The organism is Dactylosporangium sp. McL0621 (assembly GCF_049995355.1).
Lineage (GTDB): Bacteria > Actinomycetota > Actinomycetes > Mycobacteriales > Micromonosporaceae > Dactylosporangium.
Genome location: NZ_CP188259.1, coordinates 9,994,617 through 10,224,710, shown reverse-complemented (window position 1 = coordinate 10,224,710; position 230,094 = coordinate 9,994,617). Strand labels below are relative to the sequence as shown.

Sequence of the window (230,094 nt, the reverse complement as noted above, 5' to 3'; positions counted from 1 at the left end):
CCCACCGCACGCTGCAGGAGACGCTGGGCACGATCGAGGAACGCTGAGCTTTCAGGGAGCTGCTGGCAGATGGCGCGCCGGAACCGACTCGACGCCGAGCTGGTGCGCCGGGGGCTGGCCCGCTCCCGGGAGCAGGCGGCCGCGCTGATCGCCGCGGGCCGCGTCGAGGTGCGGGGCACCGCGGCGGGCAAGGCGGCGGCGCAGATCGACCCGGCGGACCCGGTGCGGGTGCTGGAGGCGGCGGGGGACGAGTACGTCTCGCGGGGCGGGCACAAGCTCGCCGGCGCGCTGGACGCGTTCGCCGCGCTGCCGGTGCAGGGGCGCCGGTGCCTCGACGCGGGCGCGTCCACCGGCGGGTTCACGGATGTGCTGCTGCGCCGGGGCGCGGCCACGGTCGCCGCGGTCGACGTCGGGTACGGCCAGATCGCCTGGTCGCTGCGTACCGACGAGCGGGTCGCGGTGATCGAGCGGACCAACGTGCGGACGCTGACGCCCGAGCAGATCGGCGGCGTGTGCGAGCTGACCGTCGCGGACCTGTCGTTCATCTCGCTGCGGCTGGTGCTGCCCGCGCTGGCGGCGTGCACGGCCCCGGGCGGTGACCTCGTGCCGATGGTGAAGCCGCAGTTCGAGGTGGGCCGGGAGGCGCTGGGCGACCGGGGCGTGGTGCGCTCGCCCGAGCTGCGGACCGCGGCGGTGCTCGATGTCGCCGCCGCGGCCGCCGGGCTCGGGCTCGGCGTGGCCGGGGTCGCGCGCAGCCCGCTGCCGGGGCCGCAGGGCAACGTGGAATTCTTCCTGTGGCTGCGCCGCGACGCGCCGCCGGTCGACCCGGCCGCGGTACAGCAGATTGTCGAGGGAGTGGTGCCGGCATGAGCGCACGCGAGGCGTTGCTGGTCACCCACACGGGCAAGGCCAGCAACAACGACCACGCCCGGACGGTGGCCTCGGACCTGCTCGACAACGGGTTCACGGTCCGCGTCCTCGCCGAGGAGGCCCGTGAGCTGGCCATCCCCCGGGCCGTGCCGGTCAGCGGGGAGGCGGCCGCGCAGGGCGCCGAGATCGTCTTCGCGCTCGGCGGCGACGGCACCCTGCTGCGCGCCGCGGAGCTGGCCCGGCCGGCGAAGGCGCCGCTGCTGGGGATCAACCTCGGCAAGGTCGGCTTCCTCGCCGAGGCCGAGATCGGCGACGTCGACAAGGCCGTCCGGGAGGTCGTCGAGGGCACGTACACCGTCGACGAGCGCCTCACCATCGACGTGACCGCCGAGCACTCGGGGCGGCTGGTCGGCAACTCGTGGGCGCTCAACGAGGTCACCGTCGAGAAGGGCGCCCGGGAGAAGATGCTGGAGCTGCTCGTCGAGGTCGACGGGCGGCCCTTGTCGCGGTACGGCTGCGACGGCGTCGTCTGCGCGACCCCGACGGGCTCGACGGCGTATGCGTTCTCGGCCGGCGGGCCGGTGGTGTGGCCGGAGCTGGAGGCGCTGCTGCTGGTGCCGATCTCGGCCCATGCGCTGTTCAGCCGGCCGCTGGTCATCTCGCCCGACTCGACGATCACGGTGAACGTCGAGCCGTTCACCAGCTTCGCGCTGCTCTCGTGCGACGGGCGGCGGGTGATGGACCTCGCGCCCGGCTCGACGGTGACGGTACGGCGGGGAGCCCTCCCCGTCCGGGTGGTACGCCTGCGTGAGCGACCGTTCACGGACCGTCTCGTTGCGAAGTTCGGGCTGCCGGTGGAGGGCTGGCGTCACAACAAACGGCACGGCTGACGGCCCGGCTGAGTGGAGAACTGTCGTACCCCGCAGCTAGTGTTCCTCACGTGCTGGAGGAACTCCGCATTACCGGACTGGGCGTGATCGAAGACGCCACCCTGCCCCTCGGCCCGGGCCTCACGGTCATCACGGGCGAGACCGGCGCGGGCAAGACCATGGTCGTGACGAGCCTCAACCTGCTCTTCGGCGGCCGCGCCGACGCGGGGCGGGTGCGCGCCGACCCGGGCCGGGCCACCGTCGACGGCCGGTTGACGCTGCCCGCGCACGTGCGGGCCGCGGTGGAGAGCCGCATCGCCGACGCCGGGGCGGAGGTCGACGACGACGGCACGCTGCTCATGAGCCGGACGCTGACGGCCGAGGGCCGCTCCCGGGCGCATGTGGGCGGCCGCACGGTGCCGGTGTCGCTGCTGGGGGAGGTCGGCGAGCGCGTGTTCGCGCTGCACGGGCAGTCCGACCAGCTGCGCCTGCTGCGCCCGGCCGAGCAGCGGGCTTCGCTGGACCGTTACGCGGGCGCGGAGCACGAGAAGCTGCTGGGGCAGTTCGCGGAGCTGTACAACCGCTGGCGGGCCGTCGAGGACGACCTGGCCGACCGGCGGGCCAACGCGCGGCAGCGCAACCAGGAGGCGGAGCTGCTCAAGCTCGGCCTCGACGAGATCACCCGCGTCGATCCGCAGCCGGGCGAGGACGAGCTGCTGCGCGAGGAGGCGCAGCGGCTCGAGCACGTCGAGGGCCTGCGCTCGGCCGCGCAGCTGGCGCACGTGGCGATGTCGGGGACCGGCGACGGCGGCGGTGACGACGTGGCCGACGTGCTGAGCCTCATCGCGACGGCCCGGCGGACCCTGGAGGCCCAGTCGGGCGTCGACCGGGTGCTGGGCGAGCTCGCGGCGCGCCTCGACGAGGTCGCCACGCTCGCCGGCGACGTCTCCACCGAGCTCGGCACCTACCTGGCCGCCCTCGACGCCGACCCGGGCCGGCTCGAGGAGGTCTACGAGCGGCGGGCGGCGCTGCGGGCGCTGACGCGCAAATACGCCGAGGACGTCGACGGCGTCGTGGCCTGGGCCGACCGTGCCCGCACGCGCCTGGCCGAGCTGGACACGTCCGACGAGCTGCTCGAGGAGCTCGACCGGGAGCGGCAGCGGCTGCACGGGGAGGTCGCGGAGCTGGCGGCGGTGCTGTCGGCGGCGCGGCACGAGGCCGCGGGCCGGTTCGCCGCCGACGTGACGGTGGAGCTGGCCGGGCTGGCGATGCCGCACGCCCGGATCGAGGTCGTGGTCGGGCCGAAGGCGGCCGGCAACGGGCCGAGCATCCCGACGGCGGCGGGCACGGACATCGGGGTCGGGCCCGACGGGTCCGACGACATCGAGCTGCGGCTGCTGCCGCACCCGGGGGCGCCGTCGCAGCCGCTGCAGAAGGGCGCGTCGGGCGGCGAGCTGTCGCGGGTCATGCTGGCCATCGAGGTCGTGTTCGCCGGGGTCGGCGGGCCGCCGACGCTGGTGTTCGACGAGGTCGACTCCGGGGTGGGCGGCACGGCGGCGGTGGAGATCGGCAAGCGGCTGGCGCGGCTGGCCCGCGATCACCAGGTGCTGGTCGTGACGCACCTGCCGCAGGTGGCCGCGTTCGCGGACCGCCATCTGGTGGTGGCGAAGGACATCGGGGGCGCGGTGACCACCAGCGGTGTGACGGTGGTCGAGCACACGGACCGGGCCCGGGAGCTCGCCCGGATGCTGGCCGGCCTGCCGAACTCCGACCTGGGCATCGCCCACGCCGAGGAGCTGCTGTCGGTCGCGGATCGGGAGAAAGCGCAGGCGTAAGGCGCGCGAGGCCTCGCGCCGACGCCGAGGAGCTGCTGTCGGTCGCGGATCGGGAGAAAGCGCAGGCGTAAGGCGCGCGACGCCTCGCGTTTGATCCGTCGCTTTACGTTTAGATCGTGATTGATGCGGTCGCTGCGTCGCCCTGGGTGCTGCTCGCGGTCTTCGTGATCGCGGGCCTCGACTCGCTGGTGCCGCTGTCGCCGAGCGAGACGACGCTGATCACGGTGTCGGTCCTCGCCGGGGCGACCGGCCGGCCGTTCATCGCGCTGGTGATCCTGGCCGCCGCGGCCGGGGCGTTCGCCGGGGACACGGTGGCGTACCGGATCGGGACGCGGCTGGGGCGGCGCAGCCGCGAGCGCGAGCTCTACGCGTGGGTGCGCCGGACGCTCGACGCGCACGGTGGGCAGGTCTTCGTCTTCGTGCGCTGGCTGCCGGGCGGGCGCTCCGCCTCCGCGCTGGCCGCCGGGGTGGTCGGATACCCGGCGGCGCGCTTTCAGGCTTGGACGGCGCTCGGGGCGAGCCTCTGGGCCATGCTGGCCGGGCTCATCGGGTACGGCTGCGGGATCTATTTCGACGGGACCCTCTGGAAGGCACTGCTGTCCGCCTATGCCGGGGCGGCCCTGCTGCTGGTCGCCGCGGAGGTGTTCCGCCGGGTCTCAGCGGCGGCCGACGAGCAGGTTGACGCGGGTGCCGACGGGAGCGACGGTCAGGGCCAGGGTCGACTGCTCGAGTACGACCATGGCGCCGGTGGGCCCGATCTCGCGGATCACTCCGAGCTCGAGTCCGGCGGCGCGTAGGGCGGCGGCGGCCTCCGCCGGGGTCTTGCCGGTGAGGTCGGGGACGCGGGTAAGGCGCATGGACGGTAACGTCTCCATGCAGACGTGAGTGGGTTCCGGCCGTCGCAAATACGCGCTTCGAGTGTCAGGTGGGCGACACCCGGGATGGGTGACCGGCGTCACGCCGGAACGTGAAATGGGGCGTTCCACCTGCACGTGGACATGTCGTACGCGGCTTTCGGGCGGCGTCCATGCCAGGATGGGTGTGATGCGACTTCCAACCTTGCGCCGCACCCGGCCCGCCGAGCCAGGTGCCATCGCCGGCGTCGTGCGGCTTGATCGGCGGACGAAGCGCCTGGTGGGGCGGCTGCGGCCGGGAGACATCGCGGTCATCGACCACGTGGACCTCGACCGGGTGGCGGCCGACTCGCTGGCCGCCTCCGGAGTGGCGGCCGTGCTCAACGCGAAGCCGTCGGTGTCGGGGCGGTATCCGAACCTGGGCCCGGAAGGGCTGATCAAGGCCGGCATCCCGCTCGTGGACGACCTGGGCGAGGAGCTGTTCGACCGGCTCCGCGAGGGCGAGTCGGTGCGCATCGAGGGCGACACCGTCTACGTCGGCGAGGAGGCCGTGGCCAAGGGCGTGCGGCAGGACGCCGACACGGTCGCCGAGGCGATGGCCGACGCCCGCGAGGGGTTGTCGGTGCAGCTGGAGGCGTTCGCGGCCAACACGATGGAGTACCTCAAGCAGGAGCGCGCCCTCCTGCTCGACGGCGTCGGCGTGCCCGAGATCCAGACGCAGATCGCCGGGCGGCACTGCCTCATCGTGGTGCGCGGCTACGACTACAAGGCCGACATCGACGTGCTGCGGCCCTACATCCGCGAGTACAAACCGGTCCTGATCGGCGTCGACGGCGGCGCGGACGCGCTGGTCGAGGCCGGGTACACCCCGGACATGATCATCGGCGACATGGACTCGGTCAGCGACGACGTGCTGCGCTGCGGGGCCGAGATCGTCGTGCACGCCTACCCCGACGGGCGCGCCCCGGGCCTGGCCCGGGTGCAGCGGCTCGGGGTGGAGGCGATCACCTTCCCGGCCGCGGCGACCTCCGAGGACATCGCGATGCTGCTCGCCGACGACAAGGGGGCTTCGCTGCTGGTCGCGGTCGGCACCCACAACACCCTGATCGAGTTCCTCGACAAGGGTCGCGGCGGGATGGCCTCGACGTTCCTGACCCGGCTGAAGCTCGGCGGCAAGCTCGTCGACGCGAAGGGGGTCAGCCGGCTGTACCGCCAGAGCCTCTCCGGCTCCTCGCTGATTCTGCTCCTGGCCTCGGCGATCGCCGCGATGGCCGCCGCGCTCGCGGTCACCACGATCGGCCGGGCCTACCTGAGCGTCATCGCCGAGTGGTGGGACAACCTGATCTTCACACTGTTCTCGTAGACGGGGCTCGTTTTGATCAACTTCCGGTACCACGTGGTGTCGCTGGCGGCGGTGTTCCTGGCCCTGGCCATCGGCCTCGTCGTCGGCACCGCGGCGGCCAACGGCCCGTTGACCGAGAACCTCAACGAGCAGGTCAACACGCTCACCGACGACAAGCAGCAGCTGCGCGACGACCTGGAGCAGTCGCGGGCGGAGCTGAAGAAGAACGCCGACTTCGCCAGCGAGGCCGCCCCGGCGCTGCTGGCCAACAAGCTCGCCAACAAGAACGTGCTGCTGGTCAAGCTCGACGGCAGCGACAGCGGCGACGTGAACACCGCCACCGACGGCGTGGCCACGATGCTCGGCACGGCCGGGGCCAAGGTCGTCGGCACGGTCACGATCAAGGAGAAGTTCACGGCCCCGGCCAACGGCGCCGTGCTGCTCGACACCGCCGAGTCGGCGGCCCCGGCCGGCGTCAGCGGCGCCCTGCCCAGCCAGGCCAACGGCGTGGACACGTCGGCCGCCCTGCTGGCCGCGGTGCTGTTCGGCAAGGCCGGCACCCCGCAGATCGAGGGCACCCGCACGGTGCTGTCGGCCTACGAGAGCGGCGGCTTCATCGGCCTCGACGGCGACTTCAAGACCCCGGCCGAGGCGGCGATCATCGTCGCCGGCGCGCCCGCCAGCGGCAAGGACGCCAAGGAGCGCAACGCCGCCGTGCTGACCATCGCGACCCGCTTCGACATCAGCGCCCGGGTCGTCGTGGCCGGCCTGTCCGCCAACGGCCTGGTCTCCGCCGTGATGGGCGACGCGACCGTGGCCAAGTCCATCTCCACCGTCGACAACGCCGTCACCGCCTACGGGCAGGTCGCCGCGGTCATGGCCCTGACCGAGCGGTTCGCCGGCAAGGCCGGGCACTACGGCAGCGGCGACGGCGCCACCAGCCTCCTACCGAAGACGGCGAGCGTGACAAATGGCTCGTAGGTTCATCCTGGGCGCCCTGGCCGGCCCGGTCGGCGGCGGCGTCGCCCGCGCGGTGCTGCGCGCGCTGCAGGATCACCCGAAGCTGGCCGGCACCAACTTCCGCGGCCGCAACGTGTCGCTGGCCGGCGGGCCGGCGCTGGCCGCCGGGGCCACCGCGGGCGCGATCGTGCACCGGCCCGAGCACGCCGCCGCCAGCGCGATCGCCGGGCTCGGGTCCGGGGCCGTCGGGCTGTACGACGACCTCGTCGGCGGCCGTCCCGAGCACGCGGCCAAGGGCTTCAAGGGGCACCTGGGCGCGCTGCGGGAGGGCCGTGTGACGAGCGGCCTCGTCAAGATCGCCGGGGTCGGCGCGGCCGGGCTGGCCGCCGCCGCGCTGCTGCCCCGCAAGCGGGCCGTCGACGTCGTGCTCGGCGCCGGCGTGATCGCGGGCGCCGCGAACCTGTTCAACCTGCTCGACCTGCGCCCCGGCCGGGCCTTGAAGGCCGGGATCGCCGTCGGCGGTCCGTTGGGCGCGTCCGGTCCCCTCGGAGCCGCCGGGGCGCTGCTGCCCGCCGACCTCGACGAGGAGATCATGCTGGGCGACGCCGGGGCGAACGCGCTCGGCGCGCTGCTCGGCGTCGCGTACACGGCCCGCACCGGCACGCTCGGCCGGCTCGCGGCCCTGGCCGGCATCGCGGCGCTGACCGCGGCCAGCGAGAAGGTCTCCTTCACCAAGGTCATCGAGGCCAACCCGGTGCTCAACCGGCTCGATCAGTGGGGGCGCCGCAAGCCATCCCCGTATCCACGCGGGCGCGGGTGACGAGAAGCAGGATCTTCGGTGCGGCGGCACTCGTCGCGGGTCTCACCCTTCTGGCCAGGATTGCCGGATTTGCGCGCATCCTGGTGTTCAACTCGTCGGTCGGGCCGACGCGGCTCGGCGACGCGTACCAGGCCGCCAACACGATCCCGAACATCATCTTCGAGCTCGTCGCCGGCGGCGCCCTGGCCAGCCTCGTCGTGCCGCTGCTGGCCGGCAAGGACAAGGCGACCGTCGGGCGCACCGTCGGCGCCCTGCTCACCTGGGTCGTGGCCCTGCTGACCCCGATCGCGCTGCTGGTCGCGCTGCTGGCGCACCCGCTCGTCGGGCTGCTCACCGCCGGGCAGCCGGCCGAGGTCGTCGACGCCGGCGCGCGGATGCTGCGGGTCTTCGCGCCGCAGCTGCCGCTGTACGGCGTCGGGATCGTGCTCACCGGGGCGCTGCAGACGTACCGCCGCTTCGCCTGGCCCGTCATCGCGCCGCTGCTGTCGAGCCTCACCGTGATGGTGGTGTACGTCGCCTTCGGCGTCGTCGCCGGGCGTGGCGCCGCGCTGGCCACCGTGAGCGGCGGGGAGCTGCTGCTGCTCTCCGGCGGTACCACCGTGGCCGTGGCGGTGCTGTCGCTGTGCCTGGTCGCCCCGGTGAGCCGGCTCGGGCTGCGGATCCGGCCCGCGGTCCGGCTCGACGTCGGCGCGCTGGCCACCCTGCGGCCGCTGGTCGTCGCCGGGATCGTCACCGTCGGCACCCAGCAGCTGGTGCTGGGCCTGGCCATCAACCTCGTCAGCTACAGCCCGGACGACGGCGCCATCGTCGTCTACAGCCTCGCCCAGACGATCTTCCTGCTGCCGTGGGCGGTGCTCGCGGTGCCGGTGGCCACGACGGCGTACCCGGCGCTCGCCGAGCACGGCGCGGCCCGGGACCGGGCCGCGTTCGCCGCCGCCCTCGCGCCGGCCGTGCGCGCCGTGGTGCTGCTGTCCTGCCTCGGCGCCGCCGCGCTGATCGTGCTCGCCCGGCCGATCGCGGTCCTGCTCGCCGCCGCCTCCTCGCACCCGCCCGCCGTCGGGCCGCTCGCCGCCGGGATCGCCTGGTTCGCGCCCGGGCTGCTCGGGTACGGCCTGTTCGCCCTGCTGTCGCGGGCCCTCTACGCCGGCGGCAACGCCTACCCGGCCGCGGTCGCGACGGCGGTCGGCTGGGCCGCGGCGGCGGTCGCGGCCCTGAGCCTGGCCTCGGCGCTGCCGGTGGGCGACCGGGTCGCGGCCGTGGCCGCGGCGAACTCGATCGGCATGCTCGTGCTCGGCGCGGCGCTGCTCGTGGCCGTGCACCGGCGGGCGGGGGGCGCGGCGCTGGCCGGTACCGCCAGAACGGCATCGATCTGTGTCGCCGCCGCGGCCGTCGCCACCGGCGCCGGCCTGTTCCTGCGCGCCCACCTGGCAACCCCGGGTGCCGGCGGGGCGGTCGTGCAGGGCATGCTGTGCGGAGTCGTGGTGGCGGCGGTGTATCTCGCCGGGGCGGCCTTCGCGGACCGCCGTACGCTGCGCCGACTGGTGGTGATCCGCCGCCGGCGGCCGAAGGCGTCTCCGCCGACGAGGCGTGTGTAGTTGAGGAGGGACGGATAGTGGGCGCCCGCATCGCGTTGGTCCTCGCCTCCAGCACTGGCGGCATCGGCCGGCACGTCGGCATGCTCGCCGAGGGCCTGGCGGCGCGCGGCCACGAGGTCAGCGTGCACGGGCCCGCCGCGACCGAGGAGCAGTTCGGGTTCGAGGCCCGCGGCGCCCGGTTCGTGCCCGTGGAGATCCCGGCCAGCCCGCAGCCCGGCGACGTGCTCGCCGTGCGCGCCCTGCGCCGCAGCCTCCGCGACGCCGACGTGATCCACGCCCACAGCCTGCGCGCCGGGCTCGTCGCCGCGCTCGCCCGCGCCGACGGCACCCCGCTGCTGGTCACCTGGCACAACCTGGTGCTCGCCACCGGCCTGCGGGCCCGGCTCTACCACCCGCTCGAGCGCCGGGTCGCCCGCGCCGCCGACGTCACCCTCGCCGTGTCCAGCGACCTCGCCGCCCGCGCCGCCGAGCTCGGCGCGCGCGATGTCCGGCTGGCGAAGGTACCGGCGCCCGTACCCCGGCCCGTCCGGCGCACCGCCGAGGAGCTCCGCGCCGAGCTCGGGGCCGAGCCGGGCCAGCCGCTGGTGCTCGCCGTCGGCCGGCTGCACCCGCAGAAGGGCTTCGAGACGCTCGTCTCGGCCGCGGCGCGCTGGCGCGACCGGGACCCCGAGCCGTTCACCGCGATCGCCGGCAGCGGCCCGTCGTACATGTCGCTGGCCCAGCGCATCTCCGTCGAGCACGCCCCGGTCCACCTGCTCGGCCACCGCGACGACGTGCCCGACCTGCTCGGCGCGGCCGACCTGGTCGTGGCGACGAGCGTGTGGGAGGGCCAGCCGCTGTTCATCCAGGAGACCCTGGCCGCCGGGGTACCGCTGGTGTCGACCGCCGTCGGCGGCGTGCCCGAGGTCGTCGGCGACGCCGCGCGCCTGGTCGAGCCGGCCGACGTCGACGCCGTCCACGACGCGGTCGTCGAGCTGCTCGACGACCCGGCCGCCCGCGCCGAGCTGGCCCGCATCGGGCTCGCCCGCGCCGCCGGCTGGCCCACCGAGCGGGACACGATCGACCAGGTCGAGGCGGTGTACGCCGAGCTGCGCGCCGCCCGCGGGGCGGGCTGATGCGCCACTGGCTGCACCGGTTCTCCCCGGCACTGCTGGCGCTGCTGGCCGGCCTGGCGGGCGTCGCCGCGCTCATCCCGCGCCCGGCCGCCGTGCCCGCCCAGCCGACCGCCGACTACGTGATCATCGTCGGCGTCGCCGGGCTGCGCTGGGACGACGTCAACGCCGCCGACACCCCGGCGATGTGGCAGATGGCCCAGGACGGCGCGATCGGCGCGCTGTCGGTGCGCTCGGCCCGCCGGATCACCTGCGCCGGCGACGGCTGGCTCACCCTCGGCTCCGGCAACTTCGCCGTCTTCACCCCGGGCCCGGTCACGCCGGTCTGCCCGCCGCTCGACGTGCCCATCACCCGGAACACGACCAGCGCCACCCTGCCCGACCAGGGCGACCTCGTCACCCGCAACAGCAACCTGCACTGGGGCGCCCAGCCCGGGGCCCTGGCCGAGGGCGTGCGCTGCACCACCGCGGTCGGTCCGGGCGCGGCGGTCGCGGCCGCGCGGCCGTACGGCCGGGTCGACCGGTACTCCGAGACCCTCGACGACAGCCTGCTCGACGCCTGCGCCCTCACGCTCGTGGACCTCGGCGAGATCGCGGGCGACGACCCCGTGGCCCGGGCCGCGGACGCCCGCCGCGCCGACGCCGCGCTGGCCGACATCCTCGCCGCCCGCCCGGAGCACTCCGTCGTCATGCTCGCCGGGCTGTCCGACCTCGACGCCACCAGCCGGCTGCACGTGGCGATCGCGCAGGGGCCCGGTTTCACCGGCGGCTGGCTGACCTCGCCGTCGACGTCGCGGCCCGGGTACATCCAGGTCGTCGACCTCGCCCCGACCGCCCTCGCGGCCCTCGACCGGCCCATGCCCGGCAGGCTCTTCGCCGGCACCGCCGCGTCGACCGCCGACAGCGGCCGGCCGGCCGACGTCACCGCGGCCGTGAGCCGGCTCGCCGACGCCGACCGCGAGGCGAGCGTTCAGCGCCGCGTCGGCACCAACTTCTTCACCACCCTCGTCGTGGCCGAGCTTCTGCTGTTCCTGGCCGTGGTACCGCTGCTGCAGCGCGCCCGCCGCCCCGCCGGCCCGCTCACCCACCGGCCGATCCCGCGCCCGCTCGTGCGGGCCGCCGAGGTGCTGCTCATCGCCGCGTCCCTCGCCGTGCCGGCCGCGCTCGTCGCCGACCTGCTGCCCTGGTGGCGCTGGCCCCGCCCCGGCCTCGGCTTCGGCGGGGTCACCCTGGCCGTGACCGCCACCGCGACGTTCGCGATCGCGTTCCTGACCCGCCGCAGCCGGGCCATCGCCCCGCTCGGCGGGGTCGCGGCCGTCGCCGCGCTCGCCGTCGCCTTCGACGTGCTGACCGGCTCGCGGCTGCAGCTCAACGGCGTCGCCGGCTACTCCGCGGTGGTCGGCGGCCGGTACGCGGGCGTCGGCGTCATCGGCCTGGGCCTGCTCGCCACCGGGGCCCTGCTCGGCGGGGCCGCGCTCGCCCAGCGCTTCGAGCGCCGCTGGCGGCCGTTCGTCATGGCCGTGATCGGGGCCGTCGGGATGGTGATGATCGGCAGCCCGTACCTCGGCGCCGACGCCTCCGGAGCGGTGGCCCTCACCGCCGGCGGGTGCCTGGCCGCGGCGATGGCCGTCGGCGGCTGGCTGACCATCACGCGCCTGCTCTGGGCCGCGGGCGCGGCGCTGTTCGTGAGCTCGGGCTTCGCGATCCTGGACCTGTTCCGGCCGGAGGCGCAGCGCAGCAGCGTCGGGCGGCTGCTCGTGCGCACCCAGGACGGCACGGCGGGGTTCATCGCCCGCCGCATCGCCGAGGCCGACGTGGTGACGACGGTCACCAGCCCGCTGACGGTCCTGGTGCTGGGCTGCGTGGTGTACGCGACGTTCGTGCTGCTCCGCGACTGGGGCGGCCTGCGGCGGCTGCTGGGCGTCTTCCCGCCGGTGCGTGCCGCCCTCTCCGGCCTGGTCGTGGCGTGCCTGCTGGCCGGCGTCGTGGAGGGCGTGTCGTTCAACGTGCTGGGCGCCGCCCTGGCGACGGCGCTGCCCCTCGTCGTCCTGTCCTGCCTGCGCGTCCTGGAGCACGCCGACGACCGCACCCCGGCGGCGCCGCGGGTGCCCGAGGCGGCGCTGGAGAGCTGAGCCCGGGGCTACCCGACCAGCTCGGCCGTCGCCTCCCACAGGCGCCGCTCGCGGCCGCGGTCCTGGGCCACCGGTTGTACCGGCGTCACCTTCGTCTTCACCACGAACGCGCCGTCGCGCAGGCCGGCCCACCGGTCGTCCAGGGCCATCGCGGCCAGCAGCGGGCCCGAGCGCTGGGGCGTCGACACGCCGGGGATGCGGGCCAGGGCGCGGCTCATCGCCTGGAACGCCGCCGGCGCGCCCCGGCCCAGCGCGGTGCCCGGCATCCAGCCCGGTTCGAACACCGACACGTTCACCCCGTCAGCGGCGCGGCGTTGCAGCTCGTGGGCGTAGTACAGCAGGGCCAGCTTGGCGTTGGAGTAGGCGACGCCCGAGGTGGTCAGGCTCGGCGCCTGGGTCGCGGGGGCCGGGCGGGCCAGCTCGACCGGGTCGGACCACTCGGCCGCGGCCACGTGCAGCAGCCGGCGCCAGAAGTTCGCGTGGTACGTGTTCGAGCCGAGCAGGACGATCCGGGCCGGGGCCGTCAGCGAGCCGAGCAGGTCGCCGATCAGCTGGGCGTGAGCGAGGTAGTTCACCGCGAACGTCAGCTCGTAGCCGTCCCGCGACGACTGCCGGGTGTCGGTCGACATGATGCCGGCGTTGGCGACCAGGGCGCGCAGCGGCCGTACGGTGCCGGCGGCCAGCAGCTCGCGCACGGTCGCCGCGGCGGCGCGCACGTCGGACAGGCTCGACAGGTCGGCGCCGATCTCGTGCACGCGGGCGCCGCGGGTGCGGGCCTCGTCGGCCACCGCGGTCAGGTCCCGGCCGGGGCGGCCCACCAGCAGCAGGTCGGGGCGCCGGGCCGGTGGGCGGTCGGCCATGGCGAGCACGGTGTGGCGGCCCAGGTTGCGGGTCGGGCCGGTGATCAGCGCGGTTCCGGGTTCGGTCATGGCTCCAGGCTGCGGGAACGGCCGCGGCGCAGGCAGTCGTCGGTTTTTCGTAGGACTGCCAGGACCAGGACAACCCCGTGCGGCGCGCGCAGACTGGAACGCGTGGAAGCGTTGGACTTCGGCCGGACGGTGCGCCGCTGGCGGGACCGGGTGACGCCCGAGGCCGTCGGCGTTCCCGCCGGCCGCCGGCGCCGGGCCAGCGGGCTGCGCCGCGAGGAGCTGGCCGGGCTCGCCGGCATCTCGGCCGACTACCTGACCCGCCTCGAGCAGGGGCGCGCGACCACGCCGTCGGCGCAGGTGGTCGAGGCGCTGGCCCGGGCGCTGCGCCTGGCCGACACCGAGCGCGACCTGCTCTACCGGCTGGCCGGGCACGCCGCGCCGGGGCCGGATGTCGTACCGTCGCGAGTCACCGCGAGCGTGCAGCGGCTGCTCGACCGCCTGGCGCACACCCCGGTCGTCGTGTACGACGCGACCTGGACGCTCGTGCTGGCCAACGCGCCCTACGACGCGCTGATGGGGGAGACGACCGCCTGGCGCGGCCGGGAACGCAACGCCGTGTGGCGCAACGTCGCCCGGCTGCCCTCGCGGGTCGTGCACACCCCGCGGGAGCAGGCCGAGCACGAGGCCCGGCTCGTGGCCGACCTGCGCCTGACGGCCTCGCGCTACCCGGCCGACCGCGCCCTGCGGCGCCTGATCGCCGACCTCGCCGCCGGCAGCCCGCGGTTCGCGGAGCTCTGGGACGCCGAGGCCCCGCCGCCGCCGGCCGAACCGTCCCGGCGCAAGACCATCGACCACCCCGCGGTCGGGCGGATCACCCTCGACTGTGACACGCTGATCGTCGCCCAGGACGACCTGCGCATCACCGTCTACACCGCCGAGCCCGGCACCGCGGACGCCGACCGCCTGGCCCTCGCCGTCGTCCTGGGCACGCAGTCGCTAGTGCCCTGACGGGCCGAGGATGGGCGTACCGGAGCTGCGCGAACGCCCGCGGAACTCGGCCAGCACGGTGCCGTCGGCGCGGTGCACGGTCACGTCGTAGAGCCCCGACCGGCCGCGGCGCGACCGCTCCACCGCCGTCGCGGTCAGCTCGTCGCCCGCCCGCGCCGGCTCCAGGAACGACACGTCCGCGCCCGCCGCGACCGTCACCCGGTCGTACGTGTTGCACGCGAACGCGAACGCCGTGTCGGCCAGCAGGAAGACGTAGCCGCCGTGGCCGATGGCGTGGCCGTTGAGCATCCCCGCCGTCACCGTCATGGTGGCCGTGGCGCGGCCCGGGCCCACGCCGCCGATCCGGACGCCCAGAGACTGTGACGCGGTGTCTGCGGCGAACAGGGCGGCGGCGCAGGCCTCGGCGAGTTCCTGCGCGGTCACTCGGCCTCGGCGGCCGGGCGCAGCGTCTTCCAGTCGCGGGCCCGCGCCTGGGCCGCGCCGAGGATGCCGATCACGCAGGCGGCGTTGGTGATCTCGCCGGACAGGGCCATGGTCACGGCCTCGTCGAGGTCGACCCAGTGCAGCTCCAGGTCGGCCTCCTCGTGGGTGCGCTCGTAGGCGTCCCCGTCCGGCTTCGGGCCGACGTCGCGGGCGAGGAAGAGGCGGATCTTCTCGTTGGAGCAGCCGGGGGTGGTGTGCACCTCGGCCAGCAGGTCCCAGCGGCCCGCGACGAGGTCGGCCTCCTCGGCCAGCTCGCGCGCGGCCGCGTCGACCAGGGCCTCGCCGGGCACGTCGATGAGGCCGGCCGGCAGCTCCCACAGCACCTGGCGGACGGCGGGGCGGTACTGCCGCACGAGCGCGACCCGCCCCTCGCCGTCGAGGGCCACGACGCCGACCGCGCCGACGTGCACCATGTAGTCGCGGTCGACGACCTCGCCGCCGGGCATCTCGACGGCGTCGGTGACGACCGAGAAGACCCGGTTGCGCAGCCGCTCGGTGTGCGAGCGAACCTCGTACGTCGTCATGCGTCCACCGTCTCCAGCTCGACCGGCAGGCGGTCGGCCGCGTTGTAGGCGACCGCGGCGCCGACGAACGCGGCGAACAGCGGGTGCGCCCGGGTCGGGCGGCTCTTGAGCTCCGGGTGGGCCTGGGTGGCCACGAAGAACGGGTGCTGCTCGCGGTCGAGCTCGACGAACTCGACAAGCCGCCCGTCGGGGGAGGTGCCGGAGATGAGCAGGCCGGCGCCGGTCATCGCCTCGCGGTACGCGTTGTTGACCTCGTAGCGGTGCCGGTGGCGCTCGGAGACCTCGGTGGCGGCGTACGCCTCCGCGGTCAGCGTCTTCGGGGTGAGCACGGCCGGGTAGGCGCCCAGCCGCATGGTGCCGCCGAGGTCGCCCTTGCCGGCGACGATGTCGTGCTGGTCGGCCATGGTGGAGATGACCGGCTCGCTCGCCTCCGGGTCGAACTCCAGCGAGTTGGCGCCCGGGATGCCGGCCACGTGGCGCAGCACCTCGATGGTCATGCACTGCAGGCCCAGGCACAGGCCGAGGGTGGGGATGCCGCGCTCGCGGGTGTACTGCGCCGCGCCGATCTTCCCCTCGATGCCGCGCACGCCGAAGCCGCCCGGGATGACGACGCCGTCGACGCCCGCGAGGGCCTGGGCCGCGCCGGCCGGGGTGGTGCAGGCGTCGCTGGGCACCCAGCGGATCTCGACCCGGGCGCGGTGGGCGAACCCGGCGGCGCGCACGGCCTCGGTGACCGAGAGGTACGCGTCGGGCAGGTCGACGTACTTGCCGACGATCGCCACCGTGACCGTCTGGCGCGGGTGGTGGACCCGGTCGAGCAGGTCGTCCCACTTCTTCCAGGCGACGTCCCGGAACGACAGGCCCAGGCGCCGCACGACGTAGGCGTCCAGCCCCTCCTCGTGCAGCACGCGCGGGATGTCGTAGATCGAGGGCGCGTCGGGCGCGGAGACCACGGCCTCGGCGTCGACGTCGCAGTACAGCCCCAGCTTGTTCTTGGTCTTCTCCGGGATCTCCCGGTCGGAGCGGCAGACCAGCGCGTCGGGCTGGATGCCGATGCTGCGCAGGGCCGCGACCGAGTGCTGCGTCGGCTTCGTCTTCAGCTCGCCGCTCGGGGCCAGGTAAGGCACCAGCGACACGTGCAGGAAGAAGCAGTTGTCGCGGCCGATGTCGTGGCGGACCTGCCGGATCGCCTCGAGGAACGGCAGCGACTCGATGTCGCCGACGGTGCCGCCGACCTCGGTGATCACCACGTCGGGGGCCACGCCCTCGGCGTTGGGCTCCGACATCGCGCGGATGCGGGCCTTGATCTCGTTGGTGACGTGCGGGATGACCTGGACGGTGTCGCCGAGGTACTCCCCGCGCCGCTCCTTGGCGATGACCGCCGAGTAGATCTGGCCCGTGGTCACGTTCGCGTTGCGCGACAGGTCCTGGTCGAGAAAGCGCTCGTAGTGGCCGATGTCGAGATCGGTCTCGGCTCCGTCTTCGGTGACGAACACCTCGCCGTGCTGGAAGGGGTTCATCGTGCCGGGGTCGACGTTGAGGTAGGGGTCGAGCTTCTGCATGACGACCCGTAGCCCGCGCGCGCTGAGCAGGCTGCCGAGGCTCGAGCCGGTGAGGCCCTTGCCGAGTGAGGAGGCGACGCCCCCGGTGACGAAGATGTGCTTGGCCTGACGGCTGGCACCGGTCCGAGCTACAGAGGACAAAGCCTGCTCCCGTGGGGTTTGTCACGCTGCCGAGTCAGCGATCCACGGGAGTTCAGCCTAACACCAGGTAAACGGCAGTGCGGAAGGGCGCACCGGAGGTCACACGCGTCACACGTCCGTGCGTGATTTTCCGGGCACGGTGAGCTATCTGGCGGCGGCGATGTCGCGACTTTCCCAGGTCCGCCGCCCGGGCCGGGTGCGGGCCACGATGAGCATCGCCCGGCCCAGCTGGCCGGTGCTCGTCGCGATGCCGGGCGCGAAGCGGACCAGCAGCGCCGCGAGCGGGCTGAGGACGGTGTAGGCGATGTGGTACCAGCGGACCCGGGAGCGCACCCCGTGCTCGGGGCGGATGAAGCCGGGCCGGAACGCGTAGCCGGTCAGGTCGAGCGCGGCGACGTCGTCCTCGGTGCGGCCCTTGACGCGGGCCCACATCTGCCGCCCGTCCCGGTTGGTCCCGGCCCCGGAGACGTAGACGAACACCATCCCGGGGGCCTGCGCGGCCGCCTGCCGGGCCGCGGCGAGCGTGTAGTCGTACGTGATGCGCGTGTAGTCCGCCTCGCTCATGCCCACGGAGCTCACCCCGAGGCAGAAGAAGCAGGCGTCGTACCCGCCGAAGTCGACGCCCGCGAAGTCGGTGAAGTCGGCGTGGACGACCTCGCGCAGCTTGGGGTCGCTGACGCCGGTCGGGGTCCGGGTCACCACCAGGACCTCGGACACGTCGGCGGCGAGCAGGCATTCCCGCAGCACGCCCTGGCCCACCATGCCGGTGGCCCCGAAGACGATGACCTTCATGCGCTCATTGTGCCCTGATGGCGGAGAGCGTCGCGTTCTCCAGCGTCGTGTAGAGGTCCGAGCCGGTGAAGTCCGGCCCGGTCTCCTCGCCGGTGTACACGTCGACGTGCTTGTTCCCGCCGAGGCCGGGCGTGAACTCGTCGACGATCGTCCACGTCGGCGCCTTGAGCTTCCCGCACACCTCGGCGGTGACCTCGGCCGTGCCGCAGCGCTGGACGGTGAACCGGCTGCCGGCCTTGAGCGCGCCGGCGTCGGCGGCGGCCGAGACCCAGGGGCGCAGCGGGCGGCCGGCGGTGTCGCGCGGGGCGGTGTCCATCCAGTAGCCGGTGTCGTAGGACCAGTTGAGGTACCGTCCGTCGCTCGTGCGGCCCGTGCCCTCGTCCTTGACCGCCTTGACGAACGAGGCCGGGAAGCGGCCGAGTGCCTGCTGGTCGCGGCCCTTGCCGCAGTCGATGGTGGGGCAGCCGGTGACCTCGGTGGCCTTGTCGGTGTGCAGGCCCTGGACCGCCGTGTAGTAGACGGTCACCTCCCACCCGGTGAGCTCGACGGCCCGGCCGGTGACCGCCGGGATCGCCGCCGCGCTGGACTCGCCCGGGTAGGCGCCCGTTTCCGGAGGGTGGCCGGGCGGCTCGCTCGCCAGCGCCGCGGGCGGTTCAGTGCCGCCGCAGCCCGCGAGCAGTAGCGCCGTCGCCGCCGAAATGACCATTTTGCGAGTCATATCCGTATTTTGTCACTCGTCCGGCGGGCGGCGTTGCTGCTTGCGCCGAGACGTGTGCCGCTTCGACTCCAGGCGACGCTCCACGGCGCCCTTGGACGGTTTTGTGCGTTTCCGCGCCCGGGGCGGCGGGGCGATCGCGGCCGCGACGACCGCGGCCAGGCGCTCCTCGGCCGCGCGGCGGTTCTGCAGCTGCGAGCGGTGCTCCGACGCCGTGATCGACAGCACCCCGTCGACGAGCCGGCCCGCCAGCCGCGCCAGCGCCCGCTCCTTGAGCGCCTCGGGCAGCGCACCCGTCGCGAGCAGGTCGAAGCGGAGCTCGACGCGCGAGTCGGAGGTGTTCACCGACTGCCCGCCGGGGCCGCCGGAACGGCTGAACCGCCAGCTCAGCTCGGCCCGCGGCAGCGCGATGTCATCGGTCACCCGCAGGTCGTCATCCATGGCCCCCAGCATGAGGGGCGCGTTCTGCACCTTGCACCCGAGGGTGACTTGGCGCCGGCCCGGCAGAAGGGCGATGTACGCTCAGCGAGGCGAGACGCAGCGGAAAGGTGACACCGTGGCTGAAGCCGTTCAGACGACGGCGCTGCTGGTCGAGGACTTCGACGTCGCACTCATCACCCCGGTCCGTCACGCCGTGAGCCGCGGTGCCGCCGGGGCGGGGCTGACCGGGCAGCGGCTCGAGGACTTCGTGCTCGCGGTCAACGAGATCGTCACCAACGCCGTGCGCCACGCCGGCGGCGGCGGGACCCTGCGCCTGTGGCTGACCGGCGCGGCCCTGGTCTGCGAGGTCGTGGACAAGGGCGCGGGCATCCCCGAGGAGCGGCTCAGCGGCGACGGCGCCCTGCCGCCCAGCAGCGCGATCAGCGGCCGCGGGCTGTGGCTGGCCCGGCACCTGGTCGACGACGTCGCCGTGACCACCGGCGAGGCCGGAACAATTGTGAAGCTGAGCAGCGCCCTGCCGGACTAGTCTGCCCGCGTGCTGCGACCCGAGTACCCCATCCGCACCGAGCGGCTCACGCTGCGCCCCTTCGCCGACGGCGACTACGACGACCTGCACCTCATGACCGGCGACCCCGACGTGGTGCGGTACCTCTACTGGGAGGTCCACACGCCGGAGGAGACCCGCTCGGCGCTGGCCCGGCGCAAGGGCCAGACCGCGCTCACCGAGCAGGGCCAGTGGCTGGTCCTCGCCATGGAGGCGGCGCCCGCGGGCGAGCCGCGCGTCGTCGGGCAGGTGGTGCTGCGCTGGGCCAGCGTCGTACACCGGCAGGGCGAGCTCGGCTTCACCCTGAGCCCCGCCTTCCAGGGCCACGGCTACGCCCGCGAGGCGGCCGAGGCGATGCTGGGCCTGGGCTTCGAGAGCCTCGGCCTGCACCGGATCTACGCCGCCTGCGACACCCGCAACGCGCCCTCCTGGGGCCTGCTCACCCGCCTCGGCATGCGCCGCGAGGCGCACTTCGTCGAGGACGAGATCTTCAAGGGGGAGTACGGCGACCAGTACATCTACGCCATGCTCGACCGCGAGTGGAAGGAGCGTCAGAGCTCGTCGAGGTAGCGCCAGGCGCCGCCGACCTTGAGGAACCGGCTCCGGTCGTGCATCCTGCCCGACCGGCCGTCGGTGACGAACCGGGCCTGGAACTCCACGACGCCCTCGGTGTCGAACAGCCCGCCGCCCTCGCGGTCGAGGATCGTCAGCCCCTGCCAGTTCTGGTCCGACTCCAGCGTCAGCGCGCGCGGCTTGGTCCGCTCGTGCCAGGTGCGCAGCAGGAACTTGCGGTCGCCCACGACATACGCCGAGTACCGCGCCCGCATCAGCAGCTCGGCGCTCGGCGGCTCCGCGCCGTGGTGGTACTTCCCGCAGCACTCGTCGTAGGGCTCGCCGAGGCCGCAGGGGCAGGTGTCGGGCAGGGTCATGCCGAGCATTGTTCCCGATGGGCCTGCGGTGACACCCCGCGGACACGCTTGAACGCGGCGCTCAGCGCGAAGGCGCTGCCGTAGCCGACCCGGCGGGCGACCGCGCCGAGCGTCGCGTCCGGCTCGAGCAGCAGATCGGCGGCGAGCGCGAGCCGCCAGCCGGCCAGGTAGGCCATCGGCGGCTCACCCACCAGCTCGCCGAAGCGCCGGGCCAGCAGCGCCCGGGACACGCCGACCTTCGCGGCCAGCCCGGCGACCGTCCAGGGCAGCGCGGGGTTGTGGTGCAGCAGCTGCAGGGCCGGGCCGACGACCGGGTCGGACTGGGCGCGGTACCAGCCCGGGGCGCCCGAGCCGGGCCGGGCCAGCCAGATCCGCAGCGCGGTGATGAGCATCAGGTCGAGCAGCCGGTCGAGCACCGCCTCCTGGCCGGGCCGGTCCTTGGCGATCTCGTCGGCCAGCAGCGGCACCAGCGGCGTGTCCCACTCGGCGCGGTGCACCACGAGCACCCGCGGCAGGGCCGTGAGCAGCCGCCGGCTCACCTCGCCGGTGAGCTGGTAGGCGCCGGTGAGGATGAGCGTCGGGCCGTCGGGATCGGTACCCCACGTGCGCACCCCGAGGTGCATCTGCTCGGCCAGGTCCACGCCGTCCGGGGTGGTGCAGCGCTGGCCCGGATGGATCACGATCTGCGGGGCGGCGCCGGGTGGCTCGGCGACCGTGTACGGCTCCGGCCCGCGGATCACCATCACGTCACCCGCTCCCGCGGCCATCACCTCGCCCACCCCCGAACCGGGATCGGGGTCGCCGACGTAGTACGCCTCCCCGCGCACCACCGCCGCGACGGCCAGGGCGGCCTCGTCGCGGATGCGCAGCGACCACGGTGGCGTCAGGACGGAGCGGAGCAGGAAGGCGCCGCGGGCCCGGGGGCCGTCGAGCAGTGCGGTGAGCGCGTCCACGCCCCCACCGTAGACGGTGGCTTATGGATCGGCGCGCCTCGGCCATGGTGCGTCTCAGCCGCGGCCGATTCACTGAGATGCATGAGAAACGTCGTCCTCGCCGCCACCACGCTGCTCGTCGGCCTCTCGGCCGGCGTCTTCTTCGCCTACTCCACCTCGGTCATGCTCGCCCTGCACAAGGTCGAGGACCGCACCTTCATCGACGTGATGCAGAAGATCAACACGTCGATCCTCAACGGCTGGTTCCTGACCGTGTACGTCGGCGCCCTGCTGCTGACGGTCGTCGCGGTGCTGCTGCACCTCCCGGCGGCCCGGCGCGCGCCGCTGCCGTGGCTGCTGGCGACGCTGGTGCTGTACGGCATCGTCTTCGTCGTCACCGCCGCGCTGAACGTGCCGATGAACAACACCCTCGACGCCGCCGGGCCGGTCGCGGCGATCGCCGACCCCGCCGCGGTCCGCCAGGCGTTCGAGGGGCCGTGGGTGGGCTGGAACCTGGTGCGCAGCGTCGCCTCGGCCGGCTCGCTGCTGACCGTGGCGGTCGCCCTGCTCAGAGCGTGATCCCGTTCTTGGCCCGGTCGATGGATTCGGGGGCGGCCGGGCCGCCGGGGTTCTCGGTCGCGAGTGCACGGCCCGGCCCTGGAGGGCATCGCCGCCACCGGCCGTTACCCCGGCTTCGCCGCGCTCCTGCGGGACTTCACCGCGGCCGGCGGCTACGACCTCGACCTGGACCGCATCTTCGAACTCGGCCTGCGCACCCTGCTCGACGGCCTGGCCGCGACCGTGTTCCGCGACGGCTAGCCCAGGGGCTGGAAGCGGTAGCGCTCGTCGGGCTGGCCGTTGCAGTCGAAGATGCGCGCGACGGCGCCGGGCGCGGGGTTGCCGCTCTCGATGGTCAGGCAGCGGTTGCTGTTGGGGTTGAGCAGGCGGTACGCGCCGTTGTCGGGCACCAGCTTCCACAGCTGGCCGATGTCGGCGTGGCAGTCCCACAGCCACACCTGCGCGAAGTTGTCCTTGGCGTTGTTGGCCACGCTCAGGCACCGGTTGTCGGCGGCGTTGACGAACTGGAAGGTGTCCTGGGAGTCGCCGATCGCCTGCGGTACCCACAGCTCCGTGGGGTTGTTGCCGTCGCACCCCTGCTGGGTGGTGTTGCCGCCGTTGCCCCCGTTGGCCTGCAGGCACAGGCCCGAGTGGTCGGGGCGCATCAGCGACGGCTTCGCGGCCAGCAGCGCGGCCTTCTTCGGGGGCGGCGACGGGCTCGGGGTCGGGCTCGGCGGGGGAGCGGGCGACGACGGCGGGGCGGCGGCCGGGGCCGAGGACTCGGCGCCGGCGCTCGGCGGGGCCTGCTGCGCGCTCGTCGACTGCGGGTCGTCGGACATGAACGCCTGGACCGCGAAGACGATGCCCGCGATGACCGCGAGCACGGCGACGCCGGCCGCGCCGAGCAGCACCTTGTCGGGCCGGGGCCCGGGCAGCGAGGGGCGGGGCCCGCCGTAGACGGTCATGGCCGCACAGCATAGATCACGGTGGCGCCCGTACAACCTGTCAATCCCGCTGCTCAGGAGTTCACACTGTGCGGCCGATGGGTAGAGGTGAAGGGCCATAAACTCCGCCTTGTACACACAGCGCAATGAGGCGCTGAGTGGAGAGGGGTCATCAACGTGAAGGTCGCAATTCCGCGCGAGGTCAAGAACCACGAGTACCGCGTGGCCATCACGCCCGCCGGCGTCCACGAGCTCGCCGCGAACGGGCACGACGTCTTCGTCCAGTCCGGGGCCGGCGAGGGCTCGTCGATCACCGACCAGGAGTACCGCGAGGCCGGCGCCGCCATCCTGCCGACCGCCGACGACGTGTGGGGCGAGGGCGACCTCGTCCTGAAGGTCAAGGAGCCCATCGCCGAGGAGTACCACCGGATGCGCGCCGGGCAGGTCCTCTTCACCTACCTGCACCTGGCCGCGTCCCGCGACTGCACGCAGGCGCTCATCGACCGCAAGGTCACCGGCATCGCCTACGAGACCGTCGAGCTGCCGGACCGCTCGCTGCCGCTGCTCGCCCCGATGTCCGAGGTCGCCGGGCGGCTGGCCCCGATGGTCGGCGCCTACCACCTCATGCGCGCGGGCGGCGGGCGCGGCGTGCTGCTCGGCGGCGTGTCCGGCGTCTACGCGGCCAAGGTCGTCGTCATCGGCGCCGGCGTCTCCGGGCTCAACGCGGCCGCGATCGCGGTGGGCATGCAGGGCGAAGTGCTCCTGCTGGACAAGAACATCGCCCGCCTGCGCGGCGCCGACGCCATCTACAAGGGGCACCTGCAGACGATCGCCTCGAACGGGTACGAGATCGAAAAGGCGGTCCTGGACGCCGACCTCGTGATCGGCGCGGTGCTCGTGCCCGGGGCGAAGGCCCCGAAGCTCATCAGCAACGACCTGGTCAAGCGCATGAAGCCCGGCAGCGTGCTCGTCGACATCTCCATCGACCAGGGCGGCTGCTTCGAGGACTCCAGGCCGACCACGCACGACGAGCCGACCTACCGGGTGCACGACTCGCTCTTCTACTGCGTGGCGAACATGCCCGGCGCGGTGCCGCACACCAGCACCTACGCGCTGACCAACGTGACCCTGCCGTACGCGCTGGAGCTGGCCAACCGCGGCTGGCGCGACGCCCTGCGCAGCGACCGGGCCCTGGCCCTCGGCCTCAACACGCACGACGGCGCGGTCACCTACGGCCCCGTCGCCGAGGCGCACGGCATGAGCCACGTTGCCCTGGACGCCGTGCTGGCATAGAACACCATGGTGGACCTGCGCCGCACCGTCGACTCCTACCTGGACCACCTCACGGTGGAGCGGGCGCTGGCCGCCAACACCCTGGCGTCGTACCGCCGCGACCTCGACCGCTACGTCGACTGGCTGGTCGCGGCGGGCCTCGCCGACCTCGCCGACGTGACCGCGCGCGACATCGCCGCCCACGTCGCCGACCTGCGCGCGCCCGCCGGCGACGCCCCGCCGCTGTCGGCGTCCTCGGCCGCCCGGGCCGCCAGCGCCGTGCGCGGCCTGCACCGCTTCGCCCTGCTCGAGGGGCTCACCCCGGACGACCCGGCGCGCGAGGTGAAGCCGCCGCAGCTGCCCAAGCGCCTGCCCAAGGCGCTCGACGTCGACCAGGTCGGCCGGCTGCTGGCCGTGCCGGAGGCCACCCAGGGCGGCCCGCTCGACCTGCGCGACACGGCACTGCTCGAGTTCCTGTACGGCACCGGCGCCCGCATCTCCGAGGCGGTCGGGACCGCCGTGGACGACCTCGACCTCGACGCCCGGCCGGGAATGGCGACCCTGCACGGCAAGGGCGGCAAGACCCGGCTCGTGCCCATGGGCAGCTACGCGCGCGCGGCCCTCGACGCGTACCTGGTCCGTGCCCGCCCGGCGCTGGCCGCCCACGGGACCGGGGTGCCGCACGTGTTCCTCAACGCCCGCGGGGGCCCGCTGTCGCGGCAGAGCGCGTGGACGATCCTGCGCAAGGCCGCCGACCGCGCCGGGCTGCCGGTCGACGGGCCGTCCGGGGTGTCGCCGCACACGCTGCGCCACTCGTTCGCCACCCACCTGCTCGACGGCGGGGCCGACATCCGGGTCGTGCAGGAGCTGCTCGGGCACGCGTCGGTGACCACGACCCAGGTGTACACGCTCGTGACCGTCGAGCACCTGCGCGAGGTGTACGCCACCGCCCACCCGCGGGCTCGCTAGCGTTTGCCAACGCTTGTTGGCCTACAGTGGTCGGCATGACTCGCCGCTCCGACGCCACGCGCGCCGCCATCCTGAAGGCCGCCCGGGTCCGCTTCGCCGAGGACGGCTACCAGCGGGCCACCATCCGGGCGATCGCCGCCGACGCCGCGATCGACCCGTCGATGGTGATGCGGTACTACGGCAGCAAGGAGCGCCTCTTCGCCGCGGCCGTCGACATCGACCTGCGTATGCCGGACGTGTCGGAGCTGCCGCCGGAGCGCATCGGGCCGGAGCTCGTCCGGCACTGGGTGCGCCGCTGGGAGGAGGACCCGACCGGCGACGTGCTGCTGACGCTGCTGCGCTCCGCGGCCACCGACGAGACCGTCGCCGAGCGGGTCCGGGACGTCTTCCGGGAGCAGATCGTGCCGATCGTGCTGCGCCTGTCCGGCGGCGACCGGGCCGAGGCCTCGCAGCGGGCCGGGTTGCTCGCGACCCAGATGCTCGGGCTGGCCATGTGCCGGCACATCCTGCGCATCCCGCCGGTCGCGGCGATGACGACGGAGACCGTGGTCGAGCGGGTGGGGGCGACGGTCCAGCGGTACCTCACGGGCGTGTTGTGAAAAATGGTCCGTTTGCCGACTGGAATCCGGTTCGGGGTGCACTACATGTGGAGGGCATGACCGCATCTGCCTCACCGGAGCCGCAGCGCCGCATCCTCGTCGCGGTCGACGTCGAGAAGTACTCGCGGCGGGAGAATCTGCTGCAGTACCGCATCCAGGAGGATTTCCACCTGACCCTCGCGGAGGCGGCGGAGCGGCTCGGGCTCGACCGCGGCGCCTGGCTCACCCAGGCGGCCGGCGACGGCGAGCTGGCGGTGCTGCCGGCCGCGGCCTCGGAGCCGCGGGTCGTCGCGCACCTCGCCACCACGCTCGACGAGCTGCTGCGCGCGCGCAACGCCGGGCTCCCCGGCGAGCGGCACATCCGGGTGCGGGTCGCGGTGCACGTCGGGCTGGTCCACCTCGACGGGGCGCTCGGGTTCCCGGGCGCGGCGGCGGTCGTGGTGAGCCGGCTCGTCGACGCGCGCCCGCTGAAGCTCGCGCTGGCCGCGTTCCCGGCGGCGGGGGCGGCGCTGATCGTCTCCGAGCAGGTCTACGACGACGTGGTCGCGCAGCGGTACGAGGACCTGGCGCCGGAGGCCTTCACCCCGGTCCGCATCGAGCTGGCCGACAAGGGGTTCGACCAGGCCGCCTGGGTTCGCGTGCCCGGCGCGGCGCCGCTCGACCTGGCGCGGGTCCTGGCCGACTTCGCGCCCTCGGCCCCGCCGCCGGCCGGCCCGGCGGCCTCGGGCAACACCTACCGCATCGACACCCTGACGACGAACGGCCCGGCGGTCTTCGGAGACCATGGCCGGGCCGTGTCGATCAATCAGGAGCCGTCGAACTGACTCACTTGTGGCGGTTGTACATCCTCGGCGCCTTCGGGCTGCCGCCCTTGCCGACGCCACCGCCGCCCCGGCCGCCGCCTCCGGTCGGGAAGGTGCGGTTGGCCTGGGCCCGGCGGATCGCCTCGAGCGGGTTGGCGGGCCGGTCCTCGTCGGTCTCTTCCGGCTCCGGTTCCTGTACGTCGTCTACAGCAGGCATGCTGGCGTCTCCTTCGCGGATGCGGGCTGGCGGGTTGACAGGCGGCGGCCGCGCGGTAACACGAAGCGGGAAAGAGGAAACCCACAACGGGGGCCGACCGGCTGCCCGGGGCAGCGGCGGCTCGCGCGGCGTCGATGGGCTCAGAAACGCATGCGTCGACCGTAGCAGCACCCCGGCCGTTCGCGCACGCGAGTTTTCGGCCGGGGTGCCTTTTTTCTGGCTCTGCTGTCTGGCTCTACTGGCTGCTGTCTGGCTCTACTGGCTCCCGAACACCTTCACGGCCGGCAGCCAGGCGCCGGGGTCGTCCGGGTCCACGGGCTTGATGGCCAGCGTGATCTGCGTGAGGGAGGCCGACGGCTTCGAGTTGGTGACCTCGCCGGAGACGAACACGTCGCCGTCGCCGAGGATCCGCGTGCACCGCACCTGGCCGTTGCAGTCGAGCCGCCCCGCCATCTTCGCCCCGGCGTAGGACCGGCCGGTCGCGAGGGTCAGCGTCGTCAGGTCGTCGAAGTTGTACGGCTCGTACAGCGGCAGCGGCGGAGGCTTCAGCGTCAGGCGGACCGCCGAGGCGGCCGGCTCGTCGCTAGGCACGTCTTCGCCGTAGCTCGCGGTCAGCAGCTGATAGCCCCGCGGCACCGTCGCCGCCTGGAACGCCACCGGGAACTGCCGCGGCGCGCTCGGGGTCAGGCCGTCGGCGATCGTGAGCAGCTCGTCGCGGCCCGGGACGTTCTCCCAGGCCGTCCAGTAGATCGCGGCCCAGGCGCCGTCGGTGTACTGCCAGGCGAGCGTCGGCACGAGGGCGTTGCGGCCGTACATCGCCTTGGCGGTCGCGGGCGGTATCGACGGGCCGGTCGGGCCGCCGGAGTAGGCGAGGAACCCCACATCGCCGTCGCCGACCTGGATCTTCTCGCCGCCCTTCTCGAACAGGGCGGGTTCGAAGGCGCCGGGGCGGTACACCACCAGGGTTCCCCCCCTCGAGACGTCGGATGCCCGGCTCGCCGACGGGTTGGCCGTCGCCGGCGGCTGCGCGGGCTCCGCCGGCTCCGTCGGCTCGGGCCCCGGGCCGGGGTCGATCGAGGACTGCTGGTAGGCGTTGGTGACCAGGTCGGGGGCGCTGACGATGTACGGCCCGGCCTTGTAGCCCTGGTACGTCGTGACGAACGCGGGCGCCTCGGCGAACTCGGTAAGCGCCGGCGAGGCGCTGGGCAGCGCGCTCGGGTCGACGGCCGGGGTCAGCGCGCGGGGCGTGCCGGTGAGCATGAGCGCCGCGGTGACCGCCGCGATCGCCGTGACCGTGCCGCCGCCGACCGAGGAGAGCAGGGCCATACGCCGGCGGCGCCGCACCAGGTGCCGCCCCGCGGCGGTGATGTCGTCAACGCTGAGCCGCGGTGGCGGCGCGTCGTCCCGGACCGACGTCAGCAGCGTGTGCAGATCCTGTTCCATGCCCTTCCCTCCCATCCTGGTCGTGGCCGATCCCGATACCACCCGCTGCAGGGCCCCCCGCAACGTCGTCCCGGACACGGAGCTCTTCCGTGCCGAGCAGCGCGCGGAGGGCGGCGAGCCCGCGGGCGGTCTGACTCTTGACGGTCCCCGGCTGGCGGCCGAGCACCTCGGCGGTCTCCTCAACGCTCAGTCCCTCGTAGTACCGCAGCACCAGCACGGCGCGCTGGCCGGGTGCCATACGGGCGAGCGCGGCGCGGATCCGGAGCCGCTCGTCGACCTGATCGGCGTGGTCGGGCCCGGGCAGCTCGGGCAGCGCGTACCCGGCCGACCGCTCGCGCCGCCGCCAGGGCCGCCGCGACTCGTCGACCAGGGCGTGCACGATCGCCCGCCGCACGTACGCCAGCGGGGTGTCGACCTTCGTCCAGCGCACATACAGCTTCGCCAGCGAGGCGGCGACCGCGTCCTCCGCGGCGTGCCAGTCCCCGCACGTCAGGTAGGCGAGCGAGCGCAGCCCGTCGAATCGCGCGGTGACGAATTCGCGGAAGTGCGCCTCGTCGTCTTGGTTCACCCGTTCGGGCTCCCTTCGTCCGGGGGTAGACGCAAGCGCCCTGGAGAGGGTTGCACACGAACGGGGGATTTTTCGTCGCCCGCCGGGCCCGCCAATTGGTACATTGCCTCCCGTTTTCCGCCCAGCTCGACATGTCGGGCGCTCCGTGCCGCGACATGTCGGTTTTATCGTGATATTTCATGGCAGACTCGTGGATTCGGGGAGCCGCCGCCCTTGTCGTTGCGGATATCGGCGAATGCGCATCTCACCGGTCGGCACGGAAACTGGTCGATTGCTGCGCGCATTGATACACCGGCGGCGCGGCGCAATCGTGGCGGTGTGCGATGACGCGCAATCCACTTCGGCGTCCGTGATGGTCGGCTCCGCCGATTCCCCATCCGACGGCGCTGGGCATTCTGTTTGCTCGACGGAGCATTCAGGCGGCGTCGGTGCGAGGCCCGCTCTGTTTCGGCCCCCGCTGCCCAAACGGGACCACCGAATGATGACCCGCACGAACCCGGCAGCAAACAAACGATGAACCGGGACCACGCTTACACATTGCGGGGCCGAAGGCACCGCGCACCATCGGCCGAGCGTCGTTTTTCAGCCCCTCGTCCAAGTAAAAGACCCGTCGGGGTATAAATCCGAAATGTCCGATCACGAAGTGTCGGACATTTCGCCCAAGAACGGCCTCAGCCGCCGACGACGGCAGTAGCCTCCACCGACGCCGGAGGCGGGGTAGGAACATCCGTGGTCGGCGCCGGCGGCGTAGTGGTACGCGTAACCGGCGGCGCAGAGGAAGCCGGCTGCGTGCCAGGAGCCGGCGAGCTCGGCGGCGCGGTGTTCGTAGCGCTGTTGCCACCCGCCGAGGCGCCCGGCGTCGGGGCGTGTGACGCGTTCGGGACGCCCGGGGCCTTGCCCGTCGTCGAGATCGTCGCCGTCGTCGACGGGGAGGTATGGGCGTCCGGGTAGCTCGGGTCCAGCACGTTGCGCGTCAAGGCGATCACGGCCAGGACCACGCCCGCCACCAGGGCGATCACGGCCGCCGTGGCGAGGATCGGGACCCAGAGCGGGCGCCCTCCCGGGCCGTCGTCGGCGGGGGTGCCGCCCGGGGTGGTGATGATCGTCGTGGGGGCCGAGGAGCGCATCGCGGGTACCAGGGCCGGGTCTTCCGACGTCGCGTCGCGGGCGGCTCGGGCCGCGGACGCCATGGCGGCGGCGGTCGGGTAGCGGTCCTGCGGGTCCTTCGACATCGCGCGCTCGATGAGTGCCCGCGTCGCCGCCGGCAGGGTTTCGGGCAGCGGAGGCGGCTCGTCCTGCAGGTGCTTGATGGCGATCTCGAGCGGGGAGTTGCCGGTGAACGGCGGGGCGCCGGTCAGGCAGTGGTACGCGACCACGCCCAGCGCATAGATGTCCGCCGACGGCGAGATCGGTTTGCCCGACGCCTGCTCGGGGGACATGTACAGCGCGGTGCCGATGACGGCGCTCACCTTCGTCACCGAGGTGACGGCGGCGGAGCGGGCCACGCCGAAGTCGACGAGCGTCACCGCGCCGTTCGCGCCGACCAGGAGGTTGTTGGGCTTGACGTCGCGGTGGATGATCCCCTTCTCGTGGGCCGCGTGCAGCGCGTCGGCCGCCTGGGCCACGATGCCGAGCGTCTCGCCGACCGACAGGGTGCCCTCGGCGTTGATGCGCTCGCCCAGCGGGCGGCCGTCCACGAACGCCATCACCAGGAACAGCGTGCCCTCGGGGGTCTCGCCGTAGTCGTACACGCCGACGACGCCGGGGTGGCCGAACGAGGCCATGATCCGGGCCTCGGAGCGGAAGCGGCGGCCGAACTCCTCGTTGCTGACGTGGCCCGGTAGCAGCACTTTCACGGCCACGGTGCGGCCCAGCGTCTTGTCGGTGGCGCGGAACACCTGCCCCATGCCGCCGCTGGCGACGAACTCGTCGAGGCGGTACCGGTCGCCGAGCACGTCCCCTGGTCCCAACACGGCAATGAAGGTACCCAACGATGAGCTTCGCGACACGCCGGGCGTGCGGCGCGATATGTACCCTGCAGGGACGGTAGAGTCGGGCAACGGCTGACTCGCTCCCCCTGAAGGCCGACGCCGATTCGGTCCCCGGGTGGAGACAGCGCCGCCGGGAGGGGCGAAGACCAGCGATGACAGGCATGGGCGACCAGGCGGAGTCGTGGACCACCACGATGCGCGCCGAGCAGGCCTCGCTTGACCTCGGTGCGGAGCTCGGGCCGGCCGACCCGACCGCGTACACGATGCGCAAGCCGATCCCCGAACCGATGCCGATGGACCGGCACGGCCCGGCGCGGATCATCGCCATGGCGAACCAGAAGGGCGGCGTCGGCAAGACCACGTCGACCATCAACCTCGGCGCGGCGCTCGCGGAGTACGGGCGGCGGGTGCTGCTCGTCGACTTCGACCCGCAGGGCGCGCTCTCGGTCGGCCTCGGTGTCAACCCCCACAACCTCGATCTCACGATCTACAACATCCTGATGGACTCCGACGTGACGGTCGAGGACATCCGGATCAAAACGGACATCGCCGGGCTGCACCTGCTGCCCGCGAACATCGACCTCTCGGCGGCCGAGATCCAGCTCGTCACCGAGGTCGCGCGCGAGATGGCCCTGGCGCGCGTGCTGCGGCCGGTGCTCAAGGAGTACGACTACATCCTGATCGACTGCCAGCCGTCCCTCGGCCTGCTGGCGATCAACGCGCTCACCGTGGCGCACGGCGTCATGATCCCGCTGGAGTGCGAGTTCTTCTCGCTGCGCGGCGTGGCGCTGCTGCTGGACACGATCGACAAGGTGCGCGAGCGGCTCAACTTCGACCTGGAGCTCGAGGGCATCCTCGCGACCATGTACGACAGCCGCACCACCCACTGCCGCCAGGTGCTCCAGCGCGTCGTGGAGGCGTTCGGCGACAAGGTGTACCAGACGGTCATCACCAAGACCGTGAAGTTCCCGGAGTCGACGGTCGCCGGTGCCCCCATCACCACGCTCGACCCGTCGTCGTCGGGGGCGCGCAACTACCGTCAGCTGGCGCGCGAGGTCATCGCGCAGCAGGCCGAGCGGCGGCTGTAGTAGGGGCTTTCCGCAGTTCGTGCGCTAGGTTCTTCGCGTGACTGAGCCGGTTGTCGAGTCGTCCGCGGCGGTGGACGCCGCGGACGCTCCCGCCGTGATCGCAGAGCCCGCCGCGCCGGCCGCGGCGACCTCGGGGTTCCAGGTCAAGCTGTCCAACTTCGAGGGCCCGTTCGACCTGCTGCTGCAGCTCATCGGCAAGCACAAGCTCGACGTCACCGAGGTCGCGCTGCACACGGTGACGGACGACTTCATCGTGTACATCCGCGCGATGGGCGACAACTGGGACCTCGACGAGGCCTCCGAGTTCCTCGTGATCGCGGCCACGCTGCTCGACCTGAAGGCGGCCCGCCTGCTGCCCTCGGCCACGGTCGAGAACGAGGAGGACCTCGCGCTGCTCGAGGCGCGGGACCTGCTGTTCGCGCGGCTGCTGCAGTACAAGGCCTTCAAGGAGGCGGCCGCCCACATCGCCGGGCTCGAGGCCGTGGGATCGCGCCGGTACCCGCGCGCCGTCTCCCTCGAGCCCCGGTACGCCGACGCCCTCCCCGACCTGGTCCTCGGCATCGGCCCGAAGCGGCTGCTCAAGATCGCGGTGCGGGCGTTCACGCCCAAGGTGCCGCCGGTGGTCTCGGTCGCGCACATCCACCAGGTGCGCGTGAGCGTCCGCGAGCACGCCAACATCATGCGGGACTGGCTCCTGCAGCGCCGCGTGGCGAACTTCTCCGACCTCTGCGCCGACTGCGAGTCGACCCTCGAGGTGGTGGCCCGGTTCCTGGCCCTTTTGGAGTTGTACCGCGAGAACCTGATCGACTTCGAACAGGCCGAGGCCCTCGGCGAGCTGGTCGTGCGCTGGACCGCCGCCGAGGACGTGCCCGTGGAGCTGGAGGTCGAGGAGTACGAGGGCTCGCCCGCACCCGCGCCCAAGGACCCCGAACTGGCGGAAACCGCTGGTTCGTTGGATGCTTCGGAGTCGCCGGTGCCGGAAGACGCGCAGGCCGCGGCGGACGTGGACAACGAGGTGGACGAGTGAACGAGGACGACAAGCCGACGGGGTCGCTGGCCGATCAGGCCGCGAGCTGGGTGCCACCGTGGGCGCGTCCGAAGCAGGAGCCGCCGGCCGCCCAGTCGTTCCCCGACCTCCAGTGGCAGTCCGACACGGAAGAGGAGCAGCCCGAGGCTGAACCGCGGCCGGAGCCGGAGGCTGAGCCCGAGGCGGTAGTAGAGGCCGAGGCGGAGGCGGAGGTCGAACCGCAGCCCGAGCCCGAAGCTGAGCCCGAGCCGGAACCGCAGCCCGAGGCCGAGGCGGAGCCGGAAGCTGAGCCCGAGCCGGAACCGCAGCCCGAGGCCGAGGCGGAGCCGGAAGCTGAGCCGGAGCCGGAGCCGCAGTCCGAGCCGGAAGCGGAAGCGGAGCCTGAGGCGGAAGCCGAGCCGGAACCCGAGCCCGAGGCGGAGCCCGAGCCCGAACCGCAGTCCGAGCCGGAAGCGGAAGCCGAGGCGGAGCCGGAAGCTGAGCCCGAGGCGGAAGCTGAGCCCGAGGCGGAGATCGAACCGGAGCCGCAGCCCGAGGTCGAAGTCGAACCGGAAGCGGAAGCCGAGGCCGAAGTCGAACCGGTCGCGCAGACCGAGGCCGAAGTGCAACCCGAGCCGGTCGCCGAGACGCTGCCCGGGCTCGAGGCGCCCAAGCCGGTCGCCGCCGTCGAAGAGCCGGTCAAGGCCGAGATGGGCGACGCCGAACTGCGGGCCGCGGTCGAGGCCATTCTGCTCGTCGTCGACGAGCCGACCAGCGCGGTCACCCTCGCCCAGGTGCTCGATCAGCCCGTCGACCGGGTGCTGGTGGCGCTCGAGGCGGCCTCAGCGGAGTACACCCGGCTGGGTTTCGGCTTTGATCTGCGCCAGGTGGCCGGGGGCTGGCGGCTCTACACCCGGCCGGAGTATGCGGCGTACGTGGAGAAGTTCGTGCTCGACGGGCAGCAGACCCGGCTGACCCAGGCCGCGCTGGAGACACTCGCCGTGATCGCGTACAAGCAGCCGGTGACCAGATCTCGCATTTCCGCCATCCGGGGTGTGAACTGTGACGGGGTGGTCCGTACGCTGGTGACGCGGGGCCTGATCGAAGAGATCGGCAGTGAGCCCGAGAGCGGCGCGTTCCTCTACCGGACGACCACGCTGTTCCTGGAGAAGCTCGGCCTGCAGAGCGTCGACCAGTTGCCGCCGCTCGCCCCGTTCCTTCCCGACGACATAGATGAGATCGCCGATGCCCAGCGTTGACCCGTCCGTTGACTCCGACTCCGTGCCCGCTCCCGGGTTCGCCGGACCCGAGTTCGAGGGCTCGGCGTTCGACGCCCCGCCCGACGCGGAGCCGCCGCGGCACGAGGAGCGGCTCCAGAAGATCCTGGCCGCGGCCGGGCTCGGCTCGCGGCGTGCCTGCGAGCGCATGATCGACGGGGGCCGTGTCACGGTCAACGGCCGCGAGGCGACCCTCGGCGACAAGGCCGACCCGAACCGCGACGCCATCCACGTCGACGGGCAGCGCCTGGTGACCGACACCCGGCTGGTGTACATCGCGCTGAACAAGCCGCGCGGCGTGGTCTCCACGATGGACGACGACAAGGGCCGCAACGCGATCTCGGACCTCGTGCCGAACATCGAGTCGCGGGTCTTCCACGTCGGCCGGCTCGACCAGGACAGCGAGGGCCTGATCCTGCTCACCAACGACGGCGGGCTCGCGCACAAGCTGATGCACCCGTCGTACGAGGTCGCCAAGACCTACCAGGTCGAGATCCCCGGCCCCGTCCCGCGTGCGATGGGGCGCGAGCTCAAGTCCGGGGTCACCCTCGAGGACGGCCCGGTGAAGGTCGACTCGTTCCGGGTCGTCGACGCCTACGGCAAGGTGGCCCTCGTCGAGGTGGTCCTCCACGAGGGCCGCAACCACATCGTGCGCCGCGTGTTCGACGCCGTCGGCTTCCCGGTGCAGCGGCTCATCCGCACCGAGATCGGCCCGATCCGCCTCGGTGACCTGCGACCGGGCCGCACGCGGCACCTGTCGCAGGCCGAGATCGGGGCGCTGTTCAAGGCCGTGGGGGAGTAGGCCTCAGGTCGAGCGGCGCATCGCCCGGATGCCGACGACCAGCCCGACGGCGGCCGTGGCCGCGGCGGCGATGAAGCCCCAGGCCACGGTCGGCTCGGCGATGCGCCCGGCGAAGAGCAGGCGCTCGGCGCTGACCATGTGCGCGAGCGGGTTGAAGCTCGCCGCCGTGCGCATCCAGCCGGGCCCGGACTCCAGGGGCAGCAGCATGCCCGACAGGATCATGAGCGGGAACAGCAGCGTCTGGTGCACCGCCCAGAACATCCAGTCGGTACGGCGGACCGCGACCGCCAGCGCATAGCTCAGCGAGCCGAGCCCGACGCCGAAGAGCGCGAGCAGGGCCAGCCCGAGCAGCGCGCCGGCCGGGTACAGGCGGAAGCCGAACGGCAGCATGACCGCGACGATCACGACCGCCTGCCCGGCCAGCGGCACCATCTCCTTGAGCGCCCGCCCGATCAGCAGCGAGTTGCGGGACAGCGGCGTGACGAGCATCCGCTCGTGCGAGCCGGTCAGGAACTCGGACAGCAGGTTGGCGCCGACGGTCGAGGTGCCGAAGAGCGTGGTCATCACGAGGATCGCGGGCACGAACCACTGCCACACGTCGCCGCCGAGGGAGCCCTGCAGCAGCGGGCCGAACAGGGCCAGGAACACCAGCGGCTGGACCATGCCGAAGATCAGTGAGAACGGGGAGCGCAGCAGCGGGCGCAGCTCGCGGCCCGCGACGATGGCGATGTCGGTCATGGTGCTCTCCTAGGCTTCGCGCAGGTTGCGGCCGGTCAGGGCCAGGAAGACGTCGTCGAGCGTGGGGCGGCGCACCTCGGCGGTGCGCACGGCGCCGGCCGCGGCCGTCACCAGCTCGGGCAGGGCGGCCGGGCCGTCGCTCACCCGCACGTCGATGCCGTCGGCATCCACGGTCAGGTCGCGGGCGCCGGGCAGCTCCGCGGCCACCCGCGCGAGGGCCGGGCCGTCGCCGGTGGCGATGATCCGGTCGCCGGCGAGCTTGGCCTTCAGCGCGACCGGGGTGTCGTCGGCGATCACCTCGCCGTGGTCGACGATCACCACCCGCTCGGCCATCGAGTCGGCCTCGTCGAGGTAGTGGGTCGTGAGCACGATGGTCATGCCCAGCTCGGCGCGCATCCGGGCGATGTGCGACCACAGGTTGGCCCGGTTCTGCGGGTCGAGGCCGGTCGACGGCTCGTCGAGGAACAGCAGCTCGGGCGCGTGGACCAGGCCGATGGCCACGTCGAGGCGGCGCCGCTGCCCGCCGGAGAGGTCGGTGACCTTGCGCTCGCCCAGCTCGGCGAGGTCGAGCGTGGCCAGCAGCTCGTCCGCCCGCCGCCGGGCCTCGCGCCGGTCCAGCCCGTAGATGCGGCCCTGTACCCGCAGCTCGTCCCCGACCCGCTGGGTGTGCGCGGCGCCGTTGCCCTGCCCGACGTACCCGATGCGCCGCCGCACCCGGTCCGGCTCGCGGGTCACGTCGTGCCCGGCGACCACCGCCGTGCCCGCCGTCGGCTCGATGAGCGTGGTGAGCATGCGCATCGTGGTCGTCTTGCCGGCCCCGTTCGGGCCGAGCACCGCGACGAGCTCGCCCGGCTCGACGTCCAGGCTGATCCCGCGCACCGCGTGGACCCTCGTCTTGCGTCCGGTCACGAAGTCCTTGGTCAATCCTCGCGTTCGAATCATGCGAGCAGCCTCGCAGCGGAAGCGGACAGTTCCTGTCCTCTACTCCGGCGATACTGAACCCATGCTCGAGACCTCGGCCCGGCTGCTCGCTCTGCTCTCCCTGCTCCAGGCCCGCCGCGACTGGCCCGGCCGCACGCTCGCCGACCGGCTCGAGGTCAGCGCGCGCACGGTGCGCCGCGACGTCGACCGGCTACGCGACCTGGGGTACCCGGTGCAGGCGACCCGCGGGCCCGACGGCGGCTACCGGCTCGACGCCGGCTCCGAGCTGCCGCCGCTGCTGTTCGACGACGACCAGGCCGTCGCCGTCGCGGTGGCGCTGCAGACGGCGACGATGTCGGTGCAGGGGGTGCAGGAGGCGGCGCTGCGGGCCCTGGCCACGGTCCGCCAGGTCATGCCCGCGCGGCTGCGGCACCGGGTCGACGCGCTACGCGTGACGCGCGTGGTGAAGAGCTCGTGGCGCGAGGGGGACATCGACGCCGAGCACCTGCTCGCGATCGGCACCGCGGTCCGCGCGCGCGAGGTGCTGCGCTTCGACTACGCCGGGCGGCGTGAGCTCGTGGAGGGCGCCGACGTGCAGCGCCCGCCGCGCCGCGCGGAGCCGCACCACCTGGTGACGTGGGGCGGGCGGTGGTACCTCATCGGCTGGGATCTGGACCGGGCGGACTGGCGGACGTACCGCGTCGACCGCATGACGCCGCGCACGCCGAACGGGCCCCGGTTCGCGCCGCGGGAGCTGCCGGCGGCCGACGTGGCCGAGTTCGTCGCGGCGCGCTTCGAGCGCCAGGACCTGATGCCGTGCAAGGGCACCGCGATCCTGCACGTGAACGCCGCGGCCGTGAACGAGTGGATCCGCGGGCAGGGCCTGGTCGAGGACGCCGGGCCGGACCGCTGCCGGGTCACCGCCGGTTCCTGGTCGTGGACCGGACTGGCCGCGTGGTTCGGCATGTTCGACGCCGAGCTCGAGCTCGTGGGGCCGCCCGAGCTGCGCACGGCCGGCGCCGCGCTGGCGGCCCGGTTCCAAAAAGCGACGGGCCCGATCCTGGGATCGGGCCCGTCGCGCTGATCTCACCGGGGAACTAGGCGGCCTTGCGTACGGTCGCGAGCGCCTTGCCCCAGGTGACCGTCTGGTCCAGGACCGTGGTGAGCGAGTTCTCGTGCTGCGGGCCCGGCTTGAAGACGCTGAAGTTCTCGAAGTCGGTGAACAGCGACAGCGCCACCTGGGCCCGCACGTCGGCGATCTGCAGCTCGGCCGCGATGAGGCGCAGGTGCTCGACGGCGCGCGTGCCGCCCGCGGAGCCGTAGCTGACGAAGCCGGCCGCCTTGTTGTTCCACTCGGCGTAGAGGAAGTCGATCGCGTTCTTCAGCGCGCCGCTGGTCGAGTGGTTGTACTCGGGCGTGACGAAGATGAACGCGTCGAACTCGGCGATCTTGGCCGCCCACTGCTTGGTGTGCTCGTTGGCGTACTGCCCCATGGACGGCGGCATGGCCTCGTCCAGGTGCGGCAGGTTGTAGTCGAGCAGGTCGACCAGCTCGAACTCCGCGTCCGAGCGCCGGCTCGCGATGTCGTACACCCACTTGGCCACGGCCTCGCCGTTCCGGCCCGGGCGGGTGCTGCCGAGGATGATTCCGACCTTGGTCATTGCGTGGAGTCCTCTTCCTGAGTGCCGCCACCCGGGGAAGGGTGACGTGTCACCGAGACCATAGCTCAGAACAACGGTGACGTGTCACCCACTCCCGTAGACTCCCGGTGTGACGGTTGACTGGCTCGACGAGCGGGAGCAGCGGGCGTGGCGCGCTTACCTCGCGCTCAACGCCGAGGTTCAGCGCCGCACCGCCCGGCAGCTGCTGCGTGAGACCGGACTCACCATCGCGGAGTACGCGGTGCTGGTGAGCCTCTCCGAGGCCCCGGGCGGGCGGCTGCGCGTGTTCCAGCTGCGCGTCGCGGCCGACTGGGAGAAGACCCGCCTCACGCACCAGATCACCCGGATGACGGCCCGCGGGCTGGTCGCCCGGGAGCCGTGCGCCGACGATCCCCGCGGTGCGTTCGTGGTGCTGACGGAGGCCGGCTGGGAGGCGGTCACGGCTGCCGCCCCCCGCCACGTGGCCCACGTGCGGCACTGGTTCTTCGACGCGCTGCGCCCCGAACAGGTGGACGCGCTGATGGGCATCGCCGACGCGGTGCTCGACCGCCTGCCCGAGGCCGACCGCACGATGGGCGCGCCGTGCCTGCCATCGCCCTTCTGCCCCACCGATTCCGATATTGCAGAAATGCCGGAAACGGCGGAATCGGCCGACTGCTAGCGAAACGTGCGCTGTGCCATCCCCGGGAACCTGGTGTGACGGCGGCCTCCCGTGGGCGGACGTCACCGGCGGGTCAAGTACTGTTTTGAAGGGCTTCACCGAGTCAGAGGAGACGGGCGTGCACGACGAGGGCCGGCAACTGGTGGTTGCCGTCGACGGGCCGTCCGGCTCAGGCAAGTCCACCATCTCCCGCCGGGTCGCGCAGGCGCTCGGCGCGCGCTACCTGGACACCGGGGCGATGTACCGCGCCGTCACCTACGCGGTGCTGCGCGACAACGTCGACCTGGGTGACTCCGACAAGATCGCCGCGGTCGCCGACGGCGTCGAGCTGACCATCGGCACCGACCCGGCGGCCCCGCACATCAGCGTCGACGGCGTCGGCGTCGACCGGGAGATCCGCGGGCCGGAGGTCACCCGCGCGGTGTCGGCCGTCTCGGCGGTCCCGGCCGTGCGCGCCCTGCTCGTGGCGAGCCAGCGCTCGATCATCGCCGAGGCCGACCGGATCGTCGTCGAAGGGCGCGACATCGGCACCGTCGTGGCGCCCGACGCGGACCTGAAGGTCTACCTCACCGCCGACGCCGATGAGCGCGCCCGCCGCCGCAGCAGCGAGAACGCGTCCGACCGCGCCGCCACCGCGGCCGACCTCGCCCGGCGCGACCGCCTCGACTCGACCCGCGCCGCCGACCCGCTGCGCCAGGCCGACGACGCCGTCGTGCTCGACACCACCGCGCTCGGCATCGACGAGGTGGTCGAGCGGCTGCAACGCATGCTCGACAAGGTAACGGCGTGAATGCGATGTCCGCGGACGTCTCCGGGCGCGACACGTTCGACCCCGAGGGCGACGAGCCGGACCTCGAGCTGAGCCTCCCCATCGTCGCCGTCGTCGGCCGCCCCAACGTCGGCAAGTCCACGCTGGTCAACCGCATTCTCGGGCGCCGCCAGGCGGTCGTGGAGGACGTGGCCGGGGTGACCCGCGACCGGGTCGCCTACGACGCCGAGTGGACCGGCCGGCACTTCACCGTCGTCGACACCGGCGGCTGGCTGCCCGACGCCCGCGAGCGGGCCCGGGCCATCGCCACCCAGGCCGAGATCGCCGCGCAGACCGCCGACGTCGTGCTCTTCGTCGTCGACGCCACGATCCCGCCGACCTCGGACGACGAGGCCGCCGTGCGCATGCTGCGCCGCAGCGGCCGCAAGGTCATCCTGGTCGCGAACAAGGTCGACAACGACCGGATCGAGGGCGAGACCGCCAGCCTGTGGGGCCTGGGCCTGGGCGAGCCGTTCCCGGTCTCGGCCCTGCACGGCCGCGGCGCCGGCGACCTGCTCGACAAGATCCTGGAGAACCTGCCCGAGGCCCGCCCGGTCGAGCCGCGCGAGGCCGGCCCGCGCCGCATCGCGCTCGTCGGGCGCCCCAACGTGGGCAAGTCCAGCCTGCTCAACAAGCTGGCCAAGGAGGAGCGCGCGGTCGTCGACTCCGTCGCCGGCACGACCGTCGACCCCGTGGACAGCCTCGTCGACTTCGGCGGCGAGACCTGGCACCTGGTCGACACCGCCGGGCTGCGCAAGCGGGTCGCGCACGCCTCCGGCACCGAGTACTACGCCTCCCTGCGCACCAACGCCGCCATCGAGGCGGCCGAGGTCGCGATCGTCCTGCTCGACGCGAGCGAGGTCATCTCGGAGCAGGACCAGCGCATCATCACGATGGTGATCGAGTCCGGCCGGGCGCTCGTCATCGCGTTCAACAAGTGGGACCTCGTCGACGAGGACCGCCGGTACCAGCTCGGCAAGGAGATCGACCGCGAGCTGCGCCGGGTGCCGTGGGCGGTGCGGGTCAACGTTTCCGCCCTGACCGGCCGGGCCGTGGACAAGCTCGCCCCGGCCCTGAACACCGCCCTGGACAACTGGGAGCGCCGCGTGCCGACCGGCCAGCTCAACCAGTGGCTGACCGCGCTCGTCCAGGCGACGCCGCACCCGATCCGCGGCGGGCGCGCCCCGCGCGTGCTCTTCGCGACCCAGGCCGGCGTCTCGCCGCCCAAGTTCGTGCTGTTCACCACCGGCGTGCTGGACCCCGGCTACGTCCGCTTCGTCGAGCGAAAGCTCCGCGAGGAGTTCGACTTCACCGGCACCCCGATCCACATCACCGTGAAGCCGCGCAAGAAGAACAAGAAGTAGCTAGGGGCTGTATCGAAGTGGATGGCCGGGCTGCGGCGGACTCAGGCGCCGGCTGGAACCACCCCGGTCGCACCCCGATACAACCCCGGTATCGGGGCGCGCCCGGCGCGGCCCCAGCCGACGCCTGAGCCTCGCCTCGCTCCGACCCCCACTTCGATACAGCCCCTAGTCAGCGAGGGCGAAGACCTCGGCGTGCTGCTGGATGCGCGGCACGCCCAGCTTGCGCAGCGACGCGAGCACCGCGTTCGTCATGGCGGTCGGCCCGCAGACGTACACGTCGCGCTGGCGGATGTCGGGCACCAGCTTCGTGAGGTGCTGGGCGCTCAGCGGCGCCGGGCTCGTGTCCTTGGTGCGGCCCACGACCAGCATGAGCTGGGCCCGCTTGGCGTACGACAGGTCGCGCAGCTCGTTCAGGAGCGTGGCCTCGGACTCGGAGCGGACTCGGTACATGACGATGATCGAGCCCTCGAGGACCTCCAGGAGCGACCGGATCGGCGTGATGCCGACGCCGCCGGCGATCAGCAGCGTCGCCGACTTCGTGCGGTGCTGGGCCGTGAAGGCGCCGTAGGGGCCCTCCACGAGGACCCGGGTGCCGGCGCGCAGGGTGCGCAGGCCCGCCGTGCCGCGCCCGACCGCCTTGGCCGTCAGCCGCAGGCCCTTGCCGTCCGGCGCCTGCGACAGCGAGAACGGGTTGACCTGCCACCAGCGCCCCGGCGTGAGGAAGCGCCACAGCATGAACTGGCCCGCCTCGGCCGGCATCCGGTCCAGGCCGCGGCCGGTCACGTACACCGAGGTCACGTCGTCGGACTCGGGCACGACGGCCGACACGCGCAGCCCGTGGCGGAGGTTGCGGTACAGCGGCAGGCCCATCCGGCCGAGCACGAACAGCCCGATCGAGACCGTCCACAGCGCCCACCAGTACACCTTGGCCCAGGTGGCCGGCTGGGAGATCGGGTTCTCGATCGTCTGGTGCACGATGGCGAACCCGACCACCGCGTAGGTGCCGATGTGCACGAGGTGCCACAGCTCGTACGGCAACCGCCGGCGCGCCGCCCGGGTCGAGGCGAGCACGACGACGAACAGCAGCGTGCCCGAGACGATCCCGGCGAGCGTGCCGAGCGAGCCGAGCCACTTGTCCGTGAGCGTGCCGAAGGACCAGTGATTGATCCGGGCGTACGCCCACGACGCGAGCGTCGAGTGCACGACGATCGTCCACGCGAGGCCGATGCCGACCCAGCGGTGCCAGGCGGTGAGCTGGCCCAGGCCCAGGCGCCGGTCCAGCCACGGCACGCGGGCCACGAGCACCAGCTGCAGCGCGAGCAGCACCGCGGCGTGCAGGCCCAGGAACCGCCCGACGGCCAGCATGGTGCTGGGCGCGTCGGAGGCGCTGAAGAACAGGGCCTCGACCGCGGCCGCGTTGACGAGCGCGACGGCGACGAGGGCGAACGTGGCGCGCTGGGGCCCGTTCCCGCCCCGCGGGCGGCGGTGCCGCTGCACCCGCTCCGACACGGCGGCCCGGGGGTCGGACATCCGGATGGGAGCGGCGGTACCGGTGCCGGTCGGCGGGGTCATGAGGCCTCGAATCGGTCGGAAAGGGCGTAGCGCAGGAGTACCACGTCGTCCATCTGCCGTACATCCACCATCGTGGCGCGATGGCCGGGGTGCCACGGGAAGTGCCCGTCGCCGACGAAGCGCGGGGCCCGCCCGTCGCCGACGAAGAACGGCGCGATCACGAGCTGGAGCTCGTCGACGAGCCCGGCGGTGAGGAACATGGTGTGGACCGTGCCGCCGCCCTCGACGAGCAGCCGCCGCACCCCGCGGCCGGCCAGGTCGGCCAGCACGAACCCGGCGTCGACGGGGTCGCCGCCGTCGACGACCTCGGCCCGGCCGCCGAGCCGGACGTGGTTGCGGCGGGCGGTCTTCGTCGCGCAGTACACGATCTTCTGGGCGTCACCGTGGGTGAAGAACCGCGACTGCGGGTCGATGTCGCCGTGGCCGAGGATGGCGACCTTGGCCGGCGGCGGCAGCCCGCGCTCGGCCCGCCGCTCCCGGTGCTCCGGGGCGCGCACCATGAGCCGCGGGTTGTCGCGGCGGATGGTGTTGGCCCCGACCAGGATCGCGTCGCAACCGGCCCGCATCCCGTCCACGCGGTCGAGGTCCTCGCGGTTGGAGAGCACGAGGCGCTCGTCGCTGGCGTCGTCGAGGTACCCGTCGAGCGACATCGCGCAGCTCAACACGACGTAGGGCCGGGCCTCGGAGGTCTGCACGGCCGCATCTTCCCAGGCGAGCGTGGCCTCACCTAGCGGCGGCACGGCTCGCCTTGGCCGCGAGGTACCCCGCGTTCGCGGGGCTGAGGAAGACGCCGGTCGGCACCACGCTCGCCACCTTCACCCCGAGCCCGTCGAGCTGGTCGGCCTTGTCGGGGTTGTTGGTCAGCAGCCGGATGCGCTGCACGCCGAGCGCGTCGAGCATCTGGGCCGCCGCGGAGTAGTCCCGCTCGTCCTCGGCGTGCCCGAGCGCGATGTTGGCCTCGAAGGTGTCCAGGCCGGTGTCCTGCAGCGCGTACGCGTCGAGCTTCGAGTACAGCCCGATGCCCCGGCCCTCCTGCCGCAGGTACAGCAGGAAGCCCCCGGCCTCGGTGATCCGCTCGATCGCCTCGCGCAGCTGCGGCCCGCAGTCGCAGCGCTCACTGCCGAAGATGTCCCCGGTCAGGCACTCGCTGTGCAGGCGGACCAGCGGCGCGGCGCCCCCGTCGGCGCTGCGGCGGGCCGCGTCGGCCCAGTCGCCGAGGCCGAAGGCGACGTGCTCGCGCCCGTCGACCAGGCCGTTGAACGTGAACAGGCGGGCGGTGGTGGAGTACCCGTCGAGGAGCCGCAGCGGCACGGTCACCTGCGTGCGCATGGTTGCTCCCGGAAGTGTTTCGAACATCCCTCTCCTTAGCTCGCCACGGTGCGTCGGCGGAACAGCAGGACCGCGACGCCGGGAAGGCTCGACACCAACACCAGTACCCCGTACGCCGTCGCTGTCGCCACGCCTTGCGCGGCGGTGAGGCCGGCGGCGGCAAAAGCCCAGGCGGCGACGCCCTCCCGCGGCCCGAATCCGCCGATGTTCGCGGGCACCCCCATCGCGAGCAGGGCCAGCAGCGTCAGCGGCAGCAGCTGCGCGGCCGGCGCGTGCAGGCCGGCGGTGCGCGCGGCGACGAGGAACGTGACCAGGTGACCGGCGACGGCGACGGCGGAGCAGAGGACGACGCCGGGCCAGATCCGCCGGGCCAGCAGTACCTCGCGGACGTCGGCGCGCGCGGTGTGCACCGCCCGGCGCCACCACTGCGGCCCGCGCCGCCCGGCGACGAGCGCGAGCACGGCCGCGAGCAGTGCGACTCCGGCCACGACGGCGGCGATGCGGGGCACGAACGGGCGCACCGGCGACGGCAGCGCCCAGAGCAGCGCCACGGCGAGGGTCAGCTGGACGGCCTGGCCGGCCGTGCGCTCCCACACGACGGCGCGGATGCCGCGGCCGACGTCGCCGTCCGCGCGCCCGTGGCCGACGGCCCGGTCGACGTCGCCGAGCACCCCGCCCGGCAGTGTGGAGTTGATGAGCACCGCGCGGTACAGCTCGGCGACCGCGGTGCGCAGGGGCAGGCGCATGCCCAGGCCGAGGGCGACGAGCCGCCACCGCCAGGCGCACGCCACGATGGTGGCCGCCCCGACGCCGACCGCGGCCGCGACCGACCACACGTCGATCATCCGCAGCCCGGCGACGAACGGCCCGCTGCCGACGCGCCACACGAGCAGCGCGAGCACGGCCAGCCCGCCGACGGTGCGTACGAGACCCCAGTTGATCGCCCGGCGGCCCGTGGGTACGGCGACGGCGGTGGCGCTGCTCGGCATGGGACTCCTTTCCGGACGATCTCTATAGACATACGCCGCCGGACGCGATCGGGTTCAGTCCGCGACCGTGTGTCGGAAAACGGCCTCCACCGCGCGTGCGGTGTCGTCCCAGCCCGTGAGCGTCGCCCGGCGCGCGAGCGCGGCGGCCCGGAGCCGGTCGCGCAGCGCCGCGTCGCCGAACCAGCGCCGCAGCGCGCCGGCCAGGGCGTCCGCGTCGCCGGGCGGGACCAGCCAGCCGGGCGGCGCGGCGGCCCCGATCGCGTCCGGCAGCCCCTTGGCCGTCGTGGCCAGGACCGGGACGCCGCGGGCGAGCGCCTCGGCGGCGACCATGCCGTAGGTCTCGCCCCGCGACGGGTGGACCAGCAGGTCCGCGGCGGCGTACAGGGGCTCGACCGGGCGCGGCCCCACGAGGCTGATGCGGTCGCCCAGGCCGAGGGCGTCGATGCGGGCCACGAGCCCGCGGGCGAAGGCGGGGTCGCGGTCCATCGAGCCGGCGCACACGCAGGTCCAGTCCCGGTCGGCGACCCGGGCGAGGGCCTCGACCAGCACGTCGTGGCCCTTGTGGCGGCCGATCACGGCGACACAGAGCAGCGCCCCGGCCCCGCCCGACCCGGCGGCGACCGGCGCCTGATGCACGCCCGGCGTCGCGACGTGGAGGCGGCTCAGCGCGTACAACTCGATGAGCCGCCGCCTCGTCCAGCCGCTGGTGGCGATCACCGCACTCGCGGCCCGCAGCGCCCGCGCCTCGTCCGGCCGGGCCGCCGGGTCGTCGTCGCCGAACGGCATGTGCACGAGCACGACCAGCCGCAGCCGGGCCGCGTGCGCCTCCAGCACGGCGGGCGCGCACGAGGCGACCAGGCCGTCGACCAGCACCGCGGCGCCGTGGGGGAGCCCCGCGAGGAGGGCGTCGAGCCGCGCGAGGTCCCCGGCGTCCGGGTGCGGCCAGGCGCCGGGCGCGGGGCGTTCGACGGCGGCCAGCCGGTCGCAGACCTCGCGGTCGTACCGGTTGCCGCCGCTCGGGGAGCCCGGGTCGTCGATGTCGCCCGGCAGCACCGCGAAAACGGTCACAGATCGCGCTCGTACGTGGCCCACGCCACGTGTGACTCGCGCAGGGTGACCGCCAGCCGCTCCAGCCCGGTCCCGCCGTCGCCCAGCGCCCCGGCCGCGACCCGCGCGGCCAGCCGGTCGGCCACCACCGCGGCGAGCATCTCCGTCGACGTGTTCACGCCGCTGAACTCGGGCTCTTCGTCGAGGTTGCGGTAGTTCAGCGCGCCCAGGACCTCCTTGAGCTCCTGCGCGGCCAGGCCGATGTCGACCACCAGGTTGTCGGCGTCGAGCTCCCGGCGGGAGAACGTCACGTCGACCACGTAGGTCGCGCCGTGCAGACGCTGGGCGGGGCCGAAGACCTCGCCGTGGAAGCTGTGGGCGATCATCATGTGGTCACGGACGGTGAGGCTGTACACGCGGCATGCTCCTGTTCAGTAGGTGATCACGTGGCAGAGGGCCGGCCGGGTGCCGTCGGCGAGTCCGGCCAGCACGGCCGGCAGGTCCGCGAACGGGGACTCGCCGGTGATGAGGGCGTCGAAGGCCGGGTCGCGCAGCAGGCGCAGCGTCAGGGCCATCCGGTCGGCGTAGGTGCGGGTCGCGGCCCGGGCCGGCGAGACGGTGCCGACCTGGCTGCTGCGGATCGTGAGCCGGCCGGAGTGGAAGGCGCCGCCGAGCGCGAGAGTGACCGGGCGGTCGCCGTACCAGCTCAGCTCCAGCACCGTCCCCTCCGGCGCGAGCAGTTCGAGCGCGCGCTGCAGGCCCGGCTGCGTCGCGCTGGCGTGCACGACCAGGTCGCGGCCCCCGGACGCGTCCGCGGGGTGCGCGAACGCGACGCCGAGCGCGTCGGCGACGGCCCGGCGCGACGGGTCGGTGTCGACCAGCTCGACCTCGGCCCCCGGCAGGCGGGCCAGCAGCGCGGCGACGCTGCAGCCGACCATGCCCGCGCCGACCACGCTCACCCGGTCGCCGATCAGCGGGGCCGCGTCCCAGAGCGCGTTGACGGCGGTCTCGACGGTGCCGGCGAGCACGGCCCGGCGCGGCGGCACCCCGTCGGGCAGCGGCACCACCGACGCGCGCGGCACCACGTACGCGCTCTGGTGCGGGTACAGGCAGAACACCGTACGACCGCGCAGGTCCGAAGGGCCGGCCTCGACCACGCCGACGTTGAGGTAGCCGTACTTCACCGGGTACGGGAAGTCGCCCTCCTGGAAGGGCGCGCGCATGACGGCGAACTGGTCCGGCGGCACCTTCCCGGCGAACACGAGCGTCTCGGTGCCGCGGCTCACACCTGAGTACAGCGTCCGGACCAGCACCTCGTCGTCACCCGGGGCGGGGACCTCCACCGGACGTATCTCCCCGCCCGTCCCGGTGGTCCAGAACGCGTTCGCCTGTGGCACGCCGACACTCCCTGAGATCGTTCCGATCGAACCGTTACGCCCGAACGCGCGTATGCACTGACGGGTCCATGGTCAGTAAGCACAGCCTCGTACACGGAGTGACGATGCCGCAGGTTCGAACCGGTCCGGTCATTGGACTGATCTTCCACGTTGCCGTGCTCGGCGTCCTCTCGGGGACGGTCGGGCTGGGCACGGCCGGCTGGGCGATCGGTCTCGCCAGCGGGTTCGTCACCTCGGTGGCGCTCGAGTACGGCCTGCAGCGCTCCGGCGCCGAGGCCTTCGGCGCCGCCAACTGGGTGACGCTGACCCGGGCCGGGCTCGTCGGCGGGGTCGCGGCGCTCACCGCCGACTCCTTCAGCCGGCCGGTGCCGATCGGGGTGCTGTGCGCGCTCAGCGCGGTCGCGCTCGCCCTGGACGCCGTGGACGGCAACATCGCCCGGCGCACCGGCGGGTGCACGCCGCTCGGGGCGCGCTTCGACATGGAGACCGACGCCTGGCTGATCCTCGTGCTCAGCGCGTTCGTGGCCGAGTCGGTCGGGCCGTGGGTGCTCGCGATCGGGGCGATGCGGTACCTGATCGGGTTCGCGACCTGGCTCGTGCCGTGGCTGCGCGGGCCGGTGCCGCCGCGGTACTGGCGCAAGGTCGTCGCCGCGATGCAGGGCGTGACCCTCGCCGTCGCCGCGTCCGGGCTGCTGCCGCTGTCGGTCACCACCACGATCGTGGCGATCTCGCTGCTGTTCCTCGTCGAGTCGTTCGGCTCCGAAGTGCTGTGGCGCTGGCGCCGGCAGTCGCTCACGGTGGCGGTGTCCTCCTGATGGCCGTACTCTCGCCGCCCGTGGAGGTCCCCGCGCCGGACGAGCCCGCCGCGCCCGTGCGGCGGTCCTGGCCGCGCGCCGCGCTCGTGTGGGCGGGCACGCTGCTCGGGGCCGGGGTGGTGCTGTTCACGCTGGTCACGCCCGATCGGCTCACGCAGTACAGCTACGGCGCCTTCCTGCGCGTGCCGATCGAGGGGCTGCTGCTCGTCGCGCTGTTCCTCGCCGTCCGCGGCCGGGCCCGCACCGTCGTGCTCAGCGTGGCCGGGGTCCTGCTCGGCGTGCTGTTCATCATCCGGCTGTTCAACCTCGGCTTCTACACGTCGCTGTCGCGCCCGTTCGACCCGATCCTCGACTGGGTGCTGCTCGACCCGGCGTACGGGCTGGTCGAGTCGTCGCTCGGCGAGGCCGCCGCGGTCGTGATCACGGTGATCCTCGCCCTGATCGTGCTCAGCGTGCCGGTGGTGATGACGCTCACGCTGCGGCGCCTGTCCCGGCTCGCGCTGCGGCACCAGGCGGCCACGACCCGCGGTACCGCCGTCCTCGCCGGGGTCTGGGCGCTGTGTGCGGTGCTGAACGTGCAGGTCGCGAACGGGGTGCCGGTCGCCTCCGACGGGGCCGTCGGCGCGCTGGGGACCCAGGTCTCGCTGGTGCGCCGCGACATCGGCGACGGCCAGGAGTTCGGCCAGCAGGCACAGATCGACGCGTTCCGCGACGCGCCCGGCTCGCAGCTGCTCACCGCCCTGCGCGGCAAGGACGTGCTGCTCACGTTCGTGGAGAGCTACGGGCGCGACGCGGTGCAGAACCCGCAGTACGCGCCCCAGGTCAACGCGGTGCTCGACGACGGCACGCGGCGGCTGGCGGCGGCCGGCTTCCAGGCCCGCTCGGCGTTCCTGACCTCCCCGATCACCGGCGGCGGCAGCTGGATGGCGCACGAGACGCTGCTGTCCGGCCTGTGGGTCGACAACAACCAGCGCAGCTCGTCGCTGCTGTCCGGCGACCGGTTCACGCTCAACGCGGCGTTCCGCCGGGGCGGGTGGCACGTGGCCGGGATCATGCCGGCCAACGACCGCGATTGGCCCGAGGGGAAGTTCTTCCAGTACCACGACCTGTACGACTCGCGGAACATCGGCTACAAGGGCCCGAAGTTCAGCTACGTGCCGGTGCCGGACCAGTTCACGCTCGCGGCGTACCAGCGGCTGGAGCGCCAGCCCGGGCACCCGCCGACCTTCACCGAGATCCCGCTGGTCTCCAGCCACGCGCCCTGGACGCCGATCCCGCAGCTCGTGGGCTGGGACGAGGTCGGCGACGGCACGGTGTACAAGACGATGAGCACCGAGGGCGACCCGCCGGACTCCGTCATCCGCACGTCGGACAAGATCCGCACGGCGTACCGCAACTCGATCGTGTACTCGCTGAGCTCGCTGATCTCCTACGTGGAGCGGTACGGCGACGACAACCTCGTGGTCGTGTTCCTCGGCGACCACCAGCCCTCGCCGGTCATCGTCGGGGACACCGCGAGCCACGACGTGCCCATCACCATCGTCGCCCGCGACCCGAACGTGCTCGCCAAGATCTCGGGCTGGGGCTGGCAGGACGGCCTGCGGCCCGTCGACGGCGCCCCGGTGTGGCGGATGGACCAGTTCCGTGACCGCTTCCTGACCGCGTACCGCTGAGCGGCCTGCGTATCCTCGACGGATGCCGAGAGGAGCGCGCCGGGTCGCCGAGCGCGGGAGGATCGGGCCGTTTCCGCTGTGGGCGGTCGTCGCGGCGATCGTGGTGCTGCTCGCCGGGGCCGGGGTCGCCTACTCGGTGTCGGCCGGCGAGGACTCCTCCCCCTCCGCCGCGCCGCCCTCCGGCTCGACCTCGGCCGTGCCGGCGGCCCCGGGCGGCGCCGGCTCCTCCGCCGCCGTGGGCTGCGCCGAGGCGGTGGTCGCCAAGCTGCCCCTCGAACTGCAGGCTTCCCAACTGCTCATGATCGGTACGCCGCTGAGCTCACCCCTGGGGGCGACGACGACGATCCAGAAGTACAAGCTGGGCGGGGTCTTTCTCGCCGGGCGCTCCTCGGCCTCGGCCGCGCAGCTGCGCCAGCAGATCGCGCAGCTGCAGGACGCGGCCCAGGCGAACGGCGGCCTGCGGCTGCAGATCGGCATCGACCAGGAGGGCGGCCAGGTCCAGACCCTCAAGGGCGACGACTTCCCGGCCATCCCGACCGCGGTGAACCAGGGCCGGCTCGACTCGTCGACCCTGAACAGCCGCACCGCCGAGTGGGCCGCGCGGCTCAAGGGCATCGGGGTCACCATCGACCTCGCGCCGGTCGCCGACGTCGTCCCCGCCGACGTCGGCAAGAGCAACCCGCCGATCGGGGGCTTCGAGCGGCAGTACGGCTCGACGCCCGACCCGGTCGCCGAGGACGTGGCCACGGTCGTGACGGCGGTGCAGGGCGCGGGCGTGCTCACCACGCTCAAGCACTTCCCCGGCCTCGGCCGCGTGCGCGTGAACACCGACACCACGACCGGCGCGCGCGACGACCTCACGACCGCGGACGACGCGTCGCTCAAGCCCTTCGCGAGCGGCATCAAGGCCGGCTCGGCGGCGGTGATGATCTCGTCCGCGACGTATCCGAAGCTCGACTCCCGCAACGTCGCCGCGTTCTCGTCCGCGATCATCACCGACCTGCTGCGCGGCAAGCTCGGCTTCGACGGCCTCGTGATGTCGGACGACCTCGGCGCGGCGGTGGCGGTCTCGTCGGTGCCGGTGGGGCAGCGGGCCGTCAAGTTCGTGCAGGCGGGCGGCGACATGCCGCTGAGCGTGCGGCTGTCCGACGCGCAGCCGATGACGGACGCGCTGGTCGCCGCGGCCAAGGCGGACCCGGCCTTCGCCAAGCGCGTGACCGAGTCGGCGACCCGCGTGGTGCGCAGCAAGATCCGCGCCGGCCTGGTGACCTGCGGCTGATCCGGCCGTTCAGTCGATCTCGACGACCTCGCGGCCGAGGGGCCAGAACGCGATCGGTACCAGCTTGAAGTGCGCGATGCCGAACGGGATGCCGATGATGCTCACGCACAGGGTGATGCCCGCCGCGATGTGGGTGAGCGCGAGCCACCAGCCCGCGAGCACGACCCAGAGCACGTTCGCGAGCCCGGTGGCGACGCCGGCGCCGCCGTTCTTGGCGCGCACGGTGCGGCCGAACGGCCACAGCGAGTACACCGCCAGGCGCCACGACGCGATCGCGAACGGGATCGTCACGACGAGGACGAAGCAGATGAGCGCGGCCAGGGCGTACCCGAGGAACAGGATGAACCCGCCGCCGAAGATGACCCACAGGACGTTGAGGACGAAGCGAATCACGCCTCCGATCATGACGTACCGCCGCAAACGACACCCGGGTACCGTGGGCGCGTGCCGGAGGATCGCCTGGGTGAGGTGCGGGACCTGCTGGAGGCGGCGCTCGCGCCGGCGGCGGACTACGACGCGGCCCAGCGGCTCGTGCGGCTCGCCGACGAGTACCAGCCCGACGTCGTGCGGGAGGCGGCCGAGGCCGCGCTGCGGATCGTCGCGCACGAGGTGCCCCCGCCGCCGCACGGCCACGGCGGGGTCGCGGTCCCGCCGCTGTGGGGGATCGGCGACGCCGCCGCGTTCGACCCGGCCAAGCGCTGGGCCGAGGGCGCGGCCGGGCCGGTGGTGCCCGTCGGCGTCGCCGCCGACGGCTCGCCGGTGGCGCTGGACCTGCGCGAGGGGGCCGAGGGCGGGGCCGGGCCGCACGCGCTGGTCGTCGGGGCCACCGGCTCCGGGAAGTCGGAGCTGCTGCGCACCCTCGTGCTGGGCCTCGCCGTGCACAACCCGCCGGACGAGCTCGCGCTGCTGCTCGTCGACCACCGCGGCGGCGCCTCGTTCGCCGAGTTCGAGAACCTGCCGCACGTGGCCGGGCTGGCGCTGAACCTGTGGGAGCTCCGCGACCTGCGGCGCCTGGCCGCCGTCATCCAGGGGGAGCTGCGCCGCCGCCAGGAGCTGTTCCGCGACGCCGGGGTCGCGAACATCGGGCAGTACCGGGCGGACGGCCACGCCCTGCCCCGGCTCGTCGCCGTCTTCGAGGACTTCTCCGACCTCATGACGTCGATGCCGGAGTTCCTCGACACGTTCACCACGGTGGCCCGCATCGGCCGCTCCCTCGGCGTGCACCTGGTGCTCGCGAGCCAGCGGCTGGAGGAGGGGCGGCTGCGCGGGCTCGACGCGCACCTGTCGTGCCGGGTCGCGCTGCGTACCTTCTCGGCGATGGAGTCGCGGCAGGCGATAGGCCTCCCCGACGCCTACGAGCTGCCGCCGGCGCCCGGCCACGGGCTGCTGCGCGAGGGGCCCGGGTCGCCGGTGCGGTTCCGGGCCGCCTACTGCGGGTTCGCGTACCACGCCGGGCCGCCCTCGTGGGAGGCGTTCATCCGTGCGCGGCGCCATCCGAGGCCCGGCACGGTGCTGTCGGTCCTGCTGGAGCGGCTCGCCGCGGCGGGCGGCGCGACCCGGCAACTGTGGCTGCCCCCGCTGGAGGAGCGCATCCCGCTCGGCGCCGTGCTGCGGGTCCTGCTCGGCGACCGGCGGCTCGTACCGATCGGCGTGCTGGACCTGCCGCGCGAGCACGCCCGCCGCCCCTTCGCGGTCGACCTACGCGGCGACGCCGGGCACCTGGCCGTCGTCGGGGCGCCCGGCAGCGGCCGGCGCACCGCGCTGCTGACCCTGGTGCACGCCCTCGCACGGCTCCTGCCGCCGCAGGAGGCCCGCGTCTACGCGATCCTGCACGGCGACGCGCCCGCGCGGCCGCACGTCGCCGCGTCCGCGCGCCACGCGGACCCGGACGCGGTCCGGCGGGTCGCGGCCGAGGTCGCGGGCATCGTCGCCGACCGCCACGGCGCGCCCGGGGTGCAGGGCGCTCACGTGCTGCTCGTCGTCGAGGACCTTGCGGCGCTCGAGCCGGAGACCGCGCGGCTCCTCGACCACGTGCTGCACGAGGGCCCGCGGCTCGGCGTGCACGTCGCCGCGTCGGCCGGGCGCTGGGCCGACCTCGGCCCGGCGGCCCGGCTGGACGCGTTCCGTCAGCGGGTCGAGCTGCGGCTGGAGAACCCGTCGGAGTCGGCGATCGACCGGCGGGCCGCGCACGACCTGCCGTACCGCTCGCCCGGCCACGGCCTGACCGCCGGCGGCCACCGCGTGCTCATCGCGGAGCCGGAGCCGGATCTCTGACCGGCGCGGCGAACGCCGCCGCGAACTCCCGCGCGAAGGCCGCTACGGTGCGGGGCGCCCGGCCGGTCAGGCGCCGGACCGTGTCAGTCGTGCCGGCCATCCGCCCCTCCCGCTGGGCGGCGAAGATCGCCACGATCGCGTCGGCCAGCGCGGGCGGCAGGCCGTCGTCGAGCATCGCGCGGCGGGCGGCCTCGCCGGGCACCGGGACGTACCGAACCGGCCGCGCGGTCGCGTCGGACAGCTCGGCCGCGATCCGCTCGAACGTGACCGCCTCCGGGCCGGTGAGCGTGTACACCTGGCCCGCGTGCCCGTCGCCGAGCAGGCACTCGGCGGCCACGGCGGCCACGTCCCGGGGGTCGATGAACGAGATCCGGGCGGTGCCGGCGGGGGCGAACAGGTTCCCGGTCGCGGCGACGGTGTCCGCGTACGCCAGCAGGTTCGTGATGTACGTCCGCGGCCGCAGCAGCACCGCGGGCAGCCCGGACGCGGCCAGGTGCCGTTGCCGGGAGCGGCGCTCAGGTCCAATGTGGACTGAATCGCGCGGCACGGCGCCGGACGCACGAGATCGGCGATCGGGCGCCCGCACGCCCGCAGCGGCGCGAGGGCGCGCTCGCCCGCGGCGAGGTCCCCGCACCAGACGGGGATCAGGCCGAACACGGGGACGGCGGGCAGCGACGGCAGCGGGGGCGCCGCGGCGGCGACGATCGCCACGCCCAGCTCGTCGGGGGCGCCGGGCACGAAGTCGCGCAGGAACGCGTCCTCGCCGGTGCCCGGCCGCGCGGTGAGCAGCTGCCGGCGCCACAGCTCGTCCAGGTCGCGCGCGGCCGCCTCCTCGCCGCCCGGGTGGGCGCGGGCGAGGACGTCCACCGGGACCGCCGCGCCCGCGGTCGCGGTCAGCTCGAGCAGGTCCCGGGCGCCCGGCGTGAGCGGCAGCAGTCGCGCCTCCAGCACCGCCTGCACCCGCCGGGTGAGCACCGGCGGGGAGGCCGTCGCCGGTCCAACCGGCCCGCAGCGTCTCCACCACGAACAGGGCGTTGCCGTCGGTCTCGCCGTGCAGGCGGTGGAGCTGCGCGTCGCCGAGGCGGGCCCCGAGGGCGCGGGCCAGCGCGGCGGTCCCGGCCCGGTCCAGCCGGGGGAGCGGCCGCTCGGTGCCCAGCCCGAGCGCCCGAGCCCCGCGAGCAGGCCCGGCAGCGGGTGCCCGGTGCCGGCCTCGGCCGGGCGCGGTCGCGGCGACCAGCACGGCCGGCCCGGGCCGGGCGCGCAGCAGGTAGTGCAGGAACTGCAGGGTGGGCGCGTCCGCGGCGTGCAGATCGTCGGCGACGAGCAGCAGCGGCGCGGCCCGGCCGGACGCCGTGGCCCCCAGCGCCCGCACGAGCGCCTCGAACAGCCGCAGCCGGGCGCCGGGCTCCACCGGGGCCGGCGGCCCGCCCAGCTCGGGCAGCAGGCGGGCCAGCAGCGCGCGGTCGTGCCGGTCGATCCGCTCGGGCCAGCCCGGCAGCGCCCGCAGCCAGGTCACCACCGGGGCGTACGCCAGCGTGCCCTCGGCGACCGCGCTCGAACCGGGCCGGTACCAGGCGGGCCAGGGCCTCGAGCAGGCGTCCGCGGCAGCGCTCCCGGGCCGCCAGCGCCCAGTCGTCGAACCGGCCGTCGAGGAGGTCGCCGGCGTACGCGGCGGCCGCGGCCTCGTCGTCGCCCCGGTCGAGGGCCGCGTCGAACTCGGCGGCGTCGCTCGTCGCCGCGTGCAGGGCGAGCGCCTGACCGTCGGCGCGCAGGTGCCCGCCGGCCTCGGGCAGCGCCGCGCGCAGGGTGTGCAGCACGTGGCGCAGGTTCGTGCGGGCCAGCCGGTCGGGGGAGCCGGGCCAGAGCGCGGCGGCGACCCGGCCGCGGGGCGAGGCGTCGTGCAGCGCGAGGTACGCCAGCACCGCCCGGGTCCGCTGGGAGGGGAGCACGACCCGCCGCCCGTCGAGGCTCACCTCGAAGGGTCCGAGCAGCCGCAACCGCAGCACCCCGCCATCGTCGATCCGGTAGTGCCCCGTTCGTTACGGTTTTCCGATCGGATTTCCGACTCGAGTAAGGATCCTTTGTTGCCGAACGACAAGGCCAACGCAAGGTGATCATGGCGATGCGGATTGTGAAATACCCCGCAGCGTGGTGTGGTAGGCGCACGCTGATCCGCGTAGATACACTTCCCAGCGACATTTATCACATTGACTGTCGTGGTCGGATCGCCTTCGGCCCCGAGCCAGAAACTGGAGTACGCGCCGCGATGCGTTCTTGCGCTGCAACCGTGCCCGAAAGCCGCCCCTTCTCCACTGTGGACGGTGGTGCGCGATGACGACGCAAGGCCTGACCCGCCGGAAGATGAGCGGCGGCGGCGTGTGGCTTTTCCAGGTCGGCGCGAGCTCGCCGATGGCCGTGCTGGCCGGCGGTATCGTCGCCACTTATGCATCGACCGGCCTCGTTGCCACTCCCCTAACTTTCCCACTGCTGGGCGTCATGCTCGGGCTGCTCGCGGTCGGGTATGTGGCCATGTCCCGCACGGTGCCGCACGCCGCCCCGGCGTACGCGCTGCTCGCCCACGCCTTCGGGCCGATGTCGGGCCTGGTGGGCGGGGCGCTCGCGCTGGTCTTCTACTCGGCGATCCAGATGAGTCTGTACGGCCTGATCGGGGTCACGATCGCGGGCCTGATCGGCGGCTCGTGGCTGCTGTGGGCCGCGGTGATCTGGCTGGTCGTGGCGGTCTGCGGGCTGCTGCACGTCTCGCTGTCGGCGTTCGTCGTCGGCACCGTGCTCTGCATCGAGCTCGCGGTCATCACCCTGTTCGACATCGCGAGCTTCACGCACCCGTTCGGCGGCGCGGTCGCCACCGCCCCGATCAGCCTCAGCGGCCTGTGGGCCCCCGGCATCGGCGGTGCCTTCGCGCTCGGCATCGCGGCGTTCATCGGCTTCGACACGGCGCCGGCGTACTCCGAGGAGGTCCGCACCAGCCGCAGCATCGGCCGCTCCACGCTGGCCGCGGTGCTGTTCATGGCGCTGTTCTACGGGCTGTCGGCCTGGGCGCTCGCGGTGGCCGTCGGCGACAAGCAGATCGCCGCGACCGCCGCGAACCCGGAGGCGGGGCTGCCGTTCGCGCTCTTCGACGAGTGGTACGGCAGCGGCCTGAGCCTGCTCGCGACGCTGCTGCTCGTCACGAGCGTGACGGTGGCGATGCTGTCGTTCCACAACACGATCGCGCGATACATCTTCGCCATGGCCCGCGAGGGTGTGCTGCCGGCGTGGCTGGCCCGCACCGGCACCAGCGGCCGGGCCCAGGGCGCGCCGACCGGCGGCTCGCTCGTGCAGAGCGTCTCCGCGCTGCTCGTCGTCGGCGTCTTCGCCGTGGCCGGGGCCGACCCGATCGGCGTCATCTTCACCTGGCTCTCCGCCGCCGGCGCGGTCGGCATCCTGGTCATGCTCGTGCTCATCTCGGCCGGCGCGATCCGCTTCTACCGCCGCGGCGGCGGCAGCACCGAGGGCCTGTTCGTCACCACCGTGCTGCCCTCGCTCGGCGTCATCGGCGGCCTCGTGGTGCTCGGGGTCATGGTGTCGCACCTGTCGTCGCTGCTGCAGATCGCCGACGACTCCCCGCTGCAGGCGATCCTGCCGGCCGCGGTCGTGGTGACCGTCGCCGCCGGCGTCGCGTGGGGCCTCGTGCTGCGGGCCGGGAAGGCGCCGGTGCTGGCCGAGGTCGGCAAGGGCCGGCCCGACCCGCTGCGGGTGCTCGACCAGCGGCTGCAGGACCTCGATGTCTGACCCGCGCATGACCTCGCCGCCCCCGTCCTCGTCGTCGGTGCCCTGGTGGGCGCTCGAGCGCACGAGCGAGGTGCAGCAGGCGCCGGGGTACGCGCCCGAGCCTTCCGTCTACGCGCCCGAGCCTTCCGGGTACGCGTCCGAGCCTTCCGGGTACGTGTCCGAGCCGCCCGGATACGCGCCCGAGCCCGAGGTCCGCATTTCCGGCCCGCGGCACATGGCGGGCGCGCCGGCCGGGCCCGAGCCGGTACCGCCGCCGGCGCCGGCGCCGCCGGGCGTGGACATCTCGCCCACCTACCGGGGCGCGGTCGTGGCGCGGCTGCGGCGCTTCTCGTTCCTGCACGCCCGGCACGCCTGGGAGCGCCGCCGCCGCGACCCGCTCGCCCCGCACGGGGTGGCGCTGTTCTACTGCGAGCCGGCCGGCCGGTTGTACGACCAGCTGCGCACCGCGACCCGGATCTTCCTCGGCGACGACGAGGCCGCATCGCTGCCGCACCTGCTCTACGGTCTGGCCCAGCACGCGCGCGAGGGGTACGCGAACAATCCCGGCTTCGACCCGCGCACCGAGATGTGCAACAAGACCGACTCGATGTCGGCCCAGGCCGTCTTCGCCGGCATCGGGGTCGTCACGCTCGACACGCCCTACGGCGACTGGGCCACCGCGCAGCGCACCGCGCGCAGCGAGGCGGACCTGCCCGGCCGCTGCTACGCCCGGCTCATCGACGGCACGATGCTGGTGCTCGACCGCGGCGGAGAGCTGCAGTTCAACGCGCTCACCGTGGACTGCTCGGTGCGCGACGGCAACACGCAGTACGGCACGCCGAGCATGCACTGGCGCTGGAACCCGGCGCTGGCCGAGACGCCCGAGTCCGATCCGATCTACCACGTGTGGCGGTGGATGGGCGAGATCGGGCGGATCGTCGACCACGGGTCACGGCCGCGATGACCCCCGGCCCGCCGGGCGACCCGACGATGGCGGGCCGGCTCGACCGCCTGCACGCCGATCTGCTCCGGCACCGCGACTACGACCTCGGCTTCCCCGGCGCCACCGACCTGCCGGACATGAGCCCCCTGGCGCCGTTCGAGCGCCTGCTGCTCAACAACGTCGGGCACCCGTTCGCGCCCGGCGGGGCCTACCGGATGCACACCAAGCACCTCGAGCACGAGGTGGTCGGGTTCCTGGCGGACCTGTTCGACGCGCCGCTGGACAACCGGCACGGGTACGTCACCACCGGCAGCACCGAGAGCACGCACTGGGCGCTGTGGCAGGCGCGGCTCATGCTGCCGGGGGCGGCCGTCTACTGCTCGTCGGCGGCGCACTACAGCGTGGCCAAGGCCGCGGAGCTGCTGCGGCTGCGCCTGCGGGTCGTCCCGGCCGACGAGCGCGGCGAGATGCGCTACGACCTGCTCCACGCGGCGGTGGTCCGGGACGGGCGGCGGCAGCGCGGTACCGGCGCGATCGTGGTCGCCTCGATCGGCACGACGATGACCGAGGCCGTCGACGACGTCGCCCGCATCGGGGCGGTGCTCGACGCCGCCGGGGTCGCGGAAGCCATGCGGTGGATCCACGCCGACGCCGCCCTGGCCGGCGTGCCGCTGGCCCTGGACGAGCCGGTCGGCCGGCCCGCGTTCACGTTCGCCGACGGCGCGCACAGCGTCGCCGTCAGCGGGCACAAGTTCCTGGCCACCCCGTTCCCGTGCGGGGTGGTGGTGGCGCTCGCGGACCGGCACACCGGCCGGGGCGACATCACGTACACCGCCGCCCCGGACAGCACCATCACCGGCTCGCGCTCGGGGCACGCGCCGCTGTGGCTGTGGTACCTGCTGCGGCACTGGGGCCCGGCCGGCCTGCGCGCCCGGGCCGACGCCGCGCGGACCCTGGCCCGGCACACCGAGCAGCAGCTGCGCGGCATCGGCTGGCCCGCCTGGCGCGCCCAGCCGCGGGCGTTCACCGTGGTGTTCCCGCGCCCGCCGCAGCCACTGCTGGACCGCTGGCCCCTCGCCACGGACGAGCGCGGCAACGCGCACGCCGTGCTCATGCCTGGCGTGCCGCGCGAGCGCGTCGACCGCTTCGTGGCCGACCTGCGCGAGGCGCTGGCCACCGCGTCGGGCGTCGGCCTGGTGTCGGACGCGCTGGCCAGTTGAGCGCTCGCGCCGTTCGTCGCGACTGCTGAGCGCGAGCGCGGCGCTACTCGTCCAGCCAGTTGATCGTGCGCCGCTCGGGCTTCGGGGCCAGCGGTCTGAACAGCGGCTTCGGGTCGTCGAGACTGCTGAGCGCGAGCGCGGCGCTACTCGTCCAGCCAGTTGATCGTGCGCCGCTCGGGCTTCGGGGCCAGCGGTCTGAACAGCGGCTTCGGGGCCGGCCGCGGTGTGGGCGGCCGCGGCGCGGGCCGGGTCTCCTGGGGGTCGCTGCACCAGGGGGCGGCGGTCTCGTACTCGATCCCGTCGACCGGCAGCGGCTCCACCCGGATCGTGGTGACCGCGGGGGCCGGGGTGCGCAGCGGGCGCACCGACAGCGACGGCGCCTCCTCGGGCTCCGCCGGCGGCGGGGGCGGCTTCGGCCGGACCGGAACCGGAGCCGGTGGGCGGCTGAACACCCCGGCGGCGGTCTCGCGGTTGGGGTAGTGGCGGCCCTCGGTCGACCGGGGGCCCTGGTCGCGGGCGGCGTTGCCCGGGTCGTCGGGGCGTCTCCTGAATCGGACCACGTGCGGCACCTCCTCGTCCGGTTGTACGGAAGAGGGCGCCCGATGGTTGCAACGTGTTAGCTGGGTGATCAAATGATTGTTCACGACGTGAACCGCAGCCGGGACGGCTCGCCGCGCGCGAGCCGCCCGGTGTGCTCGGCGAGGTTGAGGCAGTCGCCGAGGGCCGCGCCCGCGTCCAGGCGCTCGACCACCCGCGCCTCCGCCGCCATGACCGCGGCGGCCGCGGTGAGCTGGGCGAGCGCCGTCGCGGGGTCGAGCACGACGATGCCGTCGTGGTCGGCGACGACGATGTCGCCCGCGTGGACCGGCACCCCGCCGCACGCGACCGTCCGGTTGACGTCGGCGAGCGCGGTCGTCGTGCCGGCCATGGGGCTGACGTGACGGCTGTACACGGGCAGCGGGCAGCCGGACACGAACCGCATATCCCGGTAGCCGCCGTCCACGATGATCCCGGCCAGCCCCTTGTGCAGCGCGGCCCGGGCGAACAGCTCACCGGCGAGCGCGGTCTCCCGCCCGCCGCCGTCGACCACGAGCACGTCGCCGGCCCCGGCCCGCTCGATCGCCTGAACGACCCCGAGGAAGTCGCCCCGGCACCGCACCGTCACCGCCGGGCCGCACAGGACCGGGCTGGCCGACCGGCACCGCAGCCGCGGCGACATGACCCGCACGTCGCGCGCGGCGTCACAGATGGCGGTGGTCTCCACCTCGGCGGCGAGCCGGCGGACGGCGTCCAGATCCAGGGGTGCGGGCGCGGTCATACCGGCACGGTACGACCCGGTCCGGCCCCGCCGCCCGTTCGGGGTTCCTCGCTACCCGCGGTAATGCTCTAGTCTCCTGGCCATGTCTGTCGTGGATGCCGACCAAACGGCCAGCGAGCGAGCGACCGCCGAGGAACCGGAGACTCCGGACCTGACCTCCGGCGAGCCATCCCGTTTCCGCAGCATGCGCGCCGATTTGCTGATCCTGGCCGGTTTCGTCGCCGCCGGCATCTACCTGTTCTCGCACGTCTGGCTCGGCCCGGGTAGCCGGATCCTGGCGCACAGTTACAACGACCACTACCAGTTCGAGTGGTTCCTGGCCGTCGACACGTACAACATCACGCACCTCCACAACCCGTTCTTCACCGATCTGCAGAACGCCTCGATCGGCGTGAACCTCATGGGCAACGCGAGCGTGCTGGGGCTGGCGCTGCCGCTGCTGCCGATCACGCTGCTGTTCGGGCCGAGCGCGAGCTTCCTGACCGCGGTCACGCTCGGCTTCGCGCTGACCGCCTTCGGGTGGTACTGGGTGCTGCACCGCGACCTGCGCCTGCACCGGGCCGCAGCGGTGCTGGGCGGCGCGTTCGCGGCCTTCGCGCCGACGATCATCTCGCACGGCAACGCGCACCTGAACCTCGTGTCGATGTTCCTGGTGCCGTGGATCGTGCGCTACGCGCTGCGCCTCTTCCGCACCGCACGGCCGGTGCGCGACGGGCTGATCCTCGGCCTGATGATCGCCTACCAGGCGCTCATCGGCGAGGAGATCCTGCTGATGACCGCGATCGCGCTCGGCGTGTTCGTGATCGTGTACGCGTTCCCCCTGCTGCCCGATCTGCGCGCGATGGTCCGGCCGTTCCTGACCGGGCTCGGCGTCGCGGTCGCGGTGTCGCTGCCGCTGCTGGCCTACCCGCTGTGGATGCAGTTCGCGGGCCCGCGGCACTACGACAGCCTCGGCGGCCTGGCGTACGTCACGAACGACCTGAACACGTTCTTCGAGTTCTCCACGACCTCGGTGGGCAACCTCAGCGGCACCCTCACCTCGACGAACTACGCCGAGGAGAACGGGTACTTCGGCTGGGCCCTGCTCATCCTCGCCGCCGGCCTCACGCTGTGGCTCTGGCGGGACCGGCTCGTGCGCACGGTGGCCATCCTCGGCGCCGTCGGCCTGGCCTTCAGCCTCGGTCCGAACGTGAACTGGCACTTCAAGAGCACCGGGCTGCCGGGGCCGTGGAAGCTGTTCGTCAAGTTCCCGGTGCTGGACTCGATGAACGTGGGCCGCTTCACCTTCCTGACCGTGGTCGCGCTCGCCGTGATCCTCGCCGTGGCCACCGACCGGATCCTCAAGGCCGCCGCCGACGCCGGGGTCAAGAGCTCCGGCGTGCCGCTGCGCCTGGTGTGGGCAGCCGCCCTGGCCGCCGCGCTGGTACCGCTGCTGCCGCTCCCGCTGCCCGCGACCGGGCGCCCGCCGGTGCCGAAGTTCTTCACGTCGGGGGCCTACAAGCAGTACGTCGCCGAGAACCACACGGTCGTCCCCGTTCCGGCGCTGCGGGCCACCGGCGACATGACCGCGCTCACCTGGCAGATGGCCGCGGACATGAGCTTCCGGATGCCGGAGGGGTACTTCATGGGCCCGATCGGCCCCGACAACGTCGCCACCAACGAGCCGCCGCCCGGCCCGGTCACGTCGGTGCTGCTCGACGTCACGCACTCCGGCAAGGCCGTCACGCTGACCCCGGCCCAGCAGACCGAGATGCTGGCCCAGCTGCGCACCTGGAAGGCCGACGCGATCGTGGTCTACCGCACCGAGGCCCTGCCGCAGCTGCGTGAGACCCTGGACCCGCTGCTCGGCGCCGGCCGGCAGGTCGAGGACGTCTGGCTGTGGGACGTCCGCTCGCTGACGCGTGGATAACCGTAGACTTCCGCACCGAGGACACCGGGGAGCTTTGGGCATGAGCACGACCGCAGAGCAGGCGACGACGCTGTCAGTCGTCGTGCCGATGTACAACGAGGAGGCCGTTCTCCCGATCATGGCCGAGCGGTTGCGCAAGGTGCTCGACGGGCTGGACGTCTCCTACGAGGTCGTCGCGGTCGACGACGGCAGCACCGACGCCACCGCGGCCGTGCTGATCGGGCTGCGCCGCTACTGGCCGCAGCTGCGGATCATCCGGCTGCGGCGCAACGGCGGGCACCAGGCGGCCCTGACCGCCGGCATGCACCGGGCGGTCGGCCAGTACGTCGCCAGCATCGACGCGGATCTGCAGGACCCGCCCGAGCTGATCAAGGACATGCTCGACCTGGCCCGGTCGCAGAACCTCGACATCGTCTACGGCGTGCGCAACGACCGCAGCACCGACACGGTGTTCAAGCGCTGGACGGCCGTCGGCTACTACCGCATGATGCGGGGCTTCGCGGGCAACCGGGTGCCGCACAACGCGGGCGACTTCCGGCTGCTGAGCCGGGTCACGGTCGACGCCCTGCGCGCCCTGCCGGAGCAGCAGCCGGTGTACCGCCTGCTGGTGCCCTGGCTCGGATTCCCCAGCGGCACCGTGGAGTACAGCCGCGAGCGCCGCGCCGCCGGTGTCACGAAATACCCGCTCACCAAGATGGTCCGGCTGGCCGCCGACAGCGTGACGAGCTTCTCGGCCGCGCCGCTGCGGCTGGCCACCTGGCTCGGCCTGGCCGGCTTCGGCGTCTGCATCGCGCTCGTCGTGTGGGTGCTGGTGGCGTACTTCATCGGCGTCACCGTGCCCGGCTGGGCCTCGCTCTCGGTGGTCCTGCTCTTCCTCGGCGCCGTGCAGCTGCTCTGCCTCGGGCTGCTGGGGGAGTACGTCGGGCGCATCTTCGCCGCCATGCAGGGCCGCCCCGCGTTCTTCATCGCCTACGACTCGGCCGAGGACGCCGCCACGGCCGTCGCCGACGCCGTCGAGGAGCCCGTCCCGGCCGGCCGGACCCGCTAGATCTCCTGCGAAAAAAATCCGGCGGCGCCTGTCGGATCGCCACCCCTTCGTTCGTAGCAGCGGTGTCAGCCGTCTACGACAGGAGATGATGTTCCGATGGCGCAGTATCTGATGTCCGTGCTCTTCGACTCGTCCGACCTCGCCACCGCCGAGGAGATGACGGCGATCACCGCCTTCAACAAGGGCCTGCAGGCCGAAGGCCACTGGGTCTTCGCGGGCGGCCTCGGCGCGCCCGAGACGGCCACCGTCGTCGACGGCCGGGCCGGGGAGGCGCTCTTCACCGACGGGCCCTACGTGGAGACCAAGGAGTTCGTCGCCGGCCTCTGGGTCGTCGAGGCGCCCGACCTCGACGCGGCGCGGCGGATCGCCGCCGGAGCGTCGAAGGCGTGCAACCGGAGAGTCGAGCTCCGGCCGTTCCTGTGAGCGGGATCCAGGAGGCGATCGCCCGGGTCCACCGCGAGGAGTGGAGCCGGGTGGTCGCGACCCTCGCCCGGCGCATCGGGGACCTCGACATCGCCGAGGAGATGGCGGCCGAGGCGTTCGCGGCCGCCGTCGAGCGCTGGCCGGTCGACGGCCTGCCGCCGAACCCCGGCGCATGGCTCACCACCACCGCCCTCCGCAAGGCCATCGACCGGCTCCGGCGCGAGGTCAGGCGCGAGGAGAAGCACCGGGAGGCGCTCATGCTGTCCGACGCCCCCGAGCCGCTCGGCGCCATCGATGACGACCGGCTCCGGCTCGTGTTCACCTGCTGCCACCCGGCGCTCGCCGTGGAGGCGCGGGTCGCGCTGACCCTGCGGATGGTCGGCGGGCTCACCGTGGCCGAGATCGCCCGCGCGTTCCTGGTCCAGGAGACCGCCATGGGCCAGCGGCTCACCCGGGCCAAGGCGAAGATCAAGGCGGCCCGGATCCCGTACCGGGTGCCGGATCGCGAGGACCTCCCGGCCCGCGTCGGCGGGGTGCTCACCGTCCTGTACCTGATCTTCAACGAGGGGTACCTGGCCTCGGACCCGGAGCAGGCGGCCGTGCGCGGCGACCTGACCGCGGAGGCGATCCGCCTGACCCGGCTGGTCCACGGCCTGCTGCCGGACGACGGCGAGGTCGCCGGGCTGCTGGCCCTGATGCTGCTCACGGAGGCCCGCCGGGCCGCCCGGGTGTCGGCGAGCGGCGAGCTCGTCACCCTCGACGAGCAGGACCGCGGCGCTTGGGACCGCGCGCTGATCGCCGAGGGCCACGCCCTGGTCCGCGCGCGCCTCGCCTCGGGCCGGGCGCCGGGGCGCTACCAGATCCTCGCCGCCGTCAACGCCGTACACACCGACGCGCCGGACGTCCGCGACACCGACTGGTCGCAGATCCTCGCGCTCTACAACCAGCTCGTGCGCCTCGACCCCTCGCCGATCGTGCGGCTCAACCGGGCGATCGCGCTCGCCGAGCTCGACGGCCCGCAGGTCGCCCTGGCGGAGGTCGACGGGCTGCCGCTGGAGGGCTACCACGCCTTCCACGCCGCCCGCGCCGACCTGCTGCGCCGGCTGGGCCGCGGCGAGGAGGCCCGGGCCGCGTACGACCGGGCCATCGCGCTGGCCGGCAACACCGCGCAGACGGCGAGCCTCACCCGCCGCCGCGACCGGCTGGCCTCCGGAAGGGAACCGCGGCCCTGAGGCCCGTCTGACCTGCCGCCGGCGTTCTGCCGTTTCTGCCGGTGCCGACGCGGTTCCGGCCGTTCACCCGGCCGGTCGAGCGGTTCAGTCCGGCTTCAGCGAACCTTCCGACGCTCCCGCATAGCTTGTGCGCAGCGGGCGGCTCCGAGCCGTCGGAAGGAGCGTTGGGCGATGGCGTACCTCACCGCCGCGGTGGTTCTCATCGGGGCCGTATCGGTCCTGAACCTCGTGCTCATGCTCGGCGTCGTCAAGCGCCTGCGCGGGGCGGAGGCCGAGGCGCCCGGGCTCGTCGGCGAACCGGGCCCCCGCCCGGTGCTGCCGCCGGGCGAGCGCCCCGAGCCGTTCTCGGTCACCTCGCGCGAGGGCGTGCTGTTCGAGCCCGCCGGGGGCACCGGCCGGCTGGTCGGCTTCTTCACCCCGCACTGCAACCTGTGCCACGACCGGATGCCGAAGTTCCTGAAGTACGCCCGCGGCGCGGGGCTCGACCGCGACCAGGTCTTCGCCGTCCTGGTCGGCTCGCCCGAGGAGACGGCGGCGCTCGCGGCCGAGCTGGCCCCGGTGGCCGGCGTCGTGGACGAGCCGGACGGCGGCGGCTCGGTGTACGAGGCGTTCGGCGTCCGGGGCCTGCCGGCCATGTACCTGCTCGACGCCGACGGGGTCATCCTGTCCTCGGGCACCGACCTGGCCGGGTTCCCGGACCCGGAGCGGTACGCCGCCAAGATCCGGTCGGGGGCGGCGCGCACGACCGCGGGGGCCCGCCGGTGACGTCGGAGCCGGCCCGGCCGCGGACGGTGCTGCGGCACGCCTCGGCCGCCCTCGGGCTCGCCTGGTCGGCGGCCCCCGGCCTGCTGGCCGCGCAGGTGGCGCTCACGGTGGTCGGCGGCGTGCTCCCGGTCGTGACGGCGGTGCTCGGCAAGCAGGCGTTCGACCGGCTGGCCGGGCCCGGTGCCGCGCTCGCCCCGCTGCTCTGGCTCGCGGCCGGCATGGGCGCGGCCGGGCTGGTGGCGAGCGTCGTTCCCCAGGCGATGCGGTACATCACCAGCGAGACCGAGCGGCGGGTCGGCGTACGGGCCCAGGAACGGCTCTACATCGCGGTGAACCGCCAGCCCGGCCTGACCCGGCTCGAGGACCCGCGGTTCCAGGACCGGCTGCAGATGGCCGAGCAGGCCAGCCGCAGCGGCCCCGGCCAGCTCGTCTCCAGCGCGCTCGGCCTGGTGCAGGCGCTCATCGGCGTCGCCGGGTTCACGGCCGCCCTGGTCGCGGTCAGCCCGCTCACGGCGGCCACGGTGCTCGTCGCGGCGCTGCCGATGCTGCGGGTACACCTGTCGCTCAACCGGGAGCAGGCGGCCATGCTGTGGCGCACCGGCCACGCGCAGCGCCGCCACATGTTCTTCGCGCGCCTGCTGACCACGCCCGGGGTGGCCCAGGAGGTCCGGCTGTTCGGGCTCGGCGACTTCTTCCGCGACCGGATGCGCACCGAGCTGACCGCCGTGAACGACGAGTACCGCCGGCTCGGCCGCCGGCAGCTGCGCGGCCACACGCTGCTCGGGACGGTCTCCGCGGTGGTGGCCGGCGGCGGGCTGATGTGGATGATCGCCGAGACGGTCGCGGGCCGGGCCACCCTCGGCGACGTGTCGATGTTCATCGCGGCCATGGCCGGCGTGCAGTCGAGCCTCGCCGGCGGGGTGCAGCACGCGGCGGCGGCGCACCAGGCCCTGCTGCTGTTCGAGCACTTCCGGGCAGTCGTCGCCGACGAGCCCGACCTGCCGGTACCGGCGCACCCGCGCCCGGCGCCGGCGCTGCGCCACGGGATCGAGCTGCGCGACGTGTGGTTCCGCTACAACGCCGAGCACCCGTGGATCCTGCGCGGGGTCGACCTGTTCATCCCGCACGGGCAGACGGTCGCGCTCGTCGGGTTGAACGGGGCCGGCAAGAGCACGCTGGTCAAGCTGCTGTGCCGGTTCTACGACCCGACGCGCGGCTCGATCCACTGGGACGGCGTCGACCTCCGCGAGATGGACCCCGCCGGGCTGCGCGAGCGGATCGGCGCCATCTTCCAGGACTTCACGGCCTACGACCTCTCGGCGGCGGAGAACGTCGCGGTCGGCGACCTGAGCGCGCTGCACGACCGGCCCCGGGTGGAGGAGGCGGCGGGCCGCGCGGGCGTGCACGAGACGCTCGGCGCGCTGCCGCGCGGGTACGACACCCTGCTCTCCCGCTTTTTCCTGCAGGGCTCGCCGACCGACGACCCGCAGGTCGGGGTCGTGCTCTCGGGCGGGCAGTGGCAACGCCTGGCGCTGGCCCGCGCGCTGCTGCGCTCGCGGCGCGACCTGGTGATCCTCGACGAGCCGAGCGCCGGCCTGGACGCGCAGGCGGAGTACGAGGTCCACGCCGCCCTGCGCCGGCACCGGACCGGACTGACGACGCTGCTCATCTCCCACCGGCTCAGCGCGGTGCGGGAGGCCGACCGCATCGTGGTGCTCGGCGACGGCCGCCCGGTCGAGGACGGCAGCCACGCCGAGCTCATGGCCCTGGGGCGCCGCTACGCCGAGCTGTTCGACGTGCAGGCCCGCGGGTACGCCGACGCCGGGGTGCCGCGATGACCGCGGTCGCGCTGGCGCTGGCGGTCGCGGTGGGGGCCGCGGCGGGCGGGTGGGCGCTGCTGCGCCGCCGGTTCGTGGCGGTCACCGTGGAGGGGCTGAGCATGCGGCCGACCCTGGAGCCGGGGGACCGCGTGCTGGTGCGGCGGGCCGGCCTCGGCGCGGTGCGGCCGGGCCACGTGGTGGTGCTGGGCGCCTCCGGCGCCGACCTGATGATCAAGCGAGTGGCCGCGGTGCCCGGCGATCCGGTGCCGGACCTCGGCGTCACGGGGGTGGCCGGGTCCGACGACCGGACGGTGCCGCCCGGCCGGCTGGTGGTCCTGGGCGACAACCCCGCCTTCAGCCTCGACTCGCGCCGCCTGGGCTACCTGCCCGGCGAGCGCCTGCTCGGGGTCGTCGTGCGCCGGTTGTCGCCGGGATCGCCCCAGGACTTCGGCGCGCGGGCACCCGGTGCCCGGGCGGCCGGGGGAACGACACGCGCCGGCACGGGGCCGCGCGTGGACGGAGAAGGGACAACCCAATGGTGAAGCTCGGAGAGTGGATGCTCGCCCGCGTGCTGCCGAAGGCGACGGCGGCGGCCCGGTGCCCGTACGAGAGCTGGTGCCAGGTCTGCTCCGGCAACATCTACAAGAAGGTGTGGGTCAACCCGAACTGCACCACCGGCTCGACCGCCTGCAACGACCCGTGGGATGGCTGCTAGTACGGCTGCTGGTTCAGGTGCCGGCGCGGGGTAGGCCGGCCGTCGACGCCCGTGCGGCCGGTTCGCCTGTCGCACGGGCCCGGCGCAGCAGCGCGGCCGTGCGGGCCAGGCCGATCCGGTACCCGGTCTTCTCGTGCACCGCGCTCGCCCGCTCGCCGACCTGGACGGCCCACTGCGGCTCGCCGCGGGCCAGGTGGACCGCGGCGAGGCCGGTCAGCGCCGCCCCCTCGAGCTGGTGGAAGCCGGCCCGCTGGGTGAGCGCCAGGGCCTGCGTGCTGCAGGCGAGGGCCCGGTCGCACTCGCCGAGGTGGAGGCGGGCCGCGGCGATACCGATGAGCGCCTCCGCCTCCGGCAGGCGTTCGCCGGTCTCGCGGGCCATCGCCAGGGCCCGGTCGTGGCCGTCGACGGCCGCGGCGGGCCGGCCCAGCGCGTCGAGCACGGTCCCGAGCGCGTTGAGCGCGTCGATCTCCAGGCGCAGCATGTCGGTGCCGCGGGCCCGCTCCAGCGCGGCCCCGGCCAGCTCGAGCGCCCGGTCGAGGCGTCCGGCGTCGCGGTGCGTGGCCGCCAGGGTCCGCAGGTTCGCGGACTCGTTGCCGCGCCCGCCGAGCTCGCGGTGCAGCGCCAGGGCCAGGTTCAGGTGCTCGATCGCCTCGTCGAGGCGGCCCAGGAGCTGGCACGCCTCGCCGAGGTTGCCCAGGACGTTGGCCTCGCTGCTGCGCGAGCCCATCGCGCGGCTGAGCTCCAGCGCCTCCCGGAAGTGCCCGGCCGCCACCGCCAGCTGCCCGGCCTGCATGCGGACCAGCCCGAGGTTGCCGAGGTTGACCGCCTGCCCGGCCAGCCAGCCGGTCCGCCGGTTGAGGGCCAGGGCCTCGGCGATCCGGTCGCCGGCCGCCCGGAGGTGCCCCGACTGCCAGTGCACCGCGCCCAGGTTGCCCAGGATGGTGGCCTGGCACTGGGCCCAGTCGGTGCGCCGCGAGGCCGCGAGGGCCTGCTGGAAGTGCTCGACCGCCAGGTCGTGCCGGCTGCGCCGCCAGTGCGCGTCGGCGATGCTGAGGTGGCTGACCGCCTCGGCCGCCGGTTCCTGGGCGCTCCGCGCGCCGGCGAGGCTCGCGTGGGCGACGGTCAGCCAGTCGATCGTGTGCACGCGGAGGTGGAAGTACCCGCGGAGGGCGTCGGCGAGCAGCCAGGTGGCGGCCCGGGGCCCGTGTTCGGCGGCGTCCCGCACGGCCGCGACGAGGTTCGGCCGCTCGGCGTCGATCCAGGCCAGCGCCTGCGCATGGCCGGCGAGGGCGACCGGCGGTTCCCGGGGCGGCAGCGGCATGCGGAGCTTCTCCGGGTACAGCAGGTGCGCGGCCGCGTCGAGCCCGGACAGGTAGTGCTCGAGCAGCCGCTGCCGGGCGGCGCGCCGGCCGGGCTCGTCGTCCTCCGCGGCGCCGCGGGCGTGGGCGTAGAGGCGCAGCAGGTCGTGGAAGGCGTACCGGCCAGGGACGTGCTCCTCGACCAGATGCGCCCGGCTCAGCCGCTCCAGCGCCCCGGCGGCCCCGCGGCCGGCCAGGGCGGCGACCGCCTCGGTGGTGAAGTCGGGGCCGGGGACCAGGCCGAGGAGGCGGAACAGGCGCCGGGCGTCCGGCGGCAGCGCGGCGTAGGACAGGTCGAGCGCGGCGCGTACGGCCGTCCGGCGGTCGCCCTCGATCCGCAGCGCGGTCAGCCGGTCGCCGTCGCGCAGGTTCCGCACGTATCCGGCGATGCTCTGGTGCGGGTGGCACAGCAGGTTGGCCGCGGCGATGCGCAGCGCCAGGGGCAGCGCACCGCAGAGGCCGACCAGCTCGTCGGCGGGCGCCGGCTCCGCGTTCGTCCGCGCGGGCCCGAGCACCCGGCCGAGCAGCGCGCGGGCCTCCCCGGCGGCCAGGACGTCGAGGACGAGCGGCCGGGCGCCCTCGCCCGCGACCAGCCCGGCGAGCTGGTCGCGGCTGGTCACCAGGGCGAGGCAGCCCACGCCGCCGGGCAGCAGCGGGCGCACCTGGTCGGCGTCGCGGGCGTTGTCGAGCACGACCAGGATGCGGCGGTCGGCGAGCAGGGTCCGGTACACGGCGGCGGCCTCGTCGACGTCGAGCGGTACCTCGTCCGGGGCCGTGCCGAGCGCGTGCAGGAAGCGGGCGAGCGCCTCGATCGGGCGCAGCGGGGCGCCCTGGGCGTAGCCGCGCAGGTCGACGTAGAGCTGCCCGTCCGGGAACCGGTCCTGTACGCGGTGGGCCCAGTGCATCGCCAGGGCCGTCTTGCCGACCCCGGCGGTGCCGGCGATGGCCACGACGGGCGCGCTGGGCTCGTGTGTTTCCAGGAGGTCGTCGAGCCGGCGCAGCGCGGCGGCGCGACCGGTGAAGGCGGCCACGTCGGCGAGGAGCTGGGCGGGCACGACGGCGGGGGCGACGCCCGGCCGGGGCGCCCGGCGCAGCACCTCCAGGTGGGCCGCCCGCAGCTCGTCGCCGGGCTCCACCCCGAGCTCGTCGGCCAGGCGCCTCCGCACGTCGGTCAGCACCTGCAGCGCCCCGGGCCGCTCGGTATGGGCCAGCAGCAGCGCGAGCCGGGCGTGCAGTCCCTCGTGCAGGGGCTCGTCGGGCACGATGGCCGTCAGCCGCTGCACCGCCCGGGCCGTCTCGCCGGTGTCGCCGGCCAGCACGAGGTCGGCGTACGCCAGGGCCGCGTCCACCCGGCGCCGGCTCAGCGCGACGGCCGTCGCGTGCTCGCGCAGCCGCAGGTCGAGACCGGCCAGCACCGTTCCGCGCCAGCAGTCCAACGCCTGCCCGAGGTCGTCCCGCGCGGCCGCGGCGTCGCCCGCGTCCCGGCGCGCCCGCGCGAGCAGCTCGTCGAAGCGCGCCACGTCGAGCCCGTCGGCGCCGAGGTCCAGCAGGTAGCCGCCGGGCGCCAGCCGCACCGACACCGCCGGCCCGCGCCGCCGCCGGTCGGGCTCGAGGAGCCGGCGCAGCTGCCGGACGTACACCTGGACAAGGTTCTGGCACGTCCGGGGCGGACTGTCCCACAACGCGTCGACGATCTCGTCGCGGGAGACCGCCTGCCGCGGGTGCAGCGCCAGCAGGCCGAGCAGCCCGCGCAGCATCGGCGGGCCGACCTCCACGGCCGCGTCGCCCCGGCGCACCGACAACGGCCCCAGCACACCCACGTGCACCGCGGCCCCGGTCGAGCCGCCGGGCGCGGACAGGGCCTGCCGCTCGGCCTCGGACAGTCCCAGCGCGTCGGCGAGCCGCTCGACCGACTCCGCGCGGGGCCGCTGCACCCGCCCCTGCTCGATGTCGCGCAGCCCGCGCACGCTCACCCCGGCCCGGCGCGCGAGCTCCCGCTGGTCGACCCCGGCGCGCAGCCGGTGCCGGCGGAGCAGCTCACCCGGCCCCGACGCGCCGCGCTGGTCCATGGCAGACAGACGTCCCCCGTCGTGCTCAGGCCCCCCGAAATACCTGGCCCACGATTCTGCCGGAGATGGCGGTCGATGTCGACCGGGCCCGGCTCCTTGACGCTCGCGGCCCGGGTGGCCACCATGATCCGGTGGCACCGCGTTGGTTGGTCCGCGCCGGCTGGACCGGCTGGCGGCAGGAGTTGGGCTGGACCCTGGTCGGGCTGTCACTCCTGATGTTGTTCGGGGCCTGCTTCTTCGGCGCCGGGCCTCTGCCCTACCCGGACGAGCCGACGCCGGAGATGCTCGCCACGCAGGCCCGGGAGGTGCACGACGGCCGGATCCTGCTCATGATCCTCGGCCCGGCCGGGGTGGCCGGTCTGGTCGGCGGCATCCTGCTGATCGTCCGGGGCCGCGAGCTACGGCGCGGCGCCGAACAGCACCCGTAGCACCGTGCCCGGGGTGAGCAGCGAGGCCGGCGGCTCCACGAGGTTCACCACGCGCAGGAACGCGGCACCGAGGCCGGCGTCGCGGGTCGCGGCCCGGTGCAGCCGGTGCACGAACGCGTTGACGAACCGGACTCTGGCCGTGCGCCGGCCCGGCACGCCGGCGAAGCGCAGGTCCGCGCCGACCGCGATCGACCACGGCCCGTCGATGATCCGGGCGGCCTGCCGGAAGAACCGGGGCGCGAGATCCCCGGTGCGGCCCGCGCGCTCGGCGAGCAGCCGGCGCAGCCGGACGGCCTGCAGCGCCGCGACCGTCATGCCCTGGCCGTAGATCGGGTTGAAGCTGCACAGCGCGTCGGCGACGACGAGGTAGCCGGACGGGAACCGGCGCAGGCGCTCGTAGCGGCGGCGGACGCTGGCCGGGTACCGCATCGTCACCGGGTCGCCGGCCGGCGGCGCGGACCGGATGATCGTGGCGAGGTGCGGCGCGGCCAGGCTGTCGGCGAACGCGGCCATGCCGGCGTCGTCGGTCGGCGGGCGCTCGCCGAGCATGCCGCTCAGCGCGATCGCCACGAGGCCGTTCTCCTGGGCCGCGGCGATGCCGGCCCGGGGCGCCCCGGGCACGGCGTTGGTCAGCGCCCCGAGCATGCCGTCGAGGTGCTCCGGGCGGTGCCGGTAGAGCCGCGTCACGTACGTGACGTCGACGCGCACCAGGTCCTCCGCGGGGGCCGGAAAGCCGGCATCCGCCAGCCACTGCGCGCTGCGCGAGGCCCGCCCGCCGGCGTCGACGACCAGGTCCGCGGGCAGCACTTCGTGCGGGCCCAGGCGGACCCCGGTCACGGCGGTGCCGTCGGCCGAGAAGAGCAGGCCGGTCACGTCGGTCCGGGGCCGCAGCCGGACGCCCGGCAGCGCCGCGACCCGGCTCCGGATGGTGTGCTCCAGCAGCGGCCGGCCGATCCCGACCCCGATCAGGCCGGAGGGCGCCCGCCGCATCAGGTGGCCGTCGTTGTACCAGTGGACCTGCCCGTGCAGGTCGACCAGGGGCGCCCCGGCCGCCCGCAGCTGCGCGGACAGGCCGGGGAGCAGCTCCTCCAGCGCGGTGCGGCCCGCCGCGAGCAGCACGTGCAGCTGATGGCCCTGCGGCACGCACCGCCGGTGCGCCGGCGTCTCGCCGAGCACGTCGCGGTCGAGCACGACCACCCGTTCGAAGTGCTCGCTGAGCACCCGGGCCGCGAGCAGCCCGCCGATGCTCGCCCCGACCACGACCGCTGTTCCGCCAGGCGCCACGACGGGCAGCCTAACTATCGCCGTTTCTCGATGTCTTCTTCTCCAGTGCGGGTTCAGCAGTGGTGTCGACGGGCCGCGTCGTCTTTACAACGATGAATACAACGTTGTAAAAGAGAGCATGAGACCGCGCATGCTCGGCCTGATCGCGCTCTTGGCCGCCGCCGCCCTGGTTGCGCCGGCCCCGGGCGCGGCCGCCGCCTCCGGGCCCCGTCCGGCCACCTATACCAACCCGGTGTCCGCCCCCGCCACCGACACCTTCGCCGACCCGTCCGTCGTGCGGGGCGCCGACAGCGCCTGGTACGCCTTCGGCACCAGCGACCCCCTGCGCGCCGGCGAGACCGCGCCGCACCTCGTGCCGATCCTGCGCTCCACCGACCTGGTCCACTGGTCCTACGCCGGCGACGCGTTCACCGGCCGCCCGGCCTGGGCCGCCCCGGCCGCGGGCCTCTGGGCGCCCGACGTCCGCCGTATCGGCGACCGGTACGTGCTGTATTACACGGTCACCGACACCACCCTGAACCCCGGCGACGACTCCGCCATCGGGGTGGCAACCGCGCCGACGCCGCTCGGGCCCTGGACCGACAGCGGCCGGCCCGTCGTCGCGCCCCGGGCCGCCCCCGGCGGCGGCTTCCTCTGGACGTTCGACCCGGCGCTGCTGCGCGACGAGCAGGGTCGGCTGTGGCTGTACTACGGCTCGTACTTCGGCGGGATCTTCACCGCCCCGCTCAGCGCCGACGGCCTGACCGTCACCGGCGCCGCCACCCAGGTCGCGATCGACAACCGCTACGAGGGCGCGTACGTCGTGCCCCACGACGGCTGGTACTACCTGTTCGGCTCGGCCGCGAACTGCTGCGCCGGGCCGACGACCGGCTACAGCGTGTTCGCCGGCCGCGCCCGCACCCCCACCGGCCCGTTCGCCGACCGCGAGGGCGTGTCCCTGCTGGCCTCGCGGGCCGGCGGCACCCCGGTCATCCAGCCCAACGGCAACCGGTGGATCGGCACCGGGCACAACGCGGTCGTCACCGACCTCGCCGGCCAGGACTGGCTGGTGTACCACGCGATCGACCGCGATATGCCCTACCTCAACGAGGCCTACGGCATCAACCGCCGCCCCATGCTCATCGACCGCCTCGAGTGGCGCGACGGCTGGCCCACCGCGACCGCCTCGGACGATCGCCAGGCCGGCCCGGTCACCGATCGCCGTCAGCGCTCCGGTCACGGGGCGGCGGTGCCGGTACCGCACCCGGGCCGCCTGGACCGCGCCGCCTCCGACGAGTTCGACGGCGGCGGCCTCGGCGACGGCTGGAGCTGGGTCCGCCCGGACGCCGCGGCGACCGTCACCGACGGCGCGCTGCGGTGGCCGACGGAGGCCGCCGACCTCACCGGCGACGCGAACACCGCGGGGGTACTGCTGCGCACCGCGCCGCGCGGCGACTACATCGCCGAGACGAAGCTGACCATCGACCTCGGCGTCGACACCGTCCGCAACTACGAGCAGGCCGGTCTCGTCGCCTACGCCGGCGACGACGACTTCGCCCGCCTGAGCCACGTCGCCATCTGGAACACCCGCCAGCTCGAGTTCGGCCGGGAGCTGCCCTTCGCGGGCCGGCTCTCCTACGGCGGCATGGTCGAGGGGCCGCCCGCGGAGACGACCTGGCTGCGGCTGGCGCACACCACCGTGCGCGGCGAGCATCGCTTCCGGGCCGGCTGGAGCCGCGACGGCGTGCACTGGAACTGGGGCGGCACCTGGACCTTCCCGCCCGGCCCGGCGCCCCGCATCGGCCTGGTCTCGCACGGCGGCAATGCTCCGCAGGCGACCGCGCGGTTCGAATATTTCCGGGTGTACCGCACCGGCTGACGCTGTCGGGTCCCGGACGCTGAGCCCGTTCGGCCCGTACCGCAACCGACGGCTCCTACCTTCGATCTTGGAACCGGACGACGGCGTCCGGGCCCGAGCGAGGGAGAACCGCGGCCGCGGCCCGCACGTTCAGCACCGGTCTGGCGGGCCGGGGTGTACTGCGACGTCATCCACGGGCGACTACACCACGCCGCCGCGCGAATGCCGTCCCGATGACGTCGCCGGGGCGGACTGGACGACGACGGTTACCCTGACGACCGATGACGCAGGCCGGCACCGAGTTCATGAACGCGCTGGTGTCGGCCGGCGCGGCGGTCCACGCCCGCGGCGGCCCGGTCATCACCACGCTGGACGTCTTCCGGGCCTGCCTGCGGGCCCGCCGGGACGTGCACGTCGACCTCGGCCCGGACCCTTCGGAGTCGCCGCCGGGCTCGCATCTGGCGCAGTCCTCGCCGATCGGCGAGGACTGGTGGGGCCGGATCGAGGCGCTCGCCGCGCTGCGGGAGGCGGCCTGGCTGGCGGCCGGCGACCGTCCGTGGACCGACCGCCTCCCCTGGGACGCGCAGTCGCGGCCGGCCGTCGAGGACGCGATCGACATGGGCGCCGAACGCGGGGTGTTCGGCGCCTCGGGCGCCCACCTGCTCACCGCGCTGATCGCCCCGTTCGACGGCGCCGTCCCGGCCGCGCTGCGCGCCGCCGGCGTGTCAGTCGACTCGCTGGCCGAGACGCTCGAGGCGAGCGGGGCGCTGGACCTCAACTCGGTACCGTGGACGCCGACCTTCGACATGCTGGCCCTGCGCGCCGGCCTCGCGGTGACGCCGTGGCCGCTGCGCCCCCTCGCCGCGCTCTACCGGACGGCCGTGCGGCCCGCCGTCGGCTGGGTCGGCTACGGGCTCCTGCACGAGGCCCGCCGGCAGGCGGTCCGGCTCGGCCACCCGACGACGAACCCGGTACACCTGCTGGTCGCGGCGGCCGACCTCGCCGAACAGTTCGACACCGCCTACGCCGTCGGCCCCCTCGCGCGCAGCACCCACCCGCGCCCGGAACTGCTGGAAGCGGTCCGGCCGGGACACCGGCTGATCGCCGGCCTCGAACAACCCTTCGCGCACCTCGCCGTCAACCTCGGCGACGGCGGCGGGCCGCCCGCCGCCGAACAGCCGCCGATCCGCCGGGACGGCCCGCCGTTCACCGCGGCGGCGGTGGCCGCGATCGACCGGGCATTGCGCGGGCCGCTCGCCCCGGAGCCGGGCCGCCTGGACGCCGCCCCGCTCGTGGCCGCGGTGCTGGCCGAGCCGGACGACGCGGTGACGGCCCTGCTGGCCGCGCGCGGCCTCGACCCGTCCGAGCTGAGCACGTAGGAAGAAGCCCCGCCGGCGGCGGTGTGTCACCGTACGGCATGGCCTACATCGAGCTTGGCGTGGACGAGCACGAGTTCCCCGGGATCACCGGTCCGATGCGCTACCGGCCCGAGACCGCGCAGCCGCTCAACGCGCTCGCCGAAGTGCTCCTGCGCGCGCCCCACACGTTGCCGGCGGGGGAGCGCGAGCTCATTGCGGCCTACGTTTCCGGGCTCAACGACTGTACGTTCTGCTGCTCGTCGCACTCGGCCTTTGCCGCCGTTCAGCTCGATGCCGGCATGGGGCTCGTCGAGAAGGTGCGCGCCGACCTCGAGTCGGCGCCGGTCTCGCCGAAGCTGCGGGCGCTGCTGCACATCGCCGGGGCCGTGCAGCGCAGCGGCCGGGCGGTGACCGTGGAGCTGGTCGAGGCCGCCCGCTCGGAGGGGGCGACCGACGTGGAGATCCACGACACCGTGCTCATCGCGGCCGCGTTCTGCATGTTCAACCGGTACGTCGACGGGCTCGGGACGTTCGCACCCCAGCGCCAGGAGGACTACCTGCCCATGGCCGAGCGCATCGTGACGCAGGGGTACGGCGTCTGAGACCGGTTCTACCCGGCCACCGACTGGAGCGCGACGAGCTCCGCGTACCGGCCGCCGAGGGCCAGCAGCTCGTCGTGGCGGCCCCGCTCCACGATGCGGCCGCCGTCCAGGACGTGGATGACGTCGGCGTCGCGGACCGTGCTCAGGCGGTGCGCGATGACGATGCGGGTCTGGGGCAGCTCGGCCAGCTCGCGCTCGATGTACGCCTCGGTGGTCGGGTCGAGGTTGCTCGTCGCCTCGTCCAGCAGCAGCACCCGCGGCTGCGGCAGCAGGGCCCGCGCCAGGGCGACCCGCTGCCGCTGGCCGCCGGACAGGCCGCCGCCGTCGACGAGCGGGGTGTCGTACCCCATCGGCATCGCCATGATGTCGTCGTGGATGCCGGCCGCGGCCGCCGCGGCGGCAACGCGGGACAGCGGCGCATCCGGGTCGGTCAGGCTGATGTTCTCCCGCACGCTGCCGGTGAACAACGTCGGGTCCTGGGTCACCACGCCGAACTGCCGGCGCAGGGTGCGCACGTCGAGCGTCGCCGCGTCGAGCCCGCCGTGGTACACGTGGCCCTCGGTCGGCCGGTAGAGGCCCAGCAGTACCCGGGCGAGGGTGCTCTTGCCCGAGCCGGAGCGGCCGACGAACGCGACCTTCTGGCCCGGCTCGATCGTGAACGTCAGCCCGCGCAGCACCCACGGCGCGCGCGGGTCGAACCGGAAGCTCAGGTCGCGTACCGAAACCCGCCCGTCGTGGGCGGGCGCCGGGCGGCCGCCCTCCTCCGGCGCCTCGTCCAGGATGTCGTCGAGACGGGCCAGGTGGGCGCCGGTCTGCTGCAGCTGGTGCAGATTGTCCACAATGGACGACAGCGGGGCCAGTGCCGCGGTGGCCAGCGCGCCGAGGGCGAGCATGGTGCCGAGGCTCAGCTCGCCGTCGAGGACGCGCCGGGCGCCGATGAGCAGCAGCAGGGCCGGCGCGAGGTACTGCAGCGCCCCGAGCGCGGTCTCCAGGCCGCCGCGCAGCAGGCCGTGCCGGGTGCCGGCGTTGAGCTGCCCCGCGAGCAGGTACGACCAGCGCTGCACGGCCCGCTCCTCGGCGCTTGCCGCCTTGAGCGTCTCGATGCCGCTCAGCGCCTCGATGAGCTGCGCCTGCGCCTTGCCGGAGGCGTGCAGCTCGCGCTCGGCGAGCTCGGCGACGCGGCGGCGCGTGGCCAGCAGCAGCGCCAGCTGGACGCCGGCGAGCGCGGCGAGGACGCCACCGAAGGCCGGGTCGCGCCACAGCACCAGGCCGAGGTACCCCACCGCCAGCGGGGCGTCGAGCAGCGTCGACAACACGTGGCCGGAGAGGATGTCCCGCAGCGCGGCGACGCTCTGCGTGCGCATCACGAGGTCGCCGCTGCCGCGCTCGGCGAAGAAGCGGTACGGCAGGGCGAACAGGTGCCGGACCACCCCGCCGGTGAGGTCGTCGTCGGCGCGGGAGCGCAGGCTCAGCAGCAGCGCGGTGCGCAGGAAGCCGAGCACGACGTGGGCCGCGACGGCGACCGCGACGGCCAGGCCGATCGGGGCGAGCAGGCCGGCGGCGCCGCTGGGCAGCAGCCGGTCGACGAGGACCGCGGACAGGGCCGGCACCGCCAGGCCGAGGACCTGCAGCAGTACCGAGGCCAGCAGGATCTGTCCCAGCAGCCCGCGGTACCGTCGCAGCGCTGTTCTGAGCCATTGCCCCCGCCAGGCCGGGCGGTCCGGATCGGCGTCGGCGGGGCGGAAGTCCGGGCCCGGCTCGAAGCCGATGACGACGCCGGTGAAGCCGAGGTCGAACTCCTCGCGGGTGAGCCGGCGCCGCCCCGACACCGGGTCGAGCAGGTGCACCCGCCGGCGGCCCCAGCGCTCCAGCAGCACGAAGTGGTTGAAGTTCCAATACAGAACGGCTGGTGTCGGTACCGCCGCCAGCTCCTCCGGTTGCAGCGAGAACGCCCGCGCGTGCAGGCCGTGCCGGCCGGCCTCCTCGACGAGGGCCAGTGCGCTCAGCCCGTCGCGGGACACCCCGAGGTCGGCGGTCATGCGGCGCACCGTCGTGGGCCGTCCGTGGTACGTCAGCACCATCGCGAGGCACGCGGCCCCGCAGTCGGCCGCCTTGACCTGCCGCAGCTCGGGCGGGCGCCGGCGGCTCACCGCGGCACCGCCCCGTCGCCCGTCGCGAGCAGCGCCGCGCCCAGTCCCGCCAGCAGCAGCACGGCCGCCAGCCACAGTGCCGCGAAGAGCCGCCCGGGCAGGAGCCGCAGCCGCTCCGGCGGGACGCGGCCGGCCTCCGCGCGGCGGCGCAGCGCGGCCTCCAGGAACATTCCGTCGCTCATGCCGGACCCCAGTTCCACTCGATCCGCGCCGCGGCCCGCCGCTCGGCCAGCCACTCGCTGAACAGCCGGCGTGACACCGCCTCGCGGGTGGCGGGCCGGACCCCCAGCACGGCGGTGACGACGCAGCGGCCGGCGGCCACCGACTCCAGGTCCGCGCGGGTGACCGTCATGAGCACCGGCGCCGGCCCGACCCCGGCGGCGAAGTCGGCCACCGCCGCGGCGAGCAGGTCCGGGGCCGCGGCCAGCCGGGCCGCGGCGGCCTCGTCGGCGGCCTCCACCCGCACCAGCCGCAGCTGCTCGTACCGCCCCGGGTCGGCGGCGAGCTCGGCGTCGACCCGTCCCGCGGTGATCCGCTCGCGGAGCCGCGCCACCAGCGCCTGGTGTGCGACGAGGTCCTCGAACTGCACGTCGCTGAGCCGCTCGCGGGCCATCCAGGCGCGGGTGTCCTCGAGGGTCAGCAGGCCGCGCGCCCGCCGGAACGCATCCGCGGCCTCCTGCAGCGCCGCGTCGTCGAGCTCCGTGCCGTCGGCGTCCAGGGCCAGGCGCACCAGGCAGGTGTCGACGAGCCGGTCGCGCAGCGGCGCCTCCCGCCACAGCAGGTCGAGGAAGCCGATCGCGTCGGCCACGCCCAGCTCGAACCCGTCGACCCGCACCAGCAGCATCTCGGCGCCGCGCTGCACACCGCGCAGCGGCCACGGCAGGGCGTCGTCCGGGCACCACGACAGCGACACCACGCCCGCGTCCGCGGCCGGCGAACGGACGAGCAGGTCGTAGTGCAGCGACCCGTCGTACTCCTCGCGCTGCCACAGCAGGCGCAGCCCCGCCCCAGGGTGCCGGGCGCGCAGCCCGTCGACCCGGGTCCGGACCTCGGCCCGCCCGGCCTTCTCGGCGGAAGCCGCGCGCAGCAGCTCGACCGCCTCCGTCAGCAGCGTCATGCCGGCCCCTTGGTCCGCCCGGCGGGGGCCGCGCCGGTCAGGAGCAGATCGGCGACCGCCGCGGTGATCGGCAGCCCGGTGGCCAGCTCGAGCCAGTCGTACTGCCCGTTGGGGTTGATCTCCAGAAACACGTAGTCCCCCTCCGGGGTGAGAATCAGGTCGATGGCGCCGAAGCTCAGCCCGAGCCGGTCCACCAGGGCCCGGCAGCGCCCGGCCACGTCGCCGGGCAGCGCATGGATCTCCATCGGGGTGTTCTGATGGTCGTAGCGGCGCCAGTCGTACCGTGTGTGCCTGGTCGCCTGCGAATGGATCTCGACGGCGAAGACGGCCGCGCCGACGACTGTCACGCGCAGCTCGACGTCCTTCGGCACGTACGCCTGGACGATCATCGGCGACTGCCGCAGCGCCGCGACGTACCCGAGGTCGCGGTTGCTCACGGGCTCCGTGTAGCGGCCCATGGGCGCCTCGGCCGTCCCGCGCGGCGAGCGCTGCAGCGGCTTGGTGATGATCTGCCCGTCGTGCTCGTCGTAGAACTCGAGCAGCCGGTCGGGGTCGGCGGTGATCAGCGTCGGCGGCACCGCGAACCCGAGCTCGACGGCGGCCGCGAGGTGGTACGGCTTGCGGTCGGCGCGGTCGATCACGTCGCGGGGCGCGGGCACCTGCCGGCAGTTCAGCGCCCGCCAGACGCCGTCGAGGTAGGTCTTCACCTCGCCGGCCAGGTGGGCCCGCACCTCGGGGTCCGCGACGGTGGAGGGTGGCACCGGCGCCGTCGGGCGCCGGTGCCACACACACGTCAGACCGTCCAGATCGACGTCCCGGCCGCCGACCCGCAGCCACCGGCGAACGCGGCCGGTGCCGCCGGCGGTCATCTCGACCTGGGCATCGTGCGGTACGACCCCCGGATCGAGCAGCAGCACCTCGGCGCCGCGGGAGGCGAGCAGCGCCGCCACCCGCCCGGCGGTCACGTCTTCGGCGTCCGTGAGGACGAGGATCTGGTCAGTCATGGCCGGGTCAGTCGCCCATGCCGTCGCCGGAGCAGGACCAGCCGCCGCTGCCCTTCGTGCAGACCTCGCTCTTCACCCCGCCGCTGATCTGCCGCAGGTCATCCTCGCGGAGCTCCACGCCGGAGGCGGCGATCCGGTCGAGCTTGATGCGCGTCGTGGCCTTCTTCAACATCGGTACAACTCCTTTTTGTCGGGTGAGGCCGGACCGTGCGGCCCGGCGAGCACCATTAGGCCCGCACCGACTTGGAATCGAACAAAGGCTGACTTGCCCCGGGCTGTCGCCAACCGGATAGGTCGCGTTAACCGCGGATGCCACGCCGGGCCCCGATTTCAGCGATCTCTCAGCACCGGGCCGCCAGCCTGGCCCGCATGACTCGAGCGTGGCCGCCCGGCGCCGTCGTTACCGGTGAACCCGTACACCCCGTCGTCCGCGCCCGGCTCGCCAAGGTGCCGCAGGTCACGGCCCTCTTCTGGATTATCAAGGTGCTGACCACCGGGATGGGGGAGACGGCCTCGGACTTCCTTGCGCACACCGTTGCGCCGCCGGTGGCGGTCGGGCTGGGCGGCCTCGGCCTGGCCGGGGCGCTGATCCTGCAGCTCCGGGTGCGCCGCTACCGGGCCGGCGTCTACTGGTTCGCGGTCGTCATGGTGAGCGTCTTCGGCACGATGGCGGCCGACGTCCTGCACGTGGGCCTGGGCGTGCCGTACCTGCTCTCCACCATCGGCTTCGCGGTCGTGCTCGCCGCCGTCCTCGCCCTCTGGTACGCCGCCGAGCGCACCCTGTCCATCCACAGCATCACCACGCCGCGCCGGGAGTGCTTCTACTGGGCCACCGTCCTGGTCACGTTCGCCCTGGGCACCGCCGCCGGCGACCTGACCGCCGTGACGTTCGGCTGGGGGTACCTGCTGTCCGGCGGCATCTTCGCGGTCCTGATCGCCCTGCCGGCGCTGGCCTTCCGGACCGGCACGCTCAACGCCGTGGTCGCGTTCTGGACCGCCTACGTGATCACCCGTCCGCTCGGGGCCTCCTTCGCGGACTGGATGGGCGTCTCCCACGAACGCGGCGGGCTGGGCCTCGGCACCGGCCCGGTGACCGCGGTCTGGGCCGCGCTCATCGTCGGCCTGGTCGCCTATCTGGCCATCACCGGCGCCGACCGGGAACCCGCCGGGCCGTGAATCTTTTTACGTTTTTCGGCGACGCCCGATCGTGTTTCTTCAGCCGAATTTCAGGACCCTTCGCCTACCTTGGCGTCGCATTCTGAGGAGCCCATTTTCGAGAACGTCGTGAGGGAGTGCCGTGTCCGTTACCGCCGACAGGCTGGCGAGTTCGCGGGGGTGGGCGACGAAGGTACCCGCGATCACCGCCACGTTCTGGGTCATCAAGGTGCTGTCCACGACGATCGGGGAGACGTTCGCGGACTACCTGGCCGTGAATGCCGGACTCGGGCCCGCGGTGACCGACGCGATAATGCTCGCGCTGCTCGTGGGCGCGCTCGTCGTGCAATTCCGGACCAGCCGCTACACGCCCTGGATTTATTGGCTCTGCGTGGTTCTGGTGAGCATTTTCGGTACCCAGCTCACCGACTTCTTCACCGACACGCTGGGCGTGTCGCTCTACCTCAGCACCGCCGTTTTCTCGGTCACTCTCGCGGTGGTGTTCGCGGTCTGGTACCGGCAGGAGGGCACGCTCGCGATCGCCTCCATCAACACGCCCCGCCGCGAAGGCTTCTACTGGGCGGCGATCCTGACCACATTCGCGCTCGGTACCGCCGCCGGCGACCTGGCCACCGAGGCGCTCGACCTGGGCTTCCGCAACGGGACGTTCATCTTCGGCGGTCTGATCCTGGCCACCTGGATCGCGTTGCGCGCCGGTGCCGGCCAGGTGCTGACGTTCTGGATCGCCTACGTGCTGACCCGGCCGCTCGGCGCCTCGCTCGGGGACCTGCTCACCCAGGACAAGGACCTCGGCGGCCTGGCGCTGGGCGCGAGCGTCACCAGCGCGCTGTTCCTGGCGGCCATCGTCGTGCTCGTCGCCCGCGAGCAGGTGCTCGTCAGCCGCCACGGTGTCGCCGAGAAGGGAGCCGGGCCGCGCGGCCACGACTTCGCCTGGGCCGGCGCGGCCGTCCTGGTCGTCGCCGTCGCCGGTCTCGGCCTCAGTCTGGCGCACGGATCGCCGGCCGTCCCGGAGCCGCAGGCGAACGTCGCGCCGGCCGGCTCCGCCACGTCAGGGCCGGTGCACCCGACCACGAAGCTGGGCGATCTCGGCCGGTTCGCGGCGATCGTCGGCGACGTCCAGGCCAAGGTCGCCGGGAACGACCTGGCGGGGGCGAAGACCCGCGTCAAGGACCTCGAGGTGGCCTGGGACGACGCCGAGGCCGGTCTCAAGCCGCGCGACTCGGCGAAGTGGCATCAGCTCGACGATCAGATCGACGCCGTGCTCACCGCCCTGCGCGCGTCGCACCCGTCCCGGACCGGCTGCGCGTCCGCCGTCGCCGGCCTCATGAAGACGCTGAACACGTTCGACGGGGTCTGATCCGGGCGGCGCGGAATCATCAGCGCGAGGTACGGGAAGTCATCGTTGCGGCGGGCGCGCGGGGCCGCGGGCGCCGCCTAGCGTTCGGGAATGGCGTTGAGTCAGGTCGTACGAGCCGGGGCCCGGCGGCGGCGCGGGCCGGCCGTGGTGATGAGCCTGACGACCATGCTGGCCGTGACCGCGTCCGTGCTCGGCGCCGGGCTGCTCGTCGCGGCGCGGGCGCCGTTCGACCGCGCCTTCCGGGCCGGCCGCGGCGCGCACCTCGTCGCGCGGTTCGACGCGGGCCGCGTCGGCGAGGAGCGGGTGCGGGCGACGGCTAAGGTGGCGGGCGTCGTCGAGGCGGCCGGGCCGTACCCGCTGCTGTCGCTGCGGCCGCGCGCCGGTTCCAACGGCGAGGGCATCCCGGAAGGCGAGGATCTTCCGCCGATGACGATCGTCGGGCGGGCCGACCCCGGCGGGTCGGTCGACCGTCTGCAGGTCACCGCGGGGCGCTGGGCGAGCGGCGCCGGCGAGGTGGTGCTCGCCGCCGACAACGCGCCGTTCGGGGTCGGCGGGCGGCTGCGGTTCCCGGGCCTGCCGGGCGCGCCGACGCTGACCGTGGTCGGGATGGCCCGTTCGGTGGGGCGGAGCTCGGACGCGTGGGTTTCGCCGGACGGGCTGCGTGCGCTCACGGCGCCGGGGACGCGGCCGGACTACCAGATGCTGTACCGCTTCGCCGAGGCCGGGACCGAGCGCCAGGTGGCCGCCGACCGGTCGGCGATCGCGGCCGCGGTGCCGGCGGGGGCGATGACCGGCGTGGCGTCGTACCTGAAGGTGAAGCTGCAGGCGGACAGGACGTCGGCGACGTTCGCGCCGTTCGTCGCGGCGTTCGGGCTGCTCTCGCTCGGCCTGTCCGTGCTCGTCATCGCCGTCGTGGTGAGCGGTTCGGTGGGCGCGGCGACCCGGCGCATCGGCGTGCTCAAGGCGATCGGGTTCACGCCGGGGCAGATCGTGCGGGCGTACGTCGGGCAGGCCCTCGTCCCCGCGTCGGCCGGCACCGCGGCCGGCGTCGTGCTCGGCAACCTCCTGGCGTTGCCGGTGCTGCACGACGCGCGGACCGCGCTCGGGGCCGGGCCCGCGCTCGTCGCGCCGTGGATCGACGTGGCGGTCCCCGGCCTCGCCCTGGCCCTTGTCGCCGGTACCGCACTGGTGCCCGCTCGGCGCGCGGGCCGGCTGCGCACCGTCGAGGCGATCGTCGCCGGGCGCACCCCGCCGAACGGCCGCGGCCGGCGGTTCCGCCGGGTGCTCGGCCGCCTGCCGCTGCCGCGCGCGGTGACGCTCGGCCTCGGCATCCCGTTCGGCCGGCCCGGGCGGGCGGCGACGATCGCGGCCGCCGTCTTGCTCGGTACCGTCGGGGCCACCCTCGGGGCGGGCTTGGCCGTCTCGCTCGGCGCCATCCAGCGCGACGTCGACCGCCGCTCACCGGGCGCGGTCGTGGTGCAGGCCTTCGGCCCGCCGGCGCCGCCGGTGCCCGGCGCGGAAGGGCCGGCGCCGCGTCCCGCCTCCGTCGAGCAGGTCGCGGCGGCGATCGCGGCGCAGCCGGGCACCGGCCGGTTCTTCAGTACCGGGCAGACGCAGCTCAGCGTGGCCGGACTGGCGGGGCCGACGAGCGTGACCGAGTACCGCGGCGAATCGTCCTGGGGCTCTTACCGGATGCTGTCCGGCCGTTGGTTCCAGCGCCCCGGCGAGGCGGTCGTCCCGTCGAGCTTCCTGCGCGCCACCGGGGCCCGCGTCGGGGACGTCGTCACCCTGACCAACGGCGACCGCTCGGCGGACGTCCGGCTGGTCGGCGAGGTCTTCTCGATGCAGCCGGCGATCCTGACCGACGCCTCGTCGCTGGACGGGCTGGACGCGTACGTGCTGCCGCAGTCGGTCGAGTTCGACATCGACCTGACGCCCGGGGCCGACCGGGGGTCGTACATGGCGGCGCTCGACGACACCCTGCGCCCGTACGGCATCGTCAGCCAGCCCAACCACGCCCGGGTCAGCGGCCTGCTCGTGGCTATGGACGCGCTGGCCGCCACGCTGACCCTCCTGCTGGTCGCGGTGGCCGGCCTCGGGGTGCTGAACGTGGTCGTCCTCGACACCCGCGAGCGCGTCCGGGACATCGGCATCCTCAAGTCGCTCGGCATGTCGCCGCGGCAGACCGTCGCCATGGTCCTCACCGCGGTCGCCGTCAACGGCCTGGCCGCCGGCGGGCTCGGCGTGCCGATCGGCATCGCGCTGCACCATGTCGTGGTACCGGCGATGGGCGAGGCGGCCGCCACGGCGATCCCGGCCGCCGACATCGGGGTGTACCACCTGCCCGTGGTCGTGCCGCTCCTGCTCGGCGGGGTGCTGATCGCCGTGGCCGGCGCGCTGGTCCCGGCCGGCTGGACGGCCCGGAGCAGCACGGCCACGGCGCTGCGGTCCGAGTAGGAACCGGGCCTCCGCCTCACTCGAGGGGTTGGCGGGCGATCGCCCGGGCCTCCCGTCCGGTCAGCACCCATCCGCCGGCGTAGGCGACGATCGGCAGGCCGATCAGGATGGCCGCCAGGTTGACCAGCGGCGGGTGGGCCAGCCAGTGCAGCTCCCGGTGGAACCAGACCAGCACCGCCAGGTACGTGCAGCCGGTGCCGATGATCGCGCCGGTCAGCGCGAGCGAGCCCGCGGTCGCGGCGGTCAGGGCCCGGCGGGTGCGCCGGCGCGCACCGGCCGCCGTGAGGGTGCGCAGGTCGCGGGCCGTCTCGCTGCGGATGAGCCCGACCGTCAGGGCGAGCACGCCGAGCGCGACGGCGATGCCGCCGGCGGTGAACCAGGCGGCCAGGCGGGTCTCGTCCGCGCCGGTCGGGCGGGTCTCGACGTAGAGGCCGGCGGCCGCCGCCCGCTGCTGGGCCCGGTCGACCTGGGCCGCGGTGAGCTTGCCGGGCGAGTCGATGAGCCAGCCCAGCGGGGCCTCGGTCAGGGCGAGCTGGGCCATGCCGTGCGGGGTGAGCAGCACGTTGGGCAGCGACTGGTAGTCGGGCAGGGCCACGTGCTGGAAGACCGGGTGCCAGCGCGGGACGCCGCCGGGGACGATGTCGTACCCGTCGAGGTTCGCCCGCGGCGTGAGCACGTCGGTGTCGGCGCCGACGCTCGCCGGGTCGATGCCGTAGTGGGTCAGCAGCTCCGGGGTCGCGGCGTAGATCGGGACCATGTCGACGTCGCGGTACGTCACCCCGCCGGGCTCGCCCAGGCCGGCGGCGCGGCGGATGCCCAGCACGGCCGGCGGCCGGCCACCGCTGTCGCGGTCGAGCGGCCCGTTCGGGTTGACGCCGCCGATCAGCGGCAGCGCCGTGGCGTGCAGCTCGGCGGCGATCGCGTCGGCCTGCTTGCGCAGGCCCTCCAGCTCCGCGGCGGTGAGGACGGGCACCGGCCCGGTCATCCGGTACTCGGAGAGCCAGACGATCATCTGGTCGGCCGGGATGGTGCCACCGGTCGGTACCGCGGTCTTGGCCACGGTCACCGCGGAGCCCAGGGCGACCACGGCGGCGATGCCGATGGCGAGGGCGATGGCGGCGAGTGCGGCGCCGGAGCGGGCGCGGTAGCGGGCCAGGTCGCGCATGGCCAGCCGCGGCGCGAGGGGCGCGTGCCGGGCCAGGACGCCGATGGTGGCCACCCCGAGCGGGGCGAGCAGCAGCAGCCCGAGCGCGGTGAGCAGCACGCCGCCGAGGATGTACGGCCCCTTCGACTGCTGCGACAGGTACAGCCCGGTCAGCCCGGCGGCGAGGAGCACGACCCCGGCCAGCGCGAACCGGTGCGCGGGCCGGGGCGGGGCCGGCCGCGCGGAGAGGGCGGCGACCACGGGGATGCGGGCGGCGGCCCGCGCCGGCCACCAGGCGGCGAGGACCGCGGTCACGGCGGCCAGCACCACGGCGAGCAGCAGCGGCGTCCAGGGCAGGTCGAACCGGTCGATGCGGCGGCCCAGGAGCGGCTCGAAGACGGGGCTCAGCACGGCCCAGCCGGCCACGCCGGCGACCGCCCCGGCCAGCGCGCCGGCTGCGCCGATGACCAGGCCGTTGGCCAGCAGCACCAGGCGGATGTGCCGGTGGCCGGCGCCGATCGCGCCGAGCATGCCGAGCGCGCGCAGCCGGCGCTGGGCCATGACGTGGAACCCGGCGACGCAGAGCAGGCCGACGAAGACCAGCCCGATCGTGGCGAGGATGAGCACGAGGGTGGTGGCGGGGTCGCTCTCCTGGTTGCGGCGCCGGGTGGAGATGCCGTCGGGGCGGGGTTTGGAGGTGTACTGCGACTGCGACACCTTCAGCAGCGCGTCGACGTGGTCGACCGCGGCCCCGAGCCGGCCGGGTGCGACGAGCGCGAACGGCTCGGCGAGGTTGAGCGGGTTCTCCACGACGCCGACGACGGTCCACGACCGGCCGGCGGCGGTCCAGGCGCCGCCCAGGTGCAGCCCGGCGCGCCGCCGCACCCCGTCGGTGACCGCGATCTCGTCCGCGCCCTGCGGCCAGCGGCCCTCGTCGAGGCGGAGCATCGAGCGGCCGTACGGCCCGCCGGGGTCCTGGGCGCGCAGGTCGACGCCGTTGGCGCTGCCCGGCACCGGGACCTTCTTGGCGTACTCGATGACCTCGACGGTGCCGTAGTTGCCGCGCAGCTGGGCGAGGTCGGCGTCGAGCCGGGGGCCGGTGCCGTTGATGGTGACGATGTGGTCGGCCGTGCCGAACACCGACGCCTCGGACGGGGTGTTGGCGGCCATGGCCAGCCCGATGGTGGTGCCGGCGACGGCGAGCAGCAGCAGGGCGAGCACGATCACCTGCTGGCGCCACTCGCGGCGGAACAGGCGCCAGGCCCAGCGGACCACGGCGCGGCGGGCCGGCAGGCCGCCGTTGCCGCCGCCGAGGTCGAGGGGCCGGTCCGGCCAGGCGAAGCTCATCGGGCCGCCCCCTCGGCCGGCAGCGAGCCGGGGTTCGGCCGGGATGCGGTGCTCACAGCGCCATCTCGCCCGGTATCATGTCGGGTAGCATACCGAGTATGCTGACGGCCGTCGAGGCCCGGCCGGGGCCACGGGGGAGCCCCGGCCGGGCCGCGGGACGTCAGTCGATGCCGGGCAGCACCGCGGTGTGCTCGGCCCGCGCCGCCTGCAGCTCGCCGGGCTCCAGGCCCAGCAGCCGCAGGATGGTCGGCGCGATCTGCGCCGTGCGGACCGCGGTGTCCACAGTGGACGCTCGACGGACGCCGGCGCCGGACACGACGAGCGGCACGTCGCGGTCGGCCGGGGTGGCGCCGCCGTGCTCGGCGATCTTCGACTTCTTGCCGGTGTACACCACGCCGGGCTGGACGAGGCCGATGACGTCCGGCACCCGCGGGTCGCCGCGGTCGGCGCCGAGGTAGGCGGCCGCGTCCGCGCCGGCGTGGACGGCCTGCAGGCCCGACGCCGTGTACGGGCGCGGGTTGCCGGCGATGTCGTTGCCCGTGCCGGCGCTGCCGAGCAGGAAGGTCCGGGCGAACGCGGCGGCGGCTGGGGACCGGTCGGTCAGCCACAGCAGCATGGCGTCGTCGTCGATGGAGTGCGCGACCAGCGGGCCCGGATGCCCGGCCGCCTGCCACGCCGCGTCGAGCGCGGCCAGGATCGGAGCGTCGGCGATTCGCAGGAGCTGCGACGGTACCGTGGGGGACTGCCCGTGCTTGGCCGAGACCACGATCGTCGTGCTGTCCGCGAGCCGCCGGGCCGACAGCTCGGCCACGAACCGGCCCAGCTGCGCGTCGACGAAGTCCAGCGCCCCCGACAGCACCGGCCCGGGCGTGACCCCGTCGGCGAGGTAGCCGCCGGCCGGCAGCTTCTGCGCGGTCGACACGCTCTGGAAGTTCAGGCCGAACACCGCGGGGGTGCCGAGCTTTACCGAACGGGCGTGGTCGTACCCGTCGATCTCGTTGAGGACCGCCTGGACCTTGTAGCCGTCGTACTGCTGGGTCAGGGCGTTGACCTGCGTCCAGTCGTGCCCGTCGGCGTCGGCGACCGAGTTGATCTCCGGGGTGAACAGATCCTGGATGCCGGTGCCCGACGGGCCCTGCAGCAGGTCGTACGCCGGGTGCTTGTCCGACCAGGCGGTGACCAGCCCGTGCGTCCGGGCGACCTCGAACACGGTGTTGACCCGCACGTACTCGTGCGGGTACACCGGCCGGCAGGTCTTCGGGTCGACGGGCAGCTGCGCCGGGTCGAGCAGCGTCTCCGGCGAGCCGGTCAGGGCCAGGATCGAGCCGGGCAGCCCGGCCAGCCCCTGCCCGGCGTCGAGGCGGGACGGGTCGCGGTCGGCGTTCTCGGCGTAGGCGACCTCGGCGCCGGGTGCGGCGCCGGTGCACGTCGTCGTGCCGGCCGGGAACAGCTGCGGGTTGTAGGAGTCGTCGTAGTACACCCCGGTGGTCTTCGGGTCGCCCCCGGTGACCTGGGCGAGCATCCCGGGGAACGAGTCCGACGGGAACGGGGTGACCGCGTTGCGGTAGGTCAGGCCGGCGCCGGCCAGCCGGGCCAGGGCCGAGCCGGGACGGTGCGCGACGTACCAGGCGAGGTCCTGCTGGTGCAGGCCGTCCACGGAGACGAGCAGCACGTGCGCGCCGCGGCCGCGACCACGCTGGTCGTGGGCGGGGTCGGCGGCGGCCGGGGCGGAGGCGGAGAGCGCCAGCGCGCCGGCCGCGGCGACGCTCGCGGCGAGCGCCAGGCGGCGCCGCGTCGATGTTGTATCCATGGCGTCGGGTCTATGGGCGTCGGGTAACGCGGCGCCGCGGTTCCGGCGAACGGCGGGTGACGAACGGTGCCAGGGCATTCAGCGGGTTCTCAGAAAGCCCCGCGGGCGTGCAACCTCGCAGCGGCGGCGGAGCGGATCCGCTGAGCGCTACAGCAGGCCGGCGAGCTGGTCGCGGCCGGTGATGCCCAGTTTGCGGTACGCGCGCTGCAGGTGGTTGTCGACGGTACGCACGGCATGACCATCCGCTCGCTGATGTCCCGGCTGCTCATCCCCGCGGCCGCGAGCGCCGCGATCTCACGTTCCCGGGCGGTCAGGATCTGCCGCTGCGGGTCGGCGGTGGCCAGCAGCGGGGTCCGCGCCTCCTCGCAGCGTTCCCGGCACGCGCGCGCCTCGTGGGCGGCCCGGGCCGCCGGCCGCTGACGGCCCTGCTGGGCCAGGCAACGCGCGGCCGTCGGGCCGCCGCCGACCGCCGTCGCGGCCGAGGCGAACCGGATCGCCGAGCGCAGGTCGTGCAGCGCGAGGCTGCGCCGGGCCGCCCCGAGCAGCAGGGCGGGGGTCGCCGAGGTCCGCGGCTTCGAGGCGCCAGGCCGCGACCCGCACGATGTCGTCGTGCCGGCGCAGGCCCGTGTCGCCGAGGCGCCGGCGAGCCGCGACAACAGCGCCCGGCGGTCCCCGGTGGCCATGCCCCGGGTTGCCGCCTCGCCGAACAGGGGGTGCGCCAGCAGCACTTCGTGGCGCAGCCCGCGGGTGTCGACGGTGACGAGGCCGGCGCGCTCCAGCGCGTCCAGCGCCGCCGCGTCGGCCAGGCGCTCCGCCAGGGCCCGGCCGATCGGTTCGCCGAGGGCCACGAGCCGCAGCGCGGCCCGCTGCGGCGGCGGGGGGGCCTCGACCCGCTCGGCGACCACGTCCACGAGATGGGGCGGCGCGCTGATCACGCCGTGGGCCACCCAGCCGCGGCCCGCCTCGTGGCGCAGCGTGCCCTGCCGCCGCGCGCCGGTGATGACCTCCCGCAGCGCCAACGGGTTGCCGGCCGCGAGACGGGTGAGCTCCCGGCCGGTGAACAGGTCGACGGCGCCCTCGAGCAGCTCCCGCGCGAGCTCCTCGATGTCGGCGTCGGCGAGCGGCGGCAGGTCGATGCGCAGCGCGCGCTGGTCCTTCCACAGCGCGTCCAGCGCATCCGGCACCGGCTCGTCGGACCGCACGGTGAGCACCGCGAAGAGCCGGCGCGCGGCGACCACCTGCTGGATCAGCGCGGCCGACACCGGGTCGAGGTGGTGTGCGTCGTCGACGAACAGCATGGGCCGGGGACCGTCCCCGACGAGCGCCTGCCGCGCGGCCGGCAGCAGCATCGCGTCGGGCACCGAGAGCCGCGGCAGCAGGGGCGCGAGCGCGCCGAGCAGCAGCGCCGCCGCGGCCCGCGTCGCGAGCACCCGCAACGGTTTCGCGCCGCGCGGGGTCAGCCGCGCCAGGCACTCCTCGGCCAGCCGGGTCTTGCCCACACCGGCCGCCCCGACCAGGAGCACGGCCGGCGCCGCGCCGCCGGCCAGCGCCTCGGCGACGAGGGCGACCTCGCCGTCGCGGCCGACCAGGCGGGTCGACGTGGTCTGGGCCTGCAGCTCTTCGAGGGCACCGAGGGCTCGGGCTGCCCGACCGCGGACCTCGACGGCCAGGCGAACATCACGGACATGACCTCGTTCGCCGGCACGACCGACAGCCGCTCGCTCGCCGTCGGCAACCAGGACGAGGGCGGCGCCGACCGCGTCTCGGTCAGCTTCCTCGTCGCCCACAGCTGATCCCCGCCGGACCGCCGGGGCGCCGGAGCCACCCGCTCCGGCGCCCCGGCCGGTCCGCCACCTTCCGTGACGGTTCCATAGCCGAAAGAAGTTCTCTTTTCCCGGCAGCAGGCGGGCGGGTTCACCGCGTTCATGAGGCGGAGCCAACCCCTGCCGAGGAGTCGTCGCATGCCGTTTCCGGGAAAGCGCAACCGCATCAAGCTCGGCCTGGCCGTCGTGGCCGCGGTGGTCATCGCCGTCGGGGCCGGCATCGGCAGCGCCGATGCGAGCACGCGCAAGCACTGGTGGGGCGGCGGTCGCCACCCGCAGCCCTCGGCGAGCGCGTCCCCGGCCGCCTCCCGCACGACGGGCGCGCCGTCGCCGGCCGCGAGCGCCGCGCCCACCACGCCGGCCCCGGCGAGCCCGAGGCCGACGGCGACGGGGACGCCGACGAAGAGCGGCACCTGGGCGCCGCCGCCGGCCAACGCGGGCTTCGACTACCAGATCGGCGGCGCGTACTCCCCGCCGGCGGGCGTCGGCGTGGTGAGCCGCGACCACGACGCGAGCCCGGCGGCCGGCCTGTACAACATCTGCTACGTCAACGCCTTCCAGGCCCAGACCGAGGCGAACGCCTGGTGGAAGTCCAACCACCCCGACCTGCTGCTGCACGACGCGAAGGGCAACCTCGTCGTGGACAAGGACTGGAACGAGATCCTGCTGGACTTCTCGACCGCCGACAAGCGCGCGGCCCTCACGGCGATCGTCGGCGGCTGGATGGACGGCTGCGCCGGCAAGGGCTTCAAGGGCGTCGAGCCGGACAACCTCGACTCGTGGACCCGCTCGGGCGGCCGGCTGACCAAGGCCCAGGCGATCGCGTACGCCCAGTCACTTGTCGCCTACGGCCACGGCAAGGGCCTCGCCGTGGCGCAAAAGAACACCGCCGACCTGGACACCGCGAGCGTCCGGCAGATCGGCTTCGACTTCGCGGTGGCCGAGGAGTGCGCCGACTACGACGAGTGCCAGAACTACACAGCGTCGTACGGCGGCAACGTCATCGTTATCGAGTACAGCCAGAGCCAGTTCACCAAGGCCTGCGGCGCCTACGGAAGCACGCTGTCGATCGTCCTGCGTGACGTCGACGTCACCACCCCGGGCTCGGGTTCGTACGTGTTCAAGAGCTGTTGAGCCGCCACTACACTCGCGAGGCGATGAGCCCCGATCTCGCTCCGGCCGGCGCGCACCCGCGCCGGCCGGAGGGCTTCGACGACTTCGTGCGCAGCCGGGGCGGGGCGCTGCTGCGCTTCGCCTACGTGCTCTGCGGCGACGCGCACCTGGCCGAGGACCTCGTGCAGGAGGTGCTCGCCCGGATGCATCCGCGCTGGGAGCGGGTCACGGTGATGGACAGCCCCGAGGCGTACGTGCGGACCGCGATCGTGCGGCAGTTCCTGTCGTGGCGCCGGCGGCGGGCCGCGGGCGAGGCGGTCGTCGCCGAGGTGCCCGAGCCGGCCGGCCTGGCCGAGCCGCAGCAGCGGGTGCTGGCCCGCGACCAGATGTGGCAGCTGCTCGCCGGGCTGCCCCGCGCGCAGCGGGCCGTGCTCGTGCTGCGGTTCTACTGCGATCTGGCGGACGGGGAGATCGCGAACCTGCTGGACTGCCGGGAGACGACCGTACGGTCGCAGGCGGCGCGGGCGCTCGCGCGGATGCGGACGATGCTCGGCGAACAGGAGGGGGCCGGCGATGGATGAGCTGGACCGGTTGCTCGCGGACACGATGCACGGCGCGGCCGGCCGCGCGCCCTCCGACGCGGGGCTGCTGACCGGGGTGCACGGGCGGGCGCGGCGGTACCGTCGCCGCCGGGTCGCCACCGCGCTCTCGGCGGCGGCGGTCGTCCTCGCCCTCGCCGTGCCCGCGGCCGTGGTGCTGGCCGTACGCCCGGACCGCGGCGTGCCGGTGGGGGCGGTACCCACGACGTCGGTCTCCACCGCATCCCCGCAGGCACCCTCGCCCAGCGGCGCACCGGCCGCGGGGCCGCCGACGTCCGCGGCCCACAGCGCGCCCGCGACCGCGGACACGGTGAAGCTGGTGCCGGGCTACACCGCGCCGGCGTTCCCGTACTCGCTCCCGGCGACCGACGGCGTCAAGGCCCCCGTCGCCTCGATGGCCGGCGGGAACCTCGTCGCCTTCTTCGAGGCGACCGACATCCGGCACCACTCCGACACGACCGTCACCGTGTCGAGCCGCCGGCCCGTGTACGGCACGCCGGCCACCGAGGTCCCCAAGCCGGTGCGCGGGCACGCGGGCACGCTGCGGACCGTCGACGTGCAGCCGGCCAGGCAACTGACGCTGTACTGGCCGGAGTCGCCGACGCGGTGGATCGCCCTGGCCACCGACGACACGTACACCCCGGAGCAGGTCGTGGCCCTGGCCAACGCGCTGACGCCGGCGTCGGTCCCGGTGTCGCCCCCGTTCACCCTCGACCTCAGCCCCGCCGGCCTCGTCGCCGACACGGTGAGCCAGTCGACGATGAGCTTCCGCGCGCCGGACAGCGCCGCGTTCGGCGTGGTGCTGTACAAGCGCCGGGCGCTCACCGCCCCGAACCAGACCGTCAACGCGTACAAGGCCCGGTTGACCCGCGACGCGACCGGCGCGACGCTCGACGTGGACGTCGTGGACTGGAACGCCACCCTCCGCGTGAGCGTGGCGCCCGGCCTCACCATCACCGACGCCGACCTGCTCCGCTTCGCCGCGGGCGTGCACATCCTCAACCGCTCGAACCCCACCGATTGGTAGGCACGCTGGTGTGGACCATGTCCGACGTGTGGATCCTGCGCTCGATCGGCGGCCGCGACCGGGCGACCGGCGCGCCGCTGCGGGGCGTGCTCGCCGCCGCGGACTACCACAATCATGCGGTACCGCTGGAGGAAGAGTTCTGTGGCGCCATCGGCCGGCTGGTCGCGGCCGGGCTGGTCGCGGCCGACCCGGCCGGGGACCGCTACTGGCTCACCGCCGCCGGGGTGCCGCTGGCCGAGCGGCGGGGCTCGTTCGCGGCCGTTCTGGCCGACCTGGAGCGGGTCGCGCTCCCGGCCGCGCCGCCGTGGCGCCTGCCCGCCGGGACGTTCCGCGCCGCGGTCGACGCCTATCTCGGCTAGGGGCTGTATCGAGGTGGGGGTCGGAGCGAGGCGACGCCTGAGTCCGCCGCAGCCCGGCCATCCACTTCGATGCAGCCCCCTAGTGCCCGGCCAGGATCTCGGCCTTCAACCGCTCGAACTCGGCCGGGGACAGGGTGCCGGCGTCGCGTAGCGCCTGCAGCCGCTCGAGCCGGGCGATCGGGTCCTGCGGCGTCCGGACGGTACGGTTCGCGGCCAGTCGCGCCCTGGCCTCGGTCTCCAGCTCGGCCATCGTCGGGTTGGGGGCGATGCCCTTGATGAACGCCACGCCGATGCCCAGCAGGCCCAGCAGGATGCCGCCGAAGAGGAACAGGAACCACTTGCCGGTGTCCGGGGCGCACTCGCGGGTCGAGACGTAGTTGCCGCCGGAGGCGCAGCTGCCGTTCCGGACGAGGTGGAAGAGCCCGTAGAGCGACGCCCCGAAACTGAGCGCCGCGATCAGGAGGCCGATCACCCGGCGGATCTGGCTCATCGTCGAATCACGCCGGGGAACGTACCCCGGATCCGGCCCGCCTTGGATCATGCGGTCGGCTATCCGCTACCGCGCGCTGTGCTTTTCGAAAAGCTTAAACGCGGCGACGGTACCCCCGAAATCTGTAACTTTCACGCCGCGCGGGCGCAACTCACCTTTCTGCATCTTGACAAGGGAAGCCCGTTCCTTGACGTCGATGGCCGTAGATGGTTCGGTCGTTCCGAAAACGGTTTCAAAGTTTTCGGAGTTTTCGGCCGGCGAGGGAAAGGTGAGCCATGAAGCGACCATGGGTGATCGCGTCGGCGGCGGCCGTGGTGGCCGCCGGTGGTGCGCTCGCCGCCGTTCTGGCCACCGGCCCCGCCACCACCACCGGTCCGGCGCCGCCCCCCGGTTCGCCGGCGCCGCCCCCCGGTTCGCCGGCGCCGCCCGCCGGCGAACCGGGGCCGACCGCTGCCGTCGGCGGCCGGGAGTCGATGGTGGCCACCATCGCCTCGCCGGTGCCCGGCACCAGCGCCTCGGCCGCCGCGCCGGTGCCCGGCACCAGCGGCGACGGGTACGCCCGCAACGTGACCGCCGGGGCGGCGTGCTCGCCGGTCGGCGCGGTGGGCTTCAGCGCACAGGCGACGCTGCTGCGATGCGCACCGGACGCCGCCGATCCGCAACCGCGGTGGCGCCGGCCGTGACCCCCGAACCAGCCCGGCCGGCGCAACCGCGGTGGCACCGGCCGTGACCCCCGAACCAGCCCGGCCGGCCACGCGGCCCACCGTCGATCCGCCGCCGCGGTGGCGCCGGCCCTGACCCCGAACCAGCCCGATCGGCCACTCAGCCCCCGAGGAGAGCCATGCCCAGCCGACAACGCCGGCTCCTGACCGCGGCCGCCGTCGCGACCACCGTCATCACCACCACCGGCATCACCATGCTGGCCGCGCACGCGGCCGCGGCGGGTTGCCAGGTGTCCTACTCCGTGACCTCGCAATGGAACGGCGGGTTCACCGCCAACGTCGGCATCACCAACCTGGGCGACCCGATAAACGGGTGGACCCTGCGCTGGTCGTTCACCGCCGGCCAGACGGTGACCCAGGCCTGGAACGCGTCGGTGACGCAGAGCGGCGCCGCGGTGAGCGCCGCCGACGCCGGCTACAACGCCCCGATCGCGACCGGCGCGAGCACCAGCTTCGGGTTCAACGGAAGCTGGAACGGGTCCGCCAACCCGTCGCCCGCGGCCTTCACCCTCAACGGGACGGCCTGCACCGGCGGCGTGAGCACCCCGAGCACGCCGGCGACCTCGCCGTCGCGCAGCACCAGCCCGAGCCCCAGCGTCTCGCCGTCGAGCAGCACCAGCCCGAGCGCGAGCACCAGCCCCGGCGGGGGCACGACCAGCCCGCCGCCGGCCGTCCCCGGGACCCCGGGGGCCTGGGCCGCGGTGCCGGTCAACCCGTACAACGGCGGCGCCGGCACGTTCATGTGGCTGCTGACCGACGGCAGCATCCTGTCCAACGGCGCCGACCTGCACCAGTGGGTGAAGCTGGTGCCCGACCAGTTCGGCGACTACACCAAGGGCACCTGGGTCCAGCTGGCCACGTCGCCGTACGGCGTCGGCGCGGCCCAGGAGCAGATCCTGCCGGACGGGCGGTTCTACCAGGCCGGCGGCGAGTACGTGTACCAGTGGCCGTCGGGCAGCTCGTCCAACGACCACAACGGCGTCCAGCTCTACAACCCCGTCACCAACACCTGGACGCTGGGCCAGTCCGGGCTCTACGGCAACCTCTGGGACACCGGTACCGCCCACCTCAAGGACGGCCGGATCGTCTCCAGCGACCAGCGCAGCGCCCGCACGCAGATCTTCAACCCGGCCACGAACAGCTGGACCGCGGCCGCGAACCGCCCGGCCCCGGCGGCCGAGGACGGCTGGATCCCGCTGCCCGACGGGTCGATCGTGTCGATAAGCAACGGCGGCACCTACCGCTACGACCCGGCCGCCAACGTCTGGTACACCGGAGCCCGGCCGCCGGCGTCCTACGCCAACGGCAACGTCGACACCTCGACCGTCACCCTGATGTACGACGGCCGGATCCTGGCCATGGGGCACAACACGTCGGTCATCTACACCCCCGGCGCCCGGCCGTCCGACCCCGGCAGCTGGGCGCAGGGCCCGGCGATTCCGCAGGGCTCGTTCACGGACGACGTGTACGCGACGCCGGAGGGCAACGGCAAGGTCATCTTCGACTCTGTCCGCTGCTCGTGGCTCACCAACGAGTGCGGCTCCGCGTCCGGCGCCCTGATCAACGAGTTCGACCCGGCCACCAACACGATCAAGACGATCACCCAGCCGAACGATCCGGCCGGCGCGCCGGTGAACTTCATCAACCTGCCCAACGGTCAGGTGCTGGCCGCCGCGGGGAGCCGCAACTGGGTCTACACCCCGATCGGGGCCCCGAAGGACGCCTGGCGCCCGGCGGTCGGCTCCGTGTCCGGCAGCGGCACGACGTTCCACCTCAGCGGCACGCAGCTGTCGGGGCTGGTGAGCCTGGGTGAGGACGACTACCAGAACCCCCAGAACTACCCCATCGTGTACCTCAAGGACGCCAGCGGCCACGTGTACTACGCGCGAACGTCGAACTTCAGCTCGATGATCACCAGCCGGCCCGGCGAGGCGCAGACCACTGACTTCTCGGTGCCGATCAGCCTGGCCCACGGCAAGTACACCCTGTACGTGTCCGCGTGCGGGGTTTCCTCTGCGGGCTACGCCTTCACCTACTGACGGCCGGCCGAACCCGTGCGCAAACGCCTGATCCTGATCGCCGCCGCGACGACCGCCCTCGTGGCCGTCGCGGCGGCGCTCGCCCTGCGCCTGCTCCCCGGCCACCCCGACGGCCGGCCGGGCCCGTCCGTGAACCCGGCCCGGGCGCAGGAGCTGACCGAGCAGTACCGGCGCGACACGGTCGCCCGCATCCCGGCCGGGCTCAGCTACGCCGAGGCGGTGCGCGGCTACGTCGCCTGCCCCGGGCAACCCGGCCGTTTCGAGCTCTCGTCGCGCTTCGACCTGCGGCCCGACTCGGGCCCCGCCATCGCCTTCACCGAGCTACGGGAACACTGGCAGCGGCAGGGGTACCGGGTGCTCAACGACACCTCCACGGCGAACGGGCAACTGCTCGTGGAGAACCCGGCCGACGGCTTCCGCCTCGGCGTGAGCCAGCGCGCCACGCGGTACATCCGGGTCGCCATCTCCTCCCCGTGCCTGGACCCGGGGGCGCCGCCGTTGCCGCCCGTGCTGGCCCAGGATCTGGCCTCCGCGCTCGGCGCCTACGAGGAGTACGCGGCCGCGCGCCTCGCCGAGCTGGCCGGCGACGTGACCGCGCTGCGCGCCGCCGTCGCCGGCGGGGACGTCGCCCGGGCCCGCGCCGCCTGGCTGGTCGCGCGCATGCGATGGGCCCGCGTCGGCGCCGCCTACGGCACCTTCGACGACCTCGCCGACGCCATCGGCGGCCTGCCGGTGGGGCCGCCCGACCCCGGCGACCCGGACTTCACCGGCCTGCACCGCATCGAGTACGGCCTGTGGCACGGCGAGGACCCGGCGCGCCTGCTCACCGTCGTCGACGGCCTGGCCGCCGACGTGGGCCGGCTGCGCGACACGCTCCACGAGGTGCTGCCCGCCCCGGCCGACCTGCCGCTGCGCGCGCACGAGATCCTCGAGGACGCCCTGCGCGACGAGCTGACCGGCCGGACCGAGTTCGGCGGCGGCGCCGCCCTGGCGGCGACGTGGGCCGGGGTGGACGCCACCGCGGCGCTGCTCGACCTGCTCGCCCCGCTGCTCGACGCCCGGCGGCCGGCCCTGCGCCCGGCCATCCGCAGCGGCCTGGACGCGCTGCGGCAGGCGTTGCGGCCGGCCCGCAGCGGCGAGGCCTGGTCGGCCCCGGACGCGGTCGCCCCGCCCGTGCGCCGCCGCATCGACGCCGCGCTCGGCGGCGTGCTGGAAACCCTGGCCCAGGTACCCGGACTACTGGAGGGCACCGCCTCATGACCCCCCGCGGGAACGTCAACCGGCGCGAGGCAATGCGGCGGCTGGCCGCCGGCACGCTCGGCGCCGCCATGGTCGGCGGCCTGAGCGGCGCCGAGCGGCAGGCGCCCGCGCAGACCGGCGTCGCCGACCCGCCCGCGTTCTACGGGCCGCACCAGGCCGGCATCTTCACCCCGGCGCAGCGCTGCGCGGTGTTCGCCGCGTTCGACGTCACGGCCGGATCCGCGGGTGTACTGCGGGACGGCCTGCGGGCGCTCACCGCGCACGCCGCGCGGCTCACCACCGGCGGACCCGGGGGCGACGAGGGGCCCGCCGCCCCGCCGGCCGACAGCGACGTCCTCGGCCCCGGGGCGCCCGCGGACGGCCTCACCATCACCGTGTCGGTCGGCGCCTCGCTGTTCGACGACCGCTTCGGCCTGGCCGCCCGCAAACCGGCCCGGCTGAGCACCATGCCGGTGTTCCCGAACGACGCCCTGGAGCCGGACCGCTGCCACGGCGACCTCATGCTGCAGATCTGCGCCGACAGCCGGGATACGGTCCACCACGCGCTGCGCGAGATCACCCGCCACACCCGCGGCGTGCTGCAGCCGCGGTACAGCCAGTCCGGCTTCGTCAGCACCCCGCGGCCGTCCGGCGCGCCGCGCAACCTGATGGGCTTCAAGGACGGCACCGCCAACCCGACCGAGGCCGACGGCGCCGACCTGGTCTGGGTCCGGCCGGGCCAGGGCGAGCCCGACTGGGTCGCCGGCGGCGCCTACCAGGTGGTACGCCTGATCCGGATGCTCACCGAGTTCTGGGACCGCATCACGCTCAGCGAGCAGGAGGACATCTTCGGCCGGCGGCGCGACAGCGGCGCCCCGCTCGACGGCGTGGCCGAGACCGACGTCCCGGACTACGAACACGACCCGGCGGGTGTACTCATCCCGCTCGACGCGCACATCCGGCTGGCCAACCCGCGCACCGGCGAGAGCGCCCCGAGCCGCGTGCTGCGCCGCGGCTACAACTACGAGGGCGGCCTGCTGTCCAACGGCAACCTCGACGCCGGGCTCATCTTCTGCTGCTACCAGCAGGACATCGCGCGCCAGTTCGAGGCGGTCCAGCACCGGCTGGCCGACGAGCCGCTCGCCGACTACATCCGGCCCTTCGGCGGCGGGTACTACTTCGCCCTGCCGGGCGTGCGCCCGGGCGACGACTTCTTCGCCCGGGCGCTGCTGCAGTGACTAGCGGTGCCACTTCTGGTTGCTGGCGCCGTTGCAGGTCCACAGGTGCAGCTTCGAGCCGTTGGCGGTGGCCACGTTCTCCACGTCGACGCACTTGTTCGCCTGGGTGTTCACGAGGTCGCCGGCGGCGGTCAGCGTGAACTTCTGGGCGCCGGTGCCGTTGCACGTCCACAACTGCACGACCGCGCCGTCCGCGGTCGAGCCGCCGGACACGTCCATGCACTTGCCGAGCGCGCCCACGGAGCCGTCGGCGTTGAACGTCCACTGCTGCGCGCCCGTGCGGTTGCAGTCCCAGATCTGCAGCTGGTTGCCGTCGACGGCATTGGCCGAGGGGATGTCGACGCAGCGGTTGCTGCCGTTGCCGATGATCGCTCCGGTACCGGTGGAGCCGCACGGCGGCGCGGAGTCGAACGTGTCCGTGTAGCTGTTGCCGGCGGCGCGGTACGCGGCCACCTGAGCGGTCGCGGCGGCCGGCGACAGCACCTGGTTGCGGGCGAACAGGAACCAGTCGACCTGCTGGACGTAGGTGGAGGTCCCGCCGGTGTGGGTGGCGGTGTCGATGAACCACAGGTTCCAGTTCACGGTCATCGTCTGCCGCGGGTAGAACTTCCCGGAGTGGTCGCCCACCAGGGCGCCGTCGATGTAGTACTTGACGTGCCCGCCGGACGTCTGCACGACCAGGTCGTGCCAGCCGTCGTAGCTGCGCCGCTGCTCGGAGTGGGTGTTGTCGGCGTACCACGGGTCGTTGCGGTACGTGTACCAGCTCGTCTGGTAGTTGATCGGCCCGGTCTCGCCCCAGCCGCCGTTGGGCAGGTACTCCGAGAAGTCCAGCTCGCTGTAGGTCGGGTCGAGGTCGCCGTTGAGCGGGCTGATCGCGAAGAACGTCTCGTTGACATGGTCGCCGTCGTTGCCGGAGGCGGGCGTGTCGGTGAAGCGGATCCGGCTCGCGTATGTGCCCTCGAGGTAGCGCTTCTGCGCCGAGTAGACCTCGGCCTGCCGGGTCCCGCCGCCGGTGCCGTCGGTCGACGCGGTCAGCTGCATCACCTTCTGGCCGCCGGACGACGGGAACGTGATGCTCGCCGGGGACCAGGTCGCGCCGGGGACGCCGGGACCGCCGGCGTTGCTGCGGGGCACCCAGCCGTGGCCGGTGAACCCGGCGTCGCCGGACGAGCCGTAGTTGAAGTCGTCGAACACGTTGCCGCAGCTGTTCGCGGCCGCGCCGGCCTGGCCGGTGGTCGCGGCGGTGACCGCGACGGCCCCGAGCGTGGTCGCGAGGACCAGCGCGGCGGCGGCCAGCAGCGGCCGTGGCGGGGTGTGGCTGATGGGCATGGCGGTGCCTCCTGAAGCATTCCGTTGGCGGTCGGAATTTTCATCGAGGATCGATGTGAGTGAAAACTAGGCCCATCACTGCCGCCGGGTCAACGGTCAAAGTTCGACCAAAGATCGCTTTAAGGCCGGTACAAGGCACAACCGGACCGATGACGAACTCCTCCAGATCTGCGCACGGCGAGGCGTCGCGTTCGTGCCGTTCTTCGCGGCCGGCGCGCTGAAGCTGGCCGCCGATGAGCTGACTTAGCTACGGGATCGAGTAGAGGCGATCCGTGGGGTCCACGACCGCGGCCAGGAGCGCGCCCGGCACGAGGGCCGGGTCGTCGCCGCGGGTCGTGTCCGCCTCGAACGTGGCGAACCCGGGCCCGCTGATGCGCATGCGCAGCTCCAGCCCGGGATCCTCGCCGCCCAGATGGTTCGCCACAGTGAGGATCTCGGCCGTCGCGGCGACGCCGGCGGCGGCCAGCCGGCGGGCGTCGCGGCGCGAGCGGGTGACCAGGCGCAGGCCGAAGACGCCGGCGCCGGCACCGAGGATCGTCACGAACACGCCGCCGGCGAGCAGGCCCCAGAAGTCGGTGGGCGACCGCTCCCGGTCCCGTGTCGCGGCGGCGGCGAGCAGGACGGGGCCGGGCAGGCAGATGGCCAGGAACGTCAGCCGGCTCAGCAGCGCGCCGATCGGACCGATGCGCGCTTCCGCTTCCCGGGGGGTGCTCGTCACCCTTCGCACACTAGCGTTTCGGGGCGACCGTCCCGTCCGCGACGAGGGCCAGGAGCTGGATCGCGGCGAGGCCGTACTGCGCGGCGTCGTTCGTCGAGATGTAGGCGGCCTCGTCGACCGGTGTCAGCACCTGTGGCGAGGCCACGCTCGTGGTGCGCCAGACCGGCTCGCTCTGCAGCGGGTTGGTGTTCAGCTGGTCGCCCACGCCCTCGTGGAAGGCGTGCCAGGCGAGGGCCGCGAGGTCCGGGTCGCCGGTGCGCGCCGCGGCGTACGCGGCCAGCCGGCTGTGCGCCTGGATGAGGGAGATTCCGGTCAGGGCCTGCCCCAGCTCGGCCCGCTGCACCTCGGGCGGGGCGAGGTACAGCCGGCAGTACCGCAGCCACGCCGCCTCGAACGTCGCGCCGATGTGCGTGCCGGCGGTGAGCGCGACCAGTTCGGAGCAGATCTCGGCCAGCCCGAAGACGGCCGACAGGTGGGAGGCGCCGGGCCGCTCGCCGGCCGGGGTCACGTGCCCGGTGTCCGGGTCCAGCCGGGCCTCGGCGGTGAAGAAGCCGTGCGGCAGCGCCCCGATGTCCGCCATCGAGGTCAGCAGCTTGTCCCGGGCGGCCGTGCGGGCGTGCTCGTCGCCGGTCCGTTCCCACTCCGTCAGCCACGCGGCCGCGAGCGCGCCCCAGTCGGTGCCCAGGCCCATCGGGGCCGCGCCGGGGCGGGGCACGGCGTCGCGGATCTTGCGGCTCGGGTCGACGGCCAGCAGCGCCCGCTCCGCCGTGGCCACCTCGCGGAGCAGGTCGCCGGTGCGCTCGTCGGCGGTGAGGTAGTAGTGGAAGCGCCGGTAGATCGCGCTGGAGATGCGCAGCTGCTTGCAGCTGCAGCCCCAGTGCTGGACGTTGTGCCGGCTGCCGAGCCCCCGCCAGGGTCCGGAGTGGTACACGTCGACCTCGCCGGTGTGGCGGGTCATCGCCTCGGCGAAGCGGAACACGTCGGCGCGTCCGGTGCGCAGGAACTGGTACCACAGCCACAGGTCCGGTGACAGCTCCGAGTTGTCCCAGGCGTAGCCGCCGACGTCGTAGCGCCACTGGTGCCGGTCGGGGTCGTAGGCGTGCATCACGTCGCCGTAGTCCCAGAAGCCGTACCACCGGCGCTGCTCGCGCTGCCCGGCGTAGAAGCCGAACAGGAAGTCCAGCCGGTCCTCGATGCCGGCCCGCGGCGGCGTCGACCGGTCGGCCGGGGACCAGTCGCCGAAGACGCCGGCGGCGTGCAGCCGGCTCGGCTCAGCGACCAGCAGCGGCGGGTCGTTCAGCGCGGCGGCGTCGGCGGCCAGGGTGTCGGCGCCGGGCGTGGCCGCGTACGGGCGGAGCACCAGCTCGTGGGTGCGGGCGATGCCGCGCGGGTCGCCGAAGCCCGGCTCGCAGTCCTCGTAGGTGATCTCGAGGGCCTCGAGCTGTTCGGCGAAGGTGTCCTGCCCGCGCCCGTCGTGGTAGAAGCGCAGGTCCATGGCGGGCGCGGACGGTGACCAGAGCCAGACCGTGGCGGTGGCGGTGTCCGTGGCGGCCGCGCGGACGTCGAGCCGGGTCGGGTACAGCCGCCAGAAGTCGCGCAGCCCGAACCCGAGCCCGCCGCCGACCCCGCCGGCGTAGCCGTATCCGGCCGCGCGGTTCCCGGCGGGAATGGTGACCCAGGCGTGGCCGGGCGCGGTGCGCTTGGCGAGGGTGAAGCCGTCGGGGCCGGTCTGGTCGAGGGTCCAGTCGCCGAAGGCGGGCACGAGATGCAGCCGCCGCGACACCGTCTCGGGCCAGTCCGTGACCGGGCCGCACGGCCGGCCGGCGACCTGGGCCGCCCGGGCGGCGGCGCCGGGGTCGCGGCGCAGGCCGGTGATGCCCCGGACCGCCTCGGTGAGGAAGCCGGGGCGGCCGTCCGGGCCCGCCGGGCCGGCGAGCCGGACGTGCCGGTCGTGCGGCTCGTCCCGCATCGGGATGTCGGTCCGCAGGCCGAGTCCGGCCAGGAAGCAATCGCCGTCCCCTTCCCATACGAGCGTGTGCATCAGCCGGACCTCGGCGGCGCCGGCGTAGAAGTACAGGCGCACGGTGAACGGCAGCAACGACGGGCCGGGGCGATCGTCCTCGGGGATGTGGCGGCCGGTCAGCCGTACCACGGCCCGGACCGGCCCCGCCTGCTCGACGGTCGCGGACTCGACCTGCCCGCGCAGCTGCCGGCGGTGTACGGTCCCGGCGGCGTCGGACTCGGGGGTGTCATCCCACAGGCTGATGAGCCGTGCGTCCCGGGCGATTTCCCGGTCCGCACAGTGCACCGTGCGCACCAGCGCGGGCCCGTGCCGGGGCACGACCCAGGTCGCGGCGCCGGTGGCCACGACTATCGCGTCGCCGGACCCGGTCACCTCGACCGCGGCGGGCGTTGCGGCGGGCGGATCGCCGGCCACGAGGGTGTACGCCGAGGCGGGCCGGGCCTGCGGCCCGAACGCGTGGGCCGACCACTGCACCGAGCCGTCCGGCCAGGTCGCGGTGACCCAGCTCTGCACGGGCACCGCCGTGCGGTGTGCGTCATCGGCCCGTGCCGCGAACGGCGCGCCCGCCGGGACCGTGCCGCGCGGCCACGGCACACCGCAGGTCACCCCGGCCGTGCGGGGCACGGTCAGCCAGCGCAGGGTCGTCATCCCTTGACCGATCCGATCAGCATGCCCTTGGCGAAGTACTTCTGCAGGAACGGGTACATCAGCAGGATCGGCAGCGTCGCCACGACGATGACGGCGAACTTGAGGCCCTGCTCCGGAGGCAGGATGTTGGGGTCGTTGACGCCGAGGGTCGAGTTGACGTCGGGGGAGACGGTCACCTGCCGGACGAACATCTGCAGCGTCCACATGCTCGGCTTGGAGATGTACAGCAGGGGCGACATGAAGTCGTTCCAGATCCCGACCGCGAAGAACAGGGCCATGGTCGCCAGGATGGGTTTGGACAGCGGCAGCACGATGCGCCAGAACACACCGAGCTCCGTGCACCCGTCGATGCTGGCCGCCTCCTGGAGCTCCACCGGCAGCTCCTGGAAGAAGTTCTTCACGATGATCAGGTAGAACGGGCTGATCGCGCCGGGCAGGATCAGCGCCCAGTAGGAGTCCAGCAGGCCCAGGTTGCGCACGACGAGGTACAGCGGGATCAGGCCGCCGCCGAAGATCATGGTGAACACGACCAGCCTCAGGAGCAGGTTGCGGCCGGGCAGGAACCGCTTGGACAGCGGGTACGCCATGGTGAAGGTCAGCGCCAGGTGCACGAGCGTGCCCACGGCGGTGACGCCGATCGTGACGGCCAGACTGCGGACGAACGCCCCGTTGGTCTCGAAGATGTACCGGTAGGTGCTCGTCACGACGTTGCGCGGCCACAGGAAGAACGGCCGCGCGCTGATCTCGGCCTCGCCGGCCAGCGAACCGGCGAAGACGTCCACGAACGGCAGCACGGTGGTCGCCGCGATGCCGCTGAGCACCAGCACGTTCACGACGTCGAAAATGCTCGTCCTTCGTCTCGTCATCAGAACAGCCCGGACTCGCTCTTGCGCTTGGCCAGCCAGTTGGAGCCGAGCACGAGGACGATGCCGACGACGCCCTTGAACAGCCCGATCGCCGTGGAGTAGCTGAACGCCCCCTGCGTGATGCCGATGTAGTAGACGAATGTGTCGAACACGTCCGCCACCGAGCGGTTCAGGGAGTTCGTCATCAGGAAGATCTGGTCGAAGCCGGTGTCCAGCACGTGACCCAACGTCAGGATCATCATGATGACGACCGTCGAGCGGATGGCCGGGAGGGTCACGTGCCGCATCTGCTGCCACCGGTTCGCGCCGTCCACCCGCGCCGCCTCGTACAGCGTCGGGTCGACCCCGGCCAGCGCGGCCAGGTAGATGATGGTGCCCCAGCCGGTGTCCTTCCACAGCGACTGCAGCACGATCAGCGGCCGGAACCAGTGCGGATCGGCCAGGAAGTCGAACCGGGTGTGGAACACGCCGTTCGCCAGGTGGGTGACGGCGCCGCTGTCGACCGCGAACAGCAGGTAGGTCAGCGACGCCACGATCGTCCAGGACAGGAAGTGCGGTATGTAGATGGCGGTCTGGATCGAGCGCTTGACGACCGTCACCCGGACCTCGTTGAGCAGCAGCGCCACGACGATCGGGGCGGGGAACGCGAAGGCGATCTTCAGCGCCGCGAGGATCAGCGTGTTGGTCAGGATCCGCAGGAAGTCGGGGCTGCCGAACAGCTGCTCGAAGTACTTCAGCCCCACCCACTGGCTGTTGTCGATGCCCAGGAACGGCACGTAGTCCTTGAACGCGATGACGATGCCGTACATCGGCCCGTACTTGAAGGTCGCGAAGTACACGACGCCGGGCACGAGCATCAGGTACAGCCACCGGTATCTGACCAGGCGGGCCCGGCGGTCCCCGCGTCGCCGTGATCCCCGCGGGGGCCGGCGCTCCAACGCGATGAGCGGCTCGGCAACGCCCGCGGTTTCTTGTGAGGCCACCGGTCGCTACTTCCCGCCGGCCTTCGCGTACAGGTCGTTCATCTCGGTGACCACTTTGTCCCCGCCTTCGCTGTGCCAGCGCCCGGTCTCCTTCTTCAGCCCGTTCTCGTCGAGCTGGCCGGCGAAGTACTTGACCTGGGCGTCGCCGACGATCAGGTCCAGTTGCGCGCCCTGCTGCGTGTAGGTCGGGGCCACGAACGCCGCGGCCGGGTTGTAGACGGCGGTCTCCAGGTCCCGGGCGTGGAACACGGCGCGCTTGTCGAGGATCTCCTTCTCCGGCTGGCCGGCCGGCACCGGCTGGTAGAAGTCGTTGCCGAGCGTGCCGATCTGGCCGAACGCGCCCAGGTCGTTCTTCAGCGTCACGATGGCGGGATCGGTGCTCGTCACCGGCTTGGCGGCGCCGTTGTCGAGGGTGAAGTTGCGCCCCTCGATGCCGTTGTTGAGCAGGACCTGGCCCTCCTTGGAGGCGAGCTTGTCCAGCACCGCGAGGAGGTCGTCGAGCTCGGCCCCGGTCGGCACGCTCTGCTTGGAGACGGCCAGGAAGCCCGAGTACCCGAAGGTCGGCAGCGAGTGGCGCACGCCGTCGGGCCCGAGCAGGTTGCCCACCGCTGTCACGTACTTGCCGTAGTTGGCCGGGTCCTTCTGCTTCAGGCTGCTCAGGATGCTCAGCGTGCGTGAGCTGGTGTCGATGATGATGCCGCCCTTGCCGTTGGTGAACGCGTCCTCCCAGGGCTTGCCGGAGTCGAGCGTGGCGAAGTCCGGGTTCACCAGCTTCTCGTCGAAGAGCCGGCGGATGTACCGCGCACCGTCCGCGAACTGCGTCGTGTCGAAGCCGGGAACCAGCTTCCCGTCGCGTGCACCCCAGGCGTTCGGCGCGCCGAACCAGGTCTCGATGACGTCATAGGGGCTGCCCGAGGCGTACCCGCTCGGCCACTTCGGGAACAGGATGCCGTAGGTGTCCTTCTTGCCGTTGCCGTCCGGGTCGTTCTCGGTGAACGCCTTCGCGACGGCGTAGAGGTCCTGCACCGTCGCGGGCTCCGGCAGGCCGAGCTTGGCCAGCCAGTCCTTGCGGATCGTCACGGCGACGCGCATCAGCTGCCGTTCCCGGGGCAGCCCGTACAGGTGCCCGTCGATGGAGGCGCCCAGCCGGACCTGCTTGTTGGCCTTGGCGAGGTTCGGGTACTTGTCGATCCGGTCGGTGAGGTCCCAGAACGCGCCCGCCTTCGCGTTCTGGACGAACGCGGGGATCTTGCCCTGGATCACCATCACCTCGGGCATCGATCCCGAGGCCAGCGTGATGTTCGTCTTGTCGTTGTAGCTCGAGTTCGGCACCCAGGTCATGTTCAGCTTCTTGCCGGTGAGCTGTTCGACGGCCTTCTGCATGTCGCCGGTGGCGGACGGCGCCTGGGCGGTGATGACCGGGGCCATCATGTCGATGGTGGCGAGATCCGCGGGGTCGGCCTTGCCTCCTTCGGGCGAGGACGTGCACGCGGTGAGCGCAACGGCAGCGGCGGCGGCGATCGCACCCGCCATGATCGGGCGGTAGGCGTTCCATCTCACGGTCGTCAGTCCTTCGGGGTCCGCGGTCACAGGATTCGTAGGGGTTCGGCCGGCAGGACCGGCCGCGGGTCGGGACGCTGCGGGCCGCCGGCCTGGACCCGCCGGCGTTCGTTCTCCGCGAAGAAGCGCACGCAGAGCCAGGTGCTGGTGTGCAGCCAGGCCCCGACGCCGACCGTGATCAGCAGGATCGGCTGGGCCGCGCTCGCGAAGGCCAGCGCGGTGAGGACGAGCAGCAGCAGCACGGTCGCGTGCGGGCGGCGCAGCGCGAAGCGCAACGCGGTCGGCCCGTACCGCCACAGCGGCAGGTCGTAGTGCGCGTACATGGGGCCGACGTAGACCAGCGCCGCGAGCGTGAGCACGAACGCGGCCAGCGAGCCGAGCCGCGCCGGGCCGAAGCCGGGCGCCGGCGCCGAGAAGGCCGCGTAGTTCGACCACAGCACGCCGGCCACGGCCAGGATCGGCAGCACCACGGCGGTGCCGCGGGCGAACTCGCGCCGCCAGGTGCGCGCGAAGTCGCCGAGGCGGACCGTTTCACCGCGGGCGTGCCGGCGGGCCACGATGCAGGCGGTGACGGTCGCCGGGCCGACGCCCAGCACGCCGCCGCCGAGCAGCGTGAAGGCCAGCCACATGGCGTTGAGCGCGCAGCACCAGGACACCACGGCGGCCGCTGCGTGCGCCCGGGATGCCCAGTGTCTCGACGTCATCGTCACCACCGCCGATCGGGGAAGAAACGTTTCAATCGCAGCTGTGAGCGCTCACGGGAATATTGCGCGCCGGACCGGCCTTCCGGCGTCGCGAACCCCCCGTGAGCGCTCCCAGCGCCGACGACTGGCAGATAGTGCACGATCAATGTCATAGCTGTCAATCAATGAACGGCGTGTGCCGTGCGGCCCGCCCGTGCGGCTGAAAGTTTCGAGGCCGCCCCGTGCCGTTGCGGTCGTCCGGCCGCGGCCGTTGCGCGCGCCGGAGACCGTGTGCTGGAATACGTTTTCCCAAGCGTCCCGGAGGAGCCCCCATGTCGTACCTCAGGCGCCCTTTGGTCCTCTCCGCCGTCGTCACGCTCGTGGCGCTCTTCGGCACCCCCGCGCCCGCCCGGGCCGCCGGCACGACCTACTACGTGGACGCCGCCGCGGGCGCCGACGCCAACAGCGGCCTCGACCAGTCCCACCCGTGGAAGACCCTGGGCAAGGTCAACTCGGCGACGTTCGGCGCGGGCGACCGCATCCTGCTCAAGGCGGGCAGCGCCTGGACCGGGCAGCTCTGGCCGAAGGGCTCGGGCGCCGCCGGCGCCCCGGTCGTGATCGACTCCTACGGCAGCGGCAACAAGCCGCGCGTCAACGGGGCCGGCACGGTGGCGGACGCCGTGCGGCTGTTCAACCAGGAGTACTGGACGATCCGCAACATCGAGGTCACCAACGCGGCCCCGGCGACCGGCACGGCCGGGGCGAACCTCGGGGACTTCCGGGGCATCCACATCGGCGGCGACAACAGCCAGACCCTCGACGGGTTCGTCGTCGACGCCGTCTCCGTGCACGACGTGACCGGCAAGGTGAACTGGATCGGCGGCAGCACGGCCGACAACGCCCCCGGCGTCACGTTCCTGACCGGCTGGGACGCGTCGAAGCGGACCGGCGGCATCGTCCTGGACACCACGGTGCCGAACCCCGCCGCGCCGCCGGGCACCCCGACGACCATCAACGACGCGGTGATCCAGAACTCCGCGATCAGCAACACCTCGTTCGCCGGGATCGTCGTCAAGCAGTACACCGGCTCCGATGCCGGCGCCGTGGCGACCGGCTGGGGCTCCCGCGCGAGCGCCGGCGACACGAAGTTCCGGCCGCACACCAACATCGTGATCCGCAACAACTTCATCTCCCAGGCCGGCACCGCGTACGGCTGCAACGGCATCTACCTCACCGACGTGCGCGGGGCCACGGTCGAGCGCAACGTCGTGGAGAAGGCGGGCACGTCCGGCATCGAGACGTACTTCGCCGACAACGTGACGATCCAGTTCAACGAGGTCTTCGGTACCACCCAGAAGGCCGGCGGCGCCGACTCCAACGGCATCGACACCGACAAGGCGACCACCGGGCAGGTCGTGCAGTACAACTACGTGCACGGCAACGGCGACGGCATCCTGCTGTGCCAGTTCTCCTTCGGCAACGCCGTGCTGCGCTACAACGTGATCACGAGCAATACGCGGTACCAGATCTACCTGCACTCCGACCCGGCGGCGGCCGCGCAGATCTACAACAACACCATCTACAACGACGCCGGCCAGTCGCTGCTGTACGGCTACGGCACCTACCTCAACGCGGCCTATGCGGTGTCCAACAACATCCTCTACTCGACGAGGGCCAACGCCGCGATCTCCACCAGCGCCACGATCACGTACAACCACAACCTGTACGGCGGCGCGACGCTCACCGTGCCCGCCGGCGAGGCCCACGCGGTCGTGGCGGACCCGCGCTTCGTCTCCGCCCCGATCAACGCGCCGTCGGGCACCCCGAGCACCGGACCGGCCCTCGCGGCCGCCAACGAGCTGCAGGTCGCGGCCGCCTCGCCGGCCGTCAACGCCGGTGTCACCGTCGCCGCCAACGGCGGTCGCGACTACGCCGGCAACGCGCTGTACAACGGCGCCGCCGACATCGGCGCGTTCGAGCAGCCCGGCGGCACCGGCACGCCGGTGACCACGCGGCACACGTTCGACGCCCTGCCGACCGGCCCGCTCGCCAACGGCAGCGACGGCCTGACCGTCAGCGGCGCGGGCGGCACGGTCGCGGTGGTCGAGGTGCCGAGCGCGAGCGACAAGAGCGTGCGCCTCACGCGTACCACCAACAGCGGCAGCACCAGCGTCTCCCAGACCTTCGGCTCGCCGCTGACCGGAACCGTGACCGTCGAGACAAACGTCATGCGCGAGTCGGCCTACGTCTCCGGCAACGACTACTTCGCCGTCCCGTACGTGCGCGACGCGAGCGGCCTCAACGCGGTGAGCGTGGCGATGACGAAGAACACCATCGCCGCGTACTCCGGCACAACCCTGGTCACCGTCGGCACCTACACGCCGGGCCGCTGGTACAACCTGCGCCTGGTGATCAGCACCGGCACGCAGACCTTCGACCTGTACCTGGACGGGGCCCTGGTGCTCGACAACAGCGCCTTCCGCAACCCGCTGCCCGGCGTGGCGCAGATCGACTACTACGCCAACAGCTCCAACTACGGCAGCGTCGTCATCGACGACGTCTCGGTGAGCACGACCGCCTGAGTATCGCCGATGCCAGCTGTGCCGCCGGTCGTCCGGTTTCCTGACCTGCGGCGCCGCGCGGTGCGGGGACGATAGAACCCGTAATGGGGGGAATTCCCGGAGGTGTGTTCCACGGCGGCCTGAAAGTATTGATCCCTGTCATCGTCCAGGGGGAGGCCGTGATGAGGAACGTGGGTCAGGCCAGGCGAGCACTGGTCGTCCTGGCCATCGGGCTGGCGACGGCGATGTCCGTCGTCGCCGCGTGTGGATCGCCGTCGAACAACACCGAGCCGGCCGGGGCCGCGCCCGCCGTGTCGGACCCGCACGCCGGGCATGTCTCGGCGCCGCCGGCCGCTCCGCTGCGCGCGGGCGAGCGTTTCCAGAGTCTGAGCATGCCGGCCGCCTACACGCCACAGGCGCCGAACGGCGGCACCGACGAGTACCGCTGCTTCCTGATCGATCCGAAGCTCACCAAGACGGCGTACCTGACCGGGAGCCAGTTCCTGCCGCAGAACGCCGCCATCGTGCACCACGCGATCTTCTTCCGGATCGCCCCCGGGGCCGCCGACCAGGCGCGCAAGCTCGACGCCGACTCGCCGGGGGAGGGCTGGACGTGCTTCGGCGACTCGGGCGTGAACGGCGATGCCTGGGTCGCGTCGTGGGCCCCCGGCGCCAACGAGACGCTGCTCGCGCCGAACCTCGGCTACCCGATGCCGCCCGGCAGCATGGTGGTCATGCAGGTCCACTACAACCTGCTCGCCACCGGCGGCCGTCCCGGCGGGGCGGACCAGTCGGGCATCCGGCTGCGGATCAACGACGACACGGCCGCGATGACCGCGCTGCAGACCGGCCTGCTGCCCGCGCCGATCGAGCTGCCGTGTACCGCGGGCGAGTCGGGCCCGCTGTGCGACCGCTCGGCCGCCGTGGCCGACGTCGGCAAGCGCTTCGGCGACGACATCGGCGGCACCGAGGACCAGCTCATCAAGCAGTGCAACAAGGGCAATCCGCCCGTCGCCGGCGTCACCCAGCACTGCGACCACAAGGTGCCGCAGGCGGCCACGGTGTACGCGGTCGCCGGGCACATGCACCTGCTCGGACGTTCCATCAAGATCGAGCTGAACCCGGGTACCGCCGGCGCCAAGACGCTGCTCGACGTGCCCAACTACAACTTCGACGACCAGGCGATCCGCCCGCTCGACACGCCGGTCGCGCTGAAGCCGGGCGACACGCTGCGGGTGACGTGCACGCACGACGCCGCGCTGCGGGGGCTCCTGCCGCAGCTGAAGGGCAGCGCGCCGCGGTACGTGGTCTGGGGCGACGGCACCAGCGACGAGATGTGCCTCGGCCTGGTGGTGATGACCGCGGGCAGCCGCGGCTGACGGCGGCGTTCGCCAAACGCCGTGGCTGACGGCGGCGTTCGCCAAACGCCGTGGCTGACCGGCACGCGTTCGCTACACGCCGCAGGTCTCGGGCACCGTCAGGTTGACCGTCCTCGGGCCGTGGACCAGGGTGTCGCGGCTCGTCGCGGTGCCGGGGCAGGAGTGCAGGGTGTACTGCACGGTCACCCGAATCCGCTCCGGCGGCGCGACGTGCGCGGTGTAGGTGCCGTCGGCCGCGGCGTCGACCTGCGACACCACGTCGAGGGTGCGGGCGTCGACGATCGATACCGTCGCCGACTGCGGGGTACCGCCGAAACTGCCTTTGATCCGTCCGGTGACCGTCGTGCCACGGCTCAGGGCGACGGTGTACTGCGCCGACGCCTGGCCCGCGTAGGACGGCTGCGTGAACGACAGCGTCCACCGGTACGGTCCGAGGCGGTCGATCGTGTAGCGGCCGGCCGCGTCGGTGCTCGCCTCCGGCACGAACGTGCTCACGGCCGCGCCCGCGACCGGTGCGCCGCTCGCGCGGTCGGTGACCGTGCCGGTGATGGTGCGGATGCCGTCGTAGCGGACGGTGACCGCGGTCGTGCCACCCGCGGCGGGCGCGATCGCCAGCGCGGCGGCCCGGGCCCCCACCCCGCCGTGCGGGCCGACCCACTGGGCGCCGTGCGTGCCGTCGGAGGCGCTCGCGAAGGCCGCATACGGCTCCGGGGGTACCCGGTCCAGCGTGATCGTGCCGCTGCCGCACGCGCCGGCGTACCCGGCGTACGGGTCGGGCGCCCGGGTCGTCGGCACGAGGTTGACGCAGCCGTCGACCGGCGCGCCGGTGACCGTGTCCACGAGCGTGAACGCGATTGTCGCGCCCGCGTCCAGGCGCGCGGTGACGGCGGTGCGCCGTCCGGCGACGACCCGGGTGGACACGGTGGCGTCCAGGTGGGCGCCGTCGGTCACCTTCACGTCGAGCGGGCCGGCGCCGACCTCGGGGAAGGTGACGGTGCCGGTCTGCGTGCAGGCCGGCGGGAGGTAGACCGACGGCCCGCCGGTCTCGGCGCAGAACGTGGACAACGCGGCGCCGGTCCGCGCGTCGACCGCGGTGACCGTCACCGACCCGGGCGCGGTGAGCGCGTCGTCGACGACGGTCGTCCCGCCGTCGTTGACGGTCACGACGGAGGCGCCGGCGGGCGTGGCGGCGCCGGGCGCCCACTGCGTCTGGGTCGTGGTGCTGAAGCTCACCCGGTAGGCGCCGGTCCACGCGGTCAGGAACCAGGTGCCGTCCGCGGCGGTGGTGGCCTGGAACTGCCGGTCCCGGACCGGGTCGGCGACCGCCACGCCGGCGCCGGCCACCGGCCGGCCGGCGGCGTCGGTCAGCCGGCCGCGGACGGTGCCGGTCGGCAGCTGCCGTTCGTCGAGCACCGCGGCCCCGCCGGCGGTCACGCTGACGACGTCCGCGGTGCCCTCGGACTCCTTGCCGTGCGACCACTGGTCCAGCCCGTGGCCGGCGGGCGCGGTGAACTTCACCTTGTACGTCCCGGGGTACACGAACATCCGGAACGTCCCGTCGGCCTGACCGGACGCGACCACGTTCTCCGCGGCGCTGCTCTGCGAGTACGCGGTGATCATCGGGCTCGCGACCGGCCCGGCGGCGTCGGTGTACCGGCCCGAGATGGTGCCGAGGGGCAGCAGCGCCTCGTCGACGATCGTGCGCCGGCCGAGCGCGACGGCGACCGGGTCGGCGTCGGCCGCACGCTTGTGCCCGTGCACCCACTGCCGCGGCGCGCCCCGCTCGGCCGCGCTCACGAACTCCTGGTACGTGCCCGCCGCCACATACGGCAGGAGGTACCCGCCGGTGTCGTCGGTCAGCACGTGCGCGAGGTCGGCCGACGCCGGCCGGGCGATGCCGACCAGCGCGTGCGCCGCGGGCGCGCCCGTGGCCGTTGTGACGTGCCCGGCGAGCGAACCGTGCGCGATGACCGTGTCGGCGACGCCCCCGGTCGTCTGCCCGTCGGCGACCGTGATGCTCGAGCCGGAGGCGAAGTCGGTCTTGCCCGGGTAGAACTGCTCGAGCCCGCCGGGGAGACCGAACTTCAGCTTGTACGTCCCCGGCGCCACCCCGTCGAGCCGGAAGCTGCCGTCGGCCCCGGTGACGGCGGTGGCGATGCTGACCGGGTACACGTTGAGCAACAGCGACACGGTCGCCCCGGGCACGGGCGCGCCCGCCTCGCTCAGGCTGCCGGCGACCGCCCCCGACCCGGCGGCGAGGGCCGGCGGCGCCGGTAGCACGGCCACCAGCCCGACGACGGTGGCGGCGATCATGAGGCGACGCAGTGAACCGGCCATACCAGCCTCCCGGCGACGGCGGAACGTCAGGCGGGCAGTCTGGCGCACGACGGACGACGCCCACATCCCGCGCCGCCGGGCTTCGGGACTGAACAGCCCGGACGCCACCGAGGGCAATGAAAAATACACAGAGAGCGATCTTCGGTACCGCTACAAGGCCCGCCATTCGCTGGAGACGCAGGCCTCTTCGTAGTCCCAGGCCCCTTCGGACCGACCCGCGCGCAGCCGGCCGAGGATCGCGCCGAGGTCCGCGTCCGGCGGGATGTCCAGCGCCGCCAGCTGGTACGCGGGGGCGGCGCTCTCGCCCCGAACCCCGAGATCGGCGAACGCGCCGAGCACGGCGGCGGGATCGCCGGCCGCCACCCGCACGGTCAGGCGGCCCGACCAGTGCGCTTTGCGCATGACCCAGCGGTCGCCCTCGTGCTCGACGGCCTCGACGACGTCGCCGGTGGCCAGGTTCGGCGCGAACCACGGCGTGTTCTCGATCCGGTAGAGCCCCTCCCCGGCGGGGCTCGCCCACAGTCCTTCGCTGTCCACGGGGCGCGGCCAGCCGTCCGACGGCGCACGGCCGTCCTCGTCCGGCACCAGCCCGTACCGCACCATGACCAGCCCGCGACCCGGCTGCTGCGGATGATCCGCCGTGGATGCCACGTTACGAAGACTAGGTCACCCGGCCCCGTTCCAGGTCGCGGAAACGGCGCAAATGATAGGGCGAGGGTGATCGGCCCGGGGGCCCGAAATCGTCCAGCGTGAATGATCGCTTAGCCGTCCAAAGTGGACATGTCGCCGGCTGGGCGTCAAGTATTACCAGCTCAGACCCCGGGCGGCCGCCGTGTATGACTTGAACCACACGCCAAGGGGATGCCGCGCAACGGGGCGGCAGGTCTACGGTTCGCTCAGGCATTGATGCGCGCCTCGATGTTCCAATCCACTGTGGACTGACGGCGGCCGCGCGGGGGCGACGGGGGTTGTTGTGGACGGCTCTGTACGCAAGTTGATCTTGTTTCGTCCGTCCGCCCGGCGCCGCGGCATCGTGCTGGTGACGGCCGCCGTGCTGGGCGTGCAGATGGCCCTCGTGGCCAATGCGGTGGCGGCGCCGCCGGCGGCCAAGGGCGGGGTGTGGACGCCGCCGAACACGCCGCGACCGGCCACGACCGCCGTGCCGCGCGACCCGCACGCTCCCGGCGCCGGTGGTGCCGCCGCGCCGCGGCCGATGGCGCAGTACCGGGCACCGCGGTTCGCCGACCCCGTCGCGGGGGCGCAGACCCTGTCGCTGACCGCGGCGACGGGGGTTCCGACGCGCGGCCTGGACCAGCTGGAGCGGCAGCACCGTGGGAGCGCGGCCGCCGTCGACGGGGCGCCGGTGTGGGTCGGAGGCAACACCGACGCACCGGGCCTGGTCCGGGTCGAGGTCGCGAAGCAGGACCGCGCCGCCCAGGCTCGGGTGGACTCGGGCCTGCTGTTCTCGGTGTCCCGGGCCGACGGTTCGGCGGGCGCCGCGCCGGTGCGGGTGCAGGTGTCACCGGGGGCGTTCGCGGGCCGGTTCGGCGGGAACTACGCGCAGCGGCTGCGGCTGGTGCAGCTGCCGGCGTGCGCGCTGAGCACCCCGGAGCGGGCCGAGTGCCAGACCCGCACCCCGGTGGCGACGAGCGTGGAGGCGGGTTCGGGCCGGCTGACGGCGACGGTGGCCGTGACCGGTCAGAGCGCGGGCATGTCGGTCCTCGCGGTCGACAGCGCGCCGGACGGCTCGGCCGGCACCTACGCGGCGACCAGCCTGAAGGCCTCCGACGCCTGGTCGGCGGCGGGGACGGGCAGCTTCGACTACTCGTACCCGGTGACGGTGCCGCCCGCGCTGGGCGGCGCGGCCCCGGACGTCTCGCTGGCCTACTCGTCGGCGGCCGTGGACGGGATGACCGCCTCGACGAACGCGCAGTCGGACTGGGTGGGCTCCGGCTGGTCGTACAGCCCGGGCTTCATCGAGCGGGCCTACCTCCCGTGCGCCGACGACGGCATCACCGGCTCCGGCGACACCTGCTGGGGCTGGGGCGGCCAGGAGGTGTCGCTCGACGTCGCCGGCATGTCCGGCGGTCTGGTCTACGACGACGCATCCCACAAGTGGCACTTGTCCGCCGACAACGGCGCGACGATCGAGCTGAAGACGGGCGGGAACAACGGCGCCTACAACGGCGAGTACTGGGTCGTCACGCAGCCCGACGGCACCCGCCTGTACTTCGGCGCCGGTCACCTGCCCACCGCGGAGGGTGGCACTGGCGCGGACCCGGCATCCAGCGGGGCGTGGACCCAGCCGGTGTACTGCCCGAAGTCCGGCGACCCGTGCTACAGCCCGGGCACCGGGACGAACAGCTTCACACCGAACATGGCCTACCGGTGGAACCTCGACTACGTCGTCGACCCGCACGGCAACGCCACGACGTACTCCTACGGCACCGAGACGAACTACTACGCCCGCAGCAGCGCGCACACCCTGACCTCCTACACCCGCGCCGGATACCTCAAGCAGATCAACTACGGCTGGCGGGCCTCCGACGTCGCCGGGCAGGCCACGCCGAACCCGGCCGCCGAGGTCGTGTTCAGCACGGTGCAGCGGTGCAAGGGTACGGCCACCGAGTGCTCCACTGTGGACAACCTGACGAAGACGACGGCGCCGGACTGGCCGGACACCCCGTTCGACCAGATCTGCAAGTCCAGCGGCACCTGCCTCATCGGCGGCATCTCGTACTTCTCCACGGTCGAGCTGAGCCAGATCCAGACGCTGGTGAACAAGGGCGGCACCTACAAGCCGGTCGACACCTACGCCCTGGCGCACTCGTTCCCCGACCCGAACGACGGCTCGAGCCCGTCGCTGTGGCTGGACTCGATCACGCACACCGGCAACAACGCCACCACCGCGGCCAACGTCCCGCCGGTCATCTTCACGGGCACGCAGACGATGGCGAACCGGGTGCCGGGGTCGGGGACCTGGCCGGCGTACAACCACCAGCGGATCGACAAGATCACCACGGAGACCGGCGAGCAGGTCACGGTCACCTACGCGAACAGTACCGCGACGATCCAGGCCTGTGACCAGACGCCGGGCGCCTCGCACCTGCCGTCGGCGACGAACAACACGATGCTGTGCTACCAGCAGTACTGGCAGGGGCAGGGCCAGACGTCGCCGGTGTCGGACTGGTTCCAGAAGTGGGTCGTCACCAAGGTCGTCCAGCACGACCCGGTCATCGTCGGGTCCAAGGACCTGGAGACGAACTACAGCTACGTCGGCGACGCCGCCTGGCACCGTGACGACTCGGTGTCCACCAAGAACGCGCGGCGCAGCTGGAGCCAGTTCCGCGGCTTCGGGCAGGTCGTCAAGACGACCGGGGCCGCACCGGACCCGGTCACGCAGACGTCCACGACGTACCTGCGCGGCATGAACGGCGACTACAACAGCCAGACCGGCGGCACCCAGAAGTCCGTGACCGTCACGGCGAGCACCGGCGACGCGGTCGTCGACGCGAACCAGTACGGCGGCATGGTGCTGGAGACCGACACGTACACGCAGGCCGGCGGCACGGTCACGGCCAAGGAGATCGGCCTGCCGTGGTCGGCGCAGACCGCGTCGCACGCCGAGAACGCCCAGCCGGGGCTGCCGGCGCAGCTCGCGCAGTTCGTCAACGTCGGCACCAGCAAGCGGCTGACGCTGCTGAGCACCGGCGCGTGGCGCACCGCGAAGCGGACCGACACGTTCTCCGCCACGACGGGCCTGCCGCAGCAGAGCGACGACCAGGGCGACGTGTCCCTGCTCGGCACCGCCGACTCCCAGGAGACGTGCTCCACCGCCACGTACGCGACGCCGCCCGCCGGTGTCAACGCCGGCATGGTGAGCTACTTCAACCGCAAGCTCACGGTCGCCGGGCCCTGCGGCACCGCGCCGAGCGCGACGACCACCATCGCCGACACGCTGACCTACTACGACGGCAACGCCGCACCGGGCGTCATCACCGCCGCCGGCGACGCGTCCCGCACCGAGGACGTCGACTCGTACACCGGCTCGACGCCGGTCTACGCCACGACCACCTCGGACGCGACGTTCGACGCGTACGGCCGCCCGACGTCGAGCACCGATGCGCGCGGTCTCATCACGACCAGGACCTACGCGCCGCCGGCCGGGCAGCTGCCGACCACCGTCACCAGCACCGACACCACGTTCAGCCAGGCCACCGTCATCACGATGGACCAGGCGCGGCAGCTGCCGACGAAGACCGTCGACCCCAACAACAACGCCACCTCCCAGGCCTACGACGGCCTCGGCCGCCTCACCAGCGTCTGGCTGCCGGGCCGGGCCACGACCCAGTCGGCCAGTATCGTGCACGCCTACAGCGTCAACGGCACCACGGCGCCGTCGTACGCCTCGACGAAGACGCTGCGCGACGACTCCACCTACGCCTGGGCGTACACGATCTACGACGGCCTCGGCCGGGAACGGCAGGCCCAGACCGTCTCCCTGGACGGCAGCAACGGCTCGCTCGTCACCGACAGCTTCTACGACACCCACGGCTGGGCGACCAAGAAGACCCGGCCGTTCTACGTCACCGCATTCCCCAGCGCCACGATCTACCCGGCCGCCGACGCCTCCGTCCCGGCTGAGAAGGTCGCCACCTACGACGGGCAGGGCCGCCCCACCGGCGTCGCCGCCTACTCCCTCGGCCAGCTCCAGTGGACCACCACCACCGCCTACCCGGGCGGCGAGCGCACCGACGTCACCCCGCCGGCCGGCGGCACCGCGACGAGCACGTTCACCGACGCCCGCGGCCACACCAGCGCGCTGTGGAACTACACCACCGCGACCCCGGACGGCAACGCCGCCCACGCCTCGATCATCTCCTACGGCTACTCCCCGGCCGGCAAACCCGCCAAGGTGACGGGGCCCGGCGGGCAGGTCTGGACCTACACCTACGACCTGCACGGCCGGCCGGCCACCGCCGCCGATCCGGACGCCGGCACCGTGACGACCCACTTCAACGCGGCCGGTGACCTGCTCAGCCAGGCCGACGCCCGGCCGAGGACGATCACGTGGACGTACGACGAGCTCGGCCGGAAGAAGACCGAGAGCGACGGCGCGACGCTGCTGGCGAAGTGGGACTACGACACCGCGCCGGGCGGCAAGGGCCAGCTGGCCGCGTCGACCGCGTACGTGGGCGGCGCCGCCTACGTGAAGGCGGTCACCGGCTACACCAACCGCGGCGCCATCACGGGCAGCACGGTGACGATCCCGTCGACCGGGCCCGCCGACGAGGCGAAGCTGGCCGGCACGTACAGCAGCGGCACGTCGTACAAGGCGATCACCGGACTGCCGACGGCGACGACCTACAACGCCGACGGCGGGTTGCCCGCGGAGACGGTGACGACGCAGTACAACCAGAACGGCGTCCCGACCGTGGTGGCCGGCAACGCCGACTTCCTCACCTCGGCCATCATCGACCCGTTCGGCAACCACACCACGCTCACGCTCGGCGACATGCCGAACCAGGTGGTGCAGACCACGCACTACGACGCGGCGACCGGCCGGGTCACCGAGCAGTTCGTCGACAAGGAGTCGGCGGGCGCGCACGTCGACGACGCCGTCAGCCTGTTCGACCCGGCCGGCAACGTCACCGCGGTCAAGGACGCCCAGGGCGGCGGCGCCGCCACCGACCTGCAGTGCTACTCCTACGACCAGCTCGGCCGGCTGACCGAGGCCTGGAGCGACTCCGGGGGCACCCACACCGCGGCGGCGCCGTCGGTGCCGAACATCGGCGGCTGCGACCACACATCGGGCAGCGCGGCGAATCTCGGCGGCCCGGCGAAGTACTGGCAGTCCTTCACCTACAACGCCGCGAGCAACCGCGCCACCACGACCGACCACGCGGTGGACGGCAACACCGCGCACGACGTGCTGCGCACCAGCAGCTACACCGGTGACAAGGTGCAGTCGGTCCTCAACGACGGCCCCACCGACACCACCGACAGCTACGTGTACGACCTGGCCGGCAACACCACCACCCGCACGATCGGCGGCGGCGCCAACCAGACGATCACCTACACGCCGCAGAACCGGACCGAGTCGGTCACCGACGCCGTCTCCGGCAACCAGGCCACCTACCGCTACGACGCCGACGGCAACCTGCTGCTGCAGCGGACCAAGACCGGCTCGTCGACCAAGGTGACCCTGTACCTCGGCGGCGAGCAGCTCACCCTCGACGTCGGCAGCAACACGCTCAGCGGGCTGCGGTACTACCCCTTGGCCGACGGTCCGTGCCTGGTGCGCTCCTCGTCCGGCGCGCTGACGTACGAGTTCGGCAACGCCCAGGGCACCCACGGCCTGTCGATCGACGCCGGCGCCGCCCAGACCGAGAGCCGGCGGTACTTCACCCCGTTCGGCGCCACCCGCGGCACGGCGCCCGGCGCCTGGGCCGACAACCGGGCCTTCGTCAACCAGCCCGCCGACCCGGCCTCGAGCCTGGACCTGCTCGGCGCCCGCAACTACGACCCGCTCACCGGCCGCTTCCTGCAGCGCGACCCGGTCTTCGAGGGCAACGACCTCAACCAGATCGGCGGCTACGGCTACGCCGGGAACGATCCGGTCAACGGCAGCGACCCGGCCGGCCTCTACAACGACCACGCTCCCACCGACTCTCCCGCGTTCGAGTACCCGTGCTCCCTCACGCACCTGGAGAACTGCGGCGCACCGCACTACGGCAACGGCGGTACCGATCCCCGCAAGAAGGTCCCCAACAACAAGCCTGGCTGCGCAATCAGCGTGGAGGGCTGCGCCAGCTGGACCACCTCCCAGGTCCCCGACCCGGGAAGCCGTCCCACGGCCAGCGGGCCGCTGGTCATGCCGGTCAACCCGAATCCCGGCCCGCCGGACACGGGCAGCCGGCCGACGGCGAGCGGGCTGCTGATCATGCCCAAGGGCGTCGTCGTCGCCCCGGGTGACGGCTCTGAAGGGGTCGTCGTCGAGGTGGAGGGCGGATGCCTCGTCATCCACGGCACGGGGATGTACCAATGCCGTGCCACCTCGGGCCCGGGGACGATGGGAATCTGCCTGGCCGGAGGCGCCGCGGCCTGGTTCGGCGTCAGCGGGTCCGTCTGCATCGGCATCGACTCGCACGGCTGGGGCATCTGGGCGACCGGCGGGACCAGCCAGGGGGTACAGGCCGGCGGGGGCTTGTCCGTTCAAGCGGTCCTGTCGGACGGCGACATCGCCGATCAGAAGGGACACTTCGACACGGTCGAGGGCGGTGGCGGGCCGGTCGCGGGCGGCTACGCCTGGGGAAGCAACGACGCCGGCCGTCCGGTCCATACGGTGATGGGCGGCGTGGGGTTGTCCGACAAGGTCGGTGTGAAGGTGCCCAGCAAGGGGACCGGCCTGGCCAGCGGGGACAGCGGCACGGTGATCTTGTTCTACCACGACGGCAGGTAGCGTACGGACATGCAGACTCGGCGAGATCGGGGGAACCGGCGGGCGGGCCGCGTCGTGCTGCTGCTGGCGGCGGCCGTGTTCCTGGCCGCCGGGGCGGCGGCCGCCGGGCAGGCGATCGACGACGCCCGCGGCGCGACCGTCGACGCCGCCGTGGTCAGGATCATGACGGACGTGCCGGGCCGCCGGGTGTACGAGGTCACGTTCGTGGACGCGACCGGGCGGACCTGCGAGTCGCGGGTCGACACGGGCTCGAACCCGCCGGCGCGCGAGATCAGCGTCGGCGGCCGCTCCCTGGTGCACTATTCGGCGTCGGACCCGTGCGGCAAGGTGCGGGAGTCGATCGTCGCGCCGCCGTGGTTCTTCGTGGTCATCGCGGGGGTCATCGTGGTCGTCTGCTCGTTCGGAGTGTGGCGGCTACGGCCGCCGAGGGCGCGCCCTGGCGGGGTCGAATAGCAATCAGTCAACAAAGTTAAACAATTCTCCCGGGTGGACTCGGGGTGCTGGGGTTCGGGGCCGGCCGCGCATGAGCTGACGCATGCGATGGGTGCGGTGATGTCCAGTTTGCCGAACCACACCGCGTACGGGCACTGCACGGATGACTACGACATCATGTGTTACAACGACGGGCCGGGGACGGTCCTGCGGGTCGTCTGCGGTGACCAGGCCCAGGACAACCGCCTGGACTGCAACAAGGACGACTACTTCAACACCAGCCCGCCCGCCGGGTCGTACCTCGCCACCCACTGGAACACGGCCAACAACCGGTTCCTGCTCACCAGCGGCGGAACCGGCGGCGGAGCGTCGGCCGCCGGGACGATCACCGGCCCGGGTGGCAAGTGCGTGGACGTGGGCGGCGACGATACGGGCGGCAACGGGACCGCGGTGCAGCTGTGGGACTGCCAGTCCTACGCGGTGGACCAGCACTGGACGCACAACGCCGACGGTTCGCTGTCGACGCTGGGCCGCTGCCTGGACATCGTCGGGAACGGGACCGCGCTCGGCGCACAGGTCGAGCTCTGGGACTGCAACGGCGTCGGCGGGCAGAAGTGGGTGCAGCAGGCCGACGGCTCGCTGCGCAACCCGCAGTCGGGCCGGTGCCTGGACTCGCCCAACGGGGCGACGGGCAACGGCACCCGCCTGCAGATCTGGGACTGCAACGGCAGCGGCGCGCAGAAGTTCGCCCTCGTCTGAGGTTTGATCGTCTGACGTCGATCCGATACCCGCACCGCGCGTTTGTGCGTACAACGACGCGGTGCGGGTCGCTCCCCGTGCGACGCCGCTACGGCAGGCGGGCGAAGGCCCGCACCGTGAACGTGCCGAAGTCCTCCACCGCCGGCGGCGCGGCCGTGAACCGCGCGCCGCGGGCGGGCAGGGCGGCCAGGTTCGTGAGGTGCTCGACGACGTGGACGCCGGCCCGCAGCAGGACGCTGTGCGCCGGGCGCTCCCCGCCGCTCTCGGCATCGTCGATGTTCACCGAGTCGATGCCGACCAGCACCGCGCCGGCCTCGACGAGGTACTCGGCCGCCTCACCGGTGAGGAACGGCGCCCCGCGCCCGTACTCCGGCGTGCCGAAGTGCCGGCTCCACCCGGTGTCGAGCAGCACCGCGGCGCCGCGCACGCCCCGATCGGCGAGGGTCGCGGCCCGGATGCCGCGCGCATCGGCGCTCCAAGCGTCGTGCAGGTGAAACACCTCGGCGGGCAGGTCCACGAGCGTGGCCAGGTCGAGCCGCGCGAGATCGGCCCCGTCGGCGTACCGGTGGAACGGCGCGTCGAGGTACGTGCCGGTGTTGCCGATCATGGTGATGATGTCCATCGCGAACTCGGTGCCGGCCGCGTACCGGGCACGCGAGTCCTCGCGCGTGAGGTGCGGCGCGATCGTCGGCGCGGGCAGCCCCGGATAGGTGACGAGCCCGGCCCGGATGCGGTGACTCAGATCGACAACGCGCGCAGCGACCGGCGCCGTCTCGACTCCCCGGCTACCCCGGTGCGTCTCCTCGACGATTTCGAGATCCCGCAGGTGTACCGATCCAACGAGCGCGAGCCCGAGATGCCGCACGAGCAGCGCGCCGATGGCCGCCTCGGACAGGTCCGGCGCGGGCAGGTCGAGCCGGAACCCCTCACCGGCCAGCGAACCGCCGTTGGCAAACTCAATGTCGAAGCCGAAGTGGGCCCGGTACTCGATCATGATCGCATTCTCGCACGCATAGGATCCAGACCGGGATCCTCGACCCGCAGCGGGCCGCGCACACCGTCCTGCGCCGGTCCCACCCTCTCCGGCGGCAACACCACCCCGACGTCGACCAAGCCCACGTCCACGTCGCCGTCGGTTTCGTCGTCTGCGGGTGGCAAGGGTTGTTCGGCGAGCTACAGCACCACGAACACGTGGGACGGCGGGTTCCAGGGTGAGGTGACGGTGAAGGCGGGGAGCTCGGCGATCTCCGGGTGGACGGTGAAGTGGTCGCTCGGTAGCGGGCAGAGCATTTCGCAGGTGTGGAAGGGCAAGCTGACCACGAGCGGTTCCAACGCCACTGTCGTGAATGAGAGCTACAACGGCACGGTGGCCGCCAACGCCTCCACGACGTTCGGGCTGCTCGGCACCGGTACCGCCACGACCCCGGCGCTGACCTGCACCAGCGCGTAAAAGCCGGTCCCGCCGCCGCGCCGCAGCCAACCGCGGCGGCGGGACCGGCCTCTCTGGAGGTATCGGGCCGGCGGGCGGAGCGGCCGGCCTACGCGGCCTCGGCCTGGCTGCCGAACCGCCCGGCGACCACCTTCCGCAGCACCTCGAGCGCCTGCTGCGCGTCATCGGGCCCGACCGGCGCGGTCCGGTCCTTGATGTAGGACGCCAGGGCGTTCCGGATGATGTCGGACCGTCGCGTGTGCGCCAGGTCCGCGAGGCTGTCCAACTCGTCGACCATCGCAACCGGCAGCCGGATGCTGATCAGGGCCATCGGCCCGTCCGTGACGGGCGAGGCCACTTCATCGGACACGGGCGTCGCCGCGGCCAGCAGCGGCGAGACATCCTCCGCGGCGTTGAACCACGCGACGATCTCGTCCTTGGACATCCGATCGAAGTCTGGATCACTCACAGAACCCGCCTCCTCCACTCATCCAGCTCTGCACCGGCGAGCGCCTTCACGCTCAAGATCCGATATTTGGTCGTCCGATGCAACTGTTCACAGATCACCGCGACGACTCGCGCGCTACCAACCATGCCCATAACGACGAGCAGGAGATCCCCGATCTGTCGCTCGAACCGTAGACCGGGCGGGGCGTGCAGCGCCTGTTCTACCTCCTCAAGGGCAACCTTGCGACGACGGGCAACGGCAAGGCCCTCATCCGTCCACAGGTACTCCCGCTCCACCACGGTTCGACCGTATCACGTCGTCATACGACGTTACGTTCAGGCGCAAGGTTCCTACCGCCTCTCGCTGGACCGACTGACTAGTCAGTCCGTAGCTTGGCTGCTACGTGAGTGACCGCGGTCACGGCGCGACGCAACCGAGGGAGACGTATGCGCATCGACGTGCACGTCCACTATTGGGCCGCCGGGTACATAGACCGGCTGGTGCAGCACGGCCGCCAGGACCTGGCCTTCGCCGGCCGCCAGCGCGACGACCGGCGGCAGCGGCCGACGATGGACAGCGTCGGCGTCGACGTGCAGATCCTCGCGGCGATCGGCCTCACACTGAGGTCGCCGACCCGGCCAGCGCCGCCGACGCGGCGCGCTTCATCAACGACCTGTACGCCGAGACCGGCCGCCGCGACGGCGGCCGCTTCCGGGCGTTCGGCAGCTTCCCGCTCCGCACGTCGATGCGGCAAGCGCCGAGACCGACCGCTGCCTCGACCAGCGAGGCCGGAGTACTTCGTCGCGATGGCCCTGATCGGTCTGGGCCAGGGCACGTACTTCGCCGTCGACTTGGCCCTGGTCACAGACGTGCTGCCCAACCGCCACCAGGACGCGGGGAAGAACCTCGGCGTCATGAACATCGCCAACACGCTGCCGCAGTCGCTCGCGCCGGCGATCGCCCCCGCTGTTCATCGGGCTCGGCGCAGGAGGCAACTACACGGCGCTGTTCATTGCCGGCCGCGCCTACGCCGTCGTCAGCGGCCTGATGATCCTAGGCGTCCGCGGCGCCCGCTGACGGCGCGAGCAACCGCAGCAGCAGCTCGAACGCCCGCTCGGTGTCCGTAGCGGGTTCCAGCAGCCAAGCCGCCTGCAAGCCGTTGATCGCGGCGGTGACCAGCGTCGCCGCCGCGTCCGGATCGACATCGGCCGCGACCTCGCCGCGCTCGAGCCCGATCGCCAACCGGCGCCGCACCTCCTGCTCCACGAATGCGGCCCGGCCCCGCACATGCTCCGCGGCCGCCGCGTTCCCCGCGATCGCCTCGCCCTCGAGCACGTGCGCCAGCTGCAGCGGCACCTGGGCGTTGCCGGCCTTGCCGAGGAACGCCGCCAGCCCACCCAGCGCCGGGTCCCCGCCCGCCGGCTCGGCCTGCTGCTGGGCCCACGACATCTGCAGCTCCAGCACCGCCTGGAACAATGCGTCCTTCGACGAGAAGTGGTGCAGAATCCCGGATCGGGTCAGTCCGACGGTCTTGGCGACCGCCTCCAACGTCGTCTGCGTGTAACCGCGCTGCGCGAAGACCACGAGCGCGGCCCGGACGATCGCGGCCTTGATCTCGACGCTCTCCTCGATCTGCCGCTGCGAGCGGCGCTTGGCCCGCGGCCGTCCCGGCAACGGGCCGAAGTCCTGGGCCGAGACGCCTACTGACGAGTCGGTCGGTTCATGCACCCGTTCATCGTAGGACCGCACGTCCGGCCCCGGCGGGCAGCTTTACAGGTCCGCGCGGGGCTACCTACCATGGCGGGACCGCGAGCGGAGGTACCACACATGCCGTCACCGGTGCCGTCTCGACCGCCGACCCTCGATGAGGTCGCCGAGCGCGCCCGTGTTTCCCGCACCGTCGCCTCCCGGGTCATCAACAACGGCCCCAACGTGAGCCGCGCCAAGCGGGACGCGGTCGAGAAGGCGATCCGGGAGCTCGGGTTCACCCCCAACCGCAGCGCGCGGGCGCTCGCCACCCGCCAGACCGGCGTCGTCGTGCTGGCGGTCTCCGGCGACGGGCCCGAGGTGTTCGGTGACCCGTTCTTCGCGCAGGTCATCGTCGGTGCGTCCGCCGCGCTGGAGAAGACCGACCTGCACCTCATGCTCAGCCTGGCCACGAACGACCACGGCCAGCGGCGGTTGCGGAACTTCCTGCAGACCCGCGGGGCCGACGGCGTGATGCTTGTCGCGACGCGCGGCGCCGACCCCCTGGTCGACATCGCCGCCAGGTCCGGCCTGCCGACGGTGTTCGTCGGCCTGCCGGTGCACGGGACGCCTCCCTACTACGTCGACGTCGACAACGCCGGCGGTTCGCGGACGGCGACCGAGCACCTGATCCGCGGCGGCCGCCGCCGCATCGCGATGATCGCCGGGCCCGAGGACACCGCCGTGGGCCGGGAACGTCTTCGCGGCTATGCGGAGGCGCTGCTCCTGGCCGGCCTCGAGCCGTACGCCACCGCCGCCGGCGACTTCATGGAGGCCGGCGGCGTCGAGGCCATGCGCGCGCTGCTCGGCGCGCGACCGGACCTCGACGCCGTGGTCGCCGCCAACGACAACATGGCGGCCGGGGCCATGCGGGTGCTGCGCAACGCCGGCCGCACGGTCCCCGGCGACGTGGCCGTGGTGGGCTTCGACGACATGCCCATCGCGCTGCACACCGACCCGAAGCTCACCACCATGCACCAGCCGGTGCAGTCGCTGGGCCGCGAGGCCGCCCGCATGCTGGTCGAGCTGCTGGACGGCGCCCAACCGGCGTCGCTCATCCTGCCCACGCGGATCGTCGTGCGGGATTCGGCCTGACCGGGTTCTCCACATCTGGTACCTCCAGAGTTGGAAGCGCTTCCAGTCGACAATCCAGTGATGTCGACGCGTACCTGTCAAGACCTCTTTACGTCGAGGGTATCGATCGTTTAGCTTGAGACTGGAAGCGCTACCAATCGCCGCCGTCTATCAATCGGCTTCGGGAGAGCGCTCTCATCATCGACAGGGAGGCAACATGCGGATGCGAACGCTGCTGTGTGCGGCGGCCGCCGCCGTCGCGCTGGTGGTGTCCGGCACCGGCACCGCCGCCGTGGCCGGGGCCGGCCGGGACACGCCGCCGACGCGCTACCTGGGCATGTTCCGGGAGGAGGATCCCACCACGATCGCCGCCAACGTCAGAAGCCTCTACGGTGTCACCCCCGCCAGCGTGATGTGGTTCGACAGCTGGGGGAGCGGCCGCCCCTTCCCGGTGACGGAGGCCAAGACCCTCTGGCGCCACGGCATCATGCCGCACTACACCTGGGAACCCTGGGACACCGCCCTCGGCCCGAACGACCCCGCGCAGATCCACCTGCAGGACGTCATCGACGGCTCGTGGGACGGCTACATCACGGCCCGCGCCAGGGAGTTCGCCGCCGTGCGCCTGCCGATCCTGGTCCGCTGGGGCCACGAGTTCAACGGCAACTGGTACCCGTGGGGCATCGCGAACAACAACGCCGACCCGACCCTGTACGTGCGGGCGTACCGCCACGTGCACGACCTCGTCGCCGCCGCCGGCGCCCGCAACGTGCAATGGGTGTGGGCCTTCAACAACGGCTCGTCACCGGACGCGCCCTACAACGACCCGGCGGCCGCCTACCCCGGCGACGCCTACGTCGACTGGGTCGGCATCGACGGGTACAACTGGGGGTTCGGCCCTTCGTGGGACCCGGCGGGCGACCACTGGACAACCTTCGACCAGACCTTCGCCACCGCCTACGCCAAGGCTCGCGCCGTCGCGCCGAACCGCCCGGTGATGATCGGCGAGTTCGCGTCGACCGAGGACGGCGGCGACAAGGCCGAGTGGCTCCGGGACATGAACACGACGCTGCGCTCGGGCGCGTACCCCGAGCTCAAGCTGCTCACCTACTTCGACCTGACCAAGGAGGAGGCGTGGTCGCCGGGCTCGTCGCCGGCCGCGCTCGCCGCCTTCACGTGCTGGGCCCGGCAGCGGTACATGAGCGGGCGGGGAGCCGAGCTCGCCCGCATCGGCGCGCATCCGAGCTCCGCCGGCGGATAAGAGCGGGACACGAGACGCCAATGCGTGTGCGCCCGGGTCGAGGCGCACACCGCACCGCCTCTTCCAGGGGCCGGGCCACTAGGGGCTGTATCGAAGTGGATGGCCGGGCTGCGGCGGACTCAGACGTCGGCGGGAACCACCCCGGTCACACCCCGATACAACCCCGGTATCGGGGCGCGCCCGGCGCGGCCCCAGCCGACGCCTGAGCCTCGCCTCGCTCCGACCCCCACTTCGACACAGCCCCTAGCGCATGAGCAGCTCCTGCAGTTCCGGGAGCCGGCCGAACAGGACGGGGAGGCCGCGCACGCCGTTGCGCGCGGACTCGTGCGACAGCGCGAGGTCGGGGCCGGTGCCCGCCTCGACCCCGGCGAGGCAGCGCAGGATGTTCCACCTCGTGTGCCCCAGCCAGCCGCCGATCATGAACACGAACCAGCTCGGACCCCACGGCGGCAGCGCTCCGCCCCCTGCGACGTAGCCGTCGAGGACCGAGCGGAAGATGGCGGGCCGAACGTCGTCGAAGCCCGGCCCCTTCGCGAGGCTCAGCGCGGTCGAGCCGAGCTCACCGGACAAGTCGAGCATCCCCGAGAGCTCCCAGTCGAGCACCACCGGACGGCCCTCATGGGCGAGCAGGTTCCACGGTTGGATGTCCTTGTGGGTCAGCACGACCGGGCCCGGTCGCTCGCAGGTCTCGACGAAGTCGGCGATCGCGAGGAACGTCTCGACCTGGGCGGTGAGTTCGGCGGCCCAGGGCTGTCCGGTCGCCGTCGCCCGCTCGGCGAGCTCGGGCCAGTCCCGTGACGTCGGGTCCTCGGTCGAGTCGTCGGGCCACTGCACGTCGAGCGCGTGGATGCGCGCGAGAATCTCACCGATCTCGAACGCGTACGCCGCCGGTACCGGTGCCTCGGGAATCTTTTCGCCCTCGACCCATCGATGAACGAGCGTGTGCTCACTCACCGAGATCGGCTCTGGCATCGCGATGCCGGCGGCGAAGGCCGCCCGCTCGAATCTGAACACGTCCTCGGCCCGGTAGGTCGACCGGCGGTCGAGGTGGTTCATCTCCTTCACCGCGAACGACCCCTGATCGGTGTCGAGCCGGTACAGCCGGTTGGCGAACCCGCCGTGGACACGGGTCATCGGGCCGATCGGCGCGCCGAGGTGTGCAAGGTCCACTACACGCAACCTAGGGCCGGCAGTTCGTCGAGGCAACCGCTTTACCCGCGGTCACGAACGGCGTGGCGCGCTCCGCGTCCGCGGCTTCTCGCCGCGGTGGGTGCGGAAAGGCCGTTCATGAAGATGTCGAGCAGCCGGGCGGCCTGTTCGCTGCTGCTGGTGATCGGGGCCACCGTGAAGATGCCGATGAGGCCGGCCGCGACGTCCTCGGAGGTGGCGTGCGCGCCGATGTCGCCGGCGGCGCGGCCGGCGGCGAGGATCTTGTCGATGGCGGCCAGCAGTTCGGTGCGGGTGTGCGCAGAGCCGAGCTGCTTGTTGTTGATCATGGCTCGCAGGGTGTCGATCATGCCGTTCTTGGTGGCCAGCCACTCGCTGAACAGGTCCATCCAGCGGCGCATGGCCTGCGCGGGCGGGTGGGCGGCGAGAAGGTGCTCGGCGCCATCGGTCAGGCGACGCACCTGGTCCTGGTACACGGCCTCGACCAGCGCCTCGCGGGTGGGGAAGTGCCGGAACAGCGTGCCGATGCCGACCCCGGCCTCGCGGGCTATCAGCCGCAGCGAGGGCTCGCCGCCGGCCCCGGCCGCGACGAAGAGCCTGGTCGCCACCTCGATGAGCGCCTGACGGTTGCGCGCCGCGTCGCTGCGAACGGGTTGGGACACCACGTCACTCTAGCGGAGCACGCTCCGGTTGTGTAACGTCGCCGACGAAACGGAACACGCTCCAATTAGCCTGCGGAGAACCACCATGCATGTGTTCATCACCGGAGGCTCCGGCCTGACCGGTCCCGCTGTCGTGTCGGAACTGCTGTCCGCGGGTCACCGGGTTACCGGGCTGGCCCGCTCGACCGCCTCGGCGGATCGCCTGGCCCGACTGGGAGCGGAGCCTTTCGCCGGCTCGCTCGACGATCTCGACCGGCTGCGCATCGGCGCGGCCGCCGCCGACGGCGTGGTGCACATGGCCGCCGGCGGCGAGCCGGGCGACTGGGCCGGAATCACCAGACGTGACGTCAACGCGATCGAGACGCTGGGAGCCGCGTTGGCCGGTACCGGCAAACCGTTCGTGTCAACGTCCGGAACGATGGTCATGACTCCGGGCCGCGTGAGCGAGGAGACCGACGCACCCGACGGCGATGCGTTCGCCGCGTACCGGATCCCCGGCGAGCGGAGCTGCCTGGGCTACGCCGATCGGGGAGTGCGCGCCAGCGTGATCCGTCTCGCCCCGACCGTGCACGGTCCGGGCGACTACGGGTTCGTCGCGATGCTCGTCGCGACCGCCCGCAGGACGGGTGTGTCGGCCTACATCGGGGACGGGGCCAACCGATGGCCCGCGGTCCACCGCCTCGACGCGGCCACCCTGTTCCGGCTCGCGCTGGAGAAGGCGCCGGCCGGAACCGCGCTGCACGGAGCGGCGGAGAGCGGCGTCCCGCTGCGGGACATCGCCGAGAGGATCGGCCACACGCTCGACCTGCCCGTGGTGTCGGTCGGGGTGGACGAGGCCCCGTCGCATTTCGGGAGCGCCCCCCTGGCCGCCGTGTTCGCCGCCGACGTCCCGGTCTCCAGCGCGCGCACCCGCGAGCTGCTCGGCTGGACCCCGGGCCACCACACGCTGCTCGAGGACCTCGAACACGGCGACTACTTCGCCGCCGCGGAAGCTCGCTGAGCCGTTGGTGCGCGCGGTGCAGGGCGCCGATCCGAGTTCGGGAGAACGGCGCCCCGCCGTGTGTACTGCTAGGAGCGGACCAGCTCGCGGGCCGGTTCCGGCGCCGGCTGCGGCCGGGCGTTGGCGGCGCGGACGTAGCGGGGCAGCAGGAACGGGTCGGTCAGCCAGCCGAGCGCGAGGAGCCCGACCGTGCCCAGGTACGTCCAGCCCCAGCGCTTGCGGCCGAGGTAGAAATGGTGCGCCCCGAAGAGCCCGAGCAGAAGCCACCAGGTGTACGCCACCAGCAGCGACTTGCCCCGCCGCCCCTTCGCCACCGGCGCCGGCCCAACCGGCTCGACATGGACCGCCGCCGGCCCGACCGGTGCAACCCGGACCGCCGCGGGGCCGACCGGCTCAACCCGGACCGGTGCAACCCGGACCCCCGCGGGGCCGACCGGCTCAACCCGGACCGGCGCAACCCGGACCGCCGCGGGGCCGACCGGCGCAACCCGGACCGGCGCCGGCTCGGCGGCCGTGAGCTCGGGCTCGTCCAGCACCGTCTCCCTGAGGCCGATGAAGCCGTGCAGGCGCCGCAGCCAGGCCGGGGCCCACCAGTTCGCCCGGCCCAGCAGCGTCATCGTCGCCGGGACCAGCACGCACCGGACCAGCGTCGCGTCCACCGCGACCGCCACCGCCAGCCCGAGGCCGATCTGCTGCACCCCGCCCATCTCGCCGGTCACGAAGCAGCCGAACACGATCACCATGAGCAGCGCCGCCGACGTGATGATCCGGCCCGAGTGCTGCAGCCCGCGGCGGACGGCCACATCGGTGGGGAAGCCCTTGTCGGTGTACTCCTTGATCCGGCCCAGCAGGAAGACCTCGTAGTCCATCGAGAGCCCGAACGCGAACGCGAAGACGCTCACCACCGTGAACGGGCTCAGCCCGCCGACGGTCAGCACCCCGAGCGGCCCGGCCAGGAACCCGTGCTGGAAGACGGCGGTCAGCACCCCGAACGTGGCCCCCAGGGACAGCAGGTTCATGAGGACGGCCTTCAGCGGTACCACCACCGAGCCCGTCATGGCGAACAGCAGCACGACCATCGCCAGCAGCGTCACGCCGAGGGCCAGCGGCAGCCGGTCGGTGATCTGGCCGACCACGTCGGCGACGAAGGCACCGCTGCCGGTCACCCAGGACTCGCCGCCGCCGGGGCGGTCGGCCCGGATCCGCTCGACGAGGTCCTGGGCGGCCGGTCCCTCGGGGTCGCCGGTGGCCTCGAAGCCGATGGTGGCCAGGCCGTTGCCGGCGTCCTCGGCCGGGTGGACCAGGGCGACGCCGGGCGTGCCGGCGAACCGGGCCGCCCAGGCGTCGAGATCGGCCGGGCCGGTGTGGGCGACGACGATGACGGCCGGCGCCGCGCTCTGCCCGTAGTTGCCGGTCAGCTCGTGCTCGACCTGCACCGACTCCATCTTCGGCGGCAGCGCGCCGAGGTCGTCGAGGTGGATGCTGGTGCCGAGGGCGGGCAGCGCTACGGCGACGAGGGCCGCGCCGCCCAGGACGGTGGTGAGTACCGGCCGGCGCTGCACGATGCGGGCCAGCCCGGCGAAGAACCCGGACTCGGCGGCCCGGCGAGCGGCCCGCTTGGACGGCTTGATGCGCTTGCGGGCCAGGCCGATCAGCGCGGCGGTGAAGGTCAGCGACACCAGCATGGCGGCGATGGCCACCGAGATCCCGGCCGCGCCCAGGGCGGACAGGCCGGTGATGCCGAACAGCAGGAGGCCGCTCAGGGCGGCGGCGACGGTGAGGGCGCTGAACGCGATCGTCCGCCCCGCCGTGGCCCAGGCCCGGCTCACGGCGACCGTGGGGTCGTGGCCGGCGGCGAGCTCCTCCCGGTACCGCGCGACGAGCAGCAGGCCGTAGTCGATGGACAGCCCCAGCCCGAGCAGCGTGACGATCGTGACCGCGTTCGAGTCGAGCTCGGTGAACTTCGTGAACACCAGCAGCATCGTCATCGAGAAGGCGATCGACACGATCGCGGCCAGCACCGGCATGCCGGCCGCGATGATGCCCCCGAAGATGAACACCAGCACGACCAGGGTGATCGGCAGCGACATCGACTCGGCTTTGGACAGGTCCGCACCGGCCTGCGCGTTGGCCTGCTGGTTGAGCACCGGCCCACCACCGACCCGGATGCGGGCGCCGGGCTGCCCGTCGCCGCGCAGCGTCGCGGCCCCGGAATGCAGGGCGTCGGTGAGCGCGGTCGCCGCGGTGTCCTGGGCCTCGTCGCTGAGGTTGGCCAGGGTGACCTGGATCAGCAGGCCGCGGTGGTTCTTGGCGATCAGCCCCGCCGCCTGCTCGGCCGGCAGGCCGTCATCGAACGGTGTCACCACCTGGTGCACCCCGCCGACCTCGCGCAACTTCCCGGCGAGGGCCAGCACGTCGGCGCGCACCGGCGCCGCCGCCGGATCGATCCCGTCGACGACGCCGATCACGGTGTCGCCCTGCGTCGACTGCGTGGCCAGCACGTTCTGCCCCGGAAGGACTCCATCGTCTTGGGAGTGTTGTTCGCGGCGAGCGCGTCGAAGACCGGCCCGGCCGCGACGACGCCGAGTACCACGGCGGCGAGCCACAGTCCGAGGACCCCCCACCGGTGCCGGAAGCACCAGTGCCCGATGCGCGCGATGAACCCGTGAGCCATAGCCATCCCCTTAGCCGAAGCGACCCGTATCAACGGGTTTCAGCCTCGTCACCGCGGAGCCCCGGCACACTGCCGCCGACCACCGAGTCGGCCATGACGGCAGCCCCCGCCCGGCTACGGGGGACAGCCCTACCCCGACGCCGGCTTCGTCCTGAGCGCAGAATCGGCGGGGCCGAGTGCAACGCTTCGTACTCCTCAGGCGTGTAGTGGCGGGCGCCTCGGCCGTGAGCGCGGCGCGCGGGGGAGGAATGCGTACTGTGATCACACTGCCGGGCCGCGCCGGGGGTCCAGTACCGCAGCGGCCGGGGGCACCGGGCACCCTGGCCGACTTCAGCGAATTTTACGCGGCGAACTTCCACTCGCTTGTCGTGCAGCTCCTCGCGCAGACCGGCGATCTGGCCGAGGCGCAGGACGTGGTGCAGGAGGCGTTCTGCCGGGCGTTGGACCGCTGGTCGCGACTGGCGACGTACGACGACCCGGCGGCGTGGATTCGCCGGGTGGCCTGGAACCTGGCGACGAGCCGCTGGCGCCGCGTGCGCTCGGCGATGATCTTCGCGCGGCGGCAGCGCGAGGAGCCGGTGCCGGGTCCGAGCCCCGATCGGGTCGCGCTGGTCGCGGCGATCGCGAAACTGTCACCGCAGCAGCAGCGGGTCATTGTGTTGTACTACGTGGCCGACCTGACGGTGCCCGCGATCGCCGCGGAGCTGACTGTTGCCGAAGGTACCGTCAAATCCTGGCTTTCTCGGGCACGGGCGGCGCTCGCCGTCGAGCTCGGCGACTCCGACATGGAGGCGGGCGCCGATGTCTAGCCGCGATCCGCTCGTTTCCCGATTCGCGGCACTGCGCGCGGAAGTACCGTCGACAGCGCCCGGTGTGGAGGCCGCACGCCGCACCGTCGCGACCCGGCGCCGACGCCGGCTGGTGGGCGCGGTCGCCGCGCTGGTGCTCGCGACGTCGGGCGTCGCGGTGGTCATGGCCCGCGCGAGCGGCACTCCCGAGGTGGCCACCACGCCGAGCCCGTCGGTATCGGCCTCCATCGAGCCGTCTCCGGCGACGTCGAGCCGGCCGCCCGGGCCCGGGGCCGGGGCTGGCGGATCATCGGTCACCGGCTCGACGACCAGCGCACCGGGACGGTCGCCGGTATCGTCGTCGCCGTCGTGCGTGCCGACCATGAACGCCAACGTGACCGGGGTCGTGGGCTTCGATATCGACGTGGGTCTGGCGTCGGCCAAACCGAGGTGCCCGAATGAACGGCTGCGGGTGTTTTGGGCGTCTTACACCATCGACGAGGCGGACGTCCAGCACCTGTTCCGGTCGGGCACTTCCTACCTCGACCCGGCCAACCCCACCGTGCACTTCGCGGCCGTCATGCCGACCCAGTGCCTGGGGAGGATTCTGTACGTCGCGGAGGGGTCGGCGGTGATTCCCGGCACCATCACCACCGGGACGGACATGATGAAGGCCGACCCGTTCCGCGTACCGCGGCCGGGCATCGGGAACTTCCTGTGGGCGAGCGACCGGGTCGCCTGCCCGAGTCCGGCGCCGAGCGGGTAGCGCCGTTGCGGTACGGACGCAACGATCCGGCCGGGCCGGGCGTGTTGTGGGTGCCTGCCGACGCGGCAGGGTCCCTCATGTACGAGGAGTCCGATGAATAGCACCTGGCACAGGCGTCGATTCATCAGCCTGGCAATGGCCGCGGGGGTCGTCGCCGGCGGGTTCGTAGCGCTCGACGCCGCCCCTGCGGTCGCGTACACGCAGGTCGGTGTCGGCGCCATCACGTGGGCGTACACCGATGCACGGCAGCCGTTCCAAACCCACGTGAACGAGGCGGCCGACGCTCCGGTCGGCGTCTGGCGCGACAGTGCGGGCAAGACGCATCTTTCCCGGTCCTACTTCACGTTCGACATCTCGTCGTTCGCCGGTGCGACCATACCGGCGGCCGAGATCGTCACCTCGGAGAAGTCGGCCAACGACTGCACCGCGGAGCCCGCCGTCGAGCTGCGCCGGACCGCCGACTTCACGGCGCCGACGTGGCGGCGCCCGCCGGCCGACTCGGGCCTGGTGGACGGTACGCCCACCACGGAAGGCTGCCCGTCGTGGCGGGACGCCTGGGATGTCCGGGACACCCTCATCGCCGCGCTGGCCGCAGGCCGCTCCACCGTCACCCTGGAACTGCGGGTTCCGCAACACTTGGAGGCCAACCCACGCTACGGCCGCACGTTCGACCACGCGGTGAAGCTGATCGTGCAGTACAACCGGGCGCCTCGGGTGCCCACCGGCCTGAGCGTCGACAGCCAAGTCTGCGGGTCCGCGCCCTACTACCTCGGCTCGGCGCAGCCCAGGCTCAGCGCCGCCGACTCCGACCCCGACGGGGACTCGGGCTCGAGCGACGAGCTCGTCAGCGTGACCTTCGCCATCGCGCCGGTGAGCGACCCGACCCAGCGCACCGAGTTGACTACCATTCCCTTTCCGCCCCGGACCAACGCATCCGTGACCGTCCCGGACGGGGTGTTCTCCGACGGCCAGACCTACCAGATCACCGCCCGGGCCGTCGATGACGACGCCGCGGTCTCGGGGTGGAGCGAGCTGTGCACGGTGGTCGTCGACTTCGTGCCGCCGGCCAACCCGCCGCTGGTGTCCTCCGTCCAGTATCCACCCGGGTTTGTGCTCCCGGGCTCCGGTGGACCGGGCATCCCGGGCCAGTTCACCTTCTCCGCGAACGGTGAGACCGACATCGCCGGGTACCTCTGGGGCGAGCTCAGTCCCACCGAGTTCGTCGGGGCCGACGCGCTCGGCGGCTCCGCGACGATCACCTGGACACCGCAGTCGTCCGGTCCGAAACGGATGTTCGTGGTGAGCGTCGACCGGGCCGGCCACCGCTCACCACAGGTTATCTACCAGTTCCTCGTCAAGAGCGCGTCGGCCTGAGCCAGGCTTCCTTGAGTCCCAGGCCGGCGCCTGGCCGGCCTGGGACTTCCGGATCGTCGGCGACCGCACCTACCAGCGGCTCGGCTCCCTGTAGGCCAGGCCGAGCTTCTCGGCCGCGTCCTTGCTCCCACCGATCATCTCTGCGACGGATTTCGGATCGGTGTCCCGCATCGACGCAATGAGTTCGGCGGCCAGGAGTTCCGGATCCCGACCCGAAATCTCGATCACGCGGCCGAATTGTATGAATGGTTCGTCGAACGACCTGGGGCCGGCTGGGTAGTCGAACGTCAGGCGCGCGATGTCGAACTCCTTCAACCAGGCTGTGCACCAGCCCGGGGCGCAGTCCCATCGGCCCAGGACCGCCGGATCGGCGCGAAGGCCATCGGCGACCAGCCGGGCCAGGGTCCGGGCCGGCCATTCCCAGCTGTGGTCCTGCTCGGCTCGAGCGAGCTCCCGGTCGTACTGCGTCGCATCGAACCGAACCGCCGGTGGCGGGTCGCCCGGCATGGAGGAGCGCCAGTCCTTCCAGACCACGTCGGAGCCTTCGCGCACGATCGTGACGTACAGGCCGCCGCAGCACCCCTCGGTGCAATACGCCTCGGCGAGCCGGACCTCCTTGGGCTCGGCCGTGGCCCTGAGCCGCCCGCTGTAGATGAGCCGTTCCGGCTCCTCGGCGGGGCCCTTGTCGAACGCGGCCGCGACGATCGGCATCCCGTCGATGACAATCCGAGCCTCGACCTGAGGGGATCCGGCCGGTTTCGGATCGGGAACCACGACCCGAACCGCGAAACGCTCTGCGGGTACGCCACTGCGGGCGGTTCGGGAGGAGATCCAGGCGGCGCGCCGGGCCCCGACCGGATCGCCGTCGCACGCACTACGGTTCAGCGCATCCGTCCACGGCGTTGAGGTCAGCACGTTGTCGATCTGGTCGATGAGGCCTCCGCGAAGGTCGCCCACCGCCGGTGCCGCCGGGCCGGTGCACAGGTCCTCGGCGATCATGGTCAGCACGGCGGCCCGCTCGTGCAGATCCTGAGGCGACAGGTCCGGATTGCCGATGAATTCCCGAAGCACGGTCGGCAAGGTTCGTTCGCGGTCGGCGTCTGCAAGGTTCGCACTGTCGCCGCTGTCGGGGAGGGGCTGACCGCCGTCGGGGAGTGGCCCGTGCGGTGTGAGCCGATGCAGTCGTCGTGCGTGTTCGAACAACGACATGGGGTGGTCGAGCGCACTACGCTCGTCGGCCACGCTCACTGGGCGGGGGAGGACTCGTTTCTCGTCGTCATGTCCGGAACACTACCGGTCCGATGACGTTCCCGGAGACGGACTTTCGCTCTCCAGCGATCTCAACTCCACGCTGGCGTCTTTCGGGCGCCCCGCCGGTGCCATCGGTATGCCGCACGACCATCGACGAGGGCGCTCTGCCGTCGGAGGCGTCGCCGCATGCGGCCGGCGCGGCCGTCACCGACGGGATGTGGCGCGGACCGGCATTACGCCGGCAGATCGGCGATGAACGTCGCGCCGTGGCCCGGGTCGCTGGTCACCGTGAGGTCGCCGCCGTGGGCGCGGGCGATCTGACGGGCGATCGGCAGGCCCAGGCCGCTCCCGCCGCTGCTGCGGCTGCGGCTGCGGTCGGCCCGCCAGAACCGGTCGAACACCCGGGGCGCGTCCGCCGCGGCTATCCCGGGGCCCGTGTCGGCCACTTCGATCACCAGCCGCCCGTCCGCCACGGCGGAGCGCGCGGTCACCGAGCCGCCCGGAGGCGTGTGCCGGATGGCGTTGGCGACGAGGTTGCCGACGAGCTGGCGCAGCCGCACCGGGTCCACGAACGCCTCCGGGTCCTCGTCACCGGTCTGCGTCAGGCGTACCCCTCCCGCCGCGGCCGCGCTGCGGTGCGCGTCGAGCACCTGCCCGACGGCGTCGCGCACGAAGGTCGGTTCGGGGTGCACACGCAGCTGCCCGGCGTCGGCCGCGGCCAGGTCGCGCAGGTCGTCGATGACGTGCTGGAGCAGCACCGACTCGTCCACCAGCAGCTCCAGGAACGCCGGGTCGGCGGCCGTCACCCCGTCGCGGGCCGCCTCGAGCCAGGTCCGGATGTTGGTCAGCGGGGTGCGCAGCTCGTGCGCGATGTCCGCGACCATCGCCCTGCGCTGCCGTTCCAGCTCGCGGCGGCGCTCGGACAGGTCGTTGAAGGCGGTCGCCAGGTAGCCGATCTCGTCGCGGGTGGTGACCGGCACCTGCGCTTGGCGGTCCAGGGGCAGCCGGGCCGCGTCGGTCAGCCGCCGCAGCGGGCGCACCAGCCGGACCCCGACCACGACCGTCGCCGCCAGCGCCAGCACGAGCACCCCGGCGGCGGTGCTGGCGATCTGCAGCGCGTTGGATCGGGAGATCGTGACCGCGGACCGCGCCACGGTCGCCGGCCCGGTGACGAAGAGCAGCGCCGGCGGGGCCACGAACGGCTGCAGCTGGGTCCGCCGGCTCTCCTCGAGGCAGCTCCGGACGAACGCGTCGAGCTGGGCGTCGACCGGTGCGGCGGCGTACTGGACGGCGAACGTGGGCGTCAGCGACACCGCGCCCGCCCGGTCCTCGGCGCAGGTCCGCACCGCGGCGGTCAGCTCAGCCAGCGGCCGCTCCTCGGAACCGGTCGGCCGCGCTGCCGCCGGGTCGGCCGCGCACGTCGTGCTCAGCGCGCCGGTCAGGTCGGCGTCGATCAACCGGACGATCGGCCGCCCGCTCGGAGTGTCGACGATCTCGGCTTGGACGTGCTCCGTGCTCAGGCACTGCAGCTGGGTCTCGGCGCTGCGCCGCAGCCGCAGCCGTTCGGCGTCGGTGAGCCGGTACGGGCCGACCGCACGCGGATCGATCCGGCCGCTGACGGTCCGGTTGATCCCCGCGTCGAGGAACAGTGGGTCGACGGTCGCGGTCGGCACCGCGGAGCCGGTCGGCGCCTCGGGGGCCGAGCCGCTGATGGGCGTGCGGTCGGGCGTGGTCAGCGTGATCCGGCGCCCGGTGAGATCGGCCAGCCGCCGCACCGTCGGGCCGACGCCGTCCCAGCTCGGATGGGTCGCCGCGTAGCCGATAAGGGCGTCGTAGACGTCGGTGTCGGCGCCCAGCGGCCGGCTCTGCTCCTGGGCGACGGCCCGGGTGGTGAGCCGGACCGTCAGCCAGGCCGTGGCCGCGACCGCGCAGACCGCGATCAGCACCGACGTGGCCAGCAGCCGGGTGAGCAGGCTGCGGTGCGGCGGGACCCGGGTGCTGCCGCTCATCGGCCCTCGACCAGCTTGTACCCCATCCCGTACACGGTCAGCAGCTGCACCGGGCGGCGCGGGTTCGGCTCGATCTTGCGGCGCAGGTTCATCACGTGCGTGTCGACGGCCCGCTCCGTCGAGTCGCGGTCGCCGGCCTGCTGCAGCAGTTGCCCGCGGGTGAAGACCCGGCCGGGGTGGCGGGCCAGGATGGCCAGGATCGCGAACTCGGCCGGGGTGCAGTCGACCGGTTCGCCGGCGACGGCGACGGTGTGGCGCTCGACGTCGACCGCGACGGCCCCGACCCGCACACTCGCGGCCGCCGTCTGCGCCACCCGGTCCATCCGCCGCAGCAGCGTGCGCACCCGGGCCAGCAGCTCCCGCGGGCTGTACGGCTTGGTCAGGTAGTCGTCGGCGCCGCGCTCGAGGCCCAGCAGCAGGTCGTCCTCGCCGGTCCGGGCGGTCAGCATGAGCACCGGCACGGGGCAGGCGTCCTCGCGCAGGATGCGGCACACGTCGAGCCCGTCGAGCTCCGGCAGCATGACGTCGAGCAGCACGAGGTCGGGCCGCAGCCGGCGGGCCTGCTCCAGCGCGGCGCGACCGTCGTGGGTGACGGTGGTCCGGTACCCCTCCGCCTCCAGGTACCGGCGCAGGATCTCGGCGTGCTTGCGGTCGTCCTCGGCGACCAGGACGTGTGCGGGCATCCCGTCACTCTAGGTGCTGCCGGGGGCGGTTACGCCTGTCGGCAACGCCATGAAATCCGGTCCGGCATCCCGACAACTTCCTGACAGTCGTCCGCCACGATCATCGGCATGACCGAGGACGACCAGGCCGAGCGGCCCCGCCGGCGGCGCTGGCCGGTGGTGTGGGCCGCCGCCGTCTGCACCGCGGTCGCGGTCAGCGCGGCGATCATCTGGGCCCGGGCCACCACCGAGGGTGATGATCCGGCCGCGAATCCGGCCGCGGTGGCGACGGTTGCGATCACCCGGACCGACCTGTCGACCAGCCGTTCGCTGCGCGGCTCGCTCGGATTCGGCGCGCCCCGGCCGGTCAAGAGCGGCCGCGAGGGGGTCGTCACCTGGCTGCCCCAGCCCGGTACGACGATCGGCCGCGGCGACGTGCTGTTCCGCATCGACGACCAGGCCGTGCCGCTGTTCGTGGGCAGCCCGCCGCTGTACCGCACCCTCGCCGCCCGCAACACCGTGGGCCGGGACGTGGCCATGGTCGCGGCCAACCTCAAGGCCCTCGGGTACGCCATCGGCGCCCAGCCCAAGCCGGGGGAAACGGTCGTGCAGGAGGCGACGACCTCGTCGGCGAGCGCGCCGCCGACCGGTCCGGCCCGGGTGACGGTGCAGGCCGGTGACGGCGTGCTCACCAACAGCCTGATCGGCGCGATCAAGCAGTGGCAGAAGGCCCGCGGACTGCCCGCCGACGGCACCCTCGAGGTCGGCGACGTGACGGTCCTGCCGGCCCCGGTCCGCGTCGACAGCGTCGCGAGCCTCGTCGGCGACCCGGCCACCGGCACCGTCATGTCCGTCACGCCCACCACGAAGGTCGTCACCGTGCAGGCCCTGGCCGGTGACGTCGGCTCGCTGCACGAGGGCGACCAGGCCACGGTCCGGCTGCCCAGCGGTACCGAGCTGCCCGCCACGGTCGGCGGCGTCGCCACGGTCGCCACCCAGGAGGGCCAGCAGGAGCAGACCGTCGCGGTGACGATCACCCTGCTCGACCCGGCGGCCGCCGGGCCCCTCGACGGGGCCGACGTCGCCGTGGAGATCGCCGGTGAGACCCACCGCGGTGTGCTGGCCGTGCCGGTCGGCGCGCTGCTGGCGCTGCGGGAGGGCGGCTATGCGGTACAGCTGGAGGACGGGCGGCTGCTCGCCGTGCAGACCGGTCTGTTCTCCCGCGGCATGGTCGAGGTCTCCGGTGCGGGCATCGCCGCCGGCGTGAAGGTGGTGACCACCTCGTGACAGTGCTGTCGGTGCGGCAGGCCGGCGTCGTCTACCCGGGCGGTGTCACGGCGCTGCACGAGGTCTCGCTCGACATCGCCGCCGGTGAGCTGGTCGCGATCGTCGGCCCGTCCGGCTCCGGCAAGTCCACGCTGCTCAACATCATGGGCACCCTCGACCGGCCGACCACGGGCTCGGTCCGGGTCGCCGGCTACGACGTCGCCGGCCTCGACGACCGGCGGCTCTCCGCGCTGCGCGGGCGGTGGCTCGGCTTCGTCTTCCAGCAGTTCCACCTCACCGACGGGCTCACCGCCGTTGAGAACGTGGCCACCGGCCTGCTCTACGCCGGTGTTCCGCGCCGCCGCCGGGGCCTCCTCGCGCGGGCAGCGCTGGAGCGGGTCGGCCTCGGCCACCGCCTCGAGCACCGGCCCAGCCAGCTCTCCGGCGGCGAGCGGCAGCGGGTCGCGATCGCCCGGGCGCTGGTCAACGAGTCCGCCCTGGTCCTCGCCGACGAGCCGACCGGCGCCTTGGACACCGTCAACGGCCGGACCGTCCTGGGCCTGCTGCGCCGCCTGCACGAGGAGGGCACGACGATCGCCGTCATCACCCACGACCGCGACATCGCGGCCGAACTGCCCCGCCGGGTGGAGCTGCGCGACGGCCGGATCGTGGCCGATGGCTGACGACCTGCGCCCGGTCCGGCTCACGCCGCTCGATCTGCTGGCCCTCGGTGCTCTCGGCATCCGCATCCGCAAGGTGCGCGCCGCGCTGTCGGCGCTGGGCATCTCCATCGGCATCGCCACGATGATCGTGGTCACCGGCATCCCGGCGTCCAGCGAGCGCGCCCTCATGGACCAGCTGACCCGGCTCGGCACGAACCTGCTGCAGGCGGTACCGGCGCCGCAGCAGAACGGCGAGGACACCGCGTTCCCGGCCGAGTCGGTCGCCATGGTCGGCCGGATCTGGCCGGTGACGAGCGTGACCGCGGTCGCCAACACCCACGCCGTGGTGCGCCGCTCGGATCTCATCGACCCCCGCGACGGCTCCGGCCTCACGGTCCTGGCCAGCCGGCCGGACCTGCTGGAGACCCTTGACGCGACGGTACGGTCGGGGCGGTTCCTGGACGCTGTGAGCACCACGTTCCCCACGGTCGTGCTCGGCTCCGTGGCCGCCAAGCGGCTCGGGTTCCCGGCCGTGCCGCCCGGCCCGCCGCCCCAGGTCGTTATCGGAAACGTCTGGTACAGCGTCATAGGCATCCTCAACCCCACTCCGCTCTCGCCCGACATCGACCGCTCCGTCCTCGTCGGCTGGGATTCGGCCCGCGCCTGGCTCGGCTTCGAGGGCCGCCCTACGGTCATCTACGTGCGCGCCCGGGAGCCGTCGATCGAGGCGGTGCGCGGCGTGCTGCCCCCGACCATCTCGCCCGGACGGCCCAGTGCCGTCCTGGTGACCCGCCCCTCCGACGCGCTCGCCGCCAAGCGAGCCACCGAACACACCTTCTCCGCGCTGTTCCTCGGCCTGGCCCTGGTGGCGCTGGTGGTCGGCGGGATCGGTGTCGCGAACACGATGGTGATCTCCGTGCTGGAGCGCCGTTGCGAAATCGGCCTGCGGCGAGCCCTCGGCGCCAGCCGCGGGCAGATCCGCGGTCAGTTCCTGACCGAGTCCGTCCTGCTGGCCGGGCTGGGCGGGGTGTCCGGCTGTGTTCTCGGCCTTGCCGGGACCACCGCTTATGCCCTGGCCCACCACTGGCCGGTCGTGATTCCGGCCTTGGCCGTCCCCGCGGCTCTCGGTGGGGCCGTCGTGGTGGGCGCCGTCGCCGGGGCGTACCCGTCGATGCGGGCGGCCCGGATGACCCCGACCGCCGCTCTCAACTCCGTCTGAAAGGAATACTCGTCACCGTGTACCAACCGTTTCGCCTTGCCGTACTGACGCTGGGGCTCGCGCTGCTGACGGCCTGCGGCACCGACCAGCCCTCGGCTCCCGACGTGGCCTCCATGGCGACCGGCGCAGCTTCGGCCTCGCCCGCGCCGAGCGCCGAGGAGCGTCCGCTCATCCGCACCGACGCCTCGAACGAGGAGAAGGACCGGCTGTGGAACGAGTACAACCGCTGCCTCGCCGACCACGGCCTCACCAAGGAGCAGCAGGACCGGGCCCAGAAGGGCGACCCATCCGCGCAGGCCGGTCTGCAGGCCTGCGCGAACAAGGAGCCGGAGCAGGTTTGGGAGCGGGCGAAGCGCACCGACCCGAACTACAACGACAAACTGCGGGACTGGGTGACGTGCGTCCGGGCGGCCGGCATCGACGCCTGGGAGGAGAACGGCTTCATCGCGTTCAAAAGCTTGCCGCCCGACGACCAGATGCGCAAGGTCGACGACTGCCAGGACAAGGCCTTCGGCAAAGGCTGATGGCGCTCGGGGCGGGGTTCAGGCCGGGACGCGGTCGAGGAAGCCGTGCACCGCGGCGACCCGGCCGTCGTGGATGACGGCGACGTCGAAACCGATGGCGATCGGCTCGGCGTCCGGGTGGCGCCGGTACTTAGGTAGTCCGTGCTGGGATGCCGGGCGGCGTTACTCCAGTGCGTTTTCCCGGACGACGGTACGCGGCGCCGTGGTGTGGGCGCGCCCGTCCAAGGTGTACCGGCGTTGCAGCGCTATCGCGATCGTCATGAGTACCGCCGGCACGAGGGTGAAGCCGTAGCGAATGGCCGTCAGCGCGCCCGAAGACTGTGCGGCGTGCTCGCCCGCGGTGCTGGCCACGAACCCGCCCGCAGCCAGGCAGGCCGAGTACACGTACGGCCCCAACGCGCTGCCGGTGGCCTCGGCGGCGGTCCACACGCCGGTGTAGCTGCCCGCGCCGGCGGTACCGGCCGGCCCGGCGGCGGCGACGACGTCGGGCACCATCGACAGAGGCATCAGCTGCATCGCGGCGAACGCGACGCCGAGCACGGTTACGGCGGCGATCAGCAGTGGCAGGCCGGCCGCGGCGCCCAGAGCCAGCACCAGCGAGCCGGCCACGAACGCGGCCTGGGCCGTGAGGAGGCTTCGCTGCTTGCCGAACCGCCGGGCCACCAGTACCCACAGCGGCGTGGCCAGAACCGCCGGTGCCATGAACGCCGCGATGAGCACGGTCGTGAGCGCGGCGCGGCCCAGCTCATACTCGGCGAAGTACGGCATGGCGGCCAGTACCAGGTTCATCGTGATCGCGACGGTCAGATATGACGCGGTCAGCACACGGAACTGCCGGTTGCAGGCATGCGACCGCGGCGTCGGCGTCCGGCCACAGCTGCGCCGATGCCCGGCGGATCGCCTCGACCGGCAGGGCCTCGGGTGCGGGGATGCCCCCGAGCAGGCGAACCGTTCCGGGGACGGGTGCGGCCAGGCTGGCGTCGACGAAGCCCTTCGGCGCCGAGAGCCCACGGGCCAGGGTCGTCAGCCCGGGCCGTTCCTCAGGTCCAGCGGTCATGTATCGCCTCCAAGTCCTGAGAGGAATCGTTCGGCGCGGCGCGCGAACAGGTGCGCCTCACACGCGGTGGACTGCGTGTGGGCGAGCTCGGCGGCGGTCCGGACAGCGGTGAGGGGTGCACCGCGGGCCTGCAGCAGGCGCGCCTTCAGCAGCAGGAGCAGCCCTTCGGCGTACCGCTGGCCGTGGCTCCACACCGCCTGGTCGGCCCGGTCGAGAGCGGCCTCGGCCCGGTCGGGCGATCCGGCGGCCAGTCACATCTCGGCGATCAGGGCGTAGTGGTAGGCGATGCCCCACTGCGGTGGCTGGAGCAGGTTGGCGACCAGGAGGGCCTCGGCCTCGGCCGCCCCGCCGGCCGGATCCTCGCCGGTGAGGGCACGTGCCCAGCACCAGCTCTGCCGGATGTAGTGGTCGATCTGGGCGCGAAGACGGGCGAGGCCGGTGGCGACCCAGCGCTCGCCGGCTCGCCGTGCCGCTGCGGGGTCCCCGGCCATGGAAGCGATCATGGTCGTGTAGTAGACCCAGACCGAGGCCGCGTACGGATCGCCCGGGGTGTCCCAGGTGTCGACGAAAGCCAGCGCGGCATCGACGTCGCCGTGCAGCGCGGTCATGACGGCCCGCCAGCCGGGCCCTTCCCCGGGAATGCTGCCATCCCGCCGGAGTGGTGTCTCCTCGTCCGGGGCGACGGTGCCGCCGGCGGCGGTGACGTCCTCCTCGGTGAAGGACCGGTACGCCTCGCCGATGTTGCCGACGTCCCACTGATGCAGGCCCCAGGCCTGCCGGCCGTAGCGTCGGACGGCGGGATCGGGGGACACCTGACCGAGCTCGTGCATTCGGCGGGCCAACTGCCCGCGGCCCTTCTCGATGGAGGTGTAGGCACCCATCAGACGGATGAAGAGGAAGTCGGCCGCCTCCGCCTCCCGGCCGAGGGTGCGGGCCAGGTACTCGGCCCGCTCCAGCAGATCGAATGTCGAGGCGTCGTACCCCGACTGCCGTCTGACCGGGCCCATGAGCGCCTCGTCTTCGACCACGCGGTCGCCGCCCTGCGCACCGCCAGCGGCCTGCACCGGCAACCCGAGGCGCACCAGCTCCTCTTCGTCCACCGCCACGGGCCGTTCGGCGCCGTGATCGCGGCGCTCCGGACGCAGGGTTCGGCGGCAGTTGTACCGGCCCGCCCCGACGAGCACGACCAGGTGTGCGCCACCATCGAACGTTGCGAGGGACCGGCCAGCGCCGACCTCGCCCGCGCCTGGCTGTCCGAGCAGCCCGAGCGACTGTCCGTGGTGCGCACCGGCGATCGCGTCGCCGGCTTCGCCCACCACGTGCTGTGCCCGAGCGGCTCCCCGCTGGAGGACCGCGACCCGGTCGTCCGCGCCGTGCTCGACCACGTCGCGCGGGAGGGCCCGATCCGCCCCGGCGAACACGTGCTGATCAACCGCTTCGCGGCCGGAGTCCGCGAACACCAGCACGACCCGTACATGGTGGTGGCCGGCCCGGTGTCCAGCATCATCGAATGGCTCACCCGCCCACTGGCCTGGTCATTCGTGGTCGTGGTCGACGACGCGTTCTGGGCGCCGAAGTTCGACTACATCGCCTTCGCCCCCCTGGTCCGCATCGAGGTCGGCGGCCTGCCCCACGTCGCGTTCGGCATCGACTGGCGCCGCCTGCCGGTCGGCAGCTGGCTGGACCTGATGTACGAACGCGGCCATACGGGCGGCACCGGCCCGGCCCCGGCCGCGCTGCTGCGCCCACCGCCACTGAGCCGCGCCCGCTTCGACGCTTCCGTCCGGGTCGCCCTGCAGTCCCTGCACCGTCCCGAGCAGCTCGCGGCCAACCCGCTGCTCGGCTCCACCCTGGCCGCGGACGCCACCCAGCTGCGCGCAACGATCGAGGAGGCCGTCGGCCAGGTCGGCAACCTCCCGAAGGGCCAGCAGCTCCAGGCAGTCCTGCACCGCACCTATGTGCGGCCGGCCCCTACGCAGGAGGCGGCGGCGGAGGTGCTCGACCTGCCGTTGAGCACATATCGTCGATATCTGGCCAAGGCCGTCGAACACCTGGCGGACATCCTGTGGACGATCGAGGTCGGCGGCGGGCGCGCCGGATAGTCAGCTACCCATGGCGGCCAGGAGCGCGACAGCGGTTTTGCGGTCTCCTTCGGTCTGGATGCCGTTGTCCCGCAGGCTGTTTGAGGTGGCTGCGAGGCCGTGCAGGAACGGCCGCAGGCGGTCTGGGCTGGCGATGATCCGCGCGTCGGGCCGGCCGCTCGACGCTGCGGTGACCAGCAGCCGGCCATCCTGCGGGAAGGCATGGAAGACCTCACCGTCGAGCTCCAGTTCGACCAGGCCGGTCAGGTTCTTGACCCTGGCCGGATTGGCGAATCCCTTGAGTGCGAGCGCCATGCTCGCGGGGGTGACCGGTGCCTCGATGTTGAACTGCGGGGACTGGATCCCCCACTGGCCCAGCGCCACGATGATCGGCTCCAGCTCGTGGCCCCGCTCGGTCAGCTCGTACACCCACGAGGCGGCCGGCGGAGGCAGCTTGCGGCGAGCGAGGACTCCCGCTCCGGCGAGCTCCTGCAGTCGCTGGGACAGCACGCTCGTGCTGACGCCGGCGAGCCGGCCGTCCAGATCCGTGAATCGCTTGGGCCCGAACAACAGCTCGCGGACCACCAGCAAGGCCCAACGCTCACCAACCAGGTCCAGCGCGTGTGCCACGGCGCAGCCCTCGTCGTAAGCCCGTCGCGTAACCATGCCCAAGTGTAACCTGCGAACGTCGAATTGGTCGCTTGTAAATCCGAAGTACTGACTGCTAGCTTCGCAGCATGACGGCTCAACCTCGGAAGCTCGTCGTCTCGTTCCTCACCACCGTGGACGGCGCGCACCACAACCCCATGTCCTTTGCCGGGCCGTACTTCGACGACGCGGCCGCGGCCCGGTCCTTGGCCGACCTCGAAGCGTGCGATGCGATGCTGATGGGCCGCAACACCTACGAGTACTTCGCGCATGGGTGGTCGAACGCCACGGACCCCTACTCGCAGCGCATCAACGACATCGCCAAGTACGTGTTCTCCTCGACGCTGACCGCTGCGGCGTGGAACAACACCAAGGTGCTGGCGGGCGACGTCGCCACCACGGTCGCCGAACTGAAGCAGCAGGGCGGCGGCGACCTCATGATCTACGGAAACGGCCGGCTCTCCAGGACCCTGCTCGATCACGGCCTCGTGGACGAGCTGAAAATCGCGGTCTTCCCGGTCGTCGCCGGCGCAGAAACGCCGTTACCGCGGCCCGGACGGACCGCACCCCTGCGGTTGGCGTCCACGCGAACCTGGACCAACGGGACCGTGCAGCTGACCTACGTCCCAGAAAGCTTCCCAGAAGGCGGAGTACCAGGATGACACTACTGATCGCCGGCGCGGCAGGGCGCCACGGCGCGACCGGCAACTACGCCGCGCGGCAGCTGCTCGCGCGAGGACTGCCCGTTCGCGCGTTCGTCCGTCACGACGATGACCGGGCCGCCGAACTCAAGGCGCTGGGTGCCGACATCGTCGTCGGCGACCTGCGTGACTTCGACAGCGTGCGCTCCGCCCTCGACGGAGTGACCGGCGCGTACTTCACGTATCCCCTCGAGGAAGGCCTCCTGGAGGCGACGACGACGTTCGCAGCCGCCGGAAAACAAGCCGGCCTGCAGTCGATCGTGAACATGTCGCAAATCACCGCCCGTCCGGATCATTCGAGCCCGGCCGCCCGCCAGCACTGGCTCGCCGAGCGCGTGCTCGACTGGTCAGGGATCGGTATCACACATCTGCGCCCGCCCTACTTCCTGGAGAACCTGATCACAATCGCCAGCGCGGCGACGATCCGAGCCGAGGCCAGGATCTATCTGCCGTACGGCAACGGGCGGCACGCCCCCATCGCCGGCCACGATGTCGCACGCGTAGTCGCCGGTGTGCTGGCCGATCCGGCCGCGCACCAGGGCAAGACGTACGTGCCGACAGGGCCCGCATCATTGTCCATGGCCGAACAGGCTGAGGTGTTCAGCCATGAGCTCGGCCGTCCCGTGGAGTACGTGGACCTCCCCGTCGAGCGGTGGCGGCAGATGCTGTCCCAGGTGGACGGCGTGTCCACCTACTTGATCGAACACCTCACACGGGTGGCTGAGACACACCAGCGGGGTGAGCAAGACATGGTCACCGACGTCGTCGAGACGATCGGCGGCGCGCCACCGAAGTCGCTGGCGACGTTCATCCACGAGAACCAAGGTGTGTTCGAGCGGTAAGCCCCGGGGACGGCGATGCGCCGTCCCCATCCAATGCTGCATTCGTTCCTCCTCCGCGCCTTAGGCGGCTCGATCTTCGCTCCCCGGCCGGTCCCGCCCGAGATCAATGAGCGTTTCATGTGCTGCGGCACCGGGCCCGTCGTCTCGATCCCCTGTGGACGGCCGCTGCATCGGTAGTGGCTATGGACGCGGCGATCGACCGACCGCACCCGCCGAGCGTTGGCCGGGGCGCACTGCAGGGGTCGGCCCTGGCTACCGCTGACTTGCGGTGATGTGATGTGGGCGCCCGAAGGCCGCCGTCATCCGTTCCGGATCGGGGAGTACTCATGAACCTTCGCAGGCCCGCGCTCTTCACCCTGATCCTTCCGCTCGTCGCCGCCGTCACCGTGGCCGGCCAGCCGGCCGACGCCTCGGTGGTCACCACGAACCACACCGGCAGCGGCGCGCCCGCGTTGGCGCAGGCCGGCGACCGGTTGTACATCGCGGGAGGACGCCGCACACACGATCGCCGTGGCAAGCTGGGTCGGGTCGACCTCGCTGGTAAACATGTCCACGGCGACGACCACGACGTATCCCACCTCCGGGCCCAGCCTTTCCTCGGCGACCTCGGATCTCTACATCGCCTTCCGCGGCAGCGACAACCACGAGTACCTCGGCTACTCCCAGGGCTGCTTCCCGACCTGCTTCCGCCCGGCTGACATCGGCACCGTGGTGACCTCCCCGATCGGCTCGCTCGCCTCGGGGTACGTCCTCACCTACTTCAATGCCGCCGGCAATCTCACCATCAGCAGCTTGTTCTGACGGTAGACCCCCACCCCGCAGGCATAGGCCACCGCGCGGCGCAGCGTGGAGGAGAACCTGGCCAGCCGGCAGAGTAAAGGAGTCTGTGATGTGGGCCCGTCGCGACGGAGTGGTCCGGACGTGGCTAGATGCACTCGGTCATGAGGGTCTGATCCTGTCCATCTACCCGCGCCACGGCGGCTTCCCGGAGTCCAGGCCGGTCGGCGCCGCCCACGGCGCCACGGGCGTCGAGGGCTGAGCCCGCGGCCCCGTCGAGGTCGACGGGGCCGCGGGGGCCGGCCGGCGGTCAGCGCCGGCGGGCCGGCAGGACCAGCAGCGTGACGGAGTTGGCCGGGAACGTCGCATCGATCCGGCCCCGCCGCACCGGCAGGTCCTGACCGTGCACGATCGCGTTCAGATCGGCCGGGCTGTAGGTGAACCGCTGCGCCGTGCCGGTGCCGTTGAACCCGGCGACCGACAGCGGCGACGCCTGATCGCTGCCCGTCTTGTTGACGACCATGACGGTCACCGCGTTGTCGCACAGGCGCTGCGCACCGTACACCGCCAGCTGCCCCTGGTCGCTGCTGACCGCGGACACGCTCACGTCACCGAACCGGCTGCCCGCGCCGTCGTAGTTGCGGTACATCCGGAACGCGTAGGCGCCGGGCTGGGTGGGCTGGGGCTCGCCCCACATGGTCGCGAGGTCGAGCCCCTCCCGGCCGAAGATTCCCAGCACGTCGCTCTGCGCCAGCGCGCCGTTGATGTTGTCCAGGGCGCCCCAGTTGTACTCCGTGATGGCGATCTTCGTCCCGGGGTAGTACTGCGCGACCCACGACTTCATCGTGCGGATGAACTGCAGCGGCGGCGCGTTCACGCCGCTCGGGCCGATCCAGGACTCCTCGACGTAGGTCGGGTCCCACAGCGAGCGCGTGGAGCGCAGCCGCAGCGCAGCGGCGTCAGGGTCGGTGCCGCCGCCGATCTGCGGGTAGTAGTGCTGGTCGAAATAGTTGAGGAAGCGCTTGCCGCCGTGGGCCGCGCTGAAGTCCCTCATGTTCTTCAGGTACCACTGCGAGAAGTTGAGCCCGCCGTGAGCGGCCGCGTCGGCGCCCGGTGCGCACCCGTCCAACCCGGACGCGACCCATTCGCAGTAGCCCCAGCCCGACGGGCCGAGCACCGCCGCACTCGGATCGGCGGCCCTGACGGCGGCCGCGGTCGCGGTGCTCTTGCCGCCCAGCTCGTCGTACGACACCGCGTCGGGATGCACGTCGCGGTGCGTGGCGTTCCACAGCACCGGCTCGTTGTCGAGCTCGTAGATCGACACCCCGCCGCGCGCCGCCGGGCCGAACTGGCTCACCAGATGCGACACCATCTCACCGTCGAACGAGGCATCCACGGCAATCGACGTGTCCGTGGGCACGGCGCCGGTGAGGTTGGCGCCGTTGAGCTTGCCGTTGCCGCAGTTGGGGTCCCACTGGTCGAACCCGTCCTGGGTGGGGAACCGGGTGGCGGGGAACCCGCACGCGAACGGGTGCGCGTCGGGGGAGTCCTTGGCCACCCATCCGCTCATCGGCACGGTGACGATCTGCTTGGTACCGCGGTCCCGGTTGGTCCGGACGAACGACTCGACCGTGTTGTCGGGTCCGGCCACGATGTTCTCGAAGTACCAGTCGCTGCCGGTGTTGTAGGTGTGGTTCTTGAAGTTGTACCGGGTGCTCGCGTTGCCGCCCCAGCGGGCCACCGGCATGCCGATCTCGGCGGCGAACGCCGGGTCCGCGCCGTTCAGGCCGTAGATGTCGGGGCTGATCACGTGCCGCGCGGCGGACACGTCGACGGACAGCGTGACGCCCGTCGTGGCCGCGGCGGCCGGGGCGGTCAACGCCCCCGTTGCCAGCGTGAGCGCCACTCCCAGAGTCGTGGCCGAACGCAGCTGCTGTCGCCTTCGAGCGCCCATCACGGATGTCCCCAATCGACCGTCCATCGATAACAATCGACGAGCGTGACTGGACGGCCGGGCTGCGTCAAGCCGTCCACCGCCGGTGGACGCCGGCGGCCGCGGGCCACGAGCGTGCCGGTCGCCCTTCCGTGTAGCCGTGCCCGGCGGGATCGGGCCGGGCCGGCCCGGGCGGGGCCGCCGACGCAGCGGTACGACGGCCGTGAACGTTACATCCGCTTCCTGGTGTGGCCGAGCAACCTTTCCGTCCCCCCGGACCACTCAAGGTGGTCGAGTCGACCGGGAACGGCTGAAGGAGAACCTGCAAGGTGTACATCGCCGGCCGCGTCGAGGTCAGTCGGCCGCACCACCGGCACGGACCTCAGCTACGGCGCCCCGGCCGCCGCGGCAGGTGCCCTGACCCCCACTCAAGAGAAGGCACGCAGATGAACGATGCTCCCGCCCGACCGAAGGGGCGCCGTGGCGGCCGTGCCACGGCGCTCGTCGGCGGTGCCTTCGCCGTCGCGGTGGCCGCGGCGATCCTGCCCGGCACGGCTCATGCCGATACCACCATCACCACGAATCAAACAGGTTCCAGCAACGGCTACCACTATTCGTTCTGGACCGAAGGGGATGGGGCGGCGTCAATGACCCTCGGCTCCGGTGGTGGCTACCGTACTTCCTGGAGCAACGCCGGAAACTTTGTCGCCGGCAAGGGCTGGGCCACCGGCGGGCGCATGAGCGTGAGCTATTCGGGCAGCTTCAATCCGTCGGGCAATGCGTACCTTTCTCTGTACGGGTGGACGACCGGCCCGCTCGTGGAGTACTACATCGTCGACAACTGGGGGACGTACCGGCCCACGGGGACGTTCAAGGGCACGGTCACCAGCGACGGCGGCACATATGACATCTACGAGACGACGCGATACAACGCCCCGTCCATCGCCGGCAACACGACGTTCAACCAGTACTGGAGCGTCCGGCAGTCCAGACGATCGGGTGGCACGATCACGACTGGTAACCACTTCGACGCGTGGGCCCGCTACGGAATGAATCTGGGCGGATTCAACTACATGATCGTCGCGACCGAGGCATACCACAGCAGCGGGAGCTCCGACATCGTGGTGGGCGGCACCGCCGCGCCCCCGGGCGCCCCGCGACCGACGACGGCCTCGCGCACGACGGCGGCCGGGTCGCCGACTCTCAAAAGGTCTGCCTCCGGGTCCCCGACCGCGGTCGCGTCCACGGCGGCGAGCCCCGCGGCGGCGCCGTCCGGGCCGGCGCCCTGGGCGTCGACGTCAGCGCTTCCGCCGGCGGACAACGTCCAGGTAGCGGCCGTGCCGGTCGGATCCGTGGGTGGTGGTACCCGGTTCATCTGGCTGGTCGGCGCCGTCGCGCTCCTGGCCGCCGGCGCGGCCGCCGGGATGTTGCTGAGGTACCGCCGCACCCGCAAGCCATAACCGCACCCGTTCACCTCACGCTCGACGAAAAGGGGCCACCGGCGTGGTGCGGAGAACCGTACGCACCGGTGGCCCCTGACGGCCTGGTGGGACTTCAGAAGCCGCCGCCCGCCTCGACCCGGTTGCCGTCGGCGGTGGCCACCACGTGGTACGTGTCCCGGCTCGGATCGCGGCCGCCCACCGCATGGTTGTACTGCGCCGCGAAGACGTACGTCGCCGGCGCGAGGGTGACACCCGGCTTCAGCGTGAAGCGGTAGACCAGCGCGTCCGGCTGCCGTTCGACGCCGGTCACCAGGAAATCGGCGAGCACGGTGCTCCACGCGCCGGTGTTCACCAGGTTGGGGGTGGCGGCGATTCGGACCGTCACCTCCAGCGCCGTCACGGTATGGCCGGTCACCACCGTCACGTTGCTCTGCGTCCAGTTGTCGATGCTGTGCGAGTCGATGGCGCCGCTCGCGCGGAGAATGTCCGGCTGCGTGCCCTTGGCGCTCGGCGAGGCCGACGGCGACCGGGGCGTGTGGCTCGCCGACGGTGCACGGCTGGCGGCGCCGGGCCGCTGCGGCGCCGCGGGACTGTCGCTGCCCGGTGCGGTGGCCATCATCGGCCCGTGCGTGGGCCTGCGCAGCACGTCCGTGCCCACGGCGGCCCACGTGACGGCCACGCTGAGCCCGAGCACGGCGGCCACCGTCATCCCGACCCCGGTCATCCGGACGGCCGCGCGCCGGCGGCCGGTGCGGGGCGCCTGCACGGGATCGAGGGCGGCCTGCCCGCGTTCGACCCGGGCCAGCATGGCCGCGCGGTCCGGCTGGTGAGCGGCTGCCTCGGCGCGAAGCGCGGCACGGATCCGATCCGACGACATCACTCCTCCGTTCCTGGCCGGGCCGGCCGGCCCGCGACCCGCGCCGCGGGCATCCACGAATCCGTGCGGTCGACCGCCGGTGCCGGCGCGCCGGGCCGCTGAGCCGGTCGTGTCATGCCGAGCAACTCCGTCAACTGCGTCACTCCGCGTGACGTCTGACTCTTCACCGTTCCGACCGTGACGCCGAGGGCGCGGGCGGTCTCCTGCTCCGAGAGATCGAAGGCGTACCGCAGCACCACGCACGCCCGACGCCGGTAGGGCAAGCGGCGCAGCGCCCCGCGGACGTCGACGACCGCCGGCACATCGACTTCCCGGACGTACGTGCGCTCCGACCACAGCGGGACCAGGCCGAGCAGCCCCCGCCGCTCCCGCTGCAGCCGCCGGATCCGGTTACGGACCAGGTTGAGCAGGACGCCGCGCGCGTACCCGACCGGGTTGTCCGCCGCGGTGACCCGGTCCCAGTACCGCCATACCTCCAGCAGCGCGTCCGCGGCCAGGTCGTCGGCCACCTCCGCCTCGCCGGTCACCAGGAACGCCAGGCGCGCCAGTTCCGCGGAGTGCGCCTCGAAGAAGGCGTGGAAAGCCTGCTCGCGCCCGGCCGCCATGGCCGCCTCGGTCATCCGTTGGCCTCCATGTACGAGCCAGCTGCGGAACCATCTGTCTTCGCGGCGATCGTCAAGTCGTCACCGTGCTTCGCCACCCCGGCGACCAGATCGCTGGTCACCGGGCTCGGACAAGTGGTCTCGGGCCACCCCGACGCCGGAAAATAACAGTGCGTGCCAGAGGCGTCAAGCTGCCGCCTGGCCGGCCGACCGGCCGCCGCGCGGCGCGCGCGCAGGGCCGAGCAGGGACGCCGTCCGATACCGACCGCGCCCCTGCTTGTGCGGCTGCGCACCTGCGCCTACCTGAGTGCCGTACCGCCCGAGTTGTGGTAGGCGATCGTCTTGTTGATCAGGTTTCCGCCGTCGGTCTCGGGTGTCGTCTGCTCCGTCCACCCGGCCCCGAACAGCAGGCCGGCGACATGCGCCTGCGCCACCTGGTCCATGTGCCCGAAGAACCAATCCACCTTGTCGTCCTTGTAATGGCCGGGGGTGTTGTTCTGCGCCATGTTGCCCACGGGGATTTGCCACAGGACCACCGGCTTGCCCACCGACTCGGCCATCGTCTTGTAGAACCGCAGTGACTCGCCGGCCGTCTGGTCGGTCCAGAAGTGGTTGCTACCGCCGTGGGCGGGCTGTGCGTACCAGCCGGCGTCGCGGTCCGACACGTCGGAGACCAGGAAGTCGGCGTTCTTCGCTCCGAGGTCCGCGTAGTCATTGACGCATTTCTGGACGTTGCTCAGCCCGTCGAAGCAGGAGAGGTGCAGCCCGACGACGGTGTTCGGCGCGTATTTGCGGGCCATCGCGATCAGGCAGCGGGCGAGTCCGGCGGCGCTGTTCTCCTGCGATCCGCAGTCCGTCGGGTTCGCCGCCGTGACCTGCGCCGCCACCTGGTGCAGGTTGCCCAGCGAGCGGGCAAAGCCCCAGAAGTCCGGCTCGAGGTCGATCATGTCCCGCGAGGTGCCGATCTTCTGCAGGAAGAAACGGTAGTCGTTGAGGTACCGGGTGAGCAGGTCGGCCCGGTTGATGGCCACGACCTCGGCCGGGCCGTCGCCCTGGCCGGCCGCGTCCCCGAGGTCACGCAACGAGTACCAGGTCCAGAGGAACTTCTGCGGGCGCGGGCTGCCCTTGTACGTCGCCTGGGCCGCCTGGGCGTCGCGGTAGGTGATGTAGGTGCCGGGCGCGGTGGTGCTGCCGGTCCAGCAGCCCCACCAGCCCGACCATGCATCCTGGCACCGCGACGCCGTGTAGTAGGCCGACGACGGCGCGGGCTGGCTGTGCACATAGGCGTATCGCACGTCGAACGGCGCGGCCTTCGCCGAGGAGTCCTCCATCGACCCGCCGACGAGCACCGTGCTGCTCCCCGCGAAACGCACGCCCGGGCTGCCGCCACCCGCCGCCGGAGACGCCGCCGCCGACGACGGGCGCGCGCTGCTGGAGGGCCGGCCCGTGGTGCCGTCGACGCTGCCGGCGCTGCCGGCGCTGCCCGTGGCCGGCGTGCTGACGCGTCCGGCGGGGACGAGCTGCCACTGCTGGTTGGCGCCGCCCCGGTCCCGGTACTGCACGACCTTGGCCCCGTCGTCCTTGGAGGCGCCGTTGACCTCGACGACCATGCCGCTGAAGCGATTGATCAGACGCACGTAGCCGTCCGACGACTCCGCCACCTGGAACTGCTGGTTGGCGCCGTTCAGGTCGCTCCACTGCACGATGTCTGTGCTGGCGTTCTTCGACCAGTTGAAGTCGTCGAGGATCTTGCCGGAGTTGCGATTCTGCAGCCGGTAGTACCCGGCGCCGCCGTCGATGAACCGCCACTGCTGGTTGGCCTGGCCGTGACGCGCCCACTGGATCACGGCCGCGCCGTCATTGGTGGCGAAGCTGCGATCGTCCAGCGCCTTGCCGCTGTTGCGGTTCACGAGCACATACCACGACGTGACATCGAGGGTGTTCGCCGATGCCCGCATCGCGTTGACCAGGACAACGGAGCCGGCCATGGCGGCCACGACGGCGACCGCCACCCAGGCGCCCCGGCGCGAGAGGAGCCGATGGCCACGGAACGTCACTGTTCGTCTCCTCGTGATGGCTGGCCGAACCGGCCGGCGGCGGCGGGCGCCGGCGCGCCGTGCCGCTGTTGACATGGGGGTACGAGGGGCATGTCCGTGCTCTCCTTCAGCCGCTGCGTCTGACCGGATCACCTGACCGGGACGACACTGAGTGGTCCGGCCGGCCGGAAAGGTTGCTCGCGCCGCGGAGATTTCCTCCGGCAAACTGCTCACCTGACGACTCGGTCACCAGCGGACGTGGGCCCGTGCCATCCCGGCACGGGCCCGCTTCGCTTCGCGGCACGACGGCCGCGAGCGAACGATGGCGGTCTGGACGCCTTGCTCGCCGGTGTCGGGAACCGAGAAGTTCCTGGCGTGGCCGAGCAACCTTTCCGTTTCCCCGAACCACTGAAGGTCGTCGAGTCGACCGGGAAGCGGCAAAGGAGAACCTGGACATGCTCCCCTCGCACCCGCGCCGCCGGTGGCGGCCCGCGTTCACGGCCGCCGTGTCGGCGGCCGTGCTCGCCGCCGTAGCCGGCTGCGCAGGCGGTTCGTCCCGGCCGGGCGCCGAAGCCGGCCCGGGTGCGGTGGGCGCCGGCGCGGCCGCGACCGGCACCGGGTCATCCGGGCCGGCGGCGTCGGCCGCCGTGCGCGCCGGCCCGTCGGCCGCGGTCAAGGCCGGCGCGTCGCCGTCGATCGGTCCGGCGGACGAGGCGGCCGGCGACCTGCCGTCCCAGGTGCACGTCGGCGGCCGGGTCGAGGTCAGTGGCGGCAGCATGCGGTACAGCTGGCCAGGCGTCTATTTCGAGGGGCGGTTCCGGGGCACCGGGGTGGGGATCGTGCTGATCGACTCGGCGGCCGACTACGAGGTGCAGGTCGACGGCGTGAGCGTCGCCACCCTCGTGACGCCGGGCAAGACCACCCGATGGGTCAACGGGCTGAGCAACGCCGGGCACACCGTGCGCCTGGTGAAGCGCAACGACAGCCCATGGAGCACCAGCGAGTTCGGCGGGTTCGTCGCCGCGCCGGGCGGTGCCATCCTGACCAGGCCGGCGGCCCGCAGCCGGCAGATGGAGTTCATCGGTGACTCGCTGACGGTCGGCTACGGCAACCTGTCCACGAGCCGGGACTGCACCGGCAGTCAGGTCAGCCGCACCACCAACACGGACGTCAGCTACGGCGCGCTGACCGCGCGCCGGTTCTCCGCGGACTACCAGATCAACGCGATCTCCGGCCGGGGGATGGTGCGCAACTACAACGGCGGCGACCCGGACACCGACTACCGCACCTCCTACGACCGGGCGCTGCTGAACGTCGCCGGCGACGTGTGGAACCCCGGCACCTGGCGGCCTCAGCTCGTGGTGGTCTATCTGGGCACCAACGACTTCTCGACCGCCGTCAACCCCGGCGAGAAGTGGACGGCGGACAGCCTCGTCACCGCCTACCGCAACGCCTACACCGGCTTCCTGCAGAAGCTGCGCACCCGCTACGGCGCCGGCACGACCATCGTGACAGTCGGCGCCGGCTCGTTCGCCAACTATGTCCAGCAGGTGGTGCAGCAGCGCAACGCCGCGGGCGACAACCGGGTCCGCTACTGGCCCCTCGACGGCAGCGGGCTGGACTCCAGCGGCTGCGACTACCACTTCTCCGCCCACGACGACCGGCTCATCGCCGACCGGCTCAGCACGTTCATCGGTGGTCTGGGGCTGGCCTGGTAGCTGCATCTCCCACCCCGCCCGGCCACATTCGGCCTTGATGTCGACGACCCCGGCCGGCAATGGCAGTTCGACCGCATCCGATAGATACCCCTGAAGGAGTACACCCCGGAATGAAAACGCAGCGAAGCAGGCGACGCCTCGGCATCGCCGTCGTGGCGGTGACCGCACTCGTCGGCGCCGGCGTGGCGGTGCTCAACATGACGACCGCCTCGGCCGCCACGGTCGATACCAGCGCCTGGTACGTGCTGGTGAACCGCAACAGCGGCAAGGCCCTCGACGTCAATGGCGCGTCGACCGCCGACGGCGCCGGCCTCATCCAGTGGACCCGCACCAACACCACCAACCAGCAGTTTCAGTTCGTGGACGCCGGAGGCGGCTACTACCGGCTGCGCGCGCGGCACTCCGGCAAGGTCGTCGACGTCTACGGCGCGTCCACGGCCGACGGCGCCCAGATCGTGCAGTGGGCCGACAACGGCGGCACCAACCAGCAGTTCCGCCTCGCCGACTCCGACAGCGGCTACGTCCGGCTGGTCAACCGCAACAGCGGCAAGGTCGCCGACGTGCAGGGCGCCTCGACCGCCGACGGCACCGGCGTGGTGCAGTGGAGCGACCGGAACGGCAGCAACCAGCAGTGGCAGCTCGCCCGGGTCGACGGAAGCAGCGCGTGCACGCTGCCGTCGAGCTACCGCTGGACGTCGACCGGTCCGCTGGCCAACCCGAAGTCGGGGTTGTCCGCGGTCAAGGACTTCACCAACGTCGTCTACAACGGCCAGCACATCGTGTATGCCTCGACGACCGACTTCAGCGGGCACTACGGATCGATCGGTTTCAGCGCCTTCACGAACTGGCCGGACATGGCCTCGGCCAGTCAGAACACCATGTCCATCGGTACCGTCGCGCCGACCCTGATCTACTTCGCACCGAAGAACATCTGGGTTCTGTCCTACCAGTGGGGTCCGACCACCTTCTCCTACCGCACCTCGAGCGACCCCACCAACGCCAACGGCTGGTCCTCGCCGCAGACGCTGTTCACGGGCAGCATCCCCGGCGGCGCACCTCTCGACCAGACCCTCATCGGCGACGACACGAACATGTACCTGTTCTTCGCCGGCGACAACGGCAATATTTACCGGGCCAGCATGCCCATCGGCAACTTCCCGGGCAGCTTCGGCTCGTCGTACACCACGATCATGAGCGACACGCAGGCCAACCTCTTCGAGGCGGTCGAGGTCTACAAGGTCCAGGGCCAGAACCAGTACCTCATGCTCGTCGAGGCCATGGGCGCGAACGGCCGCTACTTCCGGTCGTTCACGGCCACCAGCCTGAGCGGCTCATGGACCCCGCAGGCCGCCAGCGAGAACAACCCCTTCGCCGGCAAGGCCAACAGCGGCGCAAGCTGGACCAACGACATCAGCCACGGCGACCTGGTCCGCAACAACCCCGACCAGACCAAGACCGTCGACCCGTGCAACCTGCAACTGCTCTACCAGGGCCGGGACCCGAGCTCCAACGGCACGGACTACAACCTCCTGCCCTGGCGGCCGGGCGTGCTGACCCTGCAGCGCTGATCCGCTGACGACTCAAAGGGGGGTCACGAGGCGCACCCCGTGACCCCCCGATGCCGTACGAGGCCTCAGCAGCCGCCGCGTGGTACGTGTCCCGGCCGCCGGCGTGGGTTGACCTGCGTCTGGCTGCCGGTCGATGGCGGCGCGTTCATCCGCGGCCGCCGAAGGCGACGGCATGACCTCCGCTCGTCGCCTCGTGAGCCGCCAAGGTTGCACACCATCGATGTTGTTGCAAACTGTTTTCATCGTAGAGCGCGATGCGCAGATGCGCATAGCTGCACATGGCAACGTGTTCCCGTCGGTTGTCGTTTGGTGCGTTCCGCTTGACTCTGCAAATGGAAACCGATACCAACAACAGGTGAAAGTTGCCTTCGTCGGCAAGGGTGGCAGCGGCAAGACCACCCTGGCCGCCTTGTTCTGCCGGTCTCTCGCGGCCCAGCACGGCCCGCGTGTCCTGGCGTTCGACGCCGATATCAACCAGCACCTGGCCGTCGCGCTGGGCGCCGACCCGGACGAGGCGGCGCTGCTGCCCGCCCTCGGCGACCACCTCGACGCGATCAAGGAGTACCTGCGCGGCGACAATCCGCTGATCGCGTCGGCCGCGGCGATGCTCAAGACCACGCCGCCCGGTCCCGGGTCGCGGCTGGTGCGCATCGACGAGCCGAATCTGTTGTACGAGCGGCTGGTGCGCACCGTGGGCGGCGTGCGGCTGGCGGTGACCGGTCCGTTCGCCGCCGACGACCTCGGCGTGGCCTGCTACCACTCGAAGGTCGGCGCGGTCGAGCTGCTGCTCAATCACATGGTCGACGGGCCGGGCGAGTATGCGGTGGTCGACATGACAGCGGGCGCGGACTCGTTCGCGTCGGGCCTGTTCACCCGGTTCGACCTGACGTTGCTGGTGTGCGAGCCGACGGTACGCAGTGTCGGGGTGTATCGGCAGTACGTCGGCTACGCCCGCGACCACGGCGTGCGGGTGGCCGTGGTGGGCAACAAGGTCGGCGAAGCCGACGACGTGGCGTTCCTGCGCGAGCAGGTCGGCGGCGACCTGCTGTGCTGGGTGGGCAGGTCGGGGTTCGTGAAGGCAGGCGAGCGGGGCCGGTTCCTGCCGATCGAGGACCTCGAACCGGCGAACGCCCACGCGCTCGCGGCAATGCGCGCGGCCCTGGATGACTGTCAGAAGGACTGGGTCCGCTACGCCGAGCAGGTCGCGCAGTTCCACACGCGCAACGCGGTCGCGTGGGGCAACGCCCGCGCCGGCGCCGACCTCACCGCGCAGATTGCACCGGGCTTCACCCTGGCGCCGGCGACCGTCGTCGCGCGCTGACCATCGCACTCGAGGAGGAGCGCATGTCTCTCGACGTCCCCACTGCACTGCTGGAGCGCGCGGAGGCCGGCCCGGTCGACGACGCCGAGTTCGTCGCCTGCGTGCGGAATTCGCTGCCGTACGCCTGGCAGGTCATCAGCGGCGTGGCCGCCGACCTGCAGGCGGGCGGCGGCGACTTCGCCGAGCACGGTGTGGCCCCGCCGAGCGAGGCCGAGCGCGGGCAGTTGCTGCGCGCGCTGGCCAGCGACGCCATCCGGGGCGGCCTGGAGCGGCATTTTGGGGTGGCCCTGGCGTTCCAGAACTGCCACCGCGTCGCGGCGTTCGCCCCGTCCGCCGTCGGTGGCGAGCGGTACTGCGCGTTCGTCTCTCCGCGCGGGCAGCTGCTCAACCAGTCGCCGGAACTGCGTGACTGCTGACCACACCCCCGAATGCCGGGCCGGCGACCGCCGGCCCGGCGCTGCGGGTCGACGTGTTCCTGCTCGCCGGCGCGTTCCCCGGCCTGACCCACGCCGAGGCGTTGCGCGCCGCCGTGGACTACGCGGTGGGCGCCGAGCAGGCTGGGTTTGACGGCGTGTGGCTGGCCGAACACCACTTCAGCGCCTACCGGACCTGCCCGTCGGCGGTGGCCATGGCCGCACCTGCTGGGCCGGACCGGCCGGCTGCGGGTCGGCGACCATCTGCTCGCCGTGCACCCGGTCGGGCCGCCGGACCGCTGCGTGCGGCGGCTGCGCGCCACCCTCGCCGGTACTGGCGTGCGGCGGCTGCTGCTCATGGTCGAGGGCGGCGGCGATCCCCGGCGCACCCTCGACAACATCCATCGCCTCGGCCGCGACGTCCTACCGCAGCTGCGCTGCCTACACTGAGCTGCATTGCCAGGCGTGCGGCGGGAGGCGCGATGAGCGACATGATGAGCGGCGCGACCCGCAACACCCGCCAGCGGCACGAGGTCCTCGCGCTGCTGGACGAGCTCGCGGACTTCCGCACGCCACAGCAGCTGCACGCGCTGCTGCGCCAGCGCGGGGCGCAGGTGGGGCTGACCACCGTGTACCGCACGCTGCAGCTGCTGCAGGAGGCCGGCGAGGTCGACGTGACCCGGCTGCCCGGCGGGGAGCAGCTGTTCCGCCGCTGCGGCGCGACCCACCACCATCACCTGGTCTGCCGGTCCTGCAACGCCACGGTGGAGGTCCGCGGCCCCGCGGTGGAACGGTGGGCCGACCGGATCGCCGCCGAACACGGCTTCACCGACGTCGGGCACACCCTGGAGATCTTCGGCACCTGCTCGCGCTGCAGCCGCTGACCCCCGGGTCAGCAGCGGTCATGCGTACATCGCGATGCGACGCCTCGTTATCGGAAATGAAAACGAGTACCGTCTAGCGCGTTCGTATGGCTGACCAACGCGCCCTGTCCCGAGGAGTACCACCATGCGCCCTTCCCGGCGTCCCAGCGCGGCGCTCGCCCTCGCCACCGCGCTCGCGGCATCCCTCACCGCATGCGGCGATGCCACCGCACAACCGGCCGCGGCCGGCGGCGGCAAGCTCGCCGTGGTCGCCACCACGACCCAGGTCGCCGACTTCGCCCGCAACATCGGCGGCGACCACGTGACGGTCACCCAGATCCTCAAGCCCAACGTCGACCCGCACGACTACGAGCCGACCCCGGCTGACATCACCGCGATCGGCGCGGCCAAGGTCCTGGTCAAGAACGGCGTCGGCCTGGAGAAATGGCTCGACGAGACCATCGCCTCGGCCGGCTTCACCGGCACCACGGTCGACACCAGCACCGGCGTGAAGATCCGCGAGGGCAACGGCGACGAGGAGGAGAAGGCCGGCGACCCGCACATCTGGCACGACCCGCGCAATGCCAAGATCATGGCGCAGAACATCGAGAAGGCGTTCGCCGCCGCCGACCCGCCCGCCGCCGCCACCTACGAGCAGAACCTGACCGACTACGCGGCGAAGCTGGACAAGCTCGACGCCGACATCCAGGCGAAGATCGGCAAGCTGCCCGCCGACCGCCGGAAACTGGTCACCAACCACGACGCCTTCGGCTACTACATCGACCGCTACAAGCTCGAGTTCGTCGGCTCGATCATCCCGAGCTTCGACACCTCGGCCGAGCTGTCCGCGAAGGACATCGACGACATCGTCGCCAAGATCAAGACGACCGGGACGAAGGCGGTGTTCTCCGAGAGTTCGCTGCCGCCGAAGACGGCCGAGGCGATCGGCCGGCAGGCCGGCGTCAAGGTCGTGGCCGGCGAGGACGCGTTGTACGGCGACACCCTCGGCCCCGGTGGGTCGGCCGGCGACACGTACCTGAAGATGGAGCAGCACAACACCGACGTCATCGTGCAGGCCCTCGGTGCCTGACCACGCGGAGCCGGCGGCGTTGCGCATCGACGACGCCGCGGTTGCCTACGACGCCGACCCGGTGCTGACCGGCGTCACCGGCACCGTGGCCGCCGGGGAGGTGGTCGCGCTCATCGGCCCCAACGGCGCCGGCAAGTCCACCCTCATCAAGGCGATCCTCGGCCTGGTCCCGGTCGTCGGGGGCAGCGTCATGGTGCTGGGCCGGGCCCCGGCGGCGGCCCGCCGCGACGTGGGCTACGTGCCGCAGGCCGACACTCTCGATCCGCAGTTCCCCGTGTCGGTGGCGCAAGTGGTCCTCATGGGCCGCTACCGGCAGGTCGGCTGGCTGCGTCGGCCGGGCCGCGAGGACCGGCGTATCGTCGCGGAGGCCCTGGAGCGGGTCGGGCTGGCCGACCGGGCCCGGGCCACGTTCGGCACGCTGTCCGGTGGGCAGCGCCAGCGGGTGCTGCTGGCCCGGGCCATGGCCGCGCAACCCCGGCTGCTGCTGCTCGACGAGCCGTTCAACGGCGTCGACCTGGTGAGCCAGGATGCCCTGCTCGGCGCGCTGGACGAACTGAAGCGGCACGGCACCGCGGTGCTGATCTCCACCCACGACCTGGCCCTGGCCCAGCACGTCGCTGACCACGCCTGCCTGCTCAACCGGCGCATGTACGGCTTCGGCCCAACCGCCGCCACCCTCACCCCCGACCGACTGCGCGCCACCTACGGCAACCAGGCCCTCGAACTCCACGGCGACCAGATCGTGGTGGCCCACCATTGATGAGCGCAATCCTCCTCGACCCGTTCGCCGCGCCGTTCATGGCCCGCGCCCTCACCGAGCTGCTGCTCCTGGCCGTCCTGGCCGGCGTGGTCAGCACGCATGTGCTGACCCGCCGCCTCGGGTTCGTCGCCGACACCATGACCCACACCGTGTTCCCGGGTGTCGTGCTCGGCTTCCTCACCGCGGGCGTCGACGGCGTGTTTCCCGGCGCTCTGGCCGCCGCCGCGGTCACCGCCGTCCTGCTGACTCTGCTCACCCGGTCCCGCCGGATCACCGACGACACCGCCCTGGCCGTGCTGCTCGCCGCGATGTTCGCCGTCGGCGTCGTGCTGGTCTCGCGGCGGGCGTCCTACACCGCTGACCTGACCAGCTTCCTGTTCGGCCGGCTGCTCACCGTTACCGCCGCCCAGATCACTCAGACCGCCGTCGTCGCTGCCGTCGTCCTGCTCGTGCTGGGCCTGCTGCACAAGGAACTGGTGTTGCGCGCGTTCGACGCGCAGGCGGCCGCCGCGATGGGGTACCGGATCTGGCTGCTCGACCTCGTGCTCAACCTCGCCGTCGCCCTCGTCGTGGTCGCGGCGGCGCAGTCGGTCGGCACCATCCTGGTCATCGCCCTGCTCGTCGTGCCCGCGGCCACCGGGCGGCTCGTCTGCGACCGCATCGGTCCGATCACCGTTGCCGGTGTGGCCGTCGCCGCCCTGGCCGGCTACCTCGGCTTGGCGATCAGCTACCACGCCTCGATCGCCTACCACCTGCGCCTGGCCGGCGGCGCCACCGTCGTGCTCACCCTCGTGGCCGCCTATCTGCTGACCATGCTCGTGCGGAGGCTCGCCCGTGCGGTGGTTTGACGTCGCGTTCCACCGCGCCCTGCTCGAAGCGGTCCTCGTCGGCACCGTCTGCGGCCTCATCGGCGTGCACGTCGTGCTGCGCCGTCAAGCGTTCTTCACCATGGCCATGACCCACGCCACCTTCCCCGGCGTCGTCATCGCCGCCGTCACCGGCCTGAACATCTACCTCGGCGGCGCCGGCGCCGGGGTGCTCGCCGCGCTCGCCGTCACCGCCCTGGCCCGCCGCCGCGGCCACGACGCCAGCACCGCCACCGCCGTCGCCCTCGCCGCCGGTTTCTCCCTCGGCATCGCCCTGCTCTCGGCCCAGAACGGGTTCACCAAGGACCTCACGGCCTATCTCACCGGCTCCATCCTCACCGTCGGCGCGCAGGACCTCGTCGTCGCGGCCGCCGTCACCGCCGCCGTCGCGCTCGTACTCACCCTCCTGCACAAGGAGCTGCTGTACACCGCCTTCGACCGCGACGGGGCCCGGGCCGCCGGTTACCGCACGGGCGCCCTCGACCTGCTCGTGCTGGTGCTCATCGAGGCGGTCGTGGCCACGGCGGTGCCCGCCGTGGGTACCATCCTCACTCTGGCCCTCGTTGTCGCGCCGGCCGGCGCCGCCCGGCTGTGGACCGACCGCATCGCCACTATGACCACCTTCGCCGTTAGCGTCGCGGTCGGCAGCGCGGTCGGTGGGCTGTACCTGTCCCGGGCCTTCGACGTCGCCGCCGGCGGGGCGATCAGTCTCCTGGCCGCCACCTGCTTCGCCGTGTCGGTGCTCGCCGCGCCGCGGCAGGGCCTCCTCGCCGTCGCCTACCGGCGGCGGCGCCGCCGCCCAGCCGTGACGACTACAGGTCAGGACATCGCGATCGCCGGTGACATGCGTACATCGTGATGTGACACCTCGTTATAGGAAATGAAAACGAGTATCGTCTGCGCGTCCCGTTCGCCTGTTGAGGAGCGCCGATGTCGTACGCCGCTCGTTACGAGCAGGTCAGCGCGCTGTTCCGCGCCCTGGCGGCGCCGGTGCGGCTGGCCATCGTCGAGCTGCTCATCGCGCACCACCAGCTGCACGTCCATGAGATCGTCGAGGCGACCGGCGTCCCGCAGACCCTGGCGTCGCAGCATCTGCGGGTGCTGCGCCACGCGCAGCTGGTGGACCGGGTCCAGGACGGGCGCAGCGTCGTGTACCGCCTCGCCGATCCCGAGATCGCCGCGCTCGTCGCCGCCGCGGTGCGGTTCTTCGGCGACCTGCCGTGACCCTGCCCACGACCGCGGCGGTCCGGCGGTTCAAAGCGGTGCTGCACGGGCTGTACGACGACGCTGGCCGGCCCGGGTTCACCGCGGTGGCCGGGCACGCCCGCAGCGTGGCTGGGCAGTTCGGCGCCGGCCGCAGTCCGGGCCGTGCCGCTGTCGCGGCCATGCTGCGCGGCGACTCCGGGATGCCCAGCGAGGAGTACGCCGTCGTGGTCGGGGCGGCCCTGGCCCGGGTCGCCGGCCGCGACCCCCTCGAAGCGGGTGAAGCGGTCCGGGCCGCGTGGCGGCACGCGTACCTCGCCGCGCGGACCCTGCGCGACCAGCGGCCCGGCGTCGGGATCGGCGACGCCGACCCCCTGGCGCTCGCGGTTCGCCGGGTGCCCGGGACGGCGCACCTCCCCGCATACGTGCGCCGTCCGCACGACGACCACGCGACCGGCATCGTCGACGCCGCCCGGGCCGGCGCCAGCCGCATCATGACCCTCGTCGGCCCACCAGGGTGCGGCCGGGCCAGAACCCTGTGGGAGGCCGTGCGGACGCTGCCCGGCCTCTGGCGAATCTGGCGACCGACCGACGACCCGACCGCCGCCGGGCCCTACACGGTGGTGTGGCTCCCCGACGCCGCCACCCTGCTCCATCCGCAGACAGGACCGGACCTCGTCGCCGCCGTCCGCGCGCTCGTCGAGGACCCCGACCGGGCGCCGGTCCTGGTCGCCCTCAAACTCTGGCCGCAGGACTGGAACCGGTTCACCACCTCGCCGCTGCCCGGCGACGCCGACCCGTACGCCGCAGCGCGCGCCCTGCTGCACGGTACCGATGTCGTCGTGCCCGATGCCTTCACCGCCACGCAGGTCGCCGTGGCCCGCGCCAGCCAGGATCAGGTGCTGCGCGACGCGGCCGACGCTGCCGCGGGGCGGATCACGCAGACCCTCGCCGGGCTGCCGGCCCTGCTGGACCGCTACGCGCAGGCGCCCCCACCCGCCCGGGCGATCCTCGAGGCCGTGGTCGACGCCCGGCGCTTCGGCGGCCCGGTCCGGATCCCGGGTACCTTCCTGCGAGCGATTGCCGGCGACAGTCCATTCGCCGTCGACTACGCCACCGGCGCCGGGCTGCTTGTCGCCGACGCCTCCGCCGCAGACCTCGGCCCCGGCTACGTCCTCGACGAGGCCGTGTACCACGCGGGCACGCTCGCCCGGGCGGCGATGTTCCCGGCCGCGGCCTTCTGGGACGCCCTCACCGCCACCGTGACCGATCCCGCCGTCCTGCATGCCGTGGCCGAGCACGCCCAGCGGCGCGGCCGGCCCGCCCGCGCCGTCCAGCTGTACCGGTCGGCGGTCGAGCTCGGCGACATGGCCGCCATGGTGCATCTCAGCCCTCTGCTGGAACGCACCGGCGACCGGCGCGGCGCGGATGCGCTCGCGATCCGCGCCGCCGAGCTCGGCGACGGCACCGCCCTCGCGCGGCTCGCCGCGCAGGCCGACGAGCACGCCGACACCGCCCGGGTCGACGCCCTCGTCCGCGCCGCGGCCGACACCGGCGACCCGGACCTGCTGTATACCCTCGCTCGCCGGCACCTCGGGACCGGCCGCGCCGAGACGCTGTACCGCGAGGCCGCCGGCCGCGGCTCGGCCGCCGCCGCAGCCGAGCTGGCCGTCACCGCGCACGCCCCCGGCGACCTCGCCGACGTCGAGCGGTACGCCCGGCAGGCCGCGGCCGGCGGCGACACGACCGCCCTGCGCCGCCTCGCCGGGCTGCACCGACACGCCGGGGACCGCCGCTCGGCCGAGCGGTTCGCCGTCGCGGCAGCGTCCGCCGGACACACCTTTGAACGGCACCTCCTGCGCGAGGAGCAACGCCGGCACGGCAAGGCCGCCGCGGTGACGGCCGTGCTGCGCCGCCTCGGCGACGACGTCGACGCCGGCACGGTGCGCCGGGTGGAGGCGTGCCTGAGTCTGAGCGTGACCCGAGCCGGCGCCATGGTGCTCCGGCTGGCGTGCCGCCGGCACACCGGGCCGCTACGGGCCCTGTGCACCGACCGGCACCGCCGCGGCGACATGGCCGGGGCGCTGCGCCTGGCGGTGATCGCCAGCCGGTGCGGGGACCCGTCGGCGCTGGCCGACCTCGCCGTGCTCACCGCACCGGCCGACTGGGAGGCGGCGGTCCGGGTCGCCGAACGGGCCGCGACTTTGGGCGACAGCACTGGGCTGCGCCGGCTGGCTCGCGTCCGCCGCCGGACCGGCGACCCCGCCGAGGCGCTCCGCCTGCTGGAACGCGCCGCCGCCGACGGCGACCCGGACGCGCTGTTCGACCTCGCCCGAACCCTGCACCAGGCCGGCGACACGGCCGCCGCCGAACTGCGCTACCGAGCCGCCGCCCGCGGCGGTGTAGCCGACGCCGCCCACGCTGCTGCCCAGCTGCTGCAGGGCACCGACCCGGCCGCCGCCGCACGGTATGCGCAGCGCGCCGTCCAGCTGGGCCATCCGACCGCGGTGCGCGACCTCGGCCAGGCCCGGGAACGCGCCGACGACCTGCCAGCCGCTGCCGCGCTCTACCGGTGGGCCGCCGACCGCGGCGACGACACCGCCGGACAGCTGCTGGCCCGACTGTGGCATTGCCACCACCCGGCCGCCGAGGCGGCCGAACTGGCCGTCGAGGCCGCGGAGCACGGCAACCCGGCGCTGCTGCGGCACCTCGCCGACCGGCACGCCGCCGCCGGCCACCCAGTGCGGGCGGAGGCGTTGTACTGGGCGGCGTACGAGCACGGCGACTCCCAGGCCATGCTGCACCTGCCGCATCTGCGCGCCGAAGACGACGGCGACCAGGCCCGTGCCGACGACCTCGCCCTGCAGGCGGCCCAGCAGGGCCGGCACCAGGCCGTGACCGACCTCGCCGCGGTCCGCGCCCTGACCGGCGACCTCGCCGCCGCCGAACGCCTCTGCCTGCGCGCCGCAGCCGCCGGCCAGCCCGTCGACGTGCGCCCGGTCATCCGGCTCCGGCTCGCCACGGACGAACCATTGCCGGCTGCCGTCGCCGCGCTGTACGAGCAGGCCGGCGCCCATCTCGTTCTGGCGTGGCAGGACCTGCGCGCCGGCCGGCGCGACGATGCCCTGGCCCGGTGCGTGCGGGCCGCCAACCTCGGCGACCCGGATGCGGTACCGCAACTGGTCCGGGTCCACCGGCGGCTCGGTGACCACGTCACCGCGGACATGATCGACCGGTATGGCCTGTCCGATGACGGCGGCGCCGCCACCGCCTGGTAGGCCAGACGTTGCGGCCGCAGCCTGGTGCGGAGCGCGCGGAAATGCAGACATGGCAATGCTTTCACGCGTTTACCCGCAGGTGTCGCGGGGGCGACACCGTCCCCCCGCGGCATCGGAGGTGGCGTAGCCTGGGCCCGATGCAGGACACCCACTCGTCGGCTGGTGTGCTCGAGGCCCCGGTCCCGCCGTCCGGCGGCACCGGCCCGCACCGTCGCCGCCGCTCCTTCGGCCTGGAGCTGCTGGCCGTGGTCCTGATCGGCGCGATCGCGGCCCGGACCTGGATCGGCGGCGCGTTCACCTCGCCCCGGGCCCAGGAGTGGGTCACCGTCTTCGTCGCGATCGTCGTGCAGGCAATGCCGTTCGTGGTCCTCGGCACCTTGCTGTCCGCGGCGATCGCCACCCTCGTCCCGGAACGGTTCTTCGCCCGCGCGCTGCCGTCCCGCCCCGTCCTCGCCGTCCCGGTCGCCGGGATGGCCGGCTTGGCGCTGCCGGGCTGCGAATGCGCGTCGGTGCCGGTCGCCGGTGCACTGATGCGCCGCGGTGTCACCCCGGCCGCGGCCCTGGCGTTCCTGCTCGCCGCCCCGGCGATCAACCCGGTCGTCCTGGCCGCGACCGCGGTGGCGTTTCCCGGCCGGCCGATGATGGTCGCCGCCCGGCTCGTGGCCAGTCTGGCCACGAGCGTGGCGATGGGCTGGCTGTGGCTGCGGCTGGGCCGCGACGACTGGCTGCGCACCCCGCGCCGCCCGCCGGTCACCGGCAGCCGGACCCTCGCGTATTTCGCCGCGGTACGGCAGGACGCCGCCGACGCCGCCGGGTTCCTCGTCATCGGCGCCGCCACCGCCGCCTGCCTCAACGTCCTGGTGCCGCAGCGGTGGCTGCACACGATCGCGCAGCATCCCGTCGTCGCCGTCGCGGCGCTTGCGGGGCTGGCGGTGCTGCTGTCGATCTGCTCCGAGGCCGACGCGTTCGTCGCCGCGTCCCTGTCGCAGTTCTCGCTCACCGCCCGGCTGGCGTTCCTCGTCGTCGGGCCGATGGTCGACCTGAAGCTGTTCGCGATGCAGGCCGGTACGTTCGGCCGCCGCTTCGCGATCCGCTTCGCCCCCGCCACCTTTGTCGTCGGCATCACCGTCGCCGTCGCCACCGCGGCGGTACTGCTGTGAACGGCCGCGCCGGGGTCCAGTCGGTGGTCCTGCTGCTCATCGGCGGCACGCTCATCCGCACCGCCTGGACCGGCACCTACGTCCGCTACGTCAAACCCGGCCTGCACTGGTACCTGATCGCCGCCGGCAGCGTCCTCGTCGCCGTCGCCGCCGTCAACCTCGCCCGCCTGTTCGCCACCGCGGCCCGCGCCCGCCACCACGAACACCAGCAGCACGAGCACGAGGACGGCGACGACGGGCACGGCCACGGCCACAGCCGCCTCGAACCGTCCTGGCTGCTGGTCGCTCCGGCGCTGGCGCTGCTGCTGGTCGCCCCGCCGGCGCTGGGCTCCTACGCCGCCTCGCACGGCGGGACCGCGCTCGGCGCCGCCGCGAGCTCCGACTTCCCGCCGCTGCCCGACGGCGACCCGGTCCGTGTCTCACTCCTGGAGTACGCGTCCCGGGCGGTGTTCGACAAAGGCCAGAGCCTGCAGCGGCGCACCGTGGCCATGTCCGGGTTCATCGTCGTCGACGGCGACAAGCGCTACCTCACCCGGATGATCATCACCTGCTGCGCCGCCGACGCCCGACCGGTCAAGGTCGGCCTCACCGGCGCCGTCCCACCCAGCACCACCGCGGACAGCTGGCTGGAGGTCACCGGCACCTACACACCGCAGACCGACCCCGACCCCATCGACGGCGAGCCGATCCCGTACCTCGCCGTCACCGCCGCGCACCCGATCCCGACACCGAAACAGCCCTACGAATCATGAGCGCGCGCTCGTACGCCGGCTGGCGCATCCGGATGACCGCCGGGATCGCCGTCGCCGCGACCATCGGTCTACTGGCCCTGCCGACCCCCGGCGCCGGAACCCCGAGCACGGCACCGTCGGCCGCGGCGAGCGGGCCGGCGACCCTGGCCGGCACCTGGCCCGACGCGCGCACGATCGACCTGCCGGCCACCCTGCCCGACGGCACCACGTACACCCCGGCCGCCGTCCTGGACCCGCACCGTGTGGTGGTGCAGATCGCCGACGCCGACCCGGACACCGCATCCCTTGCCCTGCTCGACCCGGCCGACCTGGCACATCCACGCCGCCTCGAGGCGATCCCGATCGCCGGCGGCGGCTCGTTCGACACCGTCACCACCGACCCCGGCTGGGTGTACTGGATGTCCAGCGTCGCCGGCGACCAGGGCAGCACCCGCGGCACCCTGCACCGCGCCGACGCCACCGGCCACACCGCGACGCTCACCACCGACACCGGCCATGCCACCTTCACCGGCAGCATGTACGACCTGCAGGTCGCCGACGGCCGGATCTGGTGGACCGCCACCCGCGGCACCACCGTGCCGACCACCGACCTGCGCTCCACCCCCCTCACCGGCGGCAAGGTCACCGTACGGCCGCTGCAGGGCACCTACCACCTCACCGGCTGGCCGTGGGCCGGCGACGACCGCATCGGCGGGCAGCCCGTCGTCCAGCTCAACCTCACCACCGGCGCGCAGCGCACGTTCACCGAGCCACCTGGCCAGGACGTGTACTGCGGTGCCGTCTGGTGCCGCACCGTCGTGCGGCCACAGCAGGCCACGGTCGTCACGCTGCGCCGCACCGACGGCACCGGCCAGACCGCCCGGATCAACACCGACGGCGAGGTACCGGTCTTCACCGACATCGCCGCCACGGACCGCTTCGAGTTCCTCACCGCCCCGATCTCCACCCAGGCCGCCACCACCAGCGAACGCCTCAGCCTCTACGACCTGAACACCAGCCGGCGGGTCGCGATCGCCGTCTCCACCGCCGAAGGACTCAACGGCACCTGGCTGTGGTGGGCCACCGGCGACAACGAGACCATGACCTGGCACCTCCTCGACCTCGCCACCCTGCGCTGACCCGCGACGGCGTGTCAGCGCGAGAGGGAACGCAGGTCGAGGCTGTGCCACACGGGAGCGTTCTCGTCACCGGTCGACCACCACAGCATCCCGTCGCGGCCCAGAATCTGCCCGGCCGCGTCCGCGACCAGGATCAGGCGTCCGTCGGTGAGGTCGTACAGCAGCAGCCGCAGCCCGAGGGTCGTGGCCGAGGCGCCGGTCGCGTCGGAGACCGGCTCGAACCGGTCCAGCAGCGCCACGTCGTAGAGCACCGCCGACAACGAGCCCCCACCGACCCGCCGCCGATCGGAACCGTCGGGACGCATCAGGTCGTAGCGTGTCGCGCCGGCCGTCCCGGCGACGACCGAGCGGCACCACACCGCCCCGCACACCACCGTCTCCACCGGCGACGCGGGCACGACGAGGTCGCGGCCGGTGTCGAGGTTGTGCAGCCGCAACGGGCCACCGCCCGCGGCGCCGGGCGCTGTGCGCAGCCACGGCCACGCCGCGAACCCGAACGCACCCGGTACCCGGGTCATCTGCACCGGCCCACCGGCGACGGGCACGGACCGGACCTCGGTGACAAGGTCGTCGCCGGGTGCGGCCGCGACCCAGTACACCCGCCCATCGTGCACTTCAAGGTCGTACTGCGACTCGAAGAACACCGCCGCGCCCGTGTCCGCGGTCAACCGTGCCGCCCCGGCGGGGCCGTCCAGCGGCGCCCGCCAGATCTGGGTCGTTGCCGGACCGGACGGCTGCACCTCCAGCTGGGCCCAGAACAACATCCCCGCGGCGACGGCCAGCCCGAGGAACTGCGGATGCCGATCCTGCGACACCCGCTGCAGCTGCCGCACCCCGCCCCGGGTGCGCACCAGCAGCCGGACTGCGTCCCCGTTCGGGGTCGGGGCCGTCCCGACGGCGGTGTCGGCGTCGACGTAGAGGAGCGGCTGCAGCACGGCACCGTCGGCGAGCACACCGGGGGTGTCGACGACCTTAGCCTGCGGCCACCGCTGCCCCAGGGGCAGCAACGCCGCCGGTGCCGACGTGACAGCGGCCGGTCTGGCGGCGGGGGACTGCGGGGCCGGGGCGACGACCAGCCACGCGGCGGCGACCACCGCCGCGGCGAGCGCGCCGACGGGGACCACACGAGCGTGCCGCACCGGCGGAATCTACCAAGCCGGGGCCGGTCCGGCCTGGGCACGCTCGGCGGTTCCACCCGCACGATGGACACGCTGTGCCCGGCCCGCGGTGTCACACGCCGCTGAGGTGCTCCTGCAACGCATCGGTCGCGGCGTGAAACTTCTAGCAACTTGGCGGAACCGCCAGTTTTAATCGGACAGTGCAACGCCTGATCGGGGTGGACAACGGCGACGCGGAGCCGGTGCTCACTGGACTTACGCTCGTTGGCGCCAAGGCCTTGATGATGGCGACGAAGCCTGGACGCAGCTCTACAAGTGCGTGTCATGGCCGATGACCGGTCCGCTCGGGAGAAATCTGGGAGGCGGTCTTACCTTGGACGCCGACGAGCAACCCAGCCGGGACCTGATCACCGTGTGGCGGCTCGAATGCCTGCGACGAGCGCGGCAATCAGTAGCCCGAGCACAAGCACGAGCAGTACAACAGGACCCAGCAATAACATCAGGATCAAGATCAACACCACGGCAAGCTTCACCTCGGGGCTTGTCCCCGACCAGGCACCCTTGAGCGCAGCCCAGACGGGGTTCTTTCCCCGCAGCTTGGCTTTCAGCCCCTCGAAGACTGCCTGCGTGGTGGACCCGCGGCTTGCCACAACATCGTTCAGATCGTCGGCCCAGTCCTCCATCTTCCGCGACGCCTTCGCGGTGGCGTACCCGAGGGCCGCTTCTCGCAGGTCACTCAGCGCAGACGCGAGGCTCGTCGCCCCGGGGGCGCTCTTGGTCGCGCCGCTGGCGGTGTTCGCTGCTGTCATGTCGTGGTCTCCCTATCAAGAGTACCGCCACGCAAGCGGACGCTGAGAAATGGTTCTGGCACGAGTTTGATGATCTTCAATCAACGTACGTCAGCGAGCCGAACGGCAAATACGCTCGACGAGGGACGCCGGGCCCACGCCCAGCGCGAAGTGGGCAACGCCCTCCACGCCGGCATCGTAGCCAGGTTCAGGCCGGCGGGCCCGGGCGGCCGTCTTCGTGATGGTGGTGGCCGTTCGGCCGGAAGATCGCGGCCAGCTCGGCGATCGAGGCCGCGAGGGCGAACCGGTCGCCGGCGCGGTCGTATTCGGACGCGGCGTCGAGCAGGACCGTGACCGCCTCGTCGGACCGGCCGTTGCGGTGCGCGGCGCGGCCGAGCAGCTGGCCGGCCTCCGCGGTCATGGCCCAGTCGTCGTGGCGCTTGAAGACCTTGCGGGCCGGTTCGAGTTGGATCTCGGCCTGGGTGAAGTCGCCGCTGGCCAGCAGCAGCATGCCCTTGGCGCGCCGGATCCGGGCGCCGACGACGTCGGCGGCGATCTCGGCGACCTCCCGCATGCTCGACAACTCGTCCTCGGCGCTGCGCAGCTGGCCGGCGGCCTCGTCGAGGCGGCCGGCGAGGACCAGGGCCTGGGCGAGCAGGCAGCGCGAACGGATCGCGCCGACGCGGCTGTCCAGGAGGCGGAAGGCGAGCACCGCTGCGGCGGCGCGGTCGATCGCGCCGCGGGCGAGCTCCTGTTGCTCCTCGCCGGCGGCGGTGTGGCGGGCTCGGGACAGGGCGGCGCGGGCGCGGCGGTAGTCGGCCAGCGCGGCTCGCCGGGAATCGGTGTGCTGTAGCGGCGCGGCCTTGAGGTGCGCCTCGGCCGTGTCCCAGTCGCTGCGGCGCCGGGCCGCCTCGGACAGGCCGAGGTGGACCAGGTAGCCGGCGAGGGTGTTGGAGTCGGTCTCCCAGTGGTGGCGGACATGCTCGTACCGTGCCCGGGCGGGCCACTCGGCGGCGTTGCGGCAGCCGGAGGCCTCGGCGTCGAGCAGTTCGATCAGCGTGCGCTCCTCGGCGTCCGTGGTGGCCAGCCGCTTGGCGATGTCGAGGGCCTCGGCCGCGTCGCCGTACTTGCCGATGCGCAGCAGCGCCTCGCCGATGCGCCGTTGCGCGGTGAGCCGCACGGTCGCCAGGGCTGGGTCGTCGCCGGTCTCGGTCACCGCCCGCAGCAGTCGCAGCCCCTCGTCGTAGTGCTCGATGCCGGTCAGGAACGTGCCCTTCGCGAGCGTCACCGCCGCGACCGGGTAGCCAGCGGGCTCGGCGGCCGCGGCGTGCAACGCGCGGTCGAAGGCCTGCAGTGCCCGGGCCGAGTCGACGCCGAACGGCACGCCGTCGCCGAGCCGGACGGCGACCCGCCAGCACATGCCCGGCTCGTCGCGGTCGGCGGCGGCGTGCACGGCCGCGACCAGGTTCGCGTACTCGGCGCGGACCCACTCGGTCGGGGACCGCTCGATGTTCTCGGCGAGCGTGGGGTGAAAGGAGGTCTGGAAGTACGGCAGCCGCTGCGCCGGTGGGTGCCGGCGCGTGAACCCCTCGTCCCGGTGCAGCTGGCGCAGGACGTCATCGATGACCTGCAGGTAGGCGTCCTCGAGGCGGCGCCGCGCCTGGGCCCGGTCCTCGGCGCCGAGCTCGTTGAACCGGTCGCGGGCGAACAGGCGCAGCAGCGGGTGGAACTGGTACCGGGGCAGGCCGGCGCGGCGGTCCGCCTGGGCGGCGTCGATGAACTGCGCCTCGTACAGCCGCGCGGCCAGTGCTTCGGCCTCGGCCGGGCTGACCTTGAGCAGCGGTTCGAGCACCCATGGCACGAACGTCTCGCTGTCGACCAGCGACAACAGCTGCAGGGCGCGCCGTTCGGCGGGGGTCAGCCGGCCGTACTCGGAGTCCAGGCGCTGTTCGAGGTTCCAGTTGCCAAATCTCAGGTACCGCAGCCGCCCCTCTTCCTGCTTCTCCAACCGGTCGGCGACGTGGCACAGCGCCTGTGGCTGGCTCATGGCGGCCACCCGCTCGCCGGCGCTGACCAGCGCCATCGGCAGCCGGCCGCAGTGCTGGACCAGCTCCGCGGCGCACACCGGTTCCTCGAAGGCATCGGTACGATCCGCCGCGGCCCGCAGGATCGCCACCGCGTCCAGCCGCGACGGCGCATCCACCAGCAGCGACGGCGCCGAGGCGCGCAGGGCCGGCTGCAGGTTGCGGCGGCTGGTCACAATGACCGTGCAGCCCGGCTCGGCCGGCAGCAGCGGCAGCACCTGGTCGGCGTCGCGGGCCGCGTCCAGCATCAGCAGCACCTTGCGCCCGGCCAGCAGGGACCGTAACCGCGTCGTGCGCCACTCCGTGCTGGGCGGCAGCTCCTCGGTCCAGCCGAACGAGCGGATCAGTTCCTCCAGAACCTCGCCCGGCGGTCGCCGGTTGCCGGCGCTGCCCAGGTTCGCGTAGACCTGCCCGTCCTCGTACTGCCCGGCGATCTCCCGCGCGAAGGTGCGGGCCAGCGCGCTCTTGCCGACCCCAGGCCGACCGTGCAGCAGGATGAGCAGCGCGCCGGAGCGGACCGCCGCGTCGGCGCCGGCGCGTTCGGACCGGCCCTCGGCGTGCCGCTTCCTGAGCGCATCGAGCTCCTTGTCGCGGCCGCGGAAGAACGTCATGCCGGCCAGGATCTCCTCGGGGACGGTGGGGCCGGCGTTGACGGCCTTCGGCGGGGCGGGCCGCCTTGCCGGTTCGTCCAGGACGGCCTCGTCGGCGAGTTCGCCGGAGGGCGGTGGCGCGGTCGGCTCTGGTTTCGAGGCCGCGATCACGGTACCGACACCGGTGAGCATGAAGACCACGACGATGACCGGAGCGGTGGCCCACGGCGGCAGGACGCCGACGAGCGGGCTGGCCCCGGCGGCCGCGGCGGTCGCGATCGCCGCCACCGCGAGCCGGGCCCGGGCCGTCGCCAGCCGCATGCGCCACTTCGCCATGCCGGCGCTCACCGGACCGGCCGGGGTGTCGTGTCCAGCTCGGGCTCCGGCAGCTCGTCCAGTGCCTGCAGTTGGGAACGGGTCAGCATCCGGTCGCCCTCGTCGCCCAGCGCCGCGAACAGCATGTCGGCCCGCTGCAGCAGCTTGCGGGCGTCCGGCACCTGCCGCTGGGCGATCCGGACCTCCGCGAGCCGGTTGAGCGTCATGGCCTCGAGGTGCCGGTCGCCGCAGCTGCCCAGGGACTCCAGCGTCTCCTCGAGCGTCGCCGCGGCCGTGCCGAGCCGCTCCTGGCGCATGGCCGCCGTGCCGATCAGGAGGCGGCAGTGGGCTGCGCCGTACCGATGCTGCATGTCGGCGAACAGCTGCAGCGCCTCCCCGGCGTGTTTCCGGCAGGCGGCAGGGTCGCCGTCCTCGAGCCACACCCGGGCGGTCGCGTGCAGCAGCCAGGCCTGCCACAGCCGTTGCTGGGCGTCGTTCGCTGCGGCGATGCCCTCCTCGAGGGCCGGGATGGCCAGGGAGTGCCAATCCTGATAGTCGTACACCGTGCCGAGTGCCCAGCCGATGCTGGCCCGGTGTCTGGCCGCCAGCTCCGCGTCGTCGCCGATCAGCGCCTTGATCCGGTCGATGTCGGGCAGCCCGTCGAGCGGCTGCGGGCCCATGGCGAGCGCGATGACCCGGGAGCCCAGCGTGCGGATGCGCTCCGCCCGGTCGAGGTCGGCCGGCAGCTGTGCCGCGGTCAGCTGCGCCAGCGCCTCGTCGAGCGCGTCGACGGCCAGGTCGGTGCGGTGGTCGCGGCGGTGGGTAATGGCCTGGCAGCGCAGCACGCGGACGAGGACGTGCGGGTCGTGGCAGTCATCCGCGAGCTTTGCGCCGTCGGCGGCGATGCCGAGCTCGGTGTTGAGCTCGGCGAGCGTGGCCACCGCCAGGTTCTCGGCGTCCGCATCGCGGTTCTCCCGGGCCAGCGCCAGCGCGTTGAGGACACGATCGAGCGCGCGGTTGAGCTCGCCCTGCTCCTTGAGCCGGTAGACGTCGTCCATCAGCTCGGCCTTGGGGTCTCCGGCGGTGCGGTCGCGGCCCTCCTGGGCGAGCCGGTCCATCCCGGTCGCGGCCAGCTGCGCGTCGAGCTCTCCGCCATCGACGCAGGCCCGGGCGTAATCGTGCACGCGGTCGAGGACCCGGAAGGTCGACACGCCTGTCGCATCGTTGGTCGAGCGTTCGACGAGGCCGGCGTGCACCAGCCGGTCGGCGAGGTTCCACGCCTTGACGTCGTCGTGCTCCGGTCCGAGCAGCGCGGCCAGCATCCACGGCGCGAACACGGGGTTGTCGAGCAGCCCGAGCAACAGCAGCGCCGTGCGCTCGTCGTCGCCGAGGAGCGTGAAGGTCACGTCGAGCGCCCCCGTTGCCCGCTGCGAGCGGATCTCGCGGAGCCGTTCGACCGCTCGGCTGAGGTCCCAGTGGGGTCGGCTGGCCAGGGTGGCGCCGGCGAGGGTCACCGCGAGCGGGTTCGACTGGGCGGAGGCCACGATCGTACGCGCGGCCTGCTCGCCCTCGGCGCTGTTCACGCGGTCCAGGCCGACCATCGACCCGAGCAGGGAGACCGAGTCGTCCGACGACAGGACCGGCAGCTCGATGGTGAGGTCGGCGTCGACGTCCAACTCGGGCTCGCGCGTGGTGACGACCGCCAGGCAGCCCGGACCGGACGGCAGGAGGGCGGGCAGGTCGGCGTGCTCGTCGACGTCGTCGAGAATGACCAGGACGCGTTTCTCCCTCGTGAGGGTGCGGTACGTCCGGCGGATTGTTTCCGGCTCGACGGGGCGCTTGTCTTTGGGGCCGAGTAGCGCGTCGTCGAAGCTCGCCAGCACGCTTTCCCAGTCGGTTGCCGGGCCGCCGCGACCGAAGATGAGGCCGTCCGGAAATGACGCAGCGACGGAATGGGCGAACTGTACGGCGATGCTGGTCTTGCCGATTCCGGCGGCGCCTTTGACGACGATGACGGTGGCCCGGTCGGCGCGGCCGGCGTGTGCCTGGAGGACCATGGCGTCCAGCTGCTCCTCGCGCCCGACGAACAGCTCAGGCGGCGGCGGAACGGCGACCGGGACGAGGTAGGCGCGGGTCGGCGGCCCCCCGTCGGCGGCCGGCGCGGGGTCCTGTGGCCGGCCGGGCGGGGTGGTACGGGTCCGGCGGACCGACACGAACGTGAGGCCGTTGGCGATGCCGAGCGTTACCGCGACGACGGTCTGCACCCAGGCCATCGGCATGAAGACGAACATCGCGACCAGAACGGCGATGCTGAATGCAATGAGGAAGGCAAACCGGACTAAAGGTAGGTGTCGTGAAGATTCCATATCTGGCCACGCCCCCTGATCTCGTGCCCGTCAGTGTGGCTTCCGCATGCAAACGTGTCGACGCCCGCCGTGGCGGTTTCGGCCTATCGGTTGGCCGGCGTGCCCGGTCGAGGGGTCTATTCCGGTTCCGGCCCCGGCCGCATAGCTGCTGGAACGCGTCGGCGTAGTCCCGGATGATCGAGACAGTTGCCGGCGACGGGACGACGAGCGAGCTGACCGTTCCGTTGCCCACAGAGTGGTTCGCATCAGCACCTGTTGATCGATGGACAGCGCGGCCATTCCGGAGCACGGCCGACCGCGCGGGGCCGCAGGCACGATGGCCTGCGGCCCCGCTCGGGCGTTGGGTCAGGACGGGTCGCCGTACTGCAGACCGCGTCCGTTGGTGCCGATGTAGACGCGGCCGTAGGTGTCGGGGTCGCCGGTGATGACGGCGGGGCCGCCGATGCTGCCCCATTGGTGGGCGTCGTCGTTGACGCGGACCCAGGTGGTGCCGCCGTCGGTGGAGCGGAAGACGCCGGTGACGTCCTTGACCGTGCCGATCAGGTACAGGGCCTGGTAGGAGGCGCCCGGCGCGGCCTTGCCGAAGCCGAGGGCGGAGGCGGACTGCACCGTGGTGAGTGTGGTGAAGGTGCGGCCGCCGTCGGTGGAGTGCAGCAGGCCCCGGCCGCCGCCGGCGATCCACAGGTCTCCGGCGACACCGGGCACGGCCAGGAGTCGGCCGCCCGGCAGGTTGGTGGCGCGGGCGGTGAAGGTCGCGCCGCCGTCGGTGCTGGCGTAGAGCGTGCCGCCGGCCAGCGAGTAGAAGGTGCCGGCGGCGGAGCGGTCGGCGACGACCACGGCGTCGGTGCCCAGGCCGCTGACCTTCGACCAGCTCGCTCCCTTGTCGGTCGAGCGGTACGGGGCCTGGCCGGCCTCGGTCCACACGATGGTGGAGCCGTCCGCCGCGAGCGCGACATGGCCGCTGTTCGCGCTGCTCACCGGCTCTGCCGCGAAGCCCTTCCAGCTGCTGCCGCCGTCGGTGGAGTAGGCGCCGTCCTGCGCGCCGCCCGTGCCGACGCGGACCATCACCGCGGGGGCCGACTGGGCGAAATCGATGTCGGTGCTGCTGCTCATCAGCGGGTTCTGCATGCGCCCGGCGGGCACCTCGGTCAGGGATCCGTGGCGGAAGCCGCCCTGGTCGCCCATGGAGGTGATGACGGTGGCGCCGCCGGGAGGGGCGATCGCGTCCGCCAGCGAGGTCTCCTCCAGCCCGCGGGCCCCGGAGGTCCAGTGGCTGGTGCCGCCGCTGTCGGAGGCGTTGGCGTCCTTGCTGCGCCAGATGCCGTTGCCGGTGCCGTACAGCACGTGCCCGGCGTTGAAGGGATCGATGGCCAGTGCGGTCATCCAGTGCCCGATGCCGGTACCGACGTAAGGCGCGCCGGAGGCGTCCCGCACCGACTTGTCGGCCAGCGCCTTCCAGGTCGTACCGCCGTCGGTGGTCCGGTAGAGCTCGTCCTGGGGCCACCAGCGGTCGAGGGTGGTGACCATCACCGTGGAGGGCTGCCGCGGGTCGACGGCCAGACCGGAGAACCCGTAACTGCCCTGGGACGGGGAGATGTTCTTCCACGCCCCGCCGGACGGCGTGTACTTCCACACCGAGCCCGCCGTCGCGTCGTTGGGGCCGATGTCGTTGGTGTACGACAGGTACAGCGAACCGTCACCGGAGACCACACCGTGCTGCGGCATCTGGCCGGTGGGCTGCCCGGAGACGGCCTGCCAGCTGTTGCCGCCGTCGGTGGAGCGGTACAGGGAGGTGTACTTGTCGTTGACGCCGACGTAGACCGTGTTGCTGCCCCCCGGGCCGTACGTCACGAAGGAGACGCCCGCGCCGCTGCTCGCCCCGTCCTTGACGGGGAACGAGGAGACCTGACTCCATGCCACGCCGTAGTCGGTGCTGCGCCACAGGCCGTTCTTGCGGGTGCCCAGCAGCAGGTTGGCGTGGTTCGCGGGGTCGATCACGAGCCGTTCGCCCGCCCCGCGGCCGGGTTCGTTGCCGCCGAGCTTGAAGGGCAGGTTGGTGCGCTGGAAGGTGTGGCCCCGGTCCGTGGAGCGCAGGATCGCGGCGTTGCCCGCCCAGTCGTTGGTGTACGTGCCCGCCCCGATGTAAAGCCGGGCCGGGTCGACGGGGTCGGTGGCCAGCGAGTCGATGCCCAGCAGGTTCCAGTCCTTCTCGCCGACCCAGTCGGTCAGCGGAATCCACCGCTCGGTCCCAGCGTCCCAGCGGTAGGCGCCACCCATGTCGGTGCGCGCGTACAGCAGGCCGTTCTCCTTCGGGTTGAACACCAGCCCGCTGACGTAACCGCCGCCCACCACCTCGGCGTTGTGCCACACGTACGGTCCGGCCCCGGTCGGGCTCTGCGTGCCGCCGGACCCGCCCGTCGGGGTCCCGGCCGTGGGCGTCGTGCCGCCGGCCCCGCCCGTCTGGGTCCCGGCCACCTTCACCAGCTTCCACTGCTGGTTGCTGCTGCCCTTGCCGTGGTACTGGATGACCGCCGCTCCATTGGCGGTGGACTCTCCGTACACGTCCAGGACCTGGCCGGTGCGGCGGGAGCTGAAGGTGACGGCGTCGGAACCGCTCACGCCTTCGACCCGCCACTGCTGGGACGAGGAGGAGGTGTCGGTCTGCTGCTCGGTGGCGGCCGCCTGGGCGGTCGAATCGCCGGCTACGCCCACCACCTTGCCGCTGTTGCGGTTCACCAACTCGTAGTAACCGTCCGGGGTCGCCCGCAGCTTCCACTGCTGGTTGGCGGTGTTCTGGTCGGTCCACTGCTGGACGCGGGCGCCATCGGCGGTGGAGAAGGCGTTGACGTCCAGCACCTTGCCGCTGTGCACGGCGACCAGCCGGTAGAAGGCGTCGCTCTCGATCGTCGTGGCCTGCGAATCCGCATTCGTGAGCAGGAGGTACGGCACGCGATGACGGCGGGCACGCCGAGCAGCAGACCGATGACGGTCCGACGACGCAGGCGACGCGCGTGGCGCCCCCCGTTCGTGGGGTTCTTCATGGCGAGGTGTTCTCCTTGCATCCGGTACAGCAGAGGAAGATCCAGCGCCGGAGTGGCCGGGTCCCACTCCTCTGTGGTCACGGGCCCGCGAAGGGTTGCCTCGAACGGAGAACTTTTGTTGCGCGGCAGCACCGCGTCGATGGAGGACGCGTAGGCGGAGGCCGCGCCGTTCGACCTGCGGTACGCCTATGTGCACAGCCAGCCCGCGCCCGCGTCGGAGTACTACCCGGCGTGGCGTTGCCAGGATGCGTGGTCGGGCTGGTGGGGCTGCTGGACCGTGCGCACCACGGCGCCTGGCACGTACCACGCGGTGGCCACCGCCAACGGCACCCGGGCCGAGGTGGACGGAGGTTTCAAAGCCTCGAACGCGGTCGAGCAACCTTTCCGGTTTCCCGGGCCACTGAAGGTTGTGAGTACCGCCTACCGCCAGGCGCCAACCTCTCTTCACACCCCAGGGAGAGTTGTGGTGTACCCGTCCTCAGGACATCGTCCGCGCGGACAGCGCAGACTGCTGCCCTTGTCGCACTCGCCGTTACCGTTGCCGCGGTCGCGGACGCCGTGCTGAATGCCAGCCCACGCCGGACCCGACGCTAACCCCAACGGCAGACCCCGCAGACGCGACTTCCTCGGCGACCGCTCATCGCCGATGCGGCGCCGGTGTCTGCCATCGCAAGGTCGTTCCCCTATGCGAGGAGTAAGTGATGCGAACAAGAGTAAGGTGGCTCGCCCCGATCGCGGCGCTGGGTGTCGCGGTGGCCATGGTGATGACGTCGATCGGTCCCGCCAGCGCGGAGTCCAACGGCGGGGTGCGCGTCATGCCGCTGGGTGACTCCATCACCAACGGTGAGACGACGCCCGGCGGCTACCGGATCAACCTGTGGCAGCGCGTCGTCAACGGCGGGTACGCCGTGGACTTCGTCGGGTCGCAGTCCAACGGTCCGGCGAGCCTCGGCGACCACGATCACGAAGGGCACTCCGGCTGGCGGATCGACCAGATCGACGCGAACGTCGTCGGCTGGCTGAACACCTACCAGCCGCACACCGTGCTGCTGCACATCGGCACCAACGACATCCTGCAGAACTACAACGTCTCCACCGCCCCGGACCGGCTGTCCACACTGATCGACCACATCACCACCACGGTGCCAAGCGCCGAGGTGTTCGTCGCGCAGATCACTCCGCTGGCGAACAGCAGCCAGGACACCGCTGCCCGCACCTTCAACGCGGCGATCCCCGGCATGGTGCAGAACAAGGTGAACGCCGGCAAACACGTACACCAGGTCGACATGCACAGTGCTCTGACCACCGCCGACCTGGTCGACGGTGTCCACCCGACGGCCGGCGGATACGACAAGATGGCCGCGGTCTGGTACAACGCGCTGCAATCGGTATCCGGCAGCATCGGCGCCCCGGGCAGCAGCCAGAGCACCACGATCGTGGGGACCCAGTCCGGTCGTTGCCTGGACGTGGCCGGGGTGAGCACCGCCAACGGCACCGCCGTGCAGCTGTGGGATTGCTGGGGCGGCTCCAACCAGACGTGGTCGTACACGGCCGGCAAGCAACTCATGGTGTACGGCAGCAAGTGCCTGGACGCCTACGGCCAGGGCACCAGCAACGGCACCTCGGTCGTCATCTGGGACTGCAACGGACAGGCCAACCAGCAGTGGAACGTCAACACCAACGGCACCATCACCGGAGTCCAGTCCGGCCTGTGCCTGGACGCCACGGGCGCGGGCACGAGCAACGGCACGAAGATCATTCTCTGGTCCTGCGGGGGACACGCGAACCAGCAATGGACCAGACGGTAACGACAACCGTCCACTCTCGACCGCCATCGAAAGGGAAACCCATGCGAGTAAGGAATCCGCTGAGCCGTTCCGGTCCACGCCGGGCCGGCCGGGTGGCCGCGACGGCCGCGCTGCTGCTGGTGGCCGTCGGCGCCGCGTTCTGGTTTGTCGATGTCCGTTCGGCCGTGCCCGCGCAGGCGCTGGGCAACGGGCTGGCGCTGACGCCGCCGATGGGGTGGAACGACTGGAACGCCTACGGCTGCAACGTGTCGGAGTCGCTGGTCAAGCAGACCGCTGACAAGATCGTCTCGTCCGGGTTGGCCGCGGCCGGCTACCAGTACGTGAACATCGACGACTGCTGGATGCAGTCCAGCCGCGACGCCAACGGCAACCTGCAACCCGACTTCGGCAAGTTCCCCGACGGCATCTCCGGCACCGCCGCGTATGTGCACAGCAAGGGCCTGAAGCTCGGCATCTACGAGGACGCCGGCACCGCCACCTGCGCCGGGTTCCCGGGCAGCCTGGGCCACGAAACCCAGGACGCGCAATCGTTCGCGTCCTGGGGCGTGGACTACCTGAAGTACGACAACTGCAACAACAACGGCAGCAGCACGACGCAGCAGTACATCAACCGGTACTCGGCGATGCGTGACGCCCTCGCCGCGACCGGCCGCCCGATCGTGTACAGCATCTGCGAGTGGGGAGTGAACTCGCCCTGGACCTGGGCCGGCAACGTGGGCCACCTGTGGCGCACCACCGGCGACATCACCCCTACCTACTCCAGCATGCTGTCGATCTTCCACCAGAACGTGGGCCTCGACTCCTACGCCGGGCCGGGCGCCTGGAACGACCCGGACATGCTGGAGGTCGGCAACGGCATGTCCGCCACCGAGGACCGCACCGAGTTCAGCCTGTGGGCGCAGATGGCCGCACCGCTGCTGGCCGGCAACAACCTCGTGACGGCCAGCGCCACCACCCTGTCCATCCTGGGCAACACGTCCGTCATCGCGGTCGACCAGGACTCCCTCGGCAAGCAGGGCCGGCTGGTCAGCTCCGGCGGCGGACTGGACGTGCTGGCCAAGCCGCTGGCCAACGGCGACGTGTCCGTGGTGCTGTTCAACGAGAACGCCAGCACCGCCACGATCAGCACGACCGTGTCGGCGATCGGCAAGAGCGGTGCGTCCAGCTACGCGCTGACCGACCTGTGGACCGGCGCCACCAGCACCACCACCGACACCATCAGCGCCGCCGTCCCCAGCCACGGCGTGGTCATGTACCGCGTCGCCGGCGGCAGCAGCACCCCACCGTCCACCACGATCCTGCGCGGCGCCGGCTCCGGCCGCTGCCTCGACGACCCGGCCAGCAACACCACCAACGGCACCCAGGCCATCATCTGGGACTGCAACGGCGGCACCAACCAGCAGTGGACCTATACCGGCGCCAAGCAGCTGCAGGTTCTCGGCAAATGCCTCGACGCCAACAACAACCAGACCGCCCCCGGCACCAAGGTCGTGATCTGGGACTGCAACGGCGGCACCAACCAGCAATGGCAGCTCAACGCCGACGGCACGATCACCGGCGTCCAGTCCGGACTCTGCGTTGACGTCACCGACGCGGGCACCGCCAACGGCACCCTGGTCGAACTCTGGACCTGCCACGGCGGCACCAACCAGAAGTGGACCCGTTCCTGAACCCGGTACCCCACATCCTGATACGCCGGCGAACAGGCTCGGCATGCGCGTCGATGTGAGCGATCCCGCAACCATGACAGTCACGGAGCACCATGAACCCGCTTCGTAAGGGGGCGCCGGCCGCCCAACGGCGCCTCCGCACGGGATCATCGCCGCCGCGGTGATCGCCCTCGGCGGTGGCGTCGTGATCGCGGTCGACATGAGCGCAGCCACGGCGGCCACCGTCGACACGAACGCCGTGTACGTGCTGATCAACCGCAACAGCGGCAACAACCAACTGGGGCAGTTCGTCGACTCTGGCGGCGGCTACTACCGGCTCAAGTCCCGCAACTCCGGCAAGGTCCTCGATGTCAACGGCCCTCCACCGCCGACGGCGCATCGGTCGTCCGGTGGAGCGATCACAACGGGACCAACCAGCAGTCCGGCTTCGTCTGCGACAGCTTCTCGGTCGACTACAGCTGAACCGGGGTTCGGAGCGCCGCCGAGGCGCGCGACCGACGGGCGCTTCGCGCGGCGTGTGCCGGCGCGGGCGCCCGTCGGCCGCACCGGGCCGCCCGGACATGTTTCGTGGCAACGGGGTCGCCAACCGGCAATGGCCGCCCGTACAACCTTTTGGAGGAGAACATGAGCAAACGCAGAATCCGGCTAGCGATCACCGGGATCGCCGCCTCGCTGCTGGCCCTGTCGGGATTTCTCGGGGTTCAGTTCGCCGCGGCGCCGGCGGCGCACGCGAGCACGAACCAGTTCCACGGCGTGAACTGGGCCGACCCGCGGGACAACTTCGCCTGGGACGAGGTCGTCCCGGTTGGACTGTCCAAATCGGACAGCTACGACACCACATATGCCAAGTCCACCGCGGTGTTGCGGGGCTTCCAGGGCCTGGGGGCCAACACCATCCGGTTCCCCATCAACCCGCAGACCACCTCGTCGGGCTGGTGGGAGAACTACACCGCCGCCTTCGACGCGGCCAGCGCGCTGGGCATGAACGTGTGGATCGCCCCGTGGACCCCGCCGGACGGCAGCGGCCGGATCACCGGCGGCACGACCGCCTTCTACACCATGTGGGACAAGGTCATCGCCAAGTACAGCGGCAAGACCAGCTTCTACTTCGACATGATCAATGAGCCGTGGGGGTACAGCGGCAGCGAGCTGACCAACCTGGCCGCGGACTGGCTGTCGCACTACCCGAACGTGCCCCGCGGCCGCATGGTCATCCCGGGTCTCTACGCCGACCAGGACATCTGCACCGTCGGTGCGGACTCGCGGCTCAACGGCACGCTGCTGTCCATCCACCTGTACACGCTGGGCGGCGAAAGCCACCCGACCGAGGCGGACTGGATCAACGCCTTCAAGAGCAAGCTGTGCAGCTACGCCGACCGGGCCGTGCTGAGCGAGTTCGGTGTGCCGATGAACACCGGCGTCAACTACAACGGCGCCCGGGACGGCAACAACAACGTCTCCTACTTCTACGCCCTCACCGACACGGTTCGCGCGCTTGGTATGGGCTCGCTGCTGTGGACCGGGGTGAAGGAGGCCAACCAATACTCGGGCCCGGGGCCCTGCTTCGACGCCTCCTGCGCGATCACGTCGCTCAACGGCAGCGGCACCAACCTCTCGCTGAGCGTGACCAACCAGTCGGGTCTCGACCGGCTCCAGTACGGCTGGGGCGCCAGCGCGTCCACGCCCACGGCGACGGCGACGACCACTCCGCCCAGCGGCGGTGCGGTGCTGCGCGGCGTCGGGTCGAACCGGTGCCTCGACGTGCCCGGCGCGAGCCAGACCAACGGCACCAAGGTGCAGATCTGGGACTGCAACGGCGGGACGAACCAGAGCTGGACGCTGAACAACGGGGCGCTGCAGGTGTACGGCAACAAGTGCCTCGACGTACCGGGGCACGCGACGGCGGCGGGTACCAGGATCGCGATCTGGGACTGCAACGGCGGCGCCAACCAGCAATGGCGGCTGAACTCCGACGGCACGGTGGTCGGGGTGCAGTCCGGGCTGTGCCTCGACGTGGTCGGTGCCGGCACCGCCAACGGCACGGAGGTCGAGATCTGGGGCTGCAACGGCGGAACGAACCAGAAGTGGACTCGTAGCTAAGGGTTCCTCGTTAGGTTTGTCGGTGGTTATTGCGCCGTAATGGTTCACCGTTTGGTGCCCAACGCTCGATCCGCTCCCGCTACGCCGAAGGCGGCCTGCCCATGGCTGACCTCGCCGAGGAATACCGCGTCGGCCGCTCCACCATCCACCGCGTCATCCACGGCGAGCCGGATACGACCCGCTGCTGTTCGTCCTGGACGAGCCGACCGCCTCGCTGGGCGCGCCGAGCGAGCACGCCATCTTCGAGCGGTACATGGTTCGGGCCCGCGCTGGCCGCCCGCACCGGCGCCGTCACGGTGATCGTGTCGCACCGCTTCTCCACCGTCGCCGGGGCCGACCTGATCCTGGTGCTGGACCGGGGGCGGCTGGTCGAGCAGGGCGCCCACGAGGAACTCCTCGCCGCCGGGGGTCGCTACGCGGAGCTGTACGCCATCCAGGCCATCGCCTACACGGGCTGATGCCGGAACGACGTCCGTTGATCGGCGTCCGCGGGCTCCGGACGGCCAGCCCGGGCCGTCCCTCCAACGGAGGGACCCGCCGCAGTGACCCGGTTACGCTCCGTGGATGTCCTTGCGTGTAGGCGCGGCGGCGGTCGCGGTGCTGCTCTCCCTCCTCGGCGCGGCGCCGGCCCACGCGTCGACCTCGGCCACCATCGCGGGAACCGTGACGGCGCAGGGCGGGGGCGGGGTCTCCGGGGTCGCGGTCACGGCGACCGCGGCCGGGCAGACGGCGGTGCAGTTCGGTCCGGTGGAGACCGCCGCGGACGGCTCCTTCGAGCTCGGCGTGGTGACCGGCGCCTACGACATCCACTTCACACCGGCCGGCGGGCTCAACCCGATCGTGTACACGAACGTGGCCGTCACCGCGAACACGACCCTGAACGTCGTGCTCACACAGTCCAGCGCGCATGCGATGTCCGGGGTGGTGCGCGACGCGTCCGGCGGTCCGGTCGCGGGCCTGACCGTCGATGTGCATGCGGTGGATCAGAGTGGTCGGGGTGGTGCCGCGCGGACGGACGCGGCGGGGCGGTTCTCGGTGAGTGTGCCGCCGTTGGTGTATGGCGTGCAGATCCGTGCGGCTGACGATTCGTGGGCGTTGTATTCCGAGCCGCGGACGTTCGATCTGACGGCGGGCGATGTCGTGCAGGACTTCCAGTTGCCGCCGTTCGTGACGCTGACGGTGACGGTCAAGGATGCCGGCGGCAGCGCGATATCGGGTGCCGCGGCGAGCATCAGGTCTGGGCAGCAGCCGGGGTTCACGGTGGCGCCTGGGGTCACGTTCCTGGCCGCGGCGGGGCCGAGCAAGCAGACGGACGGCAGCGGGCAGGCCGTGTTTTCGATCTTTGCGGGGTTGAGCCTGACGGCCGGTCAGGTGTGTGCCGCGTTTGCCGACAACACGCAGGTCTGCAACACCGCGACGGTTGGTGGCGGGGGCGTTGTGCTGACGAAGACTGCGGTGCCGCACGTGTTCTCGGGGGTGGTGCGCGATGCGGCCGGCGGTCCGGTTGCCGGCTTGAGTGTTGATGTGCATGCGGTGGATCAGAGTGGTCGGGGTGGTGCCGCGCGGACGGACGCGGCGGGGCGGTTCTCGGTGAGTGTGCCGCCGTTGGTGTATGGCGTGCAGATCCGTGCGGCTGACGATTCGTGGGCGTTGTATTCCGAGCCGCGGACGTTCGATCTGACGGCGGGCGATGTCGTGCAGGACTTCCAGTTGCCGCCGTTCGTCACACTCACGGTCACCGTCAAAGATGCCGGCGGCAGCCCGATATCCGGCGCCCGGACCAAGCATCGCGTCGGGGCAGCAGCTGGGGTTCACGGTGGCGCCTGGGGTGACCTTCCTGGCTGCCGCTGGGCCGAGCAAGCAGACGGACGGCAACGGCCAGGCCGCCTTCAACGTCTTCTCCGGGTTCAATCTCACCGCCGGCCAGGTGTGTGCCACGTTCGCCGACAACACGCAGGTCTGCAACACCGCGACGGTTGGTGGCGGGGGCGTTGTGCTGACGAAGACTGCGGTGCCGCACGTGTTCTCGGGGGTGGTGCGCGACGCGTCCGGCGGTCCGGTCGCGGGCCTGACCGTCGATGTGCATGCGGTGGATCAGAGTGGTCGGGGTGGTGCCGCGCGGACGGACGCGGCGGGGCGGTTCTCGGTGAGTGTGCCGCCGTTGGTGTATGGCGTGCAGATCCGTGCGGCTGACGATTCGTGGGCGTTGTATTCCGAGCCGCGGACGTTCGATCTGACGGCGGGCGATGTCGTGCAGGACTTCCAGTTGCCGCCGTTCGTCACACTCACGGTCACCGTCAAAGATGCCGGCGGCAGCCCGATATCCGGCGCCCGGACCAGCATCGCGTCGGGGCAGCAGCCGGGGTTCACGGTGGCGCCTGGGGTGACCTTCCTGGCTGCCGCTGGGCCGAGCAAGCAGACGGACGGCAACGGCCAGGCCGCCTTCAACGTCTTCTCCGGGTTCAATCTCACCGCCGGCCAGGTGTGTGCCACGTTCGCCGACAACACGCAGGTCTGCAACACCACGACCATCACCACCGCGGGCGGCAACGCCGGCATCCTCTTCCAGCGCCTCCCCGGCGTCCCTGCCGTGCCCACAGGGCTCTACGCGCCGACGCCGACCAACCGGCTGCCGGTGCTGACCTGGCACGCCGTGCCCGGAGCGGTCAGCTATCTCGTCTACCGCGACGGCGCGGTGGCCGGCAGCACGACCGCGACCACCTTCACCGACTACGCGCCCGGCAACGACGGCGCGTTCGGCTACGCGGTCGCGGCCGTCGGCGGCAACGGCGCGGCCAGTGCGAGCTCCGCGCCGATCACCGTCGTCTACGACACCGCGGCGCCGTTCGTGTCGGGAACACCTGACCGTCCGGCCAACGCCGCCGGGTGGTACAGCGCTCCCGTCACGGTCGCCTGGTCGAGCACCGACCCGGCACCGTCGTCAGGCACAGCGACCGTGCCCACCACCACCAACGCCGCGGCCGACGGGGCGGATCAGGCCCTGACCTCAGGCCCGTCCTGCGACCCGGCCGGCAACTGCGCCGCCGGCCGGTACCAGGTCTCGATCGACACGACCCCGCCCACGATCAACTACAGCGTCACGCCGGCGCCGAACGGCGGCGGCTGGAACAACGGCACCGTGATGGTCGCCTTCACCTGCGTCGACGGACTGTCCGGCGTCGCATCCTGCCCGGCCCCGGTCGAGGTCGGTGCGGACGGGGCGGAGCAGCGCGTCGCCGGCACGGCCGTCGACAACGCCGGCAACACGGCCTCGGTCACCGCCGTCGTCAATCTCGACGCCACAGCCCCGGCCATCACCGCGTCCGTCTCGCAGAGCCCGAACGGCGAGGGCTGGAACAGCGGCGCCGTCACCGTCACCTTCAGCTGCACCGACGCCCTGTCCGGTATCGCCGGTTGCAGTCCGCCGGCCGTCCTCACCGACGACGGGCCCAACCAGACCGTCCGCGGCGTCGCGGTCGACAAGGCGGGCAACACCGCGGACGCCACCGTGACCGTCAGCATCGACAAGACCAAGCCACTGATCACGGCGGTTCGCACGCCCGCCAACGAGTACGGCTGGAACAACGGCGCCGTCACCGTCGACTTCACCTGCGGCGACGCCGTTTCCGGCATCGCCGTCTGCCCGGATCGGGCGACGGTCACCACCGAAGGGGCGGGCCAGTCCGTCACCGGTGTCGCCACCAGCCACGCCGGCACGCAGGCGACGGCGACGGTGACCGGCATCAACATCGACAAGACCGCGCCCACGATCACCGCCACCGTGCAGGGGACGAGGAACGCCGCCGGCTGGTACCACACGGCGCCGACGCTCACCTACGCCTGTGCCGACGCTCTCTCCGGCGTCGCGACCTGCACGGCCGAGCTCCAGGTCACCCACGACGGGGCCGGCCAGAGCCTGACCGGCACGGCGGCCGACAAGGCCGGCAACACCGCGGACGCCACCGTGAGCGGTCTGAACGTCGACCTCACGGCGCCGGTCGTCACCATCGCCGGCGCCGTGAACGGCGCGACGTACAGCCTCGACCACCCGCCGGCCCCGATGTGCGTCACGGTCGACGCGACCTCCAGCGTGGCGAATCCCGCCAGTCTCAGCGTCAACCGCACCGCCTCCGGCGCGTACACCGCCACGTGCGCCGGCGGCACGGACATCGCCGGCAATGCCGCGCCGGCCAGGACCATCGGCTACACCGTCGCGCCGACGAACGACACGCTTGCCGACCTGACCGCGCAGTACCTCGACGCCGTCGGTGCCCCGAACGCCAACGGCCTGACCCAAGACCTGGCCAACAAGCTCGCCCACGGCCAGATCTGCCAGTACATCACCACGGTCGGCAACGCGGCCGGCGGACCGCACCCCGCGCTGACCACCGCCCAGGCCGCCGACCTCACCTACTGGGCCCGCCTGCTGAACCCGATGTGCTGACCTACCGGCCGAGGTGGTGGGTGCCTGGGGTGTGCCCGAACGCGCGGAACACGTCGATGACCGTGCTCGTCGACGACCAGCCGCACCGGTGCGCCACCGCCGGGACCGGGGTGCGCTCGGCCAGCAGGACCAGCGCGTGGTACAGCCGCAGCTGGGTCCGCCACTGCGGAAACGTCATGCCCCAGGTCCGCCTGGAACAGCCGCGTCAGAGTGCGGCCGCTCGCCCCCACCGCGGCGCCCAGCGCGGCCAGGGGCCCGGTCGTCGGTCGGGTCGGCGCGCAGGATCGCGCACACCGCCCGCAGCCGCGGATCGCTGGGCGCCGGCAGGTGTACCGGCTGCTGCGGCAGCCCGCAACTGTTCGCGGCCGGGGTGGCTGGCGCCGTCCAAGGTGTCCGTTCAGCGATCGACGCGGTCGACGGCTACCTCAACGGCTATTGGTTCGCGAACTTCTTCCCGCCGACGAGGGTCGTGCCGTATTGGGTGTCCGCCGTGGTGGTGCTGGCCCACCGTGCCTACCTGGTGTGGCGGTGGCTGCGGTACCGAACTCGTCGGCGGCGCCGCGGCTGAGCCAGGTGAGGCGAAGGCGGGGCATGTCGCGGGGAATCGGTGTTGCAGGCCCCGCTCGGCGTCCGGATGAGCTCGCACGGCAGGTACAGGTTTTCCGGTCGGCAGCACTCCTACCCGGTGACGGGCAAGCCGCACGGCACGGCCCGCGAGGATGGAGGACATGATGGTCGATCCATTCACGCTCGGCGTGCTCGGTGCGGCCGCCGGGGCGGCCCCGCGGTTGAGCGACGTCGGCGCGGAGCGGTTGGTGCTGCGGGGACGCACTGCGCTGGTGCGCGCGCCGCGGCCGAGCTGCCGCCCGGCAGCCAGGTCGGCGGTATCCGTCGCGATCGCAGCCGCTGGCTGGTGCGGGTCCCGGACATGATCTCCGCCGCGCGGGTGTTCATGTCGATCCTCTACAACGAGCCCCGCTTGCTGGCCGGTCGCCGTGCGTCGTTCCCGGCGGCCGAACGATGATCCGCTGGTAAACTGGCGCGATGAGCCTCTGATATCGACTATGCCCGTTTGAGTCTGCATCGGGGGAACCATCGTACTTTTCGGGTGAGCTCACACGATCGGATCCACAACATGCGCGCCCGGCGCACATTCGTGTCCAGTCATCACGGCGGGTCGCACCATGAAAGCGAGCGTTGACGATTTCGCTCGGGTCGTCCATGTGCAGTCAGCGCTACGCCGCATCGCCACCTGTGTCGCGCGCGGCGCCGCGCCGGCGGAGGTCCTGGACGCGGTCGCCACCGAACTCGGGCTTCTCATCGGCACCGACGGCGCACACATCGTCCGATACGACGCCGAGGGCTCAGCGACCGTGGTCGCCGCTTGGGGCACCCCGGACATCGGCCTGCCAGTCGGCACGACGTTCTCCCTGGATGGTGACAGCGTCACGGCGATGGTCCGCAAGACCGCCCGGCCCGCCCGGATGGACGGCTACGCCGACGCTCTCGGCCCGCTCGCCGCACACCTGCGCCAGCATCACGTCCGCGGGGCGGTCGGCGCCCCGATCTTCGTCGAGGGTCGTCTTTGGGGGCTGGTGACCGCCACCATGACGCGGGACGAGCCGCTGGCCCGCGATTCTGAAATGTGGCTCGCGGACTGCACCGAACTGATCGCCACCGCCATCGCCAACGCCCAGGCCCGCGCCGACCTGGCGGCTTCCAGGGCGCGCGTGGTGGTCGCCGCCGATCAGGCCAGACGACGCATCGAACGCGACCTGCACGATGGCATCCAGCAGCAACTCATCGCGCTGGCGATCGAACTCGGCGATGCCCAGGCGAGCATCCCATCCGAGCAGTCTGAACTGCGTCAGCGGCTGTCTACGGTGAAGCGCGGGCTGACCGGCGTGCTGGACGACCTGCGCGAGATGTCCCGAGGCATTCATCCGACGATCCTGTCTGACAGCGGCCTGCGGCCCGCGCTCAAAGGGCTCGCCCGGCGCTCCCGCGTGCCGGTCGAGCTCCACGCATGCGTCCATCACCGGTTTTCCGAGCCCGTCGAGGTAGCCGGCTACTACATCGTCGCGGAAGCGTTGGCGAATGCCGCCAAACATGCACACGCCTCGCATGTCCGCATCGAGGCGACGGTCCGCAACGCCCGGCTCCACCTGACCGTACGAGACGACGGTGTCGGCGGCGCCGACCCGTCACGTGGCTCCGGCCTCATCGGGTTGGCCGACCGCGTCGATGCGCTGGGCGGATCGATCACGATCGACAGCCCACCTGGCCGGGGCACCACCCTGCACGCCGAGCTGCCCTTCGAGCTGCACTGAAACTGTCCCTGGAACCGGCGCGCTGCCTGTGGTGGACACCCGCGACGATCTCATGCCCGTACGGGGCGGGGTCCGGCTGACTCGGCCGGGGCGTCCAGCGAGCGCCAGCCGCCGCGCTGGCGAGCGCCACTGCCGGGCCCGGGGACCTCGCCGCCCACCGGGCGGCGAGGTCCGGAACGGGTGGTGCTACCAGCCGATGCCGAGGGTCAGCGAGGTCGGCGGGTTCGAATTGCTGAGGATCTGCACCGAACTCCGGTCGTTCACGTCGTCGTAGGCGAACGCGTACGCCCGGTGGTCGATCCCGATCGTGTGGAAGTAGGCGGAGTAGTCGTCCTTCGGGCTGGCGAGGTAGTACTTCGCCGGGTCGTACCAGTAGGCGGTGTTCAGCGCGACACCCCGGTGGAACGCGGCGCAGAAGTCCCGGCCCACCTCCCGGATCGTGACGCTGCCGCCCTGGTTGTCGCCGAGCGCGAGTGCGCCGGAGCACTCGAACACCTCGGTGGTGGTCGGCTTGCGCACGGTGAAGGGGCTGCCGTCCTGCTTCGTCCCGGTCAACAGCCCGTTTACCACCCGGCCGGTGAAGGTGACCCCGTCATGCACCTCGCTCCACTGGTTCGCGGTGTAGTAGTTCCAGACCTGGTCGATGTACGACTGCAGGTAGTTGGCCTGGGTCCCGCCCGGCTTGAACGGCGACGCCGACCGGGGCGCGGCGGCGCCGGTGACGTCCGGCATCTGAATCCGCCCCTCGACCCTGAGCTTGCCGCCGGCGGGTGGCTGGAAGTCGGCGCGCCGGGTCTCGATCCGGCCCGAGGTCCAGTTGCCGGCGCCGTCCCGCTGCGGCGTGATCTTGAGATTGCCGGCCCCGTCGAGGGCGACGTTCGCGGTACTCGCCGTCATCGTCTCGACCTCATGGGTACCGAAGTTCGCCGGACCGCCCGGGTAACCGGTGCCGGTGGTGTACTGCCAGTTGGTGCCGTTGACGCCCGAGCCCGCGGCCCCGTTGAAGTCGTCACTGAAGATCAGGTTCCAGCCCGCGGGGGCGGGGACGGCCGCGTCGGCCGCGACTTGAATGATCACCCATGAGACGAGCAGGCTCAGGGCGGCCACCGCCGCTAACCGCATTTGCGTCCTCATGATTGCCTGTATTCGTTAGATGTCCATGTATCGATGCTTGGCGCAGGACTGAGCTCAGGCAGCGGGCGCCGGCCGCGACCCTTCGCGCGATGGTGGCCGGCGCCCGCGTCCTGTCCCGCTAGATCGGCAACCAGAGCGCCGGGGTGTTCGGCGGCTCCCAGGTCACGATCGAAGATCAGAGAGCGCTCTCTTTGCGATCTTGAAAGTGCTCTGCGCGAGGTGCCGCCTCGCTGCTGCACTGCTCGCGGCAGCACGTCGTCGACCTGTGTGACAACGGGACGCTGTCGTTTGTCCGGGCCGGCCCGCGCCGGCGGATTCGCCGTGACGACGTCGAGCGGTTGCTGCGCCCGCCGTTGCGTCGTGCGGTGGAGAAGTCGCTGTGGCGGCATCGGGCCGTCGCGGGCAAGCTCGTCACCGATCCGGAGCGGGGGATGGCGCTGGCTCGCCGCAAGCTCGCCCATCGCCGCGCTGTCCATTCCGACGACAGCGCCGACGCCCGGCTCGACGCCTGGGGGCGGTTGCTCTACGAGGGTGTGGACGCCGTCGTGGAGATGATCACTGCCCAGACGGAGGCGGCGGTGGAGGTGCGGCAGAACACACCCCTTCGCTGGCGTGCTGACCGAGCGGGAGCGCCTGAACGTGCTGGCCGCCTTCGACGCGACACATCCCCGGGGTGACGTCTCCTGCATGAGCCGGGACGCTGATCCACTCGCGTGCACAACGGCCACGTATGTGCTTTTCCGGCGGCCGAACCACGGTGTTCCTGTGCTTCGACGAGGAGGCGGTGACCGGATGGCCGCGCTGGGACACCGGTGGCGCAACCCGATCTGGCGCCGAGACGACGGCTCCTTCACCGAGTGGCGACCCTGCTCCTCGGTGCCGTACCGGCCGGATGTCCCATGTGGACACCCGGCCGGCCGGACGGTTACGGGGTCGGGTACGGGTTCTGGGTGAGCAGGTGCGCCTTCAGGCCTTCGCCGATTCCGGGCTCCGGCGTACCGTTGTAGTCCTTGATGAGCACGGCGCCGGTGCTGCAGCCCCACGGGTTCCAGGTCCAGGCCAGGTAGGACAGGCCGTGGGCGTCGGCCCAGGTGGTCAGCGTGTTCATGTAGTCGTAGCCGCAGTTGTCGGCGCCGAACTCGCCGATGACGATCGGCACCTGCTGGGCGAGCGGGGCGATCTGGCTGTCCCAGCAGGAGGCGCTGGCGCAGGCGTTGTTGCTGTACGAGTGCCAGGACGCGGCGATGTTGTTCTTCGGGTCGGTCGGCTTGTACGCCAGCCATTCGCGCATGTCGTTGGTCCACTCGAGCCCGCCCACCATGAGGATGTTGGTGGCGCCGGTGGCCCGGACGGCGTTGACGAGCGACTGCATGCCGGCGGCCTCGTAGGGAAGGCCGGTGCAGTTGCCGCCGTCGCGCAGGCACTGCCAGCCCAGGGTCTTGTCCCAGTTACTGGCGAGATCCGGGTACGGCTCGTTGAACAGGTCGAAGACGACGGCGTCGTTGCCCTTGAAGGCGTTCGCGACGCCGGTCCAGAACTGGGGTGCGTACTGCGCGTCCGGCATCGGCTTCTGGCAGGTCGCGGTGGCGTCCTTGCAGTGCCAGTCCGGGCCGTTGGTGTAGGCGCCATGGGTCCAGTGCAGGTCGACGATCGGGGTGATGCCGTTGGCGACCAGCAGGTTCACGTAGTCCTTGATGCCCTGCTGGTACTGGGCGCCGCTGGGCGAGCCGTTGACGCCCAGCCAGCATTCCTCGTTCAACGGGACGCGCACCGCGTGGATGTTCCAGGTCTTCATGGCATCGACCGACGCCTGGTCCACCGGGCCGTTGTCCCACAGCCCCTTGCCCTGCACGCACGCGAACTCGGCGCTGGAGCGGTCCACCCCGAGCAGGCGGTACGCCTTGCCGGTCGAGGTGACGATCTTGTTGCCCGACACGTGCAGCTGCGGCGCCGGACCGGTTGGCTTCGGGGACGAACTCGTGCTCGGGGTCGGGGACGCACTGCTGGGACCGGCCGTCGGGCTGGTCACCGAACCGGTGCACGCGCTGCCGTTGAGTGCGAACGACGTGGGTACCGGGTTGGCGCCGCTCCACGTCCCGACGAAGCCGGCGGAGGTGGATGCGCCGGTGTTCAGCGATCCGTTCCAGCTGAGGCTGGCGGCGGAGACGTGCGCCCCGGACTGCGTCCAGGTGGCGCTCCAGCCGTTGTTGACCGATTGGCCCGCGTTCGGGAAGTCGTAGGTCAGGGTCCACCCGCTGATGGCGGCGCCGAGGTTGGTGATGGCCACGTTGGCGCTGAACCCGCCGGGCCATTGGCTTTGGACGGTGTAGGTGACGGAGCAGCCCGTGGCGGCGGCCGACGCGGGGAGCGTGACGGCTACCATGCTGCCCAGTGCGAGGACCCCGGCGGCGGAGGCGGAGGCCAGCACTGCATGACGATGTTTCATCGGATCTCCTCTTGATCGAGTGATCGGTGGGAGCGTTCCCGACATGTTGGTAACCCAACTTACGAAAGTCAACGGGTGGTTGCTCGGCCGTGCCCGCGTTCGCCGGGGACCGGGTCCTTGGGCTGCGCCACAGCTCGTGTGCGGGGGCGGACGGCTTATGTAAGGTACCTTTGTAAGCGACATGGGAGGCCGCATGGCGTCGAGCCCGATCTGGGCAAGCCGGACGAAGACCCGCGGAATGGTGCTCGACCTGATCCGGGGGGCACGCACGATCAGCCGGGTTGAGCTGGTGGCGGCGACCGGATTGACGGCGCCGACGATCTCCGAGGTCGTGCGCGAGCTCATGGTCGACGGTCTGGTCGTCGAGGCCGGGCGTGGTGCGTCGACCGGTGGCAAGCCACCCACGCTCGTGCAGCTGAATCCGCCGGCTCGCTACAGCGTCGGCGTGCAGCTGGAGCGCAACCTGTGTGTGATCGTGATCGTCGATCTGGCCGGCCGGCAGATCGCGCGGACTTCCTTCAGCGGCGTGGCGTCGATGCCACCGGAGCGCGGCCTGCCCCTGGTGGCCGGGCAGGTGAACGGGATGCTCGAGACGGCGGCCGTCGAACGGCACAAGGTGCTGGGGGTCGGCCTGGTCAGCTACGGGCCGCAGGATCGGCGCGCCGGTGCGTTGCTGACCCCGCAGCCGACCGGCGAGTGGCTCGGCTACCCGGTGGCGGACCGTCTCGCCGAACTGCTCGGCCTGCCGGTCCTGCTGGACAACGACGCCGCGGCGGCGGCGATCGGTGAGTACTGGATGGGTGCAGTGGATCCGCGCAGCACCTACGGCTGCATCTACATGGCCACCGGGATCGGCGGGGGAGTGGTGGTCGCCGGCGAGGTGTATCGCGGCAGCTCCTCGAACAGCGTCGAGATCGGGCACGTCTCCGTCGACGTCAACGGAGACGAGTGCACGTGCGGCAACCTCGGATGCCTGGAGAACTACGCCGGCCCGGCCGCGCTGGTCAGGCAGGCGCTCACGACGCCCGGGCTCGGCCAGCGGCTGGCCCTCGACCCGAGCGGAGACGACTTCCTCAGCGAGTTCGCGCGGCTCGCGGCCGCGGCGAACGCCGGCGATCCCGCCGCCCGGGGCCTGATCGAACGATCGGCCCGCTACCTCGGCTATGCCGCGGTCACCATGACCACCCTGTTCGACCTCGACACGGTCGTGCTCGCCGGGCCCAGCTTCGCCGTCGCCGGCTCGATCTACCAGTCGGTCATCCAGGAGGAGGTGGACCGCCGTACCTTCGCGCGGCAGGCCCACCCGGTGCGGGTGGTGCCGTCGGTCAGCGGTTCGGACGCCGCGGCGATCGGTGGGGCCGTGCTCGTTCTGCAGAGCGAGTTGACCCTCGGCCGTGGCCGCGGGCCAGACGGCGGTGCGGCCCCGTCGTCCGCGGGCGAGGCGGCGGTCGGGACCGAGGTCTGACGCTTTCCTGGCGATCGTTCGACTGTTTGCAGAGGCGCGTCGGACGCTGAGTCGCAGTACAAGCGGGCGGTACAGCCGTCGGTCGGCTCTGCGCGCCGGTCCAGCGGCGCGCTCCCGCAGGCTGGCTGTTGACTTAGTTAAGCGACTTACGCAAGATGAGCCCTACGCAAGGTCCGAGTCGTCGATCGATCGGAGCGGATCTGATGTTGCACACCCCGATCCACGAAGGCTGGCGCCTGGCCGCCGCCGACGGCGAGGCGCACGAGACTCTCAGCGAATGGCTCCTGCCGGCTCGGGTGCCGGGCAGTGTGCACCTGGACCTGATGGCCGCCGGTGTCATCGACGACCCGTACCTGGATCGCAACGAGGCCGACCTGGCGTGGATGCATCGGGTCGACTGGCGGTACTCGACGGCGTTCGAGGCCGCGGCGCCGCGCCCCGGCGAACGCGTGGACCTGGTCTTCGACGGCATCGACACGGTCGGCACCGTGGAGCTGAACAGCCACGTCCTCGGCCACACCGCCAACATGCACCGCGGCCACCGGTTCGACGTGCGCGAGGTGCTGCGCGAGGGCAGCAACGACCTGGCCGTGACGCTGACGTCGGCGCTGACCCACGCCGAGGAGATGGAGGGCCGGCTCGGCCGGCGCCGGCGCGCCTACCCGCATCCGTACAACGCGATCCGCAAGATGGCGTGCTCCTTCGGCTGGGACTGGGGTCCGGACCTGCAGACCGCCGGCCTGTGGAAGCCCGTACGGCTGGAACGGTGGGACGCGGCGCGACTGGCGCGGGTGCGTCCCCTCGTCACCGTTCAGCCGGACGGCACCGGCCGGATCGACGTGCACCTCGAACTGGACCGGGCCGACGACCGGCCGTGCACCGTCGTGGCTACAGTGGACGGACGCGAGGGACGGGTCACCGTGGCCGGCGGCACCGCGACGGTCACCGTGACGGTGCCGGACGCCCGGCTGTGGTGGCCGGTAGGGTACGGCGACCAGCCGCTGTACGACCTGACCGTCACCCTGCTGGCCGACGATGAGCCGGTCGATCGCGTCCGGCGTCGCGTGGGGTTCCGTACGGTCACCGTGGACACCGAGCCGGACGAGATCGGCACGCCGTTCACGTTCGTCGTCAACGGCCGGCACATCTTCGCCAAGGGCGCGAACTGGATTCCCGACGACCACTTCCTCACGAGGGTGACGCCCGAGCGGATCGGGCGCCGGGTCGACCAGGCCGTGGCGGCGAACATGAACATGCTGCGGGTGTGGGGCGGCGGCATCTACGAGACCGACGACTTCTATGACGTCTGCGACGAGCGCGGCGTTCTGGTATGGCAGGACTTTCCCTTCGCGTGCGCCTTCTACGCCGAAGAGGAGCCCCTGCGCAGCGAGGTCGAGGCCGAGGCGCGGGAGAACGTCACCCGGCTCGTCGCGCACCCGTCGCTGGTGCTGTGGAACGGCAACAACGAGAACCTGCCCGCGTACCACGACTGGGGCTGGCGTGCGGACCTGCAGGGACGGACCTGGGGCCTTGGCTACTACACCGAGCTGCTGCCCCGGATCGTCGCCGAACTGGACCCCACACGTCCGTACGCGCCCGGCAGTCCGTCCAGCCCCGGCGACCTGCCACCGAACGACCCGGATCACGGCACCCGGCACGAGTGGGACGTGTGGAACGCGGTCGACTACACCCACTACCGCGAGCACATCCCGCGCTTCAGCGCCGAGTTCGGCTTTCAGGGGCCCCCGACCTGGGCCACGCTGACCCGCTGGATCCGCGACGAGCCGATGACGCCGACGTCGCCCTTCTTTCTGCACCACCAGAAGGCCCCGGACGGCAACGGGAAGCTCGACCGCGGCCTGGCCCCGCATCTGCCCGTCCCCGAGGACTTCGAGGACTGGCACTGGGCGACCCAGCTCAACCAGGCCCGCGCGGTGGCGCTCGGCGTCGAGCACTTCCGGTCCTGGTGGCCGCGGACCGCCGGTGCCCTCGTGTGGCAGCTCAACGACTGCTGGCCGGTCACCTCATGGGCCGCCGTGGACTTCGAGGAGCGGCCCAAGCCCCTCTACTACGCGCTCCGGCACGCCTTCGCACCTCGGTTGCTGACCGTGCAACCCCGCGACGGTCGCCCCATGCTGATCGCCGTCAACGACAGCGACGAGCCCTGGAGCGTGCCGGTCCTCGCCACGAGGCAGACCTTCGCCGGCGAGATCCTGGCCACCGGCGAGCTGACCCTGGCCGTCGCACCGCGCTCGGCCGGCCGGCTCGACCTGCCCGACGACCTGCTCAAGCCGGTCGACGCCGGCAGCGAGGTGCTGGTCGTGGCCACGGCGGACGCTCGGACCCACCACTTGTTCGCCGAGGACCGCGATCTCGCCTACGATCCGGCGCCGCTGACCGCGACCGTCGCCGTCGTCGAAGGCGGCTACCGCATCGATGTGCGGGCCACGTCGTACACGCGCGACATCGCGATCCTGGCCGACCGCGTCGCCGCCGACGCGGTCGTCGACGACATGCTCGTCTCGCTCGCGGCGGGGGAAACGGCCAGCTTCCACGTCGGTACCGCGACCACGCTGCCGCACCCCGCCACACTGCTCGAACCCCGGGTACTGCGCTACGCCAACGCGATCACCCGCTCCTGATCGACAGCGCACGGCCGGCGCACATCCATCCAGGAAGTCTTCGTTAGGAGGTCGCGGCGATGGCATGGAAGACGAAGTGGCGTTGGACTCGCGGGCCGGCCGTATTGGCGGCCGTGGCGCTGCTCGCCGCAGCGTGTGGCTCGTCCGGCGACAGCGGCTCGAAGAAGGACGCCGCGGACACCACCTTGATCGCGTACACCGGTCAGTCATCGGACTACCAGAGCAACTTCAACCCGTACGGCTCCGGAATCATCGGCGGGATCGGCACGATCTTCGAGCCGCTGTTCTACAGCAACGTGCTCAAGGCCGATCCGCCCGAACCGCGCCTGGGCACCGGATACTCGTGGAATGCCGACGGAACGCAGCTGTCCATCACCCTCCGCCAGGGCGTGCAGTGGTCCGACGGTCAGGCGTTCACCTCGCGGGATGTGATCTTCACGTTGGACCTGCTCGCCCAACACCCGGAGATGAACGGCATCGGCTACGACGGCGAGGCGACCGCGCCCGACGACACCCACGTGATCGTCAAGTTCAAACAGCCGGCGTTCGTGCGCGGACCCCAGATCCTCGGCCGGGTGTACATCGTGCCGGAGCACACCTGGAAAGACCTCAAGACGCCGGCGACCGAGACGATCAACAACCCGGTCGGCACCGGGCCCTACACGCTGGCCGAGTTCAAGGCGCAGGCGTTCACGTACGCCGCCAACCCGCACTACTGGGGCGGCGAGCCGGCGGTCAAGAAGGTCCGGTTCCTGGCCCTGTCCGGCAACCAGTCCGGCGAGCAAGCGATGCGGGCCGGCCAGGTCGACTGGCAGACCAACCCGATCCCGGGCCTCAAGAGCATCGAGAAGAACTATCCGGGGTACAAGGCCATCATCGTCCCGTTGAACCAGATGGTCCTGGACACCTGCAGCAGCGCGGCGCTCGGTTGCACCGGGCCGCAGACCGACGCGGCCGTCCGCCGCGCGATCTACTACGGCCTGAACCGTTCCCAGATCAACGCACTGGCGTTCGAGGACGCCGGAAGCGAGATCTCGCCCGGCTTCGGGCTGCTCAAGCGGGACACCGCGACCATCTCCGCCAAGCTGCAGGACCGCACGGCCCCGATGCAGCCGGACGTCGCCAAGGCCCAGCAGTTGCTGCAGGGCGCCGGCTACACCAGGACGGCCGACGGCACCTACGCCAAGGACGGTCGGCCGCTCGCGCTGACGGTCAAGACGGTCAGCGGCTGGGCGGATTACATCACCGCGGCCAACACGATGAAGCAACAGCTCAAGCAGGTGGGCATCGACCTGACCGTGGAACAGTTGTCGTGGAACGAGTGGACCGCGCAGCGGCAGGGCGGCAACTTCCAGCTGATCGTCGACTCGCTGAACCAGGGGCCCGCCCCCGACCCGTACTACCTCTACAGCAACTCGTTCGGCACAGGCGGGACGGCGAAGGTCGGCGGCAAGGCCGTGACCAACTGGAGCCGCTTCTCGGACCCGCAGGTCGATGAGGAGCTCACCGCACTGACCCAGCTGGACCCGAAGAACGCCTCGGCGCGCCAGCCCCACCTCGACGCCATCCAGACCCGGATCGAGCAGGCGATGCCGTACATCCCGGTGCTGACCCAGGGGACGGTGACCGAGTACCGCGCGGCGAAGTTCACCGGCTGGCCGACGGAGAACGACATGTACGCCTTCCCCGCGGTGTGGCAGACGCCGGACAACGCCGAGGTCATGAAGCGGCTCAAGCCCGCCGGCAAGTGAGCGGTCGGGCCGATGCGGTATCTGCTGCGGAAGCTGGCGTTCTACCTGGTCGCGTTGTGGGCCGCGCTGACGCTGAACTTCCTGATCCCCCGGATGATGCCCGGGGACCCGGTGGACATTCTGCTGGCGAAGGTCCAGCAGCGCGGCGGCAGCGTCGATCCCGCCACCCGGCGGGCGTATGAGCTGATGCTCGGCGCCGACACGGGCGAGTCGACGGCCCACCAGTACGTCAGCTATCTGTGGAACCTGGCGCACGGCCGGCTCGGCACGTCGGTGAGCGACTTCCCCGCACCCGTGTCGTCGGTCATCGCGACGTCGCTGCCGTGGACCGTTGCCCTTGTGGGTCTGGCGACGCTGCTCTCGGTGCTGGTGGGCACCGGGTTGGGTGTCGTCGTGGGCTGGCGCCGCGGCAGCTGGCTGGACTCGCTCGTGCCGGTGACCACGGTCCTGTCGGCGGTTCCGTACTTCTGGCTGGCGCTGTTGCTGGTCGCCGTGTTCGGGTCGGCGCTCGGGTGGTTTCCGCTGCTGGGCGGGTACGACGTGACCCTGAATCCGGGGTGGAACGACGACTTTCTGCGGTCCGCCTTCCATCACGGTGTGCTGCCCGCGATCACGATTGTGATCTCTTCGGCGGGCGGATGGCTTCTCGGCACGCGAAACATGATGGTGTCCACCATGGCCGAGGACTTCGTGCTCACCGCGCAGGCGAAGGGGCTGCGCAACCGCCGGATCGTCGTGTGGTACGCGGCCCGCAACGCGGTGCTGCCCACGGTCGCCGGGTTCGCCATCTCACTGGGGTTCGTGGTGGCCGGCTCGGTCGTCACCGAGCAGGTGTTCGCATACCCCGGCATCGGTTCCAAACTCCTGCAGGCGGTACAGAACAACGACTACGCGCTCATGCAGGGGATCTTTCTGGTCATCACGATCGCGGTGCTCGGCGCCAACCTGCTGGTCGACCTGTTGTACGGGCTGGTCGACCCCCGCATCCGGGCGAATGGCTGAGGCGGTGGATCGGTGACGAACCTCGGACCCGACGTCGTGGCGTCGCCGGCGGGCGCCACGTGGCGGCAACTGCTGCCCCGCCGTTCGCCAAAGTTGATCATCGGCGTGGGCCTGGTGCTGGCCATCGCCGGATGGGCGATCGCCGGGCCGGCGCTCGTCGGCGACCCCGAAACCATCCGTGACGCCGGGCTGACCCCGCCCGGCCCCGCGCACCTGCTGGGCACCACGCAGACCGGCCAGGACGTGCTGGCCCAGCTGGCGTACGCGACCCGCGGGTCGCTGAACATCGGCGTTCTGGTCGGCGTGATGGCGACCGTGCTGTCGGCGATGTTCGGCATCGTCGGCACGTACGTCGGCGGCTTGGTCGACGAGGCGTTCTCCCTGCTGTCCAACGTGATGCTGGTGATACCGGGGCTGCCCCTGGTGATCGTGATATCGGCGTTCGTGCCGGCTTCGGCGCGCGGTTCGTGGACGATCGCGTTGGTGCTGGCCGTGACCGGCTGGGCCGGCTCGGCTCGGGTGCTGCGCGCGCAGACGCTTTCCCTGCGCAACCGCGACTACGTGCTGGCCTCGCGGGTGGGCGGCGAGCGGCCGTGGCGCGTCGTCGCGGTGGAGGTCCTGCCGAACCTGCTGCCGCTGCTGGCGTCCCAGTTGGTGTTCGCCACGCTGACGGCCATCCTCAGCGAGGCCGGCCTGTCGTTCCTGGGGCTCGGCGCGTCCAACTCGGCCACCTTGGGCACCATGCTCAACTACGCCCAGAACGGGTTCGCCCTCCAGCGCGGCGCCTGGTGGTGGTTCGTGCCGCCGGGCCTACTGATCGCAGTGTTCGGGTGCGGGCTCGCGCTGATCAACTTCAGCATCGACGAGATCGTCAACCCGCGGTTGCGCGACGCGCCCAGCCGCCGGCGGGGGATTCCTCCTCGCCGCCCGCAACCCGTGGCGCGTCCCGATGCCGACACGGTCCTGACCGTACGGGAGCTGTCCGTCACGTATCAGGTCGAGCCCCCCGTGGCGGCCGTCCGGGAGGTGTCGCTGACACTGCGCCGCGGCGAGATCCTCGGGCTGGCCGGCGAGTCCGGATGCGGCAAGACCACGCTCGCGTACGCCATCGGCCGGCTGCACCGTCCGCCCGCCGAGATCACCGGCGGGACGGTGACCTTCCACGACCGCGCGAGCGGTGACATCGACGTGCTCGCGCTGGCGGCCGAGGAGCTGCGGGCCTTCCGGTGGTCGCAGGTGTCGATGGTGTTCCAGGGCGCCATGAACGCCCTCAACCCCGTCATGACCGTCCGCGCGCAGCTGGACGACGTGCTCGTCACGCACCGGCCGCGGATGGCGCGGCGGCAGCGGCGCGCCCGCTGCCGGGAGGCGATGCGGCTCGTGGGCGTGGACCCGCGACGGCTGGCCTCGTACCCGCACGAGCTGTCCGGCGGCATGCGCCAGCGGGTGATGATCGCGATGGCGCTGCTGCTCGAACCGCAGGTCGTCGTGCTGGACGAGCCGACAACGGCACTCGACGTCCTGGTGCAGCGGGGCATCCTCCGCGAGATCGTCAAGTTCCGCGACGAACTGCGCTTCGGCGTCGTGTTCATCACCCACGACCTGCCGCTGCTGCTGGAGGTGAGCGACCGCATCGCGATTATGCGCCACGGGCATATCCTGGAGTCCGCCCCCGCCACCGAGATCCTCACCGATGCCCGGCACCCCTACACCCGGCACCTGCTGCAGTCGTTCCCGAGCCTCACCGGCGAGCGGGGCACCTTCCTCCGCGACGGCGACGCGCCGATGCCCGACGAGGCCCCGTCGCCCAGGGGTGCCGTGTGAACACGACGCTGGAAGCGCGGGATCTGGTCAAGGACTTCCATACCCGCAGCGGCCTGCGCCGGGGCCGGCTGCGCGCGGTGGACCACGTCTCGTTCACGGTACCGCCGGGCCGCACCCTCGGACTGGTCGGCGAATCAGGGTCAGGCAAGTCCACCATCGCCCGCATGGTCGTCCGCCTGGAGAAGCCCACCGCGGGGCGGGTCGTGCTGCGGGGACCGGACGGCGTCCCGGTGCCGAACGGCACCTACCGCAACCGCGTGCAGATGGTGTTCCAGGACCCGTTCGCCTCGCTGAACCCGTTCCACACCGTCGAGCACCACCTGGCCCGGCCGCTGCGGCTGCACGGCCGGGCCCGCGACCGGCAGGAGACGCACCGGCTGGTGGCCGAGCTGCTGGACCGGGTGAGCCTGCCCGCCGGCGAGGTCGTCCACCGCCGCCCGCACGAGCTGTCCGGAGGCCAGCGCCAACGCGTCGCCATCGCCCGGGCACTCGCGCCGGGCGCGAATGTCATCGTCGCCGACGAACCGGTGTCCATGTTGGACGTATCGATCCGGCTGGGGATCCTCCGGCTCCTGGCCCGGCTGCAGCGGGAGGAGAACCTCGCGGTCCTCTACATCACCCACGATCTGGCCACCGCGCGGCACTTCTCCGACGACATCATCGTGCTCTACCGGGGACGGGTGGTCGAACGGGGCCCCGCTGACGACGTGATCCTCGACCCGCAGCACCCCTACACGCGACTGCTGGCCGCCGCCTCCCCGGACCCGCTGCGCCCACACCAGCTCATCGACGCCGACCCGGACGCGGTCGTCGCGGCCGCAACGGCAGCCGCATTCGACCACTACACGGGACGATGGGAAGACCACGCGCAGTGAGCCGCCCGGCAGCGACCCGATCCGCACCTCGTGCAGCTTTCATGGCGCCGGGCAGGCGCGACAACTCAATTCTGCCCCGATGTTCGACCTGTTTGATGGACTCGACAGCGCGGATCCTGTGACCTTTCGTGAGGTTCGAATTGATGGGGCTAGTACTCCCGGGGGACGGATCGGGCCATGGCCACCAAGCCGACGACGGCCGCCAGCGCCAGCGCGGCCGGGACGAAGAAGACCCGCGGAAGTCCGATCGCTGCGGCGCCGACCCCGCCGGCGGCACCGCCGATAGCGGATGCGAGGGCGGTGGAACTCATGAAGATCGCCGACGCGGTGGCGACAGCGGTGGGCAGCAGCCGCTGCGCGACGATGATCCCGAGCGTGGCGAAGACGCCCCAGACGCCGCCCATGAGGATCTGCCCGGCGAACAGGCCGACCGGGTTGCCGGTGACGGCGAAGCAGATGTTGGCCGCGACGCCGAAACCGGCACCGAGGACCATCAGCTGCATCATGCCGGTCCGGCGGGCGACGATGACGGCGACGGGCATCAGGACGATCTCGACCAGCGGCTGGATGCCGATGATCGCGCCGCTGAGCCCGGCCGGGAGGTGCAGCTGCGTGTTCATGTAGATCGGCAGGTAGGCGTACTTGATCGGCTCGCCGGCGTACACGAGCACGTAGAGGCCGGTGAAAGTCAGCAGTGGCAGCATCGCCCGCAGGCCCGGACTACGGTGGCCCGAACCCGCGTCGTCGGATCCGGCCGGGACGGCCGGATCCGCGCGGAGCAGGCCGAGCGGCACGATCTGGGCGAGAGTGCAGACCGCGGTGGCCCACAGCATCGTGCGCAACGACGTCTGCGCGGCGAGGAAGGACCCGGCGACCGGCCCGACCACCCAGCCACCGGTCAGGGCCATCCGTACGACAGCGACCACCCCGTCGTTGTTCGGGCCGGGACGGGCCTTGAGCTCGTCGTGGACGGCGGCGAAGAGCTGTGAGGTGGCAGCGCCACCGAACGCGCCGATCACAGCGCTGATGACGTACGGCATCCACAGCTCGGTCGAGTGCGCGATACCCGCCCAGCCCACGAACCCGGCGACAGCGCACACCCGGAACAGCCCGAGCCGCCGACCGGTACGGTCCGAGCGCCGACCCACGAGGAACCCGGCCACCGGCGCCGTCAGGCTCGTCAGGTAGAACAGCCCCGCCGCGGTCAGCGACGCGTGCAGCTCGTTGACCAGGAACGACGCGATCTGCGGCGCTGCCGCCGAAAACCCCAGCGCGGACAGGAACACCGCGATCGTGGCGCCCCGGTACAGCGGCGATGCGAGCGTCAGCCGCAGCGCAGATGCATGCGCCACCGGCTCGTCGAGCGCCGGGTCCGTCGGCTGGACCTGCTCAGGAAGGGTCATCGGCCGTGCCTCCACATCACGTCACGGAGCAGCGACACGGCCTTGGCGGGTGGCCGAGCATGCCCGCGGCCGCAGATTCTTCCAATGGAAGAATCTGTGGTCAAGGACGACCGTTCAGGCTTGCTCGTGCGGATCTACCTGCGCCGACGGTGGCAGCAGCCGCTCGAGCAGCGCCAGCGCCCGACGGACGTCCACCGCCTCCGGGTCGAGCAGTCCCTGCAACTGCAGCCCGTCCGACGCGGCGATGACGAGCGAGGCCGCGTCGTCAGGATCGATGTCCGCAGCGATCACTCCGGCGCGCTGCCCGGCGCGGACCCGCTGAGCCAGATGCCCGCGCACCATGCGAAACCGGTCGCGGACGAAGTCGCGGGTCAGCGGGTGCTGCTCGCCCTGCAGCGCGTCGGTGGTCAGCGTCGCATACAGCTCGACCAGGCCGGGAATCGCGCGGTTGCGCTCGGCGCTGCGCTCCATTACCCCGACCGCTGACACCGAGGCCGGCGGCGGGTCGTCATGCTCACCCTGCTCGTGCGCGCGGTACACCTCGACCAGCAGCTCGTCCCGCGACGGGAAGTAGTACCGCAACGCCGCGTGCGAAACCCCGATCGCCTCACCGATCGCTCGCAGCGAGGCACCGACACCCCGCTCAGCGAACAGCTCGATGGCCCTGGCCAGGATCTCCGCTCGGCGCACCGCAGCTTTCCGGTACGACCGTTCACGACCCTCCGCGCCATGCTTCTCCACCAGCGCATCGTATGAGGACCCAGAGATTCGATCGGCGACCTGGAGGCCGCGAGCCGGGGCGCAACGAGCCGGCAGCGCTGCTGCGCGTACCGGCGAGGCCGGCCGGCGCAGCTGCCTCCTCGCGCGGTGCCGGATCAGATTCGATGAGACGGCGGGTCTCGGCCTATCAGGTCGGCGTCACCGGCACGGTGTCCTTCGACGACGACTTCTGAACGACGTGCACGCTCGCCCGCACCGTGCGCAGGTGCGGGGCGACCTCCTCGTCGGGGCGCTGGTCGAGGATCAGGCGGCCGTCGGCGGCCCAGTGGGTGCGCCGCAGCGCCGTGCACCGCCCGCGGGTGGTGAGCGTGGGGTGCGCGTGGAACACGACGAGCTCCACGCCGTCCTCGTCCCGGCCGAACGTGTTGTGCCCCGGCCCCCACTGGTTGAAGTGGGGGCCGGTGGCGAGGACCGGCGCCGCGGTCCGGGTCCAGGCGCCCGGGTCGAGCAGGTCGGCGCCGGCGGCCGCCTCGATCGCCCCCACGGCATAGGTCGGCCCGACCGCCGAGCCGGAGTAGGTCAGCACGAGGCGGTCGCCGTGGCGGAGAAGGAACGGGCCCTCGGCGACGTCGTCGTCCCACCCGTACCCGGCGGCGAGGAGGTGCACCGGGTCGCTGGTCAGCCGCCACGGGTCGGCGGGGTCGATCGTGGCGATCCAGAGCCCGGCATCGCCGATGCGGTCGGTGATGTACCGCTGGGACCACACGACGTGGCTGCGCCCGGCGTCCTCGAAGTAGGTCATGTCCAGGCTGAGTCCGGGGTGCTCGGCGTCGCGCCGCAGCGGCGAGCCGTCGGCCCGCCGGACCGGGCGGGGCGGCTCCCAGTCGCCCGCGACGACCGGGTCGCCGCCGTCGCGCAGCCGCATCATGTGGCACTGCACCCGTTTCCAGTCCGCCGCCCCGATGCACGGGGCGAACAAGCAATGCAGTCGGCCGCCGAACTCGTGCAGCTCGGGGGCCCAGAAGCAGCCGGCGATGCCGGCCGGCCCGGTGCCGAGGATCGCGTGGTCGGCCGCGGTGGCGAGGCCGGCGATGTCGTCCGCGGTGCGGATCAGCAGGCTGGTCGGGGCGACGCAGTCCCCGCCGAGGTCGTCGGTGGCGATGAGGTACCAGCGCCCGCGGTAGGCCAGCACCGTGGGGTCGGCCCGGTCGACGACGAACGGGAACGGGTAGGCGCGCTGGCGCACCGTTCCGGCGACGACGTACTCGCCGGGCGTGCCCCACACGACGGCGGCAAGGCCATCCGGGTCCCAGTCGACGGGGCGCCACGCGGTCGAGCCGTCGTCGTACGTCAGCTCCGCCCACGGCAGCTCGCGGGCCGGACCGCCCGCGGTGACGTGCAGCGGCGGTACCTCGACGGCGACGCTGCGGACCCGGCCGAAGCGGCGCCGCAGCCGCTCGGCCGCCTCCTCGCTCAGCGGCAGGGCAGAGACCCCGGCCGGCGCCGCCTCCCCCGGCACCTCGGGCGCGCCCGGCTCCGGGGCGCCCCACGGCCCGGCCGGCGTGGCCGAGCGCGACGACCAGGCCCGGCCGGCGTCGTCCGTCCACCACAGGACCTGCTCGGCGCGGGCGCTGTCGTAGACCCCGCGCGGCCGGCGGACGCCGCCCCCGCCGGCCAGCCGGACGAGCCCGATCTCCCGGTACTCGATGAGGTCGGCCGAGCGGAACAGCAGCACCGAGGAGGCGGCGGCCGGCTCCGGCGTACCGTCGCGCAGGGCCGGGGTGGCCACGATCGTGTACCCGTCGGGGGTCGCGAAGACCCACGGGTCGGTGAGGGTGCGCACCCGGTGCACGTCGAGGTGCTCGGTCGGCACCGAGCGCGGGAACAGCACCGCGCGGTCGTCGTTTAGCCGGGTCACCGCGCCCTCCGCGGACACCAGGGTCAGGTGCAGCGCGTACGCGAGGCGGGCCGGGTACACGTCCGGGTCGGGGTCCGGCCGCCGCGTGCCGGCCAGCAGCACCGGCGCGTCCGCCGGCAGCACGGTGACCTCGAAGACCTCCGCCGTGACGAGCGCGGCGGCGGCGGTGCCCGCGCGGACGACCGGCGGCAGGATCACCCTCGTCGGCGCGGTCATCCCTTGAAGGCGCCTTCCATGATGCCGCTGACCAGCCGGCGGCCGACGAAGACGAACAGCACCAGCAGCGGCAGCGTGGCCAGGAACGAGCCGGACATGGCCAGGCCGAGGTCGATGTCCCGGCTGCTCTGCAGCGCCTTGATGGCGATCTGGATGGTGTACTTGTCCGGCGACTTCAGCACGATGAACGGCCACAGGAAGTCGTTCCAGGCGGTGACGAACCCGAACAGGCCGAGCACGAACGCCGCCGGTCGCACCAGCGGGAACGCGATGCGCCAGAAGATCTGCCAGGTCGTGGCACCGTCGACGCGGGCCGCCTGCAGCAGCTCGTCGTCGATGGCGTGGGCGATGTGCTGGCGCATCCAGAAGATGCCGAACGCGCTCACCAGGCCGGGCACGATCAGGGCCTGCAGCGAGTCGACCCAGCCGAGCTCGGAGATGACGAGGTACTGCGGCACGACCGAGAGCTGGGTGGGCACCGTCATGGTCAGCACGACGATCAGGAACAGGGTGTCACGCCCGCGGAAGGACAGCTTGGCGAACGCGAAGCCGGCCAGCGCGCACAGCAAAGCCTGGCCGGTGCCGATCGCGGTGGCCACGATGAGGCTGTTGAGCAGCGCGTTGACGAACGGCACGATGTCGAACACCAGGCCCGCCAGGTGCAGGAAATTGCGCCCGGGCAGCACGTGCGGCGGCAGGCTGTAGGCGGTGGCCGAGTCCGTCGTGGACACCACGAACATCCAGTACAGCGGAAAGACGCTGACCAGGACCATGACGCCGAGCAGGCCGTACACCCACCACGGGGTCCGATTGACGCGGTGGCGGCGGGGCGTGGTCGTCATGGGCGCTCCGAGCGGATCCGGCTGGCGAGTAGGTAGTTGACCGTGGCCACGATGACGACCATGACGAAGAGCGCGACGCCGATCGCCGAGCCGTAGCCGAATTGGAAGCGGCCGAAGCCCTGCTCGTACAGGAAGAGGGTGAGGGTCTGGCACTGCCGGGCCGCGCCGCAGGTCAGCGAGCCCGGGCTGGCCAGCAGCGGCTCGGTGAAGACTTGCAGCCCGCCGATGGTGGAGGTGACCACGGTGAACACGATGATCGGCCGCAGCGAGGGGATCGTGATGTGCCGGAACTGCTGCCAACCGCCCGCGCCGTCGACCGCGGCGGCCTCGTACACCTCCCGCGGTACCGCCTGCAGCGCGGCCAGGTAGAGCAGGGTGTTGTACCCGGTCCAGCGCCACATCACCATCGCGGCGATCATGATGTGGCTGCCGAGGACCGACGCGGTGAACTCGACGTGCTGGAAGCCGAGCAGCCCGATCAGCCAGTTGAGCAGTCCGTAGTCGCGGTCGAACAGCTGGATGAAGACGATCGTGGTGGCGGCGACCGAGGTGATGTACGGCACGAGCACCGACATCCGGAAGAAGCCCGCGGCCCGCAGCCGCGCGTGGTTGAGCACGTGCGCCGTCGCCAGCGCCAGCAGCAGCTGCGGAACGGTCGACAACGCCCAGATGCTGAACGTGTTGCGCAGCGCGCCCCAGAAGCGCGGGTCGTGCAGCAGCCGGTCGAAGTTGTCCAGCCCGACGAAGGTGTGCTCGCCGATGGGGTCCCAGTCGAACAGCGCGACGTAGAAGGTGAACAGCAGCGGGAACAGCCCGAAGACGGCGAAGAGCAGGAAGAACGGCGCCACGTAGGCGTACGGCGCCAGCCGCTCCCGCACCCCCAGGTGCACGGCCCCGGTCCGGGGCGCCGCCGCCCGGGTGGGCGCCGCCGGGGTCGGGCTGAGCATGGTGGTCACGTGCGGCTCAACCCTTGACGGCGTTCTTGACGTTGGTCATGGCCGTGCCCCAGGCTTTGTCCGGCGCCAGCTTGCCCTGCTCCACGCTCGTGAGGACGTTGAGGAACTCGGTGCCGATCGGGCCGTCGTCGAGCCCGATGTAGAACGGCTTGAGCTTGGTCACCGACTCGGTGTAGATCTTGCCGACCGGCGCGTCGGAGAAGAACGGGTCGGTCCTCCCCACGAGCCTGGGGTCCGTGTACACCGAGGGCGTCGTCGGCAGCGCCCCGGTGAGCAGGAAGTGGTCGAGCTGCCCGGCCGGCGACTGCGTTTCGGTGATGTACTTCCACGCGGCCTGCGGGTTCTTCGCCCGCTTCGGGATGGCCAGGTAGCTGCCGCCCCAGTTGCCGGCGCCGCCGGGGATCGACGCCACGTCCCACTTGCCGGCGGTGGCGGGGGCGTTGGTCCGGATGGAGCCGAGCATCCACGACGGCGCGGCCACCACGGCGAAGTCGCCCTTGCCCATGGCCGCGGTCCAGCCCGACGAGAACGAGCCCTGCTTCGCGGTGATGCCGGCCGCAATGGCCTTCAGGGTCAGGTCGAACGCGTCCTTCACCTGCGGGTTCTTGTCATAGGAGAGCTTGCGATCGGTGTTGGTGTAGTACCGCTCGGTGCCCTGGTTGATGGCCTGGAAGTAGACGCTGGTCGGCGCGTTGTCCAGGAACTGCTTGCCGCCGGAGGCCTGCACGTAGCGCTGGCCGGTCTGGATGAACGCGTCCCACGTGGGCCACAGCTTCGAGACCTCGTCCCGGGCGGTCGGCAGGCCGGCCGCCTTGAACAGGTCGGTCCGGTAGGCGATGGCCAGCCCGCCGACGTCGGTCGGGATGCCCACGACCTGGCCGTCCTTGGCGGTCGACTGGCTGATCACCCAGGGCAGGTAGTCGCCCTGCATCTTGTCCGCCCCGAGCGTCCGGAGATCGACGAAGTTCTCCGGCGCCTGCATGAACTTCGGCAGATCGTCGCCCTGGATCAGGACCAGGTCGGGCACCTTGCCGCCGGCCAGGGCGGCGGTGAGCGCCTGGGCGGTCTCGCTGGTGCTGCCGACCTCGGTCAGCTTGATGTTGGTCTCGGGGTGCGCCTTGGTGTACCGGTCGACGTCGGCCTTCTGGTTGATGCCGGTGAACGACCAGAACTCGAAAGTTTTGGGGTCCGACCCGCTGCCCGACCCGCCGCCGGAGCACGCCGAACTGACCAGCAGCGCGATGGCGGCGATGACCGATGTGACGATGCGGCGCTTCACGTGACGTCTCCCGGAGTGTCGTGACCAGCCAATGCCGGGAAGGTATTTCGTACGATGTTTGATGTCAATATCGAGAGATGTACATCAGATGATGTACCGGAACATCCGTGAAAGTTTCGGCTACGACGCGGGAGGAACCATGATGCGTGCACCGTCCATCGGCCGAGCGCTGCTCGCCGGGGCCCTGGGGGTGCTGACCTTGACCGGCGCGGCCGCCGCGCCGACCGGCCTCGGCGGGGCGGCCGCCGCCCGCGGCCGCTACTTCGGCGCGGCCGTCCAGCCGAGCCGGCTGACCGACCCCGTCTACACCCGGATCCTCGGCCAGGAGTTCAACTCCGTCACGCCGGAGAACGCGCTGGAGTGGGATGCGGTCGAGCCCGCCCGCAACCAGTTCACCTTCACCGCCGCCGGCCGGGTGGTCGACCAGGCCCGGGCCGGGGGCGCCGCCGTGCGGGGCCGGGGTCTGGTGTCGCCGAGCGCCGACCACGTCGCCTGGTTGGCCGGGCTCGGCGCCGACGACACGCGCGCGGCGCTGCGCGCCCACGTCACCGCCACCGTCACCCACTTCCGCGGCCAGGTCGGGACCTGGGACGTGGTCAGCGAGGCGTTCTCGGACGCCGGCACCGTCCGGCCGTCGGTATTCGCCAACCGGCTCGGGCCGGCCTACCGCGAGGAGGCCTTCCGCGCCGCCCGGGCCGCCGACCCCGCCGCCCGGCTGTGCTACAACGACTTCGGCATCGAGGACCTCGCGCCGGCCAAGGCGCAGGCCGTCTACGACCTCGTCCGCGACTTCAAGACCCGGGCAGTGCCGATCGACTGCGTCGGCCTGGAGAGCCACTTCCCCGACGCCGCCGCGATCCCCGCCGCCTACGCCCGGACCATCGCGACCTTCGCCGCGCTCGGGGTGGACGTCGAGATCACCGAACTGGACATCGGCGGCTCGGGATCGACCCAGGCCGACGCGTACCGGCGGGTCGTCAGCTCCTGCGTCGTGGTGTCGCGCTGCCGCGGCATCACCGTCTGGGGCATCCGCGACAGCGACTCGTGGCGCCCGGACCTGACGCCCCTGTTGTTCGACGCCACCGGCGCCCGCAAGCCGGCCTACTACGGCGCGCTCTCCGCCCTGCGCATCTGCGCGCCCGCCTGCTGACCAGGTCCCGAATGTGAATACCCGTAGCAGCAATGCGTCGGATCTCGAACTCTGGCCTGCTCCCGGCGGCGTGAGCGCCAAGCTCGGAGCGAGCGTTCGTCGATCCGCTCGGCGCTGACGGGAGAACGTCATGACCACGACGCCGGAGACCGGGAGGTTGCGGCGCGCCGCGCGCTCTGTCTCGCGGACGATCGGACAGCCGGCCGATCGCCGTCGGTGGTCGTCAGCCAGCGGCGTTGGGTGAACTCCTCCAGCCGCATTACCCCGAAGAACTAACGCGGCGCTGCACTAGCACGCGGTACGTGCGCGTTGCCGCCGCGGACGCGGGTGTGCTTGGGTGCAGCATGTGTTCGCGGTGAACAGCAGGGTATCGCGCCGGTCGGTGCTGCTCGCGCTCGGCGGTGCGTCGCTGCTAGCCGCCTGCGGCCAGTCGACCACGGCGGCCTGGCACGCGGGCGGTGGGCTGCCCGGCGATTCACACCCCGGCGACACCGGCTCCGCGGAGCCCTCCCCGTCCGGCTCCGCGGAGCCGTCCCCGTCCGACATACCGTCCGTTGCGCCGCCCGCCCCCGGGCAGTGTCCGCCGATACAGGGGGCGGGGGTTCCGCATCACGGCGGCCCGCAGTACTACCTGCCGTGCCACGGCACCGAGATCGCCCTGACCATCGACGACGGCCCCGACCCGAAGAACACCCCGCGCATCCTCGGGCTGCTGGCCAAGCACAACATCCAGGCGACGTTCTGCATGATCGGCCGAGCCGCCGCCGCGCATCCCGACCTGGTCAAGCAGGTCGTCGCGGGCGGGCACCACGTCGCCAACCACACCTACACGCATCCGCTGAACCTGCCGAAGCTGACGGCAGCGCAGATCCGGGACGAGCTCAGCCGCGCCAGCGACGCGATCAGCACCGCCTCCGGCGGGTATCACCCGACGCTGTTCCGGGCGCCGGGCGGCGCGTGGAACACAACGGTCCTGAACGAGTGCAGCGCGCTCAGCTTGCGCGCACTGGACTGGAGCGTCGACCCGCGCGACTGGAGCCGGCCCGGCGTGAAGCACATCGTCGACACGATCTTGACCAGAACGCGGCCGGGCGCGATCATCCTCGAGCACGACGGTGGCGGAAACCGTGACCAGACCGTCAGCGCCCTGACCATCGCCCTGCCCCGGCTGCTGGACGCCGGCTACACCTTCGCCCAGCCGTGAGCCGGAGTGGGAGCACAACGCAGCCACCGAGGCTCGACCAAGTGCACAGCCGGCGGCGTCGGCGAGCAGCGGCGTGAAGCGTTGGACCCACCGGAAGATCGTGACGTGGTCGGTCTCGGCACCGCGCTCGAGCAGCCGTTCCTCGACGTCGCGATAGGACAGGTTGTAAGCAGGCACAGCCGGACCGCGACCACGAAAGGGCCGGCAGGTCAGTCCCGAATGAGACACGGTGTTACTGAACGGCCACGCGCAGCGCTGGGTTGCCCGCCGGGCGAAAGCCTGACCAGCCGTCGCCTTGCGGGTGGTAGAGCGTCAGCTTCTGCGCGTCGGTGCCAGCGAACGCCGCCGGATCCTGGACCGGGGGCTGCGGCCCGAGGTACACCGCGCGCAGGGCACTGCTGCCGGCGAACACCCGCGGCCCCAGCCTGCGTACCGCCGGGGCGTACACGGTCTGTAGCTGTCCGTTGTTGGTGATCGCGTCGTGCATCACCGTGGTGAGCGCGGGCGCCCAGACGTGGCGCAGGGACCGGAAGCCGGTGATCGCGTTCTTGTCCAGCGTCTCGAGCTTGGGCAGCCGCAGGACCTGCACGCCCGTTCCCTGGGCCGCGTCGCCGTTGAGGTCGAAGCAGTTGATTCCCATGTACCGCAGGTTCGGCAGGTGCACCGCGCGCAGAGCGTGGGTGTCGTTGAGCGCGTTGCGGCCGATCGACTCCAGGGCCGGCGCGGCGAAGTACTCCAAGCGTGAGGTGTCGTCGAATGCGTAGTCCTCGACAGTCACCGCCCGCGGCAGGTTGACCTTCACCAGGTACTGGTTGCGCCGGAACGCGTCCCGGCCGATCGACGTGACGTTCGGTAGGTACACGAAAGCGAGCCGCGCGTAGGGTGCATGCCCGAACGCCATTGCGCCGATCGTGCGGGCCGAGCCCAGACTGACACTGGCGAAGCTGTGGTTGCTGAACGTACCGGGTTTGACGTCTTCGAGGTCGTCGAGGACGAGGTGCCGCACCCAGGTGTCCCACCAGCCGTTGAACCACAAGTACGGGTACGTGCCGCCCCGCGCGGTCTGCCCGGCGCAGCCCAGTCCCGAGGTGGGCGTGCACTCCCGGCCGCCCTGCAACGAACGCAGGTTGTATACGTACAACCGGTTCAGGTTGGTCAGTCCGAGTCCGCCGTTGCCCACTGGCTTGTGCAACGTCTGCAGTGTCGTCAGATCCACGTCGTTCAGGGCGGTACCACCGGCCAGGTACACCGCGAGTCCGCTGGCCCGGGACAAGGCGTCTCGTACTTTTGTCAGCACACTCTGCAACGGCACCGAACCCGCATTCGAGACGTCGTACTGAACGGTGACCGTCCCGTCCGGCAGCACGTGGTCGCCCGGCTTCGTCGTGCGGGACTGGTAGCCGCCCGAGCGCTTCAGGTCCGGATCGTTGGTGAAAACCGGGTCGACGCCCGGGTCCACGCCCGGACCCGCCGGAGGAATCGTCGACGCGGACGCCGGCGCCGAGGCCGACGCGCTGGTGGACGGCGTCGCCGACGCCGTGTCGCCAGGGATCGTTCCCACCGGCGGTACAGCTCGTGCCGCAGTGCCGATCGGCCGAGGCCGGCCGGGAGCATCGGCCATACGGAACACGGCGAAGGTCAGGACGGCGCCGGCGCCGGCGATCACGACGACGATCAGTGCAACATGCCGTGCGACCCAAGCCCAATGGCGGCGCGCCGCCGACGAACGCCAGTTGCTCCGCATCACTCCTCCTGACACTGCAGCGGACCGTTCGCGGCGCGGCGTGTCCGTCGCGTCGCTCACTGGGCGTACACCTCGCCCCTCGAGCGCACGGCAGACGTCGGCAACATCACGATGTCGGGGCACGCTGGCGGCCCGGGTACAGAAGGTGGTGTTCGTTGCATGTCCGGGAGACCGTGAGATCGTCTGCGACATAACAGAAACTTCAGCCCCCGCACTCTGACGACCTCCGCGCCCGCATCCGCCGCTCCCGCAACGCTTGCGATGCCAGACAACGACATTGACCGGCAGCGAGCTCCTGGTCGCCGGCGACACCAATAACTCTGCTGACGTGTTCCTGTACGACGTGGGGACCGGCGTGACCAGCCGGGTATCTGTCGCCGCGGCCGGCAGCCAGGCGGACAACGGCGTACTGCAGGGCTGGCACTCTCCTGCGGCCATCTCTGACGACGGTCGAACGATCGCGTTCTCGTCCAGCTCTACCAACCTGGTTCCAGGCGTCGGCAGCGCCTCGAATTCCCTGGTGTACGTGCGTGACCTCCGTCGGCGTACGACCACACTGGTGTCGGCCCGGCCCACACAGCCGGGCAGCACTGACGCGGTGGCTCGTGGATGGTTCGCCGCCCGATGTTGACGTGGGTATTGTGAGCGCTAACATGACGTGATGCTCGTCCGGGACGGGATGGACATGACGTCCGTGGTCGTCGCCGCGCAGGGCGGCGACCGGCGCGCCCTCGACGAGCTGATCGCCGCGTACCTGCCACTGCTCTACAACGTGGTCGGGCGGGCGCTGGCCGGCCACGCCGACGTCGACGACGTCGTGCAGGACACCATGGTCCGGATGATCCGCAGCCTGCCGCGCCTGCGCGAGCCGGCGAAGTTCCGCTCGTGGCTCTTCACGATCGCGATACGACAGGTCCGCAACCGGCTCGCCGAGCGGCGGGCCGCGACCGAGCGGGGCGCCGCCGCCGAGTTCGACGGCGTGGCCGACCCGGGCTCGGACTTCGCCGACCTGACGATCCTGCGCCTCAGCCTGTCCGGGCAACGCCGGCAGATCGTGGAGGCCACCCGGTGGCTGGACGCCGACGACCGGCAGCTGCTGTCGCTGTGGTGGCTGGAGGCCGCCGGCGAGATCGACCGCGGCGAACTCGTCGAGGCGCTCGACCTGCCCGCCGCGCACGTCGCGGTCCGGGTCCAACGCATGCGCGCCCAGCTGGAGACCGCGCGTTCGGTGGTCGGCGCGTTGCGGGCGCAGCCGGGCTGCCCGGAGCTGATGCTGCTCACGATGGGCTGGGACGGGCAGCCCAGCCCGTTATGGCGCAAGCGCATCGCCCGGCACACCCGGAACTGCCTGGATTGTCACCGGGCGTGGGCCGGGCTGATCCCGCCCGAGCGGCTGCTGGCGAACCTCGCGCTGGTGCCCGTACCGGTCATGCTGCCCGCCGCCCTGGCCGCCGACACGCTGCTGGGCGGCGCCGGCACCACCGCGCTCACGGCGGCCACCACCACTGGTGGCGCCGCGCAGGGCGCGTCCTGGTTCGGCCAGTCCGCGCTGGCCAAGGCCGTCGTCGCGGCGGTGGCCGGCGTGACGGTCGCGGCCGGCGGCGCCGGCATCGGCTACCTCAACCGAGGGGAGCCGGCCGCCCCGGCCGCCGCCGCCTCGCTGCCGGCCGCGGCCCCGCCGCCGGCGAGTGCCGGGCCGAGCCCGGCGGCTTCCGGGAGCCCGGCCTCCTCCCGTACCGCGGCCGCCGCCGCATATGGGAGCACGGTCGACGCCGTCGAGCCGGCGCCGCCCAAGACCCGGCCCCCGGCGCCGTTGCCGAAGCGGCCGGAGGGCACCCTGGCCGTGGTGGCCAGCCAGGACCCGGCCAAGACGGGCGGCAACGACCATCCGATGGTGCACCGCGGCGACTTCGTGACGCTGCGTGGGCAGGGCTACTTCACGGTGACGTACCAGATGGTCTTCACCGCACGCGCCGGCGGCCTGGTCATGCCGTCCTGGACGGGTCTGTCCGGCCGACTGTTCCACGTCGCTTCGGGCGGAGGCCGCCGGATGGACGACGTGCAGCCCGGCCAGCCCACCGATCACACGTTCATGGGCAACCCGGGGCAGGGCGTGATCGTGCTGCCCGCCGGCGCCCAGCAGATGTGGGTGAAGGAGCACTTCTACCTCGACGGCGAGGTCACGCTCCGGCAGAACGAGCGCGGCGCGGACTACAACCTGTTCCCGACCGTGTCGACCTGGCAGCGGATCACCGACGACATCACCACCCCGCCCGAGAAAGGCCCCATCCGGTACGGGTTCACGCGCGACACCGGCACCGACAGCGCCCCGGTCCCGCAGTACCTGACGCGGGAGACACCCGCCGACCCGGCGAAGGTCCCGCAGGTCAGCGAGGTTCGCCAGCGTTGAGACTCCGGCGAACTCGACGTTATCCGGGCCGGCGAGCGGTCAGCCGGCCGGACGGCTGGAGCCCAGATCCTCGACCTCCCCGGCGACTAGGTCGCGCGGATTTCCAGTGTCCGCAACGTTCTTCGCGTTCCGGCCCGCCGGGACGCGGTGACCGCCCGTATTCTCGCTATGGCCGCAAGGTGGGGCTCCCCAGCCAACAGAGCCGACGCCCGCTCATCTGCCGCGAGGTCCGCGTGGGACTCGTCTGAAGAAGTGACGGACGGTAGCCGCACAAATTGGTGGGTAGCATAGGCGGCTGACCGGCGCGCGCGGGACGGTACGCGCACCTCGGCGGCCGAGCAGGTGGTGTTGTGGCCTCGCATGGTCTTCTGTTCGCGTTAGCGTCATCGCATGGGCGTACGGCTCCGGACCAGACAGGGTGGCCGGCGGGTCGACCTCGCGCTGGGACTGCTGCTGCTGACCGGGGTCGTGACCGGCCTCAGCGCCAACACCGTCGGCGTTGACTGGCCGCTCGACCTCATCCAGCTGCACGCCGCAGGCGCTCTGGCCATCCTGCTGCTGGCACCGTGGAAGTACGTCGTGATCCGCCGCGGTCTGCGGCGACCCGGGCGGCGCCCAGCCGTGAAATGGCTGTCGATCACACTCGCGTTGCTCGTCCTCACCACCATCGCCAGCGGGCTGATCCACTCGACCGGCCACCTCGAAGACGTCGGCCCGTTGACACTCATGCAGATCCACGTCGGTGCCGCAGTGACCGCGCTCGCCGTCCTCGCCGCCCACTTCGGCACGCACGTCGTGCGGCCACGCCGCGCAGACGTCGACCGCCGGGCAATGCTCCGGCTCGCCGCCCTGGCGGCGGGGGCCGCAGCCGCCACCACACTCTGGGACAGAGGACCCGGCGACGGCCGGCGGTTCACCGGGTCCGTGCCCAAGCCGGACCTGCTCGTGACATCCTGGCTCGACGACAGTATCCAGCACATCGACCCAGCACAGTGGACGCTGCGAGTCGGCCCGACCACATTCGACCTCACCGCCCTGCACGACCTTCCGCACGAGCGGTTCACCGCCGTGCTCGACTGCACCAGCGGCTGGTACACCGAACAGCAATGGGACGGCGTGCGGCTCAGCGTCCTGCTCGCCGCGGCGGGAGTACCCCGCAACGGCTGGCGCACCGTCGAGGCCCGCTCAGCAACCGGCTACAGCCGCTGGTTCGGCGCCGCCACGCTCACCAACGTCTGGCTGGTAACCGCCGTGGCCGACCGGCCATTGTCATACGGCCACGGCTTCCCTGCCCGCATCGTCGCACCCGGCCGCCGCGGCTTCTGGTGGGTCAAATGGGTCACGTCCATCCAGCCGTCAGCGCGACCGCCCTGGGCCCAGCCGGTGTTCCCACTCACCTGAGCCGGCCGCCCGGACATAGCCGACTCGCCAACCGTTCGCCGATCGGTTCGGCTCGCCGATCGGCGACCGCCCGGTTGGACTGCGTCACCACCGGATGAGCCACGACGCAGCGCAGTTCACGTCCGACCGCACCGGTGCCCCTGCCGCAGCGACAGCAGGTGCAGCCACGACTGATCGGTGAGCGCATCTGCTCTCGGTGCTCGCCGGAGCGCGTTGATCACGTTTCCGCACATGCCGCTGATCGAGCGTTGACCGGCCACCGTCGGCTGAAATATCGGTGCTGCCCATGACCGACCTGGCGCTACCGTGCTGTGGTGATGGAGTCGGGCCCAGCACTCGTCGAGCTGCCGCAGCCAAGGTCGCTCACCGAGGCGGAGCATGCCTTGGTGATTCGCCTGGTGGAGTTCGCTGATGTCGCCGACCTCGGCGAGCAGGTCACGACGGTGCGCGTCGTCTCCACCTGCCGGTGTAGCTGCGCATCGGTGGGCTTACGCAGCGATGGGCCGCCGGTCCCCGCGACCCTGGTTGCGCGGCTGAGCGCCACCGGACGCGACGACTACTTCGCCATATCGGCATCCGGCGACGACGTTAGCGTCGTACTGCACATCCTCGGCGGGTTCGTCGCAGAGCTGGAGATCTTCGCGGGCGAGGGTGTCCAGGTCACCGCGCCATGGGGCCAGCGCATAGCGTTCGGTGGAGGGTCCTGCCCTCACCTGCGTGGTGCGTAGTGCCCGCGGCGGTTGGTTGTATAAGGGTATGCCTGCAGCGGTGGTTGAGCGGTCGTTCCGCGTTCGAGGGTCGGCCGGAGGCGTCCCGGGGGTGCTGTGGCTGCCGGCCGCCTATTCTGTTGCACCGCCCTTGATCCTGTTGGGCCACGGTGGCGGCGGACATAAGCGCAGCCCACGGATCGTTGCCTTGGGCCGGTGGTTCGCCTCGTGTGCCGGACTCGCCGCCGTTGCGATTGATGGGCCGTACCACGGCGATCGCGTGCCCGCACCGCTGCCGACCGCGGAGTATCAGGCTCGCATCGCCGCGACGGGGATCGGTACGGTCCTCGACCGAATGACGATCGACTGGCGAAGGGCCGTCGACGGTATCGCGGAGACCGGTTTGATTGACGCCGGCCGCCTTGCCTTCCTCGGCATGTCGATGGGCACCCGATTCGGCCTGCCGGCCGTCGCGGCCCTCGGCGAGCGGGTCCGCTGTGCCGTGTTCGGCAAGTTCGGCCTCGAGCAGGGCCCAACCATGAATCCGGTGATGGCGACGACCGAACGGGTCACCAGCGACGCGCAACGCATCACCGTTCCAGTGCTGTTTCACGTGCAATGGCACGACGAGGTCTTCCCCAGGCAGGGACAGTTGGCGTTGTTCGACCTGTTCAGGTCGTGCAACAAGGAACTCGTCGCGTACCCAGGACCGCACACCACAACAACGCCGGCCGCGATCGCGGCCTGGCGCGACTTCATCCTGCGGCATCTGATCCGCTAAGGCTCAGGCGTTCAGGTCCGCTGGCCCCCCGCCGGGCGTCCGGATCTGCCGCCGTTCGGGCGTTGGGCCGCCGGAAGCGCCTCAGCCGGTGACCGGCAGGGGAGGTCACGAAGGTGGCCGGGCTCGTAGGATCTGTCGGTGGTCGATCCCGCTGGTGTGTCTCGAAGCTCGCTGAACCGTGTAGTTCCGATGGTTGCCCGGATGCCAATGGCCGAGCTGCCTGCCCGGGTTTGGCGTGACGACGAGTGGGGGCGCGAATCAAGCTGGGTTACGCGGCGCGGGACATGGACGAGAAATGGGACGTGTTCGTTGAGGGCCAGACGGCGTTCCTGCATCGCAGCTGGACTGGCAATGGGATCTACGAGGCGTCGTTCGCAGCGGTAGATGACGGTGGGTGGCGGATCCGCATGGCTGCGGTGGAGTCAGAACCCGCTCGCCATCGGCGCCGCTCTGATCGGCGCGACCGGGTGATGCTCGAACTCGTCCTGAGCGCAATCGTGCTGGGCGAGCCGGCGGCTGACCTGCGCGCCGAACTGGTTGCGCTTGTGAGGGAGGCGTCCGGCCCCACGAACGTGCCGGCGGGTGCTCTACTGCACAGCGCTCTTGGGCTGCGGACCCAGCGGTAAGGTCGCGCGACCCGGCGTTGCACAGGGACTATGCCACGGGCAGTTGATCGAACGCACAGCCGATCATCAGGTTGGCCGGAACGCACACACCTGCCGCTGCGGGCGCTGGCGCCGGCAGCGGTGACGTCACCATCCGGAGCGCGTCTCACGAGTTCGATGCTTCCGACTCTGCCGATGAGAGTGCGTGCCGGGCTTAATTGGCCGTGGTCGAGATCGGTTGGGCCGGGTTGTTCCCCGGGCGCGGGCCGGGTCGCGGGTTCCGTGAGTGCGGCGGGGCAGGCAGGCGGATTCGTGGTCCTAGTGGGGCAGCGGGACGGTGAAGCTGAGGGTGTGGCGGACGGCCATCGCCAACGGGTCGCGGGCCGCGACGTGGCCGACGTACAGCCGCGCGGGAAGGCCGGCGAAACCGAA

At 72.5% G+C, this 230,094-nt stretch carries 203 protein-coding genes and 4 pseudogenes (2 of these 207 running past the window's edge); 122 read left to right on the top strand and 85 right to left on the bottom strand.

Annotated features, from left to right (window positions below; genetic code table 11):
- The 5 genes and pseudogenes from ACPPVO_RS48360 to ACPPVO_RS48340 all read left to right on the top strand — a co-directional run.
- Positions 1-47 carry the end of a hypothetical protein gene (locus ACPPVO_RS48360; protein ID WP_360388593.1) on the top strand. Its footprint begins 148 nt before the window's first position, so the window shows 47 of its 195 coding nt (coding positions 149-195); its start codon lies off the left edge, out of view; its stop codon occupies positions 45-47.
- Between the two features lie 22 nt (positions 48-69).
- Positions 70-870 carry a TlyA family RNA methyltransferase gene (locus ACPPVO_RS48355; RefSeq protein WP_426505761.1) on the top strand — a complete coding sequence of 267 codons (801 nt, stop codon included), beginning with the start codon at positions 70-72 and terminating at the stop codon, positions 868-870.
- On the top strand, positions 867-1,760 hold the full coding sequence (locus tag ACPPVO_RS48350) for an NAD kinase (RefSeq protein ID WP_426505759.1): 894 nt from the start codon (positions 867-869) through the stop codon (positions 1,758-1,760). Before ACPPVO_RS48355 ends, ACPPVO_RS48350 begins: the two co-directional genes overlap by 4 nt.
- A gap of 50 nt (positions 1,761-1,810) precedes the next feature.
- Positions 1,811-3,574 (top strand): DNA repair protein RecN, encoded by a 1,764-nt coding sequence (recN, locus tag ACPPVO_RS48345; RefSeq protein WP_426505758.1) that lies wholly within the window; start codon positions 1,811-1,813, stop codon positions 3,572-3,574.
- Between the two features lie 116 nt (positions 3,575-3,690).
- A pseudogene (locus ACPPVO_RS48340) lies at positions 3,691-4,068 on the top strand (DedA family protein); the annotation flags it as partial.
- Positions 4,069-4,230: 162 nt separating this feature from the next.
- On the opposite strand, the gene ACPPVO_RS48335 reads toward ACPPVO_RS48340, so the two are convergent.
- Positions 4,231-4,431: a PASTA domain-containing protein gene (locus ACPPVO_RS48335; RefSeq protein WP_426505757.1), complete on the bottom strand. Its 201-nt coding sequence runs from the start codon at positions 4,429-4,431 to the stop codon at positions 4,231-4,233.
- 187 nt (positions 4,432-4,618) lie between these two features.
- Here ACPPVO_RS48335 and steA point away from each other — a divergent pair, with 187 nt between their 5' ends.
- The 6 genes from steA (at position 4,619) to ACPPVO_RS48305 (ending at position 12,389) form a co-directional block, all read left to right on the top strand.
- On the top strand, positions 4,619-5,791 hold the full coding sequence (gene steA / locus ACPPVO_RS48330; RefSeq protein WP_426505756.1) for a putative cytokinetic ring protein SteA: 1,173 nt from the start codon (positions 4,619-4,621) through the stop codon (positions 5,789-5,791).
- A gap of 12 nt (positions 5,792-5,803) precedes the next feature.
- Positions 5,804-6,751, top strand: a complete 948-nt coding sequence (locus ACPPVO_RS48325; RefSeq protein ID WP_426505755.1) for a copper transporter — start codon at positions 5,804-5,806, stop codon at positions 6,749-6,751.
- Positions 6,741-7,550 (top strand): hypothetical protein, encoded by an 810-nt coding sequence (locus ACPPVO_RS48320; RefSeq protein ID WP_426505753.1) that lies wholly within the window; start codon positions 6,741-6,743, stop codon positions 7,548-7,550. Before ACPPVO_RS48325 ends, ACPPVO_RS48320 begins: the two co-directional genes overlap by 11 nt.
- Positions 7,547-9,145, top strand: coding sequence for a murein biosynthesis integral membrane protein MurJ (gene murJ, locus ACPPVO_RS48315; protein ID WP_426505752.1), 1,599 nt, complete (start codon positions 7,547-7,549; stop codon positions 9,143-9,145). The genes ACPPVO_RS48320 and murJ overlap by 4 nt, the downstream gene beginning before the upstream one ends.
- Before the next feature lie 80 nt (positions 9,146-9,225).
- Entirely contained in the window at positions 9,226-10,260 is a 1,035-nt protein-coding gene (locus tag ACPPVO_RS48310) for a glycosyltransferase family 4 protein (protein WP_426514824.1), read from the top strand.
- Positions 10,260-12,389: a hypothetical protein gene (locus ACPPVO_RS48305; RefSeq protein WP_426505750.1), complete on the top strand. Its 2,130-nt coding sequence runs from the start codon at positions 10,260-10,262 to the stop codon at positions 12,387-12,389. Before ACPPVO_RS48310 ends, ACPPVO_RS48305 begins: the two co-directional genes overlap by 1 nt.
- Positions 12,390-12,397: 8 nt before the next feature.
- On the opposite strand, the gene ACPPVO_RS48300 is transcribed toward ACPPVO_RS48305, so the two are convergent.
- The gene (locus ACPPVO_RS48300; RefSeq protein ID WP_426505748.1) at positions 12,398-13,318 is read right to left on the bottom strand and encodes an SDR family NAD(P)-dependent oxidoreductase; all 921 of its coding nucleotides are present in this window, start codon (positions 13,316-13,318) and stop codon (positions 12,398-12,400) included.
- A 102-nt stretch (positions 13,319-13,420) separates the two neighbouring features.
- On the opposite strand from ACPPVO_RS48300, the gene ACPPVO_RS48295 reads away from it, so the two are divergent.
- Positions 13,421-14,266 (top strand): helix-turn-helix transcriptional regulator, encoded by an 846-nt coding sequence (locus ACPPVO_RS48295; protein WP_426505747.1) that lies wholly within the window; start codon positions 13,421-13,423, stop codon positions 14,264-14,266.
- Here the strand turns inward: ACPPVO_RS48295 and paaI are convergent.
- From paaI to arfB, 6 genes are all read right to left on the bottom strand, one after another.
- On the bottom strand, positions 14,255-14,689 hold the full coding sequence (gene paaI / locus ACPPVO_RS48290) for a hydroxyphenylacetyl-CoA thioesterase PaaI (RefSeq protein ID WP_426505745.1): 435 nt from the start codon (positions 14,687-14,689) through the stop codon (positions 14,255-14,257). The genes ACPPVO_RS48295 and paaI overlap by 12 nt on opposite strands.
- A complete protein-coding gene (locus tag ACPPVO_RS48285; protein ID WP_426505744.1) occupies positions 14,686-15,273 on the bottom strand; it encodes an NUDIX domain-containing protein in 588 nt (195 codons plus the stop codon). Before ACPPVO_RS48285 ends, paaI begins: the two co-directional genes overlap by 4 nt.
- A complete protein-coding gene (locus ACPPVO_RS48280; protein WP_426505742.1) occupies positions 15,270-16,976 on the bottom strand; it encodes a CTP synthase in 1,707 nt (568 codons plus the stop codon). Before ACPPVO_RS48280 ends, ACPPVO_RS48285 begins: the two co-directional genes overlap by 4 nt.
- 144 nt (positions 16,977-17,120) lie before the next feature.
- Positions 17,121-17,768: an epimerase gene (locus ACPPVO_RS48275; RefSeq protein ID WP_426505740.1), complete on the bottom strand. Its 648-nt coding sequence runs from the start codon at positions 17,766-17,768 to the stop codon at positions 17,121-17,123.
- A 4-nt stretch (positions 17,769-17,772) separates the two neighbouring features.
- Positions 17,773-18,486 carry a hypothetical protein gene (locus ACPPVO_RS48270; RefSeq protein WP_426505739.1) on the bottom strand — a complete coding sequence of 238 codons (714 nt, stop codon included), beginning with the start codon at positions 18,484-18,486 and terminating at the stop codon, positions 17,773-17,775.
- Positions 18,487-18,498: 12 nt separating this feature from the next.
- Positions 18,499-18,924, bottom strand: coding sequence for an alternative ribosome rescue aminoacyl-tRNA hydrolase ArfB (gene arfB / locus ACPPVO_RS48265; RefSeq protein WP_426505737.1), 426 nt, complete (start codon positions 18,922-18,924; stop codon positions 18,499-18,501).
- 115 nt (positions 18,925-19,039) lie between these two features.
- On the opposite strand from arfB, the gene ACPPVO_RS48260 reads away from it, so the two are divergent.
- Together ACPPVO_RS48260 and ACPPVO_RS48255 are read left to right on the top strand one after the other, a co-directional pair.
- Entirely contained in the window at positions 19,040-19,450 is a 411-nt protein-coding gene (locus tag ACPPVO_RS48260) for an ATP-binding protein (protein ID WP_426505735.1), read from the top strand.
- A 9-nt stretch (positions 19,451-19,459) separates the two neighbouring features.
- A complete protein-coding gene (locus ACPPVO_RS48255; protein WP_426505733.1) occupies positions 19,460-20,038 on the top strand; it encodes a GNAT family N-acetyltransferase in 579 nt (192 codons plus the stop codon).
- Here ACPPVO_RS48255 and ACPPVO_RS48250 read toward each other — a convergent pair.
- Both ACPPVO_RS48250 and ACPPVO_RS48245 read right to left on the bottom strand, forming a co-directional pair.
- On the bottom strand, positions 20,020-20,397 hold the full coding sequence (locus ACPPVO_RS48250) for a YchJ family protein (RefSeq protein ID WP_426505732.1): 378 nt from the start codon (positions 20,395-20,397) through the stop codon (positions 20,020-20,022). The genes ACPPVO_RS48255 and ACPPVO_RS48250 overlap by 19 nt on opposite strands.
- Positions 20,394-21,350 carry an AraC family transcriptional regulator gene (locus ACPPVO_RS48245; protein WP_360388541.1) on the bottom strand — a complete coding sequence of 319 codons (957 nt, stop codon included), beginning with the start codon at positions 21,348-21,350 and terminating at the stop codon, positions 20,394-20,396. Before ACPPVO_RS48245 ends, ACPPVO_RS48250 begins: the two co-directional genes overlap by 4 nt.
- 81 nt (positions 21,351-21,431) lie before the next feature.
- Between ACPPVO_RS48245 and ACPPVO_RS48240 the strand changes: the two genes are divergently transcribed.
- Complete coding sequence (locus ACPPVO_RS48240; RefSeq protein ID WP_426505730.1) at positions 21,432-21,908, top strand: DUF1772 domain-containing protein; 477 nt, start codon at positions 21,432-21,434, stop codon at positions 21,906-21,908.
- Between the two features lie 63 nt (positions 21,909-21,971).
- Complete coding sequence (locus ACPPVO_RS48235; RefSeq protein ID WP_426505729.1) at positions 21,972-22,148, top strand: TetR/AcrR family transcriptional regulator C-terminal domain-containing protein; 177 nt, start codon at positions 21,972-21,974, stop codon at positions 22,146-22,148.
- Here ACPPVO_RS48235 and ACPPVO_RS48230 read toward each other — a convergent pair.
- Positions 22,145-22,852: an RICIN domain-containing protein gene (locus ACPPVO_RS48230; RefSeq protein WP_426505727.1), complete on the bottom strand. Its 708-nt coding sequence runs from the start codon at positions 22,850-22,852 to the stop codon at positions 22,145-22,147. The two genes, ACPPVO_RS48235 and ACPPVO_RS48230, sit on opposite strands and share 4 nt — an antisense overlap.
- 156 nt (positions 22,853-23,008) lie before the next feature.
- On the opposite strand from ACPPVO_RS48230, the gene ald reads away from it, so the two are divergent.
- From ald to ACPPVO_RS48210, 4 genes are read left to right on the top strand one after another with little or no spacing between them, the layout of a single operon-like run.
- Complete coding sequence (gene ald / locus ACPPVO_RS48225; protein ID WP_426505726.1) at positions 23,009-24,124, top strand: alanine dehydrogenase; 1,116 nt, start codon at positions 23,009-23,011, stop codon at positions 24,122-24,124.
- A gap of 6 nt (positions 24,125-24,130) precedes the next feature.
- The gene (locus ACPPVO_RS48220) at positions 24,131-25,072 is read left to right on the top strand and encodes a site-specific tyrosine recombinase XerD (protein ID WP_426505725.1); all 942 of its coding nucleotides are present in this window, start codon (positions 24,131-24,133) and stop codon (positions 25,070-25,072) included.
- Between the two features lie 35 nt (positions 25,073-25,107).
- On the top strand, positions 25,108-25,671 hold the full coding sequence (locus ACPPVO_RS48215) for a TetR family transcriptional regulator (RefSeq protein ID WP_426505723.1): 564 nt from the start codon (positions 25,108-25,110) through the stop codon (positions 25,669-25,671).
- 56 nt (positions 25,672-25,727) lie between these two features.
- A complete protein-coding gene (locus ACPPVO_RS48210) occupies positions 25,728-26,495 on the top strand; it encodes a hypothetical protein (protein ID WP_426505721.1) in 768 nt (255 codons plus the stop codon).
- Position 26,496: 1 nt separating this feature from the next.
- Here the strand turns inward: ACPPVO_RS48210 and ACPPVO_RS48205 are convergent, their stop codons facing one another.
- From ACPPVO_RS48205 to ACPPVO_RS48190, 4 genes are all read right to left on the bottom strand, one after another.
- Positions 26,497-26,691, bottom strand: coding sequence for a hypothetical protein (locus ACPPVO_RS48205; RefSeq protein WP_360388515.1), 195 nt, complete (start codon positions 26,689-26,691; stop codon positions 26,497-26,499).
- Positions 26,692-26,946: 255 nt separating this feature from the next.
- The gene (locus tag ACPPVO_RS48200) at positions 26,947-28,134 is read right to left on the bottom strand and encodes a hypothetical protein (protein ID WP_426505719.1); all 1,188 of its coding nucleotides are present in this window, start codon (positions 28,132-28,134) and stop codon (positions 26,947-26,949) included.
- Entirely contained in the window at positions 28,064-28,702 is a 639-nt protein-coding gene (locus ACPPVO_RS48195; protein ID WP_360388509.1) for a SigE family RNA polymerase sigma factor, read from the bottom strand. The genes ACPPVO_RS48200 and ACPPVO_RS48195 overlap by 71 nt, the downstream gene beginning before the upstream one ends.
- 671 nt (positions 28,703-29,373) lie before the next feature.
- Positions 29,374-30,675, bottom strand: a complete 1,302-nt coding sequence (locus ACPPVO_RS48190; protein WP_426505716.1) for a protein kinase domain-containing protein — start codon at positions 30,673-30,675, stop codon at positions 29,374-29,376.
- Positions 30,676-30,845: 170 nt separating this feature from the next.
- On the opposite strand from ACPPVO_RS48190, the gene ACPPVO_RS48185 reads away from it, so the two are divergent.
- The 4 genes from ACPPVO_RS48185 to ACPPVO_RS48170 are packed head-to-tail and all read left to right on the top strand — an operon-like array spanning position 30,846 to position 34,866.
- Positions 30,846-31,781: a ParA family protein gene (locus ACPPVO_RS48185; protein WP_033359452.1), complete on the top strand. Its 936-nt coding sequence runs from the start codon at positions 30,846-30,848 to the stop codon at positions 31,779-31,781.
- A 37-nt stretch (positions 31,782-31,818) separates the two neighbouring features.
- Positions 31,819-32,808 (top strand): segregation and condensation protein A, encoded by a 990-nt coding sequence (locus ACPPVO_RS48180; RefSeq protein WP_426505714.1) that lies wholly within the window; start codon positions 31,819-31,821, stop codon positions 32,806-32,808.
- A complete protein-coding gene (gene scpB, locus ACPPVO_RS48175; RefSeq protein ID WP_426505713.1) occupies positions 32,805-34,046 on the top strand; it encodes an SMC-Scp complex subunit ScpB in 1,242 nt (413 codons plus the stop codon). Before ACPPVO_RS48180 ends, scpB begins: the two co-directional genes overlap by 4 nt.
- Positions 34,033-34,866, top strand: a complete 834-nt coding sequence (locus ACPPVO_RS48170) for a pseudouridine synthase (protein ID WP_426505711.1) — start codon at positions 34,033-34,035, stop codon at positions 34,864-34,866. The genes scpB and ACPPVO_RS48170 overlap by 14 nt, the downstream gene beginning before the upstream one ends.
- 3 nt (positions 34,867-34,869) lie before the next feature.
- On the opposite strand, the gene ACPPVO_RS48165 is transcribed toward ACPPVO_RS48170, so the two are convergent.
- A complete protein-coding gene (locus tag ACPPVO_RS48165; protein ID WP_426505709.1) occupies positions 34,870-35,604 on the bottom strand; it encodes an ABC transporter permease in 735 nt (244 codons plus the stop codon).
- A 9-nt stretch (positions 35,605-35,613) separates the two neighbouring features.
- Positions 35,614-36,546 carry an ATP-binding cassette domain-containing protein gene (locus ACPPVO_RS48160; protein WP_426505707.1) on the bottom strand — a complete coding sequence of 311 codons (933 nt, stop codon included), beginning with the start codon at positions 36,544-36,546 and terminating at the stop codon, positions 35,614-35,616.
- Between the two features lie 61 nt (positions 36,547-36,607).
- Here ACPPVO_RS48160 and ACPPVO_RS48155 point away from each other — a divergent pair, with 61 nt between their 5' ends.
- Entirely contained in the window at positions 36,608-37,609 is a 1,002-nt protein-coding gene (locus ACPPVO_RS48155) for a helix-turn-helix transcriptional regulator (RefSeq protein WP_426505705.1), read from the top strand.
- A gap of 13 nt (positions 37,610-37,622) precedes the next feature.
- On the opposite strand, the gene ACPPVO_RS48150 is transcribed toward ACPPVO_RS48155, so the two are convergent.
- Positions 37,623-38,186 carry an NADPH-dependent FMN reductase gene (locus ACPPVO_RS48150; protein ID WP_426505703.1) on the bottom strand — a complete coding sequence of 188 codons (564 nt, stop codon included), beginning with the start codon at positions 38,184-38,186 and terminating at the stop codon, positions 37,623-37,625.
- Between the two features lie 109 nt (positions 38,187-38,295).
- Here ACPPVO_RS48150 and ACPPVO_RS48145 point away from each other — a divergent pair, with 109 nt between their 5' ends.
- The 3 genes from ACPPVO_RS48145 to der all read left to right on the top strand — a co-directional run bounded on the left by ACPPVO_RS48145 (position 38,296) and on the right by der (position 41,019).
- Positions 38,296-38,847 (top strand): MarR family winged helix-turn-helix transcriptional regulator, encoded by a 552-nt coding sequence (locus tag ACPPVO_RS48145; protein ID WP_426505702.1) that lies wholly within the window; start codon positions 38,296-38,298, stop codon positions 38,845-38,847.
- A 118-nt stretch (positions 38,848-38,965) separates the two neighbouring features.
- Positions 38,966-39,637 (top strand): (d)CMP kinase, encoded by a 672-nt coding sequence (gene cmk, locus ACPPVO_RS48140; RefSeq protein ID WP_426505701.1) that lies wholly within the window; start codon positions 38,966-38,968, stop codon positions 39,635-39,637.
- 5 nt (positions 39,638-39,642) lie between these two features.
- Positions 39,643-41,019, top strand: coding sequence for a ribosome biogenesis GTPase Der (der, locus tag ACPPVO_RS48135; protein ID WP_360388612.1), 1,377 nt, complete (start codon positions 39,643-39,645; stop codon positions 41,017-41,019).
- A gap of 165 nt (positions 41,020-41,184) precedes the next feature.
- Here der and ACPPVO_RS48130 read toward each other — a convergent pair whose 3' ends face one another.
- Genes ACPPVO_RS48130 through ACPPVO_RS48100 form a run of 7 tightly spaced genes read right to left on the bottom strand, consistent with a single transcriptional unit; the run spans position 41,185 to position 47,353 of the window.
- Positions 41,185-42,591 (bottom strand): ferredoxin reductase family protein, encoded by a 1,407-nt coding sequence (locus ACPPVO_RS48130; protein ID WP_426505700.1) that lies wholly within the window; start codon positions 42,589-42,591, stop codon positions 41,185-41,187.
- Complete coding sequence (locus ACPPVO_RS48125; protein WP_426505699.1) at positions 42,588-43,286, bottom strand: RibD family protein; 699 nt, start codon at positions 43,284-43,286, stop codon at positions 42,588-42,590. Before ACPPVO_RS48125 ends, ACPPVO_RS48130 begins: the two co-directional genes overlap by 4 nt.
- 28 nt (positions 43,287-43,314) lie before the next feature.
- The gene (locus tag ACPPVO_RS48120) at positions 43,315-43,947 is read right to left on the bottom strand and encodes a GTP cyclohydrolase II (protein WP_426505697.1); all 633 of its coding nucleotides are present in this window, start codon (positions 43,945-43,947) and stop codon (positions 43,315-43,317) included.
- Positions 43,948-43,955: 8 nt separating this feature from the next.
- A complete protein-coding gene (locus ACPPVO_RS48115) occupies positions 43,956-44,909 on the bottom strand; it encodes a lysylphosphatidylglycerol synthase transmembrane domain-containing protein (protein ID WP_426505695.1) in 954 nt (317 codons plus the stop codon).
- A 54-nt stretch (positions 44,910-44,963) separates the two neighbouring features.
- Entirely contained in the window at positions 44,964-45,977 is a 1,014-nt protein-coding gene (locus tag ACPPVO_RS48110) for a glycosyltransferase family 4 protein (RefSeq protein ID WP_426505694.1), read from the bottom strand.
- A complete protein-coding gene (locus ACPPVO_RS48105; RefSeq protein WP_426505692.1) occupies positions 45,974-46,372 on the bottom strand; it encodes a 6-pyruvoyl trahydropterin synthase family protein in 399 nt (132 codons plus the stop codon). Before ACPPVO_RS48105 ends, ACPPVO_RS48110 begins: the two co-directional genes overlap by 4 nt.
- 15 nt (positions 46,373-46,387) lie before the next feature.
- Positions 46,388-47,353, bottom strand: coding sequence for a dehydrogenase (locus tag ACPPVO_RS48100; protein ID WP_426505691.1), 966 nt, complete (start codon positions 47,351-47,353; stop codon positions 46,388-46,390).
- 104 nt (positions 47,354-47,457) lie between these two features.
- On the opposite strand from ACPPVO_RS48100, the gene ACPPVO_RS48095 reads away from it, so the two are divergent.
- From ACPPVO_RS48095 to ACPPVO_RS48085, 3 genes are read left to right on the top strand one after another with little or no spacing between them, the layout of a single operon-like run.
- Positions 47,458-48,168: a CDP-alcohol phosphatidyltransferase family protein gene (locus ACPPVO_RS48095; protein WP_426505689.1), complete on the top strand. Its 711-nt coding sequence runs from the start codon at positions 47,458-47,460 to the stop codon at positions 48,166-48,168.
- Complete coding sequence (locus tag ACPPVO_RS48090) at positions 48,168-49,841, top strand: sulfatase (RefSeq protein ID WP_426505687.1); 1,674 nt, start codon at positions 48,168-48,170, stop codon at positions 49,839-49,841. Before ACPPVO_RS48095 ends, ACPPVO_RS48090 begins: the two co-directional genes overlap by 1 nt.
- Positions 49,842-49,863: 22 nt before the next feature.
- On the top strand, positions 49,864-51,120 hold the full coding sequence (locus ACPPVO_RS48085; RefSeq protein WP_426505685.1) for a glycoside hydrolase family 3 N-terminal domain-containing protein: 1,257 nt from the start codon (positions 49,864-49,866) through the stop codon (positions 51,118-51,120).
- Between the two features lie 9 nt (positions 51,121-51,129).
- Here the strand turns inward: ACPPVO_RS48085 and ACPPVO_RS48080 are convergent, their stop codons facing one another.
- A complete protein-coding gene (locus ACPPVO_RS48080; protein ID WP_426505683.1) occupies positions 51,130-51,513 on the bottom strand; it encodes a YccF domain-containing protein in 384 nt (127 codons plus the stop codon).
- 51 nt (positions 51,514-51,564) lie between these two features.
- Here ACPPVO_RS48080 and ACPPVO_RS48075 point away from each other — a divergent pair, with 51 nt between their 5' ends.
- A complete protein-coding gene (locus tag ACPPVO_RS48075; RefSeq protein WP_426505682.1) occupies positions 51,565-53,394 on the top strand; it encodes an FtsK/SpoIIIE domain-containing protein in 1,830 nt (609 codons plus the stop codon).
- Here the strand turns inward: ACPPVO_RS48075 and ACPPVO_RS48070 are convergent.
- Positions 53,366-54,910: a hypothetical protein gene (locus tag ACPPVO_RS48070; RefSeq protein ID WP_426505680.1), complete on the bottom strand. Its 1,545-nt coding sequence runs from the start codon at positions 54,908-54,910 to the stop codon at positions 53,366-53,368. The genes ACPPVO_RS48075 and ACPPVO_RS48070 overlap by 29 nt on opposite strands.
- A 19-nt stretch (positions 54,911-54,929) precedes the next feature.
- Here ACPPVO_RS48070 and ACPPVO_RS48065 point away from each other — a divergent pair, with 19 nt between their 5' ends.
- From ACPPVO_RS48065 to ACPPVO_RS48050, 4 genes are all read left to right on the top strand, one after another.
- The gene (locus ACPPVO_RS48065; protein WP_426505678.1) at positions 54,930-55,508 is read left to right on the top strand and encodes a hypothetical protein; all 579 of its coding nucleotides are present in this window, start codon (positions 54,930-54,932) and stop codon (positions 55,506-55,508) included.
- A gap of 217 nt (positions 55,509-55,725) precedes the next feature.
- Complete coding sequence (locus ACPPVO_RS48060; RefSeq protein WP_426505677.1) at positions 55,726-57,186, top strand: APC family permease; 1,461 nt, start codon at positions 55,726-55,728, stop codon at positions 57,184-57,186.
- Complete coding sequence (locus ACPPVO_RS48055; RefSeq protein WP_426505675.1) at positions 57,179-58,129, top strand: hypothetical protein; 951 nt, start codon at positions 57,179-57,181, stop codon at positions 58,127-58,129. Before ACPPVO_RS48060 ends, ACPPVO_RS48055 begins: the two co-directional genes overlap by 8 nt.
- Positions 58,126-59,328: a pyridoxal-dependent decarboxylase gene (locus ACPPVO_RS48050; RefSeq protein WP_426505674.1), complete on the top strand. Its 1,203-nt coding sequence runs from the start codon at positions 58,126-58,128 to the stop codon at positions 59,326-59,328. The genes ACPPVO_RS48055 and ACPPVO_RS48050 overlap by 4 nt, the downstream gene beginning before the upstream one ends.
- Positions 59,329-59,471: 143 nt before the next feature.
- Here the strand turns inward: ACPPVO_RS48050 and ACPPVO_RS48045 are convergent, their stop codons facing one another.
- Together ACPPVO_RS48045 and ACPPVO_RS48040 are read right to left on the bottom strand one after the other, a co-directional pair.
- Positions 59,472-59,888, bottom strand: a complete 417-nt coding sequence (locus ACPPVO_RS48045; protein ID WP_426505672.1) for a hypothetical protein — start codon at positions 59,886-59,888, stop codon at positions 59,472-59,474.
- An 80-nt stretch (positions 59,889-59,968) separates the two neighbouring features.
- Positions 59,969-60,646 (bottom strand): RraA family protein, encoded by a 678-nt coding sequence (locus tag ACPPVO_RS48040; RefSeq protein ID WP_426505670.1) that lies wholly within the window; start codon positions 60,644-60,646, stop codon positions 59,969-59,971.
- Positions 60,647-60,728: 82 nt separating this feature from the next.
- On the opposite strand from ACPPVO_RS48040, the gene ACPPVO_RS48035 reads away from it, so the two are divergent.
- The 8 genes from ACPPVO_RS48035 (at position 60,729) to ACPPVO_RS48000 (ending at position 68,558) form a co-directional block, all read left to right on the top strand.
- Positions 60,729-62,555 (top strand): hypothetical protein, encoded by a 1,827-nt coding sequence (locus ACPPVO_RS48035; RefSeq protein WP_426505669.1) that lies wholly within the window; start codon positions 60,729-60,731, stop codon positions 62,553-62,555.
- Positions 62,556-62,595: 40 nt separating this feature from the next.
- The gene (locus ACPPVO_RS48030; RefSeq protein ID WP_426505667.1) at positions 62,596-63,603 is read left to right on the top strand and encodes a glycosyltransferase family 2 protein; all 1,008 of its coding nucleotides are present in this window, start codon (positions 62,596-62,598) and stop codon (positions 63,601-63,603) included.
- Positions 63,604-63,699: 96 nt separating this feature from the next.
- Positions 63,700-64,026, top strand: a complete 327-nt coding sequence (locus ACPPVO_RS48025; protein ID WP_426505665.1) for a YciI family protein — start codon at positions 63,700-63,702, stop codon at positions 64,024-64,026.
- Positions 64,023-65,258, top strand: a complete 1,236-nt coding sequence (locus ACPPVO_RS48020) for an RNA polymerase sigma factor (protein ID WP_426505663.1) — start codon at positions 64,023-64,025, stop codon at positions 65,256-65,258. Before ACPPVO_RS48025 ends, ACPPVO_RS48020 begins: the two co-directional genes overlap by 4 nt.
- Positions 65,259-65,429: 171 nt before the next feature.
- A complete protein-coding gene (locus ACPPVO_RS48015; protein WP_426505662.1) occupies positions 65,430-66,023 on the top strand; it encodes a TlpA family protein disulfide reductase in 594 nt (197 codons plus the stop codon).
- Positions 66,020-67,861, top strand: a complete 1,842-nt coding sequence (locus ACPPVO_RS48010) for an ABC transporter ATP-binding protein (protein ID WP_426505660.1) — start codon at positions 66,020-66,022, stop codon at positions 67,859-67,861. Before ACPPVO_RS48015 ends, ACPPVO_RS48010 begins: the two co-directional genes overlap by 4 nt.
- Entirely contained in the window at positions 67,858-68,385 is a 528-nt protein-coding gene (locus ACPPVO_RS48005; protein WP_426505658.1) for a S26 family signal peptidase, read from the top strand. Before ACPPVO_RS48010 ends, ACPPVO_RS48005 begins: the two co-directional genes overlap by 4 nt.
- Positions 68,379-68,558, top strand: coding sequence for a hypothetical protein (locus ACPPVO_RS48000; protein ID WP_426505656.1), 180 nt, complete (start codon positions 68,379-68,381; stop codon positions 68,556-68,558). Before ACPPVO_RS48005 ends, ACPPVO_RS48000 begins: the two co-directional genes overlap by 7 nt.
- Before the next feature lie 13 nt (positions 68,559-68,571).
- Here the strand turns inward: ACPPVO_RS48000 and ACPPVO_RS47995 are convergent, their stop codons facing one another.
- Positions 68,572-71,985: a tetratricopeptide repeat protein gene (locus ACPPVO_RS47995; protein WP_426505655.1), complete on the bottom strand. Its 3,414-nt coding sequence runs from the start codon at positions 71,983-71,985 to the stop codon at positions 68,572-68,574.
- 131 nt (positions 71,986-72,116) lie between these two features.
- Between ACPPVO_RS47995 and ACPPVO_RS47990 the strand changes: the two genes are divergently transcribed.
- On the top strand, positions 72,117-72,413 hold the full coding sequence (locus ACPPVO_RS47990; protein WP_426505653.1) for a hypothetical protein: 297 nt from the start codon (positions 72,117-72,119) through the stop codon (positions 72,411-72,413).
- Here the strand turns inward: ACPPVO_RS47990 and ACPPVO_RS47985 are convergent.
- The gene (locus tag ACPPVO_RS47985) at positions 72,384-73,697 is read right to left on the bottom strand and encodes an FAD-dependent oxidoreductase (RefSeq protein WP_426505651.1); all 1,314 of its coding nucleotides are present in this window, start codon (positions 73,695-73,697) and stop codon (positions 72,384-72,386) included. The genes ACPPVO_RS47990 and ACPPVO_RS47985 overlap by 30 nt on opposite strands.
- 118 nt (positions 73,698-73,815) lie before the next feature.
- Here ACPPVO_RS47985 and ACPPVO_RS47980 point away from each other — a divergent pair, with 118 nt between their 5' ends.
- From ACPPVO_RS47980 to ACPPVO_RS47970, 3 genes are all read left to right on the top strand, one after another.
- Entirely contained in the window at positions 73,816-75,555 is a 1,740-nt protein-coding gene (locus ACPPVO_RS47980) for a family 43 glycosylhydrolase (RefSeq protein ID WP_426505649.1), read from the top strand.
- A 260-nt stretch (positions 75,556-75,815) separates the two neighbouring features.
- Positions 75,816-76,913 carry a Clp protease N-terminal domain-containing protein gene (locus tag ACPPVO_RS47975; protein ID WP_426505648.1) on the top strand — a complete coding sequence of 366 codons (1,098 nt, stop codon included), beginning with the start codon at positions 75,816-75,818 and terminating at the stop codon, positions 76,911-76,913.
- Between the two features lie 38 nt (positions 76,914-76,951).
- Entirely contained in the window at positions 76,952-77,494 is a 543-nt protein-coding gene (locus tag ACPPVO_RS47970; protein ID WP_426505647.1) for a carboxymuconolactone decarboxylase family protein, read from the top strand.
- An 8-nt stretch (positions 77,495-77,502) separates the two neighbouring features.
- Here the strand turns inward: ACPPVO_RS47970 and ACPPVO_RS47965 are convergent, their stop codons facing one another.
- From ACPPVO_RS47965 to ACPPVO_RS47945, 5 genes are read right to left on the bottom strand one after another with little or no spacing between them, the layout of a single operon-like run.
- A complete protein-coding gene (locus tag ACPPVO_RS47965; RefSeq protein WP_426505646.1) occupies positions 77,503-79,644 on the bottom strand; it encodes a peptidase domain-containing ABC transporter in 2,142 nt (713 codons plus the stop codon).
- On the bottom strand, positions 79,641-79,826 hold the full coding sequence (locus ACPPVO_RS47960; protein ID WP_426505644.1) for a hypothetical protein: 186 nt from the start codon (positions 79,824-79,826) through the stop codon (positions 79,641-79,643). The genes ACPPVO_RS47965 and ACPPVO_RS47960 overlap by 4 nt, the downstream gene beginning before the upstream one ends.
- Complete coding sequence (locus tag ACPPVO_RS47955) at positions 79,823-80,761, bottom strand: TIGR04500 family putative peptide maturation system protein (protein WP_426505642.1); 939 nt, start codon at positions 80,759-80,761, stop codon at positions 79,823-79,825. Before ACPPVO_RS47955 ends, ACPPVO_RS47960 begins: the two co-directional genes overlap by 4 nt.
- Entirely contained in the window at positions 80,758-81,765 is a 1,008-nt protein-coding gene (locus tag ACPPVO_RS47950) for an MvdC/MvdD family ATP grasp protein (protein WP_426505640.1), read from the bottom strand. Before ACPPVO_RS47950 ends, ACPPVO_RS47955 begins: the two co-directional genes overlap by 4 nt.
- Before the next feature lie 7 nt (positions 81,766-81,772).
- Positions 81,773-81,937 (bottom strand): hypothetical protein, encoded by a 165-nt coding sequence (locus ACPPVO_RS47945; RefSeq protein ID WP_360388398.1) that lies wholly within the window; start codon positions 81,935-81,937, stop codon positions 81,773-81,775.
- Between the two features lie 197 nt (positions 81,938-82,134).
- Here ACPPVO_RS47945 and ACPPVO_RS47940 point away from each other — a divergent pair, with 197 nt between their 5' ends.
- From ACPPVO_RS47940 to ACPPVO_RS47930, 3 genes are all read left to right on the top strand, one after another.
- Entirely contained in the window at positions 82,135-82,941 is an 807-nt protein-coding gene (locus ACPPVO_RS47940; protein ID WP_426505638.1) for a hypothetical protein, read from the top strand.
- A gap of 121 nt (positions 82,942-83,062) precedes the next feature.
- Positions 83,063-84,298 (top strand): hypothetical protein, encoded by a 1,236-nt coding sequence (locus ACPPVO_RS47935; protein ID WP_426505636.1) that lies wholly within the window; start codon positions 83,063-83,065, stop codon positions 84,296-84,298.
- Between the two features lie 90 nt (positions 84,299-84,388).
- A complete protein-coding gene (locus ACPPVO_RS47930) occupies positions 84,389-86,755 on the top strand; it encodes an ABC transporter permease (protein ID WP_426505634.1) in 2,367 nt (788 codons plus the stop codon).
- Between the two features lie 16 nt (positions 86,756-86,771).
- Here the strand turns inward: ACPPVO_RS47930 and ACPPVO_RS47925 are convergent, their stop codons facing one another.
- The 3 genes from ACPPVO_RS47925 to ACPPVO_RS47915 all read right to left on the bottom strand — a co-directional run bounded on the left by ACPPVO_RS47925 (position 86,772) and on the right by ACPPVO_RS47915 (position 92,843).
- Positions 86,772-89,246 (bottom strand): FtsX-like permease family protein, encoded by a 2,475-nt coding sequence (locus ACPPVO_RS47925; RefSeq protein WP_426505632.1) that lies wholly within the window; start codon positions 89,244-89,246, stop codon positions 86,772-86,774.
- 160 nt (positions 89,247-89,406) lie between these two features.
- Entirely contained in the window at positions 89,407-91,056 is a 1,650-nt protein-coding gene (locus tag ACPPVO_RS47920) for an alkaline phosphatase family protein (RefSeq protein ID WP_426505630.1), read from the bottom strand.
- Between the two features lie 89 nt (positions 91,057-91,145).
- On the bottom strand, positions 91,146-92,843 hold the full coding sequence (locus tag ACPPVO_RS47915; protein ID WP_426505628.1) for an AAA family ATPase: 1,698 nt from the start codon (positions 92,841-92,843) through the stop codon (positions 91,146-91,148).
- A gap of 174 nt (positions 92,844-93,017) precedes the next feature.
- Between ACPPVO_RS47915 and ACPPVO_RS47910 the strand changes: the two genes are divergently transcribed.
- The 4 genes from ACPPVO_RS47910 to ACPPVO_RS47895 are packed head-to-tail and all read left to right on the top strand — an operon-like array spanning position 93,018 to position 95,977.
- A complete protein-coding gene (locus tag ACPPVO_RS47910) occupies positions 93,018-94,013 on the top strand; it encodes an endo alpha-1,4 polygalactosaminidase (protein WP_426505627.1) in 996 nt (331 codons plus the stop codon).
- A gap of 23 nt (positions 94,014-94,036) precedes the next feature.
- A complete protein-coding gene (locus ACPPVO_RS47905; protein WP_426505626.1) occupies positions 94,037-94,573 on the top strand; it encodes a SigE family RNA polymerase sigma factor in 537 nt (178 codons plus the stop codon).
- Positions 94,566-95,618, top strand: coding sequence for a hypothetical protein (locus tag ACPPVO_RS47900; protein ID WP_426505625.1), 1,053 nt, complete (start codon positions 94,566-94,568; stop codon positions 95,616-95,618). The genes ACPPVO_RS47905 and ACPPVO_RS47900 overlap by 8 nt, the downstream gene beginning before the upstream one ends.
- 17 nt (positions 95,619-95,635) lie before the next feature.
- A complete protein-coding gene (locus tag ACPPVO_RS47895; protein ID WP_426505624.1) occupies positions 95,636-95,977 on the top strand; it encodes a hypothetical protein in 342 nt (113 codons plus the stop codon).
- A 79-nt stretch (positions 95,978-96,056) separates the two neighbouring features.
- On the opposite strand, the gene ACPPVO_RS47890 is transcribed toward ACPPVO_RS47895, so the two are convergent.
- Positions 96,057-96,467 (bottom strand): SHOCT domain-containing protein, encoded by a 411-nt coding sequence (locus ACPPVO_RS47890; protein ID WP_426505623.1) that lies wholly within the window; start codon positions 96,465-96,467, stop codon positions 96,057-96,059.
- 275 nt (positions 96,468-96,742) lie between these two features.
- On the opposite strand from ACPPVO_RS47890, the gene ACPPVO_RS47885 reads away from it, so the two are divergent.
- The 4 genes from ACPPVO_RS47885 to efeB all read left to right on the top strand — a co-directional run bounded on the left by ACPPVO_RS47885 (position 96,743) and on the right by efeB (position 101,705).
- Positions 96,743-97,150 carry a hypothetical protein gene (locus tag ACPPVO_RS47885; protein ID WP_426505622.1) on the top strand — a complete coding sequence of 136 codons (408 nt, stop codon included), beginning with the start codon at positions 96,743-96,745 and terminating at the stop codon, positions 97,148-97,150.
- A gap of 158 nt (positions 97,151-97,308) precedes the next feature.
- Entirely contained in the window at positions 97,309-99,228 is a 1,920-nt protein-coding gene (locus ACPPVO_RS47880; protein ID WP_426505621.1) for a cellulose binding domain-containing protein, read from the top strand.
- Between the two features lie 15 nt (positions 99,229-99,243).
- The gene (locus ACPPVO_RS47875) at positions 99,244-100,488 is read left to right on the top strand and encodes an EfeM/EfeO family lipoprotein (RefSeq protein WP_426505620.1); all 1,245 of its coding nucleotides are present in this window, start codon (positions 99,244-99,246) and stop codon (positions 100,486-100,488) included.
- Positions 100,485-101,705, top strand: a complete 1,221-nt coding sequence (gene efeB / locus ACPPVO_RS47870) for an iron uptake transporter deferrochelatase/peroxidase subunit (RefSeq protein ID WP_426505619.1) — start codon at positions 100,485-100,487, stop codon at positions 101,703-101,705. Before ACPPVO_RS47875 ends, efeB begins: the two co-directional genes overlap by 4 nt.
- Here efeB and ACPPVO_RS47865 read toward each other — a convergent pair whose 3' ends face one another.
- From ACPPVO_RS47865 to ACPPVO_RS47835, 7 genes are all read right to left on the bottom strand, one after another.
- The gene (locus ACPPVO_RS47865) at positions 101,706-103,034 is read right to left on the bottom strand and encodes a ricin-type beta-trefoil lectin domain protein (protein ID WP_426505617.1); all 1,329 of its coding nucleotides are present in this window, start codon (positions 103,032-103,034) and stop codon (positions 101,706-101,708) included. It abuts the gene before it with no gap.
- A gap of 247 nt (positions 103,035-103,281) precedes the next feature.
- Positions 103,282-103,752: a hypothetical protein gene (locus ACPPVO_RS47860; protein WP_426505615.1), complete on the bottom strand. Its 471-nt coding sequence runs from the start codon at positions 103,750-103,752 to the stop codon at positions 103,282-103,284.
- A gap of 10 nt (positions 103,753-103,762) precedes the next feature.
- Entirely contained in the window at positions 103,763-106,423 is a 2,661-nt protein-coding gene (locus tag ACPPVO_RS47855; protein ID WP_426505613.1) for a hypothetical protein, read from the bottom strand.
- Complete coding sequence (locus tag ACPPVO_RS47850; protein ID WP_426505611.1) at positions 106,420-107,289, bottom strand: carbohydrate ABC transporter permease; 870 nt, start codon at positions 107,287-107,289, stop codon at positions 106,420-106,422. The genes ACPPVO_RS47855 and ACPPVO_RS47850 overlap by 4 nt, the downstream gene beginning before the upstream one ends.
- Positions 107,289-108,272, bottom strand: a complete 984-nt coding sequence (locus tag ACPPVO_RS47845) for an ABC transporter permease (protein ID WP_426505610.1) — start codon at positions 108,270-108,272, stop codon at positions 107,289-107,291. Before ACPPVO_RS47845 ends, ACPPVO_RS47850 begins: the two co-directional genes overlap by 1 nt.
- 6 nt (positions 108,273-108,278) lie before the next feature.
- Positions 108,279-109,832, bottom strand: coding sequence for an extracellular solute-binding protein (locus ACPPVO_RS47840; protein WP_426505608.1), 1,554 nt, complete (start codon positions 109,830-109,832; stop codon positions 108,279-108,281).
- 26 nt (positions 109,833-109,858) lie between these two features.
- The gene (locus ACPPVO_RS47835; RefSeq protein ID WP_426505606.1) at positions 109,859-110,536 is read right to left on the bottom strand and encodes a YesL family protein; all 678 of its coding nucleotides are present in this window, start codon (positions 110,534-110,536) and stop codon (positions 109,859-109,861) included.
- A gap of 311 nt (positions 110,537-110,847) precedes the next feature.
- Between ACPPVO_RS47835 and ACPPVO_RS47830 the strand changes: the two genes are divergently transcribed.
- Positions 110,848-113,097: a right-handed parallel beta-helix repeat-containing protein gene (locus ACPPVO_RS47830; RefSeq protein WP_426505604.1), complete on the top strand. Its 2,250-nt coding sequence runs from the start codon at positions 110,848-110,850 to the stop codon at positions 113,095-113,097.
- Between the two features lie 161 nt (positions 113,098-113,258).
- Entirely contained in the window at positions 113,259-114,455 is a 1,197-nt protein-coding gene (locus ACPPVO_RS47825) for a monooxygenase (RefSeq protein WP_426505603.1), read from the top strand.
- Positions 114,456-114,527: 72 nt separating this feature from the next.
- Here the strand turns inward: ACPPVO_RS47825 and ACPPVO_RS47820 are convergent, their stop codons facing one another.
- On the bottom strand, positions 114,528-116,792 hold the full coding sequence (locus ACPPVO_RS47820; protein WP_426505601.1) for a carboxypeptidase-like regulatory domain-containing protein: 2,265 nt from the start codon (positions 116,790-116,792) through the stop codon (positions 114,528-114,530).
- Positions 116,793-116,942: 150 nt separating this feature from the next.
- Positions 116,943-117,443 (bottom strand): DUF4265 domain-containing protein, encoded by a 501-nt coding sequence (locus tag ACPPVO_RS47815; RefSeq protein ID WP_426505599.1) that lies wholly within the window; start codon positions 117,441-117,443, stop codon positions 116,943-116,945.
- Between the two features lie 349 nt (positions 117,444-117,792).
- Here ACPPVO_RS47815 and ACPPVO_RS47810 point away from each other — a divergent pair, with 349 nt between their 5' ends.
- From ACPPVO_RS47810 to ACPPVO_RS47800, 3 genes are all read left to right on the top strand, one after another.
- A complete protein-coding gene (locus ACPPVO_RS47810) occupies positions 117,793-124,254 on the top strand; it encodes an RHS repeat-associated core domain-containing protein (RefSeq protein WP_426505598.1) in 6,462 nt (2,153 codons plus the stop codon).
- 9 nt (positions 124,255-124,263) lie between these two features.
- Positions 124,264-124,707 carry a hypothetical protein gene (locus ACPPVO_RS47805; RefSeq protein WP_426505596.1) on the top strand — a complete coding sequence of 148 codons (444 nt, stop codon included), beginning with the start codon at positions 124,264-124,266 and terminating at the stop codon, positions 124,705-124,707.
- Between the two features lie 99 nt (positions 124,708-124,806).
- Positions 124,807-125,445 carry a ricin-type beta-trefoil lectin domain protein gene (locus tag ACPPVO_RS47800; RefSeq protein ID WP_426505594.1) on the top strand — a complete coding sequence of 213 codons (639 nt, stop codon included), beginning with the start codon at positions 124,807-124,809 and terminating at the stop codon, positions 125,443-125,445.
- 88 nt (positions 125,446-125,533) lie between these two features.
- Here the strand turns inward: ACPPVO_RS47800 and ACPPVO_RS47795 are convergent, their stop codons facing one another.
- Entirely contained in the window at positions 125,534-126,439 is a 906-nt protein-coding gene (locus ACPPVO_RS47795) for a cyclase family protein (protein ID WP_426505592.1), read from the bottom strand.
- Here ACPPVO_RS47795 and ACPPVO_RS47790 point away from each other — a divergent pair.
- Positions 126,419-126,895 carry a cellulose binding domain-containing protein gene (locus ACPPVO_RS47790; protein ID WP_426505591.1) on the top strand — a complete coding sequence of 159 codons (477 nt, stop codon included), beginning with the start codon at positions 126,419-126,421 and terminating at the stop codon, positions 126,893-126,895. The two genes, ACPPVO_RS47795 and ACPPVO_RS47790, sit on opposite strands and share 21 nt — an antisense overlap.
- 88 nt (positions 126,896-126,983) lie before the next feature.
- Here ACPPVO_RS47790 and ACPPVO_RS47785 read toward each other — a convergent pair whose 3' ends face one another.
- From ACPPVO_RS47785 to ACPPVO_RS47775, 3 genes are all read right to left on the bottom strand, one after another.
- Positions 126,984-127,343 (bottom strand): ribbon-helix-helix protein, CopG family, encoded by a 360-nt coding sequence (locus ACPPVO_RS47785; RefSeq protein WP_426505589.1) that lies wholly within the window; start codon positions 127,341-127,343, stop codon positions 126,984-126,986.
- Positions 127,340-127,621 (bottom strand): hypothetical protein, encoded by a 282-nt coding sequence (locus ACPPVO_RS47780; RefSeq protein ID WP_426505588.1) that lies wholly within the window; start codon positions 127,619-127,621, stop codon positions 127,340-127,342. The genes ACPPVO_RS47785 and ACPPVO_RS47780 overlap by 4 nt, the downstream gene beginning before the upstream one ends.
- 754 nt (positions 127,622-128,375) lie before the next feature.
- Entirely contained in the window at positions 128,376-129,050 is a 675-nt protein-coding gene (locus ACPPVO_RS47775) for a TetR/AcrR family transcriptional regulator (RefSeq protein WP_426505587.1), read from the bottom strand.
- A gap of 99 nt (positions 129,051-129,149) precedes the next feature.
- Here ACPPVO_RS47775 and ACPPVO_RS47770 point away from each other — a divergent pair, with 99 nt between their 5' ends.
- On the top strand, positions 129,150-130,163 hold the full coding sequence (locus tag ACPPVO_RS47770; protein WP_426505586.1) for a LacI family DNA-binding transcriptional regulator: 1,014 nt from the start codon (positions 129,150-129,152) through the stop codon (positions 130,161-130,163).
- 196 nt (positions 130,164-130,359) lie between these two features.
- Entirely contained in the window at positions 130,360-131,403 is a 1,044-nt protein-coding gene (locus ACPPVO_RS47765) for a glycoside hydrolase family 26 protein (RefSeq protein WP_426505584.1), read from the top strand.
- Between the two features lie 243 nt (positions 131,404-131,646).
- Here the strand turns inward: ACPPVO_RS47765 and ACPPVO_RS47760 are convergent, their stop codons facing one another.
- Both ACPPVO_RS47760 and ACPPVO_RS47755 read right to left on the bottom strand, forming a co-directional pair.
- Positions 131,647-132,573, bottom strand: a complete 927-nt coding sequence (locus tag ACPPVO_RS47760; RefSeq protein WP_426505583.1) for a phosphotransferase family protein — start codon at positions 132,571-132,573, stop codon at positions 131,647-131,649.
- 41 nt (positions 132,574-132,614) lie between these two features.
- The gene (locus ACPPVO_RS47755) at positions 132,615-133,232 is read right to left on the bottom strand and encodes a TetR/AcrR family transcriptional regulator (RefSeq protein ID WP_426505582.1); all 618 of its coding nucleotides are present in this window, start codon (positions 133,230-133,232) and stop codon (positions 132,615-132,617) included.
- Positions 133,233-133,317: 85 nt separating this feature from the next.
- On the opposite strand from ACPPVO_RS47755, the gene ACPPVO_RS47750 reads away from it, so the two are divergent.
- Complete coding sequence (locus ACPPVO_RS47750; protein WP_426505580.1) at positions 133,318-134,232, top strand: SDR family oxidoreductase; 915 nt, start codon at positions 133,318-133,320, stop codon at positions 134,230-134,232.
- A gap of 68 nt (positions 134,233-134,300) precedes the next feature.
- On the opposite strand, the gene ACPPVO_RS47745 is transcribed toward ACPPVO_RS47750, so the two are convergent.
- Positions 134,301-136,733, bottom strand: coding sequence for an MMPL family transporter (locus ACPPVO_RS47745; protein WP_426505578.1), 2,433 nt, complete (start codon positions 136,731-136,733; stop codon positions 134,301-134,303).
- On the bottom strand, positions 136,697-136,906 hold the full coding sequence (locus ACPPVO_RS47740; protein ID WP_426505577.1) for a hypothetical protein: 210 nt from the start codon (positions 136,904-136,906) through the stop codon (positions 136,697-136,699). Before ACPPVO_RS47740 ends, ACPPVO_RS47745 begins: the two co-directional genes overlap by 37 nt.
- A 248-nt stretch (positions 136,907-137,154) precedes the next feature.
- On the opposite strand from ACPPVO_RS47740, the gene ACPPVO_RS47735 reads away from it, so the two are divergent.
- The 3 genes from ACPPVO_RS47735 to ACPPVO_RS47725 all read left to right on the top strand — a co-directional run bounded on the left by ACPPVO_RS47735 (position 137,155) and on the right by ACPPVO_RS47725 (position 139,834).
- Positions 137,155-137,715 carry a SigE family RNA polymerase sigma factor gene (locus ACPPVO_RS47735; RefSeq protein ID WP_426505576.1) on the top strand — a complete coding sequence of 187 codons (561 nt, stop codon included), beginning with the start codon at positions 137,155-137,157 and terminating at the stop codon, positions 137,713-137,715.
- A gap of 64 nt (positions 137,716-137,779) precedes the next feature.
- A complete protein-coding gene (locus ACPPVO_RS47730) occupies positions 137,780-138,460 on the top strand; it encodes a hypothetical protein (protein WP_426505575.1) in 681 nt (226 codons plus the stop codon).
- Positions 138,461-138,553: 93 nt separating this feature from the next.
- The gene (locus ACPPVO_RS47725) at positions 138,554-139,834 is read left to right on the top strand and encodes a hypothetical protein (protein WP_426505574.1); all 1,281 of its coding nucleotides are present in this window, start codon (positions 138,554-138,556) and stop codon (positions 139,832-139,834) included.
- A 69-nt stretch (positions 139,835-139,903) separates the two neighbouring features.
- Here the strand turns inward: ACPPVO_RS47725 and ACPPVO_RS47720 are convergent, their stop codons facing one another.
- From ACPPVO_RS47720 to ACPPVO_RS47710, 3 genes are all read right to left on the bottom strand, one after another.
- Positions 139,904-141,082, bottom strand: coding sequence for a hypothetical protein (locus tag ACPPVO_RS47720; protein ID WP_426505573.1), 1,179 nt, complete (start codon positions 141,080-141,082; stop codon positions 139,904-139,906).
- 236 nt (positions 141,083-141,318) lie between these two features.
- Entirely contained in the window at positions 141,319-143,094 is a 1,776-nt protein-coding gene (locus tag ACPPVO_RS47715; protein WP_426505572.1) for an ATP-binding protein, read from the bottom strand.
- Positions 143,091-143,777 (bottom strand): response regulator transcription factor, encoded by a 687-nt coding sequence (locus tag ACPPVO_RS47710; protein WP_426505570.1) that lies wholly within the window; start codon positions 143,775-143,777, stop codon positions 143,091-143,093. Before ACPPVO_RS47710 ends, ACPPVO_RS47715 begins: the two co-directional genes overlap by 4 nt.
- A gap of 108 nt (positions 143,778-143,885) precedes the next feature.
- Between ACPPVO_RS47710 and ACPPVO_RS47705 the strand changes: the two genes are divergently transcribed.
- Genes ACPPVO_RS47705 through ACPPVO_RS47690 form a run of 4 tightly spaced genes read left to right on the top strand, consistent with a single transcriptional unit; the run spans position 143,886 to position 147,427 of the window.
- The gene (locus ACPPVO_RS47705; RefSeq protein WP_426505569.1) at positions 143,886-145,043 is read left to right on the top strand and encodes an efflux RND transporter periplasmic adaptor subunit; all 1,158 of its coding nucleotides are present in this window, start codon (positions 143,886-143,888) and stop codon (positions 145,041-145,043) included.
- Entirely contained in the window at positions 145,040-145,705 is a 666-nt protein-coding gene (locus tag ACPPVO_RS47700) for an ABC transporter ATP-binding protein (RefSeq protein ID WP_426505567.1), read from the top strand. The genes ACPPVO_RS47705 and ACPPVO_RS47700 overlap by 4 nt, the downstream gene beginning before the upstream one ends.
- Positions 145,698-146,903, top strand: a complete 1,206-nt coding sequence (locus ACPPVO_RS47695) for an ABC transporter permease (RefSeq protein WP_426505566.1) — start codon at positions 145,698-145,700, stop codon at positions 146,901-146,903. The genes ACPPVO_RS47700 and ACPPVO_RS47695 overlap by 8 nt, the downstream gene beginning before the upstream one ends.
- A gap of 17 nt (positions 146,904-146,920) precedes the next feature.
- The gene (locus ACPPVO_RS47690) at positions 146,921-147,427 is read left to right on the top strand and encodes a hypothetical protein (RefSeq protein WP_426505564.1); all 507 of its coding nucleotides are present in this window, start codon (positions 146,921-146,923) and stop codon (positions 147,425-147,427) included.
- A 162-nt stretch (positions 147,428-147,589) separates the two neighbouring features.
- Here the strand turns inward: ACPPVO_RS47690 and ACPPVO_RS47685 are convergent, their stop codons facing one another.
- Together ACPPVO_RS47685 and ACPPVO_RS47680 are read right to left on the bottom strand one after the other, a co-directional pair.
- Positions 147,590-148,438 (bottom strand): MFS transporter, encoded by an 849-nt coding sequence (locus tag ACPPVO_RS47685; protein WP_426505563.1) that lies wholly within the window; start codon positions 148,436-148,438, stop codon positions 147,590-147,592.
- A gap of 297 nt (positions 148,439-148,735) precedes the next feature.
- Positions 148,736-149,590 (bottom strand): hypothetical protein, encoded by an 855-nt coding sequence (locus ACPPVO_RS47680; RefSeq protein ID WP_426505562.1) that lies wholly within the window; start codon positions 149,588-149,590, stop codon positions 148,736-148,738.
- 15 nt (positions 149,591-149,605) lie between these two features.
- Here ACPPVO_RS47680 and ACPPVO_RS47675 point away from each other — a divergent pair, with 15 nt between their 5' ends.
- The gene (locus ACPPVO_RS47675; protein ID WP_426505560.1) at positions 149,606-150,586 is read left to right on the top strand and encodes a hypothetical protein; all 981 of its coding nucleotides are present in this window, start codon (positions 149,606-149,608) and stop codon (positions 150,584-150,586) included.
- Here the strand turns inward: ACPPVO_RS47675 and ACPPVO_RS47670 are convergent, their stop codons facing one another.
- Positions 150,587-151,195, bottom strand: coding sequence for a winged helix-turn-helix transcriptional regulator (locus ACPPVO_RS47670; protein WP_426505558.1), 609 nt, complete (start codon positions 151,193-151,195; stop codon positions 150,587-150,589).
- A 107-nt stretch (positions 151,196-151,302) separates the two neighbouring features.
- Between ACPPVO_RS47670 and ACPPVO_RS47665 the strand changes: the two genes are divergently transcribed.
- Both ACPPVO_RS47665 and ACPPVO_RS47660 read left to right on the top strand, forming a co-directional pair.
- Positions 151,303-151,875: a dihydrofolate reductase family protein gene (locus ACPPVO_RS47665; RefSeq protein ID WP_426505556.1), complete on the top strand. Its 573-nt coding sequence runs from the start codon at positions 151,303-151,305 to the stop codon at positions 151,873-151,875.
- Positions 151,872-152,756 carry an NmrA family NAD(P)-binding protein gene (locus tag ACPPVO_RS47660; protein ID WP_426505554.1) on the top strand — a complete coding sequence of 295 codons (885 nt, stop codon included), beginning with the start codon at positions 151,872-151,874 and terminating at the stop codon, positions 152,754-152,756. The genes ACPPVO_RS47665 and ACPPVO_RS47660 overlap by 4 nt, the downstream gene beginning before the upstream one ends.
- Positions 152,757-153,055: 299 nt before the next feature.
- Here ACPPVO_RS47660 and ACPPVO_RS47655 read toward each other — a convergent pair whose 3' ends face one another.
- Complete coding sequence (locus ACPPVO_RS47655) at positions 153,056-153,322, bottom strand: hypothetical protein (protein ID WP_426505552.1); 267 nt, start codon at positions 153,320-153,322, stop codon at positions 153,056-153,058.
- On the opposite strand from ACPPVO_RS47655, the gene ACPPVO_RS47650 reads away from it, so the two are divergent.
- Together ACPPVO_RS47650 and ACPPVO_RS47645 are read left to right on the top strand one after the other, a co-directional pair.
- Positions 153,303-153,557, top strand: coding sequence for a hypothetical protein (locus ACPPVO_RS47650; protein WP_426505550.1), 255 nt, complete (start codon positions 153,303-153,305; stop codon positions 153,555-153,557). The two genes, ACPPVO_RS47655 and ACPPVO_RS47650, sit on opposite strands and share 20 nt — an antisense overlap.
- A gap of 88 nt (positions 153,558-153,645) precedes the next feature.
- Positions 153,646-153,795, top strand: coding sequence for a hypothetical protein (locus tag ACPPVO_RS47645; protein ID WP_426505548.1), 150 nt, complete (start codon positions 153,646-153,648; stop codon positions 153,793-153,795).
- 48 nt (positions 153,796-153,843) lie between these two features.
- On the opposite strand, the gene ACPPVO_RS47640 is transcribed toward ACPPVO_RS47645, so the two are convergent.
- Positions 153,844-155,439 carry a glycoside hydrolase family 44 protein gene (locus ACPPVO_RS47640; protein ID WP_426505547.1) on the bottom strand — a complete coding sequence of 532 codons (1,596 nt, stop codon included), beginning with the start codon at positions 155,437-155,439 and terminating at the stop codon, positions 153,844-153,846.
- 554 nt (positions 155,440-155,993) lie between these two features.
- Here ACPPVO_RS47640 and ACPPVO_RS47635 point away from each other — a divergent pair.
- The gene (locus ACPPVO_RS47635; RefSeq protein ID WP_426505546.1) at positions 155,994-156,926 is read left to right on the top strand and encodes a glycoside hydrolase family 11 protein; all 933 of its coding nucleotides are present in this window, start codon (positions 155,994-155,996) and stop codon (positions 156,924-156,926) included.
- Between the two features lie 94 nt (positions 156,927-157,020).
- Here ACPPVO_RS47635 and ACPPVO_RS47630 read toward each other — a convergent pair whose 3' ends face one another.
- From ACPPVO_RS47630 to ACPPVO_RS47620, 3 genes are all read right to left on the bottom strand, one after another.
- Positions 157,021-157,785: a hypothetical protein gene (locus ACPPVO_RS47630; protein WP_426505545.1), complete on the bottom strand. Its 765-nt coding sequence runs from the start codon at positions 157,783-157,785 to the stop codon at positions 157,021-157,023.
- Positions 157,785-158,405, bottom strand: a complete 621-nt coding sequence (locus ACPPVO_RS47625) for a SigE family RNA polymerase sigma factor (RefSeq protein ID WP_426505543.1) — start codon at positions 158,403-158,405, stop codon at positions 157,785-157,787. Before ACPPVO_RS47625 ends, ACPPVO_RS47630 begins: the two co-directional genes overlap by 1 nt.
- A 281-nt stretch (positions 158,406-158,686) precedes the next feature.
- The gene (locus ACPPVO_RS47620) at positions 158,687-160,444 is read right to left on the bottom strand and encodes an RICIN domain-containing protein (protein WP_426505541.1); all 1,758 of its coding nucleotides are present in this window, start codon (positions 160,442-160,444) and stop codon (positions 158,687-158,689) included.
- Positions 160,445-160,878: 434 nt separating this feature from the next.
- On the opposite strand from ACPPVO_RS47620, the gene ACPPVO_RS47615 reads away from it, so the two are divergent.
- From ACPPVO_RS47615 to ACPPVO_RS47540, 16 genes and pseudogenes are all read left to right on the top strand, one after another.
- Positions 160,879-162,141, top strand: coding sequence for an SGNH/GDSL hydrolase family protein (locus tag ACPPVO_RS47615; protein WP_426505539.1), 1,263 nt, complete (start codon positions 160,879-160,881; stop codon positions 162,139-162,141).
- Between the two features lie 110 nt (positions 162,142-162,251).
- On the top strand, positions 162,252-163,709 hold the full coding sequence (locus ACPPVO_RS47610; protein ID WP_426505538.1) for a non-reducing end alpha-L-arabinofuranosidase family hydrolase: 1,458 nt from the start codon (positions 162,252-162,254) through the stop codon (positions 163,707-163,709).
- A 220-nt stretch (positions 163,710-163,929) separates the two neighbouring features.
- A complete protein-coding gene (locus ACPPVO_RS47605; protein WP_426505537.1) occupies positions 163,930-165,030 on the top strand; it encodes an ATP-binding protein in 1,101 nt (366 codons plus the stop codon).
- 23 nt (positions 165,031-165,053) lie between these two features.
- Positions 165,054-165,446, top strand: coding sequence for an SCO5389 family protein (locus ACPPVO_RS47600; protein ID WP_426505536.1), 393 nt, complete (start codon positions 165,054-165,056; stop codon positions 165,444-165,446).
- 53 nt (positions 165,447-165,499) lie between these two features.
- Positions 165,500-165,607: pseudogene (locus ACPPVO_RS47595) on the top strand (LLM class flavin-dependent oxidoreductase); the annotation flags it as partial.
- A gap of 109 nt (positions 165,608-165,716) precedes the next feature.
- Positions 165,717-165,893, top strand: a complete 177-nt coding sequence (locus ACPPVO_RS47590; protein WP_426514948.1) for a hypothetical protein — start codon at positions 165,717-165,719, stop codon at positions 165,891-165,893.
- 32 nt (positions 165,894-165,925) lie between these two features.
- Positions 165,926-166,327: a Fur family transcriptional regulator gene (locus ACPPVO_RS47585; RefSeq protein WP_426514823.1), complete on the top strand. Its 402-nt coding sequence runs from the start codon at positions 165,926-165,928 to the stop codon at positions 166,325-166,327.
- Between the two features lie 124 nt (positions 166,328-166,451).
- Positions 166,452-167,396, top strand: coding sequence for a metal ABC transporter substrate-binding protein (locus tag ACPPVO_RS47580; RefSeq protein ID WP_426505535.1), 945 nt, complete (start codon positions 166,452-166,454; stop codon positions 167,394-167,396).
- Positions 167,389-168,156, top strand: coding sequence for a metal ABC transporter ATP-binding protein (locus ACPPVO_RS47575; protein WP_426505534.1), 768 nt, complete (start codon positions 167,389-167,391; stop codon positions 168,154-168,156). The genes ACPPVO_RS47580 and ACPPVO_RS47575 overlap by 8 nt, the downstream gene beginning before the upstream one ends.
- Complete coding sequence (locus ACPPVO_RS47570) at positions 168,156-169,004, top strand: metal ABC transporter permease (protein WP_426505532.1); 849 nt, start codon at positions 168,156-168,158, stop codon at positions 169,002-169,004. Before ACPPVO_RS47575 ends, ACPPVO_RS47570 begins: the two co-directional genes overlap by 1 nt.
- Positions 168,991-169,881 carry a metal ABC transporter permease gene (locus ACPPVO_RS47565; RefSeq protein ID WP_426505530.1) on the top strand — a complete coding sequence of 297 codons (891 nt, stop codon included), beginning with the start codon at positions 168,991-168,993 and terminating at the stop codon, positions 169,879-169,881. Before ACPPVO_RS47570 ends, ACPPVO_RS47565 begins: the two co-directional genes overlap by 14 nt.
- 71 nt (positions 169,882-169,952) lie before the next feature.
- Positions 169,953-170,246 carry an ArsR/SmtB family transcription factor gene (locus ACPPVO_RS47560; protein ID WP_426505528.1) on the top strand — a complete coding sequence of 98 codons (294 nt, stop codon included), beginning with the start codon at positions 169,953-169,955 and terminating at the stop codon, positions 170,244-170,246.
- On the top strand, positions 170,243-173,503 hold the full coding sequence (locus ACPPVO_RS47555; RefSeq protein WP_426505527.1) for a hypothetical protein: 3,261 nt from the start codon (positions 170,243-170,245) through the stop codon (positions 173,501-173,503). The genes ACPPVO_RS47560 and ACPPVO_RS47555 overlap by 4 nt, the downstream gene beginning before the upstream one ends.
- Before the next feature lie 137 nt (positions 173,504-173,640).
- On the top strand, positions 173,641-174,663 hold the full coding sequence (locus tag ACPPVO_RS47550) for a permease (protein WP_426505525.1): 1,023 nt from the start codon (positions 173,641-173,643) through the stop codon (positions 174,661-174,663).
- Entirely contained in the window at positions 174,660-175,415 is a 756-nt protein-coding gene (locus tag ACPPVO_RS47545) for a TIGR03943 family putative permease subunit (RefSeq protein WP_426505523.1), read from the top strand. The genes ACPPVO_RS47550 and ACPPVO_RS47545 overlap by 4 nt, the downstream gene beginning before the upstream one ends.
- Positions 175,412-176,533 (top strand): hypothetical protein, encoded by a 1,122-nt coding sequence (locus ACPPVO_RS47540; RefSeq protein WP_426505521.1) that lies wholly within the window; start codon positions 175,412-175,414, stop codon positions 176,531-176,533. The genes ACPPVO_RS47545 and ACPPVO_RS47540 overlap by 4 nt, the downstream gene beginning before the upstream one ends.
- Before the next feature lie 14 nt (positions 176,534-176,547).
- On the opposite strand, the gene ACPPVO_RS47535 is transcribed toward ACPPVO_RS47540, so the two are convergent.
- From ACPPVO_RS47535 to ACPPVO_RS47515, 5 genes are all read right to left on the bottom strand, one after another.
- Entirely contained in the window at positions 176,548-177,672 is a 1,125-nt protein-coding gene (locus ACPPVO_RS47535) for a hypothetical protein (protein WP_426505520.1), read from the bottom strand.
- A gap of 386 nt (positions 177,673-178,058) precedes the next feature.
- Positions 178,059-178,460, bottom strand: a complete 402-nt coding sequence (locus tag ACPPVO_RS47530; protein WP_426505518.1) for a hypothetical protein — start codon at positions 178,458-178,460, stop codon at positions 178,059-178,061.
- A gap of 187 nt (positions 178,461-178,647) precedes the next feature.
- Positions 178,648-181,449 carry an NB-ARC domain-containing protein gene (locus ACPPVO_RS47525; RefSeq protein WP_426505517.1) on the bottom strand — a complete coding sequence of 934 codons (2,802 nt, stop codon included), beginning with the start codon at positions 181,447-181,449 and terminating at the stop codon, positions 178,648-178,650.
- Between the two features lie 8 nt (positions 181,450-181,457).
- Positions 181,458-183,794: an NB-ARC domain-containing protein gene (locus ACPPVO_RS47520; protein ID WP_426505516.1), complete on the bottom strand. Its 2,337-nt coding sequence runs from the start codon at positions 183,792-183,794 to the stop codon at positions 181,458-181,460.
- A gap of 345 nt (positions 183,795-184,139) precedes the next feature.
- The gene (locus ACPPVO_RS47515) at positions 184,140-186,743 is read right to left on the bottom strand and encodes an RICIN domain-containing protein (protein ID WP_426505515.1); all 2,604 of its coding nucleotides are present in this window, start codon (positions 186,741-186,743) and stop codon (positions 184,140-184,142) included.
- Positions 186,744-187,536: 793 nt separating this feature from the next.
- Between ACPPVO_RS47515 and ACPPVO_RS47510 the strand changes: the two genes are divergently transcribed.
- The 7 genes from ACPPVO_RS47510 (at position 187,537) to ACPPVO_RS47480 (ending at position 196,857) form a co-directional block, all read left to right on the top strand.
- The gene (locus ACPPVO_RS47510; RefSeq protein WP_426505513.1) at positions 187,537-188,643 is read left to right on the top strand and encodes an RICIN domain-containing protein; all 1,107 of its coding nucleotides are present in this window, start codon (positions 187,537-187,539) and stop codon (positions 188,641-188,643) included.
- 41 nt (positions 188,644-188,684) lie between these two features.
- Positions 188,685-190,313: a glycoside hydrolase family 27 protein gene (locus ACPPVO_RS47505; protein WP_426505512.1), complete on the top strand. Its 1,629-nt coding sequence runs from the start codon at positions 188,685-188,687 to the stop codon at positions 190,311-190,313.
- Between the two features lie 160 nt (positions 190,314-190,473).
- The gene (locus tag ACPPVO_RS47500) at positions 190,474-190,941 is read left to right on the top strand and encodes a hypothetical protein (RefSeq protein WP_426505511.1); all 468 of its coding nucleotides are present in this window, start codon (positions 190,474-190,476) and stop codon (positions 190,939-190,941) included.
- The gene (locus ACPPVO_RS47495) at positions 190,938-192,413 is read left to right on the top strand and encodes a ricin-type beta-trefoil lectin domain protein (RefSeq protein ID WP_426505509.1); all 1,476 of its coding nucleotides are present in this window, start codon (positions 190,938-190,940) and stop codon (positions 192,411-192,413) included. The genes ACPPVO_RS47500 and ACPPVO_RS47495 overlap by 4 nt, the downstream gene beginning before the upstream one ends.
- Positions 192,414-192,514: 101 nt before the next feature.
- Positions 192,515-192,871, top strand: coding sequence for a hypothetical protein (locus ACPPVO_RS47490; protein WP_426505508.1), 357 nt, complete (start codon positions 192,515-192,517; stop codon positions 192,869-192,871).
- A gap of 106 nt (positions 192,872-192,977) precedes the next feature.
- A complete protein-coding gene (locus tag ACPPVO_RS47485) occupies positions 192,978-194,606 on the top strand; it encodes an MSCRAMM family protein (RefSeq protein ID WP_426505506.1) in 1,629 nt (542 codons plus the stop codon).
- Positions 194,587-196,857, top strand: a complete 2,271-nt coding sequence (locus ACPPVO_RS47480) for a hypothetical protein (RefSeq protein WP_426505504.1) — start codon at positions 194,587-194,589, stop codon at positions 196,855-196,857. The genes ACPPVO_RS47485 and ACPPVO_RS47480 overlap by 20 nt, the downstream gene beginning before the upstream one ends.
- Before the next feature lies 1 nt (position 196,858).
- Here the strand turns inward: ACPPVO_RS47480 and ACPPVO_RS47475 are convergent, their stop codons facing one another.
- Positions 196,859-197,035: a helix-turn-helix domain-containing protein gene (locus ACPPVO_RS47475; protein WP_426505502.1), complete on the bottom strand. Its 177-nt coding sequence runs from the start codon at positions 197,033-197,035 to the stop codon at positions 196,859-196,861.
- Positions 197,036-197,227: 192 nt separating this feature from the next.
- Between ACPPVO_RS47475 and ACPPVO_RS47470 the strand changes: the two genes are divergently transcribed.
- The gene (locus ACPPVO_RS47470; RefSeq protein ID WP_426505501.1) at positions 197,228-197,425 is read left to right on the top strand and encodes a hypothetical protein; all 198 of its coding nucleotides are present in this window, start codon (positions 197,228-197,230) and stop codon (positions 197,423-197,425) included.
- Between the two features lie 616 nt (positions 197,426-198,041).
- Positions 198,042-199,187, top strand: coding sequence for a GAF domain-containing sensor histidine kinase (locus ACPPVO_RS47465; RefSeq protein ID WP_426505499.1), 1,146 nt, complete (start codon positions 198,042-198,044; stop codon positions 199,185-199,187).
- Between the two features lie 186 nt (positions 199,188-199,373).
- Here ACPPVO_RS47465 and ACPPVO_RS47460 read toward each other — a convergent pair whose 3' ends face one another.
- Positions 199,374-200,309 (bottom strand): beta-1,3-glucanase family protein, encoded by a 936-nt coding sequence (locus tag ACPPVO_RS47460; protein WP_426505498.1) that lies wholly within the window; start codon positions 200,307-200,309, stop codon positions 199,374-199,376.
- A 242-nt stretch (positions 200,310-200,551) separates the two neighbouring features.
- On the opposite strand from ACPPVO_RS47460, the pseudogene ACPPVO_RS47455 reads away from it, so the two are divergent.
- Positions 200,552-200,608: pseudogene (locus ACPPVO_RS47455) on the top strand (hypothetical protein); the annotation flags it as partial.
- 78 nt (positions 200,609-200,686) lie between these two features.
- Positions 200,687-200,998: a hypothetical protein gene (locus tag ACPPVO_RS47450; RefSeq protein ID WP_426505496.1), complete on the top strand. Its 312-nt coding sequence runs from the start codon at positions 200,687-200,689 to the stop codon at positions 200,996-200,998.
- 248 nt (positions 200,999-201,246) lie between these two features.
- Here ACPPVO_RS47450 and ACPPVO_RS47445 read toward each other — a convergent pair whose 3' ends face one another.
- A complete protein-coding gene (locus ACPPVO_RS47445) occupies positions 201,247-202,767 on the bottom strand; it encodes a cellulase family glycosylhydrolase (protein ID WP_426505495.1) in 1,521 nt (506 codons plus the stop codon).
- A 193-nt stretch (positions 202,768-202,960) separates the two neighbouring features.
- On the opposite strand from ACPPVO_RS47445, the gene ACPPVO_RS47440 reads away from it, so the two are divergent.
- From ACPPVO_RS47440 to ACPPVO_RS47415, 6 genes are all read left to right on the top strand, one after another.
- Positions 202,961-204,232 (top strand): ROK family protein, encoded by a 1,272-nt coding sequence (locus ACPPVO_RS47440; RefSeq protein ID WP_426505494.1) that lies wholly within the window; start codon positions 202,961-202,963, stop codon positions 204,230-204,232.
- A 203-nt stretch (positions 204,233-204,435) separates the two neighbouring features.
- Complete coding sequence (locus ACPPVO_RS47435; protein ID WP_426505492.1) at positions 204,436-206,874, top strand: glycoside hydrolase family 2 protein; 2,439 nt, start codon at positions 204,436-204,438, stop codon at positions 206,872-206,874.
- A 113-nt stretch (positions 206,875-206,987) separates the two neighbouring features.
- Positions 206,988-208,625: an ABC transporter substrate-binding protein gene (locus tag ACPPVO_RS47430; protein ID WP_426505490.1), complete on the top strand. Its 1,638-nt coding sequence runs from the start codon at positions 206,988-206,990 to the stop codon at positions 208,623-208,625.
- Positions 208,626-208,637: 12 nt separating this feature from the next.
- Positions 208,638-209,627, top strand: a complete 990-nt coding sequence (locus tag ACPPVO_RS47425; protein WP_426505488.1) for an ABC transporter permease — start codon at positions 208,638-208,640, stop codon at positions 209,625-209,627.
- A gap of 12 nt (positions 209,628-209,639) precedes the next feature.
- Positions 209,640-211,451, top strand: a complete 1,812-nt coding sequence (locus ACPPVO_RS47420; RefSeq protein WP_426505486.1) for a dipeptide/oligopeptide/nickel ABC transporter permease/ATP-binding protein — start codon at positions 209,640-209,642, stop codon at positions 211,449-211,451.
- Complete coding sequence (locus ACPPVO_RS47415) at positions 211,448-212,326, top strand: ABC transporter ATP-binding protein (protein WP_426505484.1); 879 nt, start codon at positions 211,448-211,450, stop codon at positions 212,324-212,326. The genes ACPPVO_RS47420 and ACPPVO_RS47415 overlap by 4 nt, the downstream gene beginning before the upstream one ends.
- Before the next feature lie 149 nt (positions 212,327-212,475).
- Here ACPPVO_RS47415 and ACPPVO_RS47410 read toward each other — a convergent pair whose 3' ends face one another.
- From ACPPVO_RS47410 to ACPPVO_RS47385, 6 genes are all read right to left on the bottom strand, one after another.
- Positions 212,476-213,729: an MFS transporter gene (locus ACPPVO_RS47410; protein ID WP_426505482.1), complete on the bottom strand. Its 1,254-nt coding sequence runs from the start codon at positions 213,727-213,729 to the stop codon at positions 212,476-212,478.
- A 114-nt stretch (positions 213,730-213,843) separates the two neighbouring features.
- Positions 213,844-214,470 (bottom strand): TetR/AcrR family transcriptional regulator, encoded by a 627-nt coding sequence (locus ACPPVO_RS47405; RefSeq protein ID WP_426505480.1) that lies wholly within the window; start codon positions 214,468-214,470, stop codon positions 213,844-213,846.
- Positions 214,471-214,636: 166 nt separating this feature from the next.
- Positions 214,637-216,583: a family 43 glycosylhydrolase gene (locus ACPPVO_RS47400; protein ID WP_426505478.1), complete on the bottom strand. Its 1,947-nt coding sequence runs from the start codon at positions 216,581-216,583 to the stop codon at positions 214,637-214,639.
- Positions 216,580-217,425, bottom strand: coding sequence for a carbohydrate ABC transporter permease (locus tag ACPPVO_RS47395; RefSeq protein ID WP_426505476.1), 846 nt, complete (start codon positions 217,423-217,425; stop codon positions 216,580-216,582). Before ACPPVO_RS47395 ends, ACPPVO_RS47400 begins: the two co-directional genes overlap by 4 nt.
- A complete protein-coding gene (locus ACPPVO_RS47390; RefSeq protein WP_426514822.1) occupies positions 217,422-218,372 on the bottom strand; it encodes a carbohydrate ABC transporter permease in 951 nt (316 codons plus the stop codon). The genes ACPPVO_RS47395 and ACPPVO_RS47390 overlap by 4 nt, the downstream gene beginning before the upstream one ends.
- A gap of 16 nt (positions 218,373-218,388) precedes the next feature.
- The gene (locus ACPPVO_RS47385; RefSeq protein WP_426505474.1) at positions 218,389-219,660 is read right to left on the bottom strand and encodes an ABC transporter substrate-binding protein; all 1,272 of its coding nucleotides are present in this window, start codon (positions 219,658-219,660) and stop codon (positions 218,389-218,391) included.
- Positions 219,661-219,799: 139 nt separating this feature from the next.
- Here ACPPVO_RS47385 and ACPPVO_RS47380 point away from each other — a divergent pair, with 139 nt between their 5' ends.
- Positions 219,800-220,810 (top strand): endo-1,4-beta-xylanase, encoded by a 1,011-nt coding sequence (locus ACPPVO_RS47380; RefSeq protein WP_426505473.1) that lies wholly within the window; start codon positions 219,800-219,802, stop codon positions 220,808-220,810.
- A 355-nt stretch (positions 220,811-221,165) separates the two neighbouring features.
- Positions 221,166-222,014: a polysaccharide deacetylase family protein gene (locus tag ACPPVO_RS47375; protein WP_426505472.1), complete on the top strand. Its 849-nt coding sequence runs from the start codon at positions 221,166-221,168 to the stop codon at positions 222,012-222,014.
- A gap of 63 nt (positions 222,015-222,077) precedes the next feature.
- Here ACPPVO_RS47375 and ACPPVO_RS47370 read toward each other — a convergent pair.
- Positions 222,078-222,182 (bottom strand): annotated as a pseudogene (locus tag ACPPVO_RS47370) (IS6 family transposase); the annotation flags it as partial.
- A gap of 64 nt (positions 222,183-222,246) precedes the next feature.
- A complete protein-coding gene (locus tag ACPPVO_RS47365; RefSeq protein ID WP_426505470.1) occupies positions 222,247-223,818 on the bottom strand; it encodes a leucine-rich repeat protein in 1,572 nt (523 codons plus the stop codon).
- 217 nt (positions 223,819-224,035) lie between these two features.
- Here ACPPVO_RS47365 and ACPPVO_RS47360 point away from each other — a divergent pair, with 217 nt between their 5' ends.
- From ACPPVO_RS47360 to ACPPVO_RS47335, 6 genes are all read left to right on the top strand, one after another.
- Positions 224,036-224,389: a hypothetical protein gene (locus ACPPVO_RS47360; protein WP_426505468.1), complete on the top strand. Its 354-nt coding sequence runs from the start codon at positions 224,036-224,038 to the stop codon at positions 224,387-224,389.
- A gap of 30 nt (positions 224,390-224,419) precedes the next feature.
- Positions 224,420-226,168, top strand: a complete 1,749-nt coding sequence (locus tag ACPPVO_RS47355) for an RNA polymerase sigma factor (RefSeq protein ID WP_426505466.1) — start codon at positions 224,420-224,422, stop codon at positions 226,166-226,168.
- Between the two features lie 390 nt (positions 226,169-226,558).
- A complete protein-coding gene (locus ACPPVO_RS47350) occupies positions 226,559-227,569 on the top strand; it encodes a molybdopterin-dependent oxidoreductase (RefSeq protein WP_426505464.1) in 1,011 nt (336 codons plus the stop codon).
- A 314-nt stretch (positions 227,570-227,883) separates the two neighbouring features.
- Positions 227,884-228,297 (top strand): hypothetical protein, encoded by a 414-nt coding sequence (locus ACPPVO_RS47345; protein ID WP_426505463.1) that lies wholly within the window; start codon positions 227,884-227,886, stop codon positions 228,295-228,297.
- 91 nt (positions 228,298-228,388) lie between these two features.
- Positions 228,389-229,057, top strand: coding sequence for a dienelactone hydrolase family protein (locus tag ACPPVO_RS47340; protein WP_426505461.1), 669 nt, complete (start codon positions 228,389-228,391; stop codon positions 229,055-229,057).
- A 284-nt stretch (positions 229,058-229,341) separates the two neighbouring features.
- Positions 229,342-229,683 (top strand): hypothetical protein, encoded by a 342-nt coding sequence (locus ACPPVO_RS47335; protein ID WP_426505459.1) that lies wholly within the window; start codon positions 229,342-229,344, stop codon positions 229,681-229,683.
- Positions 229,684-229,980: 297 nt separating this feature from the next.
- Here ACPPVO_RS47335 and ACPPVO_RS47330 read toward each other — a convergent pair whose 3' ends face one another.
- Positions 229,981-230,094: the end of a GPP34 family phosphoprotein gene (locus ACPPVO_RS47330; protein ID WP_426505457.1), read on the bottom strand. Its footprint extends 1,917 nt past the window's final position; 114 of the gene's 2,031 nt are visible here — the last part of the coding sequence; the start codon falls outside the window, past its right edge — the gene reads right to left on this strand; the stop codon is at positions 229,981-229,983.

Coding starts and splice junctions, on each gene's coding strand:
- ACPPVO_RS48350 (WP_426505759.1), top strand. CDS start 867: ATGAGCGCACGCGAGGCGTTGCTGGTCACCCACACGGGCAAGGCCAGC.
- ACPPVO_RS47505 (WP_426505512.1), top strand. CDS start 188,685: ATGCGAGTAAGGAATCCGCTGAGCCGTTCCGGTCCACGCCGGGCCGGC.
- ACPPVO_RS47855 (WP_426505613.1), bottom strand. CDS start 106,423: ATGACGACCCTGCGCTGGCTGACCGTGCCCCGCACGGCCGGGGTGACC.
- ACPPVO_RS48275 (WP_426505740.1), bottom strand. CDS start 17,768: ATGAAGGTCATCGTCTTCGGGGCCACCGGCATGGTGGGCCAGGGCGTG.
- ACPPVO_RS47725 (WP_426505574.1), top strand. CDS start 138,554: ATGAATAGCACCTGGCACAGGCGTCGATTCATCAGCCTGGCAATGGCC.
- ACPPVO_RS47580 (WP_426505535.1), top strand. CDS start 166,452: ATGCGCCCTTCCCGGCGTCCCAGCGCGGCGCTCGCCCTCGCCACCGCG.
- ACPPVO_RS47770 (WP_426505586.1), top strand. CDS start 129,150: ATGCCGTCACCGGTGCCGTCTCGACCGCCGACCCTCGATGAGGTCGCC.
- ACPPVO_RS47850 (WP_426505611.1), bottom strand. CDS start 107,289: ATGACGAGACGAAGGACGAGCATTTTCGACGTCGTGAACGTGCTGGTG.
- ACPPVO_RS47830 (WP_426505604.1), top strand. CDS start 110,848: ATGTCGTACCTCAGGCGCCCTTTGGTCCTCTCCGCCGTCGTCACGCTC.
- ACPPVO_RS48285 (WP_426505744.1), bottom strand. CDS start 15,273: ATGACGACGTACGAGGTTCGCTCGCACACCGAGCGGCTGCGCAACCGG.
- ACPPVO_RS48240 (WP_426505730.1), top strand. CDS start 21,432: ATGAGAAACGTCGTCCTCGCCGCCACCACGCTGCTCGTCGGCCTCTCG.
- ACPPVO_RS47795 (WP_426505592.1), bottom strand. CDS start 126,439: ATGATCGAGTACCGGGCCCACTTCGGCTTCGACATTGAGTTTGCCAAC.
- ACPPVO_RS48060 (WP_426505677.1), top strand. CDS start 55,726: ATGACGACGCAAGGCCTGACCCGCCGGAAGATGAGCGGCGGCGGCGTG.
- ACPPVO_RS47625 (WP_426505543.1), bottom strand. CDS start 158,405: ATGACCGAGGCGGCCATGGCGGCCGGGCGCGAGCAGGCTTTCCACGCC.
- ACPPVO_RS47660 (WP_426505554.1), top strand. CDS start 151,872: ATGACACTACTGATCGCCGGCGCGGCAGGGCGCCACGGCGCGACCGGC.
- ACPPVO_RS47605 (WP_426505537.1), top strand. CDS start 163,930: ATGTTGTTGCAAACTGTTTTCATCGTAGAGCGCGATGCGCAGATGCGC.
- ACPPVO_RS48120 (WP_426505697.1), bottom strand. CDS start 43,947: ATGTTCGAAACACTTCCGGGAGCAACCATGCGCACGCAGGTGACCGTG.
- ACPPVO_RS47955 (WP_426505642.1), bottom strand. CDS start 80,761: ATGACGCTGCTGACGGAGGCGGTCGAGCTGCTGCGCGCGGCTTCCGCC.
- ACPPVO_RS47520 (WP_426505516.1), bottom strand. CDS start 183,794: ATGGAATCTTCACGACACCTACCTTTAGTCCGGTTTGCCTTCCTCATT.
- ACPPVO_RS47650 (WP_426505550.1), top strand. CDS start 153,303: ATGTCCACGGCGACGACCACGACGTATCCCACCTCCGGGCCCAGCCTT.
- ACPPVO_RS47895 (WP_426505624.1), top strand. CDS start 95,636: ATGTCCGACGTGTGGATCCTGCGCTCGATCGGCGGCCGCGACCGGGCG.
- ACPPVO_RS47925 (WP_426505632.1), bottom strand. CDS start 89,246: ATGAGCTTCGCCTGGCCGGACCGGCCCCTCGACCTCGGCGGCGGCAAC.
- ACPPVO_RS48170 (WP_426505711.1), top strand. CDS start 34,033: ATGCCCAGCGTTGACCCGTCCGTTGACTCCGACTCCGTGCCCGCTCCC.
- ACPPVO_RS47615 (WP_426505539.1), top strand. CDS start 160,879: ATGCTCCCCTCGCACCCGCGCCGCCGGTGGCGGCCCGCGTTCACGGCC.
- ACPPVO_RS48320 (WP_426505753.1), top strand. CDS start 6,741: ATGGCTCGTAGGTTCATCCTGGGCGCCCTGGCCGGCCCGGTCGGCGGC.
- ACPPVO_RS47905 (WP_426505626.1), top strand. CDS start 94,037: ATGAGCCCCGATCTCGCTCCGGCCGGCGCGCACCCGCGCCGGCCGGAG.
- ACPPVO_RS47885 (WP_426505622.1), top strand. CDS start 96,743: ATGAAGCGACCATGGGTGATCGCGTCGGCGGCGGCCGTGGTGGCCGCC.
- ACPPVO_RS48050 (WP_426505674.1), top strand. CDS start 58,126: ATGACCCCCGGCCCGCCGGGCGACCCGACGATGGCGGGCCGGCTCGAC.
- ACPPVO_RS47825 (WP_426505603.1), top strand. CDS start 113,259: ATGAGGAACGTGGGTCAGGCCAGGCGAGCACTGGTCGTCCTGGCCATC.
- ACPPVO_RS47665 (WP_426505556.1), top strand. CDS start 151,303: ATGACGGCTCAACCTCGGAAGCTCGTCGTCTCGTTCCTCACCACCGTG.
- ACPPVO_RS47465 (WP_426505499.1), top strand. CDS start 198,042: ATGAAAGCGAGCGTTGACGATTTCGCTCGGGTCGTCCATGTGCAGTCA.
- ACPPVO_RS47585 (WP_426514823.1), top strand. CDS start 165,926: ATGAGCGACATGATGAGCGGCGCGACCCGCAACACCCGCCAGCGGCAC.
- arfB (WP_426505737.1), bottom strand. CDS start 18,924: ATGGATGACGACCTGCGGGTGACCGATGACATCGCGCTGCCGCGGGCC.
- ACPPVO_RS47355 (WP_426505466.1), top strand. CDS start 224,420: ATGCTCGTCCGGGACGGGATGGACATGACGTCCGTGGTCGTCGCCGCG.
- ACPPVO_RS48025 (WP_426505665.1), top strand. CDS start 63,700: ATGGCGCAGTATCTGATGTCCGTGCTCTTCGACTCGTCCGACCTCGCC.
- ACPPVO_RS47475 (WP_426505502.1), bottom strand. CDS start 197,035: ATGACGTTTCCGCAGTGGCGGACCCAGCTGCGGCTGTACCACGCGCTG.
- ACPPVO_RS48160 (WP_426505707.1), bottom strand. CDS start 36,546: ATGATTCGAACGCGAGGATTGACCAAGGACTTCGTGACCGGACGCAAG.
- ACPPVO_RS48040 (WP_426505670.1), bottom strand. CDS start 60,646: ATGACCGCGCCCGCACCCCTGGATCTGGACGCCGTCCGCCGGCTCGCC.
- ACPPVO_RS47980 (WP_426505649.1), top strand. CDS start 73,816: ATGAGACCGCGCATGCTCGGCCTGATCGCGCTCTTGGCCGCCGCCGCC.
- ACPPVO_RS47705 (WP_426505569.1), top strand. CDS start 143,886: ATGACCGAGGACGACCAGGCCGAGCGGCCCCGCCGGCGGCGCTGGCCG.
- ACPPVO_RS47960 (WP_426505644.1), bottom strand. CDS start 79,826: ATGAGCGACGGAATGTTCCTGGAGGCCGCGCTGCGCCGCCGCGCGGAG.
- ACPPVO_RS47525 (WP_426505517.1), bottom strand. CDS start 181,449: ATGGCGAAGTGGCGCATGCGGCTGGCGACGGCCCGGGCCCGGCTCGCG.
- ACPPVO_RS48200 (WP_426505719.1), bottom strand. CDS start 28,134: ATGGAACAGGATCTGCACACGCTGCTGACGTCGGTCCGGGACGACGCG.
- ACPPVO_RS48185 (WP_033359452.1), top strand. CDS start 30,846: ATGACAGGCATGGGCGACCAGGCGGAGTCGTGGACCACCACGATGCGC.
- ACPPVO_RS47645 (WP_426505548.1), top strand. CDS start 153,646: ATGTGGGCCCGTCGCGACGGAGTGGTCCGGACGTGGCTAGATGCACTC.
- ACPPVO_RS48305 (WP_426505750.1), top strand. CDS start 10,260: ATGCGCCACTGGCTGCACCGGTTCTCCCCGGCACTGCTGGCGCTGCTG.
- ACPPVO_RS47560 (WP_426505528.1), top strand. CDS start 169,953: ATGTCGTACGCCGCTCGTTACGAGCAGGTCAGCGCGCTGTTCCGCGCC.
- ACPPVO_RS47600 (WP_426505536.1), top strand. CDS start 165,054: ATGTCTCTCGACGTCCCCACTGCACTGCTGGAGCGCGCGGAGGCCGGC.
- ACPPVO_RS47920 (WP_426505630.1), bottom strand. CDS start 91,056: ATGGATACAACATCGACGCGGCGCCGCCTGGCGCTCGCCGCGAGCGTC.
- ACPPVO_RS47835 (WP_426505606.1), bottom strand. CDS start 110,536: ATGACGTCGAGACACTGGGCATCCCGGGCGCACGCAGCGGCCGCCGTG.
- der (WP_360388612.1), top strand. CDS start 39,643: ATGTCCGCGGACGTCTCCGGGCGCGACACGTTCGACCCCGAGGGCGAC.
- ACPPVO_RS47540 (WP_426505521.1), top strand. CDS start 175,412: ATGAGCGCGCGCTCGTACGCCGGCTGGCGCATCCGGATGACCGCCGGG.
- ACPPVO_RS47995 (WP_426505655.1), bottom strand. CDS start 71,985: ATGGACCAGCGCGGCGCGTCGGGGCCGGGTGAGCTGCTCCGCCGGCAC.
- ACPPVO_RS47910 (WP_426505627.1), top strand. CDS start 93,018: ATGCCGTTTCCGGGAAAGCGCAACCGCATCAAGCTCGGCCTGGCCGTC.
- ACPPVO_RS47695 (WP_426505566.1), top strand. CDS start 145,698: ATGGCTGACGACCTGCGCCCGGTCCGGCTCACGCCGCTCGATCTGCTG.
- ACPPVO_RS47435 (WP_426505492.1), top strand. CDS start 204,436: ATGTTGCACACCCCGATCCACGAAGGCTGGCGCCTGGCCGCCGCCGAC.
- ACPPVO_RS48220 (WP_426505725.1), top strand. CDS start 24,131: ATGGTGGACCTGCGCCGCACCGTCGACTCCTACCTGGACCACCTCACG.
- ACPPVO_RS47335 (WP_426505459.1), top strand. CDS start 229,342: ATGGACGAGAAATGGGACGTGTTCGTTGAGGGCCAGACGGCGTTCCTG.
- ACPPVO_RS48165 (WP_426505709.1), bottom strand. CDS start 35,604: ATGACCGACATCGCCATCGTCGCGGGCCGCGAGCTGCGCCCGCTGCTG.
- ACPPVO_RS47440 (WP_426505494.1), top strand. CDS start 202,961: ATGGCGTCGAGCCCGATCTGGGCAAGCCGGACGAAGACCCGCGGAATG.
- ACPPVO_RS47735 (WP_426505576.1), top strand. CDS start 137,155: ATGCGTACTGTGATCACACTGCCGGGCCGCGCCGGGGGTCCAGTACCG.
- ACPPVO_RS47765 (WP_426505584.1), top strand. CDS start 130,360: ATGCGGATGCGAACGCTGCTGTGTGCGGCGGCCGCCGCCGTCGCGCTG.
- ACPPVO_RS47390 (WP_426514822.1), bottom strand. CDS start 218,372: ATGCTCAGCCCGACCCCGGCGGCGCCCACCCGGGCGGCGGCGCCCCGG.
- ACPPVO_RS48015 (WP_426505662.1), top strand. CDS start 65,430: ATGGCGTACCTCACCGCCGCGGTGGTTCTCATCGGGGCCGTATCGGTC.
- ACPPVO_RS48230 (WP_426505727.1), bottom strand. CDS start 22,852: ATGACCGTCTACGGCGGGCCCCGCCCCTCGCTGCCCGGGCCCCGGCCC.
- ACPPVO_RS48205 (WP_360388515.1), bottom strand. CDS start 26,691: ATGCCTGCTGTAGACGACGTACAGGAACCGGAGCCGGAAGAGACCGAC.
- ACPPVO_RS47395 (WP_426505476.1), bottom strand. CDS start 217,425: ATGACGACCACGCCCCGCCGCCACCGCGTCAATCGGACCCCGTGGTGG.
- ACPPVO_RS47460 (WP_426505498.1), bottom strand. CDS start 200,309: ATGCGGTTAGCGGCGGTGGCCGCCCTGAGCCTGCTCGTCTCATGGGTG.
- ACPPVO_RS47570 (WP_426505532.1), top strand. CDS start 168,156: ATGAGCGCAATCCTCCTCGACCCGTTCGCCGCGCCGTTCATGGCCCGC.
- ACPPVO_RS48030 (WP_426505667.1), top strand. CDS start 62,596: ATGAGCACGACCGCAGAGCAGGCGACGACGCTGTCAGTCGTCGTGCCG.
- ACPPVO_RS48005 (WP_426505658.1), top strand. CDS start 67,858: ATGACCGCGGTCGCGCTGGCGCTGGCGGTCGCGGTGGGGGCCGCGGCG.
- ACPPVO_RS48035 (WP_426505669.1), top strand. CDS start 60,729: ATGTCTGTCGTGGATGCCGACCAAACGGCCAGCGAGCGAGCGACCGCC.
- ACPPVO_RS48335 (WP_426505757.1), bottom strand. CDS start 4,431: ATGCGCCTTACCCGCGTCCCCGACCTCACCGGCAAGACCCCGGCGGAG.
- ACPPVO_RS48300 (WP_426505748.1), bottom strand. CDS start 13,318: ATGACCGAACCCGGAACCGCGCTGATCACCGGCCCGACCCGCAACCTG.
- ACPPVO_RS48000 (WP_426505656.1), top strand. CDS start 68,379: ATGGTGAAGCTCGGAGAGTGGATGCTCGCCCGCGTGCTGCCGAAGGCG.
- ACPPVO_RS48215 (WP_426505723.1), top strand. CDS start 25,108: ATGACTCGCCGCTCCGACGCCACGCGCGCCGCCATCCTGAAGGCCGCC.
- ACPPVO_RS48210 (WP_426505721.1), top strand. CDS start 25,728: ATGACCGCATCTGCCTCACCGGAGCCGCAGCGCCGCATCCTCGTCGCG.
- ACPPVO_RS47630 (WP_426505545.1), bottom strand. CDS start 157,785: ATGTCGTCGGATCGGATCCGTGCCGCGCTTCGCGCCGAGGCAGCCGCT.
- ACPPVO_RS48270 (WP_426505739.1), bottom strand. CDS start 18,486: ATGACTCGCAAAATGGTCATTTCGGCGGCGACGGCGCTACTGCTCGCG.
- steA (WP_426505756.1), top strand. CDS start 4,619: ATGCGACTTCCAACCTTGCGCCGCACCCGGCCCGCCGAGCCAGGTGCC.
- ACPPVO_RS47820 (WP_426505601.1), bottom strand. CDS start 116,792: ATGGCCGGTTCACTGCGTCGCCTCATGATCGCCGCCACCGTCGTCGGG.
- ACPPVO_RS47800 (WP_426505594.1), top strand. CDS start 124,807: ATGTCCAGTTTGCCGAACCACACCGCGTACGGGCACTGCACGGATGAC.
- ACPPVO_RS48115 (WP_426505695.1), bottom strand. CDS start 44,909: ATGCCGAGCAGCGCCACCGCCGTCGCCGTACCCACGGGCCGCCGGGCG.
- ACPPVO_RS47975 (WP_426505648.1), top strand. CDS start 75,816: ATGACGCAGGCCGGCACCGAGTTCATGAACGCGCTGGTGTCGGCCGGC.
- ACPPVO_RS48055 (WP_426505675.1), top strand. CDS start 57,179: ATGTCTGACCCGCGCATGACCTCGCCGCCCCCGTCCTCGTCGTCGGTG.
- ACPPVO_RS47865 (WP_426505617.1), bottom strand. CDS start 103,034: ATGCCCATCAGCCACACCCCGCCACGGCCGCTGCTGGCCGCCGCCGCG.
- ACPPVO_RS48150 (WP_426505703.1), bottom strand. CDS start 38,186: ATGACCAAGGTCGGAATCATCCTCGGCAGCACCCGCCCGGGCCGGAAC.
- ACPPVO_RS47740 (WP_426505577.1), bottom strand. CDS start 136,906: ATGGCTCACGGGTTCATCGCGCGCATCGGGCACTGGTGCTTCCGGCAC.
- ACPPVO_RS47930 (WP_426505634.1), top strand. CDS start 84,389: ATGGCGTTGAGTCAGGTCGTACGAGCCGGGGCCCGGCGGCGGCGCGGG.
- ACPPVO_RS47610 (WP_426505538.1), top strand. CDS start 162,252: ATGAAAACGCAGCGAAGCAGGCGACGCCTCGGCATCGCCGTCGTGGCG.
- ACPPVO_RS47890 (WP_426505623.1), bottom strand. CDS start 96,467: ATGAGCCAGATCCGCCGGGTGATCGGCCTCCTGATCGCGGCGCTCAGT.
- ACPPVO_RS47510 (WP_426505513.1), top strand. CDS start 187,537: ATGCGAACAAGAGTAAGGTGGCTCGCCCCGATCGCGGCGCTGGGTGTC.
- ACPPVO_RS47945 (WP_360388398.1), bottom strand. CDS start 81,937: ATGTTGAAGAAGGCCACGACGCGCATCAAGCTCGACCGGATCGCCGCC.
- ACPPVO_RS47940 (WP_426505638.1), top strand. CDS start 82,135: ATGACTCGAGCGTGGCCGCCCGGCGCCGTCGTTACCGGTGAACCCGTA.
- ACPPVO_RS48355 (WP_426505761.1), top strand. CDS start 70: ATGGCGCGCCGGAACCGACTCGACGCCGAGCTGGTGCGCCGGGGGCTG.
- ACPPVO_RS47880 (WP_426505621.1), top strand. CDS start 97,309: ATGCCCAGCCGACAACGCCGGCTCCTGACCGCGGCCGCCGTCGCGACC.
- ACPPVO_RS47950 (WP_426505640.1), bottom strand. CDS start 81,765: ATGACTGACCAGATCCTCGTCCTCACGGACGCCGAAGACGTGACCGCC.
- ACPPVO_RS47380 (WP_426505473.1), top strand. CDS start 219,800: ATGATGCGTGCACCGTCCATCGGCCGAGCGCTGCTCGCCGGGGCCCTG.
- ACPPVO_RS48130 (WP_426505700.1), bottom strand. CDS start 42,591: ATGACCCCGCCGACCGGCACCGGTACCGCCGCTCCCATCCGGATGTCC.
- ACPPVO_RS47805 (WP_426505596.1), top strand. CDS start 124,264: ATGCAGACTCGGCGAGATCGGGGGAACCGGCGGGCGGGCCGCGTCGTG.
- ACPPVO_RS47490 (WP_426505508.1), top strand. CDS start 192,515: ATGGCTGACCTCGCCGAGGAATACCGCGTCGGCCGCTCCACCATCCAC.
- ACPPVO_RS47350 (WP_426505464.1), top strand. CDS start 226,559: ATGGGCGTACGGCTCCGGACCAGACAGGGTGGCCGGCGGGTCGACCTC.
- ACPPVO_RS47445 (WP_426505495.1), bottom strand. CDS start 202,767: ATGAAACATCGTCATGCAGTGCTGGCCTCCGCCTCCGCCGCCGGGGTC.
- ACPPVO_RS47550 (WP_426505525.1), top strand. CDS start 173,641: ATGCAGGACACCCACTCGTCGGCTGGTGTGCTCGAGGCCCCGGTCCCG.
- ACPPVO_RS48085 (WP_426505685.1), top strand. CDS start 49,864: ATGCCGAGAGGAGCGCGCCGGGTCGCCGAGCGCGGGAGGATCGGGCCG.
- ACPPVO_RS47400 (WP_426505478.1), bottom strand. CDS start 216,583: ATGACCGCGCCGACGAGGGTGATCCTGCCGCCGGTCGTCCGCGCGGGC.
- ACPPVO_RS47715 (WP_426505572.1), bottom strand. CDS start 143,094: ATGAGCGGCAGCACCCGGGTCCCGCCGCACCGCAGCCTGCTCACCCGG.
- ACPPVO_RS47710 (WP_426505570.1), bottom strand. CDS start 143,777: ATGCCCGCACACGTCCTGGTCGCCGAGGACGACCGCAAGCACGCCGAG.
- ACPPVO_RS47750 (WP_426505580.1), top strand. CDS start 133,318: ATGCATGTGTTCATCACCGGAGGCTCCGGCCTGACCGGTCCCGCTGTC.
- ACPPVO_RS47485 (WP_426505506.1), top strand. CDS start 192,978: ATGTCCTTGCGTGTAGGCGCGGCGGCGGTCGCGGTGCTGCTCTCCCTC.
- ACPPVO_RS47900 (WP_426505625.1), top strand. CDS start 94,566: ATGGATGAGCTGGACCGGTTGCTCGCGGACACGATGCACGGCGCGGCC.
- ACPPVO_RS47410 (WP_426505482.1), bottom strand. CDS start 213,729: ATGACCCTTCCTGAGCAGGTCCAGCCGACGGACCCGGCGCTCGACGAG.
- ACPPVO_RS48095 (WP_426505689.1), top strand. CDS start 47,458: ATGCCGCAGGTTCGAACCGGTCCGGTCATTGGACTGATCTTCCACGTT.
- ACPPVO_RS47530 (WP_426505518.1), bottom strand. CDS start 178,460: ATGACAGCAGCGAACACCGCCAGCGGCGCGACCAAGAGCGCCCCCGGG.
- ACPPVO_RS48155 (WP_426505705.1), top strand. CDS start 36,608: ATGCTCGAGACCTCGGCCCGGCTGCTCGCTCTGCTCTCCCTGCTCCAG.
- ACPPVO_RS47425 (WP_426505488.1), top strand. CDS start 208,638: ATGCGGTATCTGCTGCGGAAGCTGGCGTTCTACCTGGTCGCGTTGTGG.
- ACPPVO_RS48310 (WP_426514824.1), top strand. CDS start 9,226: ATGCTCGCCGAGGGCCTGGCGGCGCGCGGCCACGAGGTCAGCGTGCAC.
- efeB (WP_426505619.1), top strand. CDS start 100,485: ATGACCCCCCGCGGGAACGTCAACCGGCGCGAGGCAATGCGGCGGCTG.
- ACPPVO_RS48250 (WP_426505732.1), bottom strand. CDS start 20,397: ATGACCCTGCCCGACACCTGCCCCTGCGGCCTCGGCGAGCCCTACGAC.
- ACPPVO_RS48090 (WP_426505687.1), top strand. CDS start 48,168: ATGGCCGTACTCTCGCCGCCCGTGGAGGTCCCCGCGCCGGACGAGCCC.
- ACPPVO_RS47495 (WP_426505509.1), top strand. CDS start 190,938: ATGAGCAAACGCAGAATCCGGCTAGCGATCACCGGGATCGCCGCCTCG.
- ACPPVO_RS47970 (WP_426505647.1), top strand. CDS start 76,952: ATGGCCTACATCGAGCTTGGCGTGGACGAGCACGAGTTCCCCGGGATC.